207 protein-coding genes, 6 tRNA genes and 4 pseudogenes (2 of these 217 running past the window's edge) are annotated in these 224615 nt (G+C 68.0%); 134 read left to right on the plus strand and 83 right to left on the minus strand.

The genetic code is table 11. The annotated features are described in order from the left end of the window. A protein-coding gene (gene chrA, locus AC07NN_RS20540; RefSeq protein ID WP_494645251.1) for a chromate efflux transporter crosses the window boundary here: on the plus strand, positions 1-1162 show its 3' portion. The gene continues 122 nt to the left of window position 1, outside the view; 1162 of the gene's 1284 nt are visible here — the last part of the coding sequence; the start codon falls outside the window, past its left edge; it ends in the stop codon at positions 1160-1162. A 101-nt stretch (positions 1163-1263) separates the two neighbouring features. Further along, positions 1264-2046, plus strand: a complete 783-nt coding sequence (gene phaH / locus AC07NN_RS20545; RefSeq protein ID WP_494645253.1) for a phasin PhaH — start codon at positions 1264-1266, stop codon at positions 2044-2046. 61 nt (positions 2047-2107) lie between these two features. On the opposite strand, the gene meaB is transcribed toward phaH, so the two are convergent. Then, positions 2108-3088 carry a methylmalonyl Co-A mutase-associated GTPase MeaB gene (gene meaB, locus AC07NN_RS20550; protein ID WP_494645255.1) on the minus strand — a complete coding sequence of 327 codons (981 nt, stop codon included), beginning with the start codon at positions 3086-3088 and terminating at the stop codon, positions 2108-2110. A gap of 9 nt (positions 3089-3097) precedes the next feature. After that, complete coding sequence (locus AC07NN_RS20555) at positions 3098-3415, minus strand: heavy metal-binding domain-containing protein (RefSeq protein WP_494645257.1); 318 nt, start codon at positions 3413-3415, stop codon at positions 3098-3100. A gap of 188 nt (positions 3416-3603) precedes the next feature. On the opposite strand from AC07NN_RS20555, the gene AC07NN_RS20560 reads away from it, so the two are divergent. Both AC07NN_RS20560 and AC07NN_RS20565 read left to right on the plus strand, forming a co-directional pair. Further along, complete coding sequence (locus AC07NN_RS20560; RefSeq protein ID WP_494645259.1) at positions 3604-4065, plus strand: DUF4112 domain-containing protein; 462 nt, start codon at positions 3604-3606, stop codon at positions 4063-4065. Positions 4066-4101: 36 nt separating this feature from the next. Then, positions 4102-4560, plus strand: coding sequence for a DUF4112 domain-containing protein (locus tag AC07NN_RS20565; RefSeq protein WP_494645261.1), 459 nt, complete (start codon positions 4102-4104; stop codon positions 4558-4560). On the opposite strand, the gene AC07NN_RS20570 is transcribed toward AC07NN_RS20565, so the two are convergent. Beyond that, complete coding sequence (locus tag AC07NN_RS20570) at positions 4557-5099, minus strand: TetR/AcrR family transcriptional regulator (protein ID WP_494645263.1); 543 nt, start codon at positions 5097-5099, stop codon at positions 4557-4559. The genes AC07NN_RS20565 and AC07NN_RS20570 overlap by 4 nt on opposite strands. Positions 5100-5196: 97 nt before the next feature. Here AC07NN_RS20570 and AC07NN_RS20575 point away from each other — a divergent pair, with 97 nt between their 5' ends. Next, the gene (locus AC07NN_RS20575; RefSeq protein WP_494645264.1) at positions 5197-6177 is read left to right on the plus strand and encodes an alpha/beta fold hydrolase; all 981 of its coding nucleotides are present in this window, start codon (positions 5197-5199) and stop codon (positions 6175-6177) included. Positions 6178-6213: 36 nt separating this feature from the next. On the opposite strand, the gene AC07NN_RS20580 is transcribed toward AC07NN_RS20575, so the two are convergent. From AC07NN_RS20580 to AC07NN_RS20590, 3 genes are read right to left on the minus strand one after another with little or no spacing between them, the layout of a single operon-like run. Continuing rightward, positions 6214-6789 carry a Uma2 family endonuclease gene (locus tag AC07NN_RS20580; RefSeq protein WP_494645266.1) on the minus strand — a complete coding sequence of 192 codons (576 nt, stop codon included), beginning with the start codon at positions 6787-6789 and terminating at the stop codon, positions 6214-6216. 47 nt (positions 6790-6836) lie between these two features. Beyond that, positions 6837-8987 (minus strand): methylmalonyl-CoA mutase, encoded by a 2151-nt coding sequence (gene scpA / locus AC07NN_RS20585; protein ID WP_494645268.1) that lies wholly within the window; start codon positions 8985-8987, stop codon positions 6837-6839. A 4-nt stretch (positions 8988-8991) separates the two neighbouring features. Further along, on the minus strand, positions 8992-10443 hold the full coding sequence (locus AC07NN_RS20590; RefSeq protein WP_494645917.1) for a methylmalonyl-CoA mutase subunit beta: 1452 nt from the start codon (positions 10441-10443) through the stop codon (positions 8992-8994). Between the two features lie 172 nt (positions 10444-10615). On the opposite strand from AC07NN_RS20590, the gene AC07NN_RS20595 reads away from it, so the two are divergent. From AC07NN_RS20595 to AC07NN_RS20615, 5 genes are all read left to right on the plus strand, one after another. Beyond that, positions 10616-11623 carry an NAD(P)H-dependent flavin oxidoreductase gene (locus AC07NN_RS20595; protein WP_494645270.1) on the plus strand — a complete coding sequence of 336 codons (1008 nt, stop codon included), beginning with the start codon at positions 10616-10618 and terminating at the stop codon, positions 11621-11623. 95 nt (positions 11624-11718) lie between these two features. After that, a complete protein-coding gene (locus AC07NN_RS20600; protein ID WP_494645272.1) occupies positions 11719-12459 on the plus strand; it encodes a DUF2793 domain-containing protein in 741 nt (246 codons plus the stop codon). 227 nt (positions 12460-12686) lie between these two features. Continuing rightward, the gene (locus tag AC07NN_RS20605; RefSeq protein WP_494645274.1) at positions 12687-13262 is read left to right on the plus strand and encodes a TMEM165/GDT1 family protein; all 576 of its coding nucleotides are present in this window, start codon (positions 12687-12689) and stop codon (positions 13260-13262) included. Positions 13263-13307: 45 nt separating this feature from the next. Continuing rightward, entirely contained in the window at positions 13308-16892 is a 3585-nt protein-coding gene (locus AC07NN_RS20610) for a hydantoinase B/oxoprolinase family protein (protein ID WP_494645276.1), read from the plus strand. Continuing rightward, on the plus strand, positions 16877-17368 hold the full coding sequence (locus tag AC07NN_RS20615; protein WP_494645919.1) for a low molecular weight protein-tyrosine-phosphatase: 492 nt from the start codon (positions 16877-16879) through the stop codon (positions 17366-17368). The genes AC07NN_RS20610 and AC07NN_RS20615 overlap by 16 nt, the downstream gene beginning before the upstream one ends. A gap of 9 nt (positions 17369-17377) precedes the next feature. On the opposite strand, the pseudogene AC07NN_RS20620 reads toward AC07NN_RS20615, so the two are convergent. From AC07NN_RS20620 to AC07NN_RS20640, 5 genes and pseudogenes are all read right to left on the minus strand, one after another. Continuing rightward, a pseudogene (locus AC07NN_RS20620) lies at positions 17378-17472 on the minus strand (hypothetical protein); the annotation flags it as partial. Then, positions 17473-17958 (minus strand): hypothetical protein, encoded by a 486-nt coding sequence (locus AC07NN_RS20625; protein WP_494645278.1) that lies wholly within the window; start codon positions 17956-17958, stop codon positions 17473-17475. Between the two features lie 160 nt (positions 17959-18118). After that, the gene (locus AC07NN_RS20630) at positions 18119-18763 is read right to left on the minus strand and encodes a DUF1190 domain-containing protein (protein WP_494645280.1); all 645 of its coding nucleotides are present in this window, start codon (positions 18761-18763) and stop codon (positions 18119-18121) included. 11 nt (positions 18764-18774) lie between these two features. Continuing rightward, positions 18775-19188 (minus strand): DUF350 domain-containing protein, encoded by a 414-nt coding sequence (locus AC07NN_RS20635; protein ID WP_494645282.1) that lies wholly within the window; start codon positions 19186-19188, stop codon positions 18775-18777. A gap of 22 nt (positions 19189-19210) precedes the next feature. Further along, positions 19211-19858 carry a YjfK family protein gene (locus AC07NN_RS20640; protein ID WP_494645283.1) on the minus strand — a complete coding sequence of 216 codons (648 nt, stop codon included), beginning with the start codon at positions 19856-19858 and terminating at the stop codon, positions 19211-19213. A gap of 155 nt (positions 19859-20013) precedes the next feature. On the opposite strand from AC07NN_RS20640, the gene AC07NN_RS20645 reads away from it, so the two are divergent. The 4 genes from AC07NN_RS20645 to pelA all read left to right on the plus strand — a co-directional run bounded on the left by AC07NN_RS20645 (position 20014) and on the right by pelA (position 24072). Next, complete coding sequence (locus tag AC07NN_RS20645) at positions 20014-20685, plus strand: YjfI family protein (RefSeq protein WP_494645286.1); 672 nt, start codon at positions 20014-20016, stop codon at positions 20683-20685. 25 nt (positions 20686-20710) lie between these two features. After that, complete coding sequence (locus AC07NN_RS20650) at positions 20711-21469, plus strand: PspA/IM30 family protein (RefSeq protein ID WP_494645289.1); 759 nt, start codon at positions 20711-20713, stop codon at positions 21467-21469. Further along, positions 21469-22632, plus strand: a complete 1164-nt coding sequence (locus tag AC07NN_RS20655) for a glutathionylspermidine synthase family protein (RefSeq protein WP_494645291.1) — start codon at positions 21469-21471, stop codon at positions 22630-22632. The genes AC07NN_RS20650 and AC07NN_RS20655 overlap by 1 nt, the downstream gene beginning before the upstream one ends. A gap of 117 nt (positions 22633-22749) precedes the next feature. Continuing rightward, positions 22750-24072: a pectate lyase gene (pelA, locus tag AC07NN_RS20660; RefSeq protein ID WP_494645293.1), complete on the plus strand. Its 1323-nt coding sequence runs from the start codon at positions 22750-22752 to the stop codon at positions 24070-24072. 69 nt (positions 24073-24141) lie between these two features. Here the strand turns inward: pelA and AC07NN_RS20665 are convergent, their stop codons facing one another. Then, entirely contained in the window at positions 24142-24879 is a 738-nt protein-coding gene (locus AC07NN_RS20665) for a copper homeostasis protein CutC (RefSeq protein ID WP_494645295.1), read from the minus strand. A gap of 53 nt (positions 24880-24932) precedes the next feature. Here AC07NN_RS20665 and AC07NN_RS20670 point away from each other — a divergent pair, with 53 nt between their 5' ends. From AC07NN_RS20670 to AC07NN_RS20750, 17 genes are all read left to right on the plus strand, one after another. Further along, positions 24933-25973 carry a glycosylasparaginase gene (locus tag AC07NN_RS20670; protein ID WP_494645297.1) on the plus strand — a complete coding sequence of 347 codons (1041 nt, stop codon included), beginning with the start codon at positions 24933-24935 and terminating at the stop codon, positions 25971-25973. An 80-nt stretch (positions 25974-26053) separates the two neighbouring features. Next, positions 26054-26917 (plus strand): dienelactone hydrolase family protein, encoded by an 864-nt coding sequence (locus AC07NN_RS20675; protein WP_494645299.1) that lies wholly within the window; start codon positions 26054-26056, stop codon positions 26915-26917. A gap of 366 nt (positions 26918-27283) precedes the next feature. Further along, positions 27284-27637, plus strand: a complete 354-nt coding sequence (locus tag AC07NN_RS20680) for a MarR family winged helix-turn-helix transcriptional regulator (protein ID WP_494645921.1) — start codon at positions 27284-27286, stop codon at positions 27635-27637. A 6-nt stretch (positions 27638-27643) separates the two neighbouring features. Beyond that, complete coding sequence (locus tag AC07NN_RS20685) at positions 27644-29662, plus strand: FUSC family protein (RefSeq protein ID WP_494645301.1); 2019 nt, start codon at positions 27644-27646, stop codon at positions 29660-29662. Beyond that, positions 29659-29868, plus strand: a complete 210-nt coding sequence (locus tag AC07NN_RS20690) for a DUF1656 domain-containing protein (protein ID WP_494645303.1) — start codon at positions 29659-29661, stop codon at positions 29866-29868. Before AC07NN_RS20685 ends, AC07NN_RS20690 begins: the two co-directional genes overlap by 4 nt. Before the next feature lie 29 nt (positions 29869-29897). Next, complete coding sequence (locus AC07NN_RS20695; RefSeq protein ID WP_494645305.1) at positions 29898-30755, plus strand: efflux RND transporter periplasmic adaptor subunit; 858 nt, start codon at positions 29898-29900, stop codon at positions 30753-30755. After that, the gene (locus AC07NN_RS20700) at positions 30752-32179 is read left to right on the plus strand and encodes an efflux transporter outer membrane subunit (RefSeq protein WP_494645307.1); all 1428 of its coding nucleotides are present in this window, start codon (positions 30752-30754) and stop codon (positions 32177-32179) included. The genes AC07NN_RS20695 and AC07NN_RS20700 overlap by 4 nt, the downstream gene beginning before the upstream one ends. A 122-nt stretch (positions 32180-32301) precedes the next feature. After that, positions 32302-33804 carry a GH39 family glycosyl hydrolase gene (locus tag AC07NN_RS20705; protein WP_494645923.1) on the plus strand — a complete coding sequence of 501 codons (1503 nt, stop codon included), beginning with the start codon at positions 32302-32304 and terminating at the stop codon, positions 33802-33804. Positions 33805-33883: 79 nt separating this feature from the next. Beyond that, entirely contained in the window at positions 33884-34468 is a 585-nt protein-coding gene (locus AC07NN_RS20710) for an RNA polymerase sigma factor (RefSeq protein WP_494645309.1), read from the plus strand. Continuing rightward, the gene (locus AC07NN_RS20715; protein ID WP_494645312.1) at positions 34465-35400 is read left to right on the plus strand and encodes a FecR family protein; all 936 of its coding nucleotides are present in this window, start codon (positions 34465-34467) and stop codon (positions 35398-35400) included. The genes AC07NN_RS20710 and AC07NN_RS20715 overlap by 4 nt, the downstream gene beginning before the upstream one ends. A 79-nt stretch (positions 35401-35479) precedes the next feature. Continuing rightward, entirely contained in the window at positions 35480-38575 is a 3096-nt protein-coding gene (locus AC07NN_RS20720) for a TonB-dependent receptor domain-containing protein (protein WP_494645314.1), read from the plus strand. 69 nt (positions 38576-38644) lie between these two features. Then, positions 38645-39436: an acid phosphatase gene (locus AC07NN_RS20725; RefSeq protein ID WP_494645316.1), complete on the plus strand. Its 792-nt coding sequence runs from the start codon at positions 38645-38647 to the stop codon at positions 39434-39436. Positions 39437-39536: 100 nt separating this feature from the next. After that, a complete protein-coding gene (locus AC07NN_RS20730) occupies positions 39537-41996 on the plus strand; it encodes a glycosyl hydrolase 115 family protein (RefSeq protein WP_494645318.1) in 2460 nt (819 codons plus the stop codon). Positions 41997-42049: 53 nt separating this feature from the next. Then, positions 42050-43096, plus strand: coding sequence for a LacI family DNA-binding transcriptional regulator (locus tag AC07NN_RS20735; RefSeq protein WP_494645320.1), 1047 nt, complete (start codon positions 42050-42052; stop codon positions 43094-43096). A 142-nt stretch (positions 43097-43238) separates the two neighbouring features. After that, positions 43239-45965: a TonB-dependent receptor gene (locus AC07NN_RS20740; protein ID WP_494645322.1), complete on the plus strand. Its 2727-nt coding sequence runs from the start codon at positions 43239-43241 to the stop codon at positions 45963-45965. A gap of 131 nt (positions 45966-46096) precedes the next feature. Beyond that, positions 46097-47665 (plus strand): glycoside hydrolase family 43 protein, encoded by a 1569-nt coding sequence (locus tag AC07NN_RS20745; RefSeq protein ID WP_494645324.1) that lies wholly within the window; start codon positions 46097-46099, stop codon positions 47663-47665. 64 nt (positions 47666-47729) lie between these two features. Then, positions 47730-49235: a glycoside-pentoside-hexuronide (GPH):cation symporter gene (locus AC07NN_RS20750; protein WP_494645326.1), complete on the plus strand. Its 1506-nt coding sequence runs from the start codon at positions 47730-47732 to the stop codon at positions 49233-49235. 174 nt (positions 49236-49409) lie between these two features. Here AC07NN_RS20750 and AC07NN_RS20755 read toward each other — a convergent pair. After that, positions 49410-49484: transfer RNA gene (locus tag AC07NN_RS20755), tRNA-Thr, on the minus strand. Positions 49485-49573: 89 nt separating this feature from the next. Here AC07NN_RS20755 and AC07NN_RS20760 point away from each other — a divergent pair. The 19 genes from AC07NN_RS20760 (at position 49574) to AC07NN_RS20850 (ending at position 63923) form a co-directional block, all read left to right on the plus strand. After that, positions 49574-50026 carry a hypothetical protein gene (locus tag AC07NN_RS20760; protein WP_494645328.1) on the plus strand — a complete coding sequence of 151 codons (453 nt, stop codon included), beginning with the start codon at positions 49574-49576 and terminating at the stop codon, positions 50024-50026. A gap of 120 nt (positions 50027-50146) precedes the next feature. After that, positions 50147-51436, plus strand: a complete 1290-nt coding sequence (gene murA, locus AC07NN_RS20765; RefSeq protein ID WP_494645330.1) for a UDP-N-acetylglucosamine 1-carboxyvinyltransferase — start codon at positions 50147-50149, stop codon at positions 51434-51436. Between the two features lies 1 nt (position 51437). Beyond that, complete coding sequence (locus AC07NN_RS20770; protein WP_494645332.1) at positions 51438-51878, plus strand: DUF2948 family protein; 441 nt, start codon at positions 51438-51440, stop codon at positions 51876-51878. Between the two features lie 180 nt (positions 51879-52058). Beyond that, on the plus strand, positions 52059-53504 hold the full coding sequence (locus AC07NN_RS20775; RefSeq protein WP_494645334.1) for an NCS1 family nucleobase:cation symporter-1: 1446 nt from the start codon (positions 52059-52061) through the stop codon (positions 53502-53504). 56 nt (positions 53505-53560) lie between these two features. Next, a complete protein-coding gene (hisD, locus tag AC07NN_RS20780) occupies positions 53561-54847 on the plus strand; it encodes a histidinol dehydrogenase (protein ID WP_494645336.1) in 1287 nt (428 codons plus the stop codon). A gap of 21 nt (positions 54848-54868) precedes the next feature. After that, positions 54869-55348, plus strand: coding sequence for a UPF0262 family protein (locus tag AC07NN_RS20785; RefSeq protein ID WP_494645338.1), 480 nt, complete (start codon positions 54869-54871; stop codon positions 55346-55348). Between the two features lie 5 nt (positions 55349-55353). Next, positions 55354-55809: an arsenate reductase/protein-tyrosine-phosphatase family protein gene (locus AC07NN_RS20790; protein WP_494645340.1), complete on the plus strand. Its 456-nt coding sequence runs from the start codon at positions 55354-55356 to the stop codon at positions 55807-55809. Positions 55810-55907: 98 nt separating this feature from the next. Next, positions 55908-56126: a translation initiation factor IF-1 gene (infA, locus tag AC07NN_RS20795; RefSeq protein ID WP_035044427.1), complete on the plus strand. Its 219-nt coding sequence runs from the start codon at positions 55908-55910 to the stop codon at positions 56124-56126. Positions 56127-56132: 6 nt separating this feature from the next. Beyond that, positions 56133-56726, plus strand: a complete 594-nt coding sequence (locus AC07NN_RS20800) for a Maf family protein (protein WP_494645342.1) — start codon at positions 56133-56135, stop codon at positions 56724-56726. Further along, positions 56723-57811, plus strand: a complete 1089-nt coding sequence (locus AC07NN_RS20805) for a ribonuclease E/G (RefSeq protein ID WP_494645344.1) — start codon at positions 56723-56725, stop codon at positions 57809-57811. The genes AC07NN_RS20800 and AC07NN_RS20805 overlap by 4 nt, the downstream gene beginning before the upstream one ends. Continuing rightward, a complete protein-coding gene (locus AC07NN_RS20810) occupies positions 57808-57993 on the plus strand; it encodes a DNA gyrase inhibitor YacG (RefSeq protein ID WP_494645346.1) in 186 nt (61 codons plus the stop codon). Before AC07NN_RS20805 ends, AC07NN_RS20810 begins: the two co-directional genes overlap by 4 nt. Before the next feature lie 98 nt (positions 57994-58091). Continuing rightward, positions 58092-58167, plus strand: a tRNA-Phe gene (locus tag AC07NN_RS20815). Positions 58168-58746: 579 nt separating this feature from the next. Further along, on the plus strand, positions 58747-59646 hold the full coding sequence (locus AC07NN_RS20820) for a MotA/TolQ/ExbB proton channel family protein (RefSeq protein ID WP_494645348.1): 900 nt from the start codon (positions 58747-58749) through the stop codon (positions 59644-59646). 5 nt (positions 59647-59651) lie between these two features. Continuing rightward, the gene (locus tag AC07NN_RS20825; RefSeq protein ID WP_494645350.1) at positions 59652-60086 is read left to right on the plus strand and encodes a biopolymer transporter ExbD; all 435 of its coding nucleotides are present in this window, start codon (positions 59652-59654) and stop codon (positions 60084-60086) included. Positions 60087-60095: 9 nt separating this feature from the next. Further along, a complete protein-coding gene (locus AC07NN_RS20830) occupies positions 60096-60827 on the plus strand; it encodes an energy transducer TonB (protein WP_494645352.1) in 732 nt (243 codons plus the stop codon). 199 nt (positions 60828-61026) lie between these two features. Beyond that, a tRNA-His gene (locus tag AC07NN_RS20835) sits at positions 61027-61103 on the plus strand. Positions 61104-61376: 273 nt separating this feature from the next. After that, complete coding sequence (locus AC07NN_RS20840) at positions 61377-61931, plus strand: TOL_0243 family YfiR-like periplasmic protein (RefSeq protein WP_494645354.1); 555 nt, start codon at positions 61377-61379, stop codon at positions 61929-61931. After that, positions 61928-63655 (plus strand): ATP-binding protein, encoded by a 1728-nt coding sequence (locus tag AC07NN_RS20845; protein ID WP_494645356.1) that lies wholly within the window; start codon positions 61928-61930, stop codon positions 63653-63655. The genes AC07NN_RS20840 and AC07NN_RS20845 overlap by 4 nt, the downstream gene beginning before the upstream one ends. A 70-nt stretch (positions 63656-63725) precedes the next feature. Further along, a complete protein-coding gene (locus tag AC07NN_RS20850) occupies positions 63726-63923 on the plus strand; it encodes a hypothetical protein (protein WP_494645361.1) in 198 nt (65 codons plus the stop codon). Positions 63924-63929: 6 nt separating this feature from the next. On the opposite strand, the gene AC07NN_RS20855 is transcribed toward AC07NN_RS20850, so the two are convergent. From AC07NN_RS20855 to AC07NN_RS20870, 4 genes are all read right to left on the minus strand, one after another. Continuing rightward, a complete protein-coding gene (locus AC07NN_RS20855) occupies positions 63930-65357 on the minus strand; it encodes a UdgX family uracil-DNA binding protein (RefSeq protein WP_494645365.1) in 1428 nt (475 codons plus the stop codon). Beyond that, positions 65357-66577, minus strand: a complete 1221-nt coding sequence (locus AC07NN_RS20860) for a putative DNA modification/repair radical SAM protein (RefSeq protein ID WP_494645368.1) — start codon at positions 66575-66577, stop codon at positions 65357-65359. The genes AC07NN_RS20855 and AC07NN_RS20860 overlap by 1 nt, the downstream gene beginning before the upstream one ends. Before the next feature lie 129 nt (positions 66578-66706). Then, a complete protein-coding gene (locus AC07NN_RS20865; protein ID WP_066682603.1) occupies positions 66707-66988 on the minus strand; it encodes an HU family DNA-binding protein in 282 nt (93 codons plus the stop codon). A gap of 613 nt (positions 66989-67601) precedes the next feature. Then, positions 67602-68009, minus strand: coding sequence for a helix-turn-helix domain-containing protein (locus tag AC07NN_RS20870; protein ID WP_494645371.1), 408 nt, complete (start codon positions 68007-68009; stop codon positions 67602-67604). A 179-nt stretch (positions 68010-68188) separates the two neighbouring features. On the opposite strand from AC07NN_RS20870, the gene AC07NN_RS20875 reads away from it, so the two are divergent. Both AC07NN_RS20875 and AC07NN_RS20880 read left to right on the plus strand, forming a co-directional pair. Continuing rightward, positions 68189-69202, plus strand: coding sequence for an NAD(P)/FAD-dependent oxidoreductase (locus AC07NN_RS20875; protein WP_494645373.1), 1014 nt, complete (start codon positions 68189-68191; stop codon positions 69200-69202). Positions 69203-69224: 22 nt separating this feature from the next. After that, positions 69225-70388, plus strand: coding sequence for an acyl-CoA dehydrogenase family protein (locus AC07NN_RS20880; protein ID WP_494645375.1), 1164 nt, complete (start codon positions 69225-69227; stop codon positions 70386-70388). 71 nt (positions 70389-70459) lie between these two features. Here AC07NN_RS20880 and AC07NN_RS20885 read toward each other — a convergent pair whose 3' ends face one another. Further along, positions 70460-71176 (minus strand): energy transducer TonB family protein, encoded by a 717-nt coding sequence (locus AC07NN_RS20885; protein WP_494645380.1) that lies wholly within the window; start codon positions 71174-71176, stop codon positions 70460-70462. A gap of 193 nt (positions 71177-71369) precedes the next feature. Between AC07NN_RS20885 and AC07NN_RS20890 the strand changes: the two genes are divergently transcribed. Further along, on the plus strand, positions 71370-72251 hold the full coding sequence (locus tag AC07NN_RS20890) for a transglycosylase SLT domain-containing protein (RefSeq protein ID WP_494645386.1): 882 nt from the start codon (positions 71370-71372) through the stop codon (positions 72249-72251). On the opposite strand, the gene AC07NN_RS20895 is transcribed toward AC07NN_RS20890, so the two are convergent. The 3 genes from AC07NN_RS20895 to AC07NN_RS20905 form a co-directional block, all read right to left on the minus strand. Then, positions 72238-73428 (minus strand): CaiB/BaiF CoA transferase family protein, encoded by a 1191-nt coding sequence (locus tag AC07NN_RS20895; RefSeq protein ID WP_494645389.1) that lies wholly within the window; start codon positions 73426-73428, stop codon positions 72238-72240. The genes AC07NN_RS20890 and AC07NN_RS20895 overlap by 14 nt on opposite strands. A 102-nt stretch (positions 73429-73530) precedes the next feature. Beyond that, positions 73531-73950 (minus strand): nucleoside diphosphate kinase regulator, encoded by a 420-nt coding sequence (rnk, locus tag AC07NN_RS20900; RefSeq protein WP_494645391.1) that lies wholly within the window; start codon positions 73948-73950, stop codon positions 73531-73533. 239 nt (positions 73951-74189) lie between these two features. Further along, a complete protein-coding gene (locus AC07NN_RS20905) occupies positions 74190-75980 on the minus strand; it encodes a hybrid sensor histidine kinase/response regulator (protein WP_494645394.1) in 1791 nt (596 codons plus the stop codon). Between the two features lie 154 nt (positions 75981-76134). On the opposite strand from AC07NN_RS20905, the gene spbR reads away from it, so the two are divergent. Together spbR and AC07NN_RS20915 are read left to right on the plus strand one after the other, a co-directional pair. Beyond that, complete coding sequence (gene spbR, locus AC07NN_RS20910) at positions 76135-77268, plus strand: pole-localized protein SpbR (RefSeq protein WP_494645400.1); 1134 nt, start codon at positions 76135-76137, stop codon at positions 77266-77268. A 76-nt stretch (positions 77269-77344) separates the two neighbouring features. Next, positions 77345-78109: an NUDIX hydrolase gene (locus AC07NN_RS20915; protein WP_494645403.1), complete on the plus strand. Its 765-nt coding sequence runs from the start codon at positions 77345-77347 to the stop codon at positions 78107-78109. Between the two features lie 6 nt (positions 78110-78115). Here AC07NN_RS20915 and AC07NN_RS20920 read toward each other — a convergent pair. From AC07NN_RS20920 to AC07NN_RS20940, 5 genes and pseudogenes are all read right to left on the minus strand, one after another. Next, positions 78116-78210, minus strand: a pseudogene (locus tag AC07NN_RS20920) (hypothetical protein); the annotation flags it as partial. Then, positions 78207-78857 (minus strand): ABC-type transport auxiliary lipoprotein family protein, encoded by a 651-nt coding sequence (locus tag AC07NN_RS20925; protein WP_494645405.1) that lies wholly within the window; start codon positions 78855-78857, stop codon positions 78207-78209. The gene AC07NN_RS20925 and the pseudogene AC07NN_RS20920, both read right to left, overlap by 4 nt. Beyond that, positions 78854-79792, minus strand: a complete 939-nt coding sequence (locus AC07NN_RS20930) for an MlaD family protein (RefSeq protein ID WP_494645407.1) — start codon at positions 79790-79792, stop codon at positions 78854-78856. Before AC07NN_RS20930 ends, AC07NN_RS20925 begins: the two co-directional genes overlap by 4 nt. Further along, positions 79792-80628 (minus strand): ABC transporter ATP-binding protein, encoded by an 837-nt coding sequence (locus AC07NN_RS20935; protein WP_494645409.1) that lies wholly within the window; start codon positions 80626-80628, stop codon positions 79792-79794. Before AC07NN_RS20935 ends, AC07NN_RS20930 begins: the two co-directional genes overlap by 1 nt. After that, complete coding sequence (locus AC07NN_RS20940) at positions 80625-81740, minus strand: ABC transporter permease (protein ID WP_494645412.1); 1116 nt, start codon at positions 81738-81740, stop codon at positions 80625-80627. Before AC07NN_RS20940 ends, AC07NN_RS20935 begins: the two co-directional genes overlap by 4 nt. A 258-nt stretch (positions 81741-81998) precedes the next feature. On the opposite strand from AC07NN_RS20940, the gene AC07NN_RS20945 reads away from it, so the two are divergent. Further along, positions 81999-83561, plus strand: coding sequence for a methyl-accepting chemotaxis protein (locus AC07NN_RS20945; protein ID WP_494645414.1), 1563 nt, complete (start codon positions 81999-82001; stop codon positions 83559-83561). Positions 83562-83599: 38 nt separating this feature from the next. Here AC07NN_RS20945 and AC07NN_RS20950 read toward each other — a convergent pair whose 3' ends face one another. Further along, on the minus strand, positions 83600-84652 hold the full coding sequence (locus AC07NN_RS20950; protein WP_494645416.1) for a LacI family DNA-binding transcriptional regulator: 1053 nt from the start codon (positions 84650-84652) through the stop codon (positions 83600-83602). A 166-nt stretch (positions 84653-84818) separates the two neighbouring features. Here AC07NN_RS20950 and AC07NN_RS20955 point away from each other — a divergent pair, with 166 nt between their 5' ends. The 3 genes from AC07NN_RS20955 (at position 84819) to AC07NN_RS20965 (ending at position 87963) form a co-directional block, all read left to right on the plus strand. Beyond that, positions 84819-86075 (plus strand): MFS transporter, encoded by a 1257-nt coding sequence (locus AC07NN_RS20955; protein ID WP_494645419.1) that lies wholly within the window; start codon positions 84819-84821, stop codon positions 86073-86075. Positions 86076-86090: 15 nt separating this feature from the next. Continuing rightward, positions 86091-86897, plus strand: coding sequence for a TrmH family RNA methyltransferase (locus AC07NN_RS20960; protein WP_494645421.1), 807 nt, complete (start codon positions 86091-86093; stop codon positions 86895-86897). A 73-nt stretch (positions 86898-86970) separates the two neighbouring features. Continuing rightward, entirely contained in the window at positions 86971-87963 is a 993-nt protein-coding gene (locus tag AC07NN_RS20965; RefSeq protein ID WP_494645423.1) for an alpha/beta hydrolase, read from the plus strand. Here AC07NN_RS20965 and AC07NN_RS20970 read toward each other — a convergent pair. Then, positions 87960-88682, minus strand: coding sequence for a helix-turn-helix transcriptional regulator (locus tag AC07NN_RS20970; protein ID WP_494645425.1), 723 nt, complete (start codon positions 88680-88682; stop codon positions 87960-87962). The two genes, AC07NN_RS20965 and AC07NN_RS20970, sit on opposite strands and share 4 nt — an antisense overlap. Positions 88683-88776: 94 nt before the next feature. On the opposite strand from AC07NN_RS20970, the gene AC07NN_RS20975 reads away from it, so the two are divergent. Both AC07NN_RS20975 and AC07NN_RS20980 read left to right on the plus strand, forming a co-directional pair. After that, positions 88777-89505 carry a glutathione S-transferase family protein gene (locus AC07NN_RS20975; RefSeq protein WP_494645427.1) on the plus strand — a complete coding sequence of 243 codons (729 nt, stop codon included), beginning with the start codon at positions 88777-88779 and terminating at the stop codon, positions 89503-89505. Positions 89506-89846: 341 nt separating this feature from the next. Beyond that, the gene (locus tag AC07NN_RS20980) at positions 89847-90629 is read left to right on the plus strand and encodes a FadR/GntR family transcriptional regulator (protein WP_494645429.1); all 783 of its coding nucleotides are present in this window, start codon (positions 89847-89849) and stop codon (positions 90627-90629) included. Between the two features lie 113 nt (positions 90630-90742). On the opposite strand, the gene AC07NN_RS20985 is transcribed toward AC07NN_RS20980, so the two are convergent. Next, entirely contained in the window at positions 90743-93145 is a 2403-nt protein-coding gene (locus tag AC07NN_RS20985; RefSeq protein ID WP_494645431.1) for a TonB-dependent receptor, read from the minus strand. A 344-nt stretch (positions 93146-93489) separates the two neighbouring features. Between AC07NN_RS20985 and kduI the strand changes: the two genes are divergently transcribed. The 4 genes from kduI to AC07NN_RS21005 all read left to right on the plus strand — a co-directional run bounded on the left by kduI (position 93490) and on the right by AC07NN_RS21005 (position 96774). Continuing rightward, entirely contained in the window at positions 93490-94338 is an 849-nt protein-coding gene (kduI, locus tag AC07NN_RS20990) for a 5-dehydro-4-deoxy-D-glucuronate isomerase (RefSeq protein WP_494645432.1), read from the plus strand. 17 nt (positions 94339-94355) lie between these two features. Further along, the gene (locus AC07NN_RS20995) at positions 94356-95546 is read left to right on the plus strand and encodes a glycoside hydrolase family 88/105 protein (protein ID WP_494645434.1); all 1191 of its coding nucleotides are present in this window, start codon (positions 94356-94358) and stop codon (positions 95544-95546) included. 31 nt (positions 95547-95577) lie between these two features. Then, positions 95578-96333, plus strand: coding sequence for a FadR/GntR family transcriptional regulator (locus AC07NN_RS21000; RefSeq protein ID WP_494645436.1), 756 nt, complete (start codon positions 95578-95580; stop codon positions 96331-96333). A gap of 114 nt (positions 96334-96447) precedes the next feature. Continuing rightward, positions 96448-96774 carry a DUF8776 family protein gene (locus AC07NN_RS21005; RefSeq protein WP_494645438.1) on the plus strand — a complete coding sequence of 109 codons (327 nt, stop codon included), beginning with the start codon at positions 96448-96450 and terminating at the stop codon, positions 96772-96774. Positions 96775-96783: 9 nt separating this feature from the next. Here the strand turns inward: AC07NN_RS21005 and AC07NN_RS21010 are convergent, their stop codons facing one another. From AC07NN_RS21010 to AC07NN_RS21060, 11 genes are all read right to left on the minus strand, one after another. Beyond that, on the minus strand, positions 96784-98151 hold the full coding sequence (locus tag AC07NN_RS21010; RefSeq protein ID WP_494645440.1) for a DUF1501 domain-containing protein: 1368 nt from the start codon (positions 98149-98151) through the stop codon (positions 96784-96786). Between the two features lie 7 nt (positions 98152-98158). Then, complete coding sequence (locus AC07NN_RS21015) at positions 98159-99859, minus strand: DUF1800 domain-containing protein (protein ID WP_494645442.1); 1701 nt, start codon at positions 99857-99859, stop codon at positions 98159-98161. A gap of 75 nt (positions 99860-99934) precedes the next feature. Then, positions 99935-100918 (minus strand): P-type DNA transfer ATPase VirB11, encoded by a 984-nt coding sequence (virB11, locus tag AC07NN_RS21020; RefSeq protein WP_494645444.1) that lies wholly within the window; start codon positions 100916-100918, stop codon positions 99935-99937. After that, complete coding sequence (gene virB10 / locus AC07NN_RS21025) at positions 100915-102039, minus strand: type IV secretion system protein VirB10 (protein WP_494645446.1); 1125 nt, start codon at positions 102037-102039, stop codon at positions 100915-100917. The genes virB11 and virB10 overlap by 4 nt, the downstream gene beginning before the upstream one ends. After that, the gene (locus AC07NN_RS21030; RefSeq protein WP_494645448.1) at positions 102036-102800 is read right to left on the minus strand and encodes a TrbG/VirB9 family P-type conjugative transfer protein; all 765 of its coding nucleotides are present in this window, start codon (positions 102798-102800) and stop codon (positions 102036-102038) included. The genes virB10 and AC07NN_RS21030 overlap by 4 nt, the downstream gene beginning before the upstream one ends. Then, on the minus strand, positions 102797-103978 hold the full coding sequence (locus tag AC07NN_RS21035; RefSeq protein WP_494645925.1) for a TrbL/VirB6 family protein: 1182 nt from the start codon (positions 103976-103978) through the stop codon (positions 102797-102799). The genes AC07NN_RS21030 and AC07NN_RS21035 overlap by 4 nt, the downstream gene beginning before the upstream one ends. Positions 103979-103980: 2 nt before the next feature. After that, positions 103981-106353, minus strand: a complete 2373-nt coding sequence (locus AC07NN_RS21040) for a VirB4 family type IV secretion/conjugal transfer ATPase (RefSeq protein WP_494645449.1) — start codon at positions 106351-106353, stop codon at positions 103981-103983. Beyond that, positions 106332-106619, minus strand: a complete 288-nt coding sequence (locus AC07NN_RS21045) for a VirB3 family type IV secretion system protein (protein WP_494645451.1) — start codon at positions 106617-106619, stop codon at positions 106332-106334. Before AC07NN_RS21045 ends, AC07NN_RS21040 begins: the two co-directional genes overlap by 22 nt. A gap of 3 nt (positions 106620-106622) precedes the next feature. After that, positions 106623-106943 (minus strand): TrbC/VirB2 family protein, encoded by a 321-nt coding sequence (locus AC07NN_RS21050; protein ID WP_494645453.1) that lies wholly within the window; start codon positions 106941-106943, stop codon positions 106623-106625. After that, positions 106943-107563 carry a lytic transglycosylase domain-containing protein gene (locus tag AC07NN_RS21055; protein ID WP_494645455.1) on the minus strand — a complete coding sequence of 207 codons (621 nt, stop codon included), beginning with the start codon at positions 107561-107563 and terminating at the stop codon, positions 106943-106945. Before AC07NN_RS21055 ends, AC07NN_RS21050 begins: the two co-directional genes overlap by 1 nt. A gap of 347 nt (positions 107564-107910) precedes the next feature. Beyond that, positions 107911-108618 carry a FadR/GntR family transcriptional regulator gene (locus tag AC07NN_RS21060; RefSeq protein WP_494645457.1) on the minus strand — a complete coding sequence of 236 codons (708 nt, stop codon included), beginning with the start codon at positions 108616-108618 and terminating at the stop codon, positions 107911-107913. Positions 108619-109033: 415 nt separating this feature from the next. Here AC07NN_RS21060 and AC07NN_RS21065 point away from each other — a divergent pair, with 415 nt between their 5' ends. Next, complete coding sequence (locus AC07NN_RS21065; RefSeq protein WP_494645459.1) at positions 109034-111859, plus strand: TonB-dependent receptor; 2826 nt, start codon at positions 109034-109036, stop codon at positions 111857-111859. A gap of 168 nt (positions 111860-112027) precedes the next feature. After that, the gene (locus AC07NN_RS21070; protein WP_494645462.1) at positions 112028-113302 is read left to right on the plus strand and encodes an MFS transporter; all 1275 of its coding nucleotides are present in this window, start codon (positions 112028-112030) and stop codon (positions 113300-113302) included. Here AC07NN_RS21070 and AC07NN_RS21075 read toward each other — a convergent pair. From AC07NN_RS21075 to AC07NN_RS21085, 3 genes are all read right to left on the minus strand, one after another. Further along, positions 113299-115668 (minus strand): glycosyl hydrolase family 95 catalytic domain-containing protein, encoded by a 2370-nt coding sequence (locus AC07NN_RS21075; protein ID WP_494645464.1) that lies wholly within the window; start codon positions 115666-115668, stop codon positions 113299-113301. The genes AC07NN_RS21070 and AC07NN_RS21075 overlap by 4 nt on opposite strands. Before the next feature lie 121 nt (positions 115669-115789). Next, positions 115790-118777 (minus strand): TonB-dependent receptor, encoded by a 2988-nt coding sequence (locus tag AC07NN_RS21080; RefSeq protein ID WP_494645466.1) that lies wholly within the window; start codon positions 118775-118777, stop codon positions 115790-115792. Between the two features lie 193 nt (positions 118778-118970). After that, positions 118971-120176, minus strand: a complete 1206-nt coding sequence (locus tag AC07NN_RS21085; RefSeq protein WP_494645468.1) for an SGNH/GDSL hydrolase family protein — start codon at positions 120174-120176, stop codon at positions 118971-118973. Between the two features lie 125 nt (positions 120177-120301). On the opposite strand from AC07NN_RS21085, the gene AC07NN_RS21090 reads away from it, so the two are divergent. After that, positions 120302-122650 (plus strand): glycoside hydrolase family 95 protein, encoded by a 2349-nt coding sequence (locus AC07NN_RS21090; RefSeq protein ID WP_494645470.1) that lies wholly within the window; start codon positions 120302-120304, stop codon positions 122648-122650. Positions 122651-122744: 94 nt separating this feature from the next. On the opposite strand, the gene lldD is transcribed toward AC07NN_RS21090, so the two are convergent. Beyond that, the gene (gene lldD, locus AC07NN_RS21095) at positions 122745-123881 is read right to left on the minus strand and encodes an FMN-dependent L-lactate dehydrogenase LldD (protein WP_494645472.1); all 1137 of its coding nucleotides are present in this window, start codon (positions 123879-123881) and stop codon (positions 122745-122747) included. Between the two features lie 87 nt (positions 123882-123968). After that, positions 123969-124751 carry an IclR family transcriptional regulator gene (locus AC07NN_RS21100; protein ID WP_494645474.1) on the minus strand — a complete coding sequence of 261 codons (783 nt, stop codon included), beginning with the start codon at positions 124749-124751 and terminating at the stop codon, positions 123969-123971. A gap of 402 nt (positions 124752-125153) precedes the next feature. Here AC07NN_RS21100 and AC07NN_RS21105 point away from each other — a divergent pair, with 402 nt between their 5' ends. Further along, positions 125154-126461, plus strand: coding sequence for an L-fuconate dehydratase (locus AC07NN_RS21105; protein ID WP_494645476.1), 1308 nt, complete (start codon positions 125154-125156; stop codon positions 126459-126461). Between the two features lie 7 nt (positions 126462-126468). Further along, entirely contained in the window at positions 126469-127773 is a 1305-nt protein-coding gene (locus AC07NN_RS21110) for a polysaccharide lyase 6 family protein (protein WP_494645478.1), read from the plus strand. 63 nt (positions 127774-127836) lie between these two features. Here AC07NN_RS21110 and AC07NN_RS21115 read toward each other — a convergent pair. Both AC07NN_RS21115 and AC07NN_RS21120 read right to left on the minus strand, forming a co-directional pair. Further along, positions 127837-127911, minus strand: a tRNA-Val gene (locus AC07NN_RS21115). Between the two features lie 48 nt (positions 127912-127959). Beyond that, positions 127960-128673 (minus strand): phosphoglycolate phosphatase, encoded by a 714-nt coding sequence (locus tag AC07NN_RS21120; RefSeq protein WP_494645481.1) that lies wholly within the window; start codon positions 128671-128673, stop codon positions 127960-127962. 70 nt (positions 128674-128743) lie between these two features. Here AC07NN_RS21120 and glmU point away from each other — a divergent pair, with 70 nt between their 5' ends. The 12 genes from glmU to AC07NN_RS21180 all read left to right on the plus strand — a co-directional run bounded on the left by glmU (position 128744) and on the right by AC07NN_RS21180 (position 140775). Further along, a complete protein-coding gene (glmU, locus tag AC07NN_RS21125) occupies positions 128744-130120 on the plus strand; it encodes a bifunctional UDP-N-acetylglucosamine diphosphorylase/glucosamine-1-phosphate N-acetyltransferase GlmU (protein WP_494645485.1) in 1377 nt (458 codons plus the stop codon). Beyond that, complete coding sequence (gene rpiA, locus AC07NN_RS21130) at positions 130117-130800, plus strand: ribose-5-phosphate isomerase RpiA (RefSeq protein ID WP_494645487.1); 684 nt, start codon at positions 130117-130119, stop codon at positions 130798-130800. Before glmU ends, rpiA begins: the two co-directional genes overlap by 4 nt. 48 nt (positions 130801-130848) lie before the next feature. Then, entirely contained in the window at positions 130849-132249 is a 1401-nt protein-coding gene (gor, locus tag AC07NN_RS21135) for a glutathione-disulfide reductase (protein WP_494645489.1), read from the plus strand. Next, entirely contained in the window at positions 132246-133484 is a 1239-nt protein-coding gene (locus tag AC07NN_RS21140; protein WP_494645491.1) for an O-antigen ligase family protein, read from the plus strand. The genes gor and AC07NN_RS21140 overlap by 4 nt, the downstream gene beginning before the upstream one ends. Positions 133485-133597: 113 nt before the next feature. Continuing rightward, entirely contained in the window at positions 133598-134977 is a 1380-nt protein-coding gene (locus AC07NN_RS21145) for a class II 3-deoxy-7-phosphoheptulonate synthase (protein ID WP_494645493.1), read from the plus strand. 139 nt (positions 134978-135116) lie between these two features. Next, positions 135117-136001, plus strand: coding sequence for an aspartyl protease family protein (locus tag AC07NN_RS21150; protein ID WP_494645495.1), 885 nt, complete (start codon positions 135117-135119; stop codon positions 135999-136001). Positions 136002-136091: 90 nt separating this feature from the next. Next, complete coding sequence (locus AC07NN_RS21155; RefSeq protein WP_494645497.1) at positions 136092-137882, plus strand: long-chain-acyl-CoA synthetase; 1791 nt, start codon at positions 136092-136094, stop codon at positions 137880-137882. A 59-nt stretch (positions 137883-137941) separates the two neighbouring features. After that, on the plus strand, positions 137942-138562 hold the full coding sequence (locus AC07NN_RS21160; protein WP_494645498.1) for a hypothetical protein: 621 nt from the start codon (positions 137942-137944) through the stop codon (positions 138560-138562). A gap of 9 nt (positions 138563-138571) precedes the next feature. Next, on the plus strand, positions 138572-138874 hold the full coding sequence (locus AC07NN_RS21165; protein WP_494645500.1) for a winged helix-turn-helix domain-containing protein: 303 nt from the start codon (positions 138572-138574) through the stop codon (positions 138872-138874). Between the two features lie 112 nt (positions 138875-138986). After that, positions 138987-139805 carry an alpha/beta hydrolase gene (locus tag AC07NN_RS21170; RefSeq protein ID WP_494645927.1) on the plus strand — a complete coding sequence of 273 codons (819 nt, stop codon included), beginning with the start codon at positions 138987-138989 and terminating at the stop codon, positions 139803-139805. A gap of 143 nt (positions 139806-139948) precedes the next feature. After that, positions 139949-140305, plus strand: coding sequence for an aspartate 1-decarboxylase (gene panD, locus AC07NN_RS21175; protein WP_099576484.1), 357 nt, complete (start codon positions 139949-139951; stop codon positions 140303-140305). Then, complete coding sequence (locus tag AC07NN_RS21180) at positions 140305-140775, plus strand: hypothetical protein (protein ID WP_494645502.1); 471 nt, start codon at positions 140305-140307, stop codon at positions 140773-140775. The genes panD and AC07NN_RS21180 overlap by 1 nt, the downstream gene beginning before the upstream one ends. A 60-nt stretch (positions 140776-140835) precedes the next feature. Here AC07NN_RS21180 and AC07NN_RS21185 read toward each other — a convergent pair whose 3' ends face one another. Next, on the minus strand, positions 140836-141585 hold the full coding sequence (locus AC07NN_RS21185) for an SIMPL domain-containing protein (RefSeq protein WP_494645504.1): 750 nt from the start codon (positions 141583-141585) through the stop codon (positions 140836-140838). A 150-nt stretch (positions 141586-141735) separates the two neighbouring features. Between AC07NN_RS21185 and AC07NN_RS21190 the strand changes: the two genes are divergently transcribed. The 3 genes and pseudogenes from AC07NN_RS21190 to AC07NN_RS21200 form a co-directional block, all read left to right on the plus strand. After that, a tRNA-Ile gene (locus tag AC07NN_RS21190) sits at positions 141736-141811 on the plus strand. Between the two features lie 944 nt (positions 141812-142755). Then, a pseudogene (locus AC07NN_RS21195) lies at positions 142756-142986 on the plus strand (hypothetical protein); the annotation flags it as partial. After that, a pseudogene (locus tag AC07NN_RS21200) lies at positions 142972-143079 on the plus strand (hypothetical protein); the annotation flags it as partial. The pseudogenes AC07NN_RS21195 and AC07NN_RS21200, both read left to right, overlap by 15 nt. Here AC07NN_RS21200 and AC07NN_RS21205 read toward each other — a convergent pair. Next, positions 143076-144185: a hypothetical protein gene (locus tag AC07NN_RS21205; protein ID WP_494645505.1), complete on the minus strand. Its 1110-nt coding sequence runs from the start codon at positions 144183-144185 to the stop codon at positions 143076-143078. The pseudogene AC07NN_RS21200 and the gene AC07NN_RS21205 sit on opposite strands and share 4 nt — an antisense overlap. A gap of 192 nt (positions 144186-144377) precedes the next feature. Next, complete coding sequence (locus tag AC07NN_RS21210) at positions 144378-147125, minus strand: TonB-dependent receptor (RefSeq protein ID WP_494645507.1); 2748 nt, start codon at positions 147123-147125, stop codon at positions 144378-144380. A gap of 312 nt (positions 147126-147437) precedes the next feature. Between AC07NN_RS21210 and AC07NN_RS21215 the strand changes: the two genes are divergently transcribed. Both AC07NN_RS21215 and AC07NN_RS21220 read left to right on the plus strand, forming a co-directional pair. Next, complete coding sequence (locus AC07NN_RS21215) at positions 147438-149255, plus strand: alpha-amylase family glycosyl hydrolase (RefSeq protein ID WP_494645510.1); 1818 nt, start codon at positions 147438-147440, stop codon at positions 149253-149255. Then, the gene (locus AC07NN_RS21220) at positions 149234-150886 is read left to right on the plus strand and encodes an alpha-glucosidase (RefSeq protein WP_494645512.1); all 1653 of its coding nucleotides are present in this window, start codon (positions 149234-149236) and stop codon (positions 150884-150886) included. Before AC07NN_RS21215 ends, AC07NN_RS21220 begins: the two co-directional genes overlap by 22 nt. A gap of 24 nt (positions 150887-150910) precedes the next feature. Here the strand turns inward: AC07NN_RS21220 and AC07NN_RS21225 are convergent, their stop codons facing one another. Beyond that, positions 150911-152014, minus strand: a complete 1104-nt coding sequence (locus AC07NN_RS21225) for a LacI family DNA-binding transcriptional regulator (protein WP_494645516.1) — start codon at positions 152012-152014, stop codon at positions 150911-150913. Between the two features lie 248 nt (positions 152015-152262). Between AC07NN_RS21225 and AC07NN_RS21230 the strand changes: the two genes are divergently transcribed. The 3 genes from AC07NN_RS21230 to AC07NN_RS21240 all read left to right on the plus strand — a co-directional run bounded on the left by AC07NN_RS21230 (position 152263) and on the right by AC07NN_RS21240 (position 158577). Next, on the plus strand, positions 152263-153777 hold the full coding sequence (locus AC07NN_RS21230) for an MFS transporter (protein ID WP_494645518.1): 1515 nt from the start codon (positions 152263-152265) through the stop codon (positions 153775-153777). 12 nt (positions 153778-153789) lie between these two features. Continuing rightward, positions 153790-156105, plus strand: coding sequence for a glucan 1,4-alpha-glucosidase (locus tag AC07NN_RS21235; protein WP_494645520.1), 2316 nt, complete (start codon positions 153790-153792; stop codon positions 156103-156105). 126 nt (positions 156106-156231) lie between these two features. Further along, positions 156232-158577 carry a methyl-accepting chemotaxis protein gene (locus AC07NN_RS21240; RefSeq protein ID WP_494645523.1) on the plus strand — a complete coding sequence of 782 codons (2346 nt, stop codon included), beginning with the start codon at positions 156232-156234 and terminating at the stop codon, positions 158575-158577. A 13-nt stretch (positions 158578-158590) separates the two neighbouring features. Here the strand turns inward: AC07NN_RS21240 and AC07NN_RS21245 are convergent, their stop codons facing one another. Then, positions 158591-158920 (minus strand): hypothetical protein, encoded by a 330-nt coding sequence (locus AC07NN_RS21245; protein WP_494645525.1) that lies wholly within the window; start codon positions 158918-158920, stop codon positions 158591-158593. A gap of 205 nt (positions 158921-159125) precedes the next feature. Between AC07NN_RS21245 and AC07NN_RS21250 the strand changes: the two genes are divergently transcribed. Beyond that, the gene (locus AC07NN_RS21250) at positions 159126-159599 is read left to right on the plus strand and encodes a universal stress protein (RefSeq protein ID WP_494645527.1); all 474 of its coding nucleotides are present in this window, start codon (positions 159126-159128) and stop codon (positions 159597-159599) included. A 68-nt stretch (positions 159600-159667) separates the two neighbouring features. Here the strand turns inward: AC07NN_RS21250 and AC07NN_RS21255 are convergent, their stop codons facing one another. Together AC07NN_RS21255 and AC07NN_RS21260 are read right to left on the minus strand one after the other, a co-directional pair. Beyond that, positions 159668-159937, minus strand: a complete 270-nt coding sequence (locus tag AC07NN_RS21255) for a hypothetical protein (RefSeq protein WP_494645529.1) — start codon at positions 159935-159937, stop codon at positions 159668-159670. Between the two features lie 118 nt (positions 159938-160055). Then, positions 160056-160562, minus strand: a complete 507-nt coding sequence (locus AC07NN_RS21260; protein ID WP_494645530.1) for a hypothetical protein — start codon at positions 160560-160562, stop codon at positions 160056-160058. A gap of 205 nt (positions 160563-160767) precedes the next feature. Between AC07NN_RS21260 and AC07NN_RS21265 the strand changes: the two genes are divergently transcribed. The 7 genes from AC07NN_RS21265 (at position 160768) to AC07NN_RS21295 (ending at position 167593) form a co-directional block, all read left to right on the plus strand. Then, positions 160768-161262: a GAF domain-containing protein gene (locus AC07NN_RS21265; RefSeq protein ID WP_494645532.1), complete on the plus strand. Its 495-nt coding sequence runs from the start codon at positions 160768-160770 to the stop codon at positions 161260-161262. Between the two features lie 73 nt (positions 161263-161335). After that, entirely contained in the window at positions 161336-162487 is a 1152-nt protein-coding gene (locus tag AC07NN_RS21270) for a GNAT family N-acetyltransferase (protein WP_494645928.1), read from the plus strand. Continuing rightward, on the plus strand, positions 162487-163407 hold the full coding sequence (locus tag AC07NN_RS21275; RefSeq protein WP_494645534.1) for a glycosyltransferase family 2 protein: 921 nt from the start codon (positions 162487-162489) through the stop codon (positions 163405-163407). The genes AC07NN_RS21270 and AC07NN_RS21275 overlap by 1 nt, the downstream gene beginning before the upstream one ends. Next, the gene (locus AC07NN_RS21280) at positions 163293-164327 is read left to right on the plus strand and encodes a hypothetical protein (protein ID WP_494645536.1); all 1035 of its coding nucleotides are present in this window, start codon (positions 163293-163295) and stop codon (positions 164325-164327) included. The genes AC07NN_RS21275 and AC07NN_RS21280 overlap by 115 nt, the downstream gene beginning before the upstream one ends. A gap of 107 nt (positions 164328-164434) precedes the next feature. Continuing rightward, the gene (locus tag AC07NN_RS21285) at positions 164435-164959 is read left to right on the plus strand and encodes a flavin reductase family protein (protein ID WP_494645538.1); all 525 of its coding nucleotides are present in this window, start codon (positions 164435-164437) and stop codon (positions 164957-164959) included. A gap of 76 nt (positions 164960-165035) precedes the next feature. After that, on the plus strand, positions 165036-166544 hold the full coding sequence (locus AC07NN_RS21290; RefSeq protein ID WP_494645539.1) for a CoA-acylating methylmalonate-semialdehyde dehydrogenase: 1509 nt from the start codon (positions 165036-165038) through the stop codon (positions 166542-166544). A gap of 77 nt (positions 166545-166621) precedes the next feature. Next, a complete protein-coding gene (locus AC07NN_RS21295) occupies positions 166622-167593 on the plus strand; it encodes a M15 family metallopeptidase (RefSeq protein ID WP_494645541.1) in 972 nt (323 codons plus the stop codon). Positions 167594-167661: 68 nt separating this feature from the next. Here the strand turns inward: AC07NN_RS21295 and AC07NN_RS21300 are convergent, their stop codons facing one another. From AC07NN_RS21300 to AC07NN_RS21320, 5 genes are all read right to left on the minus strand, one after another. Then, positions 167662-168405, minus strand: a complete 744-nt coding sequence (locus AC07NN_RS21300) for a DUF72 domain-containing protein (RefSeq protein ID WP_494645543.1) — start codon at positions 168403-168405, stop codon at positions 167662-167664. 85 nt (positions 168406-168490) lie between these two features. Further along, positions 168491-169231, minus strand: a complete 741-nt coding sequence (locus tag AC07NN_RS21305) for an endonuclease III domain-containing protein (protein WP_494645545.1) — start codon at positions 169229-169231, stop codon at positions 168491-168493. 80 nt (positions 169232-169311) lie between these two features. Next, positions 169312-169869: an NUDIX hydrolase gene (locus AC07NN_RS21310; RefSeq protein WP_494645547.1), complete on the minus strand. Its 558-nt coding sequence runs from the start codon at positions 169867-169869 to the stop codon at positions 169312-169314. After that, a complete protein-coding gene (locus AC07NN_RS21315; protein WP_494645549.1) occupies positions 169866-170867 on the minus strand; it encodes an inorganic phosphate transporter in 1002 nt (333 codons plus the stop codon). The genes AC07NN_RS21310 and AC07NN_RS21315 overlap by 4 nt, the downstream gene beginning before the upstream one ends. Positions 170868-170872: 5 nt before the next feature. Next, the gene (locus AC07NN_RS21320) at positions 170873-171517 is read right to left on the minus strand and encodes a DUF47 domain-containing protein (protein WP_494645551.1); all 645 of its coding nucleotides are present in this window, start codon (positions 171515-171517) and stop codon (positions 170873-170875) included. A 252-nt stretch (positions 171518-171769) separates the two neighbouring features. Here AC07NN_RS21320 and AC07NN_RS21325 point away from each other — a divergent pair, with 252 nt between their 5' ends. From AC07NN_RS21325 to AC07NN_RS21345, 5 genes are all read left to right on the plus strand, one after another. Further along, positions 171770-172234, plus strand: a complete 465-nt coding sequence (locus AC07NN_RS21325; RefSeq protein WP_494645553.1) for a (2Fe-2S)-binding protein — start codon at positions 171770-171772, stop codon at positions 172232-172234. 2 nt (positions 172235-172236) lie between these two features. Continuing rightward, a complete protein-coding gene (locus AC07NN_RS21330) occupies positions 172237-174417 on the plus strand; it encodes a xanthine dehydrogenase family protein molybdopterin-binding subunit (protein ID WP_494645554.1) in 2181 nt (726 codons plus the stop codon). A 160-nt stretch (positions 174418-174577) separates the two neighbouring features. After that, complete coding sequence (gene upp, locus AC07NN_RS21335; protein ID WP_494645556.1) at positions 174578-175207, plus strand: uracil phosphoribosyltransferase; 630 nt, start codon at positions 174578-174580, stop codon at positions 175205-175207. 73 nt (positions 175208-175280) lie between these two features. Then, positions 175281-175631 carry an MbcA/ParS/Xre antitoxin family protein gene (locus AC07NN_RS21340; protein WP_494645558.1) on the plus strand — a complete coding sequence of 117 codons (351 nt, stop codon included), beginning with the start codon at positions 175281-175283 and terminating at the stop codon, positions 175629-175631. 5 nt (positions 175632-175636) lie between these two features. Further along, a complete protein-coding gene (locus tag AC07NN_RS21345) occupies positions 175637-176131 on the plus strand; it encodes an RES family NAD+ phosphorylase (protein WP_494645560.1) in 495 nt (164 codons plus the stop codon). Positions 176132-176948: 817 nt separating this feature from the next. On the opposite strand, the gene AC07NN_RS21350 is transcribed toward AC07NN_RS21345, so the two are convergent. Beyond that, a complete protein-coding gene (locus AC07NN_RS21350; RefSeq protein WP_494645562.1) occupies positions 176949-177866 on the minus strand; it encodes a 5'-methylthioadenosine/S-adenosylhomocysteine nucleosidase in 918 nt (305 codons plus the stop codon). Between the two features lie 155 nt (positions 177867-178021). Here AC07NN_RS21350 and AC07NN_RS21355 point away from each other — a divergent pair, with 155 nt between their 5' ends. Continuing rightward, positions 178022-180058: an ATP-binding protein gene (locus AC07NN_RS21355; protein WP_494645564.1), complete on the plus strand. Its 2037-nt coding sequence runs from the start codon at positions 178022-178024 to the stop codon at positions 180056-180058. 81 nt (positions 180059-180139) lie between these two features. Then, on the plus strand, positions 180140-180517 hold the full coding sequence (locus AC07NN_RS21360) for a response regulator (protein ID WP_494645566.1): 378 nt from the start codon (positions 180140-180142) through the stop codon (positions 180515-180517). On the opposite strand, the gene AC07NN_RS21365 is transcribed toward AC07NN_RS21360, so the two are convergent. From AC07NN_RS21365 to AC07NN_RS21375, 3 genes are read right to left on the minus strand one after another with little or no spacing between them, the layout of a single operon-like run. Continuing rightward, on the minus strand, positions 180514-181143 hold the full coding sequence (locus tag AC07NN_RS21365) for a hypothetical protein (protein WP_494645568.1): 630 nt from the start codon (positions 181141-181143) through the stop codon (positions 180514-180516). The two genes, AC07NN_RS21360 and AC07NN_RS21365, sit on opposite strands and share 4 nt — an antisense overlap. Then, positions 181143-182420, minus strand: coding sequence for a metal-dependent hydrolase family protein (locus AC07NN_RS21370; protein WP_494645570.1), 1278 nt, complete (start codon positions 182418-182420; stop codon positions 181143-181145). Before AC07NN_RS21370 ends, AC07NN_RS21365 begins: the two co-directional genes overlap by 1 nt. A gap of 44 nt (positions 182421-182464) precedes the next feature. Then, on the minus strand, positions 182465-182902 hold the full coding sequence (locus tag AC07NN_RS21375) for an acetyltransferase (RefSeq protein WP_494645572.1): 438 nt from the start codon (positions 182900-182902) through the stop codon (positions 182465-182467). 120 nt (positions 182903-183022) lie between these two features. On the opposite strand from AC07NN_RS21375, the gene AC07NN_RS21380 reads away from it, so the two are divergent. Further along, the gene (locus AC07NN_RS21380) at positions 183023-183703 is read left to right on the plus strand and encodes an RDD family protein (RefSeq protein ID WP_494645574.1); all 681 of its coding nucleotides are present in this window, start codon (positions 183023-183025) and stop codon (positions 183701-183703) included. A gap of 50 nt (positions 183704-183753) precedes the next feature. Here AC07NN_RS21380 and AC07NN_RS21385 read toward each other — a convergent pair whose 3' ends face one another. The 3 genes from AC07NN_RS21385 to AC07NN_RS21395 all read right to left on the minus strand — a co-directional run bounded on the left by AC07NN_RS21385 (position 183754) and on the right by AC07NN_RS21395 (position 186517). Further along, positions 183754-185247, minus strand: coding sequence for a phosphomannomutase/phosphoglucomutase (locus tag AC07NN_RS21385; protein WP_494645576.1), 1494 nt, complete (start codon positions 185245-185247; stop codon positions 183754-183756). Between the two features lie 101 nt (positions 185248-185348). Beyond that, the gene (locus AC07NN_RS21390) at positions 185349-186305 is read right to left on the minus strand and encodes a KpsF/GutQ family sugar-phosphate isomerase (RefSeq protein ID WP_494645578.1); all 957 of its coding nucleotides are present in this window, start codon (positions 186303-186305) and stop codon (positions 185349-185351) included. After that, positions 186305-186517, minus strand: coding sequence for a hypothetical protein (locus AC07NN_RS21395; RefSeq protein ID WP_494645930.1), 213 nt, complete (start codon positions 186515-186517; stop codon positions 186305-186307). Before AC07NN_RS21395 ends, AC07NN_RS21390 begins: the two co-directional genes overlap by 1 nt. A 137-nt stretch (positions 186518-186654) precedes the next feature. Here AC07NN_RS21395 and gpmA point away from each other — a divergent pair, with 137 nt between their 5' ends. The 3 genes from gpmA (at position 186655) to AC07NN_RS21410 (ending at position 190074) form a co-directional block, all read left to right on the plus strand. Next, positions 186655-187368, plus strand: coding sequence for a 2,3-diphosphoglycerate-dependent phosphoglycerate mutase (gpmA, locus tag AC07NN_RS21400; protein ID WP_494645580.1), 714 nt, complete (start codon positions 186655-186657; stop codon positions 187366-187368). Between the two features lie 82 nt (positions 187369-187450). After that, a complete protein-coding gene (locus AC07NN_RS21405) occupies positions 187451-188710 on the plus strand; it encodes a pentapeptide repeat-containing protein (protein ID WP_494645581.1) in 1260 nt (419 codons plus the stop codon). 98 nt (positions 188711-188808) lie between these two features. Then, positions 188809-190074 carry a pentapeptide repeat-containing protein gene (locus AC07NN_RS21410; protein WP_494645583.1) on the plus strand — a complete coding sequence of 422 codons (1266 nt, stop codon included), beginning with the start codon at positions 188809-188811 and terminating at the stop codon, positions 190072-190074. Positions 190075-190228: 154 nt separating this feature from the next. Here AC07NN_RS21410 and AC07NN_RS21415 read toward each other — a convergent pair whose 3' ends face one another. Continuing rightward, entirely contained in the window at positions 190229-190687 is a 459-nt protein-coding gene (locus tag AC07NN_RS21415) for an Hsp20 family protein (RefSeq protein WP_494645585.1), read from the minus strand. A gap of 234 nt (positions 190688-190921) precedes the next feature. Between AC07NN_RS21415 and AC07NN_RS21420 the strand changes: the two genes are divergently transcribed. From AC07NN_RS21420 to AC07NN_RS21440, 5 genes are all read left to right on the plus strand, one after another. Then, positions 190922-191758, plus strand: a complete 837-nt coding sequence (locus AC07NN_RS21420; RefSeq protein ID WP_494645587.1) for a class I SAM-dependent methyltransferase — start codon at positions 190922-190924, stop codon at positions 191756-191758. 61 nt (positions 191759-191819) lie between these two features. After that, the gene (locus AC07NN_RS21425; RefSeq protein WP_494645589.1) at positions 191820-192716 is read left to right on the plus strand and encodes a class I SAM-dependent methyltransferase; all 897 of its coding nucleotides are present in this window, start codon (positions 191820-191822) and stop codon (positions 192714-192716) included. Continuing rightward, entirely contained in the window at positions 192713-193360 is a 648-nt protein-coding gene (locus AC07NN_RS21430) for a DUF2987 domain-containing protein (RefSeq protein ID WP_494645591.1), read from the plus strand. The genes AC07NN_RS21425 and AC07NN_RS21430 overlap by 4 nt, the downstream gene beginning before the upstream one ends. Positions 193361-193448: 88 nt before the next feature. Continuing rightward, positions 193449-193757, plus strand: coding sequence for an SCP2 sterol-binding domain-containing protein (locus AC07NN_RS21435; RefSeq protein WP_494645593.1), 309 nt, complete (start codon positions 193449-193451; stop codon positions 193755-193757). Positions 193758-193764: 7 nt separating this feature from the next. Beyond that, the gene (locus tag AC07NN_RS21440) at positions 193765-194745 is read left to right on the plus strand and encodes an alpha/beta fold hydrolase (protein WP_494645594.1); all 981 of its coding nucleotides are present in this window, start codon (positions 193765-193767) and stop codon (positions 194743-194745) included. On the opposite strand, the gene hisN is transcribed toward AC07NN_RS21440, so the two are convergent. Next, positions 194720-195571 carry a histidinol-phosphatase gene (gene hisN / locus AC07NN_RS21445; RefSeq protein ID WP_494645596.1) on the minus strand — a complete coding sequence of 284 codons (852 nt, stop codon included), beginning with the start codon at positions 195569-195571 and terminating at the stop codon, positions 194720-194722. The genes AC07NN_RS21440 and hisN overlap by 26 nt on opposite strands. Before the next feature lie 42 nt (positions 195572-195613). Then, positions 195614-196009: a helix-turn-helix domain-containing protein gene (locus AC07NN_RS21450; RefSeq protein WP_494645932.1), complete on the minus strand. Its 396-nt coding sequence runs from the start codon at positions 196007-196009 to the stop codon at positions 195614-195616. Positions 196010-196126: 117 nt separating this feature from the next. Between AC07NN_RS21450 and AC07NN_RS21455 the strand changes: the two genes are divergently transcribed. Further along, positions 196127-197071, plus strand: a complete 945-nt coding sequence (locus AC07NN_RS21455; RefSeq protein ID WP_494645598.1) for a lysophospholipid acyltransferase family protein — start codon at positions 196127-196129, stop codon at positions 197069-197071. Here the strand turns inward: AC07NN_RS21455 and AC07NN_RS21460 are convergent. The 5 genes from AC07NN_RS21460 to gcrA form a co-directional block, all read right to left on the minus strand. Continuing rightward, positions 197068-197580 carry a response regulator gene (locus tag AC07NN_RS21460; RefSeq protein ID WP_494645600.1) on the minus strand — a complete coding sequence of 171 codons (513 nt, stop codon included), beginning with the start codon at positions 197578-197580 and terminating at the stop codon, positions 197068-197070. The genes AC07NN_RS21455 and AC07NN_RS21460 overlap by 4 nt on opposite strands. 133 nt (positions 197581-197713) lie before the next feature. After that, positions 197714-198565 carry a M23 family metallopeptidase gene (locus AC07NN_RS21465; RefSeq protein WP_494645602.1) on the minus strand — a complete coding sequence of 284 codons (852 nt, stop codon included), beginning with the start codon at positions 198563-198565 and terminating at the stop codon, positions 197714-197716. After that, positions 198550-198765: a DUF2093 domain-containing protein gene (locus AC07NN_RS21470; RefSeq protein ID WP_494645604.1), complete on the minus strand. Its 216-nt coding sequence runs from the start codon at positions 198763-198765 to the stop codon at positions 198550-198552. The genes AC07NN_RS21465 and AC07NN_RS21470 overlap by 16 nt, the downstream gene beginning before the upstream one ends. A 27-nt stretch (positions 198766-198792) precedes the next feature. Beyond that, complete coding sequence (gene xseA / locus AC07NN_RS21475) at positions 198793-200325, minus strand: exodeoxyribonuclease VII large subunit (RefSeq protein ID WP_494645606.1); 1533 nt, start codon at positions 200323-200325, stop codon at positions 198793-198795. Between the two features lie 92 nt (positions 200326-200417). Next, a complete protein-coding gene (gene gcrA / locus AC07NN_RS21480) occupies positions 200418-200942 on the minus strand; it encodes a cell cycle sigma 70 cofactor GcrA (RefSeq protein ID WP_494645608.1) in 525 nt (174 codons plus the stop codon). Between the two features lie 238 nt (positions 200943-201180). Between gcrA and AC07NN_RS21485 the strand changes: the two genes are divergently transcribed. The 6 genes from AC07NN_RS21485 (at position 201181) to AC07NN_RS21510 (ending at position 206738) form a co-directional block, all read left to right on the plus strand. Beyond that, the gene (locus AC07NN_RS21485; RefSeq protein WP_494645611.1) at positions 201181-202002 is read left to right on the plus strand and encodes an ABC transporter permease; all 822 of its coding nucleotides are present in this window, start codon (positions 201181-201183) and stop codon (positions 202000-202002) included. 176 nt (positions 202003-202178) lie between these two features. Continuing rightward, the gene (locus AC07NN_RS21490; RefSeq protein WP_494645612.1) at positions 202179-202757 is read left to right on the plus strand and encodes a TetR/AcrR family transcriptional regulator; all 579 of its coding nucleotides are present in this window, start codon (positions 202179-202181) and stop codon (positions 202755-202757) included. A 5-nt stretch (positions 202758-202762) separates the two neighbouring features. Continuing rightward, positions 202763-203281: a hypothetical protein gene (locus AC07NN_RS21495; RefSeq protein ID WP_494645614.1), complete on the plus strand. Its 519-nt coding sequence runs from the start codon at positions 202763-202765 to the stop codon at positions 203279-203281. Between the two features lie 163 nt (positions 203282-203444). Then, the gene (locus tag AC07NN_RS21500; protein WP_494645616.1) at positions 203445-204659 is read left to right on the plus strand and encodes an aspartate aminotransferase family protein; all 1215 of its coding nucleotides are present in this window, start codon (positions 203445-203447) and stop codon (positions 204657-204659) included. Between the two features lie 61 nt (positions 204660-204720). Beyond that, positions 204721-205656 (plus strand): ornithine carbamoyltransferase, encoded by a 936-nt coding sequence (gene argF / locus AC07NN_RS21505; RefSeq protein WP_494645618.1) that lies wholly within the window; start codon positions 204721-204723, stop codon positions 205654-205656. Positions 205657-205826: 170 nt separating this feature from the next. Next, positions 205827-206738, plus strand: a complete 912-nt coding sequence (locus AC07NN_RS21510; protein WP_494645620.1) for an Hsp33 family molecular chaperone — start codon at positions 205827-205829, stop codon at positions 206736-206738. Between the two features lie 38 nt (positions 206739-206776). Here AC07NN_RS21510 and AC07NN_RS21515 read toward each other — a convergent pair whose 3' ends face one another. From AC07NN_RS21515 to metZ, 6 genes are all read right to left on the minus strand, one after another. Next, entirely contained in the window at positions 206777-207637 is an 861-nt protein-coding gene (locus tag AC07NN_RS21515; RefSeq protein ID WP_494645622.1) for a DUF4347 domain-containing protein, read from the minus strand. Between the two features lie 111 nt (positions 207638-207748). Continuing rightward, complete coding sequence (locus AC07NN_RS21520) at positions 207749-208402, minus strand: RhiA family protein (RefSeq protein WP_494645625.1); 654 nt, start codon at positions 208400-208402, stop codon at positions 207749-207751. 196 nt (positions 208403-208598) lie between these two features. Then, positions 208599-208937: a helix-turn-helix domain-containing protein gene (locus tag AC07NN_RS21525; RefSeq protein ID WP_494645627.1), complete on the minus strand. Its 339-nt coding sequence runs from the start codon at positions 208935-208937 to the stop codon at positions 208599-208601. A 261-nt stretch (positions 208938-209198) separates the two neighbouring features. Further along, positions 209199-209633: a hypothetical protein gene (locus AC07NN_RS21530; protein ID WP_494645629.1), complete on the minus strand. Its 435-nt coding sequence runs from the start codon at positions 209631-209633 to the stop codon at positions 209199-209201. Positions 209634-209704: 71 nt separating this feature from the next. After that, entirely contained in the window at positions 209705-210169 is a 465-nt protein-coding gene (gene apaG, locus AC07NN_RS21535) for a Co2+/Mg2+ efflux facilitator ApaG/CorD (protein ID WP_494645631.1), read from the minus strand. Continuing rightward, positions 210150-211334: an O-succinylhomoserine sulfhydrylase gene (gene metZ, locus AC07NN_RS21540; RefSeq protein ID WP_494645633.1), complete on the minus strand. Its 1185-nt coding sequence runs from the start codon at positions 211332-211334 to the stop codon at positions 210150-210152. Before metZ ends, apaG begins: the two co-directional genes overlap by 20 nt. A 232-nt stretch (positions 211335-211566) precedes the next feature. Here metZ and AC07NN_RS21545 point away from each other — a divergent pair, with 232 nt between their 5' ends. The 10 genes from AC07NN_RS21545 (at position 211567) to AC07NN_RS21590 (ending at position 218174) form a co-directional block, all read left to right on the plus strand. Next, positions 211567-212595 carry a 2'-deoxycytidine 5'-triphosphate deaminase gene (locus AC07NN_RS21545; RefSeq protein WP_494645634.1) on the plus strand — a complete coding sequence of 343 codons (1029 nt, stop codon included), beginning with the start codon at positions 211567-211569 and terminating at the stop codon, positions 212593-212595. A 159-nt stretch (positions 212596-212754) separates the two neighbouring features. Next, positions 212755-213585 (plus strand): TraB/GumN family protein, encoded by an 831-nt coding sequence (locus AC07NN_RS21550; RefSeq protein WP_494645636.1) that lies wholly within the window; start codon positions 212755-212757, stop codon positions 213583-213585. 135 nt (positions 213586-213720) lie between these two features. After that, complete coding sequence (locus tag AC07NN_RS21555; RefSeq protein WP_494645638.1) at positions 213721-214023, plus strand: hypothetical protein; 303 nt, start codon at positions 213721-213723, stop codon at positions 214021-214023. A gap of 117 nt (positions 214024-214140) precedes the next feature. Then, positions 214141-214371 carry a hypothetical protein gene (locus AC07NN_RS21560; protein WP_494645640.1) on the plus strand — a complete coding sequence of 77 codons (231 nt, stop codon included), beginning with the start codon at positions 214141-214143 and terminating at the stop codon, positions 214369-214371. A gap of 28 nt (positions 214372-214399) precedes the next feature. Further along, positions 214400-214837 carry a hypothetical protein gene (locus tag AC07NN_RS21565; RefSeq protein WP_494645642.1) on the plus strand — a complete coding sequence of 146 codons (438 nt, stop codon included), beginning with the start codon at positions 214400-214402 and terminating at the stop codon, positions 214835-214837. A gap of 23 nt (positions 214838-214860) precedes the next feature. After that, complete coding sequence (locus AC07NN_RS21570; protein WP_494645645.1) at positions 214861-215262, plus strand: hypothetical protein; 402 nt, start codon at positions 214861-214863, stop codon at positions 215260-215262. Next, positions 215259-215453 (plus strand): helix-turn-helix transcriptional regulator, encoded by a 195-nt coding sequence (locus tag AC07NN_RS21575; protein WP_010920093.1) that lies wholly within the window; start codon positions 215259-215261, stop codon positions 215451-215453. Before AC07NN_RS21570 ends, AC07NN_RS21575 begins: the two co-directional genes overlap by 4 nt. A gap of 28 nt (positions 215454-215481) precedes the next feature. Beyond that, the gene (locus AC07NN_RS21580; RefSeq protein ID WP_494645648.1) at positions 215482-216156 is read left to right on the plus strand and encodes a hypothetical protein; all 675 of its coding nucleotides are present in this window, start codon (positions 215482-215484) and stop codon (positions 216154-216156) included. Positions 216157-216270: 114 nt separating this feature from the next. Further along, complete coding sequence (locus AC07NN_RS21585) at positions 216271-217206, plus strand: alpha/beta fold hydrolase (RefSeq protein WP_494645650.1); 936 nt, start codon at positions 216271-216273, stop codon at positions 217204-217206. A gap of 77 nt (positions 217207-217283) precedes the next feature. Next, complete coding sequence (locus tag AC07NN_RS21590) at positions 217284-218174, plus strand: TraB/GumN family protein (RefSeq protein ID WP_494645652.1); 891 nt, start codon at positions 217284-217286, stop codon at positions 218172-218174. 28 nt (positions 218175-218202) lie between these two features. On the opposite strand, the gene AC07NN_RS21595 is transcribed toward AC07NN_RS21590, so the two are convergent. Further along, complete coding sequence (locus AC07NN_RS21595; protein ID WP_494645654.1) at positions 218203-218811, minus strand: HD domain-containing protein; 609 nt, start codon at positions 218809-218811, stop codon at positions 218203-218205. Between the two features lie 163 nt (positions 218812-218974). On the opposite strand from AC07NN_RS21595, the gene AC07NN_RS21600 reads away from it, so the two are divergent. After that, on the plus strand, positions 218975-220636 hold the full coding sequence (locus AC07NN_RS21600; RefSeq protein WP_494645656.1) for a glycosyltransferase family 4 protein: 1662 nt from the start codon (positions 218975-218977) through the stop codon (positions 220634-220636). Positions 220637-220669: 33 nt separating this feature from the next. On the opposite strand, the gene AC07NN_RS21605 is transcribed toward AC07NN_RS21600, so the two are convergent. Then, positions 220670-220744, minus strand: a tRNA-Gly gene (locus AC07NN_RS21605). A gap of 125 nt (positions 220745-220869) precedes the next feature. On the opposite strand from AC07NN_RS21605, the gene AC07NN_RS21610 reads away from it, so the two are divergent. Continuing rightward, positions 220870-222852 (plus strand): alpha/beta hydrolase family protein, encoded by a 1983-nt coding sequence (locus tag AC07NN_RS21610; protein ID WP_494645658.1) that lies wholly within the window; start codon positions 220870-220872, stop codon positions 222850-222852. A 51-nt stretch (positions 222853-222903) separates the two neighbouring features. Here AC07NN_RS21610 and AC07NN_RS21615 read toward each other — a convergent pair whose 3' ends face one another. Further along, positions 222904-224022, minus strand: a complete 1119-nt coding sequence (locus AC07NN_RS21615) for a S41 family peptidase (protein ID WP_494645660.1) — start codon at positions 224020-224022, stop codon at positions 222904-222906. A gap of 87 nt (positions 224023-224109) precedes the next feature. On the opposite strand from AC07NN_RS21615, the gene AC07NN_RS21620 reads away from it, so the two are divergent. After that, on the plus strand, positions 224110-224615 hold the 5' portion of the coding sequence (locus tag AC07NN_RS21620) for a winged helix-turn-helix domain-containing protein (RefSeq protein WP_494645662.1). The gene runs 112 nt beyond the window's last position; 506 of the gene's 618 nt are visible here — the first part of the coding sequence; it begins with the start codon at positions 224110-224112; the stop codon falls past the right edge of the window.

The raw sequence follows: 224615 nt of genomic DNA on the forward strand, positions 1-224615 counted from the left end.
CGCCTGGGTCGATGACGACGAGTTCGCCCGCGCCCTGAGCTTCTGCATGCTGCTGCCCGGCCCCGAGGCCCAGCAGTTGGCCACCTGGCTGGGTTGGCGACTGCATGGCGTCCGAGGCGGCGTCGCGGCGGGCTTGCTGTTCGTCCTGCCGGGCCTGGCGGTGATGTTGGGCCTGTCGGCGCTCTATGTCGTCCACGGCCGTTCGGACTGGGCCGCGCCGGTGCTGCTGGGGCTGAAGGCGGCGGTGGTCGCGCTCGTGCTGCAGGCCCTGCTGAAGATCGGCCAGCGGACGATCAAGGACCGCATGGCGGCTTTCGTCTGCGGCGCGGGCTTTGCCTTGCTGGCTTTTACGACCGTGCCGTTCCCGCTGGTGATCCTGGCGGCGGGCGCCCTGGGCTGGGCGACCGCCAAGGGCGGGGAGGGCGCGCCGTCGCCAAGGGTTCCGCCGCCGGCCGGCCAGGTGCGCACGGCCGTGGCGTGCTTGGCCCTATGGCTCGCGCCAATCGCCCTGGCTTGGCTGATCGCGCCTCGTTCGCCGATCGCCTGGATGGGCATGAGCTTCGGCGGACTGGCGGCGATCAGCTTCGGCGGCGCCTATGCGGCCCTGGCCTATCTGGGGCAGACCGCCTCGAGCTTCGGCTGGCTGTCGGCGACCCAGATGCTGGATGGTCTGGGCCTGGCCGAGACCACGCCGGGGCCGCTGATCCTGGTCTTCGTCTTCGTCGGTTTCGTCGGCGCCTTCCAGACCGCGCCGCCGGAATGGGCTTGGGCCCTGGGCGTGGCGGGGGGGCTGATGGCCGCCTGGACCACCTTCGCGCCGTCGTTCCTGTGGATCTTCGCCGGCGGTCCGCTGTTCGAGCGCTGGGGCCGTCAGCCCAGGCCCTCGCGGGCCCTGGCCCTGATCTCGGCGGCGGCGGTGGGCGTGATCGGCCAGCTGGCCCTGTGGTTCGCCATCCACCTGCTGTTCCGCAGCGGCCAGACGATGGAGGTCCTGGGCGTCGTGAAGGTGATGCTGCCCGATCTCGCCAGCCTGGACTACGCGGCGTTGGGGCTGACCGTGCTGGCCCTGATGCTGACCTTCGCCACCCGTCTGCCGATGTTGGCCATGATCGCCGTGGTCGTGGCCGCCGGCGCGCTTCTGAAGGCGTTTGGCTTGAGTTGACCTAAGGGCAGCATTTTTGCACTTGCGAACGCAATTTCCATGTTATGTTGCGGTGCAATAGATCGCCTTCGCCCACATGCCTCGGTCTTGGGAGCGCCCCCATGGTTTCGATCTTCTCCTACTTTCCCGAATTCCAAGCCGACAAGGTCGAGCCCGAAACCGCGCCGCGCGTGGTGGTCGGGGCCGTGTCGCCGCTGTGGCTGATGTTCGGCGGCGCAGCCGCCGCCGGCGCCACCTACTGGTGGTGGGCTTCGCGCTGGCGCGAGGCTGTGAACCTCGAGGCGCTGATGGCGCTCGCGCCGGAACCGGTCGCGCCGCCGGCTGAGACCATCGCCGTGCTCGAAGCCGCGCCCGAGCCCGTGATCGAAGAGGCCGCCGCGCCGGTCGTCGAGGCTGTCGCCGCTATGGCCGAGACCACCGAAGCGACCCTGGACGCCGTCGAGGAGATCGCCGAAGCCGCCGCCGAACCGGTGGTCGAGGTCGTCGCCGCCGCCAACGAGGACATCGCCGAAGCGGTCGTCGAGACCGTGATCGAGCCCGTCGTCGAGGCTGAAGCTGTCGTGCTCGAAGCCGTCGAGGTCGTGGCCGAAGCGCCGGTCGAGATCGTCGAGGAGGCCGCGCCGGTCGAGGCCGTCGCCGAACTCGCCGCCGCGCCCGTGGAAGCTGCCGAAGCCGCCAGCGACGACCTGACCCGCATCGTCGGCGTCGGCCCCAAACTGGCCGCTTCGCTGACCGAGCTGGGCGTGACCACCTTCAGCCAGATCGCGGCCTGGACGCCGGACGAACTGGCCTCGTTCGACGAGCTTCTGAGCCTGAAGGGCCGCGCCGAGCGCGACGCCTGGATCGCCCAGGCCAAGCGCTTCGCCGCGCCGGTCGAAGCCTAGGACGATCAACACCTGAACGAAGAGCTGTCGGGCCTGGCCCGGCGGCTTTTTCGTATCGGCGCTACAGCCCGAACGCCCCTAGCAGTCGATCCGCCGCCGCCGAGGCCGGAATCTCGCCCGCGCGCACCGCCGTTTCCAGCTCCGGAACCAAGGCCGCCACCGCTGGCGCGGTCTTGAAGGCGTCCTCCAGTCGGTCGCGGACCATGGCCCACATCCAGCGGGCGTCCTGGTCGGCGCGGCGGGCGGCCCAGGCGCCGTTGGCGCTCATCACCTCGCGGTGCCGCTGGATCTGCCGCCACAGCACGTCGAGGCCCAGTCCTGTCAGGCCCGAGGCGGTCAGCACCGGCGGTGTCCAGTCCGGATGGGTGGGGCTCAGGATATGCAAGGCGTTGCGGTAGTCGCGGGCCGAGCGCTCGGCCTTGGCCGGATCGGCGTCGGCCTTGTTGATCACCAGCAGGTCGGCCAGCTCGATCAGGCCCTTCTTGATGCCCTGCAGTTCGTCGCCGCCGCCGGGGATCAGCAGGGCCAGGAAGATGTCGACCATGTCGGCGACGACGGTCTCGGACTGGCCGACGCCGACGGTCTCGACGATCACGACGTCGAAGCCGGCCGCCTCGCACAGCAGCATGGCCTCGCGGGTCTTGCGCGCCACCCCGCCGAGGGCGCCGCCGGACGGGGACGGGCGGATATAGGCGTTCGGCTGGACGCTGAGCTGCTCCATCCGGGTCTTGTCGCCCAGGATCGATCCGCCGTGCCGGCCTGAGGACGGATCGACCGCCAGCACAGCCACCTTGTGGCCGGCCTCCACGAGGTCGCAGCCGAAGCGTTCGATGGTCGTCGACTTGCCCGCGCCCGGCACGCCGGTAATGCCGATCCGCTGGGCGCGACCGGTCAGGGGCATCAGGCGCGAGAGCAGGGTACGCGCGGCGGCCTGGTGGTCGGTCCGGCGACTCTCGACCAGGGTGATGGCGCGCGCCAGGGCGGCGCGGTCGCCGGCGACCAGGCGCTGTTCCAGGACGTCGATGTTGAGGCTGGGAGTCACGGTCCCCGCTTAGAGGACGACGGCGGTCCCGGAAACCGAAACCATCATCATCGAGCCGTTCGGGCCGACGGTGTTGTAGTCGAGATCGACCGCCAGGATGGCGTTGGCGCCGACCTTCTGGGCTTCCTTCATCAGGGCGTTCATCGCGTCCTCGCGGGCGCGGGCCAGGACGCGTTCGTATGACTTGGAGTGGCCGCCGATGAAGTCGCGGATCGAAGCCATCAGGTCCAGGACGACGTTGGCCCCCAGGATGGACTGGGCGTAGATCGCGCCCTTGTACTCCTGGACCGGGTGGCCTTCGACGAACGGCGTGGTGGTGATCAGCATCCGAAATTCCTGGCTGTGTCCGCAAGGCAGCTTAAGCGCAAACGCCACCGCTCGCGAGAGGCTGACACGGAAAGGCGATGCTTCGTATGACATTGTTCGCCCAGGGCGTGAATCTGGGGTCCCGGGCCTTCCTGCTTCGGCGGGCTTGCTGCAGATTGGCCGCGTTAACCATTGCCGGGGGGCGTCCGTTGATCTTCGCCAAGTCGCACGTCGAGCTGCACAACATCCGCAACAACGTCGAGCGGGTGAAGAAGCTCTCCGACAACGTGGTCGGGATCGGGCCGATGGGCATCGGTCTGGACGGTCTGCTGACCTGGATCCCGGGCGCTGGCGAACTCTACAGCCTCGGGGCCGGCAGTCTGATCATCCTCGACGCCGTACGGGCCCGCGCCGCGCCGATGATCGTGGTCCAGATCGTCGCCATCATCGTGATCGACACCGTTTCGGGCTCGATCCCGGTGGCGGGCAAGGTGGCCGACATGCTGTTCACGGGTCACAAGTGGTCGGCGGACATGTTGCTGCGGCACATGGACGACACCATCTATTTCGAAGGTTCGCGCCGTGACGTGAAGGACTCGCCGGAATACCGCGCCCTGATCGCGCGCATCCAGGCCGGCCAGGAGAAGCGCCGGGTGGTGTTCCTGGGCTAACGGGCAACGCGGCGTGGGGCAGGGCGTTCAACAAGCATGACCGACGACCTTTCGATGTCTCCCGGCTACGCCGACGGCCAGGCCGACCGTCGCGCCAAGGCCCATCGCGCCTGGCGCTCGGCCGAGACGATCAAGCGCCTCTCCGACCGGTTGATCGGCATCGGACCCCTGGGCATCGGCCTGGATGGCGTCCTGGCCTGGGTGCCGGGCGCGGGCCTGGCCTATGGCCTGGGCGCGGGCGGACTGTTGCTGGTCCATGCCTTCCAGGCGGGCGCTTCGCCGGCCACCCTGGCGCGGATGACGGCCTATCTGGCCGCCGACAACCTGTCAGACACCGTGCCGGTGCTGGGCTGGGCCGTCGACACGATCTTCCCGGGTCACCTGATGGCCGCCAAGGCTCTGCAGAAGGACATCGAGGCCCGCCACGGCCTGCCGGAGGAGGTGGCCCTGGAACGGTCCCAGAAGAAGCGCGGCCTGTTCCGCCGGAAGGCCTAGGCCCGGTTTGTCTGGGCGGCGACCAGTTCCGCCAGCGCTCGCCGCATCGGACCTTCGTCGCCGATCGTCGCCAGCCACAGAGTAGCGCCCTCCAGCCGCGCCATGGCGTCGGCCGCCGTCGCATCGGCTTCTGTGGCGGACATGCCCTTGGCCAGGATCGCGGCGATGGCCTCGCGCTGACCGACGAAGAAATTCCGTACCGCCGCCTGGGCCACCGGCGTGTCGTCCGACACGCCATAGGCCAGGTGCAGGCCCACGCACCGCCGCCCCTCGATCAAGGTCTCGGCGAACCGGGTGAGCACGGCCGCATACTGGGCGCGCCAGTCGTCGCCATGGTCGGGCAGACCCACCTGACTCTCGGCCAGGGTCAGGCTCAGCACCTCCGGCGCCAGCGCCTCCTTGTTGGGGAAGCGGGTGTAGAGGCTGGCCTTCTTCAGCCCCACCCGTTCGGCCAGGTCCTGCATCGACGCGCCGTCATAGCCGTGGCGGCGGAACAACTCGCGCGCCTCGACGACGATATCTTTCAGGGTCGCTTTCATCTCAGCCTCTTTATATCCGACCGATCGGTAGTATTTACGACCGGTCGGTCGGTTTTATGTGAGCCCGAACGACGCCAACGTCAACTCGGAGCCCGCCATGTCCGCTACCCCCGTCCAACTGACGCGCCGCCTGGCGCTGTTCGCTCCCGCCGCCGGCGCCCTGGCCGTCGCCGCGCCCAAGGCCCTGGCCGCCACGCCCGCCGTGAAGGCCGCCTCGACCAAGGTCAGCTATCACCGCCAGATCGTCGGCGAGGTCGACGTCTTCTATCGCCAGGCCGGTCCGGTCGACGCGCCGGTGATCCTGCTGCTGCACGGCTTTCCCAGCTCCAGCCACATGTTCCGGGACCTGATCCCGCAGCTGGCCCAGCGTTACCGCGTCATCGCCCCCGACCTGCCGGGTTTCGGCCAGACCAAGGCCCCGCCGCGCGGCCAGTACGCCTACACCTTCGACAACCTGGCCAAGACGATTGGCGGCTTCACCGAGGCCCTGGGGCTGAAGCGCTACGCGATCTACGTCTTCGACTACGGCGCCCCTACCGGCTTCCGCCTGGCCGCCGCCCATCCCGAGCGGGTCACGGCGATCATCAGCCAGAACGGCAACGCCTATCTCGATGGGCTGGGCGAGGCCTGGGCGCCGATCAAGGCCTATTGGGCCGACGGCTCGGCCGAGCATCGCGAGGCGTTGCGGAATTTCCTGACGCTGGACGCCACCCGCTGGCAGTACGTGACCGGCGCCGACGCCTCGAAGGTCGGCCCGGACGGCTATGAGCTGGACTTCGCCTATCTGTCGCGGCCCGGCCAGACCGACATCCAGCTGGACCTGTTCTACGACTATCGGAACAACCTGGCGGTCTATCCGGACTGGCAGGCCTATTTCCGCAAGCACCGCCCACCGATCCTGGCGGCCTGGGGCAAGAACGACCTGTTCTTCATCCCGCCGGGCGCGGCCGCCTACAAGCGCGACCAGCCGCAGGCCGAGGTCCACCTGTTGGACACCGGCCACTTCGCGCTGGAGACCCACGCGCAGGAGATCGGCGCACTGATCGTCGACTTCCTGGGACGGACGGTGAAGGGCTAGGTGGCGGCGGCGTCGCCGAGTTTTGGCTCGGCGACGTCAGCGGATTGGCGGAAGGTCGGCCAGGCAGAGCGAAAGGTGCGGGAAGATCAACGAGATCACCGTCTCCCGCTCAGTATGGAGGACGACGTCGCGGTAGGCGCCGCTGACTACGTCCCGATGGGTGATGATCGTGTCGTTGTTGACGTCGACGACCCAGTATTCCCGCACGCCATGCTGGGCGTAGAGCTCAGCCTTGAAGGCGAGATCGTTTCTGATCGTGGACTGGGCGACTTCGATAACTAGGCCGACATTGACGCCGCTCACCTCGTCCAGCCGGATGGAGGCGTCGTAGAGGTAGAGGTCCGGATCCGGCGCATAGGTCGGGGCCAAGCGCAGCGTCGAATCGACGATTACCTGCACATTCTCGCCGGCGAGCGCCATGAAGCGCCCGGCGATCTGCATCTTCACCCGGGTGTGCGGCGCGCCCTCAGGGGCCATTTCGACTAAGACTCCATCGATCAGCTCGACCCGTGCGCCTTCGTCGAGAATGCCAGCTTCCTGCATGCGCAGAACGTCGTCCAGCGTGAAGCGGTGCTGTTGCGACGTTTCCAGCGCTCGGACGAGGGCGTTCATAGCAATATGCTACCACGCGGGTAGTTACCCGCACAGTCGATCGCGCCCTACGCTGCTTCCTGCGTATACCCCAACTGCCGGTTCAGCTGATCCAGCAGCTCGATCGCCGCCTCGGCGATGACGGTGCCGGGCGGGAAGATCGCCGCGGCGCCGGCGTCGCGCAGGGCCTGGAAGTCCTGGGGCGGGATGACGCCGCCCACGACCATCAGGATGTCGTCGCGGCCTTGCTTGGCGAGCTCGGCCTTCAGCTCCGGCGCCAGGGTCAGGTGGCCGGCGGCGAGTGAGGAGGCGCCTACCACGTGGACGTCGTTCTCCACCGCCTGGCGGGCGGCCTCGGCCGGGGTCTGGAACAGCGGGCCGATATCGACGTCGAAGCCCAGGTCGGCGAAGGCCGTGGCGATCACCTTCTGGCCCCGGTCGTGGCCGTCCTGGCCCATCTTGGCGATCAGGATACGCGGGCGGCGACCGTCAGCCTGCTCGAACGCCTCGACCATCGCCTTGGCGCGGGCGGCCATCGGATCGCTGCCGGCCTCCTTCATATAGACCCCCTGGATCGACTTGATCTCGGCGCGATGGCGGCCGAACACCTTTTCCATGGCCAGGCTGATCTCGCCGACCGTGGCCTTGGCGCGGGCGGCGTCGACGGCCAGGGCCAGCAGGTTGCCGGTTCCACGCGCGCCGTCTTCCAGCGCCTTCAGCGCCGCCTCGGTCGCGGCCGGATCGCGCTCGGCCTTCAGGCGGGCCAGCTTTTCCAGCTGCTGGGCGCGGACCGACCCATTGTCGACCTTCAGCATCGGGATGTCGTCGGCGACCTCGGGCTTATAGCGGTTGACGCCCACCACGCTCTGGCGATTGGCGTCGATGCGGGCCTGGGTCTTGGCGGCGGCTTCCTCGATGCGGAGCTTTGGGATGCCCTGCTCGATGGCCTTGGCCATGCCGCCGGCGGCCTCGACCTCTTCGATGTGATCCAGCGCCTTGCGGGCCAGGTCGTGGGTCAGGCGCTCGACATAGTAACTGCCGCCCCACGGGTCGGCGACGCGGGTCGTGCCGCTCTCCATCTGCAGGAACAGCTGGGTGTTGCGGGCGATGCGGGCCGAGAAGTCGGTCGGCAGGGCCAGGGCTTCGTCCAGGGCGTTGGTGTGCAGGCTCTGGGTCTGGCCGTTCACGGCGGCCATGGCCTCGACGCAGGTGCGCGAGACGTTGTTGAAGACGTCCTGCGCCGCCAGCGACCAGCCCGAGGTCTGGCTGTGGGTGCGCAAGGAGAGCGAGCGGTCGTCCTTGGGCTCGAACTCGCGCTTCATCAGGCGGGCCCAAAGCAGGCGGGCCGCGCGCATCTTCGCGACCTCCATGAAATAGTTCATGCCGATCGCCCAGAAGAACGACAGGCGCGGGGCGAAGACGTCGATGCTCATGCCGGCCGCGACACCGGCCCGGGCGTATTCGATGCCGTCGGCCAGGGTGTAGGCCAGCTCCAGGTCGGCCGTCGCCCCGGCCTCCTGCATGTGATAGCCGCTGATCGAGATCGAGTTGAACTTGGGCATGTTCGCCGAGGTGAAGGCGAAGATGTCCGAGATGATCCGCATCGAGGGCGCGGGCGGATAGATGTAGGTGTTCCGCACCATGAACTCTTTGAGGATGTCGTTCTGGATCGTCCCCGACAGCTTGTCGGGCGAGACGCCCTGTTCCTCGGCCGCGACGATGTAGAGCGCCAGGATCGGCAGCACCGCGCCGTTCATGGTCATCGAGACGCTCATCTTGTCGAGCGGGATGCCGCTGAAGAGCGTGCGCATGTCCAGGATCGAGTCGATGGCGACGCCCGCCATGCCGACATCGCCCTTCACCCGCTCGTGGTCAGAGTCGTAGCCGCGGTGGGTGGCCAGGTCGAAGGCCACCGACAGGCCCATCTGACCGGCCGCGAGGTTGCGGCGGTAGAAGGCGTTGCTGTCCTCGGCCGTCGAGAAGCCGGCGTACTGCCGCACCGTCCACGGGTTGGTCACGTACATGGTCGGGTAGGGGCCGCGCACGAACGGCGCGACGCCCGGATAGCCGCCGGTGAAGTCCAGGCCGGCGACGTCGTCGGCGTCGAACGCAGGCGCGACGGCGATGCCTTCAGGCGTGTTCCAGGCCTCGCCTTCGGGAGCCGGCGCGGAAGCGACCTCGGCGAAGTCGACGGTGGTGAAGTCGGGGAACTTGCTCATGGCTTTAAGCGCCCTCGAAGGCGGCGGCGAAGCGCACCGGCGTCAGGGCCGGGCAGTGGCTGTCGGGGCCGGGCAGGCGGACGTCGGGACCGGCAACAGCGAAGGCGGCCGCATCGGGCGCCTCGACCTCCGGGGTCTTGTCGTCGGCGTTGGGGAAGGCCGTGACGCCGAGGATCTTGCGGCTTTTGTCGGCGAAGGCGGCCTCTTGCGCCGCGCGGGTCTTGGCGACGGCGTCGGCGACCAGGCCGCTCTCCAACGCCTTGACGATGCCGCCGGCGGCTTCGATGGCCTGGAACCCGCCCCAGGCGGCGCGGGCTATCTGGTCGGTCAGGCTGTCGAGGTACCAGGCCCCGCCGGCCGGGTCGGCGACGCGGCCCAGATTGCTCTCTTCCATCAGGACGAGCTGGGTATTGCGGGCCTGGCGGCGGGCGAAGGCGGTGGGCAGGCCGAGGGCGTCGGTGAAGGCGTCCAGCAGGATCGTGTCCGCCCCGCCGACCGCGCCGGCGAACCCGGCCGAGGTCAGGCGCAGCAGGTTCGTCCAGGCGTCGGCCTTGGCCAGCATCCGGCGCGAGGAGCGGACCTCGATCGTCGGGGCGACTGTGACGCCGCAGGCTTGCGTCAGCCGAGCCCACATCGCCTTGGCCGCGCGGACCTTGGCGACGCCGGTGAAGTATTCGCCGTCCAGGCTGACGCCCAGCACGATGCGGCCGAAGGCGTCTTCAATGGTGAGGCCCGAGCGCACCAGAGCCTTGGCATAGGCCAGGGCGCTGGCCGTCATCACGGCCAGTTCCTCGGTGTTCGACCCGCCTGCTTCGTGGGCAGCGCGGCCGGTGGCCAGGAACAGGCTGGCCTTGGCGTAGGTCGCGGCGAGGCGCGAGCCGACCGTGGCGGCGTTGAAGAGGTGGCTCTCGATCGGGCCGGGGCTGGCGCCGGTCGTCGCGAAGGCCGTCAGCGGATCCATGTGGAAGGCCAGCGGGGCGTTCGGTGCAGCCTTGGCCAGGGCGCCGAGCCAGTCGGCGGCCTTGGGGCCCAGGAAGCCGGCGTCCAGGGCGACGGGGGCGAGGTCGAGCAACACGCCCGACAGCGCCTTGGCCAGGTCGTCGGCCGAGCCCACCGCGACGCCGTTCGCGCCGGTCGGATCGATCTGCAGCAGCACCGAAGCGCCGCCGCCTTCCAGGTCGGTCAGGATGTCCTTGGCCACGCGGGCCGGATCGGGGTGGGCTGCGCGGGTGCGCAGGTCCCAGGGACGGTCAGGATCGCGGGCGCGCAGGTCGCGAGCCACGGCGACGCCGTCTGCGGCGGTATAGAGCGGTTGGATCGTCAGGCCGTCGGGCGTGGCGACGGTCAGGGCTTCGTCGAAGCTCTGGCCCTTCAGGGTCTTCTCGACCAGGGCCATCCAGCGGGCGCGCGTCGCGTCGTCGCCTTGGGCGCCAAAGTCCTCGGCCAGGGGCGTCATCGCCTCGGTCAAAGCGTCTCTCTCCTGCAGTGCAGCATTTTTATCTTTTCGACCGTGATGCGCCCCTGCCGCTAGGGCCGTCAAGCCTTGCGTCGGAGCCAAACAGTCGTTTAATCTGATCAGTGATCACATATTCGGCGTCTCAAGCCGAACTCCAAAGGGGAGCACCTCCATGGCTTTGCCGCCCGTCCTGCGCGACCGCCTGCGCCTTCCGGTCATCGCCTCGCCGCTGTTCATCATCAGCAATCCGGACCTGGTCATCGCCCAGTGCAAGGCCGGCATCGTCGGCTCGTTCCCGTCGCTGAACGCCCGCCCGCTGTCGCAGCTGGACGAATGGCTGGCCCGGATCACCGAAGAGCTGGCCGCCTACGACCGCGCCAATCCCGACGCGCCGTCGGCCCCGTTCGCGGTCAACCAGATCGTCCACAAGACCAACAACCGCCTCGAAGACGACATCGCGATGTGCGTCAAATACAAGGTTCCGGTGGTCATCACCTCGCTGGGCGCCCGGGAGGACCTGAACCAGGCGATCCACTCGTACGGCGGGATCACCCTGCACGACGTCATCACCGATCGCTTCGCCCGCAAGGCCATCGAGAAGGGCGCCGACGGCCTGATCCCGGTCGCGGCCGGCGCGGGCGGCCACGCTGGCACCCTGTCGCCGTTCGCCCTAATCCAGGAGATCCGCCAGTGGTTCGACGGGCCGGTGGCGCTGTCGGGCTCGATCGCCTCGGGCCGCTCGATCCTGGCCGCCCAGGCCATGGGCGCGGACTTGGCCTATGTCGGCTCGGCCTTCATCGCGACCCAGGAAGCCAATGCGGTGCAGGGCTACAAGGACATGATCGTCGACAGCAAGGCCGACGACATCCTGTACTCGAACCTCTTCACGGGGGTGCACGGCAACTATCTGCGGCCGTCGGTGATCAAGGCGGGCCTCGATCCCGAGAACCTGCCGGTCAGCGATCCGTCGAAGATGAACTTCGGCTCGGGCGGCAACCAGGACGCCAAGGCCTGGCGCGACATCTGGGGCTGCGGCCAGGGCATCGGCGCGATCGAAAACGTGCTGACCGCCGGGGAACTCATCGCCAAGTTCTCGGCGGAGTACGAGCAAGCCAAGGCCGAACTGGCGGCCAAGACGGCGCTTACGTCCGGAAATCACTTGGCTTTCGCCGCCGAGTAGGTGGGCGAGGCACGGGGATGGAGCCTGCTCCATCCCCGGTCCTGGCGGCGCCGTGATGCTGGGGGCGACTTCAACTCGCTCCCGGAGCCGCCTCAATGTTCGACGACGTCACGCCCCGCCTCGGCCTGCCCTATGTGGTGGCCGCCCAGGCGCAGAAGCATATTCCCATCAATGAAAGCCTCGCCCGGCTGGACGGCCTCGTGCAGTTGGCGGTCGAGAGCCGTTCGGTCTCGGCCCAGCCGGCCAGTCCTGCCACCGGCGGCGTCTGGATCCTGCCCGCCAGCGCCACCGGCGCGGCCTGGGCCGGACAGCCCACCGGAACCCTGATGCGCTTCGAAGCCGGCGCCTGGGAGTCGCTCGTCCCCGCCGAGGGCGTGCTGGCCTGGGTCAAGGACGAGAACCAGATGGTCGCCTTCGATGGCGCGGCCTGGACGCCGCTGTCGGCGACCTTCCGCAGCACTGTTGCGGCCGCCTCGCCGGGCCTGGCCAACACGCGGCTGGAGATCCTGGAGCAGGAGGTGACCGTCTCGGGCGCTTCGACGGCGACCAGCATCGCCGTCCCCAGCCGCGGCATCGTGCTGGCCGTCTCGACCCGGACCACGGTCGCGGTGACCGGCGCGGCCTCGTACAACTGCGGGGTGTCGGGCGACGCCAGCAAGTTCGGCGGCTCGCTGGGCGTGGCCAAGAATTCCAGCAATGTCGGGGTGATAGGCCCGACGGCGTTCTACGCCGACACGCCGGTGTTGCTGACGGCGGTGGGTGGGAACTTCGTGGCCGGCAAGGTACGGGTCGCGATCCACGTGCTGCGCTTCGACGCGCCGGCGGCTGTCGCCTGATGCGTTGACGGCGTGGGCTTCAGCGGCTAAACGCGCCTCACCTTTGGGGAGTAGCCGCCCGCATCTATCAGCGGGCCCCGCCGTCAACACACTTGCTTCTTCGGGGGCATGGCGCGGGGAAGGGAAGCGACTAGAGCTTCCTTGGCGAGACCAATGGCGCCGATTTCCATCCGGGCCGGGTGGACGTCGACGCTATTGGCATGCGCCCGGCCCGGAGGACTATTTCAGTGGAAAGCCTGCTCGTCTCGACCCTGGTCGTGGCCATCGCCGAAATCGGCGACAAGACCCAGCTCCTGGCCATCATCCTGGCCACGCGCTTCAAGAAGCCGATCCCGATCATCTTGGGGATTCTGGTCGCCACTCTGGCCAACCACGCCCTAGCCGCCACGGCCGGCTACTGGGTCGCCGACTTCCTGAGCGGCGCCTGGTTCAAGTGGGCTATCGCCATCTCGTTCATCGCCATGGCCGCCTGGGCGCTGATCCCGGACAAGGCCGATGACGAAGAGGGCGACAAGGCTGGCCGCTACGGCGTGTTCCTGACCACCACCATCGCCTTCTTCCTGGTCGAGATGGGCGACAAGACCCAGATCGCCACCGTCGCCCTGGGCGCCAAGTTCCACTCGATCTTCTGGGTCGCGGCGGGCACGACCTTGGGCATGATGCTGGCCAACGTCCCGGCCGTGTACCTGGGCGAGGCCGCCACCAAGATCGTGCCGCTGAAGTACGTGCGGATCGGGGCGGCGGTGATCTTCCTGGCTCTGGGCCTGTGGCAGGTGGCGGAGCTGACGGGGCTGTTGAAGTAGGCGTCCCAGCGGCTATGAGGGGCGGAGCAAGGAGTTCCGCCCCTCATGACTCAAGATCCGCGCGGCTGGGAGTTCTGGATCGATCGGGGCGGCACGTTCACGGACATCGTCGCGCGGCGGCCGGACGGCTCGCTGGTCACCCACAAGCTGCTGTCTGAAAATCCCGAGCACTATGCCGACGCTGCGGTGGCGGGTGTTCGAGCCCTGCTGCCGGACGGCGCGGTTATCGACGCGGTGAAGATGGGCACGACCGTCGCCACCAACGCCCTGCTCGAGCGCAAGGGCGAGCCCACGGTCCTGGCGATCACGGGCGGTCACGCCGACGCCCTGCGGATCGGCTACCAGGCGCGGCCCAAGCTGTTCGAGCGTCACATCGTCAAGCCCGAAGCCCTCTACGACCGCGTCGTCGAGATCGACGAGCGGATGAGTGTCGAGGGCCAGGTGCTGCGGCCGCTGGACGAGGCCGCCGCGCGCACCGGTTTGCAGGCCGCCTTCGACGAAGGCTTCCGCGCCATCGCCATCGTGCTGCTGCACGGCTTCCGCTTCACCGACCACGAGGCGCGGGTCGCGACGATCGCGCGCGAGATCGGCTTCACCCAGGTCTCGGTCAGCCACGAGGTCAGCCCGCTGATGAAGCTGGTCGGTCGCGGCGACACGACGGTGGTCGACGCCTACCTGTCGCCAATCCTGCGGCGCTATGTGGATCAGGTCGCAACGGCGCTCGGTCACGACACCCGGCTCCTCTTCATGCAGTCGAATGGCGGCCTGACCGACGCGCGGGCATTCCGGGGCAAGGACGCCATCCTGTCCGGTCCGGCCGGCGGCGTGGTCGGCATGGCGCGGACGGCGGGCGAGGCCGGGTTCGAGCGCGTGATCGGCTTCGACATGGGCGGCACCTCCACCGACGTCTGCCACTATGCCGGCGAGTACGAGCGGGCCTTCGAGACGGTGGTGGCGGGCGTGCGGATGCGCGCGCCGATGATGAATATCCACACAGTGGCGGCCGGCGGCGGCTCGATCTGTTCGTTCGACGGCGCGCGCCTGCGGGTCGGTCCGGCCTCGGCCGGCGCGGTGCCTGGACCGGCAGCTTATCGTCGGGGGGGGGCGCTGACGGTCACCGACTGCAACGTCATGCTGGGCAAGTTGCGGCCGGAGTTTTTCCCGAAGGTGTTCGGTCCGAACGCCGACCAGCCGCTGGACGCCGAGGCGGTTGCGCGCGGCTTCGAGGCGGTGTCGGCGCAGATCGAAGCGGCGACCGGCAAGGCCATGACCCCACAGGAGGTCGCCGAGGGCTTCGTCACCATCGCCGTCGAAAACATGGCCAAGGCCGTGCGGCAGATCTCGATCCAGCGTGGCTACGACGTCACCCGCTATGTGCTGGCCTGTTTCGGCGGCGCGGGCGGGCAGCATGCCTGCCTGGTGGCCGACGCGCTGAGCATGACCAAGGTCATGATCCACCCGTTCGCCGGGGTGCTCAGCGCCTACGGCATGGGCCTGGCCGACCTGCGCCTGATTCGTGAAGAGACGGTGGAACGGCCGCTGGATGCTGCGGGCGATCTGGCCGAACGGGCGAAGGTGCTGGCCGTTGAGGCCGAGGCGGCTCTGCGCGCGCAGGACGTGCCGATGGTCTCGGTCGAGACCGTCGCCAGCCTGCGCGTGAAGTACGCTGGCACCGACACGCCGCTGGTCGTGCCGTTTGGCGATGTCGGCGAAGTGCGCGCGGCGTTCGAGGAACTACATCGGCGGCGCTTTGGCTTCACCTCGCCGACGACGCCGCTGGTGGTCGAGACTCTGTCGGTCGAGGCGATCGGTCATTCGGACGCTGGACACGCGGATTTTCAATCCGCTGCTCAGACGAGCGCTGAGCTGCTCGCTATCTTCGACGTTCGTATGGCGGGTTCAATCCACACGACGCCTGCCTTTGACCGCGAAACCCTGGCCATCGGCGTCGAGATCCGCGGTCCCGCCATCATCCGCGAAGCCACCGGCGCCACCGTCGTCGAACCCGGCTGGCGCGCCACGGTCGACGCCCGCCTGAACCTCATCCTGGACCGCGTCGTCGCTCTCCCGACCCGCAAGGCCATCGGCACCGAAGCCGACCCGGTCATGCTGGAGGTGTTCAACAACCTCTTCATGGCCGTGGCCGAGGAGATGGGGTTCGCCCTCCAGAACACGGCCTATTCGGTCAATATCAAGGAGCGGCTGGACTTCTCCTGCGCCCTGTTCAGCCGCGACGGCGACCTGATCGCCAACGCGCCGCACATGCCGGTGCACCTGGGCTCGATGGGCGACAGCGTGCGGGCCATTCGCGACGGGCGCGAGGGCGATGGCCGGGGCATGAAGCCGGGCGACGTCTACATGCTGAACGCTCCGTACAATGGCGGCACCCACCTGCCGGACGTCACCGTGGTCATGCCGGTGTTCGATGCGGCCGGCGCCCTGCTGTTCTACGTCGCCGCGCGCGGTCACCAGGGCGACATCGGCGGCATCACGCCGGGCTCGATGCCGCCGACCAGCAAGACGGTCGAGGAGGAAGGGGTCCTGATCGAGAACTTCCTGCTGGTCGAGGGCGGGCGGTTCCTGGAAGCCGAGACCCGCGCCCTGCTGGCCTCGGGCAAGTGGCCGGCGCGCAATCCCGACCAGAACATCGGCGACCTCAAGGCCCAGATCGCCGCCTGCGCGCGTGGGGCCGAGGCCCTGACCAGCATGGTCGCCGAGTTCGGCCAGGATGTCGTCGAGGCCTACATGGCCCACGTCCAGGACAATGCCGAGGAGGCCGTCCGCCGCGTGCTGGCGACAATGGAGAGCGGCTCGTTCGTCTACGAGCTGGACGATGGTTCGGTCGTGAAGGTCGCCATCACGGTCGACCAGCAGGCCCGTACCGCCCGTGTCGATTTCACCGGCACCAGCGATCAGGTCCCGACCAACTTCAACGCTCCGGCCTCGATCTGCCGGGCGGCGGCGCTGTATGTGTTCCGCACCCTGGTCGATGACGAGATCCCGATGAACGACGGCTGCCTGCGGCCGGTCGAGCTGGTCATTCCCGAGGGCTCGATGCTGCGGCCGCGCTATCCGGCGGCGGTGGTGGCGGGCAATGTCGAGACCAGCCAGGTGGTGGTCGACGCCCTCTACGGCGCGCTCGGCGTGATGGCCGGGGCGCAGGGGACGATGAACAACTTCACCTTTGGCGACGAGCGGCGGCAGTACTACGAGACCATCTGCGGCGGCTCGGGCGCGGGGCCGGATTTCGCCGGGACCGACGCGGTCCAGACCCACATGACCAACAGCCGCCTGACCGATCCCGAGGTGCTGGAGACCCGCTATCCGGTGCTGGTCGAGGCCTTCTCGATCCGGCGCGGTTCGGGTGGGGCGGGGAGCAATCGCGGCGGCGACGGCGTGGTGCGCAGGATCGGCTTCCGCGAGCCGATGACCGCCACCTTGCTCTCCAACCGCCGGCGTGTGCCGCCTTTCGGGCTGGAAGGCGGTGGTTCCGGCGAACTCGGCAGGGCGCGGATCGAACGCGCCGGCGGAACGGTCCAGACTATGGCCGCGACGGATCTGGTCGAGGTCGGCGCGGGCGACGCCATCGTCATCGAGACGCCGGGCGGCGGCGGCTGGGGGAAGGCGTGATGGCCAGGGTTTCGGTGCTCTTCGTTTGCCTTGGCAACATCTGTCGCTCACCGCTGGCCGAGGGTGCGTTCCGGGCCGAGGCCCAGCGGCTGGGCCTGGACGTCCTGGTCGATTCTGCCGGCACGGGTGGCTGGCACGCCGGAGAGTCTTCGGATCCTCGCTCTGTGGCCGTGGCGCGTCGCAACGGCGTCGACATCGGCGATCAGCGGGCGCGGAAGGTGGCCAAGGACGACTTCCGGACCTTCACCCACATCTACGCCCTCGATCACGACAACCTTGAGGGCTTGCGGGCGGCCATGCCGCGCGACGCGACGGCGGAGGTCGGGTTGCTGCTGGACCTTGTGCCCGGCCATGAGGGCAGGGCGGTGGCCGATCCCTACTACGGCGACGACGCGGGCTTCGACGTCACCTGGCGCGACGTGGCGATGGCGGCGCAGATCCTGGCGCGCCGGCTCGTGGAGGAAGGTTGGCGATAGCGATGGGCCGAAACCCCGCCCTTCGACAGGCTCAGGGTGAGGTTTCTACTGAAGCGCTGGCAATAGTCCTCACCCTGAGCTTGTCGAAGGGCGAGGACGGGCCCTCAGTGCAGCGTCGGTCGGGCCTGCGCGCTCACCACCGGCTCGGGCTCATCGAGCCGCATCGGCAAGGCCATGCCGTCGTTGGCGAGCGCCGTGTTCAGGAAGCGCGCCATCACCGTCACGGCCTCGGGCGTGATGACCAGGCTCTCCAGCAGGCGGTCGGCGATCTCCGGCGAGGCGGGGCAGACGCCGCAGGCCGTGATCAGGCGCTGCTCGTCATTGGCGTAGCCCGCCGAGCAGGGCGCGGAGACGCACAGAGGGCGGCGAACCTGGCCCTCGATGGCGGACATCATCAGGATGAAGGCGGTGGCCACGCGTGGCGACACCAGGCCGCCGGCTTTCTGTGAAAGCCGCGCGCCGGGCTCTTCGCCCAGCACTCGGGCGGTCACCCATTGACGGAGCATCCACAGCAGGACGCGCTCGCCTTGGGCCAGGCCGATGGGGCCGCAGTGGCTGATATGGGTCTCGGAGAAAGGGTCGGGCCGCACGCCGTAAATCTCCTCGCCAAGCAGGGGGCCGACACCCGCCGTGGCGAACCGATCTCGGTGAGCGGCCCGACGCGTTCTTGCGAACGCTTCTCAACTAGATGGGATGGTCAGTTGAGAGTCAATCTCAAAAAGAGATGGGCGCAAAAATGTCGAGCGCGGCTTAGCCGCCGAAACCGCCCCGGAAGCCGCCGCTGTGGGCGTAGCTGCGGCCGCCGCCGAAGCCGCCGCGTGAGACGACCGAGGTGCGGGTCTGGATCCTGGGTGGCGCGCTGCGGATGGCGTCCGGCGGGTCGATGCTGGTCTTGGTGATGACCGAGCGACCCGTGCTGTAGTCGCGGCCGAGGCGTCCGCCCCAGGTCGAGTAGTAGCCGCCGCCATACGCGTCATCGCGGCGATACATCCCTGTCCCGCGATAGTAGGGCAGGCCGGGACCATCCAGCATCTTGCCGATCACGAAGCCGGCCAACAGCGGCGTGAAGACGTCATGGCCGCCATAGCTGCGCGGCACGCAGTTGCCGGCGCCGTAGACGTCCTCGCAGGTCGAGCGGGCGTTGTAGCGCGGAGCCTGCGCGGCGTCGTCCTTCTGGGCGGCGGCGTAGGCGGTGTCGCACTGCTGGTCGTTGACCTCGTTGGCGTCCTTGCATTCCTGCAGGGTCTTATAGCTGAAGGCCTCGACCTGCTCGCCGCGGTTGGGGTCGAAATTGACCTGCGAGCCGGGGTCGTCGCAGCCGGCCAGGGTCAGCGCGGTCGCGCCGGCCAGCATGGTCGTCAGCTTCAGCGAACTCGAACGTTTGCGGGTTGTCATGGCTCGTGTCCTTACGAGGTCATGCAGGCGGCGTTCAGCAGGCCGACGGAGATCGACACGCCGGCCATGTAGACGCCGATCGAGGTCTCGCCGTTCTCGATCCGCGTCTTGACGTCGGGCAGGGCGATCATCCGCACCACGGTGAACGCCAGGATCTGGATGACGCCGGCCAGGGCGGCCCAGGCGGCGAATTCGGGCAGGCTGACCGTGTGGCTCAGCGCCGAAGCCAGCGGCAGGACGTAGCCGATCAGGGCGCCCGCCAGGGCGATGGCGGCGGCGTTGTTGCCCTGCCGGATCAGCGCCTTCTCATTGTAGGGCGTGATCCACTGGTAGATGTACTTGAAGGCGATGGTGAACAGGCCCGCCACCACGAAGGCCAGCAGGAACGCCACCGCGCCTTCCTTGAAACCGATGAAGTCGAACATCGTAGGTAGCCCCTCCAGGCTCTTAGGCTCTGAACTCGCCCACCGAAAGCGGCAGGCCGATCATCATTTCGTGGCTCACGTCCTTGCTGTCTTCCGGCTCCAGGGTCAGGGCCAGGAGCAGCTCGCGCCCGTCGCCGCCGGCGAGGTCGCGGTGAAACAGCATGGTGGTCTGGAACAGGCGGCGGTCGGGGCGCGTGGCCTCGCGGCTGTAGTAGACGTCCTCCCACAGCGTCACCGGATCCTGCTGCTCGGCCTCCTCGCCGAACCATAGACGGGTGAAGGCGGGCAGGCCCTCGGGCTGGAACGTGCGGGCGCGCAGGCGCTGGCTCCAGAGCTCGCGGTCGGCGCGGTCGCTGGGATATTCGCTGGCCCAGGGCACGAAGACCGTGAAATCGTTGGCCTTCTGGCCCTCGCGGTCGTCGGACACGACCTGGAACAGGATTTCGTCGTCGGTGTAGAACCGATGCACGTATGCGCCGTCGTTCAGCTGGATCAGGCCCTGGGCGGTGATCTCCAGCGTGTCGCGGTCCAAGGCGAACTTGGTCTCCGCGCCGAAGCGTCGCCAGGTCAGCGGGTCCAGCACCACGGTGCGGCCGATGGTGACATTGCGGATGACGGGCAGGGCCGGCTGCGCCGTCTCGCCCTTGCCGCCGAAAAGCTTTCCGAACATCGCGGTTCGCGAGCCCTCAAAAATCCCACGGCGCCGCTTATCTAGGGTTGACGCCGATCGCGCCCGCGAGCGTTCTTGCCCTCGGGTGAAGTCAGTCGCAGGATGACGTCGAACGGTGTCTTGTCAAGCGTACATGTTACGCATACATGTAACGCATGCCCGCCAAGATGACGAGAGGCGCTCAGGCCGCAGAAAGGACCCGCGCGTGGCGCGAGGCCCGCCGGAACGCCGGCTTCGTGAAGATCGAAGTCTGGGCGCCGGCGGCGTGCAAGCCCGACATCCTTTCGGCTGTCCAGGCCATCGTCGTCGAGTCGGTTCGTGGGCCGAACCTGAAGACAAACCCCCATCCCCCCAAGGGCGTCAGACACATGGACTCCGTTATCGACACCGCCTGGACGATTCACAGCCTGCGCGACGCGCTGGCCGAGAGCGCCCTCGTGCGCCAGGACGAACTGACCGCCACCGTGATCGAGGGCGTCGAGCCGGTGCTGCTGGTCACCATGCACGAGTTCGGCGACCTGCCGGTCTATGTCAGCGGCGGCGCGCTGCAGATGGTCGTCTCGACCCTTCTGTGGGCCTGCGACGAGCAGAACGACCGCGCGGCCTTCAACGAGTTCCTGCTCAAGGCCCAGAAGATCGTGCCGCTGTCGAACTTCGGCATCACGGCTGTCGACGGCCGCGACTATTACGAACTGATGGGCGAAATCTCGTCCAAGACCACCCTGCAGACGCTGATCATCGAGCTGCGCACCCTGGCCGACAACGCCATCGCCGCCGCCAGCGACTTGCGCGATTCCTTCGAAAAGAGCCGCGTCGCGGCCGCTTAAGAACTAGAGACCTGGAGACGTTCGAATGTCGATCTGGAGCAAACTCTCGGCTCTGTTCCGCGGGACCGCGCATGACGGCGCGCAAACCATCGTGGACGCCAATGCGCTGAGGATCCTCGACCAGGAGATCCGCGACGCCGACAACGCGCAGGGCAAGGCCCGGGACGAGCTGGCCAAGCTGGTCGCCCGTCGTCGTTCGCTGGAGACCGAGGTCGGCCAGCTGACCGACCAGTCGCGCAAGTACGAGTCGTCGGCGCGCGCGGCGATGAACAAGGGCGACCAGGCCCTGGCCCTGGAAGTGGCCCAGCGCATCGCCGACCTCGAAAAGGACGCCGGCCAGAAGTCGACGCAGATGAACGAGCTGCGCTCCGCCGAGGAGAAGCTGCGCACGATCATCGCCCAGACCGACACCAAGGTCGAAGCGCTGCGCCGCGAAATCGAGATCGTGAAGGTCAACGAGAGCGTCCAGAAGGCCCAGGCGGCCGTCATCTCGCGCTCGGGCTCGGCCAGCGGCGTCGTCGGCTCGGCCGCCGATAGCCTCAAGCGCATCAAGGAACGCCAGTCGGTCCGCGAAGAGCAGTTCCGTCTGCACAGCGAGTCCGAAGACCGCAAGACCGGCGCCGATCTCGACGCCAAGCTCGCGGCCGCCGGCATCTTGCCGGGCGGTGGCGGCGCCGAGGACGTGCTGGCCCGCCTGATGGCGCCGAAGGACGACGCTCTGCCCGCCCCGATGCTGGCCATCGAGGACAAGGCCAAGGTCGCCCGGGACGGCTCGGACGCCTGATGCGCCGTCTCACCCTGACGCCTCGGTCGGACTGGAAGTCCAAGGCCGAGGCGGTCGGCTTCACCTGGCACCACGCCGACGGCCGTCGCTACTGGGACGAGCGGGCGGCCTACGCCTTCACGCTCGAAGAGGTCGAGGGTCATCTGGAGCCCGCGACCGAGGCGCTGCACAAGCTGTGTCTCGACCTCGTCGACGATGCGGTGAAGAGCGACGCCCTGATGGCGCGTCTGCAGATCCCCGAGACCGCGCGCGACGTCGTCGCGGCCTCGTGGAAGGCGCGCGATCCGTCGCTCTATGGCCGGTTCGACTTCTTCTATGACGGGGCCGGGCCGCCTAAGCTCTACGAATACAACGCCGACACGCCGACCAGCATCTACGAGGCGGGCGTGTTCCAGTGGCTGTGGCTGGAGGACTTGATCCAGCAGGGCGCGCTGCCGGAGAGCACCGATCAGTTCAACAGCCTGCACGACCAGCTGGCCGAGCGCTTCAAGACGATCTTCCCGAACGGCGGCTTCGTCCACTTCGCCAGCGATCCCGACTTCGTCGAGGACCGCCAGACCGTGCGGTTCCTGGAGGACATGGGCCGGCTGGCGGGGCTGGAGCCGAAGTTCGTGCCGACGACGGAGATCGGTCTCGACGCCGACGGTCGTTTCATCGACCAGGACAACTACATCATCGGCGCGATCTTCAAGCTGTACCCCTGGGAGGACATGCTGCGCGAGCCGTACGCGGCCAATATCGCCGCGTCCAAGACCCTGTTCCTGGAGCCGCCGTGGAAGGCGGTGCTGTCGAACAAGGCTCTGCTGCCGCTCTTGTGGGAGCGCAATCCGGGTCACTCGAACCTGCTGGAGACCTATTTCGACGATGACCCCAAGGTCGAGCGCCTGGGGTCGAGCTTCGCCCGCAAGCCGCTGTTCAGCCGCGAGGGCGCCAATGTCGAGCTCTGGAAGGACGGCCGCAAGGGCCGGGTGCTGGACCAGGGCTATGGCGGCGAGGGCTGGATCCGCCAGGAACTGAAGCCGCCGCCGAAGTTCGGCGTGAACTATCCGGTGGTGGGTTCGTGGGTGATCGGAGACCAGGCGGCCGGGATCGGCGTGCGCGAGGACCGGGGCCGCGTGACGCGGGATCGCTCGCGGTTCATTCCGCACATCATCGAAGGGTAGGGTGGCGCGACCAAGCGCCACAAGAACGCCCCGTTTCTTCCGAATAGGAAACCGGTATCATTCCTGTGAGAACAGGGCGTCCGGGATGTCGCGGATGCTACCGGGGAGACGACCAAGATGACCCGCCGCGCCGCCGCGATCGGCCTTTTCCTGTCCGCCAATTTCCTTTCGGCAAGCCTGCTGGCCGCGCCGGCTTTGGCGAGCACGATCGGGACCAATGTCCCGGCCCAGCCGATCACCGCCGAGCGGATCGCCAAGCTGCCGGCCGCCCAGCAGGCCGCCTGGAAGGCCTATCTCGACCGCTCGACCGCCCAGGAGAAGGCCGACCGCGCCGCCCTGGCCGCCGAGCTGAAGCCGGGCGAGGTCGGTCCTCCGCCGCCGCCTTCGGGCCACGGCGACGGCGGCATGGCGCTGAACAAGGACGCGGCCTGGTACGGCTCGACCGAAGCCCGCCACATAGCCGACGTGATCGTCAGCTTCCAGACCCCGGCCGGTGGCTGGAGCAAGAACCAGGACCGCGAGGGCGCGCTGCGCCTGCCGGGTCAGCCCTGGGCTTCTGACAACAATTCCAAGTATCTCAGCGAGGCCGATTTCGACGCCGCCCGCGACCCCAAGTGGGGCTATGTCGGCACGCTCGACAATGGCGCGACCATCACCGAGATGCGTTTCCTGGCCAAGGTGGCGGCGCAGGCGCCCGGCAAGGACGGGGAGGCCTATCGCGGCAGCTTCCTGAAGGGCGTGCGCTACCTGCTGGCCGCCCAGTTCCCGAACGGCGGCTGGCCGCAGGTCTGGCCGCTGGAAGGCGGCTACCACGACGCCGTCACCTTCAACGACAACGCCGTCTCGGAGGCCGCCAGCCTGCTGACCGAGGTGTTCGAGGCCAAGCCGGAGTTCGCCTTCGTGCCCGCCGACCTGCGCGCCAAGGCCGGTGTCGCCGCCAAGCACGGCCGCGAGGTCATCGTCGCCGCCCAGATCAAGGTGGACGGCAAGCCGGCCATCTGGGGCCAGCAGGCCGACGCCCTGACCCTGGAGCCGGTCGCCGGCCGCAACTTCGAGCCGCCGGCCCTGTCGACGGGCGAGAGCGCCGACCTCCTGATGTACCTGATGAGCCTGCCCGACCCGACGCCGGCAGAGGTCGCCGCCGTCCATGCGGGCGTCGCCTGGATGAAGAGCACGGCGATCATGGGCAAGGCCTGGACCGGCGGGAAGGCCAATCCGGAAGGCCGCCGCCTGGTCGACGAGCCCGGCGCCGGGCCGATCTGGTCGCGTTACTACAGCACGGCCGGTAAGCCGGTCTTCGGCGAGCGCGACAAGACCCTGCGCGACGACGTCAACGAGCTCTCGCTGGAACGCCGCAACGGCTATTCGTGGTTCGGGGCGCAGCCGGCCAAGGCGATCAAGGCGTATGAGGGGTGGGCGAAGAGCCACCCGGCGAAGTAGGCTCACCACAACCCGTGTCATCCCGGACAGCCTCTGCGAAGCTTACGGGATGACAGGATGTTGGGGTGTTTAGAGCCCGCGCAGAATCCGCACCGCCTCGGCCACCGCCGCCTGATCCGTATCCCGCAGCTCCGGCGGCACGAAGCCCATGGCGCCCAGCTTCGAGGCCGGATCGGCGCCCGGGATCGGGCCGCTGAACGAGCCGTGGACCTCGCGGACGCCGGTGCGCTGAACGAGCTCGGCGACATTGCCCGGCTTCACCCCCGCGCCCGCCAGGATGCCGATGCGGCCGGCGGCCTGTTCGACCAGAGCCGCGATCTGCTCAGCGCCCGCCTGCGCCGTCAGGGCGCCGCCCGAGGTCAGGACGCGCTCGAAGCCCATCTCGACGGCGATCTCCAGCGCCTTGGCCTGGTCCGGGACCAGATCGAACGAGCGGTGCAGGCTCATGCCCAGGCCCTTGGAATGCTCGACCAGCCGACCCAGCACCTCGAGATCGAGCTCGCCGTCGGCCCGGTTCGCGCCGATCACCACGCCCACCAGGCCGTAGTCGCGCACCGCGTCGATATCGCGGCGCATGGCGTCCAGGTCGCCGGCGTCATAGGTGAAGTCGCCGTTCCGCGGCCGGATCATCGGATAGATCGGGACCGGCGCGCTCGCCGCCTGGGCCATCAGGCCGGGGGCGGGGGTCAGGCCTTGCAGCGCAAGGGCCGCGCAAAGTTCGATCCGATCCGCGCCACCGGCGATCGCCGCCGCCAGTCCAGCGGGCGTATCGACACAGACTTCCAGAAGAATGCGGTCGGCGGTCATGCTCTGCTCTGCCTCGTGATACGGATTCGGCGCGGCCTTGTTGGAGCACATGGATGTTGAATCGTAGAGGCCTGATCGGCGCTTCGCTCGTCGGATCGGCAATGTTGAGCGGCAAGGCGTCGGCGGCCCGAGAGGCTGGCGAGACAATCACCAAGCTGGAAGGTCCGTGCGTCATCTCCACCTGGGACTTCGGCGTCGCCGCCAACCAGGCCGCCTGGGCGGTGCTGTCCAAGGGCGGCCGGGCCTTGGACGCGGTCGAGGCCGGCGCGCGCATCCCCGAGCAGGACCTGAAGAACCACAGCGTCGGCCGCGCCGGCTATCCCGACCGCGACGGCCATGTCTCGCTGGACGCCTGCATTATGGACGAGTTGGGCAACTGCGGCTCCGTTGCGGCCCTGGAGCACATCGCCCATCCGATCTCAGTGGCCCGCAAAGTCATGGAGAAGACTCCCCACGTGATGCTGGTGGGGGCCGGGGCCCTGCAGTTCGCACTCGAACAGGGCTTCCCGCGCGAGGAGCTGCTGACCCCCGAATCCAAGGCCGCCTGGGAGGCCTGGAAGAAGGACGCCAAGTACCAGCCCAAGGCCAACAGCGAGGTCGGCGACTACGGCAAGACCACCGGTCAGCTGGGCACGCCGGGCGGGGCGGGCAACCACGACACCATCGGCATGCTGGCCATCGACGCCAAGGGCGATATCGCGGGCGCCTGCACCACCAGCGGCATGGCCTGGAAGATGCGCGGCCGGGTGGGCGACAGCCCGATCATCGGCGCGGGCCTCTATGTCGACAACGAGGTCGGCGGCGCCACCTCGACCGGCGTCGGCGAGGAGGTGATCCGCAATGTCGGCAGCTTCCTGGTGGTCGAACTGATGCGCCAGGGCCGCTCGCCCGAGGCCGCCTGTCGCGAGGCCGTCGAGCGGATTCTCAAGAAGAAGCCCCAGGCCAAGGACATCCAGGTCGGCTTCCTGGCCGTCAACAAGAGGGGCGAGGTCGGGGCCTGGGCGATCCAGTCGGGTTTCAGCTACGCGCTTTGCGATGGCCGTAAGCAGGATCTGCTGCTGCCCGGCAAGGCGACCTATCAGGTCGCGTCGTAGTCCGGCCTCGTCGTAAAATGGGTGGGCGGACAGATAACGCGGTTATAGCGTGCGCGCCCAAGCGTTAGATGGAGACCGCCATGTGCGATGACGATATCCACCCAGGCCTCATTCACGATCCCACGGTGTCGCGCCGCACCTTCGGCCTGATGACCGCCGCCTTGACCGGCGTCGCCACAGTCGCCCGCGCCGACGACACGGTCGAGGAGAAGGACGTCGAGATCAAGACGCCGGACGGCGTCGCCGACGCGGCCCTGTTCTATCCCAAGGGGAAGGGCAAGTGGCCGGCCGTGGTGGTGTGGCCCGATGTCGTCAGCCTGCGCCCGGTGTTCCGCGAGATGGGCCGCCGCCTGGCGTCCGCGGGCTACGTGGTGCTGGTCCCCAACCTCTATTACCGGGTCAAGAAGGCCCCCGTGGTCGAGAGCACCTTCAACTTCGCCGTTCCCGAGGACCGCGCCAAGCTGACGTCGTTGCGCGCTTCGGTGACGCCGGAGGGCACGTTCAAGGACGCCGTGGCTTATCTGGCCTTCCTCGACGCCCAGCCGCAGACTAACAAGGCCAAGAAGGCCGGCGTGCAAGGCTATTGCATGGGCGGCCCGCTGTCGTTCCGCACCGCCGGCGCGGTCCCGAACCGGATCGGCGCGGTGGCCAGCTTCCACGGCGGCGGCCTGTTCACCGACAAGGAAGACAGCCCGCACCTGCAGGTCCCCAAGTCGCACGCCGACTACCTGATCGAGATCGCCGACAACGACGACAAGCAAGACCCGACCATCAAGGACAAGCTGAAGGCCTATTTCGCCGAGCAGAAGCGTTCGGCCCAGGTCGAGGTCTTCGCCGGCTGCGCCCACGGTTGGACCGTCAAGGGCAGCCAGGTCTACAATGAGGAAGGGGCCGAGCGGGCCTGGAGCAACCTGCTGGCGCTGTACAAGAAGGCGCTGGTGTAGACGCAAATTCCCTCTCCCCATGCGGGAGAGGGTGGCCCACGCAGTGGGTCGGGTGAGGGGTTGAAAGACCTGACCGCCGCGATGGGCTTCACCGCCTGTCGCGGCGGTTTTCGTTTGCGTGACCCCTCATCCGTCGGCTTCGCCGACACCTTCTCCCGCAGCGGGAGAAGGAAGAAAGCCAAGGCCCCGCTCTTGCGACGAAATAGATAGGATGCTATCTAAAAAAGATAGGAAGCTACCTATTTAAAAGATCGCCGTTCCATGACCTCGCCCCGCATCCTCGACGAACGCGCCTTCACCGGCTCGCTGCTGCGCCTGGCGCGCATCTATCGGCGGGAGGTCAACCGGGCGCTCGCGGCCCATGGGCTGTCGGACGCCAAGGCGCTGCCGGTGCTGCACATCGCCCGCGCGGGCGGCGGTCTGCGTCAGGGCGTGTTGGCCGAGGAACTGGGCGTAGAGGGGCCGTCGCTGGTCCGCATTCTGGACCAGCTGTGCCAGGCCAATCTGGTCGAGCGTCGCGACGATCCCACCGACAAGCGCGCCAAGACCCTGCACTTGACCGCCGAGGGTCAGGCCCTGGCCGTCGAGGTCGAGAACGCCGTGCAGGGCGTGCGCCGCAAGGTGCTGGCCCAGGTCAGCGACCTCAATCTTTCGACCACCCTGCGCACCTTCACGGCCTTCGAGACCGCGCTTGAGGCGATGGCCGGACAGGGGGACTAGGCTCCCATGTTTCCCAAGCTCGATCGGTTCACGCTGCTGTTCTCGGTGAACAGTTTCGCGGCGGCGATGCTGGCCCTCTATATCGGTTTCGCCCTGGGCCTGCCGCGCCCGTATTGGGCCATGACCACCGCCTATATCGTCAGCCAGCCGCTGGCGGGCGCGGTGCGGTCCAAGGCCGTCTACCGCGTGCTCGGCACCATCCTGGGCGCGGCGGCGGCCGTCGCCCTGGTCCCCAACCTCGTCAACGCGCCGCTGCTGCTGTCACTGGCCCTGGCCCTGTGGGTCGGCGGCTGTCTGACCGTCTCGCTGCTGGACCGCACGCCGCGCAGCTACTTGCTGATGCTGGCCGGCTACACGGCCGCGATCATCGGCTTTCCCAGCGTCGGCCAGCCCGGCGCGATCTTCGACGTCGCCGTCTCGCGGGTCGTGGAGATCGGCCTGGGCATCGTCTGCGCCACTCTGGTCCATAGCCTGATCTTCCCGCGCCCGGTCGGGACGGTGCTGAAGCAGCGCCTGTCGATCTGGCTGGGTGAGGCCGACCGCTGGGCGCTGGACGTCCTGCGCGGTCAGGACGCCGACGCCATCGCCCGCGATCGCCGCCATCTGGCCGCCGCCGCCAGCGAGATCCAGATGCTGGCCGTCCACCTGCCGTTCGACACCTCGCGCCTGCGCGAGACCACCGGCGTCGTCCGGGCGCTGCACGAGCGGATGCTGCTGCTGATCCCGCTGCTGTCGGGCCTGGCCGATCGCATGGAGGCCCTGCGCGAGGTCCGCGACGCCCGCGTCCGCGCCGCCCTCGACAGCGTGGTCGCCTGGATCGAGGCTGGCTCGGCCCGCGACGAGGGCCTCGACCTGATCGAGCGCCTGGACGACCTGGCCGCCCGTCGTCGCGGCGCGGCCTGGGAGAGCCTGCTGATCGAAAGCCTGCTGGTGCGCCTGTCCGAAGCCGTCCGCGCGCTCGCCGAAAGCCATGCCCTGCTGGCCCGCCTCTATGCGCCGGATGCGCCGCTGTCGCCCGAGCTGGACGCCTCCACGCGGGCCAAGGGCCAACGCCCCATGCACGCCGACCTGCCGCTGGCCCTGCTGTCGGGCGGAGCCGCCGCCATCGCCATCCTGCTGTCCTGCGCGACCTGGATCCTGGCCGGCTGGGGTGACGGCGCGGCCGCGCCGGTGATGGCCGCCGTGTTCTGCTGTTTCTTCGCGGCGATGGACGACCCCGTCCCAGCCATCAAGAACTTCGGTCTGTTCTCGCTGGTCTCCCTGCCGCTGGCGGCGCTCTACATGTTCGCCATCCTGCCCAGCATCGACGGCTTCCCGATGCTGCTGCTGGTCATGGCGCCGCCGCTGCTGTTTCTCGGCCTCTACATCCCCAACCCGGCGACCATGGGGGCGGCGCTGGCCGTACTGATGGGCTTCTGCAACGCCCTGGCCTTGCAGGAGACCTTCAGCGCCGACTTCGCCGGGTTCCTGAATGGCAATCTGGGCCAGTTCGTCGGCCTGCTCTTCGCGATCGTGGTCACGGCCGGCCTGCGCTCGATGGGCGTGGACGCCAGCGCTCGACGCCTGCTGGTTCGCACCTGGAAGGGCCTGGCGCGCCTCGCCCGCGCCCGCCAGGCGCCAGAGAAAGCCGCCTTCGCCGCCCTCCTGGTCGACCGCCTGGGCATGCTGACACCCAAGCTAGCCCAGGCCGGCGAGCGCCACGACTTCGTCGGCGTCGACGCCCTGCGCGACCTGCGTGTGGGCATGAACCTGGTCTCCGTCCAGGTCGCGCGTCCGGACCTGCCGCCGGAGGGCAAGGCGCAACTGGACGCCGCGCTCGACGGTGTCAGCGATCATTTCGCCGTCCTGGCCGCTGGTCGTCGTCAGGCTCCGGGCGTGGACCTGCTGGCGCGCATCGACGCCGCCTTGCGGGACGTCTCCATCGCGCCGGCGACGTCGGCGATCCAAGGCGTCTCGGGCCTGGTCGGCCTGCGCCGCAACCTGTTCCCCGAAGCCCCCGCCTTCGTTCCGGAGATCGCCCGATGACCGGTGAGCTCAATATCGACGGGGTCTTCCTGTCGTCCGTCCTGGTCTCGGCGGTGATCGCCTTGGCCGCCTCGTTCCTGCTGCGCCGGGTTCTGTCGAAGGTCGGCGCCTACCGCCTCGTCTGGCATCCGGCGCTGTTCGACACCGCCCTGTTCGTCATCCTCTGGGCCGCCGTCGTGACGGTCCCTTCTCCCTTGAAGTTCTGACCCTCATGCTCCCGCTGAAATCCACTCTGATGCTCACCGCCCGCGTCGCCGTCACCGGCGCCGTCGTCATCGCCGCCCTGGTCGGCGGCAAGGCGCTGTGGACCCACTATCAGGTCGATCCCTGGACCCGCGACGGCCGCGTCCGCGCCGATGTCGTGCAGGTGGCCCCCGACGTCTCGGGCCTGGTCACGCGCGTCGAGGCGACCAACGACCAGACGGTCAAGGCCGGCCAGCCGCTGTTCTATGTCGACCGCGAACGCTACGCTCTGGCCCTGCGCCAGGCCGACGCCGCCGTCGCCGCTCAGCAGGCGGCGCTCAGCCAGGCTCGCCGGGAGTTCTCCCGTAACCGTACTCTGGGCGAACTGGTCGCCGGCGAGGTGACCGAGCAAAGCCAGTCCAAGGTCGAACTGAGTCAGGCGTCCCTGGCCCAAGCCGTTGCCGCCCGCGACGTCGCCGCCCTGAACCTGAAGCGCACCGTGGTGCTGGCGCCAACCGACGGCTTCCTGTCGGACCTGACCCTGCGCACCGGCGACTACGTCACGGCCGGCAAGCCGGTGCTGGCGCTGATCGACAGCCGCTCGTTCCGGGTCGAGGGCTATTTCGAGGAGACCAAGCTGTCGGGTCTGCGCATCGGCCAGCCGGTGACCGTCAAGGTGATGGGCGAGGATCGGCCGCTGAAGGGCCACATCCAGTCGATCGCCGCCGGTATCGAGGACCGCGACCGCGCGGCCAGCGGCAACCTGCTGCCCAACGTCAATCCGACCTTCAGCTGGGTGCGCCTGGCCCAGCGTGTGCCGGTGCGGGTGGCCCTGGATCAGACACCGCGCGACCTGCGCCTGATCGCCGGCCGCACCGCGACGGTCGCCGTCGTGGGAGCCGGTCGATGAGCCCGCTTAGAGCCCTCGCGCTCGCCGGCTCGCTGCTGGCCCTGACCGCCTGCTCGACCGTCGGGCCGAACTACAAGCTGCCGGAACAGGCCAAGATCAACGGCCCGACCGTGCAGGGGCCGTTCTTGGGCGCGAGCTCCAAGGCCGTTAGCCAGGACCCGGTCCCGGCCGGATGGTGGAAGCTCTATGACGACCCCGTCCTGAACGGCCTGGTCGAGGAGGCCCTGGCCGCCAGTACCGACCTGCGCGTCGCCGCCGCCAACCTGGCCCGGGCCCGCGCCATCGCTGGAGAGGCCGACGACGCCGGCGGGTTCAAGACGGGCGTCTCGGCCGCCGCCATGCACTCCCGGGAGTCCGGCGAGCAGTTCCTCAAGGCCGAACAGCTACCGGTCGAGAACCTGGCTGATGTCAGTGTGAAGGTCAGCTACCAGGTCGACCTGGTCGGTCGCCTCAAGCGCGCCGCCGAGGCCGCCCATGCCGACGCCGAGGCTTCGCAGGCCGCCCTGGACCTGGCCCGCGTCAGCGTCGCCGCAGACGTCGCCCGCGCCTATGTCGAGGCCTGCGCCAACGGTCATGAACTGGCCGTCGCCCAAGGGACTTTGGACCTTCAGATTCGCAGTCTGAGTGTCACCCAGAAGCTGGTGCAAGCCGGTCGCGGCACGGCCGTCGACGTCACGCGCGCCCAGGCCCAGCTGGACCTGTCGCGCGCCAGCCTGCCGACCTTCCAGAGTCGCCGTCGCGCGGCGCTCTACAAGCTGGCGACCCTGACCGGCAAGCCGCCGGCCGAGTTCCCCACGGCGGTCGAGGCCTGCGCGGCCCCGCCGACCTTGAAGCAGCCGATCCCTGTCGGCGATGGCGCGGCCTTGCTGAAGCGCCGCCCCGACGTGCGCCAGGCCGAGCGGACACTTGCGGGCGCGACGGCGCGGATCGGCGTCGCCACCGCCGCTCTCTATCCGAACGTGACCCTGGGCTTCGGCGCGGGCTCGACCGGATTGCTCGCCGACATCGGCCAGCCCGCCGCCAACCGCTGGGGCCTGAGCTCGCTGATCAGTTGGACGATCCCGGGCGAGGGCGAACGGGCCCGCATCCGCCAGACCGAGGCGGGCGCCGACGCGGCCCTAGCGCGGTTCGACGGCGTCGTGCTGACCGCCCTGCGCGAGACCGAGACGAGCCTGGACGCCTACGCCCACGACCTGGACCGCAACGCCGCCCTCAAAGCCGCGCGCGACTCCGCCGCCAAGGCCGAGAGCCAGGCCCAGACGCTGTATCGCGCTGGCCGCAGTCCCTACCTCGCCGGTCTCGACGCCCAGCGCGCCCTGGCCGGAGCCGAGGCGGCGTTGGCGGCGTCCGACAGCCAGGTGGCGGCCGACCAGGTGAACCTCTTCCTGGCGCTTGGCGGCGGCTGGGAAACGGCCTCGCGATAATTGTCCTACAATAACATTGATAGCGCTATCATCGCCGTGTAGCCCTGTCGGCATCGATAGGGAGGACGCCGATGCCGCTGTCACGCCGAGCCATCCTGGCCGCGCTGTCCAGCCTGCCCGCCGTGGCCAATGCCGCGCCAGGGAAGCCGCGTGTCGTGGCGCTGGACGCGGCCAGGACGATGGGCCCCGTGGACCGGTTCTTCGACCTGTCGATCGGCTCGGACTATCCCGGCACCCTGATCCGCGACGACAGCCAGGCCCAGCTGAAGACCACCGTCGATGAGCTGGGTTTCCGCTACATCCGCTTCCACGCCATCTTCCACGACGTGCTGGGCACGGTGCGCGAGCAGGGCGGCAAGATCGTCTACGACTGGACGAAGCTGGATCAGCTACACGACGCCCTGCTGGCCAAGGGGATCCGGCCGTTCGTCGAGCTGGGCTTCACGCCGGAGGCGATGAAGACCTCGGACCTGACAATCTTCTACTGGAAGGGCAACACCTCCCACCCGAAGCTGGAACCGTGGCGCGACCTGATCGACGCCTTTATCCGCCACGTCCGCCAGCGCTATGGCGTCGAGGAGGTGCGCAAGTGGTTCTTCGAGGTCTGGAACGAGCCCAATCTCGACGGCTTCTGGGAGAAGGCCGACCAGGCCGCCTATTTCGAGCTCTATGACGTCACCGCGCGGGCCATCAAGGCGATCGATCCGGGCTTGCGGGTCGGCGGCCCCTCGACGGCCGGCGCGGCCTGGGTTCCGGAGTTCCTTGTCCACGTGAAGAAGACGGGCTCGGCGATCGATTTCGTCACCACCCACACCTACGGCGTCGACGGCGGCTTCCTCGACGAGAAGGGCGTGCAGGACACCAAGCTGTCGCCTTCGCCAGACGCCGTCGTCGGCGACGTGAGGCGGGTGCGCGAGCAGATCCAGGCCTCGGCCTTCCCCGGCCTGCCGCTCTATTTCACCGAATGGAGCACCAGCTACACGCCGCGCGACAGCGTCCACGACAGCTATGTCAGCGCCGCCTACATCGTCGAGAAGCTGAGGCGTACCCAGGGGCTGGTCCAGGGCATGAGCTACTGGACCTATACCGACCTCTTCGAGGAGCCCGGCCCGCCGACCAAGCCGTTCGAGGGCGGCTTCGGGCTGATGAACCCGCAGGGGATCCGCAAGCCGGCCTGGTTCGCCTACAAGTACCTCAACGCCGTGAAGGGCCAGGCTCTGGCCTGCGCCGACGACCAGGTCTTCGCCGCGCGTGACGGCGGCAAGGTGACTGTGCTGGCCTATGCCTGGCGCCAGCCGGACCAGAAGGTCAGCAACCGCCCCTTCTACACGCGCCTGCATCCGACCTTCGACGTCGCGCCGCTGAAAATCCTGGTGAAGGGCTTGAAGCCAGGCAGCTATCGCCAGCGCGTCCGCCGCGTCGGCTATCGCGCCAACGACGCCTACAGCGCCTATATCGACATGGGCGCGCCAAAGACGTTGACCGCCGAACAGCAAGGGCAGTTGGAAGCCCTGACGCGAGACAAGCCTGAGATCGAGAAGCTGATCCAGGTGAAACGCGACGCCGTCGTCGACCTGCCGATGCGCGCCAACGATGTCGTACTGATCGAGTTGGAGCCCGCCTGAAGATTTTTGTTCAGGGTTTTTGCTCGACGATTGTCTACACCTCATCCAGGACGATCCTGGAGCGGGCGGCCAGGGCGTGATGATCGACGACACGACATTGAAGGCGTGGTTCTTCCGGGAGGTCTTTCCCCTGGAGCCCGCGCTGACGCGCTACCTCCGACGCAACTGGCGCAACGAGGCGGACGTCGCCGACCTGCGCCAGGAGGTCTACGCCAAGGTCTACAACGCCGCGCGGGAGCGGCTGCCGCTGCAAGCCAAGGCCTTCGTGTTCACCACCGCCCGCAATCATCTGATCAACACCGCCAAGCGCGCCCAGATCGTCTCGTTCGAGCATGTCGCCGATCTGGAAACCTCGCCGATGGCCATCGACCTGATGACCCCCGATCGTCACCTGTCGGCCCGCGAGGAACTGCGCCGCGTGAGCGAGGGCCTTGAGCGCCTGCCGCCGCGCTGCCGCCAGGTGGTGACCCTGCGCAAGATCGAGGGGCTGTCGACCAAGGAAGTGGCGGCGCGCCTGAACGTCGGGATCGACACGGTCGAGCAGCAGATGGTCCACGGCATGCGGGCCCTGGTCGATTTCATGATGGGCGGCAGCGGCCGCATCAAGCGCGGCGCCGAGGCGCGTCGCGCGACCGGACGCGGGCGAGGGGAGGTGCGCTCATGAGCAACGCCGCCCATATCGAGGAGGTCGCCGCCCGCTGGCTGCTGCGCCGCGAGGCCGAAGAATGGTCGTCGGACGATCAAGCAGCGCTTGACGCCTGGATCGAGGCCGATCCGTTGCACCGCATGGCCTATTGGCGGCTAGAGCACGGCTGGTCGCAGGCCGATCGGCTGTCGGCCCTGCGCACGCCGCACGAGCCCCGCGTTTCGACCCGCGCCGTCGCGCTCTGGCGGCGGCCCGCCGTGCTCGGCGCCCTGGCGGCCTGCCTGGTCGCGGCCGTCGTGGCCCCCTTCGTCGGGCAGCTGGGCCGCGCGACCTACGCCACGGAGATCGGCGGCCATGAGGCCGTGCCGCTGGCCGACGGCACGCGGGTCGAGCTGAACACTCAGACCCGCCTGCGGGCCGCCGTCTCGGACAAGGCGCGCGACGTCTGGCTGGATCGCGGCGAAGCCTATTTCGAGGTCGCCCACGACGCCGGACGCCCCTTCGTGGTTCATGCCGGCCAGCGCCAGGTGACGGTGCTGGGCACCAAGTTCTCGGTGCGTCGCGAGGGCGACCGGATCGAGGTCGACGTGGTCGAGGGCCGGGTGCGGGTCAATACGGGCGGCGCGACGCCGCCGCCGGTGCTGACGCGCGGCGACCGCCTGATCGCTGAGGGCCGTTCGACCCTGGTCACCAAGGATGCCGATCGCGTGACCAACGCCCTGGTCTGGCGTCAGGGCCTGCTGTCGTTCGACCAATCCACGCTGTCTGCCGCCGCCGCCGAGTTCAATCGCTACAATCGCAAGAAGCTGGTGGTCGAGGCCTCCGCCGCGGCCATGCGCATCGGCGGCAGCTTCGAGGCGGAGAATGTCGAGGCCTTCGCCCGCCTTCTGCAGGAAGCCTACGGCCTGAAGGTCGAGGACGACGGCGACACGGTGAAGATTTCCAGCTGACGACGTTACGGGATTTCTCGCGCGGCTTGTCTCAGGCCTCGGGGGCCGACAAAGAGCCCCGTGAGGGGTGTACAAGATCATGGTTCGGACGAAGTTCTTGAAGGCGGCGCTCGCGGGCGGCGTCTGTGCTCTGGTGATGGCCGGCGTCGCGACGGCGCAGGTGCGAGCCTATGACATCCCCAAGGGGGACCTGAAGGCGGCGCTGGACGCCTTCACGCGCCAGACCGGCGTGCAGCTGGTCTACCGCGTCGACGACGTGAAGGGCGCGGCCTCGGCCGGCGCGCACGGCGCGCTGGAGCGCGATGAGGCCCTGCGCCGCATCCTGGCCGGCACCGGTCTGTCGGTGCGCCGCGACCGCTCGGGCGCCATCGCCATCGTCAAGGGATCGCCGGGTCCGTCCGCCGAAGCCGACGTCCCGGTGGAGCACGCCGCGCTGGTCGAAGAGGTCGTCGTCACGGGCACGCGCCTGAAGGCCTCGACCTTCGACGCCCCGACGCCGGTGATCGCCGTCGATCGCGACGACATCCTCGAGCAGGGCTACATGGACCTGGCCGAGGCGCTGGAGGACATGCCTGGCGTCGACCAGGCCGTGGCCCTGACCAACAGCCAGACCGCGACCCAGGCCAACGGCCTGTCGACCGTCAGCCTGCGCAACCTCGGTGAAAACCGCACCCTGACCCTGATCGACGGCCACCGCACGGTGTCGAACGCCGGCAACAAGAACGCGGTCAGCCTCAGCTCCATCCCCGAGTTCTTCGTCGACCGGGTGGAAGTCACCACCGGCGGCGCCTCGGCCGTCTACGGCTCGGACGCCATCGCCGGCGTCGTCAACATCATCACCGAGCGCAAGCTGGACGGCCTGCGCCTGCGCGTCGTCGGCGGCACGACCGATCACGGCGGCGGGGAGTCGCTGGAGTACTCGGTCGGCGCGGGCAAGCGCCTGCTGAACGACCGTCTCTACGTGATGGGCGGGCTGACCTTCGATCGCCAATTTCGGCTGATGGCCACCCAGCGCGACTTCGCCACCCAGTCGCTGATCTACTCGCAGTCGACCAATACGGTCACGGCGCCGGACCTGTCGACCAACACCCCGGGCGGGCGCTTCATCAGCGGTCGCTGGTTCTACGACCAGACCGGCCTGCGTCCGAACTTCGTCACCGCGACGGACGGCTTCGAGAACCGGACACGCGGCGTGCTGATCACCCCGCGCGACACGCTGAACGGCGCGGTGAAGGTCAGCTACGACGTCACCGACAACATCAAGCTGTGGAGCCAGTTCCTCTATTCGAAGGTGACGACGGATAGCTCGCGCGAGCCCTATTCGTTCAGCAACTCGACGACCTTCGGGGTCAATGACGAGTTCACCGTCGGCCGGATGTCGCGCACCCTGAACCCGTTCGCCCCGGCCGAGATCAAGGCCGCCGCCTCCAGCTCCGGCATCGACTTCCGCCGTCGCCTGGTCGAGGTCGGCGACAACCTGATCCACAACGAGCGCAAGACCCTTCGCGGGTGGCTAGGCCTGGAAGGCCATGCCTTCGCCGATTGGGACTGGAAGCTGACCTACGGCTACGGCGAGTTCGACGGCCTGCAGATCCGGGGCAACACCGTCAACCTGCAGCGCGTCTCGTGGGCCCTGGACAGCGAGCGCACCTCGACGGGCGTCATCCAGTGCCGCAGCGCCGCCGCCCGCGCCGATGGCTGCGTGCCGCTGAACATCCTCGGGGTCAATTCGATCACGCCGGAGATGGCCAACTACATCCGGGCCAACACCTGGTACCACCCGCAAAACCGCCAGGACACGGTGGAAGGCTACATGGCGGGTACGGCGTTCAACCTGCCGGCCGGTCCGGTCGAGGCTGCCTTCGGCTTCGAGAGCCGTCGCGACAAGACCCGCACGACGACCGATCCGCTCGTCCAGAACGGCCTGGGCAGCTCGTCCTACATCCCGGAGTACAGCGGGGTCATCAAGGCCAACGAGCTCTTCGCCGAAGCCTCGTTTCCGATCCTGCGCGACCTGCCGGGCGCCTACCGCCTGAGCGTCAACGCCGCCGCGCGGGTGGCCAAGTACAATCTCGACGCCGTCGACACGACCGCCAGCTATCGCGCCGGCGTGCAGTGGTCGCCGTTCAAGGACCTGCGCGTCCGCTCGGAGTGGGCAAGGGCGCAGCGCGCGCCGGACACCAGCGAGCTCTACTCGCCGCCGCGCGACGACGCCGACACCGTGGTCGACGTCTGCTCGGGCGTAACGGCCGCGACGACCGGCGTGATCGCCACCAACTGCCGGGCCAACACGGCCATCGCCGCGGCGATCACGGCCAATGCCGACCACACGTTCCGGCAGGTCTCGACCTCGATCAAGGCGCCCAACGGCGGCAACGCCAACCTGCACGAGGAGACGGCTGACACGATCACGGTCGGTCTCGTCTACACGCCGTCGTTCCTGCCGGGCCTGCAGGCCAGCGTCGACTACTACGACATCAAGGTCAGCGACGTGATCGCCTCGCTCAGCAACGCCAGCCTGCTGCTGGGCTGCTATTCGGACCCGGCGGGCGTCAACAACGCCTTCTGCGCCACGATCACGCGCGACAGCTCGGGCCAGCTGGTCCGCATCCTGAACCAGGAGCAGAACCTCAACGAGATGCGGGCGCGCGGCGTCGACGTCTCGGCCCTGTGGCGCTTCGACCTGGACCGCTGGGGCGTGCCGGGCAAGTTCACCGCCAAGATCAACTACAGCCGCCGCCTGGAGCTCTCGACCGAGTTCAACGGCATCACCAGCGTCGAACGCTCCGAGGACATCGGCGAGATCGGCACGGCCAAGAACGAGGCAAAGGCCAGCATCGCCTGGCGCAACAGCCGCTGGAACCTGCAGTGGTCGACCCGCTACATCGGCAAGGTCGTCGACAGCAACGAACGCGTCGCGCTGGCCAAGCAGTCGGGCTTCACCGATCCGCTGTACCTGAACGTCGACGCCTACTGGCGTCACGATGTCAGCTTCAAGTTCTCGCCGGACGTGAAGAACCCGCGCTTCCGCGTGTTTGGCACGGTCAGCAACGTGTTCGACAAGTACGGGCCGTTCCTGCCGGACGGCACCGACAGTGGTAACGCCTACAACTACAGCTCGGTCTACGGCGTGGCGGGACGGGCGTTCACGCTCGGCCTACAGTTCGACTACTGACGCGCCGTCGCGGCCGGGGCCTGCCCCCCTCGCTCCGGCCGCCCCCCTTTTCTGATCCGGGAGACGCCGATGGCTCGACCCACCGTTTCGCTCGTCCTGGCCCTGGCTCTCGTCGCCGGCTCGGCCATGGCCGGCTCTCCCGAATGGGAGACGCCCGAGGCCAAGGATCGCAAGAGCTTCACGCCTTATCTCAAGGACGAGGCGCTGGTGTTCAACGTGCTGGCCGGTCCGCCGAAGGATGGCGAAACCATCGCCTTCGACGACGCCATGGCCGTGCTGAAGCGCCAGAAGGAGACCACGCCGGAACGCTGGCGCGAGGCGGAAGCCGACGCCGACCGGCTGTACGACCGCTTCTCCGAAGCCTTCGGGGCCAAGCTGGAGCGCGCCAGCCTGCCGTTCACGATCCGGCTGTTGAACCGGCTGGAGCGCACGGTGAGCCGGCCGATCTTCGCGGCCAAGGACGTCTATCAGCGCGCTCGCCCGTATCAGGTGATGAAGCTGACCCGTGTCTGCGGCAAGTCCGCGCCGGACCCCGATCCCGACCTGACCAAGCGCACCTCCTATCCGTCGGGCCACACGGCCTACGGCTGGACGGCGGCCTTAGCTCTGGCCGATCTCGCGCCCGAGCGGGCGGGGCAAATCCTGCAACGCGGCGTGGCCTATGGCGACAGCCGGGTGATCTGCGGCGCGCACTTCCCCTCAGACGTCCAGGCCGGTCAGTTGATGGCCACGGCCGTCTACGAGCGGGTGAAGGCGTCGCCGGAGTTCCAGGAGGACTTCGCCTGCGCTCGGGCCGAGCGCACCGGCGACGCGACGCGGCTGGCCGCGTGTCGAGCGCGCCCAACGCCGCCGACGCCCTAGCGAAGGCGTCATTACTCAGACATAAGAGGCGCAAGTTCATCGGAGTGTGGGCATGCGTCGGGTTCTGAACGTCGGGAGACAACGCGGGACGGTCCTTGCCGTGTTGGCCGCCATCGGCCTGGCGCTGCTGATCCCCGCGCTCGGCTGGGCCGCCGATCAACCCCTCGTCATCGAGGGCAAGGTTTGGGGCGGCTTCGTCCTCGCCAACGGCGGGCGCGCCGCGACGATCTACTACGACCCCGCCGACGCCAAGGTCGTGGCCCATGCCGCAACGATGCTGGCCGACGACGTCGCGGCGGTGACCGGCGCCAAGCCGCGCGTCGTGGCCGCCAAGACGGTCGAGAACGGCGGCTCCGCGATCATCCTCGGAACCCTGGGCAAGAGCCGGCTAGTCGATGACCTAGCCGCACGCGGCAAGCTGAAGGTCGCGGAGCTGCGCGGGACCTGGGAGAGCTTCGTCATCGCGCCGGTCGGCGGCGCCTTGGTGATCGCCGGGAGCGACCGTCGCGGGACCGCCTACGGCGCCTTCGAGCTGAGTGAAGCGATCGGCGTCTCGCCTTGGACTTGGTGGGCGGACGTAACGCCGGCCAGGAAGACCGAGCTGACCGTTCCGCCGGGCATGCGCCGCTTCGGGCCGCCGTCGGTGCGCTATCGCGGGATCTTCATCAACGACGAGGACTGGGGCCTCTTCCCGTGGGCGGCGCGGACCCATGATCCTGCGCGCGGCAATATCGGACCCAAGACTTATGAGCAGGTGTTCGAGCTGCTGCTGCGCCTGAAGGCCAACACCCTGTGGCCGGCGATGCACAAGACCAGCGCGGCGTTCAACAGCGATCCGGCCAATGCGCGCCTAGCCGACGAGTACGGGATCGTCATGGGCTCGTCCCACGCCGAGCCGATGCTGCGCAACAATGTCGGCGAATGGACAGCGCCGGCCGACCAGTTCAACTACGCGATCAATCCGAAGGGCGTCGGCGCCTATTGGGAGGAGCGGGTCCAGGCCAACGGGCCTTACGAGTCCCTGTGGACCCTGGGCATGCGCGGCATCCACGACTCCGGCATCGTCGGCGCCAAGACGACGCCTGAGCGCGTCGCCCTGCTGGATAGGATCATTGCCGACCAGCGCGCCTTGCTGCGGAAGCACGTTGACCCGACCCTGACCCGCGCCCCGCAGATGTTCGTGCCGTACAAGGAGGTGCTGGACATCTATCGCGGCGGTTTGGACGTGCCGGACGACGTCACCATTGTCTGGCCGGACGACAATTTCGGCTACATCCGCCAGTTCCCCAAGGCGGCCGAGCGCAAGCGCGCGGGCGGGGCGGGGGTCTACTATCACCTGTCCTATCTGGGTGCGCCGCTGGCCTATCTGTGGCTGTCGACCACCCCGCCGGCATTGGTTCAGACCGAGATGACCCGCGCCTACGACCAGGGCGCCCGCACCATCTGGATCGCCAATGTCGGCGACATCAAGCCGGCTGAGATCGGGACCAGCCTGTTCCTGGAGATGGCCTGGGACATCGACCGCTGGCGAGGCAAGAGCCAGCGCGCCTTCCTCGACGACTGGTCGGGGCGGACGTTTGGCCGCGACGCGGCTGGCGCCGTGGGCGGGGTGCTCGAGGACTACTACCGCCTGAACTTCGAACTGCGGCCGGAATTCTTGCAGAGCGCGGGTCTGGACGAACGGGGCCGGGCCAATGGCGGCCCGGCGTGGGTCGATGGGCGGCTCAAGCGCTTCGCCGGCCTCGTCGCGGTCACCGATAATGTGCGGGCCAAGGTCCGACCCGAGCTTTCCGACGCCTTCTTCGAACTGGTTGACTACCCGGTGCGCGCCTCCGCCGCCGCTAACCGTCGCTTCTTCGCCGCCGAGCGCTATCGGCAACTGATCGATAGCGATCCCCTCCTGGCCCGCTCGGCCGGTGCGGTCGCCGTGGCGGCCGATGACGAGATCAAGGGCCTGACCCGGCGCTTCAACGACGAGATCGCCGGCGGCAAGTGGCGCTGGATCATGAGCGAGGAACCCGCCGACGGTCAGTGGCGCAGCTTCCGGACGCCGCTCGTGGTGCTGCCGGCGCGGGGGCTGGTGAGCGATCCCGGGCCCTTCCTCGCCAAGATCTCCGCCGCATCAATAGCGTCGCCCGCTGGTGTCTTCGAGGCTGAAGCCGGCCGAGCCAGCGGCAGTTGGATAAAGATCGAGGGGCTGGGCCGAGGCGATGGGAGCCTCGTGGCCGGGGCCGCTGGCGACAGCCTCGCCATGACGCTGGACGTGCCCGAGGGGGGAGCGCGCCGGCTTGAGCTGGGCCTGCTGCCGCTGTTCCCGAACGCCGGCGACACGGCGCTCAACCTGGATGTCGCGATCGACGGCGGCGCGCCGCGCGCGATCTCGGCGCCGCGTGTCACGGGCGACAAGAGCTGGTCGGCGGGCGTGCTCGACAACCTGCTGCGCGTCGACGCCGGTGTCGCGCTGGCCCCCGGGCCGCACGAGGTCGTGGTGACCGCGCGCGGCTCTGGCGTGGCGGTCGATCGCCTGATGCTGTCGCCGCCCGAGGTCGCCGGCCACTAGCCCATGCGCATTTCGGACTTGCTTTCCGACCCTTTCCCCGCGATGGGCGAAGCATGAGCCGTGCGCCGGAAAAGCCGCAGCGTCGCCGCCTGCAGGGCGTGACCATCGCCGACGTGGCCGCGCGGGCGGGCGTGTCTATCATGACCGTCTCGCGCGTCATCAATGGCGAGGGGCGGGTCAGCGAGGACACGCGGGCGCGGATCAGCGAGATCATCCGCGAGATGAACTACGCGCCCAGTCCCGCCGCGCGGGGCCTGGCCTCGGCCGGCGTGACGCGGATCGGCCTGCTCTACACCAACCCGTCGGGCGCCTATCTCAGCGAGTTCCTGATCGGCGTGATGGACGAGATCAGCCGCACCGGCGACCACCTGCTGCTGCATCGCTGCGACAGCCCCGAAGCCATCGCCGCCGCCGTCGCCAAGCTGGTGGAGGAGGGCGTCGACGGCGTCGTCCTGCCGCCGCCGCTGTGCGACTCGGATCAGGCGCTGGACCTCCTGGGCAAGGCCGGCAAGCCGGTGGTGGCCGTCGCCTCGGCCCGCGAGGACGAGGGCGTGCTGGCCGTGCGCCTGGACGACTACGCCGCCGCCCGGGCCATGACCGAGCACCTGCTGAGCCTGGGTCATCGCAAGGTGGCCTTCATCACGGGCGACGACGCGCAGTTGGCGGCGCAGCGCCGCCTGCAGGGCTTCCGCGACGCCCTTGGCGCGGTCGACCTCCAGCCGCACGCGGTGGCGGCGGGCGACTATTCCTACCGGTCCGGGATCGACGCGGCGATCGCGCTGCTGGACGCGCCCGATCGCCCGACGGCGATCTTCGCCGCCAATGACGACATGGCCTCGGCCGCCATGTCGATCGCTCACCGGCGAGGCCTGGATGTGCCCGGCGACCTGTCGATCGTCGGCTTCGACGACAGCCTGCTGGCCACCACCAGTTGGCCCGAGCTGACGACGATCCACCAGCCGATCGGCGAGATGGCGCGCGGGGCCATCGAGCTGCTCCTGCGCCATGTCCGGGCCCGCCGCACGGGCGCGGAGCCGGGCCCGACTGGCGTCCAGGCCGATTTCCGCCTGGTCGTCCGCGAGTCCGCCGCCAGCCTCTGATCCCCGATCCCTGAACTTTTCGGACGCGCCGGAAAGAATCCTCTTGCGTTAGCGCTAACGCATCGACATGAATGTTAGCGCTAACGCAACGCGCCGCAGAGCGCACAGGGGAGTGCGGGCCAGTCCGCGCGGGAGAGGAAACATGATCCGGTTCACCGGGCGCGCTCGGGGCGCGCTGATGATGGGCGTCTCGGCCATCGCCACCTTCACAGCCATGGGCGTCGCGACCAGCGCCTCCGCTCAACAGGCCGCCGCCGACCAGGGCCCGGCCCTGGAAGAGGTCGTGGTCACCGCCACCAAGCGCGAGACCCAGCTGATGACGACCCCGGTGGCGATCACCGCCGTCACCGCCGCGACGCTGGAGAAGCAGGGCATCACCAACGCCCTGCAACTGGACAAGCTGGTGCCCAACCTGAAGGTCTCGGACCAGTCGACCCTGGGCATGGGCGCGTTGCAGATGAGCATGCGCGGCATCGGCAATTCGAACTTCACCGAGCAGGGCGACCCGAACGTCGGCTTCCACGTCGACGGCGTCTACATGTCCCGCCCGCAGGCGGCATGGAACCTGCTGTTCGACGTCGACCGGGTGGAAGTGCTGCGCGGCCCGCAGGGCACGCTGTTCGGCCGCAACTCGACTGTCGGCGCGATCAACGTCATCGCCACCCGTCCGAAGCTGGGCGAGTTCAGCGGCAAGCTGGAAGGCCAGTACGGCAACTATGACGACCGCATGGTGCGCGGCGCCATCAACGTGCCGATCGGCGACAAGATCGCTCTGCGCGCCACGGCCTTCGCCCAGAAGCGCGACACCTATTACGACCTGCACCTGGACACGCGGAACGGCGCCACGCCGGCCGCCAACCCGTATCTGAACCTCGGCGACCCGACCTCGAAGTCGAAGGGCGCGGGCAGCCTGGACCACCAGGCCGTGCGCCTGTCGGCCCTGTTCAAGCCGGTCCCGGAAGGCTCGATCCTGCTGACCTACGAGAAGTACCAGTCCAAGTCGCCGGCCGCCCCGCTGACCGTGCGCGGCCACGAGTACGAGGCCTGGATGTCGGTGGCCAACAAGACCGACATGGACATCGAGTCCCTGCGCGCCGAGGTGAAGTACGAGTTCGCAGGCGCCGTCGAGGCCAAGTACACGTACGGGCATACGGACTACGAACACGAGATGATCATCGACCTGGACTCGGGCGTCTCGCGCTACCGTCCGTCGACGGCGCCGGGCACCGACCAGCAGTACTTCTGGGACCGCCCGTTCCACACCAAGTCGCGCAGCCACGAACTGCAGCTGACCTCGACCTATGACAGCCCGGTCAAATGGGTGGCCGGCTACTTCAACTTCAAGGAAGACACCGAGCGGAACCTCTGGATCGACCTGCCGCTGATCGCCGACGGCCTGATCGACTTCTGGCAGCCCAGCCGGGTGGCCAAGTCCGAGGCCTATTACGGCACGGTGGACTGGGACATCTCCGACCAACTGGCGGCGAAGTTCGGCGTGCGCCACTCCAAGGACCGCAAGACCGACCACGACGGCAGCCGCTACGACGCCTTCCCCGGCGACGGCGCCCAGGCCCGTTTCGGCGTGCCGTACTACCTGATGGCCAAGGGCATCTCGGACGCCGACTATCGTTCGGGCAAGAACACGGTCTATCAGGGCATCTCGCGCGTCACCGGCTTCCCGGCCGCGCCCGGCACTGCTGGCGCCCTGATCGCCGCCCAGAGCGGCGGTGTGGCTGCGCCGTTCGACCGCCTGTTCAACAACGACCACAGCTGGTCGAACACCGACTACAGCCTGACCCTGTCGTACAAGCCCAATGACGACACCTACCTCTATGGAACGGTGGCGACGGGCTACAAGTCGGGGACCTTCCAGGACACCTACTTCCAGGCCCGGTCCTACAAGGTCTACACGCCCGTCCTCGATCCCGAGAAGCTGACCAGCTACGAGGTCGGCTGGAAGCAGCGCTTCGAGCTGGGCGGCGGCCCGGCCCAGATCGCCGCGACGGCCTTCTACATGGACTACAAGGACAAGCAGGAAGCCATCCTGGTCGACTTCGGCGACCAGTTCTGCCCCTACACCTTCGGCGATTTCGACGGGAACGGCTTCGTCGAGGACTTCGTGCCCGGCCTGACCGGCATCCCGATCTTCAGCCAGGTCCAGTTCGATCCGAAGACCCTGAGGAACAACCTCTCGGCCACGCAGATCTCCAACTGCGCCAAGGAGCTGTTCGACACCCCGGCCATGCAGAACATGACCGAGCTGGTGCCGATCAACCTGGCCTCGGCGGCGATCGGCGGGCTGGAGCTGGAGTTCAGCTGGGCTCCGACCGCCAACGATCGCATCGGCGGCTTCGTGACGGCCATGGCCGAGAACAAGATCAAGAACATCGACACGACGCGCCTGCCGTTCATCCTGACCGACGCCCTGGCCTGCGGCGACCGCAAGGGCGGCTGCCCGCCGATCACCGCCATCGCCGGCAACAAGCTGCCGTTCGCGCCGAAGCTCACGGCCAACGTCAACTACGGCCACGACTTCCACCTCGGCAACGGTGGCGTCGTCACGGCCTGGGGGCAGGTGAACTACTCCAGCAGCTACTTCCTCTCGCTGTGGAACGTCGGGTGCTACACCTCGATCGCGACCGGCAAGGACGTCTGCAACAACGGCGACAAGCAGAAGGCCTACGCCACGGTCGACCTGTCGCTGCGTTACGCCCCCGACGACAAGAAGTGGTACGCCGAGGCCTACGGCACGAACGTGACCGGCGAGAGCTACGCGACGTTCAACCGCCGCAACGGCAACGACTTCGTCACCGGCTACGCCTTCAGTCCGCCGGCCTTCTACGGCCTGCGCGCGGGCGTCTACTTCTGATCCGAGGACCTTCCGCCGTCTCGTCCTGACGTCGGGCCGCCGGTCCAACACTTCCCCGGACCGGCGGACTTTCGGGCGGTCGCGCGAGCCTGTCGCGACCGCCCTCATTTTCTCCAAAATCCGAAAGCCTGATGACCAGCCAGCTTGCCCTGCGCGGCTTCAATCCGGATCCCAGCCTGGTGCGGGTAGGCGACGACTACTACGTCGCCACCTCGACCTTCGAGTGGTTCCCGGGCGTGCAGATCTTCCATTCGCGGGACCTCCTGACCTGGACCCTGGTCGCCCGTCCCCTGAACCGGCCCGACCTCCTGGACATGCGCGGCGTTCCCGACAGCTGTGGCGTGTGGGCGCCGTGCCTGTCCTACACGGATGGCAAGTTCTGGCTGGTCTACACGGTCGTCACGCGGTTCGACGGGGTGTTCAAGGACACCCAGAACTACGTCACCACCTGCGAGACCATCGACGGCGACTGGAGCCCGCGCGTCCACCTGAACAGCAGCGGCTTCGACCCCTCGCTGTTCCACGACGAGGACGGCCGCAAGTGGCTGGTCAACATGGTCTGGGACCATCGGCCGGACCGGAGCTCGTTCGGCGGTGTGCTGCTGCAGGAGTATGACCCGATCGGGAAGCGGTTGTTCGGCCCGATCCGCAACATCTTCGCCGGCAGCCCCGTGGGTCTCACCGAAGGCCCGCACCTCTACCGTCGTGACGGCTGGTACCACCTGATGGTCGCCGAAGGCGGCACCGGCTACGACCACGCCGTCACCACCGCGCGCAGTCGCGCGATCGAGGGCCCCTATGAAGCCGACCCGGCCGGTCCCCTGATCACCGCCAAGCCGACGCCCGAGGCGCCGCTGCAGCGCCTGGGCCATGGCAGCCTGGCGACGGCGCCCGATGGCGCGCCGGTCGTCATGCATCTGTGCAGCCGTCCGATCCCCGGCCTGCGCCGCAGCCCCATGGGCCGTGAGAGCGCCATCACCCGCTGCGCCTGGAGCCTGGACGGTTGGCTGCGCGCGATCCCGGGCGAGGCGGCGCCTCCACCAGCGCCCGTCGCGGAGGAGCGCCTGTACCGGTTTTCGCCGCAAGGCCTGGATCCGGACTTCCAGTGGCTGCGCACGCCGGACCCGACCGAGGTCTTCTCCCTGGCTGAGAAGCCCGGCTCCCTGCGCCTGCGGGGACGCGAGGCCTTGGGCGGGCTCTTCAGCCAGGCGCTGGTGGCGCGCCGCCAGACCGAGTTCGTCTATGAAGCCGAGACCGAGCTGACCTTCGAGCCCGACAGCTTCCAGCAGATGGCCGGGCTCGTCGCCTACTACAACGGCCACAAGCACCACTACCTGTACGTCTCGTGGGACGAGGTGGCCGGCAAGCACCTCGGGCTGATGTCCTGCAACGGCGACCTGTCGCTGGCCAACACCTTCCCGCTGAACGGCGCCCGCATTCCGCTGCCCAAGGGGCGGCCGGTGCGGCTGCGTGTCGAGGTCGATCACGAGCGCCTGGTCTTCAGCTGGTCGCTGGACGGCGAGGCCTGGGCCCGAGTCGGACCCGAGCTCGACGCCTCGGTGCTGTCCGACGAGGCTGGCAAGGGCGAGGGCGCCAACTTCACCGGCGCCTTCATCGGCCTGTGCGCCCAGGACCTGACCGGGCGTCGCCAGCCGGCGGACTTCACCTGGTTCCGCTACGTGACGCCAGGGACGACTTGAGCTTCGGCGCGGCCTTGCGCCATAGGCAACTGAACCGGCCGCAGACGCCGGGCGGGGAGTAACGATGAGCCAGCGTGACACGGCCGGCCGGCTGTCGATGGTCGAGAAGCTGGGCTACGGCCTGGGCGATGCGGCCAGCAACCTCGTCTTCCAGACGATCGTCAACTTCATCGCCTTCTACTACACCGACGTGGTCGGCCTGGCGCCGGCCCTGGTCGGGACGCTGTTCCTGGTCGTGCGGGTGTTCGACGCCGTGATCGATCCGGTGATGGGCGCGGTCGCCGATCGAACCCGCACCCGTTGGGGGCAGTTTCGGCCCTGGCTGGTCTGGCTGGCCCTGCCGTTCGGGGCCTCGGCGGTCCTGACCTTCGCGACGCCGCAGCTGCCGGGCCACGGCACGGCGATCTACTGCTTCATCGCCTACACGGTGCTGATGATCTTCTACACGGGGGTCAACATCCCCTACGGCGCCATGGCGGCGGCCATGACCACCGATCCCCAGGAGCGGACCTCGCTGCAGTCATGGCGGTTCGCCCTGGCCATGGTCGGCAACATGATCGTGTCGGGCGCGACCCTGCCGCTGATCGAGCTGTTCGGCCACGGCGACCGGGCCAAGGGTTACCTCTGGACCATGGTGGTCTTCGCGGTCCTGGCGGTCGTCATGCTGCTGGGCTGCTTCGCCGCCGTCCGCGAGCGGGTGGTCCCGGAGCAGCGTGAGGCGGGCGAGACCGGCTCGATCCTGGCCGACGCCAGGGCGCTGTGGGCCAACGACCAATGGCGGGTGCTGGCCGGGATCAATTTCGCGCTGCTGATCTCGGTCGTCATGCGCGGCACGGCGGCGCTGTATTTCGTTCGCTACGTCCTGCGCGAGCCGGATCGGGCGACGGCGTACCTGACCCTGGGCACGCTGGGTGGCGTGATCGGCAGTGTGTTCGCGGGCAACCTGCACAAGGGGCCGAACGCCCGGGAGCTCGGCGTGATCACCGCCGCCCATGGAGGGCTCCTGGCGATCCTGGTCGCCGCCGGCCTCGTCACGCCTGACCTGCTGATCCCGGCCACGGGAGCCGTCGTGGTGGGCTATGGCCTCGCCAAGCTGTCCGGCGCCTGGCTCGACCGGGTTCGCGCCTTCGGGGTCCTGATGGTCCTGCAGGCCCTGGGGCAGGTCGGGCTGTTCTTCACCGCCCACGCCAGCCTGGAGGTCAGCGCGGCGGTGTTCGTGCTGGTCATGCTGCTGAACCAGGTCGCCGTGCCTGTCCTCTGGGCGCTGATGGCCGACAGCGTCGACTACGGCCAGTGGAAGACCGGGCGGCGGATCACCGGTCTCAACTTCTCGACCATGCTGTTCGCCCTGAAGATGGGCGTGGCGGTCGGCGGTGCGCTCGCGGCGTGGCTACTGGGTTGGTACGGCTATGTGGCCAACGCCGCCCAGAGCGACCGCGCCATGCACGGCATCGCGGTGGTGTTCGGCCTGGGGCCCGCCGTGGCCTGTCTCGGCGTCGCCGCGATCAGCCTGGCGATCCGGCTGACGATGAAACAGATGCGCCAGGTGCACGTCGAGCTGGCCCGATAGGGCGGCGCCTCGGCACATTTCAAGCAGGCTGGCCTGAACCCGGGCGCGCGGCATGGACGCCGCGCGTCCGCGCTCATGCGTGGTCAAACACGCTCGCCGCGCCTTGCGGCGTGGTGCTCGATAGCGATGTCTGGAAATGGTGAGGGCCCAAACGCCTAAGCGTTTGGGCCCTCATGGTGCCACGACAGGGACTCGAACCCTGGACCTCAGCCTTACCAAGGATGCGCTCTACCACTGAGCTACCGCGGCGAAGAGGAGGGGCGTATAGCGAGGAGAATCGCAGATGCAAAGCCCAAAATCGTCTTGACCGGCGATCTTTGTCGCCGCACCCCCGACACATGCCGATCAGCGACGACAAATCGACCCGCGAGGCCAAGCTGGCCGAAGCCCTCAGAACCAACCTGCGCAAGCGAAAAGCCGCGTTTCGCAGGGATTCTGGCGATTTAGACCCGGCGATCGCCGCCGCCGAAGCGGCGCCGCAGCCGTATAACGCCGTTCGCAAACTGCTGGGGATAAGTCACCGCGATGGCACGCGGGTCGAGATCGTGGTCGAGCTCTCCGCGCCGTTTCCGAATCCGGACGGCGATGATTGGGCCGTCGCGGTGCGGCTCGCCGGCGCGGGCGGGCAGTTCGACACCGAGGTCGGCAAGGCCGCGTTCGGGCGCGACGGGCTGGCGGCGACCCGCAAGGCGGTCGACCTGGCGCAGGTCGCCCTGGACCTGGCCAGCACGACCCACGACCTGCGTTGGCCGGACGACGAGCGGCCCTACGATCTATCCTCTCCAGCATAGGGGCCGATCCAGCGCCAATTTAGTGGGGGAGGGCCTTGCAACCCCTCTTGCAACGGATAGAACCCGCCCCTCACATGTGAGCCGCGCGGCGACCCTCCGTCCGCGCGTTCGAGGGACCTAATGGATCGCATCGCCATCACCGGCGGCGCGCGGCTGAACGGGACGATCCCGGTCAGCGGCGCCAAGAACTCGGCCATCAAGCTGATGGCGGCCAGCCTGCTCACCGACGAGCCGCTGCGCCTGACCAACATGCCGCGCCTGGCGGACACCCGGTTCCTGGGCAAGCTGCTGACGCGCCTGGGCGTCAGCGTCACCGAGAGCGATGGTCCCGACGGCCAGCAGACCCTCCTGCACGCGCCCGAGATCACCAGCGGCTTCGCGCCCTACGACCTGGTCCGCCAGATGCGCGCCTCGTTCAACGTGCTGGGCCCGCTGGTCGCCCGTTCGGGCCAGGCCAAGGTCTCGCTGCCGGGCGGCTGCACCATCGGCGCGCGTCCTGTCGATCTGCACCTTCAGGCCATCGAAGCCCTGGGCGCCAAGATCGACCTGCACGAGGGCTATGTCTACGCCCAGGCCCCGCGCGGCCTGAAGGGGGCGGAGATCACCTTCCCGATCGTGTCGGTGGGCGCCACCGAGCACGCCATGCTGGCTGCTGTGCTGGCCAATGGCACGACGGTGATCCACAACGCCGCCTGCGAGCCCGAGCTGGTCGACCTGCAGGAATGCCTGAACGCCATGGGCGCCAAGGTCTCGGGCGCGGGCACCTCGACGGTCACCATCACCGGCGTCGCTCGCCTGCACGGCGCGACCCACGCGGTGATCCCGGATCGTATCGAGATGGGCACCTACGCCGTCGCCGCCGCCATGGCGGGCGACGAGGTCCGCCTGACCAAGGCGCGTCCGCACCTGATCGACAGCCTGCTGGAGAAGCTCGAAGAGGCCGGCTGCGGCGTCGAGCCGACCGACGACGGCGTCATCATCCGCCGCAAGGCCGAGCGCCTGAAGGCGGTCGATATCGAGACGGCGGCCTTCCCGGGCTTCGCCACCGACCTGCAGGCCCAGTTCATGGCCCTGATGACCGTGGCCGACGGCGAGAGCCGCATTCGCGAGACCATCTTCGAGAACCGCTTCATGCACGCCCCCGAGCTGATGCGCCTGGGCGCCGACATTTCGGTCTCCGGCGGCGAAGCCCGCGTGCGCGGCGTCGCCCAGCTGGAAGGCGCCGAGGTGATGGCCACCGACCTGCGCGCCTCGGTCAGCCTGGTGATCGCTGGCCTGGTCGCGCGCGGCGACACCACGGTCAGCCGCATCTACCACCTGGATCGCGGCTTCGAGCGCCTGGAAGAGAAGCTGGGCGCCTGCGGGGCCCAAGTCCGTCGCATCGCCGGCGACGGCGAGCCGGAGCTCTAGGATGGCCGAGACGGCAAAGCCGCTACGCCTGCTGGCCCAGGACGCCGACGACCTCGGCGTGCTGTCGGCCGCCCTGCAGGACGCCGTGGCCAAGATCGGCGACATCCGTTGGGACGCGCAGGCGCGGACCCTGACCCTGGCCTGCAACCGCTTCCGCTGGGAAGCCGCGAAAGCCAAGCAAGGCGAGCGCGTGCGTTCCGCCCTGCAGTTCGGCGACGTCTCGGGCGTGCAGGCGCGCAACCTGCGCCGCGACGCCAAGGGGGCGGTGGTCGAGCTGCTGTCGATCGGCTTCGAGCCGGGTGAGGAAGCCCCGGCCGGCGTCGTCACCCTGGTCTTCGCGGGCGGCGGCGACATGCGGGTTTCGGTGGACTGCCTGGACGTGGCCCTGGCCGACGTCTCCGATCCGTGGGCGACGCCCCGGACGCCGGGTCACGCGGACTAAGCGGAGCCGAAACCTCGCCTTCGACAGGCTCAGGGTGAGGTTTCTACTGGAGCGCCGAGCGTAGTCCTCACCCTGAGCTCGTCGAAGGGCGGGGACGCACCCTCGGCGTCCCGGAGCTGATTTGCCGAACGCTGTTCCGTCGATTGCCTCGAACGACGAAGCGCGCCTAAGCTTCGCCGCATGAGCACTCCCGACAGCGATCTGTGGAACGAGGACCTGGCGCCGACCAGCGAGGCCCAGCGCACCTGGCGCTGGCGGCACTTCGCGGCGCTGTGGTTGGGCATGGTCATCTGCGTGCCGGCCTACATGCTGGCCTCGGGCCTGATCGAGCAGGGCATGTCGGCCGGGCAGGCGGTGCTGACCGTGCTGGCGGGTAATGTCGTCGTCCTGGTCCCCATGCTGCTGATCGGCCACGCCGGCGCGCGCTGGGGCGTGCCTTACGCCGTGCTGGCCCGTTCGTCGTTCGGCTGGAAGGGCGCACGGATCCCGGCCGTGGCGCGGGCGATCGTCGCCTGCGGCTGGTATGGCATCCAGACCTGGATCGGCGGCGGGGCGCTCTTGACCCTGCTGGGCGTCATTGTCGGCAAGAAGCTGGAAGGCGCGCCGTTGCCGCTGCTGGGCATCGGTCTCGGCCAACTGCTGGCCTTCTTCGCCTTCTGGGCCATTCAGCTGCTGTTCGTCACCAAGGGCCTGACGGCGGTGCGCAAGCTGGAGACCTGGACCGCGCCGATCAAGATCCTGATCTGCGGCCTGATGGTCTGGTGGGCGGTGTCCAAGGCCGGCGGCCTGGGGCCGATCTTCCACCAACCCTCGGCCTTCGTCGAAGGCGGGCCCAAGGCCGGCCAGTTCTGGAGCGTCTTCGCGCCGGCCCTCACGGCCATGGTCGGTTTCTGGGCGACCCTGGCCCTGAACATCCCCGACTTCACCCGTTTCGCTCGTGCTCAGTCGGACCAGATCATCGGCCAGGCCGTGGGCCTGCCGGCGCCGATGGGCCTGCTGGCCCTGGTCAGCGTGGTGACGACCTCGGCGACGGTCATCGTGTTCGGCAAGGCGATCTGGGACCCGGTGCAGCTGGCCGGCGATATCGGCGGCATCGCGGTGGTCGTGGGCCTGCTGATCATCAGCCTGGACACGGTGTGCTGCAACATCGCCGCCAACCTGGTCGGGCCGGCCTATGACTTCTCGGCCCTGTGGCCCAGCAAGATCAGCTATCGCATCGGCGGCTGGATCACGGCCGTCATCGGCGTGCTGATCATGCCCTGGAAGCTGCTGGAGACGACCCAGGGCTACATCTTCACCTGGCTGGTCGGCTATGGCGCGCTGCTGGGGCCCATCGCGGGCATCCTGATCGTCGACTACTGGATCGTGCGGAAGGCCCAGCTGGCGGTGGACGACCTCTACGCCAAGGATGGGGCCTATGCGTATCGCGGCGGCTGGAATCTGGCGGCGATGGTGGCGCTGATGCTGGGCGTGCTGCCCAACCTGCCGGGCTTTCTGGCGGCGGCCGCGCCGCATCTGTTCGGGAGCGTCGGCGCGTTCTGGACAGGGCTCTACACCTACGCCTGGTTCGTGGGGCTGGCGATCGCGGCGACGGTGTACGGCGTGCTGATGCGGGGCAAGGCGTAAGGCCGCTTGCAGCTTTCTCACTTGCTTGCCGCCGCAAAAGCCGCATTTAAGCGGCCATGCGCCGTTTCTCCTTCACCGACCCCGGTTTCGCCGCCGCCTTCAAGGCCTTCCTCGATGAGCGTCGCGGCTCGCCGGCCGATGTCGACGCCGCCGCCGCCGAAGTGCTGGAGGCCGTGCGCACCAAGGGCCTGGACGCGCTGCTCGACTACAGCCGCAAGTTCGACAAGGTCGAGCTGACCGCCGAGACCATCCGCGTCACCGCCGAGGAGATCGAGCAGGGCGCGGCCGACACCCCCGCCGACGTGCGCGAGGCCATCGCCTTCGCCGCCGCTCGCATCCGCGCCTATCACAGCCGTCAGCGCCCGGCCGACCAGGCCTGGACCGACGAGGCCGGCGTCGAACTGGGCTGGCGCTGGACGCCGTTGGAAGCGGTGGGCGTCTATGTCCCCGGCGGCCGCGCGGCCTATCCCTCGACCGTGCTGATGAACGCCGTGCCCGCCCAGGTGGCCGGCGTCGACCGCATCGCCATGGTCACGCCGCCCGGCAAGCTGCAGCCCGCCGTGCTGGCCGCCGCCAAGGAAGCCGGCGTCACCGAGATCTGGCGCGTGGGCGGGGCCCAGGCCGTGGCCGCGCTCGCCTACGGCGCGGGTCCGATCCAGCCGGTCGACAAGATCGTCGGCCCCGGCAACGCCTATGTCACCGCCGCCAAGCGCCGTTTGTACGGGGTGGTTGGGATCGATGCTCTCGCGGGCCCCTCCGAGATCGTGGTCGTCGCCGACGGCCAGAACAATCCCGACTGGATCGCCGCCGACCTGCTGAGCCAGGCCGAGCACGACCCGGCCGCCCAATCGATCCTGATCACCGACGATGAAGCCTTCGCCGCCGCCGTCGAGGCCGCCGTCATCGAGCGCCTGAAGACCCTGGCCACCGGCGAGGATGCCGCCGCCTCGTGGCGCGACCACGGCGCGGTGATCATCGCTCCGCTGGAGGAGAGCCCGGCCCTGGTCGACGCCATCGCTCCGGAGCACGTCGAGTTCGCGATGGAGAACCCCGAGCGCCTGTCGGACCGTGTCCGCCACGCCGGCGCGATCTTCCTGGGCCGCGTCACGCCGGAAGCGATCGGCGACTATGTGGCCGGCTCGAACCACGTGCTGCCGACCAGCCGCGCGGCCCGCTTCCAGTCGGGCCTGTCGCTCTACGACTTCATCAAGCGCACCTCGATCGTGAAGTGCGACGCGGCCTCGTTCGGCATCCTGGGACCGCACACCGTGGCCCTGGCCAAGGCCGAAGGTCTGCCCGCCCACGCGCTCTCGGCTTCGATAAGGTTGCCAACCGCCGACTGACGCGCGAACCTCCCGCGTCAGATGAGCACCGACGACCGCGCCAGCCACAAGATCAAGTCGATCGAGATCGACGAGGACAGCCTCGCGGCCGCTTCGCGCGACCAGGAGCAGGAGCGCCAGGTCGCGATCTTCGATCTTCTCGAAGGCAACTACTTCGAACCGGCGGAAGCCGCGGGCGGTCCGTACGACATCCGGCTGTCGCTGCTGGAGAACCGCCTGGCCTTCGACATCCGGGGCGGGGAATACGAACGCCGGCACCTGTTGTCGCTGTCGCCGTTCCGGGGCGTGATCAAGGACTACTTCCTGATCTGCGACAGCTACTACTCGGCGATCCGCAACTCGACGCCGCAGCAGATCGAGGCCTTGGACATGGGCCGGCGCGGCCTGCACAACGAGGGCTCGAACCTTCTGCGCGAGCGCCTGGACGGCAAGGTCAAGACCGACCTCGACACCGCCCGGCGCCTGTTCACCCTGATCTGCGCGCTGCACTGGCGGGGCTGAGGCTCGTGTCGGATCTTCCGGATGCAGTGCTCTTCACCTGCAACTACAACCGCGTGCGCTCGCCGATGGCCGAGGGGCTGTTCAAACGCTTCTACGGCACGCGGGCGTTCGTGGACTCCTGCGGGCTGAAGCCGGACCCGGCGGGGGAGGGGATCGACCCCTTCGTCGTGGTGGTGATGGACGAGCTGGGTCTGGACGTCTCGGACCACAAGCCCAAGACCTTCGCCCACCTAGAGGACGACAGCTTCGATGTCGTCGTCTCGCTGACGCCGGAAGCCCAGCACCGGGCCGTGGAGCTCTCGCGCGATCGGTCCGTCGAGATCCAGTACTGGCCGACCCATGATCCCACCCTGGTGGACGGCTCGCGCGAGGCGCGGCTGGAGGCCTATCGCGAGGTTCGCGACACCCTCGCCGAGCAAATTAAGCTACGTTTCGGGGCGCCATCGACGTTTGGGGGGTGAATGCGTTATAGAGGCGCCTCGCCGCGAAGGGCCTCGTCCTGACTCACCCGTCAGGCGTACCCTCGCGGCTATCCGATTCGCTCGTTTTGAGAGGCCTGATGGCTAAGGAAGAACTGCTCGAGTTTCCCGGTACGGTCAGTGAACTGCTGCCGAACGCCACCTTCCGGGTGACGCTTGAGAACGCACACGAGATCATCGCCCACACGGCCGGCAAGATGCGCAAGAACCGCATCCGCGTGCTGGCTGGCGACAAGGTCCTGGTCGAAATGACCCCCTACGACCTGACCAAGGGCCGTATCACCTACCGCTTCAAGTAAGCGCCAATGGCTACGTTGACGGCCGCCCAGCCGGCGCTGGTGCTGGCCAGCGCGAGCCCGCGGCGTCTCGATCTCTTGGCCCAGGTCGGCGTCACGCCCGACCGGGTCGATCCCGCCGACATCGATGAGACACCCCTGCGCGACGAAACCCCGCGCAGGCACGCCCTGCGCCTGGCGCAGGAGAAGGCGCGCGCGGTTGCGGCCCGCGCGCCGGGCGACTTCGTGCTGGCCGCCGATACGGTGGTGGCTGTCGGCCGGCGCATCCTGCCCAAGGCCGAGACCGAGGCGGATGTCCTCTATTGCCTGAAGCTGCTGTCCGGCCGGAACCACAAGGTCCTGACCGGCGTCGCCCTGATCGCCCCGGACGGCCGCGAGGCCACGCGCCTGGTCGAGACCAAGGTCGGCTTCAAGCGCCTGTCCGACGCCGAGCGTAACGGTTACATCCAGAGCGGTCAGTGGAAGGGCAAGGCGGGCGGCTACGGCGTCCAGGGCCTAGCCGGTGGCTTCATCACCGACCTGCAGGGCTCCTATCCCAGCGTGGTTGGTCTGCCGCTCTACGAAACCCTGAACATGCTCACCGGCCTGGGGTATCGGCCATGAACGCCAAGACTGGACACGACCGAGCCGCCGCCAAGGTTCCCATCGAGCGCCGCGCCTATCTCTACAAAGGCGTCGGCGAGACCGCCGGCGTCGTGACCCTGGACGGCCGCCCCGAGCGATTGTTCGTGTCCTGGCCCGGGGACGACCCGCTGGACGCCGAAGGCGTGCGCGGCGTCGCCCGCATCAAGAAGATCGAAAAGGCCTTCGCCTCGGCCTTCGTGGCCCTTCCGGGCGGTCAGGATGTGATCCTGCCGCTGCGGCCCGACATGCCGGCCCTGGTCGAGGGCGGCGTGGTCGAGATCGAGATCAAGACCGCCTCGCGCGCCGGCAAGGCCGCCGTGGCGCGCTTCGTCGCCGAAGGGCAGGGGGAGCCGCGCGTGCTCGCCGAGGCCTCGACCATCGAGGAGCGCCTGAGGCAGCACGTGAAGGCCGGCTCGCCCTCGACGGGCGACAAGGCCCTGGCCGCCGTCGAGGAGGCCGAGAGCGACGCCCTGGCCGTGATCTTCGACCTGCCCGGCGGCGGCGACATCGCCGTGGAGCCCACCCGAGCCCTGACGTCCGTCGACGTCGACCTGGGCGCGCGGGAAGCCACCGATTCGAAGCGCGCCGCTCGCCAGGCCAATATGGCCGCCCTCAGCGTCGCGGCGCGTGTCCTGCGCCTGAAGGGACTGGGCGGCATCATCGTCTTCGATCTCGTCGGGCGCGGCCATGACGGCCAGGCCCTGACGACGGCCGCCCGCAACGCCTTCGCCCTGGATAACCCCGGTGTGGGAATCGGGGGGATCAGCAAGTTCGGCACGATGGAAATGATCGTCCCGCGCCGGTCGGCGCCGATTCTCGACCGTCTCCTTACCCAGAACGGGTCGCCTAATCCGCGTCACGTCGCTCGCCGCCTGGCGAGGGCGCTCGAGCGCGAGGGGCGGGCGGATCCCGGTGGTCGCCTGACGGCGCGTTGCGCGTCCGCCGTCGCCGAAGCCTTCCTGGCCGAGCTCGACGCCGGCGTGGCCGAGCGCCTGGGTCGCAGATTCGCGGTCGAGGCTCAGGCCGGCTGGCCGGTTGATCGCCTGGAGGTGTCCGCCGCATGAGCAGCAAGTGCCCTATCTGCGCCAAACCCGCCGAAACCGGCTTCAGGCCTTTCTGCTCGAAGCGCTGCGCGGACGTCGACCTTCAGCGCTGGCTGAGCGACCGCTACGTCGTCCCCGGTGGCGAAAGCGACGACGAAAACCCCCCAGGGAATCTGTCTTCCGAAGACATCCACAGGGAATGAAAAACGAGGCTGGACATCCATTCCGGCCTCCCCTATAGACCCGGCTCCTCGCTGCACGGCGAGGTCGCCGAGGCGGTTTCGATCGCTGAACGCAAGATGCCTGAGTAGCTCAGTTGGTAGAGCAGCGGATTGAAAATCCGCGTGTCACTGGTTCGAATCCGGTCTCAGGCACCACCTTTCCTCTTCCTCTTGGAAGCTTAAGCGCCTTGTCGGGCCGCCCTGGAAGCCAGGTCGGCCACATCGTCGTTTCCGACGGCTTCGCCGTTGACGCCCCGGAGTGGGTTTCCCATCTGCCAAGTCGGCGGGCGCCTTTCTTCATCGACCGGCGTTTTGTTGCCTTGCTGCAGTGCAGCATGGTTTTTCTCGTTATCAGGGAAAAACCGCCCCTATTTCCGGAAAACCCTTTTGTGCGGCGCGGCAAAGCCCGGTGGCTAAGGCCGTCGGCGATGAGTTTGTGCCCAAATGATCCCCTTGACGGTGCGAAAAGGGGTTGCCAAAGGACCACAGCCGCAATTCTAACATTGCGGTAAGACCGGAGCCTCGAGAGGGGCCTCGGTTGCCCGCGCTTCGAAACGATCCTTCTGGAGGCCTGGTCCTCGTGAGGGGCGTAACGGGTCGAGCGCAGCGAAGCGGGTCCGCCAGGTTTGGGAGAGCAATCGACCTCCAGGCGGGCTATTCAGAGTTAGGGTGGAGACGCTCTCGCGCGACGACCCTCGGTCCAAACGTGCTAGACCAATCAGGAACTGGCGAAAGATGCTCGACATTAAACGGAAGACCCCCCTCATCGCTCTCGTCGGCGCGCTCGCGCTGATGGCGAGCGCCCCGGCTTTCGCCCAGGACGCCTCGGCTCCCGCCGCCGCCTCCTCGGAAGCTAAGCCCGCCGACGCCGCCGCCGCTCCGGCCGCCGCTCCGGCTCCGGAAGCTCCGGCCGAAGACGTGGCCGCCGCCGAAGGCGAAAAGAAAGGCCACTCGCTGACTCCGGTCGGCATGTTCCTCGCCGCCGGCGCCGTCGTTAAGGTCGTCATGATCGGCCTGCTGCTGGCCTCGGTCTTCTCGTGGGTGCTGCTGCTCACCAAGATTTTCGAGTTCGCCGCCCTGAACAAGCAATCGGACAAGTTCCTGGAAGCCTTCCGCGGCGCCCGCTCGGTCGCCGACATCGCGCGCATCAGCTCGTCGGAAGAATTCGAAGGCAACCCGATGGCCGACATGGCCGCCGCCGCCTCGCAGGAAGTCGAACTGTCGCGTCAAGCTGGCCTGCAAGTGGCTGGTGAGCATCGTGACTCGACGCTGGCTCGCGCCACCTACGCCATCAACGCGGTGCAAGCCTCGCTGGCCAAGCGCCTGTCGGGCGGCATGGTGTTCCTGGCCTCGGTCGGTTCGGCTGGTCCGTTCATCGGTCTGTTCGGCACGGTTTACGGCATCATGACGTCGTTCATCGGCATCGCGAACACCAACACGACCAACCTGGCCGTCGTCGCGCCGGGTATCGCTGAAGCCCTGCTGGCCACCGGTATCGGCCTCTTCGCCGCTATCCCGGCCGTTATCTTCTACAACTACTTCCAGACCCGCATCTCGGGTTACGGCACCCGCTCGGAAGGTTTCGTTGCTGAACTGATGAACGCCATCTCGCGTCAGCTCGACAAGGGGGCGTAATATCCATGGCCGCCAAACTCTCAGGCGGTGGGGGCGACAGGTTCAACGTCGAACAGAACAGCGACATCAACGTTACGCCCTTCGTGGACGTTATGCTGGTGCTCCTGATCATCTTCATGGTGGCCGCTCCGCTGGCCTCCGTGTCGATCGAAGTGAACCTGCCCGCGGCGGTGGCGAAAGCATCTCCTAACCCGCCGAAGCCGGTTTACATCTCGATCCAGGAGTCGGGCAAAGTCTACATCGGGGACTTCGAGACCTCGGTAGACTCCATGGGACAGGACATTGCCAAGAACATTGGCAAACGTGACCCGTCCAAGGAGCGCATCTTCATCCGGGCCGACGAAAAGGTTCGCTACGGGGCTTTCATGGAAGTGATGAACACTCTCCAGGATAACGGCTTCTACAGCGTGGCGCTCGTCGGTCGGGATGATAGCCAGTAGGGGTGATGCATGGCTGAACAACAACCGCCCGAGCATCGCCACTACGATCCGCTCACTTCGGAAGGTCCGCGTCGCAAAAAAGGTCTGGGGCCGTTCGGCGTCGCCTTGGTTGTGGTCTGCGGTCTGCACGGACTGCTCTTCGCTTACCTAGCGAAGCAGAAGTTCGAGGCCGTGTTCCAGGAGTACTCGGACGACGCCGTCGACGTGGAGCTGCCTCCGCCGCCCCCGCCGCCGCCGCCGCCGCCTCCGCCGCCGCCGCCGACCAACGAACCGCCGCCGCCTCCGGCCGTGGTGCAGCCCCGTCCTCCGGTGGCTCCGCCCCCGGACGTGACGCCGCCTCCGCCGCTGCCGATCCCGCCCGTTGAAAAGCGGGTGGAACAGACGGCTCCGCCGGTGATCTCCGCCGTGCCGCCGGTTCCTTCGAACCCGCCGGCCCGCGCTTCGGTCATCACGCGTCCGGACTGGGCCCGCAAGCCTTCCGGCGACGACATGGCCCGGTATTATCCGGACCGTGCCCAACGGATGGAAGTCAGCGGTCGCGCGACGATCTCGTGCACCGTGACGGCCAAGGGGACTCTCGAGAGCTGCTCGGTTGTTTCCGAGTCGCCCGCGGACATGGGTTTCGGCGACGCTGCCCTGCGTCTGTCGCGCCTGTTCCGGATGAAGCCCAAGACCCTCGACGGCGCGCCCGTCGATGGTGGCCAGGTGACCGTCCCGCTGGTGTTCCAAGTCCCGCAATAGGACCTGGATCCAGGCGAAAGCTAAGAAGCGCCCCGGAGTTTCGGCTCCGGGGCGTTTTCCTTTGCGGGGAGTTCTTTCGGGCCCCACGTTTTCGTCCGGAGAACGACGGTCCCGATTTCTCGTGATTTCCTGTTGAAATCGATGGGATCGGCGCTTGATCCCAAGGGCTGATCCGACTAAAGACGACGCCTCGCGATGAGCCGGCTTAGCTCAGTTGGTTAGAGCGCTAGATTGTGGATCTAGAGGTCCTCGGTTCGAGCCCGAGAGCTGGTACCATCGCAAGTCGTTGAAAAGCCCGGGGTTCGCCCCGGGCTTTTTCGTTTTCAGTGCCGTACTGGCGGATACCCGACAAAAAGTTCGCCATGGCGGGATCGAATGGTCCCGCTTGAACGTTCCCCTCGCGTGCAAGGGGAACGGCGTATGCGGGTCGGGTGGTCGGCGTCTGGTCCTGGGGAGGGCGCGGCGTATTGTCCGCACCCCTCGCGACCCGCTGCGACGGCGCATTCCCACCACAATCATTCGGCCATTTCCGGAGCGGGAGCTTCCGGATTGATCAGCAGACTTCAGACCCTTCGGCGCACCGTTGCCGCCCTGGCCGTCGGTTTCAGCCTCGCAGGCCTCGCCCATGCCGGCGAGCGGACGCATGACGACGCGGTCAAGGCCAACTACCTCTACAAGTTCACGCCGTTCGTAGGCTGGCCCAGCCAGGCCTTCGTCGGTCCGTTGAGCCCCTTCAATCTTTGCGTCACCGGCGAAGAGCGCTTTGGCGCGGCCGTCGACAAGATGGTGCGCGGACGCCGTGTGGGCGAGCATCCCGTCGCGGTGATCCACCTGCGGAACGTGACCAAGGGCGCGGGGTGCCATCTGTTGTTCATAGGGCGCTCACGCGTCCAGAGCCCCCAGGACATGCTGGAAGCGGTGGCTGGGCAGCCGGTGCTGACCGTGGCTGACCAGGGCCTGTTCGCCCGCAACGCCATGGTCCAGTTCGTCACGATCTCTGGGCGGACTCGGTTCGAGATCCGTCCCAACCTGGCCGAGGCCGGCGGTCTGACGCTCAGTTCCAAGCTGTTGGCGCTGTCGGCTCAGCCGGGGGATCGGCGGTGAGGTGGCTGGCGGTCCTGCAAGGGCGCCCGCGGCCGGTGCTGACCGTGGCCATCGCCGTGAGCGTGGCCGTCGCCATCGTCGCCGCCGCGCTCGGCCTGGCGATCTACAACGAGCATTTGAGCCAACAGGAGCGCAGCCGCCAGGCCGAGGTTCAATTGCGTATCCTGGCCGGCAGCATGGCTGCGCCCCTGGCCTTCGACGACCGCTCGGCCGCCCGAGAGTATGTCGGGGCCCAGAGCTCGAACCCCGACGTGGAGGTCGTGGCCGCCTACGACATGCAGGGCGGGCTGGCGGCCAGCTATGTCAGGCCCGGCGCGCCGCCGCCACCGGTTCGCAATACCCTGGGTCCGCCCCGCATGGATGGCTCTCGTCTCACCTTGACCTCGCCGGTGACGGAGGGCGAGACGGTGCTGGGCTCGGTCTATCTGCGCACCGTGCTGGAATCGCCGTCGCGGCGGGCCATGCGCTATGCCGGCTTCGCCCTGCTGATCGTCATGGCGGCGCTGCTGGTGGCGGTGCTCGGCGCGGCCAACGCCCGCGAAGCCGAGGCCTATGGCAAGCTGCAGGCCGAGATCCGCGAGCGCGAGAAGGCCGAGGACGCGCTGCGCCAGTCGCAGAAGATGGAGGCCATGGGCCAACTGACGGGTGGCGTGGCCCACGACTTCAACAACCTGCTGATGGTCGCTTCCAGCGGCCTGGACCTGCTGGAGCGGACGACCGATCCCACCCGGCGCGATCGCCTGCGGCTGGGGATCCGCCAGGCGATCGACCGCGGCGCCAGCCTGACCCAGCAACTGCTGGCCTTCTCGCGCCGTTCGCCGCTGAAGCCGGAAGTGGTCGACATCAACCAGCGCATGGCCGGCCTGCACGCCCTGCTGGACCGCTCCCTGCGCGAGGACGTCACGGTCGAGACCAAGCTGGCTCCCGACCTGTGGCGCGTCGAGGTCGACGCCTCCCAACTGGAGGTGGCGGTCCTCAACATCGCCATCAATGCCCGTGACGCCATGCCCGACGGCGGCAGGATCACGATCGAGGGTCGCAACGAGCCGTCCGGGCGCGCCGATGGCGTCGGCGACCATGTCCGCCTGTCGATCCGCGACACCGGCGTCGGCGTGGCGCCGGAGATGATCGGTCGCCTGTTCGAGCCGTTCTTCACGACGAAGGCCGTGGGGAAGGGCACCGGGCTCGGTCTGTCGCAAGTCTACGGTTTCGCGCGCGCCTCGGGCGGCGAGGTGGGCGTGGACAGCAAGGTGGGCGAAGGCACGACGATCTGGCTCCGTATCCCGCGCTCGCTGAAGGCCGCCACGGTCGAGGCCGCCATCGCTGCGCCCCAGGGCCGGAAGGGGGGGCGCCGCCACCGCATCCTCATGGTCGAGGACGACGACAGCGTCGCCCAACTGGTCGAGGAGATGCTGCGCGAGCTCGGCTACGAGGTTCGCCGGGTCGGCGAAGCGCTGTCGGCCCTGGAAGCCCTGCGCGCCGATGGCGTCTTCGACCTGGTGTTCAGCGACATGGTGATGCCGGGCGACATCGGCGGCCTGGACCTTGCGCGGGACATCTCCCGTCTTCGGCCGGACCTGCCGGTGATCCTGACCACCGGCTACAGCGCCGCCGCCGCCGCCGCCAGCAACGAGGGGCGGCGCGTCCTGATCAAGCCCTACCGCATCGAAGCGCTGGCCAGCGAGCTGGACTCGGTGCTGTCCGGCGCTCGGCGAGCGAGCTAGGGCGTAGGAACCGGCCCCGACGGGAGCGGTTGAACAGGGACACTCCAGAAGGAAGCCGAAGGAGGCCCCCATGTCCAAAGCGCCCCCCATCCCGCCCGAACAACGCGCCTTCAAGGGCGAAAAGCCCGACATCGAAGGCAAGGGCGGCCGCCATGCCGACTTCCAGTCCAGCGAGGTCGGCAACGCCGACGTGAACCTGGAAGAGCAGGGACGTCACGGCAATCTGCGCCAGAACACCAGCCACTCGGGCAACGTCCAGGATCGCTGAGGCGGCTCACAGGCCGGCCAGCCGGCCGGCCTGCTTCAGGTCGTCGACGAACTCGGCATGGGCCCGGGCGCGGGCAGCCTCGTCCGGAATGCGCAGCAGGAAGGACGGGTGGTAGGTCACGAGGCCCTGCGCCTGGTCCGCCAGTTGCACTGGTTTGCCGCGATTGGCTCCGATCGGCGTGGCCTTGCCGACCACCGCCAGGGCGGCCGTGGCTCCCAGCATCACGATCACGCGCGGCCGCACCAGCCGACGCTCGGCGTCCAGCCACCAGCGGCAGGCGGTGACCTCGCCCCGGTCCGGCGTCTTGTGGATGCGCCGCTTGCCGCGCAGCTCGTGCTTGAAGTGTTTCACGGCGTTGGTGACGAAGGTCCGGTCGCGCGGCACGCCGGCCTCGGCCAGGGCCTTGTCGAACACCTGGCCGGCGGGGCCGATGAACGGCCGGCCGGCGAGGTCTTCCTGATCGCCCGGTTGCTCGCCCACGAACATCAGCGGCGCATGGGATGCGCCTTCGCCCAGGACGCCCTGGGTGGCGTCACGCCAGAGGTCGCAGCGGCGACAGACCTGCACGCCGGCCGCGACCTCTTCCAGCGTGGTCGGCGCGCCGCCGCCATACGAGGCGTCGCGTGAATGGCGCAGAGCGGCCTTGAGGACGCGATCCGAGGGCTGGCGTGGCGTCGAGGCGACCATGGCGGCGGCGCGGTCCTGGGCGGTTTCGATCAGCTCCGGAATGAGCGCCGCCTCGGGGAGGTTCAGCCAGTAGCGCTTCGGCATCTCCTGGCGCATCTGTTTGGGGTTCAGCCGGGCCGGATTGAAGATGGAGGCGTAGTAGGTCCGCCAGAGCTCTTCCTGGGCGTCCTCGGAGGGCGCGTCGGCAGGATCGGCGCCTTCGGACACCATCAGCCGTTCGCGGTCCCAGGCGACGCAGGCGTCGGGCGTCAGGATGGTCCAGTCCATATTGGTGAAGCGGCGCACGAAGAAGCCGGCCGTGGCCTCGGTGACCCGATGCGCCGGCTCGAACCAGGCGGCGTACGTCTCGGTCGCCGCCCCTTCGATCAGGCGGAAGCGGACGAAGGCTTTCATCTTGTGAGAGGCACGGCTGACGGCCTTGGCCATGTCGCGGGCGCGGGCCATGTCGGGATCGGCCGGGTTGTCGATCAGGCGGGGTTCCCGCTCCAAGCGCCAGAGGATGCGGTAGAGCAGGGCTAGGCGGTCGGCGCTGCGGTTCTGGATCACCTGCTCGGCCAGCTCGACGAAGGCGGCGGGGACGGTGAAGGCGCCTCTCGTGGTCGGCGCGGGCTGGGCGTCGAAGTCGAACAGCTCCCGCTCGACCGTCCACACCACCGCTTCAGGCGCCACGCCTTCGGCCCGCAGCGCCCTGGCGGCGGTCCGCCAGCCGACGAAGTCGATCTCCGACGTCAGACGCACTACCCGCATCAGAACAGGCTCAACTGCTGAGGCTGGACCAGGGTTGCCTTCAGGCCCTCGCGGTCGGTCAGGGCCCCGGGCGTCCAGTCGGCGGTCACCAGAAAGGCCCTGGCGCGCTTCAGGACGGCCCCGACGCGCTTGAGGTCGCCCAGGGTCAGCCGGGTGACCTTGCGGGCGGCCAGGATGCGCTCCACGGCCTTGGCGCCGAGACCCGGCACGCGCAGCAGCGTCTCCTTGTCTGCGGTCTGGACGTCGACTGGGAACTTGGCCCGGTTGCGTAGCGCCCAGCTGGTCTTGGGATCGACCGTGAGATCCAGGTCCTCGCCCTCGGCCACGATCTCGGGCCGCTCGAAGCCATAGAAGCGCATCAGCCAGTCGGCCTGGTACAGGCGGTGCTCGCGCAGCAGGGGCGGACGGGCCAGGGGCAGGCGGTGACTGGCGTCCGGGATCGGGCTGAAGGCCGAGTAGAACACCCGCCCCAGCCGGTAGGCGCCGTAGAGGCTGGCGCTGCGGGCCAGGATGTCGCCGTCCTTGGCCTCGTCGGCGCCGACGATCAGCTGGGTGGATTGGCTGCGGGCGAAGGATCGCTTGCCCGCCTTCCGCGCTGGCTCTGCGTGGTCGTCGATGGCCAGGCGCATGCGGCCCATGGCGCGCTTGATGTCGGTGGGGCTCTTCTCGGGCGCCAGGGTCGCCAGGCTGTCGTCGCGCGGCAGCTCGATGTTGATCGACACCCGGTCGGCATAGAGCCCGGCCTCGGCTGCCAGTTCCGGTGAGGCCTCGGGGATCAGTTTGAGGTGGATGTAGCCCCGGAAGTCGTGGTCCAGCCGCAGCGACTTCGCCACCCGGACCATCTCCTCCATCGTATAGTCGCCTGTCCGGATGACGCCCGAGGAGAGGAACAGGCCCTCGATATAGTTGCGCTTGTAGAAGTTCAGGGTGAGGTCGACGACCTCCTTCACCGTGAACCGCGCCCGGGGCGTGTTCGACGACACGCGGTTGATGCAGTAGGCGCAGTCGTAGATGCAGAAGTTGGTCAGCAGGATCTTCAGCAGGCTGATGCACCGACCGTCGGGCGCATAGGCGTGACAGATGCCCATGCCCTCGGTCGAGCCCACGCCCTGGCCGCCAACGGAGGTCCGTTTCTCGGCCCCGGAAGAGGCGCACGACGCGTCGTACTTGGCGGCGTCGGAAAGGATAGCGAGCTTACGTCTGAGATCGAGAACGGCCATGCGCGGCACGTTATCGTTCTTCTTTTGTTCTAGATAGTCTTCACGCGCAACACTGGCACGAGGCGCAATGTCGCGCGTGAATAGAAGCGTCGGGAGGCTGACACTTGCGCGCCAGCCTCCTCGCCGAAGTTAGCCGTTGACGGCGTCCTTCAGTTGCTTGGCCGGCGTGAAGGCGACCTTCTTGCTGGCGGCGATTTCGATGGTCGCGCCCGTGGCGGGGTTGCGACCGGTGCGGGCCGGCTTGGCCTGAACCTTGAACTTGCCGAAGCCCGGGATCGAGACTTCTTCACCCTTCACGGCGGCGTCGGAGATCGACTTGAAGACGCCGTCGATGATGGCCTTGGCTTGGGTCTTGGTCAGCTTGTCGTCGGCGGCGACAGCGGCGTCGACCAGATCGGAAACGTTCGTCATCTCTAAGCTCATTCCTGTGAATCAGGGAAGTTCGAGCCTGCCGAGACCGATCGCGTTTGTCACCCGTTAGGGAAGGTTAAAACGCCGATTCACGGGGACAAAACGCCCGTGGGCCGGGGATTTTCTCGAATTCGTCGCCCGGTGAATGGTCAAGTCGGCATCAAAAACCATGATGACCGTCCCTAAAGCGTACTTTTGCTCGACTCCGAGTCGGGTGATTCCCGGACTGAGTCGGGGTCCGGCGGGCACGAAAAGGGCCCGCGACGCGAACGCCGCGGCCCCGATCGTCGTCGCTTAGAGGTCGGCTAGAACTCGTAGCGGAGCGAGATCTGCATGTACGAGAGCGACAGACCCGTGTTGCGGGTCTTGCTCACCGGGGTCGGCGCGCTGGAATAGCGGTCGCGGGCGCAGGCGGATTCGCTGGTCGTAGCCAGCGCCCCAGTCGCAGTTGACCAGGTTCAGGAGGTTACGGGGTGCGCTGTCGTGTGGCCGATTCGAAGTAACTTTTTACTTCGTAGGCGGAGAGGTTCGAGGCGGTGAGTCGGCAACGAAAAGGCCCGCGTCGCTGGCGCGGCGCGGGCCTCTTGGTTCGGTCTTCGGGTCGGAAGTCCGGTTAGGGCGCTTCGTCGTCCACCATGGCGCGGACCAGGTCGACGACCCGGCGACGCAGCCGGCGGTCGGCCAGGCGGGGGAACAGGCTGGCCAGTTCCAGGCCTTCCGGCGTCGAGACGAACTCGGTCATGCGCTGCGAGAAGCCGTCGTCGAGGCCGCCATCGGTCTCGCTAAGGCCTTCAAAGAAATAGGAAACCGGGGCCTGCAGCAGCTTGGCCGCGTCGTACAGCTTGCTGGCGCTGATGCGGTTGGCGCCGCGCTCGTACTTCTGGATCTGCTGGAAGGTGATGCCGAGGGCGTCGGCGACTTGAGTCTGGGAAAGGCCCATCATCTTGCGGCGAATTCTCAACCGGGCGCCCACGTACAGGTCAACGGGGTGGGCCGGCTCGGCTGCGGGTCGATCGTTCATCCGCTTGAATTCCCTCCAACGCCGCTCGGCGGCATCCTTCAAGTATTAACCGATATAGACCGAGCTTGGCTGCGCCGTCACGTCCGGGCGTACACGGAACGGGTGTTCGCGCCAAACTGTCGCGGTTTGACCCCATCCTGGGCTTGACGTTCGCCCCCGCGAGAGGTGTGTGGCGCGCCATGACAGTTCGATCGGGCGCGCGTATCGCCGTGGCGGGAGCCGGGGCCTTGGGATCTTCGGTCGCGTTGCGTCTGGCGCGCTCGGGCCACGCGGTCACTGTCTTCGATCCCGCACCGCCGGGCGCCAACGCCTCGGGCGTAGCGGCGGGCATGCTGGCCCCGGTCAGCGAGGCGCTGTTTGATCCGGCCTCGCGCGATCATCTCGACATCATGCGTCGCGCCCGGGACCTTTGGCCGGCCTTCGCGGAAGACCTCGGGATCGAATTGGTTCGGGCCGGCGTGCGGATCGAGGGCTCCGAGGCCTGGCGTGAGCAGGTGGGGCAACGCATGCGGACCCTGGGCCTGTCGCCCGATCCCTCCATCGCCGAGGACTGGCGTATCGAGGCCTCGTCCGCGTTGGCGATTCTGAGGGCGGCGGCCGAGGCGGCCGGCGTCCTGTTCGAGCCGGCCGCCGTCGAGACTTTCCACCCCGGCGCCCTGCGCCTGGCCGACGGCCAGGTCCTCGCCTTCGACGTCCTGGTCCTGGCGACCGGTCCGGGTGTTCGCGGCGGCGACCTCGCGCCCGAGACGCGCGCCCTGGCGCCGATCAAGGGCCAGATCCTGCGCGTGCAGGTCGCCGACGACGATCCGACCGTGGTGCGGGGCGAGGGCGTCTATCTGGCTCCCGGCGAGACCCTGGCCATCGGCGCCACCATGGAGGCCGGTCGCGACGATCTCGCACCCGACGCCTCGGCGACTCAGGGCTTGCGCGCGGCCGCCTGGGCTCTGCGTCCGGACCTCGACCTGGACGGGGCCGAGGTCGAGGTGGGCGTGCGGGTCACGACCTCGGACGGCCTGCCGCTGGTGGGCTGGAGCGCCGCGCCCGGCGTGCTGCTGGCGGTCGGCGCGCGGCGCAACGGCTGGCTGCTGGCGCCGCTTGTGGCCGACATGGTCGCGGCGTATCTGAATGACGATAACCCGGGCCCGGACGCCGCCGCCATGGACGCGCGCCGTTTCGAGAAGCTCGAGGAGTAGCAACGCAGGGGAGTAGGGCCGGATGTCCGGATTCTGGTTGACCGAGGAACAGGAAGCCATCCGCGAGGGCGTGGCCAAGGTATGCGCCGCCTTCGACGACGAGTACTGGCGCCGCACCGACGAGACCGGAATCTTCCCCGAGGAATTCGTGGCCGCCATTGCTCAAGGCGGATGGCTGGGCGTGGCGATGCCGGAGAGCGTCGGCGGTGCGGGCCTCGGCCTGACCGAGGCCGCCGTGATGATGCAGACCGTGGCTCAGTCGGGCGCGGGCTTCTCGGGCGCTTCGGCCATCCACCTCAACATCTTCGGCCCGATGCCGCTGGTGAAGTTTGGCACCGACGAGCAGCGCGAGCGTCTGCTGCCCCGGATCATCTCCGGCGAGGACAAGATGTGCTTCGCCGTCACCGAGCCGAACTCGGGCCTGGACACCTCCAGCCTGGAGACGCGGGCGGAGAAGGTCGATGGCGGCTACCGCCTGAACGGCCGGAAGATCTGGACCACCGGCGCCCAGCGCGCCAACAAGATCCTGATCATCGCCCGCACGACGCCTAAGGATCAGTGCGCCAAGCCGCACCAGGGCCTGTCGCTGTTCTATACCGACGCCGAGAAGATCGAGGCCAAGCCGATCCCGAAGATGGGGCGCAAGGCCGTCGAATGTAACATGCTCTTCATCGAGGACCTGTTCGTCCCGGCCGAGGATCTGGTCGGCGAGGAGGGCAAGGGCTTCGCCTACCTGCTGCACGGCCTGAACCCCGAGCGGGTGCTGTTCGCCGTCGAGGCCATCGGCCTGGGTCGCGCGGCCCTGGCCAAGGCGACCACCTACGCCAATGAGCGGATCGTGTTCGGCCGGCCGATCGGCAAGAACCAGGGCGTGGCCCATCCGTTGGCCAAGTCGTGGGCCGAGCTGGAGGCCGCCAACCTGCTCGCCTTCAAGGCCGCCGCGCTCTACGACCAGGGCAAGGACTGTGGGGCCGAGGCTAACGCGGCGAAGTATCTGGGCGCGGAAGCCGGCTTCCATGCCTGCGAGAACGCGGTCCTGGCCCATGGCGGCATGGGCTACGCCAAGGAGTACGACGTCGAGCGCTACTTCCGCGAGGCAATGATCGCCCGCATCGCGCCGGTCAGCCGCGAGATGATCCTGAACTTCATTGCCGAGCGCGTGCTGGGTCTGCCCAAGAGCTATTAGCGACGAGAAGAAATGGCCGGGTCGCTGAAGGCTGTGCGACCCGGCCGCCGTTTCAACGCTGGAGGAGGGCCTTAAACGCCCGCGTTGAACCGGATGGGGATACGAACCGTCGCGCCGTCGACGGCCTCGCCGTTCTCCAGTTGCGGCTTCATCTTGAAGAAGCGCGAGACCTTGATGGCCGCGTTGCCGAAGCCTTCCTCGACCGGGGTTTCCGAGACCACCGAGCAGTCGCGGACCGTGCCGTTGATAGCGACCACGCAGTTCAGCGTCGCCGAGCCCGACAGGCCGCGCCGCTGGGCGCTCTCCGGATAGTACCGCGCCATGTCGTCGGCCGAGGGCAGTCGCAGCCAGTTGGCGCGGGTGACCACCTTGGGCTGCGGAGGCGTCGGGATGGCCGGCGGCGTGGCCGGAACGCTCGGCAGGACGATTGGTCCGGGCGTCGGTGGGCTCTCGGGGATGTCCAAGGGCTTGATCGGCAGCGGATCCGGCGTCGGCAGGGGCGTCGGAACCGGCGTATGGAGCTTCATCTGGTTCGGCGGCGGTTTGGTCGACGGAGGCGGCGGGGGAGGCGGCTTCGGCGTGGGTGTGATGGTTTCGATCCGATACACGGGATCATCGACCATGGCCGGCATCGGCTGCACCCACTTTTGATAGGCGAGGTAGCCGATCAGGGCGGCGTGCAGGGCCGCCGAGACACCCAGGCCGATCAGCAGCACCTTCGAGGGTTTGCGCGGCGTGTCGTCCAGGCCCGGAATGCCGGAGCCGTGAGGGTGGAGAGCCAGGTTCATAACGACCTCCTAAGCAAAACTACATTTGTGATATGAGGTCAGCACGAACCTGGCGAGCTGTAAATTGACAATCGTAATCTGCGTGACGATTTGTCTTACGCTTGTAAGAGCGGGTGCGACATGTCGCCTCCGGACGGGGCGCGGAGAACGTGGTTAATCGCGAATTAACCATAGTCCGCGAGACATGAGGCCCATGCCCGCCGTCAGTTCCATCCGCAGCGTCGTCGAGTCGGCGATCCAGCGCGCTTCCAGCGCGACCGGGGTCGACTTCACGTTCCTGATGGGCGCGGCCAAGCGGGAGAGCGGCTTCAACCCCGCCGCCAAGGCCCGGACGTCGTCGGCCTCGGGCCTGTTCCAGTTCGTCGACCAGACCTGGCTGTCCACGCTGAAGAAGCATGGCTCCAAGTACGGCTATGCCCGCTACGCCGACCTGATCAGCCAGGGCTCGGACGGCCGCTACCGGGTCGACGGCGACGAGGCCCGCAAGGCGGTGCTGGGCCTGAAAATGGATCCGCACGCGGCCTCGCTGATGGCCGGCGAGCTGACCTCGGACCATGCCTCGTACCTGCGTGGCCGGGTGGGACGCACGCCGACCGCCGGCGAGCTCTACGCCGCACACTTCCTGGGGCCGTCGGGTTCGGCCAAGCTGATCGAGGCGGCCACCGCCTCGCCGGGCGCCAGCGCCGCGGCCATGTTCCCGGACGCCGCCCAGGCCAACAAGTCGATCTTCTATCGTGAAGGCCGCGCCGCCACGGTGGGCGAGGTCTACGCCAACCTGACCAAGACCGGCGGCGCCACGCGCGTCACCGATCCGGCGCCCGCCCGCCAGATCGAGAACGCCGACCAGGGCTTCATGCAATATGCCAGCGGCCGTCGCCTGGAGCGCATCCGCCAGCAGGAAGCCATGGTCGACCTGATCCTGCGCGGCTCGCAGGACGCCGGCAGCCCGTTCAGCGGCTCGAGCAGCAGTGGCGGCGTCAATGTCGGCTCGGGCCAGCGCCTGGCCAGCTCGATGTTCTCGGCCGAGATGCTGCGTGTGCTGGCCGACGCCAACGACAAGGTCAAGCAGCGCTGACGCTTGTCAGCTCAGCCACCTGATCCTCCGACCACCCCAATTCCCTGAACACCGCCGCCGTGTCCGCGCCCAGTTTCGGCGCGGGACCGCGCGGCCCATCCTCCGATCCTGGGAAGCGAGCCGGGGCGGCGGGCGCCTTGAAGGTTCCGCCTACGCCATCCGGCGTGTCCACGAAACAGCCGGCCGCCTCGGCTTGGGCGTCGACCGCCAGTTCGCGCGGGGTCTGATAGGGCGCCCAGGTGATGTCGCCGGCGTCCAGCGCCTCGGCGGCGTCCGCGTAGGCCATGGACCCGAACGCCTCGTCCAGGATGTCGACCAGGGCCTGGCCGTTCTCGCGGCGAGCCTTGGCGCCGGCGAAGCGTGGGTCGTCGACCAGTTCCGGGCGTCCGGCGGCCGCGGCGATGCGCGGCCAGTCGACGCTGCCCTGGCGCGGCAGCAGGCAGATCCAACGACCGTCGGCGGTCTTGTAGAAGTTGGCCAGCGGTTGCACCGCCTCGCGCCGACCACGCGTGGACGCCAGCTTCCCGAAGCGTAGCTGGATCGCCATGTCCGAGCCGATCGCGTAGACGCCGGTGCGCAGCAGGGAGGTCTCGACCAGGCGACCGACGCCGGTGTTCGTGCGCTCATGCACCGCCGCGAGGATCGCGGACACCGTCGCCAGGGACGTGACGTGGTCGCCCATGCCGGTGCGGATCGGGAAGGGCTCCTGGCCCTTGGGCGCGGTGATCGCCCCCACGCCGGCGCGCGACCAGAACGCCGCCACGTCCATGCCCGGCTTGTCGGCGTCAGGGCCGGTGAGGCCATAACCCGTCAGGCTACAGTAGATCAGGCGCGGATTGATCGCCTTCAGCGCCTCGTAGTCGACCCCGGCGCGGGCCAGGGCGGCGGGGCGGACATTGGTCAGGAAGATGTCGGCGGTCGCCGCCAGGGCCTTCAGCGCTTCGCGACCCAGGTCCGAACGGATGTCCAGCACCACCGCCTTCTTCCCCCGATTGTCGAGCTCGAAGATCGGGTTGGCGTCCTGGTCCGAGCCGATGGTGTCGAAGAAGCGCCGCATCGGGTCGCCCTCGGGCGACTCGACCTTGATCACCTCGGCGCCCCAGTCGGCCATGATCCCGGCCGCGCCTGGCGCGGCGATATAGGTCGCCAGTTCGACGACGCGCAGTCCTTCCAGCATCGCACCCTCCCAACCTTTTCTCGTTAGAAGGAGTGTGCGGACCAGGGCGAGGATTGGAAAGGCTTACCCAGCGGCAAGCCTTCCATTCACCCGAGGGGGTCTTCAGAAGAGGGGAGGGCTGGGCGGCTCGACCTTGAGGATGCGCAGCGCCCGCTCGTGACCGTCGCGGTCGGGCCACTGGATCGTCTGGCCGGCTGAGAGGCCGATCAGACCCGCCCCGACCAGGGACAGCACCGAGATCTTGCCGGCCTCGATGTCGGCCTCCTTCGGATAGACCAGCAGCACCGAGCGGGCCGCGCCGTGGGCGTCGTCCTCGAACCGGACGGTGGAGCGCATGCGGACGACATGGTCGGGCATCTGGGCGTCGGGGCGCACCTCGGCGCGGTCGATCTCCTGCAACAGCATGTCGGCCGCCAGCGGCGCGGCCTGCTCCATCTGCAGGGCCAGGGTGGACAGGCGTTCGACCTCGGTCTCGGCCATGATGATACGGGGACGCGCGGCGGCGTCCGCTTGAGCGAGCATGGAAGGCTCCAGGCAATGATGTGAAGGCGCGACGACGCGCCCTCGACAGGGGCGATCGTCAGATGACGGGATGATGTGTGTTCGCCCCGAACGCCCGCGACAGGCGCGCGGACGGTTCGGGGCTAGGAGCCTGCGAGCAGGCTACCGCCGTGATGGCGAAAACGCCGGAACGTCGGGCGCGAGAACATGCGCCATTCTCCACCCCGGGCTCGGCTTGTCAAACCGGGAGCGGGCGGTGCTCAGGCGGCGTTGGCGGGCGCGTTGCGGACCAGGGCGGCGGCGTCGGCCAGGGCGCGGGCCACGCCGGCCACGCTGACGGGTTTGCGCAGGATGATGTCGGCGCCGGCTTCCAGGAATTCCGAAGCCTCCTCGCCATCGCCGTCGATGACCGCCACGATCGGCGTGAGGCGGTTGGGGCCGTCGACCGCGCGCAACGCGGCGGCGGCGGCCGGGCCGTCCATCATCGGCATGCGGTGGTCGAACATCAGCAGGTCGAACTCGGCGATCTTGGCCAGGTCTGCGGCGCGACGGCCGTTCTGGGCGTGGACCACCTGATGGCCCAGCTGTTCCAGGATGGCGCGCAGCATGGCCGCATGCAGGGCGTCGTCCTCGGCGATCAGCACGCGAAGGGTGCGCGGCGCGCCCGGCGCTTCAGCGACGAAGGCGTCCATCTCCCGCTCGTCCAGATCGCAGCCGGCGGCGGCGTCGAAGGGCAGGGTCAGAGTGAAGCAGCTGCCGACGCCGACGGCGCTGCGCGCCTCCAGGGCGCCGCCCATCAGGCGAGCCAGTTGCCGCGACAGCGAAAGGCCAAGACCCGCGCCCGTCACGCCCGCGCCGGTGCGCTCGACGCGGCGGAAGGGTTCGAAGGCCTGCTCCATCTCCTCGACCGACAGGCCAGGACCGGTGTCGGCGACCTCGACGGCGACCTGGTCGCCGCGCAGCTCGACGCGGACCTCGATGCGGCCGCGCACGGTGTACTTCACCGCGTTGCCCAGCAGGTTGGCGACGATCTGGCGGGTGCGCAGGGCGTCGGCGACCACCGCGCCCTTGTCGCGATTGCGCAGCAGCGGGTCGATGTGGACGCTGAGCTCCAGGCTCTTGGTCGCCGCGTTCGGCTTGTCCAACAGAGCCAGGTCCTGGACCAGGCGTACGGGGTCGAAGGGCTGGGCCTCGACGCTCAGGCGGCCGGACTCGGCCGTCTCGGAGTCGAGCGTGGCGTTCAGGACGGAGATCAGGTCCTGGGCGGCGTCGAGGGCGGCGTTCAGCTGCTCGCGCGACGGCGCGGCGCGGCCGCCCTTGCCGGCGGCGGCGGCCAGCACGTGGGTGACGCCGGTCAGGCCGTTGCGGATCTCGTGGCTCAGGGTGGCGACGATATCGGACTTGCTGCGAGCCGTGCGCTCGGCCGCCTCCAGCACGCGCAGGCGCTCGTCGACCATGCGCTCGTGGGCCACGGTCAGGTCGTGCTGGCGGCGGAACATGCGGTTCAGGATCAGGGCCAGCGTCAGGGCCAGGGCGGTTGCGCCCCAGGTCAGCTCGCCGCCTTCGCGCTGCGGGTGAGAGAACCGGGCGATCAGCGGACCGGCGGCCGCGACCGGGGCGATGATCAGCAGGGCCGGCAGATAGGGCGCGGCGAAGAAGGCGCAGAGCACCGCGCCGCCCGTAGCCAGCAGCAGCAGCGTGTCGCGCGCCGGACCCGCGCCCTCCGCGAAGGCCGAAATCTGGGCGACCGACAGAGCCCAAAGGAGGCCGCACAGGATGTGGACCCGGGCCCTACGGTTAAGATCTTGCGACGCTTCGTCGCGCAACCAGTTCACGGCGGCGTAGAAGGCGCCCCAGTTGATCGCGAACACGGCGAAGCTGGCGGTCATCCAGACGCGGTTCGTGGCGAAGGATCCGACCCAGACGAAGAGGGGCAGGCTGACCGCGAAAACCCCAAGCGCATAAGGCAAAAGCGCAGCTTGGGCCTCCAGCGCCTTGGTTAGGTGGGCGCCGTCCGTCGGGCTGTCTTTCTGGCGGCGCTCAGCGAGCAAGGGCGCGCTCCTCTCGGTTGAGCGCACACCGTAGTCGAGCGTGGTTTGTGCCCGGTTACGGCTTATCGTTAATCCACAGCTTCGGAACTCAAACAATCATTAAGCCTAACCGTCCAGGATGCGACTCCTCGCATAGGTTCAGGCGGGCGGACCAATGGCCACGACACGCGCAGCACTCACCGACTCCGACATCCGCATGCTCGTGAAGGGCGCGACGCCTGACGAGCGCGCCCTGGCGGCGCACAAGCTGTGTCGAAACATCGACCGTTCGCAGCTCACCGAGGAAGAGCGGGCTGTCGCGCACGATATCCTGCGTGTCATGGCCGCCGACGCCGCCGAGCTGGTGCGTCGGGCCATGGCCGTCACGCTCAAGAATTCCGTGGCCCTGCCGCCGGACGTCGCCAACCGCCTGGCGCGTGACGTCGAGAGCGTCAGCCTGCCGATCATCAGCTTCTCGCCGGTGTTCACCGACACCGACCTGGCCGAGATCGTCCGCGTCGGCGGTCCGGTGCGCCAGATGGCGGTGGCCAAGCGTCCGAAGCTCTCCAGCCGCATCACCACCATGCTGGTCGAGCAGGGCGACGAGGACGTGGTCGCCGTGGCCTGCGCCAACGACAACGCCCGCTTCTCCGAAGTTGCGCTGCAGAAGGCGCTGGACCGCTTCGCCAAGTCCGAGCACGTGCTGCAAGCCGTCGCCTATCGCGCGGCCCTGCCGCTGGCGGTCAGCGAGCGCCTGATCGACATGGTCGGAGAGCAGCTTCGCGACCACATCCTGACCAATCACGCCCTCTCGGCCGAGCGCGCCCTGGAGCTGATCATCGGCGCCAAGGAACGGGCGACGATCGACCTGGTGGATCAGGCCGGCCGCGCCGCCGATCCCAAGGGCTTCGTGGCGCACCTGAACAAGATGGGCCGCCTGTCGCCGTCGCTGGTCCTGCGCGCCCTGGCCCATGGCCACATGACGTTCTTCGAGTGGGCCGTGGCCGAGCTGGCCGGCGTTCCGCACCACCGCACCTGGCTGATGATCCACGACGCTGGGCCGCTGGGCCTGAAGGCGATCTGCGAGCGCGCGGGCCTGCCGCCGCGCCTCTATTCGGCGTTCCGCGCCGGCGTCGACGCCTATCACGGGCTTGAGTTCGACGGCGGGGCGAACGATCGCCAGCGCTTCCAGGAGCACATGATCCAGCGCTTCCTGACCTCGTCGCACATCGCCTCGCGCGAGGACAACGAGTACCTGCTCGAGCGCATGGACCGCAGCGCCAACAAGCGCCGGGCTCAATCCGCCTAGAGGCGGCGCCTGGAAACCTAACGCTTGTTCGAAAGAAGTCTGGGCAAGGTCCTGCGCCGGCGCCAGACTTCCTTCCATGTCTGACTCATCGCCGGGCGCGATCCGCCTCGCCGCCACCGTACTGCTGCTTCGGGATGCGCCTTCGTTCGAGGTGCTGATGGTCAAGCGGCATCACCAGATCGACTTCGCGGCCGGGGCTTTGGTGTTCCCGGGCGGCAAGAGCCATCAGGGCGACAGCGACCCGCGCTGGCGCGAGCTGGCGATTGGTTTCGACGAGGTCGGGCACGACGGCGTGGCCCTGCGCATCGCCGCCATCCGCGAGGCCTATGAGGAAGCCGGCGTCCTGCTGGCGCGTGACAAGGACGGCGCCTTCTATGCCGGCGAGGCCGCCAAGGACGTTCGAGCGGCGGTGGCCGAGGACAAGGTGGCCTTCCTGGAGGTGGTCGAGGACCTGGGCCTGAAGCTCGATCTCTCGGCCCTGACCGTCTTCGCCCGCTGGATCACGCCCAAGCTGATGCCCAAGCGGTTCGACACCTGGTTCTACGTCGCCCATGCGCCCCTGGCCCAGCAGGCGATCTGCGACGGCCACGAGGCGGTCGACGCCGAGTGGATCGCGCCGGGCAGGGCGCTGGAGCTGGCGGCCTCGGGCGAGCGCAAGGTGATCTTCCCCACGCGCATGAACCTGCAGCTGCTGGCCGAAAGCGCCGATCCCGCCGATGCGGTGGCGCGGGCGGAAATGCGAGAACTGGTCACGGTCGAACCGTGGGTCGACGGCCGCGTACTGCGGATCCAGGAGGACGCCGGTTACGGCCCCGTGACGGAGCCGCTTGAGGCGCTCTGAGTGTGATCCTCGCCCTTCGACAAGCTCAGGGTGAGGATCAAGGTCGGCTCAGTAGAAACCTCATCCTGAGCTTGTCGAAGGACGAGGTTTCGGCCCCTCAGCTCTTGAGGCCAGGCCCTGCGGCGTTGACCCAAGCCACCACCTCGCCCAGCACCTGCGCCACCGCCTGGTCATAGGCCGGGACGATCGCGCCCACGCGGTTGTCGGCGGCCTTCACGCGCGCTTCGAAGATCTGGTCGCCGACCAGGGCGCGGTCCTGGCTGCGGTTCAGCACTCCGCGCACCCGCACGACCACTTCCGGCGCAGCCTTGGGGCCGTTGACGTAGTCGGCCTCGAAGGTCCGCACCTCCAGACGCAGCATCAGGTCGGCCTTGGCGACCTCGCCGCGACCGATCAGGCGGGCGCGGCCGGGATCGTTCTCGAAGGCGCGGGCGGTGGCTTCCTCGAACAGCACGAAGGCTGGCGAGACCCACCGCGCGCCGGCCACATAGGCCACCTCGCCATTGGTGCTGGTCAGGATGCGGTCGCCGGCGGCGGCGCGGGTGAAGACCGTCGGTGTCTTCAGCACGCCGAACATCGTCCCCGGCGGTCCCTTGGCCACGCTGACCTGCGCCTCGCCGAAGCGGTAGAGGCCCACCGGCTTGGTCTTGGGCAGCAGGGTGATGCAGCCCGACAGGCTGACGGCCAGGGCCGCGACGGCCAGGGACCGCCCAAGGGTCTTGGCGACGGTACGGATCATCGGGCTCACGGCTTGACCTCCACTTCCTTGGCTGGGGCCTTGCCGACCACGCCGCGGGGGTTCTGTTCGACGTCGGCGACCAGCCGGTCCAGCGACTCGGCGGCCGACTGCAGGGTGACGATGGCGGCCGACAGCTGGGGCAGGCCGGTCGTCGCGAAGTCTGTGGTTGGGCCTTCCAGCTTGCTGACCATGCCGCGTGCGTCCTTGGCGGCGGCCTTCAGCTCGCCGGCGGCGTCGCCCAGCTCTTTCAGGGTGCGCTTGGCGTCGCCGTCGACCAGGCCGTTGGCGCTCTTGGTGAGCTCGGTGATCGACTGGGCGGTCTGGTCGATGCTCTGCAGCGCCTTCTGGGCGTCGGCGATGATCTCCTTGCGCTCGCGCAGTTCGGCGGTGACCGCCTGGACGTCGCTGAGCGAGGCGCTGAAGGTCTTGATGTTCTTGTCGGACAGCACGCGGTTGACGCGGTCCAGGGCCTCGATGGTGCGGGTCAGCACCGTGCCGCCGCCTTCCAGCAGGTCAGAGAGGGCGCTGCGCTGGCTGCGGAGCACGGGGACCTTGCCGTTCTTGACGGTGTCCTTCAGCAGCTCCTTGTCCGGCGAACCGGCGGTGATCTGGACGTAGTTGACGCCCGTGATGCCCTGCGGCTCCAGCGTGGCGTAGCTGTCGACCTTGATCGGCACGTCCGAGGTGACGCGGGCGCGGGCGATGACGCGGTTGGGATCGGTCTTGTCCAGCTCGATGCGCGCGACCTCGCCGACCTTGATACCGTTGAAGTGGACTTCGCCGCCTTCGGACAGGCCGCGAACCGGACCCACGAACAGGATGTCGTAGAGGTCGTAGTCGCGCGTGAAGCTGAGCTTGGCCAGCCAGACGACGAAGATCACCAGGCCCATGAAGAGCGCCAGCGATATGGCCCCCACGAGGGCGTAGTTGGCGTTTCTTTCCATCAGTAGTCGGTCCTCGCCTCGGCCGGATCCTCGGCAGTCGCGGCGGCGCGACCCCGGGGGCCCAGGAAGTACTGTTTGATCCAGGGATGATCCGAACGCTCGAGTTCGCGCACGGGCGCCACCGCCACGACCTTCTTGTCGGCCAGGACGGCGACACGGTCGGTGATGGCGTAGAGGCTGTCCAGATCGTGGGTGATCATGAAGACGGTCAGGTCCAGGCTGTCCGAGAGGTCCTTGATCAACGCGTCGAACGCCTCGGCGGCGATCGGGTCGAGACCGGCGGTCGGTTCGTCCAGGAACAGCAGTTCGGGATCCATGGCCAGCGCGCGGGCCAGGCCGGCGCGCTTGCGCATGCCTCCCGACAGTTCGGCCGGCTTCAGGAGCGCGGCGCGGGCGGGCAGGCCGACCATGGCGATCTTCAGGTCGGCGATCTCCTCGACCTCGCGCTTGGGCAGGCGGGTGTGCTCGTAGAGCGGGGCGGCGACGTTCTCGCGGACGGTGAGGTTCGAGAACAGCGCGCCCTGCTGGAACAGCACGCCCCAGCGCCGCTCGACCGACGACCACCGCCGGCGCGAGGCCGTGCGCATGTCGCCGCCGAACAGGCGCACCTGGCCGCCGTCGGGCTCCTTGAGGCCGATTATGGTGTTCAGCAGCACCGACTTGCCGGTGCCCGAACCGCCGACCACGCCCAGGACCTCGCCGCGCTCGACCTTGAGGTCCAGGCCGTCATGAATGGTGTTGTCGCCGAAACAGGAGACCAGATCGCGCACGTCGATCGGATGCTTCTCGGCCTCGGCCGTTTCAACGGAAGGCGCTAGCTCTGCGGGGCCGGTCATATGTCCAGCTCCATGTAGACGAGGGCGAAGACCGCATCGATCAGGATGATGGCGAAGATGGCGTGCACCACTGCGGCGGTCACACGCCGGCCCAGGGACTCGACGTCATTGCCGACTTCCATGCCCTGGCGGCAGCCGATCGCGGCGATCACCGTGGCCATCACCGGGGCCTTCGAGAGGCCGATCCAGAAGTGGGTGGCTCCCACGAAGTCGATGATCCGCTGCAGGAAGAAGGTCGGCGACAGGTCCAGCACGATCCAGACCACCAGCATGCCGCCCGCCAGGCCCGCGATGGTGGCCACGAAGGTCAGCAGCGGGATCGTGAACAGCAGGGCGGCGAAGCGGGGCAGGACCAGCGCCTCGTAGGGATCTACGCCCATGACCTGCATGGCGTCGATTTCCTGGTTCATCTTCATCGAGCCGATCTCGGCCGCGAAGCTGGAGGCCGAGCGGCCGGCCAGCAGGATGGCGGTGATCAGGATGTTGAACTCGCGCATCACCGAGATGCCGATCAGCTCGACCGAATAGACCTGCGCCCCGAACTCGGTGAGCATGTTGGCGCCCAGCAGGGCCACCACCGCGCCGATGAAGAAGGTCGTGGTCGCCACGATCGGCATGGCGTCCAGGCCCGCGCGCTCGCACTGGGCGACGATCGGGGCCCAGCGGATGCGGCGCGGATCGACGATGCTGCGTCCCAGGGCGACCAGCAGGTGTCCCAGGAACACCATGGTGCTGTAGCCGTCGGAGAACAGGCCGAAGACGCCGCGCCCCAGGCGATCAAGCAGGGCGTGGAAGCCGCCGGGGCGGACGGTAGGCTCCGGCTCGACCTGGATCGCGGCGGCGACCAACTCCAGCAGACGCAGCACTTCCCGGCGGGCCTGGACATGCTCCTGCTGCAAGCGATCGCCGGCGGCGCGGAGGATGGCGTAAGCGCCGGCCGTGTCGCAGCGATTGACGCCAGTGAGGTCCAGGGTGAGGGCGCTGGCCCCCGACAGGGCCTGGTCCAGGCGAAGGCCGGCGTCGAACAGACCCCGGGCGGTCCAATCCCCCGACAGGACCGCCAGCGTGCGGCCGTCCTGTTCGGTCAAGGTGAAGTCCGCCGGAAGCGCCATGAAGTCCTTGGGGGTTCTTGCCCGGTTATATCCAAGCCCCGCCGTGGACCTGACAAGTCCAAAACGCGCCAAGGCGCAGCTTGTTTCTATCGTAAGTCGAGAGCGTGGCCGAACGCCTGAAAAGCTCGGCCGTTCCGGTGCGTCCCCAAGACCGGTGCGTCCACGGGGCGCATCGCCTCGAACTTCAATCTTGGTTAACAGATTCCCGTCACGAACGTGGTCAACCAATCCTTACCATCGAGTCGGAGTACCGAACGCATGAGCGCGCACGCCAAGCTGGACAAGCGGATGGCCTTCATGCGCTTCGACGAGCGTTCGCGCTCGGCGCTGCGCGCGATCAAGCCGGTCATCGATGCCGAAATCTCGGGGGCTCTGGGCAAGTTCTACAGCCAGGTCCGCGTCTTCCCGGAAACGCGCGGCAAGTTCCGCGACGAGAGCCACATGGCCGGCGCCCAGCGCGCCCAGGCCGCCCACTGGCGCCGGATCGCGCAGGCCGACTACGGCGACACCTATGTCCGCGACGTCGAGCGCATCGGTCGCGCCCACGTCGAGGCCGACCTGGAGCCGCAGTGGTACATCGGCGGCTACGCCCTGGTGGCCGAAGAGCTGATCCGCGCGGTCATCGCCAAGCGCGCCAAAGGCATGTTCGCCAACGCCGCCAAGTCGGACGGCGAGCTGGCCGACGGCCTCTCGGCCCTGACCAAGGCCGTGTTCCTGGACATGGAACTGGCCATCTCCTGCTATCTGGAGCTTCTCCAGGAAGAGCGCGACGCCCTGGAGGCCGAGCGTGAAGCCGCCGAGCACCGCCAGGCCGTGGCCGTGAAGGCGATCGGCGAGGCGCTGTCGCGTCTGGCCGCCGGCGACCTGTCGGCTCGCGTCGAGGGTGACCTGGCTCCCGAATTCCAAGGCCTGAAGAGCGACTTCGAGCAGGCCGCCAGCGGTCTGGCCGAGGCCATGCGCGCGGTCGAGCATTCGGCCGGTGGCATCCGCGCCGGGGCCGACGACATCGCCCGCAGCGCGATCGACCTGTCGCAGCGCACCGAACAGCAGGCCGCGACCCTGGAAGAGACCGCCGCCGCCGTCGAGCAACTGACCAGCGCCGTCGGCAAGACCGCCAAGAGCGCCCGCGAGGTCTCCTCGCGCGTCGGCGAAGCCTCGGCCGAAGCCGAGCGCTCGGGCCAAATCGTCACCCGCGCCGCCGAGGCCATGACCAAGATCGAGGCCCAGTCGCAGCAGGTGAACCAGATCCTGGGCATGATCGACGAGATCGCCTTCCAGACCAATCTGCTGGCCCTGAACGCCGGCGTCGAAGCGGCCCGCGCCGGGGACTCCGGCAAGGGCTTCGCCGTCGTGGCGCAGGAAGTGCGGGCCCTGGCCCAGCGCTCGTCCCAGGCGGCCAGCGAGATCAAGTCGCTGATCACCGAGAGCAGCCGCCAGGTCAGCGAAGGCGTCGACCTCGTCGGCCAGACGGGCGAGGCCCTGCGCGGCATCCACGAAAAGGTCGGCGGCATCGACGAGTTGGTCAACGCCATCGCCGCCTCGGCCAGCGAGCAGGCCACGGCCCTGGGTCAGGTCAATTCGGCCGTGAACCAGCTGGACCAGGTGACCCAGCGCAACGCCGCCATGGTCTCGCAGTCGACCGAAGCCACCCACGCCCTGCGCGTCGAGGCCGCCGACCTGTCGAACCGCGTCAGCGCCTTCCGCCTTGGCTCGCGTCCGCAGACCCAGAGCTTCCAGTCGACCTATCAGGAACGTCCGGCCGACAATCCGGTGCACGCCGCCCGCGCTCGCGTGGCCGCGTTCGCGCGTCCGGGGCGGTAAGATTTAGATCTCCTCCCTCGCAAAGCGGGGGAGGAGGATCAGCGCGGCGGCGGGGCCGTCGAGGCGCGATGGATCAGTTCGAACGGCAGCAGTTCATCCACCGGCCGCTCGGGCGCTTCGTTGCTCTTGGCCCGCGCGATCAGCAGCTTGGCCGCCACCGAGGACATCTCCGCCACCGGCTGACGCACCGTCGTCAGCTGCGGCCGGCTGAAGCGTGAGCTGGGGCTGTCGTCGAAGCCCGCCACCGAAATATCGCCCGGCGTCATCAGCCCGGCTTCCGCGATCGCCGCGATGCAGCCCAGGGCCATGTCGTCGTTCGAGGCGAAGATCGCCGTCGGCCGGTCGGGCAAGGCCAGCAGCGCCTTGGCCTGGTCCAGGCCCGACTGGAAGGTGAAGTCGCCCTGGCGCACCCAGCTGTCGGTTACGGGCAAGCCGCGCGCCTTCATGGCGGCCAGATAGCCCTCGCGCCGCGCCTGGCTGGCGCCGTAGCGCGGCTCGCCGACGATGAAGCCGATGCGCTTGTGGCCCAGATTGGCCAGGTGCTCGGTCATCTCGCGAGCGGCGGCGACGTCGTCCATGTGGACGCGTGGGCCAGCGCCATCGGCGCGTTCAGGGCCGACGCGGACGTAGGGCGTGCCGGCCTTCTCGAGCAGTTCAAGCACAACTTCGTTGTCGCAGGACGGTGGCGTCAGGATCACGCCGTCGGGCTTCAGCGCCGCGAGGAAAGCGGCGACGTCCTGGCGGACCTGCGGGCCCTCGTGGTCGATCAGCTCGATCAGCAGGTGATAGCCGGCGTCGCGGCACTCCAGCGTCGCGCCCAGCTGGATGCGGCTGAGATAGTCCGCGCCGCGCTCGCTGCGCCAGTGGTCGATGGTCAGGGCCGCGTCGACGAAGACCGCGATGACGAACGAGCGCGACCCGGCCAGGCTGCGCGCCGACAGGTTCGGGCTGTAGCCGAGCTCGCCGGCCGCCTCGAGCACACGATCGCGCATGGCGGGCCGAACATTCGGCTCCTTGTTCATCACCCGCGAAACGGTCTTGATCGAGACGCCCGCCTTCGCGGCGACGTCGTAGATCGTCACCGAAGCCATCAGTTCGCCCCGACTTTCTTCAGACTCACGCCCATTGGGCTCAACCTAGAGCCTGTCGGCGTCAGATGGAAACTCCCTGCTTCACCCTACGGGAGGCCTTGTGTCGTCGAGAAGGGGCGGCCACTGTGATCCCAACGCGGCAAAGACCGTGCAAAGGGGAGGTGAGATGCGGCCTGACGACGGGGCGCGGCCCAAGGAGCCGGTGCGCGCGAGTTTCATCGCCGCCTATACCCTGGCCCAGATCGGGGCCTTCGTTTCATTCCAGCCCCTGCTGCAGGTGTTGCTGCCCTTGAAGGCGGCGGCGATCGACCCTGGCTCGAAGGCGGTGGTGCTGAGCCAGGTCGCCTTCTACGGCGCCATCGTCGCCAGCGTGGCCAACCTGCTGGCCGGGGCGATCAGCGATCGGACGACCTCGCGCTTCGGTCGTCGGCGGCCCTGGATGGTGGTCGGCGGCATCGGCGCCGCCCTGGCCTATCTGGCCATCATGCACGCCAAGACCCCGATGGCCCTGATCGGCGGGGTGATCCTGTTCCAGCTGACCTTCAACCTGTGCTTTTCGGCCCTGGTGGCCGTGATGCCCGACCGGGTGCCCGACAATCAGAAAGGCATGGTCGCGGCCTTCCAGAGCCTGGGGAATCCCATCGGCACCGCCGCCGGCGCGATCATCATCGGCGGTTTCCTGGTGGTCGAATGGCAGCGTTACGCCACCATCTCGGCCGCCCTGCTGCTGGGCCTCGCGCCTTTCGTCCTGAGCCTGCGCGATCCGCCCCTGTCCAAGGAGGAGGTGCCGCCGTTCAAGCTGCGCGAGTTCATCGCCGGCCTCTGGGTCAGTCCGCGCAAGCATCCGGACTTCGCCTTCGCCTGGGCCGGGCGGTTCATGGTGCTGGTCGCCCTGAGCCTGGTGCAGTGCTATATGCTCTACTTCCTCCAGGACGTGATGGACTATCCCAAGCTGTTCCCCGGCCGCCGCGCCGAGGAAGGGCTGGCGATCCTGACGACGGTCTCCACCATCTCCAACGTCGCCCTGGCCATGCTGGGCGGCATGCTGTCCGACCGCCTGAAGCGGCGGAAGTTGTTCGCGTTCGGCGCGGCCTCGGTGATCGCCGCCTCGATGGTGGTGTTCTCGCTGTCGCCCAGTTGGCCGGTGCTGGTGGCGGCCTATGTCGTGTTCGGCTGCGGCGCGGGCTGCTTCTGCGCCGTCGACATCGCCCTGGTCACCCAGGTGCTGCCGTCGCAGCGCGACGCGGGCAAGGACCTGGGCGTGATCAACTTGGCCAACACCCTGCCTCAGGCCCTGGCGCCGGCCCTGGCCGTCTGGAGCCTGGGCCCGACGCACGAGAACTTCCAGGTATTCTTCCTGATGGCCGCGGGCCTGGCCCTGGCTGGCGGTATGGCGATCCTGCCGATACGAGGGGTGCGCTAAGCCCCGAGGTTCGCGTTGCCCCAGTTCCACGTCGTCACCGATCCCGACGATCCCGCCGTCGCGCCCTTCCGGTCGATCAAGGAGCGTGACTTGGTGGGCCGCGAGGGTCTGTTCATCGCCGAGGGCGAGACCGTGCTGCGGGCCTTCGTCCGCGATGCGCCCGAGCGGATGGTCTCGCTGCTGATCGACCCGAAGCGCCAGGACAAGCTAGCCGATGTCTTCGCTGGCCTCCCGGACGAGATGCCGGTCCATCTGGCCCACCAGGCGGTGGTCGACGCCATCGCCGGCTTCCACCTGCATCGCGGCGTTCTGGCGATTGGAAGGAAGCCCGAACCCATTTCCGCCCGCGACCTGCTGGCCAGTCTGCCGGCCCGAGCGGTCGTGCTGGTGCTGTGCGGCATCGCCAACCACGACAACATCGGCGGCATCTATCGAAACGCCGCGGCGTTCGGGGCGGACGCGGTGATCCTCGACGCCGACTGCTGCGATCCGCTTTACCGCAAGGCCATCCGTGTCTCGGTGGGCGCGGCGCTATCCGTCCCCACGGCGCGACTGGAGCGGGGCGAGGACATCGCCGAGCTGTTGGCCGCGACTGGTTTCGAGGGCCTGGCGCTCAGCCCCTCGGCGACCGAGATCCTGGCCCGCCTCACGCCCGCTCCGCGTACGGCGGTGCTGCTGGGCGCCGAGGGGCCGGGCCTGACCTCCGAGGTTATGGCCAGGGCGCGAACCATCGGCATCCCGATGGCGAACGGCTTCGACTCCCTGAACGTGGCCACGACCAGCGGGATCGTGCTGCACCACTTGCGGTTCGCTGAAGGTTAGGAAACCGGTTTCCAAATCGCCCGAAGCGGCATTAGGGTCCCGCGACCACAACCCGTCAGAAGGCTTGGATCCCATGTTGAACCGTCGCGGCGCGATGACCGCCTTCGTCACTGGCGTCCTGGGATCGCTGGCCGCCCGCAACGCCGAGGCCGCCGTGGACAAGCCCGTGAAGGCTCCCAAGCCGCTCCCCGATCCCACCGAAGTCATCACCCTCTGGCCGAACGGCGCGCCGGGCGGGGAAGGCGTGACGGCCGAGGAGAAGATCGTCGACCGCACCGTGGCCGGCGGTCCCCAGGACCGCGCCCAGGTCCACACCCGCAAGCCGACCCTGGTCGTATTCCGCCCCAAGAAGCCGAACGGCGCGGCGGTGATGCTGATCCCGGGCGGCGGCTACGAGCGCGTGGTGGTCGACAAGGAAGGCTTCGAGATGGGCCGGTGGCTGTCGGATCGCGGCTACACCTGCTTCGTCCTGTTCTATCGCATGCCCGGCGACGGCTGGGCCGCCGGTGGCGATGCGCCCCTGCAGGACGCCCAGCGCGGCATCCGGGTCATTCGCTCCAAGGCCAAGGCGATGGGCTTCTCGCCCGATCGCGTGGCGATCATGGGCTTCTCGGCCGGTGGTCACCTGGCGGCCAACCTGACGGTGCGCTTTGACGCCGTGACCTACGCGCCGATCGACGACGCCGACCAGCTGCCGGCCAAGCCGAACCTGTCGGCTCTGGTCTATCCGGTCGTCACCCTGGATCCGGCGTTCGCCCATGGCGGCTCGCGCAAGCAACTGCTGACCAACATCAACACGCCCGAGCGCGCCCTGGAGCTGTCGCCCGAGCGGCAGGTGAGGGCGGGGTTGTCGCCTGTGTTCCAGGTCCATGCGGTCGACGACAAGACCGTGCCCGTCGAGAACACCATCGCCATGTTCGCGGCCCTGAAGGCCAAGGCGGTGCCGGTCGAAATGCACGTCTTCGAGGAAGGCGGCCACGGCTTTGGCCTGCGCTTCACGACCGACAAGCCCGTGGCGGCCTGGCCCAGCCTGTTCGAGACCTTCGCCAAGCGGCACGGGCTCTAAACGCAGCCTGCCTTCTCCTTGAGCTTCCAGGCGGCGATCTCGGCGTCGCGGAACTTGATCCATTCGCCGCGCAGCACCGCCGGCCGCTTGCCGTGGCGCTCTTCCAGGAACTCGGCGCCGACCACACGGTCGGTGCGGAAGCTGCGGAAGGCCTGACGCAGCTCGCACCAGGCGATGATCATGCGGATGGTCTCGCGATAGCCGACGGTCACCGGCCAGATCACGCGCGCGCTGACCGCGCCGGCTCCGTCGCTGTAATCCAGGCGGATCTTGCGGCCGGCGTGGATCCAGGCGCGGACCTGGGCGACGTCGATGCGGTCGGTCTCGGGCCGCCAGGCGGGCGAGGCGCCGATGGCCGGCTCCAGCACATACGGACGCAGGCGATCCGGCACGGCGGCGGCGATCTTGCTGATCAGGTCGTTGGCGGCCTTGGCCAGCACCGGGTCGCCACGCCCCGCCACCCACTGGGCGCCCAGCACCGCCGCCTCGATCTCGTCGGGGGTCAGCATCAGGGGCGGCATGTCGAAGCCGGCCTCCAGCACATAGCCGATCCCAGCCTCGCCCCGGATCGGCGCGCGCTGGCCGACCAGGGCGGCGATGTCGCGATAGACGCTGCGTTTCGAGGTCTCGAGCTCGGCGGCGATGGCGTCGGCGGTCACCGGCGCGCGACTGCGGCGCAGGATCTGAATGATCTGGAAAAGGCGTTCGGCGCGTCTCATGAGCTCGAATATCAGCGATCGCTACTGACAGCATGCTGGCAGTAGCCTGGCGGTAGCAAGTCGTCACCACGACATTCGAGATCGGAGAGGGACGATGATCACGCTGTTCGCCGCCGGAGCCGGGTTCGGGCTGCCCGAGATCAGCCCCTATGTGACCAAGACCGAGGTCCAGCTGATGATGGCCGGTCTGCGCTACAAGAAGACCAAGGGCAGCCGCGAGACCGCGCCCAAGGGTCAGCTGCCGTGGATCGAGGACGCCGCCCAGGCGATCGGCGACTCCACCTTCATCCGCGCTCACATCGAGCAGAAGTACGACGTCGATCTGGACATGGACCTCTCCGGCAAGGAGCGCGCCCAGGCCTGGGCCATCGAGCGGATGATCGAGAACCAGCTGGGCTGGGTGTCGACCTATTTCCGCTTCCTGGACGCCTCGAACTTCGCGCGTGGGCCCGGCCGCTGGTTCGACCAGGCGCCGGAGCATCTGCGCGACGATCTCCGCAAGGGTCTGCTGGAGGCGGTGGCGACCAATGTCCGCGCCGTCGGGGTGGGGCGTCACCTGCGCGAGGAGGTGGTCTGGCTGGGCAGCCTGTCGCTGCGTTCGCTGGACGAGCTGCTGGAGGACAAGGCCTATCTGATGCGCGACAGCCATCCGGTCGGCGTCGACGCCACGGCCTTCGCCATGCTGGCGGCGATCATGACGCCCTTCTTCGACTCGCCCCTGCGCCGGGAGGCCGAAAGCTATCCGCGCCTGGTCGACTATGTCGGCCGGATGATGGCCCAGTTCTATCCCGCTCACCCCTGGGGCCTGCGGCAAGCGGCGTAAGGATCGATAGCGCTACCAAATTGGTCGTACAAATCCGCTCAAAAATGAGATGATTGGTCAGGCCATTTTTCGTTGCATGCTTAGCCAATTTCGCTAGGTTGCGAGGGCGCGACGGAATGGAGCTCCACCTCCGTTCAATCGCTTGCTCGTCGACCACAGGCGCTGCGTAACTTGCGCCAACCTCCTCCCGGGGCGGACGACGATGGCGGCCGGAGTCCTTACCCTCCGGCCGCACCGCGCCTTGGTAAGGCCACTTCGTTCGCGGCGCCTTGTGACGCGGCGGGACGCGCGCTAGTCCTTTGGGACGCGCCGACCGTTGGCGCCTGTCTGTGGCCCGTAAGATGTCGACCCCTTCGCAGGACACCCCGTCCACGGACTCCGCCCGCCTGTACCAACAGGTGGCCGCGTCGATCAGTGGCGCGATCGCCGACGGGACCTATCAGCCGGGCCAGCGCCTGCCGTCCGAGCGTGACCTGGCCGACGAGTTCGGGGTCAGCCGCCCCACGGTCCGCCGCGCCGTCATCGCGCTGGAGATGCGCGGCCTGCTGGAGGCCAAGCAGGGCTCTGGCGTCTATGTCCGCCTCGACCAGCCGCCGGCGCCTGTGAAGGACCTCGATATCGGGGCCTTCGAGCAGGCCGAGGCTCGCCGCCTGTTCGAAGGCGAGGCCGCTGCCCTGGCCGCCACCCTGATCACCGACGAGGAGCTGGCCTATCTCGAGACCCTGGTCACCGAGATGAACAGCGACGCCTCGACCAAGGAGCAGTCCGAGCTGGCTGATCGTCAATTCCACATCTCCATCGCGGCCGCCACGCGCAACAACGCGGTGGTCCGGATCGTCGAGAACACCTGGGACCTGCGCTATCGCTCGCGGCTCTGCATGCAGATGCTGGAAAAGGCCCGGCACGTGCGCAAGCGGCCGCTGAAGGACGAGCACCAGGAGATCATCGAGGCCCTGCGCACCCGCGACCCCAAGGCCGCGCGCGGCGCCATGCAGGCCCACCTCGGCGGGCTGATCGAGAACCTGCTGCTGACCGCCGAACTGGAAGCCATCGAGCGCACCCGTGAAAGCCTGGCGGCCAAGCGCGAAGAGATCGCCCTCCGCGCCGCGAGCGCGGCGAAATAGGAAGAGCGCCGCGAGCGCGGCGAAGTAGGGCTCCCCACAAAAAAGGGGCCGGATCCACGAAGGGACCCGGCCGCAGGAGGGGGACCGAAAAGGGGGAGGAAGTCCGCCTTGAACTAGAAATTCACGTCCAGGCGGGCGCCGAAGTAGCGGAAGGCGTCGCGGCCCGGGAACCAGGTCTTGCCCAGCGCCGTCGGGATGGCCGGGTTGCTGTAGCCCGAGGTGCCGTTGCCCACGCCTTGGGCGTAGCGCTTGTCGAACAGGTTGTTGGCGAAGACCGAGACCTTGTAACGGTCCTTCAGGTCGTTGATGCCCAGCTTCAGGTCGACGATGCCGTAGGCCTTCTGGATCGTGCGCGGATCCTGGCTGAGCGAGAAATTGACGTCGTCCTGCCAGCGATAGGTGGCGCCGACGAAGCCCTTGAAGGGCATGCCGGGCAGGTCGATGTCGTACTGGCCGCCGATGTTGAACTTGAACTTCGGCACATTGTTCAGGCGCTTGCCGTGCAGGTTCTGCACGCGGCCGTTGGTGGTCGTCGTGCGGTAGCACTCGCCCGGCGCGCCGACATAGCCGGCGGGCTGCAGCGGCAGGTCGTTGGTGGCCGGCTGGGCGTTGTTGCAGGGGCCGTTCTTGAAGTCGATGACCGTCGCGTCGGTATAGGCGAAGGCGCCGTTGATGCGCAGGTTCGGCGTCAGCTTGGCCACGCCGTCCAGCTCGAGGCCTTGCGTGCGCAGCTGGCCGACGCTGTTCAGGAAGGTCAGGAACGTGCCGTCCGGCAGGAACGACGTCACCGAGGTCTGGAAGCCCTTGTAGTCGGCTCGGAAGACGGTGGCGTTGAAGTAGGCGCGACGGTCGAACAGGCTGCTCTTGAAGCCGACCTCGTAGTTCTTGGCCGTCTCGGGCGGCACCGGCATCTGGGCCGCGATCCGTGCGTCGAAGGTGCTCACCAGGTCGTAGGCCTGGCCCTTGTAGCCCGTCGAGAAGGTCACGAACGTCATGATGTCCGGCGTGACCTTGTACTGCGCGCCGATCTTGCCGGTGAAGGCGTCGTCCTGGTCGGCCTTGCCGAAGACCTGATGCGTGGTCGCCGCGCCGATGGCGGTGCTGGCGAAGATCGTCTTGTCGAAGTGGTAGCTGATCTTCTGCCGGTTCAGGCGACCGCCGCCGGTCACGCTGAGCCTGTCGGTCAGGTCCCAGGTGGCGTTGGCGTAGGCCGAGTAGTTCTTGTTGGTGCTCTCGGCCAGGTAACGGGCCAGCTGCAGCACCGGGCCGCGATCCAGGAAGCGGTCCAGCTGGTTCTGGGCGAACCAGAGGCCGGTCACGTAGCGGAAGCGCTTGTCGCCCGGCGAGGTCAGGCGGAACTCGTGGGTCCACGAGTCGGCGTGGAAATAGCCGTTGATATGCGCGCCGCTGTTGATGCCCGAGGGGCTGGCGACCGGGAAGCCCAGCAGGAACGGCACGTCGGTGCCGTCGATGTCCTGGAAGTCGACCATCTTCCAACGGTCGTGCGAGGTGATCGACGAGAAGGTGTAGCCCCGCATCCCCGAGCCTTCGCCGAAGTCGTAGTCGAGGCGGGCGGTCGTGCCGAACACATCCGAATTGCCACCGCCGATGCGATCGTCGGCGCGGATGAAGTGGTTGTTCTTGTCGATGGTGATGCCGCGCAGCGTCAGCGTGGTCGGGAAGCCAGGTTCGCCCTGGTACAGCAGGCCCGGCGTCAGCTCGGTGATCGGGCTGGTGCAGCAGGTCGAGACATTGTGGTTGTAGCGCGGGGCGACGCTGATCGTCAGGTTGTCGGTCGGCGTCCAGACGAACTTGGCCGTGGCGGTGAAGCCCGAGCTGCCGTTGACGTTCTTGCCGGTGGTCAGGTTCTTGACGTTGCCGTCGTAGTCGCTCTTCGAGACCGTCAGGCGCACCAGCAGGTCGTCGCGGATCGGTCCTGACACCGTGAAGCCGATGCGCTTTTCAGCGTCGTCGGTAGCCAGGACCATGGCCTTGCCCGAGAACTCGCGGGTGGGGGCGGCGGTGGCGATGTTCAGCACGCCGGCGATGGCGCTCTTGCCGAACAGGGTGCTCTGCGGACCGCGCAGGACCTCGACGCGCTCGACGTCGATCAGATCCTTGAAGGCGGCGGCCTGGAAGCCGACCGGTACGTCGTCGATGACCACCGCCACGTCCGACTCCACGGCGATGCCGTTCGAGAAGGTGCCGATGCCGCGCATGTTGATGCTGAAATTGCCCGGCTGGCTGCCGTAGTTGATCACCAGGCCCGGCGACAGCTTCACCAGGTCGCCCAGCTCGCGGACGTTGTTGCGCTCCAGAACGTCGGCCGTGACGGCGGTCACCGAGACCGGAACGTCCTGCAGGCGCTCGGCCCGCTTGGTCGAGGTGACGATGATTTCCTCCAACTGGGCGCTGTCGGTGTTGGAGGCCTGAGCCTGGGCCAACGCCGCCCCTGGGGCGGCCGCCAGCACCGCCGCCGCCGAGGAGGCAAGCAGCCAGAATCGCATGGTGTGCATGTCGTGGTCGTTTCCTGCTGTGCCCGTCGGTTCGTTGCCGGCGGTGAATTGGTATGCCCAACTGATGGCGCCTGGTCAGGCCACTTGTCAAGTAGCGTCGTTATCTCCGGTCATTTGGTCTGGGTGATTGAAATCATTGTCCAATCGGACAAAGGGCTAGCAAAACCGGGCTTGGTGACAACGTTGGACATGCGATGCCGACGTGTTCGGCCTTTACGGCGTGGCGTTCAGATTGGTAATGTCACTTCAGCAACCACAAACGAAACGGGGGGATGGATGCGCATCACGGAGCGACCGCCGATGGCGGCTGCCGGCGCCCGATCACCCCGAATCGGGATCAGTCGATGAGCGTTCAAATGGATTATCGCGAGAGCACCGACCGCGCCGGCATGAGCCGGATGACGGTGCGCGAGCTGCGCGACACCTTCGTCATCGACAGCCTGTTCCAGCCCGGCGTCCTGGGGCTCAGCTATCTCGAGATCGAGCGCGCGGTGGTCGGTTCGGCCGTGCCCGTCGGCGCGGCCCTGACCCTGCCCACCCACAAGGAGCTGGCCTCGCGGTTCTTCTGCGAGCGGCGCGAGGTCGGCGTGATCAATATCGGCGGGACGGGCTCGGTCACGCTGGACGGCGAGCGCTTCGACCTGGCGCGCCACGACAGCCTGTACATTGGTCGCGGCGTCGAGGTGGTGAGCTTCGAGAGCGACGATGCGGCGACGCCCGCCAAGTTCTATTTCGTCAGCTATCCGGCCCACGCCAGCCACCCCAGCAAGCGGGTCCGGCGCGAGGAGGCCCGCACGATCCAGGCCGGCGAGCTGACCACCGCCAACCGCCGGGTGATCCGCCAGGCGATCCGTCCCGGCATCGTCGAGACCTGCCAGCTAGTGATGGGCTTCACCGAGCTGGAGGACGGCAATGTGTGGAACACCATGCCGCCGCACACCCATCGTCGGCGCAGCGAGATCTACATGTACTTCGACGCTGCCCCTGGGCGCGTCATGCACCTGATGGGCGATCCGTCCGAGCCGCGCGCGGTGTTCATGGACGAGGGCGAGGCGGTGTTCTCGCCCAGCTGGTCGATCCACAGCGGCGTCGGCACCGCCAACTACAGCTTCGTATGGTCCATGGGCGGCGAGAACCTCGAGTTCGACGACATGGACGTCCTGGCCGTCTCCGATCTCGGACCGGGCGCGTAATCGAGGAGAGCCTTTCGATGACCTTCAAGACCCTCCTGAAGGCGGCCGCCGCCGTCGCCATCCTGACCGGCTCGGCCGCGCCCGTGGTGGCCGCGCCGAAAGCGGCTGTCGTCAGTGTCCCGGCCTCGGCGGTCGACGCCGCGGGCCGCAAGGTCGCGGCCTGGCAGCTGGGCCACATGGACAATTTCGACTACATCCCGGTGAACCAGTTCCGGAAGGACACTGCGGCCCCGCGCGACTGGGTCCAGGCGGCGTTCTATGTCGGCCTCTACACCTTCGCCGACGCGACCCAGGACCCGTACCTGACCACCGCGATCCTCAAGCACGGCGAGGCCGAGCAGTGGGGCTTCGACCACCGTCCGCGCCACGCAGACGCCGACGCCACGGGCGCGGTCTGGGTCTGGGCGGCGCAGCGCACCAAGGATCCCAGCAAGCTGACGCCGATCCGCGCCCGCTTCGACGCGGTGCTGGCCGATCCCTCGAAGGTCTCGCTGGACTTCACGCCCAAGCCGGCCAAGGGCGACCCTTACTGCCAGGTCCGCTGGTGCTGGAGCGACGCCATCTTCATGGCGCCCCCGACCTGGAACGCCTTGACCAAGGCGACGGGCGACAAGCGCTATCTGGCCCATTCGGACAGCGAGTTCTGGGCGACCCACGACTACCTGTTCGACAAGACCGACCACCTCTACTATCGCGACAGCCGCTTCATCACGCGCCGCAGCGACGCCGGTGCGAAGATCTTCTGGGGCCGTGGCAACGGCTGGGCCTTTGCCGGCATCGCGCGGATCCTGCAGGACCTGCCGGCCAACCATCCCAGCCGTCCGAAGTACGAGAAGGCCTTCAAGCAGATGGCCGCCAAGATCGTGACCCTGCAGGGCGCGGAAGGCTACTGGCCCGTCTCGCTGCTGGAACCGCAGAAGACGCCGGAGACCAGCGGCACGGGCTTCTTCGTCTACGGCCTGGCCTGGGGCGTGAACCACGGCTTGCTGTCGCGCGCCCAGTACGGGCCGGCGATCGACAAGGGCTGGAAGGCCCTGGAAGCGGCGATCGAGCCGGACGGCAGGCTGGGTTGGGTGCAGCGCGTCGGCGCGGCGCCGGACCAGGTTGGCCCGGACGACACCCAGCTGTACGGCGTCGGCGCGTTCCTGCTGGCCGCCAGCGAAGTGCGCAATCTGGCTCAAGCTTCCCAAGGTCAGACCAAGCGTTAAGATGGATTCTCAGAATCCAAAGCGAGCATCGATGCGCGGCGCGCCAGATCCCCAGAAGCTCTACCAGCAGGTGGCCCGTTCGATCGCGGCCTCGATCGCCGAGGGGCGCTACGTCCCCGGCGACCGCTTGCCGTCCGAGCGGGGGCTGGCGGACTCGTTCGGCGTCAGCCGACCGACCATCCGCGACGCGATGATCGCTCTGGAGTTCCAGGGTCTGGTCGAGGCCCGCCAGGGCTCGGGTGTCTATGTGACCGCGCGCGGCAAGGCCGAGGACGATGCGTCCGACGCCGAGGTCAGCGCGCTGGAGCTGACCGAGGCTCGCCGCCTGTTCGAGGGCGAGGCCTGCGCCCTGGCCGCCGCGGCCGTCAGTGACGAGCAGGTCGCCGCCCTGGAGCGCATGGCCCGCGAGCTGGCCTCGCTGGCCAGCGCGGAGGAGGCCGAGCGTCTCGAACACGACTTTCACCTCGCCGTGGCCCACGCCACGCGCAATGCGGCCATCGTGGCGGCGGTGGAAGAGATCTGGACCCTGCGTCGGCAGTTCTCCGATTGCGGCAACCAGCTGCGCCGCGTGCGGCTGGCCGATCCGCAGGTCTTCGCCGACGACCACCACCGCATCGTGGCCACCCTGCGCGACCGCGATCCGAAGGAGGCGCGGCGGGTGATTCACGAGCATCTGAACCGCACCGTCGAGGCCCTGCTGTCGATGGCCGAGCGCGACGCGCTGGAGCGGACGCGCCAGGAAATGGCCGATCGCCGCGACGAACTTCTGCGTCGCACCGCCATCTGACGTTGTCTTTCGCGCGCTCTCGTCCCGAAGCGCGATAATTCGCCGCACAAATCAAGGCCTTGCCGTCGTGGCGCGGCGCGTGTTGACCTTCGTCTCTGGAATCAGGGGGAAGTGATGTCGGAGAAGTTGGCGCCCGCGAGCGTTGAGACGGTGCTGAAGGCGATCTCTTCGGAGATGTCGATCGCGGCGGTGGCGTGCGGACATCTGGACGTGGCGCTGGGCAAGATGCTGGACATCGTGCCCGCCGAGCACCGCCTGTCGGTGCTGCAGGAACTGCATACGGTCGACCTGTTGGCCCAGCACATCACGGCGCTGACCGACTTCACCGGCAACCTGTCGCAGCAGCATGGCCAAGGCGTGCTGGAGGTCAACGACTCCCTCGGGGCCATCACCCTGGGCGACGTCGCCGCCCGTCTCCGGACGGCGATCGCGCCTGAATAGTCGGTCCGCCTAGCTGAACAGCGGCACGGGTCCGCGCCCGCCGCCGTTCCAGGTCGACCAGTTCGGGAACATGTAGGGCAGGTCCGCGGCGCTGACGCCGTACCACTGCGCGACGGCGCCGATGTACTCCTCGGTGGCGATCCCGGGGATCCAGCGGCCGTCGTTGGACGAGTCGTCCGCGCCGCCGAAGGTCAGGTCGGGATAGCGGCCGTGCACTTTGCCGGCCGTCACCGCGCCGCCGATCACCAGGTGGTTCGAGCCCCAGGCGTGGTCGGTGCCGTTCTGGCTGTTGCCTTTGAACACCCGGCCGAAGTCCGACATCGTAAAGGCCGTGACGTTGTCCTGCAGGCCCAGCGCCTTCATGGCGTTGTAGAAGCCGGCCAGGGCCAGCGACAGGTCCGCGTAGCTGGTGTTGTGCGACGCCAGCTGGCCCGTGTGGGTGTCGTAGCCGCCCTGGCTGACGAAGAAGGTCTGCTTGGCGTGGCCCAGGCTGCTGCGGGCCTCGATCATCCGCGCGGCGCGTAGCAGCTGGCGCGAGATGTCCGAGGTCAGGGTCGCGTTGTTGGCCGGGTTCACGAAGTACTTGTCGACGACCGAGGTGGTCGCCGAGACGACCGTATTGGCCGCCACCGCCTGGGCGTAGGCAGAAGAGATGCCCTTGCCGGTCTGCTCGGTCAGCGTCCCGTACGAAGCGCCATCGGCAAAGATGTTGAGCGCCGCCTGGCGCGCCTTGACCGCCGCGTCGGTGCTGGCGGCGTTGTAGCCGCTGCGGACGATGGTGCCGGTCGAGGGCAGGATCAGCGGAGCCGAGCGGTCGCCGATCAGGCACAGCTGCGAGCCGGCGATCGAGATCAGCGACGGCAGGCCAGTGGCGACGCCCGTGCGGTCGTTCAGGCGGCCCAGGAAGCCGTCCTTGTTCTGGGCGCGCATGCGCATGCCCTGCCACTGATTCTGCTGGTCCTCGTGGGACATCAGGCTCAGCGGCCGCAGGTCGGGACGGCTGGTGTAAAGCGCCTTGGTCAGCGGCTGCACCAGGGTGCCGGTGTTCAGCACCACGTTCAGCGCGCCTTCGTCCCACGCCGTCTTCAGCGAAGCGAAGGAGGCGTGCAGGCCGAAGGGCGTGCCGGTCAGCGGCACCAGGCTGCTCTGGGCCAGGGCGATGCCCGAGCCGCGCTGCTTGGCGTAGTCGGCGTAGCGGCTGTCGGTGGGCACCACCATGTTCCAGGCGTCGTTGCCGCCGAACAGGAAGACCCCGACCATGGCGCGATAGCTGCCGGTGTCGGCGGCCAGGGCGCTGGAGGCGCCGAGCTGGCCCAGGGCCGCCGCGGCCGAGCCGCCGGCGACCAGCTGCATGAGTTCACGTCGTGAGATGGCCATGGGACGCTTACCGATCGACTTGGAAGTGGGGGGACGAGGCGACGATGTAGAGCGCCGTCTGGGCGCGCTTGCGGGCCTGTAGAGCGGGGTCGTTGTTCTTGATGGCGGCCATGGCCGTCACCAGCGCCTGGCGCTGGGCCGGCGTCATCGCGCCGTTCAGCATCACCAGGTTGATCCGGTCGATGGTCTTGGCGTCGTCGGTTCCGTTGGCCTCCCAGCTGGCCCAGTTGGGGATCGAGCCGGTGGACCAGGCGATGACGGTCTGGGCCTTGTACTCGGTGCGCGTGGCGTCGCCGGAGATGGTCCAGTCGTAGATGAAGTTGTGACGATTGATCATCGTCGAGGTGGTCATCAGCTTGCTGACCGGGCTGAGCAGGCCGTCGCCTTGAGCCAGCGGGAATTCGTACGGATAGAAGTTGAACACGGACGGCGCGCGGAACGGCGCCTGGCCCAAGGCCGCATCGCGCGTGGTGAAGGCGTAGCCGTCGGTGGTGAAACCGATGGCGCGGGCCAGGGAGGTGGCCAGCAGCACCGGCTCCTTGACCTTGCCCGGCAGCTGCGAAACGACGCGCGCCTCGCTGTCGGTGTAGATCGCCTTGATCACGGCCTTCATGTCGCCGCGCACGCCCGAACCGTTGTTGGCGAACGCCGCCGCCACCCGCTCGACATAGGCCGGCGTCGGGTTGGCCACGGTGAGCTGCTGGATCAGCCGCTTGCAGATGTAGGGGCCGGTGTTGGGGTGGTTGAACATCGTGTCGACCACCGCGTCGACATTGACCTGTTGGGTGGCGTTGTTGGCGATCGACTTGCCCAGGAAGCTCTTGGCGCCGGTGTCGAAGCGCGCCGGGACCATGATCATCGGCTTGGACCAGTCACGGGCGTTGTTGTCCGTGATGGCGGCGTTGTTCAGGCGCGCATAGGTCCAGCCCGACAGGGCTCGAGCCACTTCTTTGACGTCGTTGTTGCTGTAGCTGGCGATGGCCGCGCCGGCGTTGTCGGTCTGGGGCGTGCCGTCCGGATTCAGCATCACCGTGCCGATGGCGAACAGCTGCATCAGCTCGCGAGCATAGTTCTCGTTGGGCTGGGTCTTGTTGCTGTCCGCCATGTCGAGATACTCGCCCATGTACGGGTTCACGGTGACCGCCGCGAGGATGTCCCGGTAGTTGCCGAAGGCGTTCGACATCAGGATTTCGTTGAACGTCGCCAGGCCCGAGGTGTTGTGCACGTCGATCTCGGACGCGACGATGATCTGGGACAGGGCGAAGGCCACCCGCTGGCGCAGCTGGTCCTGGCCGCCGATGGCGTTGGCGTAGAACCGCATCTGCATCGGCGTGGCCGTGAAGTTGTCGCGGTTGCAGTTGGTGGCGTCCTGGCCGGTCAGGCCCGAACAGAAGTTGGCCACCACCGCCTTGGAGCCCAGGTCGGCATAGGTGCTGCGCGGCGCGGCGAACTGGCTGTCCAGCCAGGCGTCGGCGGTCTTCATCGACACCATGCTGTTGATCAGCTCTGGGGTCGGACCAAACGAGGCCTGCTTGGCCAGGCGTCCGGCCTCGTCGGTGGTCATGCCGGTCTGCTCGACCGGAATCCCGAAGAAGCCGCCGCCCTTGTTCGAACTGGCGCTCGAACCGCTGGTGTTGTCGCCGCCGCTGCAGGCGGCGAGGAGGATCGAAAGGCTGAGCGCCGCCGAGCCTAGGAGTTTGGTACGCATGACAAGATCCCCGACGCGGAGCGAAGGGCCGCGCGCCTGAAGCTGGAAGACCAGGAAGTCCGGAAGGGGGTGTTTTCAGCGATCATGGAACGCCACCTCCCGGACGGTTCGGACGCCGTTCTGGCGATGCAATTGGACAAAGACGTCGACCACCCGCTCGACATGCTCGACCACGTCGGCGCGGCGAAGGTTGGCGCCGGCCTGCAGGGCCATCAGGGCCAGCTGGTCGACCGCGGCGGCCGGATCGTCGGCATGGACGGTGGTCATGGAGCCGGGGTGGCCGCTGGACACCGCGCGCAGGAAGCTGAAGGCCTCCGCGCCGCGCAGTTCGCCCAGGATGATGCGGTCGGGCCGCAGGCGCAGGGAGGCCTGCAGCAGGTCCTCGGTGGTGACGCGCGCCTCGCCCTGTTCGCCCCGCGCGGCCACCAGGCCGACGGCGTTGGGGTGCGAGAGGCGGATCTCGGGCGCGTCCTCGATCAGCACCAGGCGCTGGTCGAGCGGGACCTCCTTGAGGAGGGCGTTGAGGAAGGTGGTCTTGCCGGTCGACGTGCCGCCGCTGACCACGATGTTCTTGCCGGCCCGGACGGCGGCGGACAGGAAGCCACCGACATCGCCGGCGTCGAGCAGGGCGCGCAGGGCCGCATCCGGGCTGACAGCCGGCTTCAGGGTCTCGGCGAAGGCGCCGGCCTTTGCGTAGTCCGACAGCGACAGGTCGCTGACCACATGCTTGCGGATCGCCAGGGCCAGGCCGCCGCGCGTCGCCGGCGGAGCCACGACCTGCACCCGCGCGCCGTCGGGCAGCACGGCCGAGAGCAGGGGATGCTCGCGGCTGACGCCTTGGCTGGCCAGGCTGGCGACCTGACGGGCCAGACGCCACAGGTTGGTCTCGTCCAGGGCCGGGACCTCGACCCGCTCGGCCACACCGCCCAGTCGCTCGACCCACAGCTCGCCGGGACGATTGACGTAGAGGTCCGTCACCGCCGGATCGGCCAGCCACGGGGCCAGCGGGGCCAGATAGGCCTCGAGATAGACGCCGAGCTTCGGGGCGGGGGCGGTCAATTGCGCACCCCCGAGAAGTCCAGGTCGCGGGCGACGAAGATCGTCACCGGCGCGCCCTGGGTGGTCTTGATGGTCGGGGCGATGTTCTGGTCGCTCTGGGCGACGTTGCCGGCCAGGTTCGCGGCCTCGACCGCCGAGCCGATATAGATCTGCGAGCTGTTGCGAGCGTTGCCGACCGAGGCCACGCCGGCGTTCAGCACCGACATTAGGATCGAGCCGCCAAAGCGGTTGAAGAAGTGGCGGTCGACCTTGCCCTCCAGGCCGCCGCGACCCAGCGGGTCGGCGGCCGGAGACGCGATCTGGATCGAGACGCCGTCCGGACGGATCACCCGGGTCCAGATCACGAAGACGCGCGAGGCGCCCATGGCGACGCCGGACTTGTACTGGCCGATCACGCGGCTGCCGCGCGGGATCAGCACGGTCGAGCCGTCGAAGCTCTTGATGTCGCGGGTGACCATGGCCCGGGCCAGGCCCGGCAGGTCGGAATTGATCGCCGTCTCCATCACCGCCGGGATCACCGCGCCTTGCGGGATCAGGGCGTCGAGGTGGCGCAGCGTCGTGGCCTTGGCCGGCTCGGCGTCGCCGGCGCCGATGCGGTCGGCGAAGCGCTCGTCGGGGTTCAGGCCGCTGTCGGTGGCCGGCGCGGTCTTGGCCATCGGATTGGGGGGCTCGACCTGGGCGCTGGCCTTGATCAGGGCAGGCGCGCCGCCGAAGTCGACCACCAGGGTCGGGGCGCGGCGGCGCTGGTCCGGATCGACGCCGGGCGTTGGCGCGGGAGCCGGCGCGGCCATGGCCGCCAACTGGGCGGCGGTCGGTGGCGGCAGGCTGTTGTTCTCGGTGAACTGCGGGCCGGGGATGACGGCCACGGGCGCCGGGGGCGCAAGGGCGGCGGTCTGCGGAGCCGTGGCCACGACTTGAGGCGCGGGCGCCCTGGGCGCGGTGCGCTGGCTGGTCATCCACAGGAACACGGCCACGCCCAGCGCGCCGAAGCCGGCGAAGATCGCCCAGGTCGGCAGGCCGGCATGGGCGCGCGCGACCATGGGCTGGGCCTGGGCGTCGGCGGCGGCGAGGTCGTCGGCGACCTGGCGGGTCTGGCGGGGATCCAGGCGGGGATCGCTCATCGCGCGGCCTCCCCGCCGGCCGAGTAGGCGGCGTTGGTGACGATCAGGCTGGCCTTGCCCGAGCGGATGACGAAGCGCGGCGCCAGCTGGTCGACGACCAGGAAGCCGTCACGGACCACCGCATTGGCCAGGCCCTCGACGCCATCGGCGCCGACCACGAACACGGCCGGCAGGTCGGCCTGCTGCGGCCAGGCGAAATAGGTCGCCACGCCGTCGTCGAAGATCTTGGTCGGCTGGATGCCGGCGTCGCCCTTGGTGGTGTAGGCGACGTTGCGCTCGACCGGCGGGGCGGGTGGCGGGGGAGGCGGCGGCGGAACCGCCGTCACCAGCACCGGCTGCGGAACCAGGAAGCGCACGACGTAGGCCAGGTCCTTGTTCGAGGCCTTGGCCGGCGCGATGGCCAGTTCGAAGACGTAGCGGCGACGGTCGGTCACCACGGTCATGTTGGTGGCGGCCGTGCGGTCCAGCGGCTTGAGGAACAGCAGGTTGGCCTTCTTGTTCGGCGTCACCTGCCAGCCGAGGGAGTCGCCGATCGAGACGTTCTCGATGCGCTCGTCGGCGGCGAACTCCAGCATGGTCTGGATGCCGAAATAGCCAGTCAGGCGCACGACCTGGTCCGGGTCATAGACCACGGTGCGTATGCGCGGATCGACGGCGCCCGGGCGCGGGGTCTGGGTCGCCAAGGCCGGGGCGCCGACGAGGGCGGTTCCCAGGGCCAGGGCGGCGATCAGCGCGCGGGTGCGGGTGTAAGCGAAGGTCACTGGTCTCTCCGGGCGCCGGTGGCGGCGCGGCGAGGGGAGGGCGTGCGTCGGTGGCTGTGGCCCAGCGGGGCGCTCGATGCGGTGTAGGTGGCCTGGATGGTGTCGCCCCGGTCCGAGACGACGGTCAGCATGCGCGGCGAGATCGGGTCCGAGGAAGATGACATCGGGTCGCGGCGGTCCATGGCGATGGCGGCCGCGGCGATGGTGGCGGCGCGGCTCATCGGCTCGACCTGGGCCGAGGCGTAGCGCGGGGCCTCGGCGGAGGCGTTGCGACCGGCCCAGGCGGCGCCGGCCAGGCCGCGCGGCAGGCGCAGGCCGCCGGCGATGACGCCCAGGGCGATGACGGCCAGCACGACGACCAGGGCGAAGACCAGGCTCAGCACCAGCACCATCACCGCCGGGCTGGCGTCGAAGGCGGCGAACTGTTGGCCGGCCCTTGCCTCGGCCAGGGCGCGCAGGGCTGGGATCATCATCGCCAGTTCCAGCGACAGGGCCAGGGTGACCATCAGCGGCGTCAGGGCCAGGGCGATCATCGCCTTCAGCCAGCCTTCGACCAGGCCGCGGGTGGCCTCGAACAGAGCCAGACCGGCGATCAGCGGCGCCAGGGCCAGCAGGATCGCCAGCACCACCTTGCTGGCCAGCAGCACCCCCAGGGTCGACAGCATCAGTGTCATGGCCCCGGTATTCAGGGCGAAGGCCCCGAAGCCGGGCCCGCTCTGCATGGCGGCCGCGCCGGGACCGGCCCGGCTGGCCATCAGGGCGGCGGACTTCTGCAGGCCGTCGAAGGCGTCCTGGAGAACAGCGAACGGGTTGGACGGTTGGCCTTGCAGGCCGCCCAGCAACAGGCCGCCGACCTCGGCCGGGGCCTTGGTCAGGAGGTCGTAGACCAGGGTTTGGAACAGGCCCCAGTTGGTGGCCAGGGCCAGCACCACGCCGATCTTGATCACCGACAGGGTGGCGTCGCCGACGCGCAGGCCGCCTCGGCCCAGCAGCAGGCGATAGCCGATGAAGACCACGTACAGCGTCAGGAAGCCCGTCAGCAGCAGACCGACCGGCGAGCCCGGCGCCGACAGCACGCCATAGCCGGTCTCCGCCAGGTCATGCACCCGGCAGTCGACCGAGCCCAGCAGGCCCTCGACCAGCGAGGCGTCGACGGGAAGTTGCGCGCAGGCGGCCATGGTCACGCGGCCTCCAGCAGGCGGGCCATCCAGGCCTGCGGATCGTCACCCAGCTCTTCGCGCAGGGCGTCCAGCTTGCGAACCGTGCTCTCGCGACCCGACAGGACCAGCAGCAGTTCGGGCGAGCCGGCCAGGTTCAGGCGGGCCACGACGCTGTCGGTCCCGTGCTTGATCAGGAAGCAGCGGGCGGTGTCGGGTAGGCTCTTGACCAGCTCGAACTCGTGCTGGGTCAGGCCGAAGCCGTCACAGTAATCCTTCGCCTGGGCCTTCGGATTGGCCATGAAGATCTGGGTCGCGGCCTGCTCGATGATGGCGCTGGCGATCCGGCTCTCGAGGGCGTCCTGGGCGCTCTGGGTGGCGAAGCCGACCACGCCGTTGCGCTTGCGCAGGGTCTTTTCCCAGTCGCGGATGCGGGCGACGAAGACGTCGTCGTCCAGGGCCTTCCAGCCCTCGTCGATGACGATCAGGGTCGGGTGGCCGTCCAGGCGCTGCTCCACGCGGTGGAACAGGTACATCATGGCCGGCGTCCGCAGGGTCGGATCGTCCAGCAGCTGGGTCATGTCGAAGCCCAGCGTGGCGGCGTCGAGATCCAGGCCGTCGGCCTCGTTGTCGAACAGCCAGGCGTGCTCGCCCGTCCCGTGCCAGGGCGCCAGGCGCGCGGCCAGGTCGGCGGCGTCCGGACGGCGCGAACCCCGGAACAGCTCGGCGAAGAAGCGCAGGCGGCGCAGGGCTGGAGCCTGGTCGAAATTGGCGTCGACCGCGTCCTTGATCCGCGCGGCGTCGTCGGCCGACAGGGTCTCGCCCTGAACGGCGACCAGGCGGGCGACCCAGTCGGTGAGGAAGCGGCGGTTGTTGGCGTTGTCGGGCAGGGCCAGCGGGTTGAAGCCGGTCGGCTGGCCCGGGCGCAGGGTTTCATAGCGGCCACCGATGGCGCGCAGGAAGATCTCCGCACCGCGATCCTTGTCGAAGAAGACGATGCGCGGGGCGTACTTGCGGGCCTGGGCCAGCAGGAAGTTCAGCACCACGGTCTTGCCCGAACCCGACGGGCCGATGACGGTGAAGTTGCCCAGGTCGCCCTTGTGGAAGTTGAAGTGGTAGGGCCCCGCCGAGGTCGTTTCCAGCAGCGTCACCGCCGGACCCCAGTGGTTGTTGTCGGCCTGGCCGACCGGGAAGTTGTGGCCGCTGGCGAAGCCGGCGAAATTGGCGGTCGAGATCATCGCCTTGCGGGCGATATCCTTGAAGTTGCCCGGGAACTGGGCCCAGAAGGCGGGCTCCAGATTGATATCCTCGCGCACCGCGATGGCGCCCATCTCGGTGAAGGCCGACAGCACCTCGGCGGTGGCGCGGTCCAGGCCCGCCAGGGTCTCGTCGCGGACCAGCACGGTCAGGTGATGCTCGCCGAACGCAGCGCGGCCCGAGACGACGTCGTCCTTGGCGCGGGTCAGGTCGGCGCGCAGCGAGATGCCGTCGTCATCGGCGGCCTTCATGCGGCGCAGGGCCAGGTTCATGCGCTCCAGGGTCGGCTGGCGGTCGACGAAGCCGAAGCTCTGGGTGACGACCATCTCGCACGGGAGGCGCAGCAGGTCGTCCAGCATCCCGGGCGTGGTCTGGGCCGGGTAGTCCTTGACCGAGACCATCGATCCGAAGCCGCGCGGCAGGGCGCCGGCGCGGGAAAGCTCCAGCGTCTCCAGGCCGAAGCTGGCGCGGCGATAGGGCAGGTACTCGCCGGCGTCGCCCTGCGGGACCAGCACCGGACGCATCTCGCCGTTGTAGAGGCAGGACAGGAATTCCAGCGGTTCGGAGCAGCGGCCGGCCGCACCGTCATAGATCCCGAGCACCCGCGCGCCATAGGGGGCGAGGGCCGAGATCAGGCTGTCGCGGGCGGTGTCCAGCTCGCGGCGATCGGCGGCCAGGACGGCGGCGGCCTCGGCCTTGCCGGTCCCCTTGAGCATCCGCAGGAAGCCGTCGATCACGCCGCCATGGCCTTGCAGCGGGCGGCGGACAATCGTCAGGAACAGGTCGTTGACGTAGAGCTTGCGGGCCGAAAGACGCTCGCTCCAGGTGGCGTCGAGGCCGGCGCTAAAGGCGTCCGGGAAGGCGCCCTGGGTGTGGGCGTCGACCTGGCGGCGGACCACGTGGTGGTAGATGGCGAAGCGCGAGGTCGCCAGGCCGCGCAGCATCACGTCGCGCACGGCCTTGCGGTAGTTCAGCTCTTCGCTGTCGGCCGTCTCGAAGGGCAGACCGGCCAGGTGGATGACCTGCATCAGCAGGCCGTCGCGGGTCTCCAGCGTGACGTCGTCCAGGTGACGGGCGTACGGCAGGCGCTTGCCGGCCGTCACTTCCTTCTTGGGATTTACGCGCTGTAGCTGTTGCATCGCCAGGCTCGGAAGTTGGGGACGCGGGGGCAGCGGCTGACCTTGGTCAGCCACAGGTCGAAGATGCGGGGTTCGCGCAGGCAGGCCGCGTAGCCGATCGCGTGGATCACCAGCGCGGCCGCGATGGCCCAGAACGACTTGGTGATCAGGAAGAGTTCGGCGGTCACTACCCCGTTGATGACGAAGTAGTTGTAGGTCACGCCCGCGAACATCTGCGGGCGCGTCAGGGCGCCGAACACCACGTCGCGATCCAGCGGCGCGGCCATGGCTCAGGCGCCCCCGGCGGCGGCGCGGATGCCGCCGACGATGGTGGCGGCGCCGAACAGGATGAAGCAGCCCAGGATCACCGTCGCGCCGTAGCGCCAGTTCAGGCGGCCGGTCAGCATCATGAAGCCGACGGCGGCCACGGCCATGACGGCCACGGCGGTGGCGACATTGCCCATCAGCGTGCCCTGCAGCCACTGCACCCCGGCCAGGAGCGCGCTGGAGCCCTGCGGATCGGTCTGGACGGCCTGGGCGTGCGCCTGGGCGGCCGCCGAGGAGAGGGCGGCCGCGAGGGCGAGCGCTTTGGTGTTCAGGGTCTTGCGCATCAGCGGGAAGCTCCGAGGACTGGAACGGCGAGGACGGCGCCCGAGGCGGCCATCCGACCGAGGATAGAGGTCACGTAGGCTTGGGTTTCGGCGTAGGGCGGCACCCCGCCGTGCTTGCGGACGGCGGCCGGGCCGGCGTTGTAGGCGGCTAGCGCCAGGCTCACATCGCCGCCGAACTCGGTCATCATGCGGCGCAGGTAGAGCGCGCCGCCGCGAATGTTCTGACCGAGGTCGAACGGATCGACGCCCAGGTCGCGGGCGGTGCCGGGCATCAACTGCATGACGCCGACGGCGCCCTTGGGCGAGACGGCGTTGGCGCGGAAGCGGCTCTCATGCCAGGCCACGGCCTCGACCAGCTTCGGGTCCAGGGCGTAGGCGTCGGCGGCGGTCGAGAGTTGCTGGCGCACGACCTCGGTGTCGGCCGAAGGCGGCGCGATCGGAGCGGCCGGCGGCGCGATCGGCTGCGCGCCGTCCTGCGTGAACACGGACGGGCGATCGAAACGCGTCACGGCGCCGTCGGCGCCGATCTCCAGGACCTGTGCCGCGACGGGACCAGCCAGGAGGCAGCAGCTAACAGCCGCCACCAGAAGCATCGCCCGGCGCGCGATTTCGAACGTCAAGGACGCCCCCATCCGCGGTTAGATAACGTGGTTAACTGTGTATCGGGACACGTCGAAGATGTAATGCGGCATGTCACCGCATTTCATTTTGTTCTCAGTGTCAAAACTGCTGATAAACAACAATAACTCGCGCTTAAGCTTGTTTTGGCGCGGTGTTCTCGAATGCAGCGGTGATTAACGCCAAGCTTTCATTGCTGCTTAAGCTTGGCGAACCAAATGCTGTCGAGCTTCCGCCGCCGAGCAAGCTCAGCCACGCGTTGATCTCCCGTCAGGAGAATCGCGCGGATCGACGATTCTAGGAAGCCGGAAGGTCGACCCAAGCTCAGGCCAGGGCCGCGCGCTCTGGCCTAGCGGTTCAGGCGCTCGGCGTGACGCTGCAGGCTGTTGGTCATGTGGCGACGGGCGGCGGCGGCGGCGGCCTTGGGGTCGCCCTTCTCGACGGCGGCGTAGATCGCCTCGTGTTCCTTCCAGATGCCCCGCAGGTAGTCGTGGTGAGCGGTCTCGTCGCGACCGGCCAAAACAACCTCCCGCGGCGGCACCAGGCGCACGCCCAGAAAGTCGACGAAGCGTTCGAAATACTGGTTGCCGGTCGCGCGCGCCAAGGACCGGTGGAAGGCGACGTCGGCGTCGACGGCCTGGTCGTCGGCCGCGTTCTCCGGCGTCATGGCCATCAGGTAGCCGTACAACGCTTCGAGGTCCGCCGGCGCGCGCCGCTCGGCGGCCAGGGCCGCCATCTCGGCCTCGATCGCCACGCGCATCTCCAGCAGCTTCATGACGTCCTCAAGCGCCGACAGCTCCTCGGGCGTGACCTGGAAGGCCTCGTAGCGCGGACCCTCGGCGACGAAGACGCCCGAGCCTTGCTTGGGCACGGTCAGGCCATGGGCGGTGAGGCGGGCGACGGCCTCGCGCACGACGGTGCGGCTGACGGCCAGATCGGCGGACAGGACCTTCTCGGTCGGCAGGCGTTCGCCAGGGGACAACCGGCCGCTGCGGATGCGGTCGGCGAAGTCATCGAAGATCTCGTCGACGAGCGAACGTCGCCGGGCGAGGGCCATGGGAACTCCTAACTGCTCAGGTGACCCTAGAGCGTGGTCTGACCACGTTCAATCCGCTGAAACCCCTGACAGCGCGAACAGGGCTCGACGTTCGCAAAAATTCATCATATGACCGGGTCACATAATAAAAGAACGGCGATAGCCGAGGGAGGGAGGCCTATTGATCGGACGCCACAGGTGCGTCCGCGGCGCTGCGAGGTAAGGACCGCCGCGCCCCAAAAAATCACAGTGAGAACTCACCAGAACAGTCTGGCGTCCCAGCCAGCACGACACCCCGCGCAGGGGCCGCGAGTGGAGCGGTTTGTCGAAGTTTCGGAGCGGTAAGGGCTCCGCACCTGGGAGGAATACCATCGTGAACTATCAGCAACGCCCGTTCGGGCGATCGCCTCGTCATGCCCTTTTGTCGGCCAGCGCCATGTGTGTCGCGGTCGGTCTGGCCGTCCCGGCCATGGCCCAGACGACGTCGGGCAAGGCCGACTCGACCGAGGTCGGCGAGGTCGTCGTGACCGGCTTCCGCAGCAGCCTGGCCAAGGCCCTCAACACCAAGCGCGAAAGCTCGGTGGCCGTGGACGCCATCCTGGCCGAGGACATCGGCAAGTTCCCCGACCTCAACCTGTCGGAGTCGATCCAGCGCATCCCCGGCGTCGCCCTGGCGCGCGACGGCGGCGAGGGCCGCCAGATCGCCGTGCGCGGTCTCGGCGCCACATTCACCCGCGTCCGCATCAACGGCATGGAAGCCCTGGCCAGCACCGGCGGGGCCGACAGTTCGGGCGGCGCCAACCGCAGCCGCTCGTTCGACTTCAACGTCTTCGCCTCGGACCTCTTCAGTTCGATCAAGGTGGCCAAGACCGCCGAGGCCGCGCAGGAAGAGGGCTCGCTGGGCGCCACGGTAGATCTGCAGGCGGGCCGTCCCTTCGACAGCAGTTCGGACTTCCGTTTCGCCGCCTCGGCCCAGGCCTCCTACAACGACCTTTCGAAGAAAACCGGCCCGCGCCTGGCCGGCCTGGTCTCGAAGACCTTCGCCGACGGCAAGTTCGGGGTGCTGTTGTCCGGCGCCTATTCGCAGCGCGACACCATCGAGGAAGGCTCCAGCACGGTCCGCTGGGGCAGCAATATCGGCAACTTCAATCCGGGCTTCGAGTCCGCGCCGGCCAACGGTCCGACCCTGGCGCAGCTGAACAACGCCTTCCATCCGCGCTTCCCGCGCTACGATCACTTCGACAATCACGGGGAGCGGATCGGCCTGACCGCCTCGATCCAGTGGAAGCCCAGCGACAAGACGCTGGTGACGCTGGACGGCCTCTATGCCGACTTCAAGGCCACGCGCCGCGAGTACTATCTGGAGGCGCCGTCCTTCAGCACCGGCGGGGCGTGCACGACTGCCAACAAGCCGACCAACTGCGGCGTGGCGGATTTCAACGTCGTCTCGGCCACGATCGACAGCAACAACGTGCTGGTCAAAGGCGTCTTCAACGACGTCGACCTACGGATGGAGCACCGCTTCGATCGACTGGACACCAAGTTCAAGCAGGTGACCCTGCTGGTCGATCACGAGTTCAGCGACAAGCTGAGCGCGGAGCTGCATCTGGGCCACTCGGAGTCGTTCCACGACAACCCGTTCCAGTCGACCCTGACCTTCGACAAGTTCAACATCCAGGGCTACGGCTACGACTACACCGACAGCCGCCATCCGGCCCTGACCTACGGAACGCTGGACCTGACCGATCCGTCGGGCTGGGTGATGCGCGAGCTGCGGGCCCGCCAGCTCACGGCTGGCAACGACTATGACAGCGCCAAGCTGTCGGCGAAGTACGCCTGGTCGGACGGGCTGAAGTTCAGCGCCGGCCTGGACTTCAAGAAGTACAAGTTCGTCACCACCGAACGCCGCCGCATCGACGCGGCCGGCTCCACGGCCAATGTCGAGGTGTTCACCGCCGCCCAGGTGGCGCAGTTGAACGCGATCGCGCCGCTGTCCTCGTACAGCATGATCGCCAAGCTGAACGGCAAGGGCCTGGGCATCCCGGTCGGCACGCCGACGGCCTGGGTGATCCCGGATCTGATGAAGGCCTACGAGATCTTCCACATGGACGACGAGACCGCCCTGGGCGGCCTCTTCAAGATGGGTACCGCGCCGGCCCTGACGAACAACAAGGGCGTGGTCGAGACGGACAGCGGCGCCTTCTTCCAGGCCGATTTCCGCACCGACGCTCTGGGCATTCCGGTGCGGGGCAATGTCGGCGTCCGCTATGTCCAGACCGAGCAGGAGTCTTCGGGCTACACCTTCGTGGCAGGCCAGGTGACGCCGCTGGTCTCCAAGCGGAAGTACTCCGACACCCTGCCCAGCCTGAACCTGGTGGCCGAGCCGCGCGAGGACCTCTTGATCCGCTTCGGCGCTAGCAAGGTGATGGCGCGGCCCGAGCTGGTGAACATCTCGCCGGGCGCCAGCTTCAACGTCGCGGGCTCGACCCGCTCGGTGACGGCCGGCAATCCCAGCCTCGATCCGATCCGGGCGACGAACTACGACCTGGCGGCCGAGTGGTACTTCCAGCCCGGCTCGCTGCTGTCAGTGGCGCTGTTCAAGAAGAAGATCTCAAGCTTCGTGCAGGTGGTGACCAGCAACCAGACCTATCAGGGCAACCCGTTCGGCCTGCCCGACAGCGCGGCTTTGGCGGCCTGCGGCAACCAGACGACGGACTGCAATGTCACCACCACGACCTGGGCGTTCTCGGCGCCGATGTCGACGCCGGGCGGCGACCTGAAGGGCTTCGAGGTCAATTACCAGCAGGCCTTCAAGTTCTTGCCGGGCCTGCTCAGTCACACCGGCGTGCTGCTGAACTACACCAGCGTGCTGGCCAAGGTGAACTATGTGAACGGGGCAGGGGTGACCATCGCCCGCCAGAACCTGACCAACCTGTCGCCGCACTCGTACAACGCCACGCTCTACTACGAGGACAGCAAGATCAGCACCCGCGTCTCGGCCGCCTGGCGTAGCCGTTACCTGACCGCGGTGCCCGGCGCCGACAACACGGCCGTCACGCCGATCCCGTTCCAGGGGACCAACGAGACGCTGAATATCGACGCCTCGCTGCAGTACACGATCAACCCGCGCCTGAAGTTCTCGATCGAGGGCATCAACCTCACCGATCAGTTCCAGGACCAGTTCATCGGGCCGCAGGACATGGAGTCCGTCTACCACCACACCGGCCGCGAGTTCGTGGTGGGGCTCCGGTACACGTTCTAATTCACGGGTCCTTTTGGGGCGCCGTGGTCCTCCCCTCGGCGCCCCACTTTTTCGCCAAACACGGGTCTTCGACTTGATGATGACACCGGTTTCCTAGTAGCTGTCCCGACGCGGTCCAAAGAATGCCGCTTCGAAGAACATCCGGGTCATTCCGGGGAGGAAAGAGACATGACGACGCTTGAGGGCGCGCCGCCGAGTCCGCGCGCCAGCCGTTTCCGCTGGGTGGTCTGCGGACTGCTGGTGACGGCCATGGTGTTCAACTACATCGACCGCCAGACGCTGGGCCTGCTGAAGACCGATCTCGACAAGGCCTTCGGCTGGCGCGAGCGCGACTTCGCCACCATGGTCAGCTTCTTCAGCGCCGCCTATGCGGTGGCCTATCTGTTCTGGGGTCGCATCGTCGACCGGCTGGGGGCCAAGATCGGCTTCGCCGTCGCCTTCAGCATCTGGACCGTCGGCCACATCGCCCACGGCCTGGCCGGCACGGTGACCGGCTTCATCGCCGCACGGTCGGTGCTCGGCGTCGGGGAGGGCGGCGCTTTCCCCGCCGGGACCAAGGCCATCGCCGAGTGGTTCCCCAAGAAGGAGCGGGCCCTGGCCACCGGCATCTTCAACTCCGGCGGCAACATCGGGGCGATCGTCACCCCGATCCTGGTGCCGGCCATCGTGCTGTGGCTGGACTGGCGCTGGGCCTTCATCATCACGGGGGCGATGGGTCTCGTCTGGCTCCCACTGTGGCTGGCGCTCTATCGCAAGCCTCAGCAGCATCCGCGCGTCAACGCGGCCGAGCTGGCGATCATCACCCACGATCCGCCGGACGTGGTCGACAAGGTCGCCTGGGGCAAGCTGCTGACGATCAAGGAGACCTGGGCCTACGCCCTGGGCAAGCTGGCGATCGATCCGATCTGGTGGATCTATCTCTACTGGCTGCCGGACTTCCTGCACAAACGCCACGGCCTGGACCTGAAGACCTTCGGCCCGCCGCTGGTGGTGATCTACCTGATGTCGGACTTCGGCAGCGTCGCTGGTGGCTGGCTGTCGTCCTCGCTGCTGCGTCGGGGCTTGAGCCTGAACGCCGCGCGCAAGGTCTCGCTTCTGATCTGCGCCCTGCTGGTGACTCCGATCGCCTTCGCTTCGCAGATCGACAGCCTGTGGGGCGCGGTGGCGGTCATCGGCCTGGCGACCGCCGCCCACCAGGGCTTCTCGACCAACCTGCTGACCTTGCCGTCCGACGTCTTCCCGCGTTCGGCCGTGGGCTCGGTGATCGGCATCGGCGGCGCGCTGGGCGCACTCGGAGCCATGGTCATGTCGCAGTATGTCGGCTTCGTGCTCGAGAAGGTCGGCAGCTACCAGCCGATCTTCTGGATCGCGGCGTCGGTCTATTTGATCGGCCTGCTGGCCATCCAGCTGCTGACGCCGAAGATGGCGCCGGCGAAGGTCTAGGCGGGACGACGCCACACCCAGCCGCCGTCGGGGGAGTACTCCGGCCCCGGCGGCGGGATCGGGCCCTGGTTGGCGTTGAGGCCGAAGCTGTTGGTCGCGCCGACCACCTCCACCGGCCGGATCGAGAGGTCCGGCTTGTGGCCTCGGGCGTGGATCAGGATCTGTTCGCCGGCGGCCAGCTTGGCGCGGTAGCGGCCGTGTCCGACGGCTTCGAGTTTCCGGGCCTGGCCGTTCACGCTGGCCACCGGATCGGCGATCTCGGTTTCGATGACGAACGGCTCGCCGGCCTTGCTCTTCACGCGGACCCACTGGGTGGCGCCGGCCTGCCGCTTGGCGCTGACCAGGAAACCACCCTCGGCGCTGAGGTCCGAGAACGTCACGTCGGCCCAGGCGCTGGGGACGGCCGGGAAGGGGCGCACGACGCCGCCCCAGCTCTGCAGCAGCATGTCGTGCACCGACTGCGCGCCCGACAGCGGCGTCTCGATGACCGGCCACGTCTCCTTGTAGAGCGTGTTGCGGCGCAGATGCTCGGTGAACAGGCTCTGCAGGTAGGTCAGGGCCTCGTCGCCCTTGCCCAGGGCCGAGGCGATCGACGAGCCGCCGGTCGAAGAATAGCCGCGCAGGGCTGCCCGCATCGACTGCCAGTGCTTCAGGGACCGCTCGATCACCTCCGCGCCGCCCGGTTGGTCGCGGTTCACCAGGTAGAACGGGTAAGCCATCAGCAGATGCGAATAGTGCCGGTGCGAGGCGCTCAGCGGCTGGCCAGCGCCGATCATGAAGCCGGTCTCGTCCCGCGGATAATCGACCAGCTCGGCCAGGATCCGCTTCCATTCCGGGATCAGTGGATCGGCGATCTTCAGGCGCTCGACCGCTTCCAGCAGGGCCGTGCAGCTCCAGCGCAGGGCGGCCAGATCGTAGTTGAGGTCCGGCGCATAGCCGAACTCCGGCGAATAGGTCGAGGGCAGGTGCAGGCGGCCATCCTCGCCACGCTCCAGGAAGTGCCGGTAGTAGTTCGTCGTGCGGCGCAGCACCGGGTAGAGCGTGTCGCGCAGCACCGAGATGTCCATGGTGTGGCGCCAAACCAGCCAGACATTGTGCAGCGCCCAGGGCAGGTTGCCGACCTCGGGCGGATCGCCGGACACCCGCTGTCCGACCTTGGTGCGGCGGTCTCCCGGCTTCGGAGCCGGCGGCTGCGACAGCAGGTTCCGCCCCGCCGACCGGCCCATGATCGAGGAGTCGTGGCGGTAGGGCGCTTCGACATTGTCGATCAGCTGCTGCTGGTTGTCGTGGATCGTCCGGACCAGGGAGTAGGCCAGCGACGCGCGGTTCGACGTCAGCGGGGCCCAGTAGTTCAGCTGGACGTTCAGGTTCCAGGTCGCATAGGGCCAGCTGGACGGCTGCAGCCAGGGACCCTGGTTGTCGATATAGGGCCGGTCGGCGCGCGTCGCCGAGGCCAGCTTGTACATCTGGATCCAGTAGAAGCTTTCGACCCGCGCGTCCGGAATGCTGAGGAAGCTGGCCGGATAGTAGGCGCGCCACCAGGCCTGGTGGCGCTTGAGCAGCGATGGATCGGCGAACGCCGTGCGCACGGAGGCCAGGGCCGAGGCACGCGCGGTCGTGAGGCTGTCCTTGTCGAAACCGGCGCTGACGATCAGTCGGCCGGCGTCCCGACGCCAGGCGGTGGCGGCGCCGCCCTGGCTGACCAGCAGGGGTTGGAGCCAGAGGCTTTCCCGGCCATCTTGAGCGGTGTGTCCCGCCGGGTTGTTCTGATAGTCGGCGACGACGAAGCGGGGAACGTTGTGTTCGAGGCCCCAGGTCTGGCGCGGGCTGATCGCCTCCTCGCCGACCCATTCCCAGTGTGCGTCGACCTCGCCCGACCGGCCCGTGGTCTCGACCACGATCGCCATGTCGTCGGCATGGACGTAGAGGCGCAGGTCGATCTGGCCAAGGTCGGTGGCGACGCTGGCCGCCAGGATCGCGTCGTGCAGGACCAGACGCATCTGGACGTCGTCGGCGAGCTTGCCTTTGGTCCGCAGCAGGAAGTGGCCGATCGGCAGGCGCGGGGTGCGGATGCCGGTCTGGTCGGGGAGGGCGCGGTAGTCCTGGAAATCGGAGCGCTGCACGTCCAGGCGCAGCGCGCTGGCGGCTTCGTCAAAATAGAGCTGGGCGCCCATCATGCCATTGCCCAGGAACGGCCCTTCGTCCCAGGCCTTGGGCAACTTCGTCCAGACCATGTCGTGGCGGGCCAGGAACTTCGCCCAGTCGATCGGACCTGACTGGGCGTTCGCCGCCAACGGCGCCCCAAGCGCGCCCAGGGCCGCGGCTGAGACGCAGAGCTTCAGGGCCGTGCGACGGGTGATGGTCATGGGGCGGCTCTCACGCGAAAGGGTATGTGGGCGACCCACGGGGGGACGAGGTCGCCCACGACGGGATGAGGAGACGCCGGAGGTGGAGGTCCATCCGGCGTCGAGCTCTCACCGCGTTTGGCTAGAACTTCGAGTTGAACGCGATGCGGAAGGTGCGGCCGTCATAGTCCTGACGACGCGCCATCGCCTCGATGCCCTGGTACTCCTGACGGACAGCGTTGGTGATGTTGAAGGCGCTGACCGAGATGCTGGTGCCCTTGCGCAGGTTGAACGAGGCCGAGCCATCCAGCTGGCCGCGCGGCTTCACCCGCCGCGCCGCGCCGCCAAAGCCGAAGATAGCGGCGTCCGGCACGTCGTAGTCCGTGCGGTAGTTGTAGGTCAGGCGAACGCCGAACAGGTCGGTCTCGTAGTAGCCGATGACATTGAAGTTGTGCTTCGAGATGCCTGGCAGCGAGACCTTGGCGCCGGTCGGGCCTTTGCCGTCGACGACCGTGTAGGCGTAGTTGAATGCGCCGCCGAAGTTGCTCCAGAAGCCCGGCAGGAAGTCCAGGTTCTGCTGCACGTTGAACTCGGCGCCGCGCAGCGTGTAGGGCGTCGCCGAATTGACGTAGCCGGTCAGGTTGACGGTCTGCAGGTCGCCGCTCGCGTCCGGTCCGGCGCCCGTATAGCAGAGGTCGCCCTGCAGGCTGAGCGGGCCCAGGCCCAAGGTGCCGCCGTCCGTCGGGCACAGCGCTTTCGCGCCGCTGACCTGCTGGATGAAGTTGTGCAGGCGCTTCTGGAACACCGTCAGGGCCACCAGGCCGCCCGGGCGATTGTACCACTCCATCGACACGTCGAACGAGGTGGAGGTGTAGGGCTTCAGTTCGGCGTTGCCGAGCGTCGCCGTGATGACGTTCGTATCGCTGGGCGTGCCCACCAGGGTGACCGGCGAGAACTGGCGCGGGTGCGGGCGCACATAGGTGCGATAGGCCGCGGTGCGGACGATGAAGTCGTCGGTCACGTCGAAGACGGCGATCGCCGACGGCAGCCACTGGCCGTAGCTGTCCTCGTACCGGCGATAGGCGTAGTCCGAGAGACTGCCGAGGTTCGTGGTCGAGGTCTTGATACGGTTCAGCGTATCCATCGTCTTTTCGGTGTGCTCGTAGCGCAGGCCCACCGAGCCGCGCACCGGGACCGAGAACAGCTGGCTGGCGTACTTGCCTTCGACATAGCCGGAGGTGATGTCGGTGATGCTGTTGAAGTTGTAGCGGCCGATGTTCACGTCGTCGTTCAGGGTCTGGTTGAACCCGTTGAACGCCAGCGGCGCGCCTTCATACGGCGTCACCGGCTGCAGGGCCTTGAACAGCGCCCGCACGTCAGTGATGCGCCAGTTGGTGTTCATGCCCGGCAGCGAACCGCCGAAGAAGTCGTCCGCGCTGGGGCTGGTCAGGCGGAAACTGTCCTTGATGTTCTGGGACTGGATGCCGACCGCGTTGATCTTCGAACCGCGCGACGTGTAGTCGTTCCGCTCGAAGCGTCCGCCGAACTGGATCGAGGAGAGGGGACCGAAGTCGAGCTGGCGCTCGATGTCCTGCTGGAACGCCTCGATCTTGCTGTCGGCATAGGCCTGGATGCCGCTGATGTTGAAGCGCAGGCGGTTGGGCGTTCCGGCAACCGAGTTGTACCAGTTGGTGAACTCGGCGCTGCTGGTGGTCGCCGAGCCCTGGATCCAGGTCGGGTTGCCGTCGACATTGAAGATCGGCGCGGTGGTGGTGAAGCTCTGGCGATACTTCGAGAAGTCGCCGCCGCCGCTCGAGAAGCTGCCGTTGATGCCGTTGCCCGTGGCGACCTGCACCCGGTTGAACGTGACGTACTGCTCTTCGGAGGCGTTGCTGGCCTTCGAGATCGTGGCGATCGTCGACAGGCGCCAGAGGTCGTTCTTATACTCCAGGCTCGGGTTGAAGCCCCAGGCCTTCTGGGTTTGCGGGAAGAGGCGCGAGTCCTCGACCAGGTTGATGCCCGAGAAGTCGAAGTCCTGGATGTAGTACGAGCCGTTCGGGCCCTGAGAGAGGTTGCCCGTCGGGGTGATCTTGGCGCCGGTGCCCGAATAGTTCGCCGTGCTGAAGTTCTGGCTCGTATTGCTCTGGGTCCGGCGGGTGAACAGGCCCGTCACGCCGAACTTCAGCTCGTCGTTGATCTTCCACTCGGCGCCGCCGGCGGCCGAGAACTGGTCGCCGACATTGACGCGCGTGTACTGGCGGCTCTGGGCCACGTACTGCACGCCCGTCTGGGACAGCTTGCCCGTGCCGCCGGCCACCGCGACGCAGCCCGAGACCGAGGCGTAGGTGGTCGTGCAGGTTCCGGTCGGCGCGTAGTAGTCGGCGTAGCGGGTGATCAGGTCCGGCGTCAGCGCGGTCGTCAGCGTGCCGTAGCTGTTGAACAGCACGGAGTCGCGGCGGAAGTTCTCGTGCTTGAACGCCGCGATGCCGAAGACCGCGAAGTTGTTCGTGAGGTGCTTGTTGTAGCCGAGCGTGAAGCTGGGTTCGCCGCGCTTGCCCAGCTCGTTGTAGTCGTACGAGGCCTTCACGCGGCCGCCTTCACGGCGCGATAGGGCTCCCTGGATCTGCAGGTCGATATTGCCGCTGACGCCGCCCGCCTGGGCGTGGGCCATGGGCGACTTCTCGATGCGGACCGCGCTGAAAACGTCAGACAAGAAGGCGCCGAGCGGGGTCGAGGACTGCAGGATCGGCTCGGCGAAGGCCACGCCGTTCAGGGTGGTGCGGGCGAATTCGCCGGGCAGGCCGCGCAGGTTGACCGTCGCGTCGCGGCCCTCGGCCTCGCGGTTGATCTGAATGCCGGGCACGCGCTGCAGCGCTTCACCGATGTTGAGGTCCGGGATGCGGCCCAGGTCGTCCGACGAGATGCCGTCGGTGATCTCGATGGCGGTGCGCTTGGTGCGCACTTCGTTGGCGTAGCTCTGCTTGAAGCCCGTCACGACGACTTCGGCGACGGCGGTCGCCGGCTGCTCGGCCGACGCCGGCGTCGCGGTTTGCTGCGCCAATGCCGGCGCTGCAGTGATCAGGCACATCGCGCTGGCCGATGCGAAAAGCACCGTGTTCTTCAAACGCATGTTCCACTCCCCTTGTTTTTATATGTGACCGAATTGGCGCGCTGACCCCTCCTTCGTCAACAAGTTTCTTCACCAGTGAATATGAATTTTGCTGATGAACTTGTCTGAGTATAAACTATCTCGCACACGGCGACGGGGCCGCCGGCCTTGCGGCGGGCGGCTTCGGCAGTGTCGGGATGGGGTCTGAGGTGGGCTAGCGGCCGCCCTTGGCGCGGCAGCCGAACAGCGAGAGATCGACCGCCTTGGCCATGCGCGCATAGCCCTCGTCGTTCGGATGGAGGCGGTCCGGGCGACTCGCGGCGTCTTCCATCGACAGCGGCTTCTTCGGATCGCGGATAGCGGCGTCGAAATCGACGACGCCGGCGAACAGGCCGCCGGTGCGAATGAAGGCGTTCATCGCCTGACGTGTCGCCTCGGACGTCGCGTCGTAGCGGTCGGAACCCTCGAACGGGGTGACCGTGCCGCCGATCACCGTGACGCCGTGATCCTTCAATCGGCCGACGATCTGGCGGTAGGCCGAGATGGTCTCCTTCGCCGTTCGGCCCGGCTTGAAGTTCGGCGCGCCGCTGTGGCGGATGTCGTTGATGCCTTCCAGCAGCACCACATAATCCACGCGCGGCAGGGACAGCACGTCGCGATCCAGCCGCGCCATGGCCGAGGGGCTGCGGCCATGGTCCACGAGCCGATTGCCGCTGATGCCGGCGTTGACGACGACATAGCGCCCTGGGCAGGCGGCGTTCAGGCGCTGGCCCAGCATCGAGGGCCAGTCGCGGTTGGCGCCGACGGTGGCGGTGGAGCCCTCGGTAATGGAGTCACCCAGCGCCACCACGACCTTCGGCGCCTTGTCGACGCGCGCATAGACCGTCGAGACGACGTTTTGGCGCGCCGCCACGGGAAGGCTGTCGCCAACCTCGGCGCGTCCCGGCGCCACGCGAACCGCTGTGCGCCGGACGGCGGGGAAGACGGCTTCCGGGAAGTGGATGGTGACGGCGAGGTCGGTGAGGGCAGGGGCGGTCACGGTCACCTCGTCGCTGACCACGACGCCGCCCGGCGGCAGGGCGACCGCCGCCGCGCCGTCGAACAGCACCGGGACAGCCGCAGCCGCGCCTCGCACGGTCATCGCGTCCAGCGTCAGCGGCTCGGTTCCCAGCTCGTTGCTGATCCGAAAGCGCAGAGCCTTGGCGGCGCCGGCCAGGCGGATGTCCTGGCGCACGCTCTCGTCCTTGAAACCCCGCGATACGCCGCCGGGGCCATCCTTCAGGTCTGGCGTGGGCGAGGCGGTCCAGACCGGAATCCAGTCGGCGGCGGCCACGGGTGAAGCGGCAGCCAACATGGCGAAGGCGGCTGCGCCGAACAGGTTGGCGGCCTGGCTGGAGGGCTGTCTCAGGCGCTTGTTCATGCTTACCGTCCTTCGCAAAAAGCAATTTTGTCACTAATGGATATGAAATTCATCTATGAAACAATCTTGGTCTACGCTAACCCTAGGACGTTGCGGCGGAGATCGCAGCGCCTGGGAGTGAGAGTTTGGCCCGCAAGACCCTGACACGTCGCCAGCTCGGCGCGGCAGCCGCGGCCTTCGGTCTGGATCGGGCCCTGGCCGACACCACCACGCCCACGGGCGGCGCGCACGTCCTTTGGTACCGGCAGCCCGCCAAGGAATGGGTCGAGGCCCTGCCGATCGGCAATGGCCGCCTGGGCGCGATGATCTTCGGCGATGTCTGGGCCGAGCGACTGCAACTGAACGAAGCCACCCTGTGGACCGGCGGCCCCTACGACCCGGTCAACAAGCGCGCCGGCGAAGGCCTTGGCCCCGTGCGCGCCCTGATTGCCGCCGGCCGCTACGCCGAGGCCGAGCAGAGGGCCAACGAGACCCTGGTGGCCACGCCGCCGCGCGAGATGGCCTACCAGCCGTTTGGCGATCTGGGCCTGCGCTTCATCGGCGCTCAAGGAACCGTCAGCGGCTATCGCCGCTCGCTCGACATTGACAACGCCCTGGCCGAGACCGTCTTCGAGATCGACGGCGTCCGTTATCGCCGGCGGATGCTGGCCTCGCCCGTCGATCAGGTCATCGCCATGGAGGTCACGGCCAGCCGGCCGGGCGCTCTGAATTTCGACGTCACCCTGACCTCGGCCCAGACGATCCAGCAGGTCGTGCTGGAGGGCCGCAACACGATCAAGATTGCCGGCCGCAACAACGACGGCGAGGCCGGCACGCCGGGCAAGCTGACCTATTGCGGTCGCGCGCGGGTCCTGGCCCAGGGGGGCTCGACGCGGCCCGTCGACGGCCGGATCGAGGTGCGCGGCGCCAATCGCGTGACCATCCTGGTCGCCATGGCCACCAGCTATCGGCGCTATGACGATGTGAGCGGCGATCCCGACGCGATCACGCGCGGCCAGATCGACAAGGCCGCCGGCAAGACCTTCGACCAATTGGTGCGCGCCGCCACCACCGCGCACCGCGCCCTGTTCGACCGCGTGACCCTGGACCTGGGCGGCCAGGACGACATCGGCCTGCCGACCGACCTGCGCCTGGCCCGCAACGAGACGACCAACGATCCGGGCCTGGCGGAGCTGTACTTCCAGTACGCCCGCTACCTGCTGATCGCCTGCTCGCGGCCGGGCGGCCAGGCAGCCAACCTGCAGGGTCTGTGGAACGACCAGGTCAAGCCGCCCTGGGGTTCGAACTACACGATCAACATCAACACCCAGATGAACTACTGGCCCGCCGAGGCCGGTGGACTGGCCGAGTGCGCCGAACCCTTGTTCGACCTGATCGCCGACATCGCCGAGCGAGGCGCGGTCACGGCCAGGCAGATGTACGGCGCGCGCGGCTGGGTGGCGCACCACAACACAGACCTGTGGCGCGGGACCGCGCCGTTCGACCACGCCAAGGCGGGACTATGGCCGACGGGCGGCGCCTGGCTGTGCCTGCATCTGTGGGAGCGCTACGACTACGGCCGCGACAAGCGGTTCCTGGCCCGCGCCTATCCCATCATGCGCGGCGCGGCGCTGTTCTTCCTCGACACCCTGCAGACCGACGCCACCACCGGCTGGCTGGTCACCAGTCCGACCAACTCGCCGGAGAACCGCCACGGCTTCGGCTCGACCCTGTGCGCGGGGCCGACCATGGACATGCAGATCCTGCGCGACCTGTTCGACAACACCCGCGAAGCCGCCCGCATCCTGGGCCTGGACGCCGACTTCCGTCAGGACCTGGCCAAGACCCGGGAGCGACTGGCCCCCACGCGCATCGGCGCCGGCGGGCAGCTGATGGAGTGGAAGGACGATTGGGACGCGGTCGCGCCAGACCCCAAGCACCGCCACGTCTCGCACCTCTATGGGCTCTATCCCAGCTGGCAGCTCGATCCGGCCGTCCATCCCGACCTGGCCGCCGCCGCCAAACGGACGCTCGAGACGCGGGGCGACAAGACCACCGGCTGGGCCATCGCCTGGCGCATCAACCTCTGGGCCCGCCTGAAGGACGGCGACCACGCCCACGAGGTGCTGCGCCTGCTGCTGGCCCGCGAGCGGACCTATCCGAACCTGTTCGACGCCCACCCGCCGTTCCAGATCGACGGCAACTTCGGCGGCGCGGCGGCGATCATCGAGATGCTGATCCAGAGCAAGGGCGACATCGTCGATCTCCTGCCGGCCCTGCCCATGGCCTGGCCGCAAGGATCGCTGCGCGGCGTCCGGGTGCGCAACACCGGTCTCGCCGACATCTCCTGGCGCGATGGCAAGCTGCAGCGCGTGACCTTGCGCTTCGCCACCGCCGGCAAGCGCACGATCCGATGCGGCGGGGCGAGCCGCGACATCCTCGTGCCCGCTGGCGGGCGCGTGACGCTGGAGGGGCCGTCCCTGACGGGCGCCTGACCCGCGTCGTTACCGAACACCCGCCGACATAGCCTCTACCCATTGGCGGGTATTCCTCGGCCGGGCAGCGCTACAGCGCCGCCCGGCCTTTCTTTTATCGGGGATCCAGCACGCGCCCGTCGACGTCGCGCGCCGCCGAGAGGCCGGCCAGGGCCAGGGTCGTGCGCATCTCGGCCGTCATCATGTCGAGCAGTCGGCCGACGCCAGGACCGCCGGCGGCGGCGAGGGCGTAGACCCAGGCCCGGCCCAGCAGCACGCCCTTGGCCCCCAGCGCCAGCATCCGCACCACGTCCATGCCCGAGCGGACGCCGGAGTCGGCCAGCAGGGTCAGGTCGTCGCCGACAGCCTGCGCGATGCTGGGCAGGGCGCGCGCGGTGGACACAGCGCCGTCCAACTGGCGCCCCCCGTGGTTGGAGACCACCAGGGCGTCGGCCCCCAGGCGCACGGCGTCGCGGGCGTCGTCGGGCTCCAGCACGCCCTTGATGATCAGCGGGCCGTCCCAGGCGTCCCGGATCCATTCCAGGTCGCGCCACTGGATTGTCGGATCGAAATTGGCCCCCAGCCAGCCCATGAAGTCCTCCAGGCCGCTGGTCTTGCCCAGCACCGGCGCGACATTGCCCAGCTGGTGCGGACGGCCCCGCACCCCCACGTCCCAGGCCCAGTCCGGCTTGCCCAGGACCTGGGCGTAGCGCCGGAAGGCCGCCATCGGTCCCGAGAGGCCGCTGTGGGCGTCGCGGCGGCGCGCGCCCGGCACGGGCATGTCGACCGTAAACACCAAGGCGCTGGCGCCCTGGTCCTTGGCCTTGGCGATCAGGTCGCGCATGAAGCTGCGATCGCGGATGACATAGAGCTGGAACCAGATCGGCGCCGGGCTGGCGGCGGCCACCTCGTCCAGGGCGCAGACCGACACCGTCGAGAGGCAGAAGGGCAGGCCGCGCGCGGCCGCCGCTTGAGCAGCCTGGACCTCGCCCCGCCGCGCATACATGCCGCTGAGGCCGACGGGACCGAGCACGATGGGCGCGGCCAGTTGCTGGCCGAACAGGGAGGTCGTCAGGTCGACGCCGCCGACGTCCTTCAGCACCCGCTGGCGCAGCGCCAGGCCGGCCAGGTCGCTGACATTGCCGCGCAGGGTCCGCTCATCGCCCGAGCCGCCGTCGATATAGTCGAACAGGAAGCGCGGCAGCCGGCGGCGCGCGGCCTGCCGGAAATCCTCGGTCGAGGTGGCGATCATGGGGCGTGAGTCCGGAATCGTTTTCTATATGAATGTCTATTTCATATAGAAAACGAAACGCCTAGGCCCGCTTTGGACGCTGTGCGGCTAGACCCGGACGTCCGACGAGGCCAGCTCCGCCGAGATGCGCTTGGCGGCTTCCCGGACCAGCTGCAAGGCGTGACCTTGCTCGACCTTCAAGGGGACCTTGCGGACGAACGGCATGGTCAGGGCGGCGGCGGCGATCTCGCCCCGCAGGACTGGCGCGGCCAGGTCGACGATGCCCGGCACGATGTCGCTGGGATGCTCGTCATAGCCGTTGGCCTGAGCGCGGTCGGCGCGGGTGCGGAAGGCCGCTAGGCGATCGGCCGGCAAGTCGGGGGAGAAAAAGCTCTCCCAGCGCGCCCGGGTCTCGGGGGTCTGGAAGGCGTAGAGCACCGTACCCGACCCGGTCAGGGCCATCGGCTGGCGATAGCCGATCCGCACCGAGAAGCCGAGCAGGCTGGCCGACTCCATACGGGCGGCCACGACGATGTCGCCGTCGGCGCGCAGGGCCAGGTGGCAGCTCTGTTCGGCGGATTCGGCCAGGTCGCGCATGACGGGCAGGGCGACTTCCAGGATCGACTTCACCGGGGCCTGCTGCATGCCCAGCGCGAACAACCGGGTCGTGGGTAGGTAGCCGCTGCCGACCTGCTCGATGAAGCCGCGATACTCCAGCACCTGGATCATGCGGAACAGCTCGCCCGTCGAACGGTCCAGCGCCTGGGTGATCATGCCGATGGTCATGGGCTCGCTGGCCCGCGAGATCAGCTCCAGGATGTCCAGGCCCTTCTCGAGCGCCGGCGCGCGATAGCGCTGCTCTTCGCCGTCAGCCTTGCTCGATACGTCCACTGCCGTCCCCCGCCGTTTCACAGGCGAAAGCCTAGCCGATGGTCGACGGGACGCGAAGTGGTCTTGCGAAACCACGCGCTGTCGCGCTCCCGCGCGGATTCAGGCATCCGCGCGATTGACTTTATTTCAGATACAAATATCAAACTCATATGCAAAATACGAAATCTCCAGTCGTGACCAAGCTCACGCAAGCGCGAGCAAGGGGCGCGACGTCACGCGTCCGTGGGGACAAGCGGAAGGTGCACAAGTAAAACGGAACTTCAAGTATGCTTGCACCGACGGGGTCGTCATGCAAGCTGGTAGCGCTACCTTTTTCGATACGCTCAAGCCGATCTGGCGGGCGAGACGTTCGCGGACCGAGTGGAGACGAGCCTTGAAGAAGACCATCCTGAGCCCGCGCCGATGACCCGGATCACCGGCCTGCGGACCATCGATGTTCGCTTCCCCACCAGCCAGTCGCTGGACGGGTCCGACGCCATGAACCCCGATCCCGACTACTCGGCCGCCTATGTCGTGCTCGACACCGATCAGGCCGGACTGCACGGCCACGGCCTGACCTTCACCATCGGGCGCGGCAACGACCTGTGTGTCACCGCCATCGAGGCCATGCGCCACCTGGTGGTCGGCATCGAGCTGGAGTGGGTCAAGGAAGACCCCGCGCGCTTCTGGCGTCACCTGACGGGCGACAGCCAACTGCGCTGGGTCGGTCCGGACAAGGGCGTCATGCACCTGGCGACCGGCGCCGTCGTCAACGCCGTCTGGGACCTGTGGGCCAAGGCCGAGGGCAAGCCGGTCTGGGCGCTGGTCGCCGACATGTCGCCAGCCGAACTGGTCCGCTGCATCGACTTCCGTTACCTGACCGACTGCATCACGGCCGAAGAGGCCCTGGCGCTGCTGGAGGCGCGCGCCCAAGGCAAGGCCGAGCGCCGCGAGCGCCTGCTGGCGGAAGGCTACCCCTGCTACACCACTTCGGCCGGCTGGCTGGGCTATGACGACGCCAAGCTGCGCCGCCTGGTGCAGGAGGCCGTCGACGCCGGCTTCCGCCATATCAAGCTGAAGGTCGGCCGCGATCTCGAGGACGACATCCGCCGCGTCCGCGTCGCGCGCGAGGTGCTGGGTCCTGACCGCACCCTGATGATCGACGCCAACCAGGTCTGGGATGTCGATCAGGCGATCGACTGGGTCAACGCCCTGGCCTTCGCCAAGCCCTGGTTCATCGAGGAACCGACCAGCCCCGACGACGTCTATGGCCACGCCCGCATCAAGGCGGGCATCGGCGACATCAAGGTCGCTACCGGCGAGATGTGCCAGAACCGCATCCTCTTCAAGCAGTTCATCATGAACCAGGCCATCGACGTCGTGCAGATCGACGCCTGTCGCCTGGGCGGGGTCAACGAGGTGCTCGCCGTCCTGCTGATGGCCGCCAAGTACGAACTGCCGGTCTGTCCGCACGCGGGTGGAGTGGGGCTGTGCGAGTACGTCCAGCATCTGGCGATGATCGACTACCTGTGTTTCGCCGGCACGCATGAGGGCCGCGTGATCGAGTATGTCGATCACCTGCACGAGCACTTCGTCGAGCCGTGCGTAATCCGCGACGCGGCCTATATGCCGCCGCAAGCGCCGGGGTTCTCCATCGAGATGAAGCCGCTTTCCCTGGCCCAGTACGAGTATCGAGCCGAGCGCCAGCCACGGCGCGGCGTTGTGGGCTGAGACGGTCGTGCGGGTCCTCGTTGCCATCGCCCTGCTGGCCAGCGCTCAGCCGGCCCTGGCCCAGCACAGGACGCTGGTCAGGACCCCGGCGCAGTACGAGAAGGCGTTGGCCAGGGCCGCGCCGGGCGACACCATCGTCCTTGCCAACGGCGTCTGGCGCGATGTCGAGCTGGAATTCCGAGGCAAGGGTCGCGCCGGCAAGCCGATCACCCTGACCGCCCAGGCGCCAGGCCGTGTCGTCTTCTCAGGCAAGTCGAGCCTCAAGCTGTCGGGCTCGCACCTAGTCATCTCCAACCTGGTGTTCCGCGACGGCTATGCGCCCGGCGGCGAGTTGATCTCGTTCCGGCGCGCGGCGGGAGATCATGCCGACGACACCCGGGTGACCGGCATCGTCATCGACGGTTTCAACAAGCCCACGCGGGAAGAGGCCGATCATTGGGTGGCCATGTATGGCGAGCGCAACCGCTTCGACCACGGTCACATCGTCGGCAAGACCAACGCCGGCGCGACGCTGGTGGTGGTCCGCGATCCCGTCGACGGGCTGAACAACCACCACCGCATCGATCACAACTTCTTCGGCGCGCGCCCGGACCTCGGCGTCAATGGCGGCGAGACCATTCGCGTCGGCACCAGCCACCAGGCGGACTCCGACTCGCACACCAGCGTCGACCAAAACTGGTTCGAGCACTGCGACGGCGAGGTCGAGATCGTCTCGAACAAGTCGGGCGCGAACGTCATCCGCGGCAATGTCTTCTTCGAGAGCCAGGGTTCGCTGGTCCTGCGGCACGGCGACGGCAACCTCGTCGAGGGCAATGTCTTCCTGGGCAACGGCAAGCCGCGCACGGGCGGGATCCGGGTGATCAATCGCCGCCAGACCGTCCGCGACAACTACATGGAGAACCTGGCCGGGGAGGGGTTCTTCAGCGCCCTCAGCGTCATGTACGGCGTGCCCAACAGCCCGGCCAATCGCTACGTCCAGGTCGACGGCGCGGTCATCGAGCGCAACACGATCGTCAATGCCCGCTCCATCGTGTTCGGCCTGGGCCTGGACAAGGAACGCATCGCGCCGCCGATCAACAGCCGGGTCAGCGCCAACGTCATCGTGAACCTGGACGGTTCCGACCCGATCCGCGTCGTCGGCGACGCCAGCGGGATCGCCGTGAGCGACAATCTCCGCGACCCGAAGGTCAGGCTAAAGCGCGGCGCCAACGGCCTGCTTGAAGTCGATGGCGCACCGGGCGTCGGCGCCGGGCGACTGACGGTGCTCGATCGCGCGTCGACGGGCGTCTCCTGGTACCTCAAGAGCCGATAGCCGCCTTCGGACGCGCGGGCGCGACGCCTGCGGTCGGGTGCTGAATTTCGGGATAGAAGAGAATGGTGGATGCTACAGGGATTGAACCTGTGACCCCCTCGGTGTGAACGAGGTGCTCTCCCGCTGAGCTAAGCATCCGCCTTGTCGGTTCGGGCCGCGAGGGACCGTTCCGCGAGAGGAGGGGGCCTATAGCCCGGTGTTCGGCGCGGGGCAAGAGGTCAAAAGCGTCCGACACGCATCCGGCACATCCAAAAAGCTGTGGATGACCAGATCGGCCCCGAGGGTCTCGACCGGATCCTCGGTGTAGCCGAACGAGACCAGCACGCTGGGGACCCCGGCGTTCTTGGCGCCGAGCGCGTCGTTGATGCTGTCGCCGACCATGACGGCGCGCGCTGGATCGCCACCGACGGCGGCGACGGCGGCGGCGACATGGCGACCGTCGGGCTTTGCGGCCGGCGCGCTGTCTGCGCCGACCACCGCGTCGAAGAACGGCAGCAGGCCCACCGCCTCGAGCAGGGCGTCCGACAGGTTGGTCAGCTTGTTGGTGCAGACCACCAGCCTGGCGCCGGCGGCCTTCAGCTCGGTGAGCACCTCGACCACGCCGGGGAAGGGCGCGCTCTCTTGAGCGATGCGCTCCAGATAGACGGCGATGAAGCGTTGGACGAGCGTCGGGGCGCGTTCGGCGTCCAGCGGCGCGCCGGCGGCGGCGAAGCCGCGCTCTAGCAGGGCCCGGGCGCCGCGACCGACCATCAGCCGCACCTCGCCGAAGGGCAGGGGCGGCAGGCTCTCCTGGGCCAGGATCGTGTTCAGCGCGCCCACCAGGTCGGGGGCCGTGTCGACCAGGGTTCCGTCAAGATCGAAGGCGATTGTCGCCCCGTTCAGGTCATGAAGCTCGCTCATGGGTCTGGCCTTTCGGCCAATTGCACGGCTAATGCAACGCGTAACGCGCTCAAGGGAGTCGCCAGGACCCATGACCGAACCCGCCGCCAAAATCGTCCGTCCGCGCGCCGCCGTGATCCTGGCCGCCGGCCAGGGCACGCGGATGAAGTCGCCGACGCCCAAGGTGCTGCACAAGCTGGCCGGCCGGACCCTGCTGGACCACGCCATCGACGCCGCCGAGGGCCTGGGCTGCGAGCGGATCGTCGTCGTGGTCGGGGCGCACAGCCCGCAGGTCGGCGAGCATGCCCGCAAGCGCCTGGGTCCGAACGCGACCGTGATCCAGGACCCGCCGCTGGGCACCGGCCACGCCGTGCTGGCGGCCAAGGATGCGCTGGCGGACTTCGATGGCGACGTGGTTGTCACCTATGCCGACTGCCCGCTGACGACCGCCCCGGTGATCGCGCCGCTGTTCGACCTGATCACCGCCGGCGCCCATGTCGCGGTGCTGGGCTTCGAGGCGGCCAACCCGACCGGCTACGGCCGCCTGATCCTGGCGCCGGGCCATGTGCTGCTGCGCATCGTCGAGGAGAAGGAAGCCGACAGCGCCACCAAGCAGGTCAAGCACTGCAATTCGGGCGTGCTAGCCGCTGATCGGGCGATCCTGTTCGACATCCTGGCCAGTGTTCGCAACGACAACGCCAAGGGCGAGTACTACCTGACCGACGTCGTCGGCCTGGCGCATGAGCGTCACCTGTCGACCCGCGCGGCCTTCGCGCCGGAAGCCTCGGTGCAGGGCGTCAACGCCCAGGCCGAACTCGCCGCCGCCGAGGCCGTCTGGCAAAAGAACCGCCGCAAGGCCCTGATGGTCGAGGGCGTCACCATGCTAGCGCCCGAGACCGTCCACCTGTCGTGGGACACCAAGATCGCCGGCGGGGCGGTGGTCGAGCAGTTCGTGGTCTTCGGTCCCGGGGTCAGTGTCGCGGCCGAGGCGGTGATCAAGGCCTTCAGCCACCTGGAAGGCGCGAGCGTGGGCGAGGGCGCCCTGATCGGTCCCTATGCTCGCCTGCGTCCCGGCGCCGAGATCGGCCCCGAGGCCCATATCGGCAACTTCGTGGAAGTGAAGAAGGTCAAGGTCGGGGCGGGCGCCAAGGCCAACCACCTCAGCTATCTGGGCGACGGCTCGGTGGGCGAGAAGGCCAATATCGGGGCCGGCACGATCTTCTGCAATTACGACGGCTTCGAGAAGTTCGAGACCCATGTCGGCAAGGGCGCCTTCATCGGCTCCAACAGCGCCCTGGTCGCGCCCGTGCGAGTCGGCGATGGGGCGATGACCGGCTCGGGCTCGGTGATCACCAAGGACGTCGAGGACGGGGCCCTGGCCCTGTCGCGCGCCGAACAGACCGCGAAGTCGGGGTGGGCGACCAAGTTCCGCGCCCTGAAGCAAGCCAAGAAGGACAAGAAGAAATGAGCGCCGACGACCAGAAGCGCATCTCGGGCGAAGCCGCCGCCGAACTCGTCGAGAGCGGCATGGTGGTGGGCCTGGGCACCGGCTCGACGGCCGCCTGGTTCGTCAAGGCGCTGGCCGCGCGCGGCCTCAAGGACATCCGCGGCGTGCCGACTTCGGAGGCCACGGCCACCCTGGCCCGCGACCTGGGCATCCCGCTGGCGGCGCTGGACGACGTCAAGAGCATCGACCTGACCGTCGACGGCGCCGACGAGATCGGCCCGGGCCTTTCCCTGATCAAGGGCGGCGGCGCGGCCCTGCTGCGCGAGAAGCTGGTCTGGGAGGCCTCCAACCGCTGCGTGGTCATCGCCGACGCGGCCAAGAAGGTCGACGCCCTGGGCAAGTTCCCGCTGCCGATCGAGGTGGTCCGCTTCGGCCACGTCCACACCAGCTGGCGACTGGCCGACATCGCCGCCGAGTTCGACCTGCCGCCGCCGCGCCTGCGCCAGGCCGACCGAGGCATGGTGGTCACCGATGGGGGCAACCTGATCTATGACATGGCCTCGGGGACCATCGCCGAGCCGGCGGCCCTCGCCACGGCCCTGAAGAGCGTGACCGGCGTGGTCGACCATGGCCTGTTCCTCGACCTGGCTGACGAAGCCCTGATCGGCACGGACCAGGGTGTGGTGCGCCTCGTTCCCTGACGTCCTACATAAGCGCCCCCAAGCTCGCGTTTCTTCCGGAGGCCGGTGATGGCTGACTACGACTTCGATCTCTTCGTCATCGGCGCCGGTTCGGGCGGCGTGCGCGCGGCGCGTCTGGCGGCCATGAGCGGCGCCAAGGTCGGCGTGGCCGAGGAGTATCGGGTCGGCGGCACCTGCGTGATCCGCGGCTGCGTGCCCAAGAAGTTCATGGTCTACGCCGCCGAAGTCGCCAGCCAGCTGAAAACCGCCAAGGGCTATGGCTGGACGATCGGCGAGGCCAGCTTCGACTGGAAGGGCTTCATCCACGACAAGGACGTCGAGATCGCCCGCCTGTCGGGCATCTACGTCACCAACCTGCAGAAGGCCGGCGCCAATCTGTTGCACGGCCGGGCCCAGGTCATCGACGCCCACACCGTCGAGGTGCTTCCCAAGGACGGGAGCAAGGACGCCGGGACCTACACCGCCAGGAAGATCCTGATCGCCACGGGCGGCCGTCCGGTAAAGCCGGAATTCCCGGGCGCCGAGTTCGGCTTCACCTCGGACGAGGCGTTCCATCTGCCCAAGCTGCCGAAGAGCATCATGGTCGTCGGCGGCGGCTACATCGCCGTCGAGTTCGCCGGCATCTTCGCCGGCCTGGGCGTGCAGACGACGCTGCTCTATCGCGGGGCCAATATCCTGCGCGGCTTCGACGACGACGTGCGCTCGCACCTGGCCGACGAACTGGGCAAGCGCGGGATCAAGGTGGTGCTGGGCTGCTCGCACACCTCGATCGAGAAGCAGGAAGACGGGACGCTGCTCAGCACGCTGACCAGCGACCTGACCTTCGAGACCGAAGCCGTGATGTTCGCCACCGGCCGTGAGCCCTACGTCCAGGGCCTGGGTCTGGAGAAGGCGGGCGTGAAGTTGAACGAGCGCGGCGCGATCGCGGTCGACAAGCACTCCAAGACCAATGTCGACAGCATCTGGGCCGTCGGCGACGTCACCGACCGGATCAACCTGACGCCGGTGGCGATCCGCGAGGGCGCGGCCTTCGCCCAGACCGAGTTCTACAACAACCCGACCACCTTCGATCACGACATGGTCGCCTCGGCCGTGTTCTCGCAGCCGCCGGTCGGGTCGGTCGGCATGACCGAGGCCGAGGCCCGCCACGCGTTCGGCGGCGTCGACATCTATCGCTCGGTCTTCCGCCCGATGAAGGTCACCTTCTATGGCGGCCAGGAGCGGTGCCTGATCAAGCTGGTGGTCAAGCAGGACGACCAGAAGGTAGTCGGCGTCCACATGGTGGGGCCCGACTCGCCCGAGATCATTCAGATGGCCGCCGTCGCCGTGAAGATGGGCGTCACCAAGGCCCAGTGGGACTCGACCTGCGCGGTCCACCCGACCCTGGCCGAGGAACTGGTCACCATGCGTGAGAAATACGTTCCGGTCGAAGTCGGCGGGGTTGGATGAGCCAGACCGGCGTCGTGGCCGCTGATCTGCAGGAGCGCCGCACGCGCTGGCTGGGCGCGCTCGCCGTCTTCATGGCGGTGATGACGCCGCTGATCGGCTACCTGATCCCGCTCTGGTTCTCGGGGCTGGTCAGCCTGGTCGGCCTGCTGGCCGCGCCGGGCCTGGCCCGCTCGCGACCGCCGCTGCTGCCGATGTTCGCCCTGGTGCTACTGGTGCTGTGGGCGTTGGTTAGCCTCAGCTGGAGCCCCGCGGCGCCGGATCTCGCCAATCTCGTGCGCGACAAGGACGTCGAGAAGTTCACCGCCCTGAAGCTGGTCTTCCAGCTCGGGACCTACGGCGCGGCCGTCGCGGCCCTGGGCGGCCTGTCCCATCGCTCGGCGCGACTGACGGGCAGGGTGCTGCTGGTCGGGGTCGTGATCCTGGCCGTGATCACCTTCCTGGATGGGGCGCTGCAGGCGGCCATCTACCAGGTGCTGCACAACCTGACCGAAGACCCCATCCGACCCGACCAGGCGGTGGTGAAGGTCTCGCAGGCGACCTATCCGCTGATCCTGCTGTTCTGGCCCTGCGCGCGCATGCTGGACGCCTGGCGGTTCCAGGGGCGCAACCTGCTGATCGCCCTGATCGCGCTGTGCACGGTGCTCGGCGCGCACTTCACCGGCGCGGACGCCCCGATCGCGGCCATGCTGCTGGGCGGCCTGACCTGGCTGGGCGTGCGCGTGTTAGGCAAGCCGATCGCCCGCGCTCTGATCCCGATCGTCGTGACGCCTTTCATCTTCGCGCCGATGGCGGTGCTGTGGGGCGTGAGGTCAGGCCTGTTCAACTGGCTGCACGTGATCGCCCCGCCCTCGTGGGATCATCGCCTGAACATCTGGGCCTTCACCGCCAACCAGATCGTGACCCACGCCCTGCGTGGCTGGGGGATCGACGCCAGCCGCACCTTCGGCCCGGCCATCCCGCTGCACACCCATAACGCCGCGCTGCAGCTGTGGCTGGAACTGGGCTCCGCCGGCGCTGCCCTGGCGGCGGCCTTCTTTGCCTGGATCGTCTACCGCATCGTGGCCTGGACCGGCGTCAGTCGCCGCGACGGGGCCATGGCGGCCGCGACCCTGGTCTCCTATCTGGTGATCGGCGGCTTGAGCTTCGGGGTCTGGCAGGAGTGGTGGCTGGCCCTAGGCGCCATCGCCGCCATCGCCTGCAGCGTGGCGCAAAAAACCAGCGCCTCTCGCGGCTAGCGCGACCAGGACTTTCCCGTCTGGGCGGGTCGACGGTATCTTGCCGCACGATTTTGCCTTTTCGTTCCATTCGCGGTATCTACGCCGCCCTTCGCAGTAATCGAGCCTTTGTCATGACCGCCCGTTGGACGCCCGCCGCCTGGAGAGCCAAGCCCGCCAAGCACATGCCCACGGATTATCCGGACATGGGCGCGGTCGAGCGGGTCGAGCAGACGCTGCGCCAGATGCCGCCGCTGGTCTTCGCCGGTGAAGCGCGCCGCCTGAAGAGCCTGCTGGGCGACGTGGCCGAAGGCCGGGCCTTCCTGCTGCAAGGCGGCGACTGCGCCGAGAGCTTCAAGGAATTCCACGCGGACAACATCCGCGACACCTTCCGCCTGATCCTGCAGATGGCTGTGGTGCTGACCTTCGCCGGCGGCAAGCCGGTTGTGAAGGTGGGCCGCATCGCCGGCCAGTTCGCCAAGCCGCGCTCCGAGCCGGTCGAGACGATCGATGGAGAGACCCTGCCGTCGTATCGCGGCGACATCATCAACGGCATGGACTTCACGTCCGAAGAGCGCGTGCCCGATCCGGACCGCCTGCTGAAGGCCTATGGCCAGTCGGCCGCGACCCTGAACCTGCTGCGCGCCTTCGCCAACGGCGGCTATGCCGACCTGCACAACATCCATCGCTGGACCCTGGGCTTCGTCGGCGACAGCCCGCAGGGTGCGCGCTATCGCGAGCTGTCGGACAAGATCACCGAGAGCCTGGCCTTCATGGCCGCGATCGGCGTCACGCCCCAGAGCCACCCGAGCATGCATCAGGTGGAGTTCTTCACCAGCCACGAGGCCCTGCTGCTGGGCTTCGAGGAAGCCATGACCCGCGTCGATAGCACCTCGGGCGACTGGTACGACACCAGCGCCCACCTGCTGTGGATCGGCGAGCGCACCCGTCAGTTGGACGGCGCGCACATCGAGTTCATGAAGGGCGTCAAGAACCCGATCGGCCTGAAGTGCGGCCCGACCATGGAGGGCGACGACCTCCTGCGCCTGATCGACGTGCTGAACCCCAACAACGAACCGGGCCGCCTGACGCTGTATGGCCGCTTCGGTTCGGACAAGATCGCCGACCGCCTGCCGCGCCTGATGAAGGCGACCAAGGCCGCCGGCCGCTCGGTGGTGTGGGCCACGGACCCGATGCACGGCAACACGCTGAAGGCTTCGACCGGCTACAAGACCCGTCCGTTCGACCGCATTCTGAGCGAAGTGAAGAGCTTCGTGGAGATCGCCCAGGCCGAAGGCGTCCATCCGGGCGGCGTTCACCTGGAGATGACCGGCCAGAACGTCACCGAATGCCTGGGCGGCGCCCGCGCGGTCTCGGAGACGGACCTCGCCGACCGCTACCACACGCATTGCGACCCGCGCCTGAATGGCGAGCAGGCGCTGGAGCTGGCCTTCCTGGTGGCCGAGAAGCTTAAGTCGGCCCGCGACGACCAGCGCCGTCTCGCTGCCGGCTAGTTTCGTCGCTCAGTGAACGGCGCTCTCTGGCGCCGTTCCACAGCGCCATATAGCCTCCCCCTTCGGGAGGAATGGCATGGCGGATCAAGGCGTTGAGCGTCGAACGCTCACAAGCCAGGAGATCGAGCGAAGAGCGCTCATGGGACTCGTTGCGGGCGCGACGGTCGTTCCCGGCTTGGCGTTCGCGCTCCAGGACAGCCAGCCGCCGCCCTCGACCACCGATCCGCTCAAATATCTCGACGCCGCCAAGCGCCTGAGCGTGAAGACCCACGTCAACGGGCAAGGGCCTTTCGACTTCCTGGTCGACACCGGCGCCAACAGTTCGGTGATCACGACCGAGTTGGCCAACCAGCTGAACCTGCCGCGCGGCGCGCCCAGTCGGCTGCACAGCATTGCCGGCTCGCAGTCGGTCGAGACGGCCCGGGTCGCCAGCCTGACCGTCGGCAAGCGCTCGAAGAAGGACATGCTGGTCTCGGTCCTGCCGCGCGAGCAGCTCCGGATGGACGGGGTGCTGGGCCTCGAATGGCTGGACCGCGCCAGCCTGCTGCTGGACTTCAAGCAGCGCCGCATGACGGTGGGCGAGGGCCTGCCGGTGCCGGACACCCAGACCGTGATCGTCAAGTCCAAGCTGCTGCGCAGCGGCCTGACCCTGATCGACGCCTTCATGCCGCTGCAGCGTCTGATCGCCTTCGTCGACAGCGGTTCGACCACGACCGTCGGCAATCTGGCCATGCTGGAAGCCGCCCGCGAAAACAACGCCGTGCTGGGCAGTCTGGCGGACACCGAACTGCGCAGCGTGACCGGTCAGGTACTGCCCGGACGGACCGCGATTCTCTCGCGCCTGACGCTGGGCAAAATGACGTTGCGGAATGTGCCGCTGATCGTCGGCGCCATCCATACCTTTGATTATTGGGGCTTTCAGGAGCAGCCGGCCATCGTGATCGGCACCGACATCCTGCAGCGGTTCGACACCGTCTCGATGGACTTCAAGCGCAACGAGGTCCGGTTCCGCGTTCCGGGCTAGCCGCCGAACGCCGTTAGGTTTGCGATGCAACACACGGCGTCTTGACCGGTCGCGCGGCGCTCTCCAATGGTTGTTTGAAGGGAGAGCCGAATGCGTTTGCGTCAGAAGATCAAGCGGGAAATCCGTTTCCTGAAGGGCCTGTCCCGGACGCTGAAGCGCGTGAAGACGATCGCTCCCGACAGCCCGAACCTGATCTGCGACGACCTCGAGGCCGCGGTCGACAAATGGCGCGACCGCCAGGCGATCACCTTCGAAGGCAAGACGATCACCTATGCCGAACTGGACGCGATCGCCAACCGCTACGCCCACTGGGCCAAGGGGCAGAGCATCACGCGCGGCCAGACCGTGGCGCTGTTCATGCCCAATCGGCTGGAATACCTGGCGATCTGGTACGGCCTGTCCAAGGTTGGCGTCGCCACGGCCCTGATCAACAACCAGCTGACCGGCGCGGCGCTGGCGCACTGCCTGAACATCTCCCAGGCCATGCACTGCATCGTCGATCCCGAGACCTCGCCGTGCTTCGAGGCCGTGAAGGGCCAGCTGGAACGCCACATGCAGCAGTGGGTGCTGGGCCCGGTCCATGGCGACCAGCGCGACCTCGTGAAGGCGCTGAAGAGCTGCAGCCAGCTGCGTCCCGACCGCGAGACGGCCCGAGACGGCATCACGGCCAGGGACACGGCGCTCTACATCTTCACCAGCGGCACGACGGGCCTGCCCAAGGCCGCGCGCATCAACCACATGCGCGCCCAGCTCTATATGCGCGGTTTCGCCGGCTCGACCGGAGCCAACCAGAACGACCGCATCTATGTGACCCTGCCGCTGTACCACGCGACGGGCGGCCTCTGCGCCATGGGCGCGGGCCTGCTGAACGGCGGTTCGATCCTGCTGCGCAAGAAGTTCTCGGCGACCCACTTCTGGCCGGACGTCGTGAACGAGAACTGCACGATGTTCGTCTATATCGGCGAGCTGTGCCGCTACCTGGCCAACCAGCCCGAGCACGAGCTGGAGCGCGCCCACAAGATCCGCATGATCTTCGGCAACGGCCTGCGCGCCGATGTCTGGAACGACATGATGGACCGCTTCAGGGTCGGCGACGTGCTGGAGTTCTACGGCGCGACCGAGGGCAACGTCTCGCTGTTCAATTTCGACGGCAAGCGCGGCGCGATCGGCCGGATCCCGAGCTATCTGAAGAAGAAGTTCAACATCCGGATCGTGAAGTTCGACGTCGAGGCCGAGATGCCCGTACGCGGCCCGAACGGCTGCTGCGTCGAGGCCGGCCCCGGCGAGGTCGGCGAGTGCATCGGCCATATCGGCAGCGACGCCCGCTCGAACTACACCGGCTACGCCGACAAGGCCGCCACCGAGAAGAAGGTGCTGCACGACGTCTTCGAGAAGGGCGACGCCTGGTTCCGCACCGGCGACCTGATGAAGGTCGACCACGACGGCTATATCTACTTCGTCGACCGCATCGGCGACACCTTCCGCTGGAAGGGCGAGAACGTCGCCACCAGCGAGGTGTCGGAGCGCGTCGCCGGCTTCGAAGGCGTGCAGGAGGTCAACGTCTACGGCGTCAAGGTCGGCGACCTGGACGGCAAGGCCGGCATGGCTTCGCTGGTCGTCGAAGGTGATTTCGACATCGCCGCCTTCGGCAAGCATGTCGACGAACAGCTGCCCAGCTACGCCCGTCCGATCTTCGTGCGCCTGCAGAAGACGATCGAGACGACCGGCACCTTCAAGTACCGCAAGATCGACCTGGTCAATGACGGCTTCGATCCGGCCAAGACCAAGGACCCGCTGTACTTCCGCGACCCGGCCAAGGGCTATGTGAAGATCACCAAGGCCGTGTTCGCCAAGATCGAGGCCGGGGGCTTCAAGCTGTAGCGCTTTGACGTCGGCGCTTTACGTCGCAAAGTGAGGCGGCTCCCGACGGAGGATTCGCCGTGACCGAAGACGTCAAAGCCATTCGCGACGACCTGGCCTTCCTGCGCGCCCTGGCCGAGGAGGGGCGGCGCACGCCGCTGCTGGGCGGATCGCTGCTGGCGGCGGCCGGCGGCTGCTATGGCCTGGCCAGCTTCGTGCAGTGGCTGATCCTGGCGCGGATCGTCGAGGTTCCGCCGGTGTCGGTGTTCGGCGTCTGGCTGGTGGCCATGGCCGCGCACCTGACGATCCAGACAGTGTTGATCCGTCGTCTGGCCAGGCAGCCCGGCGTGACCTCCTCGACCAATCGCGCCAGCCGCGACGCCTGGACCGCCGTGGGGATCGGCTGCTTCACCCTCATCCTGGCCATCGCCGTGGCCAGCTGGAAGGCGCGGACGGGCCTGCTGATCGGCTTCGCGCCCTCGATCATCCTGGTGCTGTACGGCGCGGCCTGGTGGGTGGCGGCGTCGGTGTCGCGCCTGGCGTGGATCCGCGTGGTGGCCCTGGCCTCGTTCGCGGCGGCGGTGGGGCTGGGCCTGCTGATTGGCTCGACCCTGGTCTGGCTGGCCTATGCCGCCGCCCTGATCCTGCTGGCCGCCGTTCCGGGCCTGGCGCTGATGCGCCAGGAACCCTCGGCGGGCTGAGCGAAGGGCGTGGAAGACTTCGAGATCGACCGTCTGGACGAGGTGATCCACGGCCGCGTGCGGCTGGGGATCATGGCCTATCTGACCAGCGCCGGCGGGGCCGATTTCAACACCTTGAAGGGCAAGCTGTCGCTGACCGACGGCAATCTCTCGGTCCACCTGCGCAAGCTGGAGGAGGCCGGCTACGTCGCCATCGCCAAGAGCTTCGTCGGCCGCAAGCCCCTGACCCAGGTGACCCTGACCGAGGCCGGGCGCGACGCCTTCGCCGCCTATCTCGACGCCATCGCCAAGCTGGTCGAGGGGCGCCCGTGAGCGGCCTTCCGGACCAGACGCTCGTGGCGGTCAAACCTCAAGCGATGGGACGTGCGCGATGGCGGGGAGAACGGTGACGAGACGCGTAGGCCTTGCCGCCCTGGCGGCGACGATGACCTCGGCCTGTTCGCCGCTGACGGTCTTCGCGACGCTGACGCCCAAGGACGCCGCGCGCGTCGAGGGCAGGGGCTCGCGCTATGCCGCCGGCCCGCGCGGCGGAGTGGACATCTATGCGCCGCCCAAGGCCGGCCAGCAGGCGCCCGTCGCGATCTTCTTCTATGGCGGCTCGTGGGACAGCGGCCGGCGTCAGGACTACGGCTGGGTCGGGCGCGCCCTGGCGGCGCAAGGCTTCCTGACCCTGGTGCCCGACTACCGCCTGTATCCGGAAGTGCGCTTTCCCGGCTTTGTCGAGGACTGCGCCCAGGCCGTGCGCTGGGCCGTCGACCACGCAGCGACGCTGGGCGGCGATCCCCGCCGGATCGTCCTGGTCGGCCATTCGGCCGGAGCCTACAACGCGGCCATGCTGGCCCTGGACCCGCGCTACCTGAAAGCTGTCGGCGTCGACCCGTCCGTCATTCAAGCCTTCGCGGGCCTGTCCGGTCCCTACGCCTTCCTGCCGCTGGACGGACCGGTGACGCGGCGGACCTTCGGCGAGACGGCCGACCTGGAGGCCACCCAGCCCACGGCCTTCGCTCGCCCCGACGCGCCGCCCGCCTTCCTGGCTACCGGCGACAAGGACACCACCGTGCGGCCTCGCAACACCCGCAAGCTCGCCGCCGCCCTGCGCGACAAGGGCGTTCGCGTGGATGAGCGCCACTATCCGGGGCTCGACCACGCCGGGACGGTGCTGGCGCTGTCGCGGCCCTTTCGCCGCAAGACGACCCTGCTGGCCGACATGACCGCCTTCCTGAAGGCCGCGATCACCGCCTGACATGCGGGCCGTTCCGCGACGTCATGTTGCAGTGCGATTGAACCCCGCTGGGTTCGTGTCTATATGGCGGGACCTTACCGACGGGCCTTGTGTGTGGCGGCCCTGAAGACCCCATTTAGTTCAAAGGGATAGGCTTCCCCGCCATGCTGCTCACCATGCTGAAGGCCAAGCTGCACCGCGCTACGGTGACCCAGGCCGACCTCGACTACGAAGGCTCGATCGCGATCGACCGCGACCTGCTGGACGCCTCGGGCATCCTGCCGAACGAACAGGTCGACGTTTTGAACATCACCAATGGCGCGCGTTTCACCACCTACGCCATCGAGGCCCCGCGTGGCTCGAAGGTGATCGGCGTCAACGGCGCCGCCGCCCGCCTGGTGCAGAAGAACGACCTCGTGATCGTGGTCACCTACTGCCAGATGGCCGCCGAGGAGGCGCGCAATTACGCTCCGACCGTCGTGCTGCTGGACGAAGGCAACCTGATCAAGAAGGCGGCTTGATGAAGCGCCCCCAGGCGCGGACCTGGGCGCTCGTCGCCCTCGCCGCCACGGGCCTCGCGGCCTGCTCGCCGAAGCTGCCGGCTTCTGTCGATGAAGCCAAACTGACCGAAGCCGTGGGCAAGTCGATCGGCTCGCCCTCGACCTGCGTGGTTGTGGCCGACGCCCAGGGTCATCTGGTCTGGCGAGGCGGGGGCTATATCACCTGTTCGCGCAACCTGCCGACTTGCGATGGCGTGACCACGACGGCCGAGAAGCTGCTGAAGGCCAGCGTCGGCCAGCCGGCGCGGTTCAAGAGCTGCCCGACCGGCGGCGCCAACACCGTGGGCTGGGCCATCGGGCCGATCCCGACGAGCGCGGGCAAACCGGATCTGCATCTGACCTATGTGGCGGTCATGGAGGGCGACCGAGCCTTGCCGGGCCGCGAGGTCCAGGACCGGGTCGAGCGGGCCTTCAGGAAGGCCGGCTTCTAGCCCCGAAGGACATCGCCGCCGCCGGGAGACCGGCGGCGGCGTTTCTCCATCTACTTGGATCTACTTGGCGGCTTCGTAGACGGCGCTGACGTCGATCCGGACCCGCAGTTCCCCGGACGCGATGCCCGTGCCGTCCGACATCTCGCGCTTGGCCATGGCGTACATCGGGACCGGCTGCGGCGCGGGCGTGTAGCCGCCGCCTTCGCTGAAGTTGACCAGGCGCACGGCCTTGTAGCCGGTGGCGCGGCCGTACAGCTCGGCCTTGGCCTGCAGGGCCTTCACGGCCTCCAGGCGGGCGGCGTCTTCCGCAGCCTGCGGGTTGGCCAGGCCGAAGCTGATGCCGTTGACGGTGTTGGCGCCGGCATTGACCGTGGCGTCGACCGCCGCGCCCAGCTTGGTCAGGTCGCGCACCGTGACCGTCACCTGGTTCGAGGCCTGGTAGCCGTTCAGCTTGGGCGGCTGGTTCTGCTCGTACACATACTGGGCGTTCAGGTTCAGGTTCGAGGTCTGGATGTCGCGGTCGGCGATGCCGGCCTTCTTCAGCGCGGCCAGCACCTGGTTCATGCGCGCGCCATTGGCCTTCAGCGCCTCGGCGGCGGTCGGTGCGTCGGTCTGGACGCCCAGATTGATGGTCGCCATGTCCGGCGCCACGCGGGTCTCGCCATAGGCCGACAGATTGAAGGTCGTGGCCTTGAACGCCGCGTCCTGGGCCATGGCCGGAGCGGCGGCGCCCATCAGCAGCGCGCCGCCGATCAGGGCGGGAACAGCGAGAGCAGCCAGGGAGGTGGCGCGGCGGGCGGTGGTGGTCATTGTTCTTTCTCCAGGACTGTCCGGGACATGGGGGAGAGCGTCTCGGACAGTTATGGTTCCCTCGTGGCAGGTCCAACCTGAACCGGAGCTTTAAGCCGCGTTCGGCTCATGCTAATCCGCCGACCTGCCGCACGCACCGCGTGGCCGCGCGGGCCTGTAGCTCAATGGTTAGAGCCGACCGCTCATAACGGTCTGGTTGGGGGTTCGAGTCCCTCCAGGCCTACCAACCTCTTGAAATTATTAGATAATGCCTAGTGGCTGAGGTCCTTGGGCTCGATGATGGGAATCGTGTGACTGTTCACTGCATGCGTCGAGCTGATCTCCTAATTTTGTGCCTCTGCACGCTTTTCGTTGGTGTCATGTTGACCCCGACTGGTGCCTACGTGGGGATTTGGCGGCTCGCTATAGGAAAGGATGCGCCGGCTTGGGTTCAGGCGTTCGGTTCTATTGCAGCGATACTTGCTGCGATCTTCATCGCGCGTGGAGATTTTCGTCGGCAGCGAGCGCAGGCTGCGCAGGCGACGGCCTGAAGCCTTGCGGTTTTTGCCGAACTAGCTTTCAGGGCTTACCTCGCGATCGCAGGGGCAGCCAGAGTCACGACAGGCCCGAGTATCTCCACCCAATTGGGGGTTTTAGGGCACGAGATTCTCGCAATCGCCTCAGTCCGGGAAGCGATAGACCATCTCCCACTCGCGCAACTCGATGTTCCGACGCGAGCCGTGGCATTGCTCCTCCAGACACAACAGCAGGTCATTGCTGTCGAAGGACTTCTGACGAAGGAGCTGCGTCTATCGACTGATCATGGCTTGGTCCTCTTGCATCTGGAATTCGCACAGAAGGTCCACAGCTTCCTGAAAGAGATGAGCGATCTCGCGCAGGCGAGGGTCGAGCGAAGGTACGGCTTCTTCTGACGTAGCTCAGCATCAGCCAAGAAGCCCCGAACGGCGCGTAAGTTCCCCTTTTGTTCTAGTTGGGATCGAGGCCAACATGATCGCGTCGAGTCGGCGTCAGAAGCGGACGCATGTGCTTTCGCGGCCAGTCGACTCTTCCCTCGGGCATAGGCACATTTCTTAACGGCGGGGTTGATCCGAGCGCCTGTCGTGGCCGCGACGCCAAGCTTGGAACGCTCTTGAGCCATCACCCCAAGATCCCGGGCTGGAGGAGGCCTCGATGGACATCGATCCCGACCGCCTGCGCGCGATCGTGGGCGCGCTAGGCGGCGTGGCCGTCTATGGACTGGTGCAGATCGGCGCGCTGAGCGTGACCGAGCGGGCGAACCTGCGTGACCTGACGATCCGGCTGGCCTGCGCCACGGCGTCCGCCGTGATCCTGGCGGCCTTCTTCGTCAAGGCCGCCCTGCCGCTGATCCCGTGGCAGGCCATGCGCGAGGCCTATCTGTTCGGCTTCGTGGTCGGCGCGTTCAGCTGGGAGCTGCTGCCGCTGCTGTTCCGGGTCGTGAAGCGGCGAGCGGCCGAGCGCCTGGAGAAGCCCTAGAAGCGGCTCGGGAAGGCCTTGACCGTCTTGGCGTCGTTATAGGCCGCGCCGGGGCAGTCGACCGCGTAGCTGGTCGCGGTCTCGGCCAGGTAGGGGCCGCGGCCCGCATCGCCGTTCAGGGCGCGGCACGAGACGGCGGTCTTGTAGACGACCGAGCCGTCGCGGCTGAGGTCGTTCATGAAGCTGTCGAACGCCAGGTCCATCAGGCCCCGCGTGGCGGCCAGGCGACGGGCGCGGCCGGTGAAGGCCGAGGTGATCTCGCTGTCGGCGGTGGTGGCGCGCCAAGCGGGCGGCGGGCCGGCTGCAGCGCCCGCGGCGGTGATCACGCCGCCGGCCAGCATGGCTTCCAGGTCCGAGAAGCGGCCCGACGCCGCGCCGGTGGCGACGGCGGTCGAGAAGGCCGCCGCGAAGCCGGGGACGTAGCGGCTGGGACCGCCGATGGCGGCCGCCTGGTCGCCGCCGATCAGGCCGGCGATCGGGGCGTCGGCGATATAGGCGACGAAGTTCTGGTTCACGTAGTAGCCGAGGCCGACGCCCAGCACGGCGCCGCCGGGCGCGGCGATGACGGCGTCCTTGCTGGCCAGGAGCGGACCGCCGAGGGCCGAGCGCGCGACCTCGGGCGTCACGCCGGTCCAGCGGACCGCGTAGCCGGCCTCGATGGTCTTCTCGCGGACGACCTCGCCGGTGCGCCAGCGCACCAGGCGGAAGGTGACGCGCGCCGATGTCAGCTTGTCGGTCCCGAACCAGACGTCGGGGCCGCGAAGCTCTTCGAAGTTCGTATAGAGCTGGTACTCGGCGTCGAGGTTGCTGGGCGCCAGCATATCGGCGCGCAGCAGGTGCTGGCTGAGGCTGTCGACGACCTGGACGCGGGTCGGACGGGTGGTGATCACCGCGCCGCCGTCGAACCAGCGAAATTCGGGCGCGCCCTCGACGGCCTGGACGGCGACGTTGCGATAGAAGGCGCGGGTGGGGGAAGCCTTGGCCACGGCCAGCGGCGGCATGGCCGGCTGGCGCAGGGCCGCGGCGTCTTCACGGGTGGCGCAGGCGCTCAAGACAGCGGCTGTGGTGGCCAGCAGCACGGCCACGCGGATGGATTTGAACGGCATTCTGCGCTCCCCCTGAGCGCGCCAGGGCGCGCTTGAACCCCAAGAAAATAGAGCCTGCTCAGGCAGGCTCTAGTTGGGGCGCACTATCCGGTTCAATCCTAAAGAGAGCTTGAAGGGCGAGGCTTAAGAAAAAGAACCCCTGTCGGGCAGGACCGACAGGGGCGCTACAGGCTTTGGGGAAGGTTGGCCGGGCTAGAACTTGTAGTTCAGGCCCAGCAGATAGGTGCGGCCGAAGCGCTGGTAGTCGATGACCTGGCGCGTATCGCCGTTCTGATAGGTGGTGAACGGCTCGTCGGTCAGGTTGTTGACCTGGGCCAGCACCGACAGGCCGGCCATCGGGCCGTCGTTGAAGGTGTAGCCGACCTGGCTGTCGATGACCGACTCGCCCTTGACCATCCGGAAGGTGCGGCCGTTGCCGAAGCCCGAGACCTCGCCCAGGAACTTGGAGCGGTAGCGGTCGCTGACCCGGAACGAGAAACCGTCCTTCTCGTAGTAGACGGTCAGGTTGGCGACGTTCTTCGACAGGCCCGGGATCGGGGTCGAGAGGTCGGCCGGGTTCGGGTGGATCTTGCTCGCGGTGTGCGAGGCCGAGAACACCGCGCCGAAACCGTCCAGGGCCGGCGTCAGCAGCGCGCCCGGCATCGAGATGGCGAACTCCACGCCCTTGATCGAGCCGCCCTTGCCGTTCTGCGGCGCCGAGACGATGCCCTGGCGCAGCTTGGGCTCGGGGCCGCTGGTGACCGGGAAGCCCGTGAAGTCGAAGACCAGGTTCTGGTCATAGACGTAGGTTTTCAGGTCCTTGTAGAAGCCGGCCAGCGAGATGTAGGCCTGTCGACCGAAGTACTTCTCGTACGACACGTCGAAGGCGTTGGCGCGCCAGGGCTCCAGCTCCGGATTGCCGCCGCTGCCGCTCCAGGGCGACAGGTTGACGTCGGTCGAGTTCACGCGGCCCGCGTCATAGCTGAAGGTCTTGGAGGCGCGCATCTGGTCCATCCGAGGACGGGCCAGGGTGCGGGCGGCGGCCAGGCGGATGACCTGCTCGTTTCCGAGGTGGAACTGCAGGTTCATGCTCGGCAGGACGTCGGTGTACTTCTTGCCGCCGGCCAGGGTGGTGCTCTTCACGCCCGTGCCAGAGCCGGTGGCGCCCAGGGCGGTCGAGCTCTGGTCGGTGTGGACGACCTGGAAGCCGACATTGCCGGTCATGCTGACGTCACCGCCCAGGTCGACGTCGAGGTCGGCCTTCACATAGCCCAGCGTGACCTTCTCCTCGACCGACCAGCTCTTGACCAGCACGTCGGCGTTGGGGTTGCGGATCAGGTCGTAGACGCCCGAATTGACCAGGGCGAACGGGTCGTAGCTGACCATGCCCTTGATGCCCATGAAGGCCAGCGAGGTGGTTCCGACCAGGGCGCTCGACGGGATCGCGACGCTGGCCGGAGCGCCCTTCACGCGCAGGAACCACTCGTCGTTGACCAGGTCCTTGCCGCGTTCGCTGTAGTTCAGGCCCGCGTCGACCGCCTTGATCCAGCTGCCGACCTCATGCTTGGCCGACAGGCGGACGGCCTTCAGCTCGTCCTCGATCTTCGGCTTGTTCAGATAGCCGTCCTGGCCGCCGGGCAGGGTGACCGGGTCCGAGCCCCATCCCTGGGCGCTGGTCAGCTTGATCAGGCTGGCGTCCGCGTAGTTCAGGGTCGAGTTGAACTGGGCGACGCCGTCGCCGTCCATGGTGAAGCCCAGGGTGTCGGTCGCGCCCGTGCCCGAGCGGCCGGTGCCGGCGTAGGTTTCCAGGATCTGGTCGGTGCGGTTGACCTTCGACCACGACAGGTCGGCGGTGATGGTCGTGTTCTCGTCGACGATGAACTTGTTGTTCCAGCCGATGGCCTTGACCGTGTTCTCACGCAGGTTGCCGTCGTTGCGGACGATGCCCTTCACGCCCGAGAACGTGCCCTTGGTGACCAGCTTGTTCTCGCTGGTGTAGCCCGGCGCCAGCGTGGCCGAGGACCAGTACAGCGGCAGCTCGATGCCGCGCAGGAACTGGCGGTTGTTGAACTTCGAATAGAAGACGTCGACCGCGCCGGTGTAGTGCTCGTTCGGCTTGAACTCGAGCACGCCGATGACGCCGTCGCGCTTCAGCTTCGACGACATCACGTATGGCTTAGCGCCGCCGATGACGAGGTTGCCGGCCGCGTCGGCGGTCGGATAGCCCCAGGAATTCCAGCGCTCGGCCTGATAGGGCGAGGTCATGTGGGCGTAGCCCAGGGCCAGGCCGATCTTACCGTCGGCGAACTGGTCGATGTACGAGATCGACAGGCGGTTGCCGTGGGCCGAAGTCCCGGCGTTCAGGGCGCCGATGTCGTTCCACTCATAGCGGGCGCCGATGGCCAGGGCGCGCTTGCCGAAGGTCAGCGGGCGGACGGTCTGCATGTCGGCGGTGCCGGCAAGGCCCTGACCGACCAGGGCCGCGTCCGGGGTCTTGTAGACCACGACGCCGCTCAGCAGTTCCGACGGATACTGGTCGAACTCGACGCCCCGGTTGTCGCCGGTCGAGACCTGTTCGCGGCCGTTCAGCAGGGCGGTGGTGAAGTCCGGCGCCAGGCCTCGGATCGAGATGACCTGCCCGCGGCCGTCGAGGCGCTGTGCGGTCAGGCCGGGCAGGCGGGCGATCGACTCGGCGATCGACATGTCCGGCAGCTTGCCGATGTCTTCGGCCGAGACGGCTTCGACGATCGAGCTGGAGTTCTTCTTCAGCGAGATGGCGCCCTCGATGCCGCGGCGGATGCCGGTGACGACGATCTCTTCGACTTGCGCGTCATCCTTGGCGGCCGGGGCCGCGCCGCCGGTCTGCGCTTGGGCCGAGCCCGCGACGGCGAAAGCGAGCGCCAGGCCGGTGGCCCCGCCGGCCATCAGCCAGGCGCGACGGCGCGAAAATTCAGTGGTCATGAGTCTCACCCTCCCTGTCCGGCTCTGCGCTTTTTTGATCATGCGGCGGGCCGTTGGTGCAAACTACTGCAAATTAACGCGGTGTAATCAACCCAAAAAATTGCAAACCAACGTTCTTGGTTCCTGCCGTCCTGCCGCAAATCCCACTCATGTGGCTTGCTTGCGTCACTTACGTAGCGTCCTCTGGGCCTTGTTGCGTCGCAAATCGCCTCAAGGGAGTGGATTGACAGCTTGCGATTGGTTCTGCAAATTCTTGCAAAGAGTTGCAAAAGCGATCCGATCATCGAGATCGTTGCAGCGGGGAGGGGAGCGATGTCGGCCTTGACGCCCTGGCGACGGACGCTGCTGGCCATGACGGCCGTAAGCGCGCTGGCGACGGCCGTGTCCGCTGCTCCCTCCGAGTCGTATCGGTTGCGCAAACCCCAGGACGAAGTGATCTATTTCGTCCTGCCCGACCGCTTCGAGAATGGCGACGCGACCAATGACCACGGCGGCCCCGCCCCCAAGGGAATGGAAAATGGGGGGGCGCTGGTCGACGGCTTCGACCCGACGCGGGCGGGCTTCTATCATGGCGGCGACATCAAGGGCGTGACCCGGCGGCTGGACTATATCCAGGGCCTGGGCGCGACGGCCGTGTGGCTGGCGCCGATCTTCGTCAATCGCGCGGTGCAGGGCCCGCCCGGCCAAGAGTCGGCCGCGCACCACGGCTACTGGATCACCGACTTCACCGACGTCGATCCGCATCTGGGGACCAAGGCCGACTTCAAGGCCCTGGTCGACGCGGCCCATGCCCGGGGCATGAAGGTCTATATGGACATCGTCGTGAACCACACGGCCGACGTCATCCAGTACCGCGAGTGCCCGGACGGCCGCTGCGCCTATCGCGGGGTCGCCGACTATCCCTACGTCCGCAAGGGTGGCGTGATCGGCGCGCCGATCAATGACGGCTTCGATGGCAAGGACTTCTCCAAGCTCAGGCGGACCGACTGGGCCTATACCCCGTACGTCCCCGCTGGGCAGAAGCACGCCAAGAAGCCGGACTGGCTGAACGATCCGATCTACTACCACAACCGGGGTGACAGCACGTTCGCGGGCGAGAGCTCGCTGCTGGGCGACTTCGCGACCCTGGACGACGTCTTCACCGAGAACCCGCGCGTCGTGCAGGGCTTCATCGAGGTCTATGGCCGCTGGATCGACGACTTCGGCGTCGACGGCTTCCGCATCGACACCGCCCGCCACGTGAACCCCGAGTTCTGGCAAGCCTTCGTCCCGGCCATGCTGGCCCGCGCCAAGGCCAGGGGCATCCCGAACTTCCACATCTTCGGCGAGGTGTTCGATCCCGACGTCGCCGCCCTGGCGCGTCACGTGAAGGTCGACAAGCTGCCGGCGGTGCTGGACTTCGCCTTCCAGTCGGCGGCGACCGACGTCGCGATCGGCCGGACCGGTACGGATCGCCTCGCCACCGTCTTCGCCGCCGATCCGGTCTACGAAGGCGGCGAGGCCACCGCGCGCCAGCTGCCGACCTTCCTGGGCAACCACGACATAGGCCGCATCGGCTGGTTCATGCTGAAGGCCAGGCCCGCGATCTCCGACGACGAACTGCTGGCTCGCGTCACCCTGGCCAACGCCCTGATGCTGACCGCGCGCGGCGTCCCAACCGTCTACTACGGCGACGAGCAGGGCTTCACCGGCGACGGCGACTATGCCGACAGCCGCGAGGACATGTTCGTAAGCCAGGTCGCCAGCTACAACGACAACCGCCTGGTCGGCTCGACCGCCAAGGGGCCGATGTCGGCGTTCAAGGCCGACAGCGTGCTCTACCAACGCATCGCCGCGCTCTCGAAGTTCCGCACGGCCACACCCGCCTTGCGCGATGGTCGCCAGGTCGTCCGCGCCGCCGGCGACAGGCCCGGCCTCTTCGCCTTCTCGCGCCTGATGGCGGGAACCGAGGTGCTGGCCGTCTTCAATACGAGCGACAAGCCGATCACGGCCAATGTCCGGGTCGAGACCGGCTCCGTCGCGTGGAAGGCCCTACACGGCGCATGCGCCGCGACGGCCGGCGCGCCGGGCAGCTATTTCGTCGAGTTGGCGCCGCTCGACTACAAGATTTGCGTTTCCGAGGGACGATAGTGACAGTTGAAGTTCTTGCTCGCCCCGGTGCGGAGACGTCGATGAACGCCGAATGGTGGCGTGGCGCGGTGATCTATCAGGTCTATCCGCGCAGCTACGCCGACTCGAACGGCGATGGCGTCGGCGACCTGCCGGGCGTCACGGCGCATCTGGACCACATCGCCTCGCTGGGCGTGGACGGCGTCTGGCTGTCGCCGTTCTTCACCTCGCCGATGAAGGACTTCGGCTACGACGTTTCGGACTATCGCGGCGTGGACCCGATCTTCGGAACCCTGGCCGACTTCGACGCCCTGATCGCCAAGGCCCACGCGCTGGACCTGAAGATCATCATCGATCTCGTTTTCTCGCACACCTCGGACGAGCACCCCTGGTTCGCCGAGAGCCGCCAGGATCGCACCAACGCCAAGGCCGACTGGTTCGTCTGGGCCGACGCCAAGATCGACGGCAGCCCGCCCAGCAACTGGCAGTCGGTGTTCGGCGGTCCGGCCTGGACCTGGGACGCGCGTCGCGGCCAGTACTACATGCACAACTTCCTCAGCAGCCAGCCGCAGCTGAACCTGCACAATCCGGCGGTGCAGGAAGCCCTGCTGGCGGTCACCCAGTTCTGGGTCGACAAGGGCGTGGACGGTTTCCGCTTCGACGCCATCAACTTCTCGATGCACGACCCGAAGTTCACGGATAACCCGCCGCTGCCGCCAGGTGGCAAGCGCACGCGGCCGTTCGACTTCCAGGACAAGATCCACAACCAGAGCCACGCCGACATCCCGAAGTTCCTCAGCCGCCTGCGGACGCTGACCGACGCGGCGGGCGGGCGGTTCTCCGTCGCGGAAGTCGGCGGCGACCACGCCGATCGCGAGATGAAGCTGTTCACGGCCGGCGAGGATCGGCTGAACAGCGCCTACGGCTTCCTCTATCTCTATGCCGACAAGCTGACCGGCGAGATGATCCCGCGCGGCGCGGCCATGTGGCCGGGCGCGGACGGGGAGGGCTGGCCGTCCTGGACCTTCTCGAACCACGACGCCCCGCGCGCCGTGTCGCGCTGGGCCGAGGGCCGCGACCGCAAGGCCTTCGCCGAGATGTGCCTGCTGCTCTTGATGGGCCTGCGCGGCAACGTCTTCGTCTACCAGGGCGAGGAGCTGGGCCTGCCCCAGGCCAATGTGCCGTTCGAGCGCCTGCAGGATCCCGAAGCCATCGCCAACTGGCCCCAGACCCTGGGACGCGACGGCGCCCGCACGCCGATGCCGTGGGTGTCGGGCGCGGCGAACGCCGGCTTCTCAGGCGTCGAGCCCTGGCTGCCGGTCGATCCGGAACACCTGCCGCTGGCGGTGGACGCCCAGGAGGCCGATCCGACCTCGACCCTGCATGTGGCCCGCCGCCTGATCGGGTTGCGTCGCGCCTACGAGGCCCTGCGCACCGGTGCGATCAGCTTCGTCGACACCAACAGCCCGCTGCTGATCTTCCAGCGCGGGGAAGGCGAGGGCGCGCTGCTGTTGGCGTTCAACCTCGGCTTTGAGGCGGTGGCCTGGTCGCTGCCGGATGGCTGGACGATGGTCGATGGCGTGAACCTGGGCGGCGAAGGCGAGATGCCGCCGTGCGCGGGGCTGATCGCCCAAAGAACCCCTCTCTCATAGAGAGAGGGTTTTCTGGGCGCGACCTCACCCCCCGCAGCTCTCCCGGATGATCAAGTCCGTCGGCACCCGTTCCGATCGGCTGGCGCGCTCGCCGCTGTCCAACAGCTTCGACACCATCAGCCGGCCCGCCTTGGCCGTGTCCTGGGCGATCGTGCTCAGCGCCGGGCTGGCGTAGCGGCTGAACGGGACATTGTCGAAGCCCATGACCGAGACGTCGCTCGGGACCGACAGGCCTGCATGCTTCAGGGCGCGGATGGCGCCCAGCGCGATCAGGTCCGAGGCTGCCACGACCCCGTCGAACGTCACGCCGTGATGAATCAGGCTGTCGACGGCGGCCTCGGCCGACTCGACCTCGAAGTGGGCCGGCACGATCAGCTCGGGATCGACGCCCAGCTTGGCGTGCTCGAGCGCGTCGAGATAACCGCGATGGCGCTGCATGGCTTCCGGCGCCTCGGTGTCGCCGAGGAAGACGATGCGCTTGCGGCCCAGGCGCTGCAGGTGAAGCGTGGCGCGGCGCCCGCCCATCACGTTGTCGGAACCGACCGAGCAGTAGTTCTGGTCCGGCAGCTGCGCGCCCCAGACCACGAAGCGGTTCTCGGTCTCGGCCAGGCGATTGAAGGCCGCGTGCAGCGAGCTTTGCCCCAGGAAGATCACGCCTTCGGCCCGGCTGGTGCTCATGGCCTCCGACAGGTCGTCATAGTTGGTCGGGGCGATGTGGCTGAGGATAACGTCGCATCCCCGTTCCCGAGCGGCCTCGCCGACGCCAGCCAGCAGCTCCAGGAAGAACGGGTCCGACATGCTGCTGCCGCGGCCTTGCGGGCGAGGCGTGACGATGGCGATCGTCGCCTCGGCCCCGATCGGGCCGGCGGGCATGTAGCGGCGGAAGGGGTAGTCCATCTCGCGCGCCAGCTTCCAGATCAGCTGCTTGGTGCGCTTGTTGACGGCCGGGCTGTCGTTGAGGGCCCGCGAGGCGGTCGAGATCGAGACGCCGGCCAGCTTGGCCAGGTCCTCCAGTCGCGTCGCCCCCTTGGTCACTCTACGTCGTCCCCGTCCCTGGTGGTCGTTGCTGCAAAGATTTCTGCAAACTTTTTCAATGGCCCATAAGGCGCCGTTCGAACGGGATGGCAAGCGGGCGGAAGGCGGTTTGCGTTGATTTGCGCTACTGAAAACTAATGCAAACTTTCTCGTATGCCTCCAGCGCCACGAAAGGCGCTGCGCCTCGTGTCTGGTGAGACTCGTGGCTCCAAAATCCAAGTGGATATGGAATTGTCGTTGCGCGCCGTTTCAACGCATGCGCAAATGTCCGCCTCGAAGGTTTATGAAAAAACTTGCGAACCAGCCGGAGCAACCGGCGGTCGGAGCGGGGCGGAGGATCCATGGCCAGGCAGAGGCTGAAGTTCCTGCAGATCTGGAACATGTGCTTTGGCTTCTTCGGAATCCAGATTGGTTTCGGCCTGCAGAACGCCAACACCAGCCGCATCTTCCAGACCCTTGGCGTCGACGTCAGTGACCTGGCGATCCTGTGGATCGCCGCGCCCGCCACGGGCCTCTTGGTCCAGCCGATCATCGGCCATCTCTCCGACAAGACCTGGGGGCGCCTGGGGCGTCGTCGGCCGTACTTCTTCTGGGGCGCGATCCTGACCAGCCTGGCCCTGGTGGTTATGCCGAACTCGCCCACGCTGTGGGTCGCGGCGGCGGCGCTGTGGATCATGGACGCCTCGATCAACATCACCATGGAGCCGTTCCGGGCCTTCGTCGGCGACAACCTTCCCGACGAGCAGCGGGCCACCGGCTACGCCATGCAGAGCTTCTTCATCGGCCTGGGCGCGGTGCTGGCCTCGGCCCTGCCGTGGATGCTGACCAACTGGTTCCAGGTCGCCAACACCGCGCCGGCGGGCCAGATCCCCGACGCGGTGCGGATCGCCTTCTACACCGGCGGCGCGGGACTGCTGCTGGCGGTGCTGTGGACCGTCTTCACGACCAAGGAATACAGCCCTGACCAGCTGAAAGCCTTCGAGGCCGCCGAGTTCGACCACGGCGTCCACGAGAACCCCGAGCCCTCGGTCAACGCCTATGTCGGCCTGGCCGCCCTGGGCGTGCTGGGCGGCGCGGCCCTGGCCCTGATCGTCTGGAGCGCCGGGCTGGAGAAGGAGCTCTACGTCCTCTCCGCCCTGCTGGCCGTGTTCGGCGTGGCGGGCGTCGTCGGCGTACGCCTGAAGCGTCGCGGCCAGACCCGCAACGGCTTCTCCGAGGTGCTGGAGGATTTCTTCCGGATGCCCAGGACCATGCGCCAGTTGGCGGTGGTGCAGTTCTTCTCGTGGTTTGGCCTGTTCGCCATGTGGATCTACACGACCCCTGCGGTGGCGGCGGTCCACTTCCATGCCACCGACGCGGCGTCCAAGGCCTATAACGAAGGCGCGGACTGGGTGGGTGTGCTGTTCGCCATCTACAACGGCGTCGCGGCCCTGGCGGCCTTGGTCATCCCGCTGATGATCCGGGCGACCAGCCGCAAGGTCAGCCACGCCGTCTGCCTGATGCTCGGCGCCCTGGGCCTGCTGTCGTTCCTGCTGATCCGCGAGCCGGGGATGCTGTGGATCGGCATGATCGGCGTCGGCTTCGCCTGGAGCTCGATCCTGTCGGCTCCCTATTCGATCCTGGCCGGAGCCCTGCCGGCGCGGAAGATGGGGGTCTACATGGGCATCTTCAATTTCTTCATCGTCATCCCGCAGCTGCTGGCCGCGACGGTGCTGGGCCTGCTGCTGAAGACCTTCTTCGGCGGCCAGCCGATCTTCGCCCTGGTCCTGGGCGCGGGCTCGTTCGCGATCGCCGCCGCCGCGACCTTCCTCGTCCGCGACCGCGTCGCCGGCGACCCCGTTTCCCTTCAAGCCTGACGAGTCCTCGCCATGCGCAGCCTGAAACTTCTCGCCCTGGCCTCGGCCGCCCTGTTCACGATCGGCGCCGCGCAGGCCGCGCCCACGACCTGGGCCTATTCCGCCAAGACCGGCGTCGGTGCGTCCTACGAGGCCTATGTCGACGGCGCCTACAAGGCCGGCGGCAAGACCGGGGCGGTGTCCAAGGTCTGGTTCTCGATCGCCGACGGCGTGCTGACCGAGACCATGTACGGCCTGATCCACGAAGCCCAGATCAAGCAGATGCGCATCGCCGTCCAGACCGCCTCGGGCCTGGCGGTCGAGGGCGCGGACACGACGTCGAAGACCGAATACCTGCATGTCGACAGCGCCGGCCGTCCGCTGTCGCCGGCCTACAAGATCACCACCACCGACAAGCAAGGTCGCTTCGTCATCGAGAAGCGGATCTTCACCGACCCCGACCGCAACAGCCTGTTCGTGCGCGTGACGGTGAAGGCGCTGAAGGGGCCGGTGACCCCGACCCTGGTGCTGGAACCGCACATGGCCAACACCGGCGACGGCGACACGGGCGCGGCTTCGGCCATGGCGCTGACCGCTTCGGAAGGCAAGGTGTTCCTGAGCCTGAAGGGGACCAAGTCCTTCGCCAAGGCCGGCGCCAGCATGCTGAAGGACGGCGATGCGCTTGCCGCCCTCAAGGCGACCACGACGTCGGCCAAGGGCGCGATCGTCCTGACCGGCCAGCTGCCGGCCGTGGCCAAGGAAGCGACCTTCGACTTCGCCATCGGCTTCGGCTCCGACGCCAAGGCCGCCGACGCGACCGCCGCCGCCACGCTGAAGACCGGCTATGCCGAGGTGCTGGCCCGCTACAACGGCGAGGGCGCGCGGTTGGGCTGGGAGGACTATCTCGCCTCGCTCTCCGAACTGCCGCGCCTGCGCGAAGCTTCGGAGGACGCCGGCAAGCTGGTCCAAGCGTCAGCGCTGATGCTCAAGGTCCAGGAAGACCGCACCCACGCCGGCGCCCTGATCGCCTCGTTGTCGAACCCGTGGGGCGACACGGTGGACGCAACCCAATCCTCGACCGGCTACAAGGCCGTCTGGCCACGCGATTTCTACCAATGCGCCATGGCCCTCGCGGCCCTGGGCGACAAGCAGACGCCGCTGGCGGCCTTCCACTACCTGCCGACGGTGCAGGTCGGACCGAAGACGCCCGGCAACAAAGGCGACGGCGGCTGGTTCCTGCAGAAGTCGCACGTGGACGGCACGCCCGAGTGGGTCGGGGTCCAGCTGGACCAGACCGCCATGCCGATCATGCTGGGCTGGAAGCTGTGGAAGCTGGGCTGGCTCTCGCCGGTCGAGCTCAAGGCCTACTACGGCAAGATGCTGAAGCCGGCGGCCGACTTCCTGGTCAAGGGCGGCAAGGTCGACCTGGGCTGGAACCATTCGACCATCACCCCGCCGTTCACCCAGCAGGAGCGCTGGGAAGAGCAGGGCGGCTATTCGCCCTCGACGACCGCCGCCGTGATCGCGGGCCTGGTCACAGCCGGCGACATCGCCGAGGCGGCTGGCGACAAGGCCTCGGCCGAGACCTATCGCAAGACCGCCGACGACTATTCCCGCAAGGTCGAGGCCCGCATGGTCACGACCAAGGGCGCGTTCGGCGACGGCCATTACTACCTGCGCCTCAACAGCGACCAGGACCCGGACAACAAGAGCAAGGTCGAGGAGCGTAACGGCCAGCAGGCCGTGGCCGAGGACCAGATGCTGGACGCCGGCTTCCTGGAGCTGGTCCGCTACGGCGTGCGCCGCGCCGACGATCCGGCCATTGTCGCCAGTCTGCCCAAGCTGGACGACGAGGCGATGGAGGACGTCTATCGCGTTCGCTACAGCTTCAAGTTCCCGGGCGTGGATGGGACCTTCCCCGGCTGGCGGCGCTACGGCGTCGACGGCTATGGCGAGGATGCGAAGACCGGCGCGAACTACGGCGCGGACAACCAGATGCGCCCGGGCCAGCGCGGCCGGGTGTGGCCGATCTTCACCGGCGAACGCGGTCACTACGAACTGGCCGTCGCCGGTCTCAACGGCAAGCCGGACGCGGCGGCGGTCAAGAAGATCCGCGACACCTACGTGAAGGCGATGGAGCTCTTCGCCAACGAGGGTCTGCTGATCCCCGAACAGGTGTGGGACGGCGTCGGGACCGAGAGCGGCCATGGCTACACGCGCGGCGAGGGAACGGATTCCGCCACCCCGCTGGCCTGGAGCCATGCCGAATACGTCAAGCTGCTGCGCTCTGTCAGCGACGGCCAGGTGTGGGACAACTACGCGCCGGTGAAGGCCCGTTTCTCGCGCTAAGGTGGCTCGAAAAAGGTGCGCGGATTGTCGCAGACACCCACACCTACGGCTTAGTTAACGAGGGCTTTAGGATTCGGCCGCGAAGACAGGGTTAATAGCCCCCGCTCGCGGCCGGAGACCTTTAAAATGACAGCGTTCCGTCGATTGACCATCGCCTGGAAATTGATCCTGGTGGCCGGTCTGGCGATTGGCTTCCTGCTGATCGCGGCGGCGGTGGCGGTGTCCTCGCACACCAGCGCGATCGTCTCGGGACTGACGAACCGCTATGCGGGCGCGGTCGCCGATGACGCGATCCAGAGCGTGCAGGCCGACATGGGCCGCGTGCAGTCGACCGTGCGGTCGATGGCCGTTTCGATCGGCGCCGCCCACGAGGCGGGCCTGCATGACCGGGCCACGGTCGTCCAGATGCTGAAGCCGAACGCCGAGTCCTCGGAGATGGTGCTGGGCAGCTGGTTCATGGCCGAGCCGAACGGCTTCGACGGCAAGGACGCCGAGCTCGCCGGTCAGACGGCCCTGGGCTCGAACAAGGCCGGCAACTTCCAGCCCTACTGGGTGCACGACGGCGGCAAGGTGATCTTCCAGCCGCTGGACCAGGGCAACGAGTACGCCGAGCCCTACTACGCCGTGCCCAAGCAGACGGGCAAGTCGACGGTGGTCGAGCCCTATTCCTATGACGTCGCCGGCAAGTCGGTGCTGATGACCTCGGTGGTCTATCCGGTCTTCTCGCACGGCCAGTTCCTGGGCGCGGCGGGTCTCGACATGGCTCTGGACAGCGTCTCCAAGAAGCTTTCGGCCCTGAAGCCGCTGGGCGGCGGCCGCGTGATGCTGCTGTCCTCGACCGGCAAGTGGGTGGCCCACCCCGACGCGGCCAAGCGCATGCAGGCCTATGCCGACCCCGGCGCCGACCAGGTGCAGGGCGTCCTGGCCGGCGGGGCGGCCACCGATATCAAGGGCGTCGTCGAAGGCGACGAGCCGATGCTGCGCATCGTCCGTCCCGTGCCGATGCCGGCCCTGAACACGACTTGGGCCCTGGTCATGGACGTGCCGGTGTCCGCCATCACCGGTCCGGCCGACCGCCTGGCCAAGATCCTGTTCGTCGGCGGCCTGGTTATCACCGCCGCCGTCCTGGCCGCGCTGTTCTTCGCCAGCGCCGCCCTCGTCAAGCAGCCGCTCACGGGCCTGACCCGCAGCGTCGATAAGCTGAGCGCCGGCCGCTACGACGACGCCGTCCCCGGCGTCGACGGCGGCGACGAGATCGGCGCCATTGCCCGCGCCCTGGACGGCTTCCGTCACGACCTGGCCGACGGCCAGCGCCGCCGCGCCGAACAGGAGGCCGAACGGGCCGCCGCCGAGATCGAACGCCAGCGGCACGAACGCGAGGCGCAAGCCTTCGCCGCCGCCCAGGCCAAGGCCGTCTCCAGCCTCGGCGAGGGCATGGAGCGCCTGGCCGACGGCGACCTGATCTGGCGCATGCGCGAAGACGACTTCTCCGGCGACTCCGCCAAGATGCCGCGCGACTTCAACGCCGCCGTCGAGAGCCTGCAGGCGACCATGGCCGGCATTCTCAACGCCGCCCGCAGCATCCGCACCGGCTGCGCCGAGATCAGCGGCGCCGCCGACGATCTATCCCAGCGTACCGAGCGTCAGGCCGCCGGTCTGGAACAGACCGCCGCCGCCCTCGACCAGATCACCGCCACGGTGAAGCGCAGTTCGGAAGGCGCCGAGCGCGCGCGTCAGGTGACGATCAGCGCGAAAGCCGCCGCCGAACGCAGCGGCGCGGTGGTCAAGGAAGCCGTCGAAGCCATGGGCGGCATCGAGAAGTCCTCGCAGTCGATCACCCAGATCATCGGCGTCATCGACGAGATCGCCTTCCAGACCAACCTGCTGGCCCTGAATGCCGGCGTCGAAGCCGCTCGCGCGGGTGAAGCCGGTCGTGGCTTCGCGGTGGTCGCCCAGGAAGTCCGGGCCCTGGCCCAGCGTTCGGCCGATGCGGCCAAGGAGATCAAGGGCCTGATCGGCGCCTCGACCCAGCAGGTCGGCAAGGGCGTCAAGCTGGTCGGCGAGACCGGCGACACCCTGCGCGAGATCCTGGTCCAGGTGGCCGAGATCAACGAGCTGGTCGGCGAGATCGCCTCTTCGTCCAAGGAGCAGGCCGTCGGCCTGGCCGAGGTGAACCAGGCCGTGAACCAGATGGACCAGGTCACCCAGCAGAACGCGGCCATGGTCGAGCAATCGACCGCCGCCAGCCACGCGCTGTCGACCGAGGCGGCCGAGCTGGAACGTCTGATTGGCCGCTTCCAGGTCGGCGCCGAGATCCGCGAGATGCCGGCCCGCGCCGAACGTCCGGCCGCTCCCGCCCCGCGTCCGGCCGCGGCGCCGACGCGCGAGAACTTCCGCCAGCGCTACGTCCAGGGCGCCAACGCCCTGAAGGTCGCGCCGAACTCGCGTCCGGGTGAGTGGGAAGAGTTCTAGGCGTAGGCCGCTCTTAGGCGGCCGCTTCCTGCAGGGCGAAGCGCAGGTCCGACAGGGCGATGGCCTTGTCGGCCGGCTGACCCTCTTTCACGCTGACCAGCAGCTCGTTCATGCCGTTGGCCACGGCCCAGTCCCAGCAGGGATGGCCGGGCGTGGCGACGCGGCTGATGTCGGCCGCGGACTCCAGATGCAGCACCGTGCGGCCGCCGTCGGCGTCGCGGCGACAGAAGGCGAAGGCGCCTTCGCGGCGCACGAAGCGGCCGTCGTGGTGATAGAGGCTCACGAAGCTCACGTCGCGCGCATCCACCGCGCCCATTCCGTCAGCCATGCTCCATCCCCTCATTGATAGTCCGCGCGCACGGCGCGGATGACGCTTCCTGGCAGGGACCGTCGATGGATTCGTCGGCCTTGCGGAAGGGCGATGGCGCGATGATCCACAGCTTGCTCAAAACAGGGCTTGAGCGCATGACCCATGCGGTCGAGTTTGCGCGTGACGGTGGTTCGGGGGAACCGCCGGGGCCATGGGAGCGCGCCAGGGGAGGGCGTTCGTGTACGAGAAGATTGTTCTAGCCTTTGACGGCAGCCACGAGGCCCGCACCGCGCTCCGCGAAGGGGCGCTGCTGGCGCGTCGCTACAACGCCACGGTCTGGCTGCTGTGCGTGCTTCCCGAGAACAAGGCCCTGACCATGGCCGAGGGCGCCCAGCCCGGCGCGGCCGAGCAGTTGCTCGCGGCCAGCCAGGAGCTGGTGGACGACGGTCTGGCCAAGCTGAAGGGCCTGGGCCTTAAGGCCACGGGCCGTGTGGTGCGCGGCGACCCCTCGGCGGTGATCAGCGCCTTCGTGCGCGAGGTCAAGGCTGACTTGGTCGTCCTGGGACACCGCCGTCGCAGCTTCCTGGAGCGGTGGTGGAACGGCCCGTCCGGCGCCTACATCGTCGACAATGTCGAATGCAGCCTGCTGGTCGCCCGCAGGCCGATCAGTGACGCGGAGTTTGCCGCCGAACTGGCTAAGGGCGCGGAGTAGGTGGCGATAGTGCGGGGGTAGTTGGGGCGCTAGGCGGGGTCGGCTTTCGACCCATATGCGACGTTGGCCTACGCGGCGGTCTTCACAATATTGACGAGAGCAAGCCCCCGATCTGCACTGGCGGTTACGCACCACGCGCTCGCAAGTCCGTCCAACGGAACGGGCACGTCCACATCCTCCTGGAAGGCGACGGCGACCTCCTCCGAAACGGCCCCCGCGATAAGGTCCAGACTCAGCCTTTCGAGCCAATTCCGTACCGCAGCCTGTTCGCTTGTTGCTCTGGTTTGCGCCACGTAGGTGCCGCCGGCATAGTCAAGAAGGATCGTATAAAGCTGCATGCCAGGATGCTGGCACAGCTTCGCACAACATCCAAAGCCCGCTACCCGCCCAACCGGTACTTGATGAAGTCTGCTTCCCCCTTATCAGACATCATTAGGAGCCGTCGCGGATTGCGCTTCACGGGCCGAAAGTCGGCCTTAAGTACTCCCGCAGCAGCGCCGGACATAGGAATGGCGATGTAAAAAGTTGGCGACTCCAGGGGAGGCCCCAGAGCTTGGGGTAAACCATCGCTCCCTCTGCGAAATAAGCGGCGGCGAGAAGTCTTTCCCGCGCATCGGCGAATGGCAAGGCGCGAAGCTCGTCTATGTCAGCGATGAGGCTCTTGAGTTCTACAAGCTCGTCGGGCGTTTCGGCGTAGTCGATACCGAAAGCTTCAGCTTCCGCGTACCAATTGGCTCTGTGCAATTCCTCGTCGTCGATTTTGCCTGCCATCCAGCTGTCAGCGGCTCGCAGCCCGTCCCGCAACCCCTGCTGCGGTATGAGGTGTTGATGTTTCCAGCAGCAGGCGATGAGAAACTTGTGGAGCTGAGACACCTGCGTCGCGAGAAATTCGGGATGCGTCTCGCGCAGGCTTTGGAGCATGTCCTGTGCGCTACCGGACGTGACCCATTCTTCTTCTGTCATGAGAGTTGCAGGGATCTAACCTGCTGTGACTGATTTGCGTTTGTACCGGCGGACCCTATGAGGGAGCAAGACAGTGAGATGCAGCTGATGCAGTGAAGCTAGGGAGGCGACGAATTGAGGGCCGCTCCCCACCCATTGCCGACATTCCATGACGACTCCACCACCCCCCTCTGACATCGGCCGCGCGGCGCGCTATATCCGCGCCATGGCCGAAGCGTTCAACGACCTCACCCTCTCCGCCGACAAGGCGACCCGCTATGCCGAGGTCGCCGACGAGATCGCGTCCGTGCTGGACGGCGAGCCCAATGTCACCGCCCGCATGGCGACGGTGGCCTCGATGCTGGCCAACAGCTTCGACCACTATTTCTGGACCGGCTTCTACGTCGTGGACCCCACCAAGGAGCGCGAACTGGTGGTCGGACCCTACCAGGGCACCCTGGGCTGCCTGCGCATCGCTTATGGGCGCGGCGTCTGCGGCGCGGCTGCCGCGACGGGCCAGACCCAGCTTGTCCCGGATGTGCACGCCTTCCCTGGCCACATCGCCTGCGACAGCCGTTCGGAGAGCGAGATCGTCGTCCCGGTCTTTGGCCCGGATGGCCAGCTGATCGCGGTTTTCGACGTGGATTCAGACCGCCCCGCCTCGTTCGACACGGTCGATCAGCAATGGCTGGAGAAAATTCTGGCAGCGACCTTCGGTTGATCACCCGGGTGGCCTGACGATTGCAGGTGGACCTCCATCTTTCCCTAACCCGACAGGAGTAGGACAGGTGGACATGCTGCAAGTCGAGACCCTGCACCCGAACCATTTGAGCGCCGCCAATGCGGCGCTATGGCGGAGTCTGGTCGCTGCCCAGCCGGCCTTGGCCAATCCGCTGCTGGGTCCGGACTTCGCCCAAGCCGTTGGAAAGGTTCGCGAAGACGCGCGCGTCGCGGTGATCCGCAAGGAAGGCGAGATCGCGGGCTTCCTGGCCTATCACCGCCGCCCGGGCGGCGTGGCGCGCCCCATCGGCTCGCCGCTGGCCGACTATCATGGCCTGATCAGCCGTCCCGATGCGGGACTGAAGATCGAGGACGTCCTGCGCGCCGCCGGCATCAGCGTGTTCCGCTACACGGGCCTGGTGGATCCGAATGAGACATTCGCCGGTCCGCACGACGCCGAGCACACGGCCTATCTGATCGACCTGCGCGGCACGACCGCCGAGGACTATCTCGAAGCCGTTCGCGCCGAGAGCCCCAAGAAGATCAAGAACTACCGCCGCCTGGACAACAAGCTGGACCGCGAGGTCGGGCCGGTGCGCCTGGTCGCCGCCGACTTGTCGCGCGACGCCTTCAACCAGCTGATCGACTGGAAACGCGAGCAGCTGAATCGCACGGGCCTGCACGACTTCCTGCGCGCCGACTGGACGCGCGAGCTGCTGGCCGACCTGTTCCAGCGCCGCGACAGCGACTTCCGCGGCCTGATGATCAATCTCTATGCCGGCGACGAACTGGTGGGTGGCCACTTCGGCATCCGCCAGGGCGACGTCTATCACCCGTGGATCGCCTCGACGAACCCGGCGCTGGCGGCCTGGTCGCCGGGCCAGATCTTCTTCCTGCGCGCCATCGGTGCGATGCCGGAGATGGGCCTGACCCGCTACGACCTGGGTCCGGGCCACGACCACTACAAGCGCGCCTATGCCCGCAACACCGTGGCGATCCGGCAGGGCGGGGCGACCCCCTCGACCTTCGGGGGGCGCGTGGCGCACTCGGTGGAGAGCGTTTGGACCCTGGCCGGCGCGCATGGCGCGGGTCCGGTGGGCCAGCTGCGCCGCCGCATGGATGCCATCGCCAGCACGGAACTGAGCATGAGCGGCCGCGTGCGCGACTTCGTCGAAGCCGTCGCCGCGCGCGCCAATCGCCGCCACGGAGAGCATTCGGAGGCCTGATGCCGCGCGTGACGATCATGATTCCGACCCAGCGACGCCCCGACGGCTTGTCCGTCGCGGCGCGTTCGGTGTTCGGCCAGACCGGCGTCGACTTCGCCGATCTGGAGATGGTCATCGTCGACAACGACCAGGTCCCGTCGGCCAAGCCCGTCGCCGACGACCTGGCCAAGGCCGCGCCGTTCCCGGTGATCTATGTCAATGAAAAGCGCCCCGGCGTCGCCAACGCCCGCAACGCCGGCATGGCCCGCGCCTCGGGCGAGCTGATCGCCTTCCTGGACGATGACGAGGAGGCCCCGGCCGGCTGGCTGGCCGCGCTGCTGGCCGCCCAGGCCCGCTACGACGCCGACGTGGTGTGGGGGCCGGTGAAGGGCCGCGCACCGCCGCAGATCGTCGAGCACCGCGACTATCTGGAGCGCTTCTTCTCGCGTGAAGGCCCCGCCAAGGCGGGCGTCATCGAGCAGCACTATGGCTGTGGCGACAGCCTGGTGCGCCGGTCGGCTCTGCCGGACCCCGTCGCGCCGTTCTCGGTCATCCGCAACGAGATCGGCGGCGAGGATGACCTGCTGTTCGGCCACATGGGCGCGGCCGGCAAGCGCTTCGCCTGGGAGCCCGCCGCCTGGGTCTGGGAAGACCCCGTCCCGTCGCGGCTGAACCTCGCCTACACGATCCAGCGCGCCTTCGCTTACGGGCAGGGGCCGACTTCGCACTGCGCCGCCGCCGAGCCCCGCGACAATATCGGCGTGGCCCGCTGGATGGTCATCGGCCTGGGCCAAGTCGCCGTCTTCGGCCTCGTCGCCGGCTTCAAGTGGCTGAGCCGCGCGAAGGACCGCGCCGAATGGCTGGACCGCGCCGCACGCGGCCTGGGCAAGACCTTCTGGTGGGGCCCCTTCAAGATCCAATTCTACGGGAGGACCGCGTGAGCGTGATCACCGACTGGTCGCGGGACAAGGCCAAGGCCTTCGGCCGCGAGAACCTGATGTTCAAGCACGCCCTGCATGAGCGTCCGATGTTCGACGACGAGGGCCTGGCGCGACTGCTGGACCTCTATCCGCGCGACAAGCTTGGCGTCTTCACCATGGGCGAGGACCCCAAGGCCTGGACGACCTGGCGCAAGGGCTCGCCCGGCAACCTGAGCGGCGACCAACTGCTGAACGCCGCCAAGTCGGGCCGCATCTGGCTGAACCTGCGCCAGACCAACGACCACGTGCCGGAATACGCCGCGCTCAGCGACGAGATCTTCGCCGACAAGGAGGCCCACGTTCCCGGCCTGAAGACCTTCAAGCGCGACGTCGGCATGCTGATCAGCAGCGCCAACGCCCAGGTCTTCTATCACCTCGACGTGCCGCTGGTGTCGCTGTGGCAGATCCGCGGCGAGAAGAAGGTCTGGGTCTATCCGGTGGCCGATCCCTATGTGGGCGATCTCGCTCTCGAGAAGATCGTGCTGCGCGAGACCGCCGAGCAGTTCGCCTTCCAGCCCGAATGGGACAAGGGCGCGCAGGAGGTGATCCTCACCCCCGGCAACATGGTCACCTGGAAGCAGAACGCCCCGCACCGGATCGAGAACGGCCCGATGCTGAACGTCTCGATCTCGATCGAATTCATGACCCCGCCGGCCCTGATGCGCGCCAACGTCATCTACGCCAACGGCGTGCTGCGTCGTCGCCTGGGCGCCAATCCGCGCGTCCAGAGCGGTTTCGGGCCCACGGCCCTGACGAAGCTGGCCGTAGCGCGCGGGGCCAAGGCCCTGGGCCTGCAGACGCCGCACGTGCGCCACCTGCCGGTGACCTTCGGTCTGGACGCCGCCCGCCCGGGCGTGATCGTCGAGGGGTCTAGCGCCTAAGGCCCGAGCGCCTAAAGTTGGGGCATAAGTAATAATCTTATTCATTGAGGCGCGAGCGTTCCACCGCGCTCTTGCCGACCGTCCCGGTTTGCCGCACTGCTTAGGCGATGAGTAAAGCGGTCACGATCGAACTGGGGGAGGGCGCCGAGCACGACGCCCGGGCTCTGCGCAATGCTTTCGGGTGCTTCACGACCGGGGTGACCGTGGTCACGACCGTCTGCGAGGACGGCCGCAAGGTCGGGCTGACCGCCAATTCCTTCACCTCGGTGTCGCTGGACCCGCCGTTGGCCCTGGTCTGCGTCGACCTGAAGTCTTCCAGCCTGCCGTCGCTCGACGCCGCCGGCCGCTGGGCCGTCAACGTCCTGCACGCCGAGCACCAGGCCCTGGCCCGCCAGTTCGTGCAGAAGGACACCGACCGCTTCGCCGGCATCGAGACCGAGACCTGGGTCACCGGCGTGCCGATCCTGCCCAACTGCATGGCCAATTTCGAGTGCGAGGCCCACCACGTCTTCGACGCCGGCGACCACCGGGTCTATGTCGGGCGGGTGGTGAAGCTGCGCTACGATCCGGACCACGAGCCGCTGGTCTATCTGCAGGGCCGGTTCCGGCGGGTTCACGTCGAGACCGACTGAGCCTGGCATAACTTCGCGCGATACGGCGCGAACCTTGGATGCTATTGACGCGCAAAACAGCGTTAGGGAGCGCATCATGCGAGACATCGCCCATTTCGTGAACGGCCAGACCCTGGCTGGTTCCCCAATCGAGAAGGGCGGCCGCTTCGGCGACGTCTTCAATCCCAACACCGGCGAGGTCCAGGCCCGCGTACCGCTGGCCACCGACGCCGAGCTCGACGCCGCCGTCCAGGCCGCCGCCAAGGCGCAGATCGGCTGGGCCGCGACCAACCCGCAGCGCCGCGCCCGGGTGATGTTCGAGTTCAAGCGCCTGATCGAGCGCGACATGAACAGCCTGGCCGAGATCCTGTCGTCCGAGCACGGCAAGGTCATCGCCGACAGCAAGGGCGACATCCAGCGCGGTCTGGAGGTCATCGAGTTCGCCTGCGGTATCCCCCACATCCTGAAGGGTGAGTACACGGAAGGCGCCGGTCCCGGCATCGACGTCTATTCGATGCGCCAGCCGCTGGGCGTCTGCGCGGGCATCACCCCGTTCAACTTCCCGGCCATGATCCCGATGTGGATGTTCGGCATCAGCATCGCGGTGGGCAACACCTTCATCCTCAAGCCGTCGGAGAAGGATCCGACCGTGCCGGTGAAGCTGGCCGAGCTGATGATGGAGGCCGGCGCGCCGGCCGGCGTGCTGAACGTCATCCATGGCGACAAGAGCGCCGTCGACGCCATCCTGACCCACCCGGACATCAAGGCCGTCAGCTTCGTCGGCAGCTCCGACATCGCCCACTACGTCTACCAGACGGGCACGGCGCACGGGAAACGCGTCCAGGCCATGGGCGGCGCCAAGAACCACGGCATCGTCCTGCCCGACGCCGACCTGGGCCAGGTCGTGAAGGACCTGTCGGGCGCGGCCTTCGGCTCGGCCGGCGAGCGCTGCATGGCCCTGCCGGTCGTCGTGCCGGTCGGCAAGAACACCGCCGACGAGCTGCGCGAGCGCATGGTGGCCGAGATCGCCAGCCTGAAGGTCGGGATCTCCACCGACACCGACGCCCACTACGGCCCGGTCGTCTCCAGCCAGCACCGCGCCAAGATCGCCGACTACATCCGCATCGGCCAGGAAGAGGGCGCCGAGCTGGTCGTCGACGGTCGCGACTTCAGCCTGCAGGGCTACGAGAAGGGCTTCTTCATCGGCCCGTCGCTGTTCGACGGCGTCAAGAAGGGCATGAAGACCTATCAGGAAGAGATCTTCGGCCCGGTGCTGCAGATGGTTCGCGCCGAGAGCTTCGAGGAGGCCCTGGCCCTGCCGTCCGAGCACCAGTACGGCAACGGCGTCGCCATCTTCACCCGCAACGGCCGCGCGGCCCGCGAATTCGCGGCGCGCGTGAACGTCGGCATGGTCGGCATCAACGTGCCGATCCCGGTGCCGGTGGCCTATCACACCTTCGGCGGCTGGAAGCGCAGCGCGTTCGGCGACACCAACCAGCACGGCGTCGAGGGCGTGAAGTTCTACACCAAGGTCAAGACGGTGACGGCCCGCTGGCCCGAGGGCGAGGTCGCTGACTCGAGCTTTGTCATCCCGACGATGAAGTAGGCCTGGTAAGCGTGGCAGCCGAAAGTGTCGGCGGTTTCGGCGTCTGCCACGCGGCAAAGCAAAGAAAGTTGGCGGTGATGAGCAGTCTGGTTCGACGATCCTTCCTGTCCATCGCCGCCGCCGGGCTCTTCGCCCCGGCCGCCCTGGCGCAGACGAAAGCCGAGTGGGCCGCCATCGGCCAGTACGGCGACAAGGCCGCGCCCTTCACCGTCTTCGAGAAGGACGGGGCGCTGCATATCGACGGCGAGGGCTTCAAGTCCGCGCGGCTGACGGCCTCGGGCGGTGGTCGCTACGCCATCGCGGGCGGCGGTGAGCTGGTCCTGGAGAGGAGCGCGGTGCGCCTGAACGGCAAGGCCCTGGCCTTCCACGACTTCGGCATCGAAACGCGCGACCGCATCCACAAGGCCGTCCGCGCCGATCCGGCGCTTCTGCGCAAGCGCGCCCTGGCCGCGACGCCGCCGGTGGAGCAGGGCGAGCGCCTGCCGTCGGACCTCGTCGATGTCACCTCGATCGAGCCGGGCATCAAGCTCGACATCTGGTACGCCGGCCCGGACAACTTCATGGGCATACCGCTCTACGAGAAGCCGGCCGCCTATATGCAGCGCCCGGCCGCCGAGGCGCTGGGGCGCATTCACAAGGCGTTGGCGGCCAAGGGCTATGGCCTGCTGATCCACGACGCCTATCGGCCCTGGTACGTCACTTGGATGTTCTGGGAGGCCACGCCGCCGGAAGACCATGTCTTCGTCGCCGACCCCGCCCAGGGCTCGCGGCACAACCGCGGCTGCGCGGTGGACCTGACGCTGTACGACCTGAAGACCGGCAAGGCCGTCGAGATGCCGGGTCGCTACGACGAGTTCTCGACGCGGTCCTATGCGGATTTCGTGGGCGGCACGACGGCGCAGCGGGCGCGGCGTCTGGTGCTGCGCCAAGCGATGGAGGCCGAGGGCTTCACCGTCTATCCGGAAGAGTGGTGGCACTTCGACTTCAACGACTGGCGGCGGTATCCGATCGGGACGAAGACCTTCACGGAGCTGGCGGCGGGTGGCTGAGCCGAAACCTCGCCCTTCGACAAGCTCAGGGTGAGGTTTCTACTGGAACGCAGAGCTCACAGTCGTCCTCACCCTGAGCTAGTCGAAGGGCGAGGGCGGCCCCTCAAGCTGTCGAGGATCGCCAGCGCATCCCGCGTCGCCGCGCCGAACTTGGTGTTGTCGAAGATGCACCAGGCCTCGGCCAACCTAGCCTCTGCGGCCAGCCGCACCGCCAGCGCGTCGAGCGCCCCGACCGGATACGCGCTCTCATAGATCACCGGCGACCCATGCCAGCGGCGATAGGTAAGACCGCGCCAGCCGCCCGGTTCGGCCGCCTCCGGAACGACGGCTGGATCGGCGGCGACACGCGCCACCTTGAAGTCGGCCAGCATCCGTTCTGGGTCCGCCGCGAACCAGCCGGCATGGCGCGGCTCCAGCACGGTCGGCGCGTCGGTGCGGTTCCGCCAGGTCTTGAGGAAGGTCTCGACCAGCCCGGCGTCGAACCTCAGGCTCGGCGGGAGCTGGATCAGCAGCGGCCCGCGCTTGGCGCCCAGACCGTCGGTCTCGTCCAGGAACCGCGCCAGCAGGTCCTCGCCCCCCGCCAGCCGGCGCTCATGGGTGATCGTCTGCGGAACCTTCACGGCGAACCGGAAGCCGTCCGGTGTCGTGGCCGCCCAGCGCTCGTAGGTCTTGCGCTGGTGCGGGCGGTAGAAGGAACTGTTGATCTCGACGCAATCGAACCGCGCCGCGTAACGCTCCAGGCCCGTGCCTTCGACGGGGAAGTCGAGATCGCGGGGGAAGCTCCAGCCGGCCGTGCCGATGTGGATGGTCATGCGGGATCAGCGCCTAGGGCGCGCATTCGGTCCAGGGCGTAACCCCTCACCCTCCCACCGCTGCGCGGCGGGTCCCGCCCTCTCCCTAGGGGAGAGGGGTTTCAGAGCGAGGCTTCCAGGCCAGCACATCCGCGCTATGACCCACCCCGACCTTGGCGCACATCGACTTCACCGGGCACGCCCCGCACTTGGGACCTTCGTGCGGGCACAGCATCTGGCCCAGGCCGCGCTTCATCAGCCAGTGCAGCTCGAACAGGTCGTCGGCGCTCCAGGTGTGCGGCGCCATGCCCATCAGCGTGTGGTAGGTGTGGGTCGTGTCGCCGGAGCCGACCAGGCCGATGCGCCGGGCGACGCGGTGGACGTGGGTGTCGACCACCAGGGCCCGCATGGCCAGGTCGCTGAAGTTCAGCACGCAGGCGGCGACCTTGACCCCGACGCCGGGCAGGGCCTGCAGCTCCCAGCGGGCCTGATCGACCTCCATCGCCTTCAGGTGGCTCAGCGACAGCCAGCCGACCTTCTCCTCGATCATCCGCAGGGCGGTGGTCAGGTGGCGAGCCTTGTCTTCGGGAAAGGTCACGTCTTGGATGGCCATGGCGACGCGGCTCACCTTGGCTCGCGCCAGGTCCTCCCAGCATTTGAACTCGGACCGCAGGCGCAGGAAGGCCGTCCACGACACGGTGTCCTGGGTGCGTCCGCTGATCGACGACTTCACCAGCTGCGAGATCGGGTCCATCCGCGCCACGGGCCGCTGCGCGCCGAACTCACAGAGCAGGGCGTCGCGGACGCTTTCCAGCGGGGACCGGGCCAGGGCTAGGGACAGTTGCATGGAGACTCGCTGCGCAAGAACATAATGAGAACATTACGTGCGCGACGAAGACTTGTCCACAGGCTGTGTAGCGAGCGGGATCAGCGCCGGTAGCGACCCCAGAGCGCCGTTACGCGGCGGCGCAGGCGCTGGAAGGCGATCCGGACCGGCGTCGGCGCCTTGGCGGGGAGGGGATGCGCGTCCGACAACTCGACGCCGGCGAAGCGCGCGATCAGGTCGCGCAGTTGCGGCTCCTGCACGGCGAGAGCGGCCTCGACCGGCGTCATCCATTTCAGGGTGCGCTGGCCCTTCTCCGGCCAGATCCGATGCGAGCCGGTGACCTGCATCGGATAGACGTCGACCTTCACCAGTCGGGCCGCGCCGCTCTTGAGCCGCTTGAGGTACTCGTATTCGCCGACCGCCTGCTCGGCGATCACGCCATCGAGCCCGGCTTCCTCGTAGGCCTCCTGGGCGGCGGCGGCGAAGTCGGTCTTGTCCTTCATCGGCCAGCCCTTGGGGATCACCCAGCGGCGGGTCTCGCGGGAGGAAACCAGCAGGATGCGCAAGGCCTCGCCTTCGCCCCGCCAGGGCAGGGCGGCGACCTGGCGGCGTTTGCCGCCGGACTTGCGTCCTTCCTGTTTCCCCCCCGTCGAGGTCACTTCATCCAGAATCCGAGATAGTAGAACAGCGCCGCCGTGAGGGCCGCCGCCGGCAAGGTGACGACCCAGGCGATGACGATGTCCTTGGCCACGCCCCAGCGCACCGCCGAGACCCGACGCGACGCGCCGACGCCGACAATAGCGCCCGTAATCGTGTGAGTCGTCGAGACCGGAACGCCGATGTGCGTCGCCATGAACAGCATGATCGCGCCGCCCGTCTCGGCGCAGAAGCCCTGCATCGGGGTCAGGCGGGTGATCTTGCTGCCCATCGTGTGGACGATACGCCAGCCGCCGAACAGCGTGCCCAGCCCCATGGCCGTCTGACAGGCGATGACCACCCAGAAGGGGATCTCGCCCGGCTTGCCGGTGGCGCCGTGGGCGAACAGCAGGGCGGCGATGATGCCCATGGTCTTCTGCGCGTCGTTGCCGCCGTGGCCGAGGCTGTACAGAGCGGCCGAGACGAACTGCAGCTTGCGGAACACCCGGTCGGCGAAGAACGGCGAGCTCTTCACGAAGAGCCACGAGACGATCAGCACCAGCAGCAGGGCGAGGATGAAGCCCATGGTCGGCGAGACCACGATGCCGGCCGCGGTCTTGCCCAGGCCCGCCCACTGGATGGCGCCGAGGCCCCCGACCTTGGCGACGGCCGCGCCGACCAAGCCGCCGATCAGGGCGTGCGAGCTCGACGAGGGGATGCCCGCCCACCAGGTCAGCAGGTTCCAGCTGATCGCGCCCATCAGCGCCGCGAAGATCAGCCGGTCGCTGATCACGTGCGGGTCGACGATGCCCGAGCCGACCATCTTGGCCACGTGCAGGCCGAAGAACATGAAGGCGATGAAGTTGAAGAACGCCGCCCAGATGACCGCCCAGCGGGCGGACAGCACCCGGGTCGACACAATCGTGGCGATCGAGTTGGCGGCGTCGTGCAGGCCGTTCAGGAAGTCGAACGCCAGGGCGACGACGACCAGGAAGACCAGGATGATGAGCGTGGCGTCCACGGCGATCAGACCTGTTCGACGACGATGCCGCTGATGCGGTTGGCGACGTCCTCGAAGCGGTCCATGACCTTCTCGAGGTGGCTGTAGATGTCGACGCCGACGATGAAGGCCATCGGGTCACCGGTCCGGTTGGCCAGGAACAGCGCCTTGCGGCCGTCGTCGTACATGACGTCCGACTGTTCCTCGATCTGGGTGATCTTTACCGCGATCTCGCTGAGCTTGCCGGCGTTCAGGCGCATCTTCGGCAGCAGGGCGACGGCCTCTTCGGTCAGCTTGGCGGCCTCGACGATGACCCGGGTCATCTCGCGCATCTGCGGCTCGAAGGTTTTCACCTCGAACAGGCTGACGACCTTGGCGGTCTTGCGCATCTGGTCGATGGCGTCGTCCAGCGAGGTGGTCAGGCTCTGGATGTCGCTACGGTCGAACGGGGTGATGAAGCTGCGGCGCACGGCCGTCATCACCTGGCGGGTGACCTCGTCGGCCTCGTCCTCATACTTGTAGACCCGGGCGCTGGCGGCCTCGACGGCGTCGCCGCCGGCGGTCATGTCGTGCAGCGCCTCGGCGCCGGCGACCAGCGTGCGGGCGTGGGCGGAGAACAGGTCGAAGAAGGCGTCTTCCTTCGGCATGACGGCCTTGAACAAGCCCAGCATAGTGCTTCTTTCCTTCGTACGAAGCGATTGGGGACGCCTCGGTACGCGAGGCGAGAAATCCATGCGGAACGAAGTCCATCCGTGAACGGATCGCCGCGCGGCGCACCGGAACCACGGAAGGATTTGGCCGTCAAATCCTATCTGTGAAAGTTATGTGACAGCTCTCGATTTCCGGCTGCCCTTGCGGCAAGCATTGCCATCGCGTCGCGGTGCTCCATCTCAGAGGGCACGGACAGGGATGGGAGTTGCGTCATGGCCTTCACGCTGACGGTCAACGGGGAAACCCGCACGGCCGATGTCGAGGGCGACACGCCCCTCCTGTGGGTCCTGCGCGATGCGCTGGGCCTGGTCGGCGCCAAGTACGGCTGCGGCGCGGCGCTGTGCGGGGCCTGCACCGTGCATCTGGACGGCCATCCGGTCCGCGCCTGCATCACGCCGGTCAGCCGGGTCGGCAAGAAGGCGGTGACCACGATCGAGGGCGTCGGCAAGACGCCGGTGGGGGCCAAGGTCCAGGAAGCCTGGAAGGCCATCGACGTCCCGCAGTGCGGCTACTGCCAGGCCGGCCAGATCATGTCGGCCACGGCCCTGCTCACCGAAAAGCCCAAGCCCACCGACGAGGACATCGACGCGGCGATGAACGGCAACCTGTGCCGCTGCGCGACCTACATCCGCATCCGCAACGCGATCAAGGTCGCCTCGGGCCAAGGGAAGGCGTGAGCATGACCGACACGCTCGAAAAGCCCTCGCGGCGCCTGTTCCTGCAAGCTGGCGCGGCCGCCGGCGGCGGGCTGCTGCTGTCGTTCAACATTCCGGGCGCGGTCCGCGCGGCTGGCGCGCCGGCGGCGGCGACCCTGAACGCCTTCGTCCGCATCGCGCCGGACGGCATCGTCACCATCGCCGCCAAGCGGCCGGAGATCGGGCAGGGGATCAAGACCTCGCTGCCGATGCTGATCGCCGAGGAGCTGGACGTCGACTGGACCAAGGTCCGCATCGAGCAGGCCCCCGTCGACGCCAAGATTTACGGCGAGCAGTCGGCTGGCGGCTCGACCTCGACGCCCGACGAGTGGGAGCCGACCCGCCAGGTCGGGGCCGTGGGTCGCGCCATGCTGATCCAGGCCGCCGCCCAGCGCTGGGGCGTCCCGGCCGCGGGTCTGGTCACCGAGCCCGGCGTCGTCGTCGATCCGGCCGGCAAGCGCCGCATCGCCTATGGCGAGCTGGTCGAGGCCGCGGCCAAGCTGACGCCGCCCGATCCCAAGACCGTGACGCTGAAGGACCCCAAGGCCTATCGCATCGTCGGCAAGTTCCACGCCCAGTCCGACAATCCGTCCATCGTCACCGGCAAGCCGCTGTACGGCATCGACGTGCGCCTGCCGGGCATGCTGTACGCCACCTTCCTCAAGGCCCCGGTCTTCGCCGCCAAGGTGGCCAAGGTCGATCTTGCGCCCGCCAAGGCCGTGAAGGGCGTCAAAGACGCCTTCATCGTCGAGGGCGGGACGGCGCTGGAAGGCCTGCTGCCCGGCGTGGTCGTCGTGGCCGACAGCTGGTGGACGGCGCGCAAGGGCCGCAACGCCCTGGAGGTCACCTGGGCCGACCATCCGACGGCGGCGCAAAGCTCGACCGCCTTCGCCGCCAAGGCCGCCGAGCTGGCCAAGCAGCCGCCGCAACGCACCCTGCGCAAGGACGGCGACGTCGAAGCGGCGCTGGCCGGCGCGGCCAAGGTCGTGAAGGCGTCCTACGACTACCCCTTCATCGCCCACGCCACCCTGGAGCCACAGAATTGCACGGCCTCGTGGAAGGACGGCAAGGTCGAGATCTGGGCCCCGGCCCAGAACCCCGAGGACGGTCGCGGGCTGGTGTCCAAGACCCTGGGGATCAGCCCCGACGACGTCACCATCCACTTCACCCGCAGCGGCGGCGGTTTCGGCCGGCGGCTGATGAACGACTTTATGGTCGAGGCGGCCTGGATCGCCAAAACGGTCGGCGCGCCGGTCAAGCTGGTCTGGACCCGCGAAGACGACATGCAGCACGACTTCTACCGTCCCGCCGGGTGGCACAACCTGTCGGCGGGGCTCGACGCCAAGGGCGACCTGGTGGCCTGGCGCAATCACTTCGTGACCTTCGGCGGCGAGAAGAATTTCGTCCGCGCCGGCAATATCGGCGGCAACCAGTTCCCGGCCCGGGCCGTGGCCAACTACGCCCAGGACGTCTCGACCATGCCGCTGGGCGTGCCCACCGGCTGGCTGCGCGCGCCGGGCAACAACGCCATCGGCTGGGTGCTGCAGAGCTTCATCGACGAACTGGCCCACGCCGCCGGCGAGGACCCCGTCGCCTTCCGCCGCCGCCTGTTGGGCGAGCCGCGCCTGCTGGGCGATGCGGGCAAGGGCGACAGCGTCCATACCGGGCGCCTGCGCGGGGTGCTGGATCGCGCCGCCCAGATGTCGGGCTGGGGCCGCAAGGTTCCGGCCGGGACCGGCCTGGGCATCGCGGTTCACTACAGCCACCAGGGCTATGTGGCGGTGGTGATCGAGGCCTCGGTCGTCGACGGCGCGCCCAAGGTCCACAAGGCCTGGGCCGCCGCCGATGTCGGCAAGCAGATCGTCAATCCCAGCGGCGCCGAGCAGCAGGTCCAGGGCTCGGTCCTGGACGCCATCGGCGCCACCCTGCGCCAGAAGATCACCCTGGAGAACGGGGCGGTGGTCGAGAGCAATTTCGGCGACTTCCCGCTGCTGCGCCTGGCCGAGGCGCCGTCGGTCGAGGTGGCCTTCGTACTGACCGACAACCACCCGACGGGCCTGGGCGAGCCGGCCTATCCGCCGACCCCGCCGGCCCTGTGCAACGCGCTGTTCGCCGCCACCGGCAAGCGCATCCGCAGCCTGCCGATCGGCGACCAACTGGCCTGATTTCGAAACCGTGCTAGGAGCGTGATAGCCGAAAGTGTGAGCGGTTTCGGCGGCTATCACGCTCTAAATGTTTGAAATAGAGCCTTTCCCCTTCGAATGATTCCATTCGAAGGGGAAAGGCTCTAGGAGCGTAGACCTACGTTCCTAGCCGAGTTTTCCCATGTCTCAGGTCACTGTCGTCAGCCACCCGCTCGTCCAGCACAAGCTGACCAAGATGCGGGACAAGACGACCTCGACGAAGACCTTCCGCGCCCTGATGCGCGAGGTCGCGACCCTGATCTGCTACGAGATCACCCGCGACCTGGCCATGGACCCGGTCGAGATCGAGACCCCGGTCGCCCCGACCACGGCCTATGAGATCGCCGGCAAGAAGCTGGTCTTCGCTCCCATCCTGCGGGCGGGCCTGGGCATGTGCGAGGGCATGCTGGACCTCGTCCCGTCGGCCCGTGTGGCCCACATCGGCCTCTATCGCGACCACGATACGCTGGAGGCGGTCGAGTACTACTTCAAGGCGCCCGAGGACATCGCCGGCCGTCTGGTCATCGTGGTCGACCCGATGCTGGCCACCGGTCACTCGGCCATCGCCGCCATCTCGCGCCTGAAGCACTACGGCGTCACCAACCTGCGCTTCGTCTGCCTGCTGGCCGCGCAGCCCGGCGTCGACGCGCTGCAGGAAGCCCACCCCGACGTGCCGATCTGGACGGCGGCGGTCGACGCCAAGTTGAACGAAAAGGGCTACATCGTGCCGGGCCTGGGCGACGCCGGCGACCGGACGTTCGGGACGCGCTAAACCGACCCACCTTGATTGCCACATGAATTGACGCCATATTCGTCATTCTGAGTGGCAATGAAAGGTCATCGCCATGGGCTTGGCCAAATACGCCGACGACGGGTTCTTCGCGCCGCGCAAGATTGCGGATGTCCTTCGCACGACCAGCGAGGAGGTCGCCCGCACGGCGGGGCTGGGCCGGGACGCGGTCCAGCGTCAGGAGCGCTCCCGCTCGCCCAAGACCCAGCGCCGCCTGCGGGAGATGGTCGAGGTCATCAACAAGGTCGAGCCGCGCTTCGGCTCGGAACTGATCGCCTACGCCTGGTATCGTTCCGAACCGCTGCCGGGCTTCTCCGGCCAGACGGCGATGCAGCTGGTTCGTGAGGGTCGCATCGACGAGGTGCTGGACTATGTCGACGCCGTCGACGCCGGCGTCCACGCCTGATCGGGATGTACCGAGGGCTTCTCTATCGTGCCTTGAACCCGGTCTATGCCGGCGAGCCGCTGTCCGGTCGCGGCGCTGAGCTCTACGGCGGCCGCTTCAACGCCAAGGGAACGCCGGCGCTCTATGCGTCCCTCACCATCCAGACGGCGCTGCGCGAGGCCAATCAGGTCGGGTCCCTGCAGCCCACGACCCTGGTCTGCTACGACGCCGAGATCGAGCGGGTGTTCGACACGCGCGACGCGGCCGCCCTGGTCGCCCATGCGATGGACGCCGACGCCTTGGCCGACGCCGGCTGGCGGGAGCAGATGCGAAAGCACGGCGAGGCGAGAACCCAGGCATTCGCGCGTAGCCTGGCCGCCGCCGGCTATCAGGGCTTGCTGGTCAGGAGCTACGCGCGCGGCGCCGGGGCCGACGACATGAACCTGGTGCTGCTGTCCTGGGGCGCTGGGCCGCCGTCGCGCCTGACCTTGATCGACGACGAGAAGCGGTTGGGCGGTTGAGCACAAGGCTTGGGCGGAGTGTGCGCATTCCCTCTCTCTGAGAGAGAGGGAGGGGCCCGCCGCGTAGCGGTGGGAGGGTGAGAGGTTTCACCGCCAGCCGTTCAGCCCACCACCCCAACAACCGTCATTCCCGCCCCTGTGGCGGGAACCCCTGGTTCAGCTGACACGTGAGATGCAAGCGGACTGCTGAGCAGTCCGCCACCCCTGCACCTGCGGCGGATAGAGGGGTTCCCGCCACGGGGGCGGGAATGACGGGAGTTTATGGGGATTGGCGGGCGTCTATCCTCGGAATTCGCCGCCCAAATCCCAACAAATCCAACCGCTTCTCACTTTTACGCCCCCGCCAATCATCCGCGCTCAAACCCGTCGCACAATCATAGCCATCCCCGTCGCGGGGGAGGGCGTTTGGATCCGGCCCAAAACGGCGGCGGGGCTAGGTTGAGCGGGGCCGCTGGCGGCTCCCGGAGGCTCGAAGGTCGTCGCATCCTCCAAGAGGATAGGCAGGCGATCGGGTTAGCGCCGGGATCAAGCCGACAGCGGAGCGACAGGGCGGTGATCGTACAAGCCGCCTATCGTGGATCGTCGGGGTCGAGACGGATGTAGCCGATCGACTTGGTCCGCGCCCGTCCGGGGGTAAACGGGGACCCGAGCAGACAACGCTCACGCCTCCCGACCTCACGGGCAAGAACAGCCTGGCGGAGCGGTCAGCGAGCCGAAACACACAAACCACTTACGGTCCCCGGGTTCGCCCGGCCGCTCCGTCGCCTCCCCACACGCCTTCAGCGGTCAGGCCGCGTGAAGTCGGGACGCCATGAGCCTAGTTCGGCAGCGCTTTCACGAACGCCTTCACCACGGTCGCGGAATTGTCCGAGGCCAGGGCCATGAAGGTGTGCATCTCGTTGGCGCCCGCGCCGCCGCCGGCCAGGTCCGACAGGCTGCGGAAGGCGATGAACGGGGTCTTGTTGACGAGAGCCACGTGGGCGACGGCGGCGCTCTCCATGTCGACCACGCGGGCCTCGAAGGTCGCGCGCAGATACTTGCGGTAGGCGGCGTTGTCGAGGAACACCGGGGCGGAGACGCCGTTGCCGCCGACCACCACCTTCGGCGGATGTACCAGGCACTTGTCGGCCGCGCAGCGTTGCAGGGCCACCTGGGCGGCGACCTTGCGGGCGGTGTCCAGCAGCGCCGGATCGGTGGGGAACCACACGCGAGCCGGGGCCGAGAGGTCCGTTCCGGGCAGGATGATCGCCCGCGGATAGATCATGCCGTAGTTGGCCAGAGCGCTGTTGCGGATGCTGGGCGAGACTTCGAAGCCCTTGTCGGTCTCGCGGGCGAAGGCGCTTTCCAGGTTCTGGGCCCATTGGTCGGCCACGACGACATCGCCGATGTCCAGGCCCTCGTCGACACCGCCGGCGATCCCGGAGAAGACGATGCGGGTGATGTTGAAGCGATCCAGGGCCATCTGGGTGGTCATGGCCGCGTTGACCATGGAGACGCCGCTCAGGAACACCACGACCGGCTTGCCCTCCAGCGTGCCGGTCATGAACCCCACGCCGTTGACGTCGTAGGCCTTCTGGTCGCCGGTCGCCGCGTTCAGGGCGCCGATCTCGGGCGGGAAGGCGGAGATCACCGCCACGCGCGGGGTTTCGTCCAGGCGCTGGGCCAGGGCCGGCGACACGAACAGGAACAGGCTGGCCAGGACGAGGGCGGCCAAGGGGGGAGCGGACAGGCGCATGGCGACTCCAGGGAGAGTAGAGCCTGCTTAGCGCCCAGCGCGCGTAGTCCCAAGCGGCGATGCGTATGGGAAACGCCAAGCTTCACCGATTGTTCGAGCCGCACGCCGAGTCAGTCGATAGTGCTATGATTGACGCAACGACAGCGTGGAAGACGATGGACGACCGCCCAGATTCCAGGACCGGCTCGAACCGCCTCGGCGCGTTCGCGGCGGCGTTCGGTCTGGGTCTGGCGGTCTTCGTCCTGGCCTATGTCTGCATCGATCTGCCCAGGCGTATCGGCTACAACGCCCCGCTCTGGCTGGCCAACGCCGTCGCCCTGACCGTCCTGTTGCGCAGCGAGACCCGGCGCTGGCCGCTGCTGGTGGCCTTCGCGGCGACCGGTACGCTGCTGGCCAGCCTTTATCTGAAGGCGACGCTCCTGCTGGGGCTGGGCCTGATGCTGGCCAATGTCTCCGAATACGTCTTCTGCGCCTGGGTGCTGCGACGGACCGCGGGATCCACCATCAACATCGGCCGTCCGCGCGACCTGGGCCTGCTGGCTCTGGTCGCCGTCTGCGGCCCCCTGATCTCGGGCCTGATCTCGACGGCGACCTTCGCGGCCATGGGCTGGGGCAGCCTGCCGATGCGGGCTGTGAGCTGGGTCATCGCCAACGCCCTGGGATTGATGCTGATCGTCCCCTGCCTGCTGGCGCTGAGCCAGGCGCGCGACCTGCTGGCCGAGCGTCCCCTGCAGCGCCAGGGCTGGATCGCCCTGGCGGCGCTCGGGGCCGCCGCCCTGCTGGTGTTCGGCCAAAGCCGCTATCCGCTGCTCTTCATCATTCCGCCGCTGTTCGCCTTCGTCGCCCTTGAGCTGGAGGTGCTGGGCGCGGCCGTCGGCGTGGTCATGGTCGGAGCCATGGCGGTGGTGTTCACGGCCATGGGCATGGGGCCCGTCGGCTTGATCGCCAGGGATCTGACCGAGCAGTCGCTGTTCCTGCAGCTCTTCCTCGTCGTGGCCATCTTCTCGTCGCTGCCGCTGGCCTCGACCAGCGCCCAGCGCCGCCGGCTGAAGGCGCAGGCCGAGGAGGCCGCCCACGTGAAGGCCGAGTTCCTGGCCAATATGAGCCATGAGCTGCGCACGCCGTTGACCGCCGTTTTGGGCTTCACCCAGCTGGTCGAGCAGCAGCCTGAACTCAGCGACGAGACGCGCGCCTACGTCCAGCGCGTCGCCAATGCCGGCAAGGCGCTGCGGGCCACGGTCAACGACATCCTGGATTTCTCGAAGCTCGAGGCCGGCCAGGTCGACATCAAGCCCCAGCCCATGTCGCCCGCCGACCTTGCCCGCGAGGCGGTGGAGCTGTTCGCGGCCCAGGCGCGGGACAAGGGCGTGGTCCTGCGGGCCTCGGGCCTGGCCAACCTGCCGCCGCTGGTCGAGGCCGACCCGGATCGCCTGCGGCAGATCCTGCTGAACCTGATCGGCAACGCCGTGAAGTTCACCGACAACGGCGCGGTGATCGCCACCGTCCGCTTCGACGCGCAGGCCTCGCGCCTGTCCTTCGAGGTCTCGGATACTGGACCAGGTATCGCCGGGGAGCAGGCCGGTCAGCTGTTCCAGCGCTTCTCGCAAGTCGACGGCGCCTCCGCCCGCAAGTACGGCGGCACCGGTCTTGGCCTGGCGATCTGCAAGGGGCTTGTCGACGCCATGGGCGGCCGGATCGGCGTCGAGAGCACCGTCGGGACCGGCTCGCGCTTCTGGTTCGAGATCCCGACCCGGGTGGCCGAAGCGGTTCCTCTGGCCGAGGCCTCGGAGGTTCGCACCAACCTTCCGGAAGGCTGCCGCGTGCTGGTCGTCGACGACAACCCGGCCAACCGCCATCTGGCCAGGGCCATCCTCGCCCCGTTCGGCGTCGACCTGGCCGAAGCCACGGACGGCGACGAGGGCGTGGCGGAGGCGGAGGCGCGAGGCTTCGACGTCATCCTGATGGACCTGCGCATGCCGCGCGTGGACGGCCGGACCGCGGCGAAGCAGATTCGCGACGGCCAGGGTCCGAACCGGCGCACGCCGATCCTGGTCTTCTCGGCCGACGCCTCGGTTCTGCCGACCGACGACCTGTTCGCCGGTCATGTCGCCAAGCCGCTATCGGCCATGGGTCTGATCGAGGCCATGGCGACGGCGATCGGGGCGCGGGAAGACCTCCCGGAGACGGTCTGAAGCGCGCGTGGCGTTTGACGTCCTACCCATCTTGGGCTTTACCGCTCGAACAGTGTTCTTGCTCCGGCGGTTTCCCGGTCGATGTCCCAACGCGTTCCCCTGATCTATGTCGCCGATGACGACGAGCCGACGCTCGAGCTGATCGAGGCCTTCCTGAGCCGCGACGGGCTGGAGGTCGTCGGCTTCGCCAGCGCGGACAAGCTGATGGCGGCGGTCCTAGTGCGCCGACCGGACGCGGTGCTGCTGGACGTGCGGATCCCGGGGCAGAGCGGGTTGGACGCGCTGCGGAGCCTCAAGGAGTCCGAGCACGCCGATATCCCCGTCCTGATGCTGACGGGCGATGGGCGCCTCGACCGGATCGTCCAGGCCATGCAGCTGGGGGCGCGGGGCTACGTCATGAAGCCGTTCGACGGTCCCAAGCTGGTCGGCGAAGTGCGGGCGATGTTGAAGCCGATCTAGCCGACCAGGTTTCGGAACCAGGCCAGCACATTGCTCCACCAGGCCATGAAGTTATCGACAAGACCGGCCGCCTTGGGCGCGGGCTTGGGCTTGACCTCGACCGGCACGAACCAGCTGGGCGCGGCCGGCGGGGCGCAGTTCATCCGCATGCCGACGCCCTTCAGGTAGCCGCGCCGCACGCCCCCGGACTGGATGGCCTTGGCCACCGCCTTGTCGTGCCTGGAGGCGCCCGTCAACCTGCGGATCCAGTTGCGGAACGGCAGCACGTCCCGCGTCGTGTCGCGCACCCCGGCCACGCCGGCGCCATAGGCCGCGTCGGCGACCTTCTTGCCCTTGGAGCGGTTGTCCGGCGGCGGGGCCTCGTCGAGGTCTGGACCGAGGGCCGCGTCCAGCCGGCCGATCTCGGCGGCGATCGGCTCGCAGCGGGTCAGGCCGGTCACGTCGTAGGGATCGGTCACCGCACGCTGCAGCACCGGTGGGATCGACTTCTGCTTGAGGTTCAGGTCCTCCAGCGGCGCGGCGGCCGCGTCACGGAAAGTGTCGTGCTGCTGCATCGTGCCTTGGTCAGTCTGGGCCAAGGCGGGACCCGCGAGGGCGAGCAGCAGGAGGGCAGGCGCGATCCGCATCACGGCCGCCGGACCACTTGGCCGCCCTTCATGACGAAGACGACGTCCCTGGTCGCCTCGATCGCCTGGGTCGGGTCGCCCTTCACGGCGACGATGTCGGCGAGATAGCCGGGCTTCAACTGGCCGAGATCGTTGGCGCGGCCCAGCACCTTGGCGTCGACGGCCGTGGCGGCCAACAGGGCCTGGGTCGGCGTCAGGCCTTCCTTGACCAACCAGACCAGTTCGCGGGCGTTGTCGCCGTGCTTGAAGACGCCGACATCGCTGCCCATGCCGATGGTGACGCCGTTCTTCACGGCCAGCTTGAAGGCGCGCTCGGCGTTGTTCATCGCGGCGGTCGGCGGCGTCTTGCCGGCGACATAGCCGCCGAAATAGGTCGAGGTGCTCTCGACCGCCGTCAGGGTGGGGAAGAACACCACGCCCTTCTCGGCCATCAGCTTGAAGGTGGCGTCGCTGCCGCCGTAGCCGTGCTCGATGGTGTCGACGCCGGCCAGCACCGCCCGGCGCATGCCCTCGTCGCTGGAGGCGTGGGCGGCGACCGGCCGTCCCGTGGAGTGGGCCGTCTCGACCAGGGCCTTCAACTCCTCGAGGCTGAAGGTCGGCTGGGTCGAGCCGTCGGGGCCGATCCGGTAGTCGGCATAGACCTTGATCCAGTCCGCCCCGGCCCCGGCCTGCTCGCGCACGGCCTTGATCACCTCGGGGACGCCGCTGGCCTCCTGGGCGCCCTGGGGTAGGTCGGCCTCGGGATTGTAGTTCTTGCGGGCGGGGCCGTAGGTGTTGGTGGCGACGATGGCGTTGGTGGCCACGAACAGGCGGGGACCGGGGATCAGCCCGTCATTGATCGCCTTGCGCAGGGGCACATCAGCCGCGCCGACGCCCTCGGTGCCCAGGTCGCGCAGGGTGGTAAAGCCGGCCTCCAGCGTCGTCTTGGCTTGCACCGCCGCCCGCAAGGTGCGGTAGGTCGGCGTCTCCTTCAGCACCTGATCGTCCCACAGGGTCTCGTTGTAGGGGTGCAGGAAGAGGTGGCTGTGCAGGTCCATCAGGCCCGGGATCATCGTCGCGCCCGGCAGGTCAATGACATCTGCGCCGGCGCCGTCGATCTGGGCGAGAGGGCCCACGGCGGCGATCTTGCCATCCTTGACCAGCACGGCCCAGCCTTCGTGCGGCGGACCGGCGTTCTCGGCCGTCCAGACCCGCGCGGGCTTGATCAGCACCGGCTGGGCGGCGACCGCGAGGCCGGGTGACAGGATCAGGGCAAGGGCGGTGAGAAGACGGCGCATGGGCGACTCGCGAAGGAACGCCAAGCAGCTAAGCCGAATTCGCCTCAGACGCCAAAGCGCAGATGGATCAGCGGATAGGGGCGACCTTGGCCGTCAGTGGCCGACCAGCCCGTGCGCTCGAAGCCCATGTGCTCGTAGAAGCCGACCGCCTGGGCGTTCTGCTCGTTGACGTCGGTGCTCAAGGTCGGATGCACCGCCAGGGCGTAGTCGATCATGATCGCGCCGACGCCGGCCCCGCGATGCTCGGGATCGATGAACAGCGCCTCCATGTGGCCGTCGGCGATGAGCATGAAGCCGATGGCCCGGTCACGGTCGTCGACGGCCAGGGTCATGGTTGCATAGGGCAGGAAGGCCTCGACTTCGCGGCCGATCGCGGCGCGGTCTTCGGGCGCCAGGAAGTCGTGGGTCGCATCGACAGCGGCGGCCCAGATTTCCACGACACGGGCGCCGTCTTCGGGGCGGGAGGGGCGAAGCTTGATCATCCGGCGAGGTCTAGCGTGGCCACAGTTTTCGCACCAGCCGCGCGGAGATCGCGGCCTTACGTCCCAGGGTTGACTTTGCCGTGCGAGTCTTCGACCTCTGGCCCGTCGGGGAGAGATGGCATGAAGCGCAGTTGGGTTCTGGCCTCGGTCATAGGACTGGTATTGGTGTCGATGATGTTTGGGGCGTCCAGCGTCATGACCGACCAGTGTGTGAACGGTGCCTGCGTGATCGTGGCCAAGACGACGCCCGTCGGCATCGTGGTGGCTGTCGGCTTCCTGTTGCTGTTGATCTCCCATCGCCCGCGCCCCTCAACTGACGTTCCAGGCCTGCGGGTGTGGCTGCGGGCGCGCCTCGGCGCGTTCCTGATCGACGTATTTACGGCAACGGCGATCATCATTCCCATCGTCACGACGCCGGTACTGATCTATGCCGCCGTGATGACGGGATCATTCCAGTGGGGCGTCCAGATCAGTGACCCCGAGTGGTTCGATCACCTGCTCGCGGCGCCCCTCGCGCTGGGCGGGGTGGTCGGCGTCGTCGCCTATTTCTGCGTCCTGCCGAGGCTGGGGCGGCAGACCTTGGGGCAGTACGTGCTGGGCTATCGGGTCAGGCCGATAGAGGGAAGGCGACCGAACTACCTGCTGTTGGGTTTCCTCGGCTTCCTGGGTGTCTGCGTCTGGCCGGTCTCGCTGATCATCGCGGCTACCCGGCCTGATCGCGAGTTCTGGTGGAGCCGGGCCGTCGGCGTTCACGCCCAGAGCGTTGTTGAGATCTCGGCGCAGGAGGTTCCGGCGCAATAAAAAGGCCGGAGCTTTCGCCCCGGCCTTGGTCTGACGGGCGCCAGGCCCGGTCAGATCTCCTGATTGTACTTGCCGACCCGGGCGCCCAGGCGCGGCTTCACTTCCTGGTGGAACAGGGCGCGCATGTCGTCCTCGGAGCTGGTGCTCTCGACCACCACGACCACCTCGGGCTTGTTCGACGAGGCGCGGACAAGGACCCACGAGCCGTCTTCCAGGTGGACGCGCACGCCGTTGACCGTGATCACTTCGACGATCTTGCGGCCCAGGATCGAGCCGCCGGCGGCGAACAGGTCCTCGTATTCCTTCACCACCTCCGCCACGACGCCGTACTTCTTCTCGTCGTCGCAGTGCGGGCTCATGGTCAGCGAGGTGAAGGCCACCGGCAAGGCCTTGCGCAGGTCGCTGAGCTTCTTGCCGGGGTTGCGGTCCAGCATGGCCAGGACGGCGGCGGCGGCGGTCAGGCCGCAGTCATAGCCATAGCCCAGCTCGCCGTTCATGAAGAAGTGGCCGCTCTTCTCGAAGCCGGCCAGGGCGCCCAGTTCGGCGCTCTTGCGCTTGATGTAGCTGTGGCCGGTCTTCCAGTAGACGACCTTGCAGCCGTGCTGCGCCAGGATCGGGTCGGTGGCGTAGAGGCCCGTGGACTTCACGTCGACCACGAAGGTCGCGCCGGGGTGCAGCGGGGCCAGGTCGCGAGCCAGCATCAGGCCGATCTTGTCGGCGAAGATCTCCTCGCCCTCGTCATCGACCACGCCGCAGCGGTCGCCGTCGCCGTCGAAGCCGAAGGCCAGGTCCGCGCCGTGCTCACGGACGGCATGGGCCATCTCGTGCAGCATCTCCACGTCTTCCGGGTTCGGATTGTATTTCGGGAAATTGAAGTCCAGGTCGGTGTCCATCGGCACCACGTCCGTGACGCCCATCTTCTGCAGGGCCTCGACCACGAAGGCGCCGGCCGTACCGTTGCCGCAGGCCGCGACCACCTTCAGCGGGCGCTTGACGCTGGCGCGCTTGGCGACGTCGTCGATGTAGCGCTGGGCCTCGCCCTGGACGCGGATCAGCTTGCCGCCGTCACGCTCGACGAACTGGGCGCCCAGCACGATCTCTTTCAGGCGACCCATCTCGTCGGGGCCGAAGGTCAGCGGCTTCTGAGCGCCCATCTTCACGCCGGTCCAGCCGTTCTCGTTGTGGCTGGCGGTGACCATGGCCACGCAGGGGATGTCGAGGTCGAACTGGGCGAAATAGGCGGTCGGCGACAGGGCCAGGCCGATGTCGTGCACTTCGCAACCGGCGCTCAGCAGGCCCAGGATCAGGGCGTTCTTGATTGAGGTCGAGTACGAGCGGAAGTCGTGGCCGACCACGATCTTCGACTGACCCAGCTCCTGGATGTAGGTGCCCAGGCCCAGGCCCAGGGCCTGGACGCCCAGCAGGTTGATCTCGGGGCCGAACAGCCAGCGCGCGTCGTACTCGCGGAAGCCGGTCGCCTTGACCAGGGCTTCGTTTTCGTAGGCCGCGGTGTTGGGGACGAGATCGGCGCGGGGGGAGAACATCGAGAACTCGCTTTACGTTTCGGGGAGCCGGTTTAGCCGTCTCTTGAGCAGACGACCAGCACGGCTTCATGACAGCATACGGAGGAAGTGCGGGGCCGAGCCTAGATCACGCCCGCGCGCAGCAGGTCGTGGACATGCAGGACGCCGACGGGCCGGTTGGCCTCGACGACGAAAAGGACGGTGATCCGGCGCTCGTTCATGACCTTCAGCGCTTCGGCCGCCAGGGCGCCGGGGGCGATGGTCAGGGGCGAGCGGGTCATGACCTCGCCGGCCGTGTGCGTCAGCAGTCCGTCCATGTGGCGGCGCAGGTCCCCGTCGGTGATCAGACCAGCCAGATGGCCCGCGCCGTCGACAACGCCCACGGCGCCGAAGCGTTTCTCGCTCATCACCAGAAGCGCGTCGGACATCGAGGCTTCGGCGCCGATCAGCGGCAGTTCGGCATCGCCGTGCATCAGGTCGCCGACCGTGCGCAGCATGGCGCCCAGCTTGCCGCCCGGGTGGAAGACCCGGAAGTCGCTGGCCGTGAAGCCGCGACGCTCCAGCAGGGCCACGGCCAGGGCGTCGCCCAGGGCGATCTGCAGCGTGGTCGAGGTGGTGGGGGCGTTGACCTCGGCCGTGCCTTCGGGCGCGTCGGGCAGCAACAGCAGGATGTCGCCGGCCTGGCCCAACGGGCTGCCGGCCTCGGCGGTCATGGCGATCAGCGGGATCGAGAAACGCTTGGCGTAGGCCAGGGTGTCGGAGAGCTCGCGCCCGGCGCCCGATTTCGACAGGGCCAGCACCACGTCGTCGGGACCGATCATGCCGAGGTCGCCGTGGCTGGCCTCGGCGGGATGCACGAACATGGCCTGGGTCCCGGTCGAGGCCAGGGTGGCGGCGATCTTGCGCGCTACGTGGCCGGACTTGCCCATGCCGGTGCAGACGATCCGCCCCTTGGCGTCGAACATCGTCTCGACGGCTCGGGTGAAGGCCTCGCCCAGCGAGTCGGACATCGTCCGCAGGGCGTCGGCCTCGATGCTCAGCACCCGGCGGCCGACGGCGACGGCGTCGAAAGCGCTCATTATTGGATCTTGCTCGCGGCCTCGACGGCCTTCTTGGCGGTCTCGTCGCGGCGGCGCGCGGCGTCCTTTTCCTTCTGGATCTTGGCTTTCATCTCGGGGGTCTGCTGCACCGGCACATGGCCGAACGGACCCCAGGAGCGGTCGCCCTGGCCTTGCGGCCAGACGAGGGAGAAGGTGATCAGAGCCAGGGCGATCAGCCCCATGAGCGGCATGAAGATGCGATCAGGCATGGCCCGCCTATAGCACGGGTGAGCGTTTGGGGGAGGGGCGTTCAGGGTTCCTGGCTTGACGCTGCGTCTTCCTGGCCTTAGCCCGCGCCTGACATTCCCCGATCTACGAAGGAAGCCCGATGCCGACGCTCGTCCTGCTCCGCCATGGCCAAAGCCAGTGGAACCTGGAAAACCGCTTCACGGGCTGGGTCGACGTCGACCTGACCGCCGAGGGCGAGGCCCAGGCCCGCAAGGGCGGCGAGCTGATCAGGGACGCCGGCATCCAGATCGACCACGCCTTCACCTCGGTCCAGACCCGCGCCATCCGCACGGGCAACCTCGCTTTGGACGCCGCCAAGCAGAGCTTCGTGCCGGTGACCAAGGACTGGCGCCTGAACGAGCGCCACTACGGCGGCCTGACGGGCCTGAACAAGGCCGAGACCGCCGAGAAGCACGGCGAGGCCCAGGTCACGATCTGGCGCCGCTCGTACGACGTGCCGCCGCCCGAACTGGCCCCGGGCGGCGAGTACGACTTCAGCAAGGATCGCCGCTACAAGGGCGCGACCCTGCCGTCGACCGAGAGCCTGGCCACGACCCTGGTCCGCGTGCTGCCCTACTGGGAAAGCGACATCGCCCCGCATCTGAAAGCCGGCGAGACCCTGCTGATCGCCGCGCACGGCAATTCGCTGCGCGCCATCGTCAAGCACCTGTTCAACGTGCCGGACGACAAGATCGTCGGCGTCGAGATCCCGACGGGCAATCCGCTGGTCATCGAGCTGGACGAGCAGCTGAAACCGACCAGCGTTCGCTATCTGGACGCGAGCCGCGCCGAAGCGCTGCCGTCGATTCCCTAAGCTCGACCGGAAGCTGTTGGAAACACGACGTTAATTTTGGTCTGCGCATGGTGATCCCAACCATTGGGATTCCACGCGCACGATGAGCGTCGCTACACCGACAGCACAGGACTACAAGCGTTTGACGCAGCATGACGTAGACGTCATCTGCGCCAAGCACGATCGCCTGTGGTCGGCCCGCATGGGCGGGGCCCGCGCCGTGTTCGCCTTCTGCGACCTTTCCGGCCTGTCCCTGACGGGCCGGAACCTGTGCGACGCCGACTTCACCGGCGCGATCATGGTCGCCTGCGATCTGCGCAAGACCAAGCTGGACAACGCCAACTGCTACGGCGCCGACATGCAAGGGGCGGACCTGACGGACGCCAGCTTGCGCCGCGCCGACCTGCGCGGCTCCAGCCTGCGCGGGGCGAACCTGACCGGCGCCGACATGTTCGAGGCCGACCTGCGCGAAGGCACGATCGCCGCCGCCGACCGCAAGGAAGGCTACAAGGTCATCGAGCTGACCCAGCGCGAGGCCTACGCCAGCGGCGCGAACCTCTCGGGCGCGAACCTCGAGCGCTCGCGCCTGTCGGGCATCGTGGCGACCAAGGCCGACTTCAGCGACGCGATCCTGAAGGACGCCAAGCTGGTCCGCGCCAACCTGAAACAAGCCAATTTCAACGGGGCCAACCTGGCCGGCGCCGACCTTTCGGGCGCCAACCTGGCCGGGGCCGACCTGCGCAACACGGTCCTGGTCGGCGCCAAGACCATGTCGTGGAACATCAACGACACCAATCTGGACGGGGCCCTGACCGACAAGCCGTCGGGCACCAGCGTTTCGGATATGCCCTACGAGCAGATGATCGCCGACCACGCCAAATGGATCGAGACCGGCGGCGCCCAGGGCAAGCCGTCGGTGTTCGACAAGGCGGACCTGCGGAACCTGCGGTCGATCCGCGGCTACAATCTGACGGCTCTGTCGGCCAAGGCCGCGGTCTTCTACGGCCTCGACATGGAAGGCGTGCAGATGCAGGGCGCCCAGCTGGAAGGGGCGGACCTGCGGGCCTGCAACCTTCGCCGCGCGGACCTGCGCGGCGCCCGGCTGAAGGGCGCCAAGCTGACGGGCTCGGACCTGCGGGACGCCCAGTTGGGTCCGCTGCTGATCGCCGCCGATCGGGTGCTGCCGGTCGACCTGACCGGCGCCATCCTGGCCAATGCCGACCTCGCCCGCGCCGATCTCCGCCAGGCGCGGATGGCGGGGGCGGACGTGTCGCGCGCCAATTTCACGGGCGCGCAGTTGAAGGACGTCGAACTGACCGGCGCTATCCGTCTGGGCGCGCGAGGGCTCGACGACGTCATTTGAGAAAAACGCGACAATCGGACGCAGGCTTAACGGTTCGCTCGTCCCTCGTCGCTACAGTCCGCGTATCTGAGGAAAGAACCTAGCGGGAGCTAATCGTTATGGAGGCCGCGCAAAGCGTGGCTGGGCGTCGCCGCCTAAGCCAAGCCGAGCTCGACATGATCGTAACGGCGCACGAGAAATTCGTTACCGGCAAGCAGGGGGGCAAGCGAGCTTCCCTACGCTTCATGCAGCTGTCGGGCCTAGATCTGTCGTTCCGAAACTTGACCGACGCGGACCTGTCCGCCTCGATCCTGGAAGGCTGTCGCATGGTCCGCACCAAGCTGGACCGGGCCAGCCTGTTCGGCTGCGACCTGCGCAAGAGCGACATGCGCCAGGCTTCCCTTGTCCGCGCCGACCTGCGCGGCGCCTGCCTGCGCGGCGCGAACCTCGCCCAGGCCGACCTGACCCAGGCCGATTTCCGCGAAGGCCAGATCGCCATTCCGCACCCCCGCAAGGGCCTCGACACCCTGCGCCACGAGACGCGCCAGGGCGAGGTCGACGAGGTCAACTTCTCGGGCGCCACCCTGGACGGCTCGCAGTTCGAAGGCGTCTCGGCGTTCAAGGCCGACTTCAGCGACTGCTCGCTGCGCGGCGCCAAGCTGTCGGGCGCCAACCTCAAGGAAGCCAATCTGGTCGGGGCCATCCTGGACGGCGCCGACGTGAAGGGCGCGAACCTGGAAGGCGCCAACCTGTCTGGCGCCGTCATGGCCGGCGTCGACACTTCGACCGCTCGGACCAGCGGCGCCCACATGGCCGGGGCCCTCGTCGCTTCGACCCGCGAGGCGATCTCCAAGGCCGAAGAGCTCTACAATCGCTGCGTTGACAACCAGCGCTGGTGCCAGACCGGCGGCAAGGAGGGCCAGGCGGCCCGTCTCGACGGCGAGGACCTGCGTCCACTCGGCGGCAAGCTGAAGGGCCTGCGCATGACGGCCATGAGCGCCAAGGGCGCCTGCATGGTGGGTCTGGACCTGTCCGGCGCTCAGTTGCAGGGCGCGAACCTGCAGAACGCCGACCTGCGCGCGGCCAATCTGCGCGGGGCCGACCTGCGCGGCGCCAAGCTGACCGGCGCGAACCTGACCAAGGCGGACCTGCGCCAGGCCTATCTGGCCCCGCTGCCGCTGGGTCCGGGCCGCTTCACCCCGACCAACCTGGCCTCGGCGCGCATGCGCTACGTCATGGGTCAGGTCTGCGATCTCAGCGAGGCGGTGCTGGACGGCGCCGACCTGCGCGGTGCGGACTTCACCGGCGCGCGCGTGGCCAAGGCCAGTTTCCGGAACGTCGACCTGAATCAAGTCCAGGGCCTGGATTTTTCCGCGCCGGGCTAGGCGAACCTTCCTCCGCATCCTGTGGCTTCACATCGTCCCGCGCTTGTCGCGGGATGATGCGTTTTGGGCGCCTGCGGACACGAAAAAGGCGGCGTCTTGCGACGCCGCCGAAGTCGGGATCAGAGGGGGAGAACTACAGAAACGAGGTCGCGGGTTAGGCGGCCTTTTCGCCTTCGATCAGCGGCGCGGCGACGGTCTTGATCTCGACCGTGCGCGGCTTCAGGGCTTCCGGCAGTTCACGCTTCAGCGCGATCGACAGCAGACCGTTCGACAGATCGGCGTCGACCACCACGAGGTAGTCGGTCAGCTGGAACTTGCGCTCGAAGTTACGCTCGGCGAGCCCGCGGTGCAGGTACTGCTTGGCGTCGCCGTCGTTGGCGGCCTTGCGGCCCGTGACGGTCAGCAGGTTTTCCTTCACCTCAACGGTCAGTTCTTCCGGCTTGAAGCCGGCCACCGCGATCTCGATGCGGTAGTCGTTCTCGCCAGTGCGTTCGATGTTGTAGGGGGGATAGCCCGAGGCCGCTTCGGTGCGGGCGGCCGCGTCCAGCTGGTCGGCGAGGCGGTCGAAGCCGACGAGCGAGCGGTACAGGGGCGAAAGGTCGATCGTACGCATAGATTTAGATCCTTCTCATCAAGCAAGGTCTTTGAATGTTCGTCCCGTCGGTGACCCGAAATCGGCATCGCCAGGTGGTCCGGAAGGCCCGGGTTTCCAGCGCCTTCGTGAAACTAGTTGGTGAGCCGATTTCGGCGTTCAAGGGCTTGCGAACTCATCGAACGTGAATCGTTTGACGCACCGGCGACCACGGCTAAGGTCCCGACCTCCGTAACGCCGAAGGACACGTCTCCCATGCCGCTTCGCCGCCACGTCCTGTTGCTCGCCGCCGCCGTCAGCCTCTCCGCGACCGCCGCCTTCGCCTCCACCGATCCGGCCCTGAAGGCCGCCGTCGCTTCGCCCACGCGTCCCGCCGGCGACGTCGCCCGCGACGGCGCGCGCCATCCGGTCGAGAGCCTGTCGTTCTGGGGGCTCAAGCCCAAGCAGACCGTCATCGAGATCTCGCCCGGCGGCGGCTACTGGACCGAGATCCTGGCGCCCTACGCCAAGGCTACTGGCGGCACCTACATCGCCGGCGTCGCCGACCTCTCGAACCCGAAGATCTCGGAAGGCGCCAAGAAGGGCCGCGCCGACTTCGAGGCCCGGTTCGCCGATCCGACCAAGTACGGCAAGCCGCAGTACGTGAACTTCGGCGGTCAGTCGGGCCCGCTGGGCGCGCCGGGCTCCGTCGACCTCGTCCTGACCGCCCGCAATGTCCACAACTGGACCGGCGCGCCGGGCATGGCCGACAAGGTGTTCGCTGATTTCTTCGCCGTGCTGAAGCCGGGCGGCCTGTTGGCCATCGAGGACCATCGCGCCGATCCGCGCGCCCAGAAGGACGCCGACGGCTACCTGAACACCGCCACGGTGATCGCCCTGGCCGAGAAGGCCGGCTTCAAGCTGGACGCCCAGTCCGAGATCAACGCCAACCCCAAGGACACCAAGGACCACCCCTTCGGCGTCTGGACCCTGCCGCCGACCAAGCGCTCGGCACCGGCTGGCCAGCCGGCCAATCCCAGCTTCGATCGCACCAAGTACGACGCCATCGGCGAGAGCGATCGCATGACCCTGCGCTTCCGCAAGCCCGCCTGATCCTGGCCCGCCCGACTTTGGTCAAGGTCGGCGGTCAGCCTGCCTGGCGCGTTACGGGGGAATGATGGCTTCCAGTCTGCAGTGGTCGAGGCGAGGAGTCCTGGCGAGCGTCGGCGCGCTGGGACTGACCGCCTGCGGCAAGAAGAACGATCCGGCCAAGGCCGAGGCCGAAGCGGCCAAGAAGGTCGGCCCGAACACCATCGAGGCGGCCGTGGCCGGCGACTGGCGCCTGCCCGCCGACCGCGCGCGCGACATCTGGCGTCACCCCGTCGAGACCCTGAAGTTCTGGGAGCTGAAGCCCGGCCAGACCGTCGTCGAGTTCTGGCCCGGCGCGGGCTGGTACACCGACATCCTGGGCCCGTTCCTGGCCGATACGCGCGGCAAGCTCTACGAGGCCGTGCTGGAAACCAACGACCCGTCGGATCCGGCCGCCGCGGAGATCGTCGAGGCCTATCGGCGCAAGCTGGGCGACAAGAAGAAGATCTACGGCGATGTGGCCTTCACAGCGTTCGGCCCGACCAGCGGCCCGGTGGCGCCGGCGGAGACGGCCGACCTCGTCGTCTTCCTGCGCAACCTGCACAACTGGATGGCCGGCGGCGTCGCCGAGAAGGCCTTCAAGGACGCTTTGGCGGCCCTGAAGCCTGGCGGCATCCTGGGCGTCGAGGAGCACCGGGGCGAACCCGGTCGCGTGCAGGACGTGCTGGCGGCCGACGGCTACGTCCAGCAGGACTACGTGATCCAGATGGCCAAGGAGGCCGGCTTCGTGCTGGCCGGGACCAGCGAGATCAACGCCAATCCCAAGGACACCAAGGACCATCCGTTCGGCGTCTGGACCCTGCCGCCCACGCGCCTGTCGGCGCCGCGCGGCGAGCCGGCCGAACCGGGCTTCGACCACGCCAAGTACGACGCCATCGGGGAGAGCGACCGCATGACCCTCAAGTTCGTGAAGCCGAAATGAGGGCCGCGCTGATCCTGGCGGCGGCGCTGGCGACAGCCGCCACCCCGGCCCTGGCCGAGAAGATCGCGCCGGCCAGCAAAGTGCTGCCCTACCTGGACAAGTTCCTGAAGGTGCCGTCGGCGGAGCGCACGCGGATCAAGCTGACCTACGGCCTGAAGCGCGAGGGTAAGCCTGCCTCCAACCTCGCGGTCTTCCTGGTCGAAAAGAGCGGCAAGCGCACGCCACTGCCTATCGATGGCGAGGGTCGTTTCGAGCGCTTGCCGACGATCGCGCAGCTCGACGGCGATCCGGATCTGGCCCTGGACGTGCCGCCGGACGCCAAGATGGGCGTGTCGATGAACTTCGAGACCAACCTCAAGCCCGGCGCCGAGTATGACGCGCGCGAGCTGACCGCCACCGTCAACGAAGCCAATACGGTCATCGGCAAGGCCGCTGGCCCCATGGCGTTCATGGCCCCGAAGATGACCGGCGTCGCCTTCCCGAAGGCCGGCGGCGGGACGATCGTGTTCGGCGACGGCCACGCCGCGCCGCTGCCCGAGACCAAGGACACCCCATATTTCCGACCCGCCGATCACAAGGGCGCCGTACGGGTAAAGTTGACAAATACGCCAACTAAGGTCGGCTTCTACGACGGGAAGAAATAGACCCTGGGTCGTCTGAACGGTGTTTACTTAACCGAGCGGCCCGGTCTAGCTATCCGTAACTGACAACGCGCAGAGGGAGATCGCGCTCATGGCCACGCTTCAGGAAATCACCGATCGCATCAAGGGCGCCGTGGGCGACGACAGCGGTCTCGGCAAGAGCCTCAAGTTCGACCTGAAGGACGCCGGCGTCATCCACATCGATGGCGGCTCGGTCACCAACGAAGACGCTCCGGCTGACCTGACCATGACGCTCAGCCTGGATGACCTGCTGGCCATTGGCGCCGGTTCGCTGGACCCGACCATGGCCGTCATGACCGGCAAGCTGAAGCTGTCGGACATGGGCGCCGCCATGGCCCTGCAGCCGAAGATGGGCGCTCTGTTCGCCAAGATGCGCTAAGCCGACGATGATGGAGCCGGCGTTTCTGGTCTCGATTCCCGAGGCTCCGGTTCCCGCTTCAGGCAAGGCCGAATGGTTTAGCGGCGCGGATGGGGCGACCCTCCGCGCCGCGACCTTTTTTCCGAACGGCCCGGCCCGGGGGACGGTGGTGCTCAGCCCCGGCCGCAGCGAGCCGATCGAGAAATATTTCGAAGTCGTCGAGGACCTCCTCGCGCGCGACTTCGCCGTGCTGATGCACGACTGGCGAGGGCAGGGGCTGTCGGCCCGAGGCCTTCCCGACCGCCACAAGGGCCACGCCCAGGGCTTCCAGACCTTCCTATCCGACTACAAGGCGCTGCTCGACACGTTCGAGGCGCGCATGCCCAAGCCGTGGATCGCCATGGCCCACTCGATGGGCGGCTGCCTGACCATGCTGGCCCTGGCCCACGGCGAGACACGGTTCTCGGCGGCGGTGATGTCCGCGCCGATGCTGGGGCTGAACACGGGCGGTGTGCCGCCCTGGTTCGCCAAGCCGCTGTCCTGGACCATGGCGCGCGTCGGCCTGGCCGGCGAGTATGTGCAGACCGCCTACGACCCGCTGACCCAGACCTTCCAGGGCGACGGCCTGACCCACGACGAGAAACGCTACGATCGCTACCAGGCCCAGCTACGCGCCGAGCCTCAGTTGGCGATCGGCGGCATGACCTGGGGCTGGGCGGACTTCGCCATCTCGGCCTGCGCCTGGCTGCGGCGGAGCAAGGGCGTGGAGGCCATCTCGATCCCGGTGACCATCGCCGCCGCCGAACTCGACAATCGGGTGCTCAATCCGGATCAGAAGTCGATCGCCGGTCGCATCCCGAAGGGCCGCTACATCGAGGTCCCGGGCGCGTTCCACGAGATCCTGATCGAGACCGACCCGCGCCGGGCGATCTTCTGGCAGGCCTTCGACGAGACGGTCGATCCCGTCGCGCCGAAAGAGCCGCTTATTTCGCCGAACGCTTCAGACTGACGAGCGCCTCGTCCAGCGGACGACGGTCGCCGGAGATGACCATCTGACCGCCGTTCTGGCCGACAGGTTGGCCGCGCCAGTCGGTGACCAGGCCGCCGGCGCCTTCGATCAGCGGGATGGCGGCCTCGATATCCCAGGATTTCAGGCCGGCCTCGATGACCATGTCCATCTTGCCCATGGCGACCATGGCGTAGGCATAGGCGTCGCAGCCCAGGCGGGCCAGCTTGGCGGCTGCGCGCACCTGTAGCCAGGCGCCGCGCTCGGCCCCGTCGAAGCAGGCGTCGGGATCGGTGGTGGCGATGATGGCGTCGGTCAGGTTCGCGCACTCGCGGACCTTGATGGCCTTCTCCTGGCCGCGCGCGAGCAGGCGCGAGCCGCCGGCATGGCCGACGAACAACTCGCCGATATAGGGCTGGCCGATGGAGCCCAGGACGGGACGGCCCTGATGGCGCAGGCCGATCAGGGTGGTCCACAGGGGCAGGCCGGAGATGAAGGCGCGGGTGCCGTCGATCGGGTCGAGGACCCAGACGAACTCGGCGTTCGGGCGGTCCTCGCCATATTCTTCGCCGATGACGCCGTGCTCGGGATACCGCTCGCTGATCAGCTTGCGGATCGCCGCCTCGGCGCCACGGTCGGCTTCGGTCACCGGGTCGAACGCCGCGTGGGTGTCACGCGGGAGGTTCTTGCCAGCCCCCTTGTCTTCCAGGCCGTGGTCGGCCCGGAACAGCGGCAAGATCGCTCCCGCGGACGCGCGGTTCAGGTCGATGATGAAGGCGTCGAGCGCCGCGAGCCGGTCAGCCGAAAGTGTGCCTGGGGAGAGCGTCATGCGGCGGGTTTAACGTCCCCGCCGACAACGCGCCACAGTAGACTAGGCGTCGGCGTGCTCGGCGCCGCCATTCAGCGACTTGGCCAGGTCCAGCAGGCGACGGCGCGGACGCTCGCCCAGCAGGTAGTAGGCGCGGATCAGGTCCAGCGTCTCCTTGCGAGCGAACATCTCGCCGCCCTCGGCCGCTTCGCCGGCGCCGTCGCGACGGGCGTCCGACAGGCCGTCGTAGAAGTAGCCGACCGGCACTTCCAGCGCCTCGGACAGCTGCCACAGACGGGCGGCCGAGATACGGTTGGCGCCGCACTCGTATTTCTGGATCTGCTGGAAGCGCACGCCGACCGTGCCAGCCAGTTGTTGCTGGGTCAGACCCAGCAGACGACGGCGGCGGCGCAGACGCTTGCCCAGATGCGTATCGATATCGTTGCCCATGGAAGCCAGGCCCCCTAACTGATTACCGACCCGTCCCGAAACGGAACGGCCTGTCCTCACAGCCGCAAGTCGCGTGCCGGGCGAGGCGGCGTTGCGCCTGACGGGCGAGCAAGCCTAGAAGAGGCCATGTCGGAAAAGCGTAGTCCCTGGGTCCAGGACCTGTTGTGGCGGTTGGAAGCGGTAGGCTTCGACCTCTTTATCGGGGCCGTGCGCCTGATGGGCGTGGACCGCGCTTCGGACTTTGGCGGCTGGCTGGGCCGCACGTTCGGCCCTATGAGCGGGGCCCACAAGGTCGCCACGCGCAATCTGAAACTGGCCTTCCCGGAACAGGACACTGCCTGGCACGAGCAGATGCTGCGCGAGCAGTGGGACGGCCTGGGCCGCTCGTTCGCCGAGTTCCCGCTGATGGACAAGATCCTGCCGTCCACCGGCCGGGTCGAGGTGGTCAACAAGGAACGCCTGGCCGAGATCGCCGACAAGAAGATCCCGGTCGTGTTCGTTTCGGGACACCTCTCGAACTGGGAGGTGATGCCGGCCGCCATCGTCGACAGCGGCGTGACCTGCGAGATGACCTATCGCGCGGCCAACAACCCCTATGTCGACAAGCGCATCAAGGACAGCCGCTTCCGCTATGGCGTGCGCCTGTTCGCGCCCAAGGGCGGCGACGGGGCCCGCGAGCTGCTGGAAGGCATGAAGGAGGGCAAGTCGGTCGCCCTCATGAACGACCAGAAGTTCAACAACGGCGTGGCCGCACCGTTCTTCGGCCATGACTCCCGCACGGCGCCGGGGCCTACGCGGCTGGCGATCCGTTTCGGCACGGTGCTGCAGCCGATGTCGGTCCAGCGGCTGAAGGGCGCGCGCTTCCGGGCGGTGGTGCACGATCCGATCGTGCCGCCCAAGACCGGCGACCGTACGGCCGACATCGAGGCCGGTGTGCGGATGATCAACGCCTTCATGGAAGAGCGCATCCGCGAACGGCCGGCCGAGTGGTTCTGGGTCCACCGGCGCTGGCCGAATGAGGTCTATGCGGAATTGGCCGAGCGCGAACGCGCGGCGGCAGCCGGAAGCTAGATCTCCAGCGCCCCGGCGTCCTTCTCCCCGGACCGGCGGAAGGGGCCCTGGTAGTGCGGATCGACGCGACGGCGACGGCAGGGGCCGAAATAGTCCGCCGAGCGGATGAAGGGTCTCTGGTGGAAGATCGTCGTGTTGATCCGGTCCAGCAGCGAGCGGGCCGTCACCGGTTTCACGACAACCTCGGTCACGCCCGCGTCGCGAGCCTCGAACACGCGGTGACGCTCGGCGAAGCCGGTCAGCATGATGATCGGCAGGAACGGGTCGACGCTATCCGGCGAATTGCGGACCAGCTGGGTGAACTGCACCCCGTCCAGCGGGCTCATCTTGAAGTCGACGATAGCGATGTCGGTCTGCCAGTCGCGCAGGATCTGCAGGCCCTCGGCCCCGTCCATGGCTTCACGGATATGTTTGACGCCCACGCCCTTCAGGATCGCCGAAACGATCGACCGAATGTGCTGGTTATCGTCCACCAGCAGAAAGCGCAGTCTTTCAAGCGCCAACGACATGCGCGAGCCACCCCTCCTCAAGGATCTGGGAAGATCAGACCATAGGATCGCTCCCCTTGCGACCGCTAGTCCGATAACGGCGGCATAGCTAGCGAATGATTGGAACTCGCGCCAGGGGCGAATTGGAGGATTTTCAGGCCTTGAAGGGGCCCGCGCCCACCAGCAGCGACGGGTCGAGATTGCGGCCGCGCCACTTCATCCGCCAGCAGAGGTGAGGTCCCGTCGCACGGCCTTCCTTGCCAGTCTCGGCGACCAGCTGGCCCTGCTTTACGTAAGTCCCTGCGGTAACAAGAATTTTTGACAGATGAAGATAGGCGGTGACCAGGCCCTGGCCGTGATCGATCAGCAGCAGGCCGCCCTCGTAGTGCAGCCCTGTTTCGGCGAACGATGCTATGCCACTGGCCGGCGCGCGCACGGGCGTGCCGACGGGTGTCGCGAGGTCAACCCCATAATGGGGACGCTTGGGTTCGCCGTTGAGAATCCGCTGGCCGCCGAAGCGCGCTGAGCGGCGCGCACCCACAACCGGCAGTATGAATCCGTCGCGGAACCCCTCGATATCGGCCTGACTCGCGAATCCGGCGACCTTGCGGACGTTCTCGGCGGCGATCCGTTCCAGCAGGGCGGGATCGCTGGGGTTCACCTGGTCTTGCGCCAGCCCGTCGATGCGTTGGATGTCGAAGTCGCCGGCAGCGATGGTCCGTTCGTCGGCGGCCGAACCGTCCGCCGTGGTGACGGTCAGCTTGCTGGTCGGCGGGGCGTCGCGATCGAAGCCGACCACGAACCAGCCGTCCGCCGAGGCCGTCGTCTGCACCAGGCCGTCAACATCGACGACCGCACGCGGCGCGGTGCGACCGATGGCGAAGCCGCCTTGGACGAACTTGCCGGACAGCGTCAGGCCCGGCGCCGCGGCGCGGGTCGATGAGGCGAAGGCGGCGGAAAGGGGCAGCGCGGCCAGGACCGCGCGGCGGTTCAGGCCTCCTGCCAACGCTTCAGCGCTTCGGCGGGGCTGGCGTAGGCTTCCTGATGCTGGGGGCTCCAGTAGCGCAGGGCGTCCAGCGGGATCTGCTTATTGGTCACGGCGCACAGCACGAAGCGGCCGGGGCTGAGTACGGCGTACTCGCCATCGCCATAGTGCAGGACGGCCAGGCCGTCGGACTTGCCGAGGTCACGATCGAAAGCGTTCATGGGCTCACTCTAAGCCAAATGGGCGTCCTAGAACAGATCGCCCTGGTCGGTCGGCGGCGCGGCCGGCTTCGGGCGAGGCTTCGGCGCGGGCGCGGGAACGGATGTGGGCGTGGGGGGCGGGACGAAGCCGCCTTCGCCGTCGATCACCGCGTCGCGGTCGCCGCTCTTGAACTTCAGGTTCACGCGTTCGCCGGAGACCAGGTCAGCCGCCGAGCGGGCCAGGGTCCCGTCGCCCTTGCGGACCAGGGCGAAACCCAGCTCCAACGGACGCTCGGGGTTTAGCGACTGGCGTAGCTTTTCCAGGCCCGCCAGGCGGTCCACGTCGCGCTGCAGGCGGCGATCCCCCGCCGCGTTCAGGCGCTGCCAGAGGGCGGGCAGGCGGGCGTGCTGGGCGACGCGGTCGGGCGCGCGGCGGGCGGCTAGATCCAGGCGACGGCCAAGGTCGCCCAGGCGCTCGGTCTTGATGGTCCGCTGGCGGCTCAGCACCTCCGGCGTCAGGCGCGCGGTGATCTTGAGCAGCTCTTGGGCATGGACGGTGGTGTTGCGGTGAAGCGCGGCGTCCAGGCGGCCCGAAGCGATGTCGAACCGCTGCTGGGCCAGGGCCAGGATGTCGTCGGGACGGGGCAGGCCGCGCGCGGCGCTGACCAAGCGGGTGCGGCGTTCCTCGATCGTGCGCGAACCGCAGCGGTTCAGCCGGCGATCGAAGTCCGAGATCAGGGCGCGCAGTTCGGCCAGCACCGGCGTCGCCATCTCGGCGGCGGCGGTCGGGGTCGGGGCGCGGCGGTCCGAAACGAAGTCGATCAGGGTGGTGTCGGTCTCGTGGCCGACGGCCGAGATCAGCGGGATGGTCCCCTCGGCCACGGCGCGGGCCAGGCCCTCGTCATTGAAGGCCCAGAGGTCCTCGACCGAGCCACCGCCGCGCGCGACGATCAGGATGTCGGGGCGCGGCACGGGGCCGCCGGGCTGGATGGCGTTGAAGCCCCGGATGGCCGCGCTGACCTGACCGGCGGCCGCATCGCCTTGCACGACGCACGGCCAGACTAGGACCTGGCAAGGCCAGCGGTCGCGGATGCGGTGCAGGATGTCTCGGATGACCGCGCCGGTCGGGCTGGTGATCACGCCGACGACAGCCGGCATCGAGGGCAGGGGGCGCTTGCGGTCGGCGGCGAACAGGCCTTCGTCGGCCAGCTTGGCCTTCAAGCGTTCCAGCTGGGCCAGAAGCGCGCCGACGCCGGCGGCCTCCATGCTGTCGATGACGATCTGGTAGCGCGAGCCGGCCGGATAGGTGGTGATCTTGCCGGTGACGATGACTTCGAGCCCGTGCTCGGGTCGCACGCCCAGGCCCCGGACATTGCCCTTCCAGACGACGCCGTCGATCGCGGACTTGTCGTCCTTGATGGTCAGATAAACGTGGCCGTTGGAGTGGTGCGTGACCTTGCTGAGCTCGCCGCGCAGCCGCACGAAGCCGTAACGGTCCTCTAGCGTGCGCTTCAGGGCGAAGGCCAGTTCGGAGACCGAATAGGGCGGGGCGTTGGAATCGTTCGGCGCGAGGTCCGTCATGCGCCCTATCTAGAACGTCCCCCTCAAATGGAAAATCCCGGGCAGCTGTCGAGCTGCCCGGGATCCGCCGCCTGAGAGACTTATTGTTCTTCTTAGATGTAGCGGCGAAGCGAACGGGCGAGCTCGGTGGCTCCGCCCTTCTTCTTGGTCTGCTGCGGCTGATAGGCCACCCGGGCATGCTCGACGCAGTAGGGGCCTTCCGACGAGCGGCGGCCGCAGAAGGTGAAGCCGTCCGCCGACGGATCGCCGATCGGCCACTTGCACATGTGCGCGCCCAGGGTCAGCACGGTGGCCGAGCCCGGCTCTTCATGCCGGAAGGCCGGCAGCGGCGCCGGAGCGGCGGCCACGGGGACCGACGACGAGGGCGCCTCGACGGGCGTCACGCGGCGCGGCGCCGAGGGCATGGCCTGGGCGGCCGGACGCGCCGGACGCGGAGCCTTGAACGCAGGACGCGCCGGCTGCGAAGGGGCCGCGCGACCCGAGAGGCCCAGACGATGGACCTTGCCGATGACGGCGTTGCGCGTAACGCCGCCCAGTTGTTTGGCGATCTGGCTGGCCGAAAGACCGTCCAGCCACAGCTTCTTCAAGGTCGAGACCCGTTCGTCGGTCCAGCTCATAACCCGCCTCCGCCATCTGACGAGGAGAGGGGCGTCCCCAACGCCCATCACCCCATATATGGTGATCAAACCGCCCCGCCGGCGGTCGTCCTACAACATATCGTAAAGAATGTGTTAAAACGTACAATGGGCGCCATCGACTCTGTCCACAGAAACAAGATGTTGATTCACGCAAGCCCAAGCTTGCGGAAGGGGCTCCCAGGGCGCACATGGCCAAGCAACACAACGGGTTGAGCCTATGAGAGACATGGCCGAGAGCGTCATTCCGCCGCAGCCGCGCGACTATCACGGCTGGAACTGGTCCGGGTTCGTCACGCTTTACCAGCGCGAGATCCGCCGGTTCTGGAAGGTTGGCACCCAGACGGTCGCCGCGCCGGTGGTGACGACGCTGCTCTACATGCTGGTCTTCGTGGTCGCGGTAGGTGGCAGCCGCCCGGCCGTGGGCGGCGTGACCTTCGGCCATTTCGTGGCCCCGGGCCTGATCATGATGGCGATCCTGAACAACGCCTTCGCCAACTCCTCGTCCTCGCTGATCCAGGCCAAGATGATGGGGCTGACGCCGGACTTCCTGACCCCGCCGTTGTCGGCGCTGGAGCAGGTGCTGGGCTTCGCCCTGGGCGCGGCGACGCGCGGCGTCGTGGTCGGGGCGGTGACGGCCCTGGTCATCGGCGTGCTGCCGGGCGCGGGCCTGCAGCTGGCTCACCCCTGGGCCATCGTCTATTTCGCGGTGACGGCCTCGCTGATCCTGGGCTTGGCCGGCGTGCTGGCGGGTCTGTGGGCCGAGAAGTTCGACCAGCTGGCCGCCGTGACCAACTTCCTGATCATGCCCATGACCTTCCTGTCGGGCACCTTCTACCTGGTCGATAAGCTGCCCGAGCCGTTCCGCTCGGCCAGTCACTTCAATCCGTTCTTCTATCTGATCGACGGCTTCCGTTACGGCTTCATCGGCCATGCGGACGGCTCGATCGCCGTCGGCGTGGTCAGCATGGGCGTGCTGACGACAGCTCTGTTCCTGTGGTGCTGGCGCCTGTTCGTCACGGGCTACCGCCTGAAGAGCTGATCGCGAACAACAGCTTAGCAACTTCGAAGCCCCGGTCCGAAAGGCCCGGGGCTTTTTCATGTTGTGAATCTCATATTGATGTAATACATGATTACATCATGTCGTCAGTTCGATCATATAACTCCGCGCTCCGGCGCGATCAGGCCGAGGCCACCCGGGAGCGCATCCTGGCGGCCATGGCGTCGCTAGTGGAGGAGAGCGGCGGCCAGGAGCCGACCAACCGCGCCGTCGCCGAGCGCGCCCAGGTCACCGAGGTCACCGTCTACCGCCACTTCCCCAGCCGCGAACTGCTGCTGAAGGGGCTATGGGAGCACCTGAACCGCAAGGATGGCGTGCGCGTCGGCATGCCTGAAAGCCCGGCCGACCTGCTGGCCAAGATCAAGCCGCTGCTGGCCAGCTTCGACGCCAGCCCGGCCCAGATCGTGGCGCGCCTGACCACGGCTCAAGGCCGGGCGGCGCGCTCCAGCCTGGACGACGAACGCCGCGAGGCCTTCCTGGACGTGGTGTCGCAAGCCGCGGCCGACCTTCCGGAGGCCGAGCAGGCCAAGGCCGCCGCCGTGCTGCAGCTGCTCTACTCGGCCTATTCGTGGCTGTCCCTTCGCGAGCAGTGGAACCTCTCTGGCCAGCCCGCCGCCGACGCCTTGGGTTGGGCGACGGAAATTCTGCTCAACGACCTCAAATCGCGTGGCGCGGCGTCCATCGCGCCCGATCCCTTCGCCCAGTTCACCGAAAGCCCGTTCAAGTCAGAAAGCTGATCCCGATGATCGCTCACTTCTCCATCCCCGCTCACGACCCCCAAGGCGCCGCCGAGGTTTTCGGCCGCATCATCGACGGCGTCGTCATGCCCTTCCCGGTGGTCGAGGGCGCCTGGGTCGCCATCGCGCGCGACGGCTCGGGTCTCGGCGTCGAGGTTGTGCCCGACGCCAGCGCCCACCATCCCGGCGAAGGCCTGCCCGACGGCCGCGTCTCGGACGGTCCGTTCGTTATGCCGTGGGAGACCCAGATCCGCCAGGACGGCGGGCCGCAGGACGCCAGCGGCTTCCACGTGGCCATCACCAGCAAGCTCTCCGCTGAGGAGATCATCGCCCTGGGCGCGGCCAAGCGCTGGCGCGCCGTGCACTGCGATCGTGGCGGGGTTTTCGATCTCGTGGAGCTGTGGGTCGACAACCGCTTCCTGGTCGAAGTCCTGCCGCCCAAGGGAAGCGAGCGGTACCACGCGTTCTACACCCCCGAAGTCGCCGGCAAGATGTTCGCGGGGCCACCTCCCGGAGCGGCGTGACCGCCTGTGGCCCCCGGGACAAAACCCGTGATTTTCGCCGGTTTTTCAGGGGCTTTTTCACAGTCCCTTGATTGACACGACGTGGTTCCACGGCGACAACCTGCGGCCTTCCGGTCCCCGCACTTACAGTGCGGGGGCTTCTTTCCTTTTAGGGAGGTCGGTCTTGAGCACCGCGACGTCGTCCAACTCCTCGCAACACCACATCATGGGCGTCTACAACCGCGCCCCGCTGGCGTTCGAACGAGGCCGAGGCGCGCGCCTGTTCTCGACCACGGGCGATGAGTACCTGGACTGCGTGGCCGGCATCGCCACCTGCGGCCTGGGCCACGCCCATCCCGTGCTGGTCGATGCGCTGAAGACCCAGGGCGAGAAGCTCTGGCACGTCTCCAACATTTACACGATCCCCGAGCAGGAAGTGCTGGCCGATAAGCTGTGCGCGGCCACCTTCGCCGACGTGGTGTTCTTCACCAACTCGGGCACCGAGGCGATCGAGTGCGCTCTGAAGGCCGCTCGCCGCTATCACGTGATGAACGGCCAGTCCGAGCGGATCGACATCATCGGCTTCGACGGCTCGTTCCACGGCCGCTCGTACGCGGCGGTCAACGCCTCGGGCAACGCCGGCTATCTCGACGGCTTCGGTCCGCGCCTGCCGGGCTTCATCCAGCTGCCGTTCGGCGACCTGGAGGCCCTGAAGGCCGCCATCGGCCCGACGACCGCCGGCATCATCATCGAGCCCGTGCAGGGCGAGGGCGGGGCGCGTTCCCTGACCGAAGCCCAGCTGCTCGAGCTGCGCCAGATCACCCGCGACGCCGGCATTCTGCTGATCTACGACGAAGTCCAGAGCGGCATGGGCCGGACCGGCAAGCTCTTCGCCCACGACTGGGCGCCGGGCAGCGAGCCGGACATCATGTGCGTGGCCAAGGCCCTGGGCGGCGGCTTCCCGGTCGGCGCGTGCCTCGCCTCGACCGAAGGCGCCAAGGGCATGACCCCCGGCACTCACGGCTCGACCTACGGCGGCAACCCGCTGGCCATGGCGGTCGGCAACGCGGCCTTCGACGCGATCAACAGCGAAGCGCTGCTGGACAACGTGACCACGGTCGCGGGCTACTTCACCCAGCAGTTGAACGGCCTCAAGGACCGCTTCCCGGACATCATCGTCGATATCCGTGGCAAGGGCCTGCTGATCGGCATCAAGGTCGTGCCGAACAACCGCGAGTTCATGGTGATGGCGCGCGACCACAAGCTGTTGATCGCCGGTGGCGGCGACAACTGCGTGCGCCTGCTGCCGCCGCTGAACCTGACCATCGAGGAAGCCAGCGAGGCGATCTCCAAGCTTGAGAAGGCTTGCGAGACCGCGCGCGCCAAGGCCGCCGCCTGAACCAACTGAACCTATGAAACCCCGCTCCGGTCCGCCGGAGCGGGCGTGAGGGATTTGGCCCATGACCGCCCCCCGCCACTTCATCGACCTGTGGAAGCTGGACGGCGCGACCCTGCGCCTGATGCTGGACGACGCCCACGCCCGCAAGGCGGCCCGCAAGGGCTGGCCGCAGGGCAAGGTCGACGCCGACGCGCCGGCCAAGGACCGGGTGCTGTCGATGATCTTCCAGAAGAACTCGACCCGCACCCGCTTCTCGTTCGACGCGGCCATGCGTCAGCTGGGCGGTAGCGCCATCATCTCGACCTCGTCGGATATGCAGTTGGGGCGCGGCGAGACCATCGAGGACACCGCCAAGGTGCTGTCGCGCATGGTCGACGCGGTGATGATCCGCGCCAACAGCCACGCCGACGTCGAGCGCTTCGCCCAGGTCTCGACCGTGCCGGTGATCAACGGCCTGACCGACAAGAGCCACCCCTGCCAGATCATGGCCGACATCCTCACCATCGAGGAGCATCGTGGCCCGATCGCTGGCAAGACGATCGCCTGGGTCGGCGACGGCAACAATGTCTGCTCCAGCTTCATTCATGCGGCGCCGCTGCTGGGCTTCGAGCTGAAGATCGCCTGCCCGGCGGTCTACCACGCCGACCTGCACGACCTGGCGCGCGCCGAGGGCCTGCAAGGCCGGGTCAGCATGGGCACGGACGCCAAGGAAGCCGTGCGCGGCGCCGACGTCGTGGTGGCCGACACCTGGGTCTCGATGGGCGACACCGACCACGACGAGCGCCTGGCAGCGCTGGAGCCCTATCAGGTCGACGACAAGCTGATGGACCTGGCCGCCGGCAACGGCGTCTTCCTGCACTGCCTGCCGGCCCACCGGGGCGAGGAAGTCACCGACGACGTGCTGGACGGCCCGCGCTCGCTGGTCTGGGACGAGGCGGAAAACCGCATTCACGCCCAGAAGTCGGTGTTGGCCTGGGCGTTCGGGGCGATCGGGTAGGGGCCGCGAAGCCCCCTCCGGCCCTTCGGGCCACCTCCCCCATGAAGGGGGAGGACGCTTAGAATCCTGCTCCCCCTCGATGGGGGAGCTGTCGGCGGAGCCGACTGAGGGGGTGAGGCCACCGCACGGCCTCTCGCAATTCTTGGCATGTCATCCTATCTAGCCTCCCCATGACCGACATCGCTTCCAATCCCGGCGTCCTCGACGACGTCGTTTCCGCGTTCCAGATCGAAGGCCTGCCCGTGCGCGGCCGGGTCGTGCGCCTCGGCGACGCCGTCGACGAGGTGCTGACGCGCCACGACTATCCCGAGCCCGTCGCCAACCTGCTGGGCGAGGCCTGTGCGCTGGCCGCCCTGGTCGGCTCCAGCCTGAAGTTCGAAGGTCGCCTGATCATCCAGGCCCAGGGCGACGGCCCCGTGCGCTACGTCGTGGTCGACTACGACACCTCGGGCGGGCTGCGCGGCTATTGCCGCTTCGACCCCGCAGAGGTCGCGGCCATCTCGGAAGGTTTCACCCGTCCGGGCGCCAAGACCCTGCTGGGCGGCGGCGTGTTCATCATGACGCTCGACCAGGGCGCGGACATGGACCGCTATCAGGGCGTCACGCCGATCGAAGGTGAGACCCTGGCCCTGTGCGCCGAGCAGTACTTCGCCCAGTCGGAGCAGACCCCGACCCGCGTACGCTTGGCCGTCGGCCAGGTCGATACGGGCGAGGGGCCCAAGTGGCGCGCCGGCGGCATCCTGATCCAGGTCATCGCAGGCGACCAGGCCCGGGGCGACACCCAGGACGCCTGGACGCACGTCCAAGCCCTGTTCGAGACCACGGGCGAGGACGAGCTGATCGACCCGACCCTGTCGACCGCGACCCTGCTGTGGCGGCTGTTCAACGAGGACGGCGTGCGCCTGCTCGAGGAAAAGCCGATGCGGGCTTTCTGCCGTTGTTCGGACGAGCGTATCGCCGTGGTGATGGACTCGTTCTCGGCCGAGGAAGTGGCCGACATGGTCGAGCCCGACGGCAAGATCCACGTGACGTGCGAGTACTGCTCGCGGGTCTACAAGCTGGATGCGCCGGCAACGGCCTAGCGTGATCGGGAGCGACCCACGGGCCGCTCCCGACGTCTTCACGCCATCGAAGCCAGGGACTGGAAGGTCTTGGTTGTGTCGTAGAATACGGTGGGCTCCGCCTCGTCCCTGAGCAGCGAATGGTTGTGGATCAGGAACGACTTGGTGAGCGTGCTCTTCCCGTTCGGGAAGTTGACCTTGAGCCGCCCGGTGATCCGCGCGCCGGGTTCGCCGTCCTCGATATGTGGCTGATCCCAAAGCACCTCATAGGCCATGTCGATGGCCGGACGCGACGCGCCGCCATGCTGCGGCGTGTAGGTCGCCGTGAGGCCCGCGACCGGCGTTTCGGTCGGCTGACCGGCGATGTGGAGTACGGCGTTGTTCATGTCCGTCGAGATCGAATAGGTGGGGGCCGGGATCGGCTTGGGCGGAGTCAGGCTGGGCTGGGCGACCTGCCAGACCGCGCCCTTCTCAAGATAGAACGTGCCGTCCGAGCGGCAGTAGATAACGCCCGTCGGCGCATAGACGTTCGTGTTGACGACCTTGGCGATGTCGAACAGCAGGGTCGCGCCGTCGCTGCCCGCGCCGACGCTGCAGCCATAGAGATAGAACTCGTTGAGCAGGCCGCTGAGGGGCTGCAGCAGCGGCACCCAGACCTTCTCGTTGTGGATGGTGATGCACTCCTTCTTGTCCGAGCCGGTGTCGATGTCGCCCGGCGCGCCGTGGCCGATCAGGCTTGCGGAGGCATAGTTGGGGGCCTTGGGTTTCTCGCAGCCCAGCAGGTTCTGGGCCGCTGTCGCGGTGTCGCCGTTGGCGCCGGCGTTCGGGTTCCCGACCCGCGCATAGTTCAGATAGTCGTTCTTGGCCGAGTCGATGGTGACGCACCCCGGAAGGGGCGCGCCCATGTAGGGCTGTGCCATGGTGGACTCCATCAGGTTGTGGAGGACAGGGCGGACCGCCTCGATCACTGAAACGATCCGCCCGCCTCGCGCGCGATGGGCGCGTCGGGTGGGACGACGCGCTGTGCGCTGCTAGCAATAGGTGACCGTGAAGGTGCCGTTGTCGGCCTGGATGACGGTCGCCGAGGTTTGCGGCAGGCCCGTGAAGTCGATCACGGCGCAGTTCTTGGACACCGCCGAGTAGTCGATGATCTGGCCCGGCTGATAGAGGCCATCAGCGACGTAGAACTTCACCACCGGCGTGATGTTGTAGATCTCGTTCGGCAGGGCGTTGAACGTCGCGACCGGCGCGGGGATCGGGCCGCCGCTGTCGCGCGCCAGGCCGAACACGAAGTTGTTCAGCGGCGTGAAGTCCGTGTTCGTCACGATCGAGAACGAGCCCGCCTGCGCGGTGCCCGGGCTGGCGACCGCCCTGAAGCCGGTGACGTCGGTGTTGGTGAAGTTCACCGTGTCCTGGGACGCGGTGTTCACCGGCTTGACGCCGCCGGAGTCGAGCACCGTGTTGGGGTTCAACTGCTCGGCCGTCTGCGACCAGTAGGCGAAGGTGTTGTCGGTGTAGACCACCGAGTCCCAGCTGCCGTCGGTGATGTTCTCGAAGGTGGCCCACGCGTTTGTGTAGACCGGCTGGACGCCGCCGTTCGAGACGACGGCGGGTTGCTCCATGAAGGCCACGTAGCTCTTGTTGGTCTTGGCCTGGTTGAAGATCTTGATCGTGTAGGTAGCCATGTTCTCTCTCCCATTGAGGTTCGCGCCCCGGGGTAGGGTTCGCGACGTCGGGAGAGGCCTTGGACGGCCTGCGGAGCGCTGGAACTGAAGTCGCTTGGCCTCTCTGACCGGCCAACAATGTTCTAAACATGGTTGTATTTATAGGAGTGACAACTTGCGCGGCGATCAATCGCGACCGATGAAAGTTGCACGGCGCTCAAGTCCCCGGCGTGTCGGTCATGTCGTCCAGCAAGGCCAGCAGATGGGCGAGGGCGGTGCGGCGCAGGCGGCGCACTGCCTGAACGAGTTCGAACTCTTCGATCGCCAGGCGCTCGCTGGTATGAGCGTCCATCTCGCCACGGCCCAGCACCAGCCAGTCCAGCGAGATATCCAGAACTTCGGAAATGCGGGCGGCGTTTTCCAGCGACATCGGCCCGCCCTTGCGCCAGCGGCTGATGGCGCTCTCATGGACGTCCAGATCCAGGGCGAGGGCCATCATCTTGGCGATGCCGCGGCCCTTGATGGCGTGGCTCAGTCGATCCCCCCTGGACTCCATCACTCGGCCCGCTCAAAGGGCGCGGCGAAACTGGCCAGCCCATCTGAAGAGAAAGTCGACAACAACCATAATCAGTGTCTGGTTATATTTTACCTTATGGTTGTATTCGCAGTGACGCTCGTGGAAACACGGGGCACGCGAATTTCTCGCCTAATGGGGCATGTAAACGGTCGTCAGGGGCCGAAAACGAGAAACCCGCGCAGTGGTCGCGCGGGTTTCGGAAGGTGTGGACTGGAAGTCGGAACGTTTCGCGTCGACGCCCTAGAGCCCGCAGCCGGTGCTCTTCCAGCCGGCCCGGAAGGCTTCGGCGTTATCCGGAGTCTCTAGCGTGGCGATGGTCGGGCGAGCGATGAAGCGGCGCTTTTCGGTCTCGCCGGACGCAGCGATGCTGTCGACCACGCCGCAGACCACCATGGCCTTCTGGTACCGGCCGGTGCGCAGGCCGTAGAGCTCGGCGGAGTCCGGATTGGCCAGCTGGATTGCGATGGCCTTCTCGATCTGCGGCATCAGCTTCTCGACGCGCGCTCGTTGGGCGCCGGTCTGGAAGTCCACGCGGCCAAGGCCGACATTGATCGTCGGCGTCTCGGCGGCGCCTTGGTGCATGTAGTGCGAGGTGACGAGGGCCGACTGGGCCATCGCTTGCGGCGCTAGCGCGGCGGCGATGACGAGGGCGCAGAGGGAAGTCCGGGTGAGCATCGGGAACTCCTGAAAAGCCACAGGAGCGATGCTCAACCTCTGGGGGATCTATGTCAATCTCCGGAGGCGGCTCAGTTCAGCTTCAGCGCCGCGCCTGGCATGTGCAGCGAGAACTCGGGGATCTCGACGTCGAACAGCTCGCCCTCATCGGTGACCATCGAGTAGCTGCCCTTCATCGCGCCCGAAGGGGTGGGCAGGGGGCAGTTGGACACGTAGCGGAACGCCTCGCGCGGTCGCAGTTCCGGCTGTTCGCCGACCACGCCCGAACCCTCGACGTCGTTCACGCGGTTGAAGGCGTCGACGATGGTCCAGCGGCGCGAGATCAAGGTCACCGTCTCGCCGCCGTGGTTCTCGATCTCGACCGTGTAGGACCACAGATAGAGGCCCTGGTCCGGCGAGGACTCCTCGGCCGCATAGACCGGGAAGACGCGCACGACGATGTCGCGCGTGCGCGCTTCATAGGCCGCGCCGTCCTGGCCGCGACGCCGACGCATCCGCTGCATCGGCGGAGAGGTTTCACGCCTGATCGAGCGCACGGATCACATCCCTCTTGAGGTCTTCGACGCTTTCCAGGCCCACCGACAGGCGCACGCCGCCCTCGGTCACGCCCAGCGACGGGCGCTGGTCCTCCGGCACCGAGCGGTGGGTGGTGGTCGGCGGGTGGGTCGCCATGGATTTCGCGTCGCCCAGATTGTTGGAGATGTCGACGATCTCCAGGGCGTTCAGGAACTTGAAAGCCGCCTCGCGCGAGCCCAGGTCGAGCGCGATCACGGTGCCGCCGCCGGTCATCTGCGACTTGGCGACGTTGTGGCCCGGATGGTCGGGGCGGAAGGGGTAGAGGACCTTCTGCACCTTCTTGTGCTCGGCCATGGTGTTGGCCAGGGCGAAGGCGCTGTCGGTCTGGCGACGCACGCGCAGGTCCAGGGTCTCGAGGCCCTTGACCATGACCCAGGCGTTGAACGGCGACAGCGACGGGCCGGTGTGGCGCAGGCTGTCGCGGTAGAATTCCTCGTTGATCGCCTCGCTGGTCAGGATGGCCCCGCCCAGCACGCGGCCCTGGCCGTCGATGTGCTTGGTGGCCGAGTAGACGACCACGTCGGCGCCCAGCTCCAGCGGCTTCTGGAAGATCGGGGTGGCGAAGACGTTGTCGACGATGACCTTGGCGCCGACCGCGTGGGCCAGTTCCGACACCGCGCGGATGTCGGTGATCTCCAGCACCGGGTTCGAGGGGGTCTCGATCAGCACGGCCTTGGTGTTCGGCCGGATCGCCGCTTCCCATTCGCGGATGTCGGTCGCGTCGACGAAGGTGGTCTCGACGCCGAAGCGCGGCAGCCACTCGCTGACGATCCAGCGGCAAGAGCCGAACAGGGCGCGGCCGGCCACCACGTGGTCGCCGGCGCGGACCAGGCCCATCAGGGCCGAATGGATCGAGGCCATGCCGGTCGCCTGGGCGCGGCACACCTCGGCGCCTTCCAGCAGGGCCAGGCGGTCCTCGAACATCTTCACGGTCGGATTGTTGAACCGCGAATAGACGAAACCGGGGTCTTCACCCGCGAAGCGGCGGTCGGCGCCCTCGGCGCTGTCGTAGGTGAAGCCCTGGGTCAGATAGAGCGCCTCGGCCGTCTCCATGAACTGCGAGCGCGCGATCCCACCACGGATCAATTTCGTCGCGACGTCCCAGTCTTTCGGATCCTCGGCCACGGCCTGCCTCCTACGCGTAAAAACGCGGGCATAAGGGGTTGGGGCGGCGGTACGGTCAAGCGTGAAGGGCGTTTTCTCAAGGAGAGAATTGTCACGCGCGAAAAGCCGATTGTCACAGGCGAGTTCGGGGCGCGCGCCTTAACCAAGAACCCGGTCTCTCCGGTGGAATGAAACGGCCGACAGGACAGGCGCAGCCTTGCCTTTGCGCCTGGGTTTGGCGAGTGTCGCGCCGATGACCGACGCCCACGCCGCAGGGATTCTGCCCTGCCAGAACATCGAAGACCTGATCGCCCGTGAGGCGATCACCGCGCAGACGCCGTTCGACGTCGATCAGGTGCAGCCCGCCAGTCTGGACCTGCGCCTGGGCGCGCGCGCCTGGCGGATCCGCGCCTCGTTCCTGCCCGGGCTGCATCGCAAGGTGCCCGAGCGCATGAAGGACGTGGCCATGCACGAGCTGGACCTCAGCAAGGGCGCGGTGCTGGAGAAGGGCTGCGTCTATATCGCCGAGATCCAGGAGCGCTTGGCCCTGCCGATGACCGTGTCGGCGCGCGGCAATCCCAAGAGCTCGACTGGCCGGGTGGACGTCTTCGTCCGCCTGCTGACCGATCACAGCCGCGCCTTCGACGACGTCGATGCCGGCTACACGGGTCCGCTCTATATCGAGATCGCGCCGCAGACCTTCTCGGTTCTGGTCCGCGCCGGCACCCGCCTGAACCAGTTGCGCCTCAAGCGCGGCGAACCCGCCAAGCTGGCCACCCGCAGCGTCGGCGTCGACCTGACGCCCGGAACCACGGGCATCGTCGGCTTCCGGGGCCGTCGCCACGCCGGTGTCGTCGATCTGGACCACGAGGACGGCCACGACCCGCGCGACTACTGGGAGCCGCTGGAGGCCCGCCGCGGTGAGCTGCTGCTGGACCCGGGCGAGTTCTACATCCTGGCCTCCAAGGACGACATTGAGATCCCGGTGCTGGAAGCGGCCGAGATGACCCCGATCGACCCGTCGGTCGGCGAGTTCCGCGTCCACTATGCCGGCTTCTTCGACCCTGGCTTCGGCACCGAGGAGGCCTCGGCGGTCGGCTCCAAGGGCGTGCTGGAAGTGCGCAGCCACGAGACGCCGTTCCTGCTGGAGGACGGCCAGACCGTCGCGCGGCTGGTCTATGAGCCCCTGACCTCGCGTCCGGCTCGCCTGTACGGCGAGGGTGGCTCGCACTACCAGCGCCAGGGCCTGAAATTGTCCAAGCACTTCAAGGCCTGGAGCTGAGCTGGGGAGCGCTGAGTCGTTATGTCGCGGCGCTCGTTCACTAACGGCTGACCAGACTCGCGCTTATCTCGGGGCCTAGTTTGGTCGGGCCTTGAAGAGATGCTCAGTGGCGTTTTGAGGCGTCTGTCGCGCGGGTTGATCGCGGCAGGCCTCGTTTGGATGGCGGGGAGTGGCGCGGCCAGCGCGGCCCCGGCCATGTGGGAAGTCCGCGACAAGGACTCCGTCGTCTATCTGTTCGGCTCGATGCACGTACTGCGCCCGGACGTCCGCTGGCGCACGGCCGCTTTCGACCACGCCTACGCCAAGGCCGACCGGGTCTGGTTCGAGACACGCGTCGACGTCGGACCCGACCAGATTCGCACCCTGATGGACCGCTACGGCGTCGATCCCGACCGCTCCCTGACCGAGAAGCTCTCGCCGACGGCCTTGGCCACCCTGCGCCCCGTGCTGGATCGCGGCGGCGTGTCGCTGGATCGCGTGGAGCGCCTGCGGCCCTGGGCGGCGGCGATGATGCTGTCGGTCGCCCCCATGACCCGCGAGGGCGCCAGCGTCGCCAGCGGCGTCGACGCGGCCACCACCCAGCGCGCCCGCGTCGCCGACAAGCCGATCGAGGTGTTCGAGACCTTCGAGCAGCAGCTGCGGATCTTCGCCGATCTGCCCGAGCAGGCCGAGCTGACCTATCTGGACGACGTCGCCCGCGAGCAGCTGTCGCCGCCGCGCGACGGCGTGATCCTGGAGCGCGCCTGGCTGAAGGGCGACATGGCGCGGCTGGGAACGCGTCTCGTCGCGCCGATGAAGGCGGGGCGGCCCGAGCTCTACCAAGCCCTGCTGCAGCAGCGGAATCTTGCCTGGGCTGACCGCCTTGACGCGGCGATGCGGCAAGGGAAGGGGACGGACCTCGTCGTTGTCGGGGCCCTGCACATGGCCGGGAACGAAGGGCTGCCGGCCCTGATGAGGGCGCGTGGCTATGCCGTCAGGCGGATCCAATGAGGCGCCGCGCGTCAACGCGCCGCACCACATCTGGTGGACAATCGGTGCTGTTACACAAATCCTAGCCCTCGTTCTCGTGAGGCGCGACTCAGTCGGCCCGACGCCGAGGACGGCGGAAAGTCCACGGAGGCCCCTTTGGCCCGTACTGCTCAAGATCCGTACCTGATCCTCCAAGGCCGCATCGAGGCCTGGGAGCGCTGTGCGCGCATCCCTGGCTGCGACAAGGCCATCTGGCGCCAGGACGCGGCGGGACGGGTGATCCGCTGGGCCGACTTCGGCGACCGCTTCTCGCGCTATGGCTGGGAGGTCGTCAGCCGGCCGCGTCCCGGCGTGCTGGGTCGCGCACTGGCCGTAAAGCGACTCGAGGCCGTGCATTGGCGCGCCCTGACCGAGGATGCGCTCTCCGTCGAACCCTTCCTGGGCCGCCGCGCCGCCTAGAAACGTCAAGCTTCTCCGTCGTTTAGTCGCCTCTCCATGACAAAATGACAACTACGCTTGACAAGATGTCTACTAGCTATGATAAACATCCTTGTCATTTCGACGAGGAGGCTTGTCATGAGCAGCACCAACCAACGCAACCGCTTCCAGCGCATCATCTTCAGCGTCGCCGCCGCCTTGGGCGGTCTGGCGATCGGTTTCCTGCTTGCTCGCGCCATCGGCGAGGCGCCTGTCTTCACGATCCTGGCCGGCGTGGCCCTGTGGGCCGGCCTCACCCAGGTCGCGCGGAACGCCAAGGCCAAGGCCGACGACCAGTCGGCCGTCGCCGAAACCCTCGCCAGCCTTTAATCGCCAGCATCGAGATCGGGGTTTCATCGTGAGTGAGCACACCGGACGCCAGGCCCAACGCCAAGCGGTCGCGCAATGGATTTTCGTCGGATCGGGCCTGACGGGCGCGGTCGTCGGCGCCGGCTACATGGCGCTGAGCAAGATGGAAATCGAGCTGCCGCGCGTCGTCACCTTCCTGGTCGCGGTCGCGCTGGTCGCGGCGATCTTCGCTTCGTCCATCGTCTACTGGCGCAATATCGACGAGGCCGCTCGCGAGGCCCACAAGTTCGCCTGGTTCTGGGGCGGCGTGGGCGGCCTGTTGCTGATGTTGCCGGTCATCGTCGTGATCAGCCCCGAGCGTCTGGTCGCGATGTTCGGCGAACGGTCCCCGGCCGACTGGCTGACGGGCGGCATGATGGCGCTTCTGATCGCCCAACTCGCCGGCTACGGCCTCGTCTGGGCCGGCTGGTGGCTGCGTCAGCGCTGATTTCCTTCAATCGGAGCGTCAACATGGGCAATAATCTTACGCCCGCCGGCCGGCGTTACCTGGCCCGCTTCTTCCCGGCGATGATCGGCTACGTGGCCATCCTGTTCGGGTCGCTGTGGTTCATCATCCACCACAAGCCGACGGGCCCGATCCTGTGGCTCATGGGTGTGGCGCCGGCGATCCCGGTCATCGGGGTGATCGCGGCCATGGGCCTCTACATCGCCGAGGAGACTGACGAGTTCCTGCGGATGGTCCTGGTGCAGTCCATGTTGTGGGGCATCGGCGTCACCCTGGCGCTCTGCACCGCCTGGGGCTTCCTGGAGAACGTCGGGGTGATCCCGCACTTCCCGCTGTACCTGGTCTTCCCGGTGTTCTGCGGCGCCTTCGGCCTGGCCCAACCCTTCGTTCGGCGGAGGTACCAATGAAGAACCGCCTCAAGGTCCTGCGCGCCGAGCGCGACTGGAGCCAGGCCGATCTCGCTGATCGGCTGGAGGTCTCCCGCCAGACCATCAACGCCCTGGAGACGGGCAAGTACGATCCCAGCCTGCCGCTGGCCTTCAAGATCGCCCGTCTCTTCGGCCAACCCATCGAATCCATCTTCCAGGACGAGGCCTGATCGGCCCGCCTGCTTCGAGGACACCGTCATGAACCTCGCTTCGAAGTCCCCCAACACGCCGCGGGCCCGCGCCATCCGCGCCCTGGTGTTCGCCATCGTCGCCGCGCCGCTGGGCTACCTGTTCGGTAAGTACCTGGCCGGCCTGGAGGACGCCGGCGTCTGGACCGCGCCGAACCTGGGCTGGTCCGACGTGCTGGCGCTGTTCCTGGCCCTGCTGCTGGTTGTCGTTGGCTTGATCACCATGATCGTCAGTGTCAGCCGCAAGACCCTCGGCCGCCAGATCGATCCGGAAGGCGCCCGCCCGGCCAGCTCCAGTCAGGCGCTGTTCTACGCTCAGAACGGCGGCATCCTGGCCTTGGCCGGGGTGATGATGGCCACGCCGGTCGTCGTCCGGGCCGTCTTCGACACGGTGCCGCCCATGATCGCCTCGGCGACCATGATCGGCCTGGTCGCCCTGTTCCTGGTCCAGACGGCCGGCAACATCTCGGTCTGGATCCGCAGCGACGAGCTGATGCGCCGCGCCACCGCCGAGATCTCGGCCGTGACCTTCGTCATCCTGCAGGGCGTCCTTTTCCTGTGGGCGGCGGGCGAGAAGCTGGGCCTGCTGCCGACCCTGACCCTGTGGGACGCCGCCTGCGTGATGATGACCGCCTACCTGGTCATCGCCGGCGTCGTCCTGTGGCGTCGCGGCCTGGCCGCCTAGACCACTACCAACCTTCCGACCAATCGGCGCGGCCTAGCCGTCGCGCCCCATCCCTAACCACTCGGCGCGCTCCGCCGGAGCCTTCCGCGCGCGCCTACCCCAAGGAGCAAGACCATGATCATCAAGACCCAACAGCCCCGCGCTTCCTTCCGTGGCGGCGTCATCCTGCTGGCCATCCTCGCCGCCTGCGGCGTGTTCGGCGGCGAGCACGCCCACTCCGCGCCGTTGGCCCCGGCCGCTGTAGCGGCCAAGGCCGACCGCATCTCGGTCACCGTCACGGGCAAGGGTCCCGATGTGGTGCTGATCCCCGGCCTGGCCTCGTCCGGCGCGGTCTGGGACGCCACCGTCCAGCAGCTGTCGGCCACGCACCGCGTCCACGTGGTGCAGGTGGCGGGCTTCGCGGGCGCTCCGGTTGGCGGCAACGCCGACGGTCCGGTGGTCGAGCCGGTGGTCGAAGCGGTCGACGCCTATATCAAGGCCAACAAGCTGAAGTCGCCGGCCGTGATCGGCCACTCGATGGGCGGCTTCACCGGCCTGCTGCTGGCCCGCCGTCACCCCGAGGACGTCAGCCGCCTGATGATCGTCGACAGCCTGCCGTTCTTCTCGGCGCTATTCTCGCCGACGGCCACGGCCGAGAGCATGAAGCCGCAGGCTGCGGCCATGCGCGACGGCACGATCGGCATGAGCCCCGAGGCCTTCGCCAGCCAGCAGGCCATGACCATGCCGCGCTTCGTGAAGTCGCCTGACGGCCAGAAGCTGGCCCTGGAATGGTCCAAGGCTTCGTCGCAGTCGGTCGTTGGCCGCGCCATGTACGACCTCCTGACCACCGACGCCCGCGCCGACCTGCCGGCGATCAAGACGCCGACCACGCTGCTCTATCCGTACGACCCGGCCATGGGCGCGCCGACCGCCGCGATCGACAAGACCTATGCCGACGCCTATGCGGCCTTGCCGGGCGTGACCCTGAAGCGGGTCGACGACAGCCGCCACTTCATCATGCTGGACCAGCCCAAGGCCTTCGCCGAAGCGGTCGAGACCTTCCTGAAATAACCGTGACCGATAGCCGGTGTGCCTTGCGCGCGCCGGTTGTCCCCTCCAATTCTCATCTCAGACAAATCGGGGATCCCATGCTGCGCAAATTCAATCGTTCGGCCCGCCATGTCGCGGCCGGCCTCGCCTCGGTCCTGGCGCTCGGCTTCGCGGGGACGGCCCTGGCCGAACCGGCGCTGTGGAAGATCAAGGATCACGACTCGACCATCTACCTGTTCGGTACGATCCACGTGCTGAAGCCCACCACCCAGTGGCGCTCGCCCAAGATCGACCAGGCCCTGACCAGCAGCCGCGACCTGACCCTGGAGATCGTCGGCGCCGACGACCCGGCGGTGATGCAGCCGCTGATCCTGAAGTACGGCCTGGATCCGGCCCACCCGCTGTCGACCAAGCTCTCGGCTGACAAGTTCCAGCACGCCTCCACGGTGGCCAAGGACAGCGGCGTGCCGCCCCAGATGCTGGAGATGATGCGGCCCTGGCTGGCGGCGGTGTCGCTGTCGATGGGGCCGGTGATCAAGGCCGGCTACGACCCCAAGAGCGGCGTCGAGAACGTGCTGAGCAAGGAGATCGCCGCCGCCGGGAAGAGCTCGAACGCCTTCGAGACCCCGGAGCAGCAGATCCGCTTCTTCGCCGACCTGCCGGCCAAGACCGAGGCCGACTTCCTCAGCGCCACGCTCGACGACGTCGATGAGGGCGTGGCCAAGATCGACAAGATGGTCGCGGCCTGGGCGGCCGGCGATGTCACCGAGCTGGAAAGCCAGTTCATCAAGGAGATGAAGGGCGACTATCCCGAGCTCTATGACCTGCTGATCGTGAAGCGGAACGTCGACTGGGCCAATCAGCTGAAGACCAAGCTGGCCGGCTCGGGCGTCAGCTTCGTGGCCGTCGGCTCGGGCCACTTGGTGGGCGCCGACAGCGTCCAGGCGCAACTGGATAAGCTCGGCATCAAGGCCGAGCGCGTCGAGTAGGACTGAAAACCGTGAGTGGGGCGGGCGGCTATTCGGCCGCCCGCGTCGCCATGTACAGCGAGCGCTTGGGCACGCTCATCACCCGCTGCAGCATCGGCTCGAAGGCTTCCAGCGGCATCGACTTGAAGTTCGGGTCGAAGGCTTCCTGGTCGTACACGTGGCAGAACTTGGCCGTGTGCTCGAAGTCCGGATGGCCCCGGAACTGGTCGCGCATGTCGCGATCCAGGCCCAGGTGGTGGAAGAAGTAGTAGCCCTGGAAGATCGCGTGGTGGGCCACCATCCAGTGGTTCCGCTCCGACACGAAGGGCTGCAGGATCGCCGCGGCGATGTCGGCGTGATTGCGCGGACCCAGGATGTCGCCGATGTCGTGCAGCAGGGCGCAGACGACATATTCCTCGTCCTCGCCGGCCTGATGGGCGCGGGTGGCGGTCTGCAGGCTGTGGTCGAGGCGGTCGATGGCGAAGCCGCCGCAGTCGCCCTTCAGGAGGTTCAGGTGCGCCACCAGGCGGGTGGGCAGCTCGCGCCCGAAATGCATCGAGGCGTTGGCGATGATCCCCCAGTCCTCGGGCGTACCCTCGGTCATGGCGTGGAACTTGGCCCGGTCATGGGCGCCCGGATGATCCTCGCCGTCGGCCATGGCGCTTCTCCCCAAACATCTGTTTGAGCGATGGTGCGCCGGAAGCCGGCAGGCGTCAACGCGGAGTCGGAGAGACCACCTTGGTCACAGTGCGCCTGGGTGCTTGCCTCGGGCCGGGGTTTCACCGCATTGATCGGCCCTCGCAGCCAGCTTCACGGTATTCGTGTCTCCCCCTTCCGTAGTTATCCGCGCCGAGCCTGACGGCTACGACATGGCCAAGGTGCAGCTCATGGGGCGCCAGGCCGCTGGCAACGGCTTCCTCCGGGCGGCGGTGGTGGCGCGGGGCGACAAGCCGATCCATGGCTTCACGGCCAAGCACGAGACCGCCGTGGGCTTCCAGGCCATGGTCCACCGCATCGATCCGGACGCGACCTTCATCTGGATCCCGTCCGAGCGTCTCACCGAGATCAGCCGGGTCGGGACCCTCTATCTCGCGGACGGCACCGTCTCGAAGCACAGCCGCATCCGGCAGCGCGCGGGCCTGACCAGCTTCTCGATCTGCGGCGTGACCCACACCACCGCGTCCGACGGGGCCATGGACGAGATCGTCGGCCTGCTGCGCGAGCCGGTCGCGCCCTGGGATGCGCTGGTCTGCACCTCGACCTCGGTGATCGAGACGGTCAGGCGCGTCCATGAGGCCGAGGCCGACTATCTCCGCTGGCGGTTTGGGCCGCAGGCGCGGATCGAGGGGCCGCAACTGCCGATGATCCCGCTGGGCGTCCACTGCTCGGACTTCGCCTTCGACGACGCGCAGCGCGCCGAAGCTCGCGAGGCGCTGGGGCTCGAGGCGGACGAGGTCGCCAGCCTGTTCATGGGCCGATTGGTCTTTCACGCCAAGGCCCACCCGCACCCGATGTACCGGGCGATGCAGATCGCGGCCGAGCGGACGGGCAAGCGCCTCGTCCTGATCCTGGCCGGATGGTTTCCGAACGCCGCCGTCGAGACGGCCTTCCTGTCTGCCGCGCGGGAATTCGCGCCCGACGTCCGCGTGATCGTCAAAGACGGCCGCGACCCGGCGACGCGCAACCACGTGTGGGCCGGCGCCGACCTCTTCATCTCCCTGTCCGACAGTATCCAGGAGACATTCGGCCTCACGCCGATCGAAGCGATGGCGGCCGGTCTTCCGGTCGTGGTCTCAGACTATGACGGCTACAAGGACACGGTCCGCGATGGCGTGGACGGGTTCCGTGTTCGCACCCTGGCGCCGTCGCCAGGCGCCGGGCAGGGGCTGGCGCGCGCCCAGGAAGTGGGGGCGTTGACCTATGACCGGTACTGCCTGGCCGCGGGGCTCTCCACCGCCGTCGACATCGGCGCGGCCGCCGACGCCGTCGAGGCCCTGGCCGCCGACGCGGCGCTGCGCCAGGGCATGGGCAAGGCCGGGCGCACCCGAGCGCGCGATGTCTACGACTGGTCCGTCGTCTACAAGCAGTACCAGGCGCTCTGGGCGGAGCTAAACGCGCGACGCCTGGCGGCCTCGGAAGACCCGGACCAGCAGGCCCGGACTCGGTCGCTGCGGACTGCCTCGGCCGCGCGCATGGACCCGTTCGAGGCGTTCGGCCACTACCCCACTGAACTGCTGACGCCTTCGACCCGGCTGGTCGCGGCGGCCGGCGCCACCGCGGCGGCGCTCCGGGCGGCGCTGGACCAGACCTACTTCAACAGCCTGACTTTCCCTCGCGAGCAGGCCGAGACCCTGTTTGAACTGGCCAGTCGCGGCCCGACCACGGTGCAGGCCGCCGCCGAGGCGATGGACGCCCAGGTCGCGGTGCTGACCCGCGTGGCGGGGCTGCTGATCAAGATCGGGGTGGTGGAAGCGCTGCCCTGACGCCGAGCGATGGCCCCTCGTCGGGAAGGACCTTGGAGCGGGCGGGGGGAATCGAACCCCCGACATTCAGCTTGGGAAGCTGACGTTCTACCTCTGAACTACGCCCGCCAAAGGGACGCACCGTTTAGCCCGCCTCGGTCGGCTACTCAAGCGGAGGATGGCGCGCCTTGCCTTGATCCTGGGCTTGACCTTAATTGCCGGCCCATCGGGGCTTCAATTTTAGGTAGAGTTCCATGTCCAGAGTTCTGTACGGCCCGGTCGCCGGCTTGGCCCTGCTGGCGGTCGCGTCGGGCGTCCGGGCGGAGGTCTCCGCTGCCGCCAAGGCCTTCGGCGCGCGCGAAGCGGTGGTCGACGCCAGCATTTCGCCCGACGGCAAGTCGGTGGCCCTGGTCCAGGCCTTGGCCGACGCCCAGGCCACGGCGGTGTTCGTCGCGCCGCTGGACGGCTCCAGCCAGCCCAAGCCGATCATGAGTTCCTCGGGCAATCCGGACCGGGTGACCGACTGCGGCTGGGTGTCGAACACCCGGCTGGCCTGCAACATCTACATGCTGCTGACCCGCGACGCCCGGAAGCTGGGCTTCACGCGCCTGGCCGCCCTGAACGCCGACGGGAGCAAGGTCGTCGAGATCAGCACCCGCAACCGGAACTTCTCGTGGAGCTATCAGCAGTTCGGCGGCGGCATCGTCGACTGGCTGGCCGACGAGTCGGCCGGCGCGGTGCTGATGACCCGCGACTATTCCGAGGAAGGGACGACCGGCACCCTGCTGGGCAATCAGCGCGAAGGCCTGGCCGTCGAGCGCGTGGATACCGTCACCCTGGCCCGCACGCCGGTCGAGCCGCCGCGTGGCGACGCGGCGGCGTTCATCTCCGATCAGCACGGGACCGTGCGCATTGTCGGCCAGCGTCTGAAGACCAACGCTGGCTACAGCACTGCGCGCGTCAACTACCTGTACCGGCCCGCCGGCGGCGGCGACTGGGTGGCGCTGAGCAGCTATGACCACGACGTCCATACCGGCTTCATGCCGGTGGCGGTCGATCGCGACCTCAACGCCGCCTATGGCTTCGAGTGGATCAACGGCCGCCAGGCTGTCGTCCGCGTCAGCCTGGACGGGACCGCCAAGCGCGAGGTGATGCTGGCCCGCGACGATGTCGATGTGGATCACCTGATCCGCATCGGTCGCGACCGCCGTGTGGTCGGCGCCAGCTTCGCTACCGAGAAGCGCCAGGCGGTGTTCTTCGATCCTGCCCTGAAGGGGCTGGCCGCCGCGCTGTCCAAGGCGCTGCCGGGCCAGCCGCAAGTCCACTTCGTCGACGCCAGCCAGGACGGGACGCGCCTCTTGCTATGGGCCGGCAGCGATGTCGATCCGGGCCGCTACTACCTGTTCGACCGGACGGCCAAGAAGCTGGCCGAGGTCATGCCCGACCGGCCGGAGCTGGCGTCGTTCAAGCTCTCGACCGTGCAGCCGATAAGCTACAAGGCGGCCGACGGGACCATGGTGCCGGGCTACCTGACGCTGCCGCCGGGCAGCGACGGCAAGAACCTGCCGGCCATCGTCCTGCCCCACGGCGGGCCGAGCTCGCGCGACGAGTGGGGCTTCGACTGGCTGGCCCAGTTCTTCGCCCACCAGGGCTACGCGGTCCTGCAGCCGAACTATCGCGGCTCCAGCGGCTATGGCGAGGCCTGGTTCCAGCAGAACGGCTTCCAGTCGTGGAAGACCGCCATCGGCGACGTCAACGACGCCGGCCGTTGGCTGCTGTCGCAAGGCGTCGCCGCGCCGGGCAAGCTGGCCATCGTGGGCTGGTCCTACGGCGGCTACGCGGCCCTGCAGTCGTCGGCGCTGGACCCGGACCTCTTCAAGGCCATCGTCGCCGTGGCCCCGGTCACCGACCTGGAAAGCCTGCGCGAGGAAAGCCGCGCCTTCACCAGCTTCAAGCTCGTCGACGGCTTCATCGGCCGGGGGGCGCACGTGAAGGAAGGTTCGCCGGCCCAGAACGCGGCGCGGATCAAGGCGCCGGTGCTGCTGTTCCACGGCGACGAGGACTCCAACGTCCGCATCGGCGAGTCCCGCCTGATGCAGTCGCGGCTGAAGGCGGCGGCCGGCAAGGTCGAGCTGGTCGAGTTCCCGGGTCTGGATCACCAGCTCAACGACTCCACCGCCCGCGCGACCTTGCTGGATCGGGCGGATACGTTCCTGAAGGCGGCGTTGGGGCTCTAGGTCTGTCCGCTCATCCCCGCTTTCGCGGGAATGAGCGGTGGTTTGGCAACTCTAACCCTTCGCCAGCTCCAGCGCCTTCTCCAGCGCCTGGTCGGCCGGGACCGCGACGTCCGGCTGGATGCCACCGCCTTCCCAGTCCCAGTCGGTGTCCGGATCGAAGGTCCGGCCCACGGGCACGAAAGCGACCAGGCCCGCGCCCAGCGGTTCGAACCCGCCGAAGTGGTTGGCGCCGCCGGTGTGCTCGCCGACCAGCACGCCGCGATGGGTGCGCTTCAGGGCCAGGGCCAGGTGCTCGGCGGCCGAGCCGGTGCGGGTCGAGGTCAGGTAGAACACCTTGGCGCCGCGCAGGCTGGTCTCGGCGTTGGGCGTCACCCAGTGTTCGCGGCGATAGATGCCGGCGGGCGCCTTCACCTCGCGCATATCGCCGCCGCGCATCGGCGGACCGCCACGGGCGTCGATCAGCGACTGGGCTACGTCCATGCTCACCAGGCGGGTAGGCTGGGCGTAGAGATAGGGCAGCATGACGTCCATCTCGGCCATGCCGCCGCCGCGATGGGTGCGGGCGTCCAAGATGATCGCCTTGGCGCCGGCGTGCTCCTTCATGAAGGTTTCGAGCGCCGCCAGGGTCTCGGGCCTGCCGTCGAACATGTTGAACTTGATGTAGGCGACGCCGTCCGCGATCCACTTGGGATCCTCGATGGCCGGCGGACGCGGGCCGCCCGGGCCGCCCGGAGCGGGTCCACCTGGGCCAGGACCGGGCCCACCGGGACCACCCGGCCCCCCGACGCGGACGCGGCGCGGGCCGGGGCCATCGGCTGGGCCACCCGGTCTTTCGAGCGCGACGCGCAGATGGTTGTCCGGGTGCAGGGCCCGGAGGTCGTCGGTCATGCGTCTGGCCAGAGTCATCGGATCTGCGATCTGGGCGTAGGTCGCCTTATTGGCGCGCAATAGCGCCGCATACTGCTTGCCGACCTTCGGATCGAGGTACGAGGCCTCCAGCTTGCCGGCCAGGGTCTCGATCGCCGCGGCGTATTCGGCCGGTGTGGCCGGGACCGGAGTGGGCGCCTGGACAGGCGTCGGCGCGCCGGGCGGCTGCTCCTGGGCGAGGACTGGCAAGAAGGTGGTGAGGGTCAGGCCGACTCCGGCCAAGATGACCAAATTGCGCCGCACAGTTCGTCTCCTTATGCGTGATGAGACGGATGGGGAGTTGATCGCCGCGTGGAAGTCCTGACGGAAATCTCTCGGAAAGCTGAACTGTTGAAAAGCCCCCCGCGCATGGCGTTCGGCGAGGTGTCGGTCGACGTCGAAAGCCGCCGCGTGCGGGCGCCGACGGGGTCCAGCAGCCTCGAGCCCCGCGTCTTCGATCTGTTGCTGACCCTGGTCGAGCGACCGGGTCTGACCGCCTCGCGCGACCACCTGATCGAGACGGTCTGGGGCGAGGTCGATGGGTCGGACGAGGCCCTGAGTCAGGCCGTGGCCAAGCTTCGCCGCGCCCTCGGCGATGACGCCCGCGCGCCGCGCTTCATCGAGACGGTGCCCAAGCTAGGCTATCGCTGGATCTTCGAGGAGCAGCCGGGGCGAGCCTTGCCGTCGGCCCCACGCTGGTCGCAGGGGCCTTCCTGGCTCGCCGCTGGCGTCATCGCGGCGATCGTCGCCGGCGGCGCGGGCGGCGTCGGCGCCTATGCCTGGAGCAAGGCCGCCGAGCCGCGCAGGTTCGAGATCCGCAAGGTCCGCATGGAGCGCGGCGTCGACGGTCGCTGCAT

This window comes from Caulobacter sp. GW821-FHT09H08 (assembly GCF_059415885.1).

What these genes read in the sequence shown, in the direction of transcription:
- phaH (WP_494645253.1), top strand. Translation starts at nt 1,264, where the DNA reads ATGGTTTCGATCTTCTCCTACTTTCCCGAATTCCAAGCCGACAAGGTC.
- AC07NN_RS20555 (WP_494645257.1), bottom strand. Translation starts at nt 3,415, where the DNA reads ATGCTGATCACCACCACGCCGTTCGTCGAAGGCCACCCGGTCCAGGAG.
- AC07NN_RS20565 (WP_494645261.1), top strand. Translation starts at nt 4,102, where the DNA reads ATGACCGACGACCTTTCGATGTCTCCCGGCTACGCCGACGGCCAGGCC.
- AC07NN_RS20570 (WP_494645263.1), bottom strand. Translation starts at nt 5,099, where the DNA reads ATGAAAGCGACCCTGAAAGATATCGTCGTCGAGGCGCGCGAGTTGTTC.
- AC07NN_RS20575 (WP_494645264.1), top strand. Translation starts at nt 5,197, where the DNA reads ATGTCCGCTACCCCCGTCCAACTGACGCGCCGCCTGGCGCTGTTCGCT.
- AC07NN_RS20580 (WP_494645266.1), bottom strand. Translation starts at nt 6,789, where the DNA reads ATGAACGCCCTCGTCCGAGCGCTGGAAACGTCGCAACAGCACCGCTTC.
- scpA (WP_494645268.1), bottom strand. Translation starts at nt 8,987, where the DNA reads ATGAGCAAGTTCCCCGACTTCACCACCGTCGACTTCGCCGAGGTCGCT.
- AC07NN_RS20590 (WP_494645917.1), bottom strand. Translation starts at nt 10,443, where the DNA reads ATGACGCCCCTGGCCGAGGACTTTGGCGCCCAAGGCGACGACGCGACG.
- AC07NN_RS20595 (WP_494645270.1), top strand. Translation starts at nt 10,616, where the DNA reads ATGGCTTTGCCGCCCGTCCTGCGCGACCGCCTGCGCCTTCCGGTCATC.
- AC07NN_RS20600 (WP_494645272.1), top strand. Translation starts at nt 11,719, where the DNA reads ATGTTCGACGACGTCACGCCCCGCCTCGGCCTGCCCTATGTGGTGGCC.
- AC07NN_RS20610 (WP_494645276.1), top strand. Translation starts at nt 13,308, where the DNA reads ATGACTCAAGATCCGCGCGGCTGGGAGTTCTGGATCGATCGGGGCGGC.
- AC07NN_RS20630 (WP_494645280.1), bottom strand. Translation starts at nt 18,763, where the DNA reads ATGACAACCCGCAAACGTTCGAGTTCGCTGAAGCTGACGACCATGCTG.
- AC07NN_RS20635 (WP_494645282.1), bottom strand. Translation starts at nt 19,188, where the DNA reads ATGTTCGACTTCATCGGTTTCAAGGAAGGCGCGGTGGCGTTCCTGCTG.
- AC07NN_RS20640 (WP_494645283.1), bottom strand. Translation starts at nt 19,858, where the DNA reads ATGTTCGGAAAGCTTTTCGGCGGCAAGGGCGAGACGGCGCAGCCGGCC.
- AC07NN_RS20645 (WP_494645286.1), top strand. Translation starts at nt 20,014, where the DNA reads ATGCCCGCCAAGATGACGAGAGGCGCTCAGGCCGCAGAAAGGACCCGC.
- AC07NN_RS20650 (WP_494645289.1), top strand. Translation starts at nt 20,711, where the DNA reads ATGTCGATCTGGAGCAAACTCTCGGCTCTGTTCCGCGGGACCGCGCAT.
- AC07NN_RS20655 (WP_494645291.1), top strand. Translation starts at nt 21,469, where the DNA reads ATGCGCCGTCTCACCCTGACGCCTCGGTCGGACTGGAAGTCCAAGGCC.
- pelA (WP_494645293.1), top strand. Translation starts at nt 22,750, where the DNA reads ATGACCCGCCGCGCCGCCGCGATCGGCCTTTTCCTGTCCGCCAATTTC.
- AC07NN_RS20665 (WP_494645295.1), bottom strand. Translation starts at nt 24,879, where the DNA reads ATGACCGCCGACCGCATTCTTCTGGAAGTCTGTGTCGATACGCCCGCT.
- AC07NN_RS20670 (WP_494645297.1), top strand. Translation starts at nt 24,933, where the DNA reads ATGTTGAATCGTAGAGGCCTGATCGGCGCTTCGCTCGTCGGATCGGCA.
- AC07NN_RS20675 (WP_494645299.1), top strand. Translation starts at nt 26,054, where the DNA reads ATGTGCGATGACGATATCCACCCAGGCCTCATTCACGATCCCACGGTG.
- AC07NN_RS20685 (WP_494645301.1), top strand. Translation starts at nt 27,644, where the DNA reads ATGTTTCCCAAGCTCGATCGGTTCACGCTGCTGTTCTCGGTGAACAGT.
- AC07NN_RS20690 (WP_494645303.1), top strand. Translation starts at nt 29,659, where the DNA reads ATGACCGGTGAGCTCAATATCGACGGGGTCTTCCTGTCGTCCGTCCTG.
- AC07NN_RS20695 (WP_494645305.1), top strand. Translation starts at nt 29,898, where the DNA reads ATGCTCACCGCCCGCGTCGCCGTCACCGGCGCCGTCGTCATCGCCGCC.
- AC07NN_RS20700 (WP_494645307.1), top strand. Translation starts at nt 30,752, where the DNA reads ATGAGCCCGCTTAGAGCCCTCGCGCTCGCCGGCTCGCTGCTGGCCCTG.
- AC07NN_RS20710 (WP_494645309.1), top strand. Translation starts at nt 33,884, where the DNA reads ATGATCGACGACACGACATTGAAGGCGTGGTTCTTCCGGGAGGTCTTT.
- AC07NN_RS20715 (WP_494645312.1), top strand. Translation starts at nt 34,465, where the DNA reads ATGAGCAACGCCGCCCATATCGAGGAGGTCGCCGCCCGCTGGCTGCTG.
- AC07NN_RS20720 (WP_494645314.1), top strand. Translation starts at nt 35,480, where the DNA reads ATGGTTCGGACGAAGTTCTTGAAGGCGGCGCTCGCGGGCGGCGTCTGT.
- AC07NN_RS20725 (WP_494645316.1), top strand. Translation starts at nt 38,645, where the DNA reads ATGGCTCGACCCACCGTTTCGCTCGTCCTGGCCCTGGCTCTCGTCGCC.
- AC07NN_RS20735 (WP_494645320.1), top strand. Translation starts at nt 42,050, where the DNA reads ATGAGCCGTGCGCCGGAAAAGCCGCAGCGTCGCCGCCTGCAGGGCGTG.
- AC07NN_RS20740 (WP_494645322.1), top strand. Translation starts at nt 43,239, where the DNA reads ATGATCCGGTTCACCGGGCGCGCTCGGGGCGCGCTGATGATGGGCGTC.
- AC07NN_RS20745 (WP_494645324.1), top strand. Translation starts at nt 46,097, where the DNA reads ATGACCAGCCAGCTTGCCCTGCGCGGCTTCAATCCGGATCCCAGCCTG.
- AC07NN_RS20750 (WP_494645326.1), top strand. Translation starts at nt 47,730, where the DNA reads ATGAGCCAGCGTGACACGGCCGGCCGGCTGTCGATGGTCGAGAAGCTG.
- AC07NN_RS20760 (WP_494645328.1), top strand. Translation starts at nt 49,574, where the DNA reads ATGCCGATCAGCGACGACAAATCGACCCGCGAGGCCAAGCTGGCCGAA.
- murA (WP_494645330.1), top strand. Translation starts at nt 50,147, where the DNA reads ATGGATCGCATCGCCATCACCGGCGGCGCGCGGCTGAACGGGACGATC.
- AC07NN_RS20770 (WP_494645332.1), top strand. Translation starts at nt 51,438, where the DNA reads ATGGCCGAGACGGCAAAGCCGCTACGCCTGCTGGCCCAGGACGCCGAC.
- AC07NN_RS20775 (WP_494645334.1), top strand. Translation starts at nt 52,059, where the DNA reads ATGAGCACTCCCGACAGCGATCTGTGGAACGAGGACCTGGCGCCGACC.
- hisD (WP_494645336.1), top strand. Translation starts at nt 53,561, where the DNA reads ATGCGCCGTTTCTCCTTCACCGACCCCGGTTTCGCCGCCGCCTTCAAG.
- AC07NN_RS20785 (WP_494645338.1), top strand. Translation starts at nt 54,869, where the DNA reads ATGAGCACCGACGACCGCGCCAGCCACAAGATCAAGTCGATCGAGATC.
- infA (WP_035044427.1), top strand. Translation starts at nt 55,908, where the DNA reads ATGGCTAAGGAAGAACTGCTCGAGTTTCCCGGTACGGTCAGTGAACTG.
- AC07NN_RS20800 (WP_494645342.1), top strand. Translation starts at nt 56,133, where the DNA reads ATGGCTACGTTGACGGCCGCCCAGCCGGCGCTGGTGCTGGCCAGCGCG.
- AC07NN_RS20805 (WP_494645344.1), top strand. Translation starts at nt 56,723, where the DNA reads ATGAACGCCAAGACTGGACACGACCGAGCCGCCGCCAAGGTTCCCATC.
- AC07NN_RS20810 (WP_494645346.1), top strand. Translation starts at nt 57,808, where the DNA reads ATGAGCAGCAAGTGCCCTATCTGCGCCAAACCCGCCGAAACCGGCTTC.
- AC07NN_RS20820 (WP_494645348.1), top strand. Translation starts at nt 58,747, where the DNA reads ATGCTCGACATTAAACGGAAGACCCCCCTCATCGCTCTCGTCGGCGCG.
- AC07NN_RS20825 (WP_494645350.1), top strand. Translation starts at nt 59,652, where the DNA reads ATGGCCGCCAAACTCTCAGGCGGTGGGGGCGACAGGTTCAACGTCGAA.
- AC07NN_RS20830 (WP_494645352.1), top strand. Translation starts at nt 60,096, where the DNA reads ATGGCTGAACAACAACCGCCCGAGCATCGCCACTACGATCCGCTCACT.
- AC07NN_RS20850 (WP_494645361.1), top strand. Translation starts at nt 63,726, where the DNA reads ATGTCCAAAGCGCCCCCCATCCCGCCCGAACAACGCGCCTTCAAGGGC.
- AC07NN_RS20855 (WP_494645365.1), bottom strand. Translation starts at nt 65,357, where the DNA reads ATGCGGGTAGTGCGTCTGACGTCGGAGATCGACTTCGTCGGCTGGCGG.
- AC07NN_RS20860 (WP_494645368.1), bottom strand. Translation starts at nt 66,577, where the DNA reads ATGGCCGTTCTCGATCTCAGACGTAAGCTCGCTATCCTTTCCGACGCC.
- AC07NN_RS20865 (WP_066682603.1), bottom strand. Translation starts at nt 66,988, where the DNA reads ATGACGAACGTTTCCGATCTGGTCGACGCCGCTGTCGCCGCCGACGAC.
- AC07NN_RS20870 (WP_494645371.1), bottom strand. Translation starts at nt 68,009, where the DNA reads ATGAACGATCGACCCGCAGCCGAGCCGGCCCACCCCGTTGACCTGTAC.
- AC07NN_RS20875 (WP_494645373.1), top strand. Translation starts at nt 68,189, where the DNA reads ATGACAGTTCGATCGGGCGCGCGTATCGCCGTGGCGGGAGCCGGGGCC.
- AC07NN_RS20880 (WP_494645375.1), top strand. Translation starts at nt 69,225, where the DNA reads ATGTCCGGATTCTGGTTGACCGAGGAACAGGAAGCCATCCGCGAGGGC.
- AC07NN_RS20885 (WP_494645380.1), bottom strand. Translation starts at nt 71,176, where the DNA reads ATGAACCTGGCTCTCCACCCTCACGGCTCCGGCATTCCGGGCCTGGAC.
- AC07NN_RS20890 (WP_494645386.1), top strand. Translation starts at nt 71,370, where the DNA reads ATGCCCGCCGTCAGTTCCATCCGCAGCGTCGTCGAGTCGGCGATCCAG.
- AC07NN_RS20895 (WP_494645389.1), bottom strand. Translation starts at nt 73,428, where the DNA reads ATGCTGGAAGGACTGCGCGTCGTCGAACTGGCGACCTATATCGCCGCG.
- rnk (WP_494645391.1), bottom strand. Translation starts at nt 73,950, where the DNA reads ATGCTCGCTCAAGCGGACGCCGCCGCGCGTCCCCGTATCATCATGGCC.
- spbR (WP_494645400.1), top strand. Translation starts at nt 76,135, where the DNA reads ATGGCCACGACACGCGCAGCACTCACCGACTCCGACATCCGCATGCTC.
- AC07NN_RS20915 (WP_494645403.1), top strand. Translation starts at nt 77,345, where the DNA reads ATGTCTGACTCATCGCCGGGCGCGATCCGCCTCGCCGCCACCGTACTG.
- AC07NN_RS20930 (WP_494645407.1), bottom strand. Translation starts at nt 79,792, where the DNA reads ATGGAAAGAAACGCCAACTACGCCCTCGTGGGGGCCATATCGCTGGCG.
- AC07NN_RS20935 (WP_494645409.1), bottom strand. Translation starts at nt 80,628, where the DNA reads ATGACCGGCCCCGCAGAGCTAGCGCCTTCCGTTGAAACGGCCGAGGCC.
- AC07NN_RS20940 (WP_494645412.1), bottom strand. Translation starts at nt 81,740, where the DNA reads ATGGCGCTTCCGGCGGACTTCACCTTGACCGAACAGGACGGCCGCACG.
- AC07NN_RS20945 (WP_494645414.1), top strand. Translation starts at nt 81,999, where the DNA reads ATGAGCGCGCACGCCAAGCTGGACAAGCGGATGGCCTTCATGCGCTTC.
- AC07NN_RS20950 (WP_494645416.1), bottom strand. Translation starts at nt 84,652, where the DNA reads ATGGCTTCGGTGACGATCTACGACGTCGCCGCGAAGGCGGGCGTCTCG.
- AC07NN_RS20955 (WP_494645419.1), top strand. Translation starts at nt 84,819, where the DNA reads ATGCGGCCTGACGACGGGGCGCGGCCCAAGGAGCCGGTGCGCGCGAGT.
- AC07NN_RS20965 (WP_494645423.1), top strand. Translation starts at nt 86,971, where the DNA reads ATGTTGAACCGTCGCGGCGCGATGACCGCCTTCGTCACTGGCGTCCTG.
- AC07NN_RS20970 (WP_494645425.1), bottom strand. Translation starts at nt 88,682, where the DNA reads ATGAGACGCGCCGAACGCCTTTTCCAGATCATTCAGATCCTGCGCCGC.
- AC07NN_RS20975 (WP_494645427.1), top strand. Translation starts at nt 88,777, where the DNA reads ATGATCACGCTGTTCGCCGCCGGAGCCGGGTTCGGGCTGCCCGAGATC.
- AC07NN_RS20980 (WP_494645429.1), top strand. Translation starts at nt 89,847, where the DNA reads ATGTCGACCCCTTCGCAGGACACCCCGTCCACGGACTCCGCCCGCCTG.
- AC07NN_RS20985 (WP_494645431.1), bottom strand. Translation starts at nt 93,145, where the DNA reads ATGCACACCATGCGATTCTGGCTGCTTGCCTCCTCGGCGGCGGCGGTG.
- kduI (WP_494645432.1), top strand. Translation starts at nt 93,490, where the DNA reads ATGAGCGTTCAAATGGATTATCGCGAGAGCACCGACCGCGCCGGCATG.
- AC07NN_RS20995 (WP_494645434.1), top strand. Translation starts at nt 94,356, where the DNA reads ATGACCTTCAAGACCCTCCTGAAGGCGGCCGCCGCCGTCGCCATCCTG.
- AC07NN_RS21000 (WP_494645436.1), top strand. Translation starts at nt 95,578, where the DNA reads ATGCGCGGCGCGCCAGATCCCCAGAAGCTCTACCAGCAGGTGGCCCGT.
- AC07NN_RS21005 (WP_494645438.1), top strand. Translation starts at nt 96,448, where the DNA reads ATGTCGGAGAAGTTGGCGCCCGCGAGCGTTGAGACGGTGCTGAAGGCG.
- AC07NN_RS21010 (WP_494645440.1), bottom strand. Translation starts at nt 98,151, where the DNA reads ATGGCCATCTCACGACGTGAACTCATGCAGCTGGTCGCCGGCGGCTCG.
- AC07NN_RS21015 (WP_494645442.1), bottom strand. Translation starts at nt 99,859, where the DNA reads ATGCGTACCAAACTCCTAGGCTCGGCGGCGCTCAGCCTTTCGATCCTC.
- virB10 (WP_494645446.1), bottom strand. Translation starts at nt 102,039, where the DNA reads ATGAGCGATCCCCGCCTGGATCCCCGCCAGACCCGCCAGGTCGCCGAC.
- AC07NN_RS21035 (WP_494645925.1), bottom strand. Translation starts at nt 103,978, where the DNA reads ATGGCCGCCTGCGCGCAACTTCCCGTCGACGCCTCGCTGGTCGAGGGC.
- AC07NN_RS21040 (WP_494645449.1), bottom strand. Translation starts at nt 106,353, where the DNA reads ATGCAACAGCTACAGCGCGTAAATCCCAAGAAGGAAGTGACGGCCGGC.
- AC07NN_RS21045 (WP_494645451.1), bottom strand. Translation starts at nt 106,619, where the DNA reads ATGGCCGCGCCGCTGGATCGCGACGTGGTGTTCGGCGCCCTGACGCGC.
- AC07NN_RS21050 (WP_494645453.1), bottom strand. Translation starts at nt 106,943, where the DNA reads ATGCGCAAGACCCTGAACACCAAAGCGCTCGCCCTCGCGGCCGCCCTC.
- AC07NN_RS21060 (WP_494645457.1), bottom strand. Translation starts at nt 108,618, where the DNA reads ATGGCCCTCGCCCGGCGACGTTCGCTCGTCGACGAGATCTTCGATGAC.
- AC07NN_RS21065 (WP_494645459.1), top strand. Translation starts at nt 109,034, where the DNA reads ATGTGTGTCGCGGTCGGTCTGGCCGTCCCGGCCATGGCCCAGACGACG.
- AC07NN_RS21070 (WP_494645462.1), top strand. Translation starts at nt 112,028, where the DNA reads ATGACGACGCTTGAGGGCGCGCCGCCGAGTCCGCGCGCCAGCCGTTTC.
- AC07NN_RS21075 (WP_494645464.1), bottom strand. Translation starts at nt 115,668, where the DNA reads ATGACCATCACCCGTCGCACGGCCCTGAAGCTCTGCGTCTCAGCCGCG.
- AC07NN_RS21080 (WP_494645466.1), bottom strand. Translation starts at nt 118,777, where the DNA reads ATGCGTTTGAAGAACACGGTGCTTTTCGCATCGGCCAGCGCGATGTGC.
- AC07NN_RS21085 (WP_494645468.1), bottom strand. Translation starts at nt 120,176, where the DNA reads ATGAACAAGCGCCTGAGACAGCCCTCCAGCCAGGCCGCCAACCTGTTC.
- lldD (WP_494645472.1), bottom strand. Translation starts at nt 123,881, where the DNA reads ATGATCGCCACCTCGACCGAGGATTTCCGGCAGGCCGCGCGCCGCCGG.
- AC07NN_RS21105 (WP_494645476.1), top strand. Translation starts at nt 125,154, where the DNA reads ATGACCCGGATCACCGGCCTGCGGACCATCGATGTTCGCTTCCCCACC.
- AC07NN_RS21120 (WP_494645481.1), bottom strand. Translation starts at nt 128,673, where the DNA reads ATGAGCGAGCTTCATGACCTGAACGGGGCGACAATCGCCTTCGATCTT.
- glmU (WP_494645485.1), top strand. Translation starts at nt 128,744, where the DNA reads ATGACCGAACCCGCCGCCAAAATCGTCCGTCCGCGCGCCGCCGTGATC.
- rpiA (WP_494645487.1), top strand. Translation starts at nt 130,117, where the DNA reads ATGAGCGCCGACGACCAGAAGCGCATCTCGGGCGAAGCCGCCGCCGAA.
- gor (WP_494645489.1), top strand. Translation starts at nt 130,849, where the DNA reads ATGGCTGACTACGACTTCGATCTCTTCGTCATCGGCGCCGGTTCGGGC.
- AC07NN_RS21140 (WP_494645491.1), top strand. Translation starts at nt 132,246, where the DNA reads ATGAGCCAGACCGGCGTCGTGGCCGCTGATCTGCAGGAGCGCCGCACG.
- AC07NN_RS21145 (WP_494645493.1), top strand. Translation starts at nt 133,598, where the DNA reads ATGACCGCCCGTTGGACGCCCGCCGCCTGGAGAGCCAAGCCCGCCAAG.
- AC07NN_RS21150 (WP_494645495.1), top strand. Translation starts at nt 135,117, where the DNA reads ATGGGACTCGTTGCGGGCGCGACGGTCGTTCCCGGCTTGGCGTTCGCG.
- AC07NN_RS21155 (WP_494645497.1), top strand. Translation starts at nt 136,092, where the DNA reads ATGCGTTTGCGTCAGAAGATCAAGCGGGAAATCCGTTTCCTGAAGGGC.
- AC07NN_RS21170 (WP_494645927.1), top strand. Translation starts at nt 138,987, where the DNA reads ATGACCTCGGCCTGTTCGCCGCTGACGGTCTTCGCGACGCTGACGCCC.
- panD (WP_099576484.1), top strand. Translation starts at nt 139,949, where the DNA reads ATGCTGCTCACCATGCTGAAGGCCAAGCTGCACCGCGCTACGGTGACC.
- AC07NN_RS21180 (WP_494645502.1), top strand. Translation starts at nt 140,305, where the DNA reads ATGAAGCGCCCCCAGGCGCGGACCTGGGCGCTCGTCGCCCTCGCCGCC.
- AC07NN_RS21185 (WP_494645504.1), bottom strand. Translation starts at nt 141,585, where the DNA reads ATGACCACCACCGCCCGCCGCGCCACCTCCCTGGCTGCTCTCGCTGTT.
- AC07NN_RS21205 (WP_494645505.1), bottom strand. Translation starts at nt 144,185, where the DNA reads ATGCCGTTCAAATCCATCCGCGTGGCCGTGCTGCTGGCCACCACAGCC.
- AC07NN_RS21210 (WP_494645507.1), bottom strand. Translation starts at nt 147,125, where the DNA reads ATGACCACTGAATTTTCGCGCCGTCGCGCCTGGCTGATGGCCGGCGGG.
- AC07NN_RS21215 (WP_494645510.1), top strand. Translation starts at nt 147,438, where the DNA reads ATGTCGGCCTTGACGCCCTGGCGACGGACGCTGCTGGCCATGACGGCC.
- AC07NN_RS21230 (WP_494645518.1), top strand. Translation starts at nt 152,263, where the DNA reads ATGGCCAGGCAGAGGCTGAAGTTCCTGCAGATCTGGAACATGTGCTTT.
- AC07NN_RS21235 (WP_494645520.1), top strand. Translation starts at nt 153,790, where the DNA reads ATGCGCAGCCTGAAACTTCTCGCCCTGGCCTCGGCCGCCCTGTTCACG.
- AC07NN_RS21240 (WP_494645523.1), top strand. Translation starts at nt 156,232, where the DNA reads ATGACAGCGTTCCGTCGATTGACCATCGCCTGGAAATTGATCCTGGTG.
- AC07NN_RS21245 (WP_494645525.1), bottom strand. Translation starts at nt 158,920, where the DNA reads ATGAGGGGATGGAGCATGGCTGACGGAATGGGCGCGGTGGATGCGCGC.
- AC07NN_RS21255 (WP_494645529.1), bottom strand. Translation starts at nt 159,937, where the DNA reads ATGCAGCTTTATACGATCCTTCTTGACTATGCCGGCGGCACCTACGTG.
- AC07NN_RS21260 (WP_494645530.1), bottom strand. Translation starts at nt 160,562, where the DNA reads ATGACAGAAGAAGAATGGGTCACGTCCGGTAGCGCACAGGACATGCTC.
- AC07NN_RS21265 (WP_494645532.1), top strand. Translation starts at nt 160,768, where the DNA reads ATGGCCGAAGCGTTCAACGACCTCACCCTCTCCGCCGACAAGGCGACC.
- AC07NN_RS21270 (WP_494645928.1), top strand. Translation starts at nt 161,336, where the DNA reads ATGCTGCAAGTCGAGACCCTGCACCCGAACCATTTGAGCGCCGCCAAT.
- AC07NN_RS21275 (WP_494645534.1), top strand. Translation starts at nt 162,487, where the DNA reads ATGCCGCGCGTGACGATCATGATTCCGACCCAGCGACGCCCCGACGGC.
- AC07NN_RS21285 (WP_494645538.1), top strand. Translation starts at nt 164,435, where the DNA reads ATGAGTAAAGCGGTCACGATCGAACTGGGGGAGGGCGCCGAGCACGAC.
- AC07NN_RS21290 (WP_494645539.1), top strand. Translation starts at nt 165,036, where the DNA reads ATGCGAGACATCGCCCATTTCGTGAACGGCCAGACCCTGGCTGGTTCC.
- AC07NN_RS21295 (WP_494645541.1), top strand. Translation starts at nt 166,622, where the DNA reads ATGAGCAGTCTGGTTCGACGATCCTTCCTGTCCATCGCCGCCGCCGGG.
- AC07NN_RS21300 (WP_494645543.1), bottom strand. Translation starts at nt 168,405, where the DNA reads ATGACCATCCACATCGGCACGGCCGGCTGGAGCTTCCCCCGCGATCTC.
- AC07NN_RS21305 (WP_494645545.1), bottom strand. Translation starts at nt 169,231, where the DNA reads ATGCAACTGTCCCTAGCCCTGGCCCGGTCCCCGCTGGAAAGCGTCCGC.
- AC07NN_RS21320 (WP_494645551.1), bottom strand. Translation starts at nt 171,517, where the DNA reads ATGCTGGGCTTGTTCAAGGCCGTCATGCCGAAGGAAGACGCCTTCTTC.
- AC07NN_RS21325 (WP_494645553.1), top strand. Translation starts at nt 171,770, where the DNA reads ATGGCCTTCACGCTGACGGTCAACGGGGAAACCCGCACGGCCGATGTC.
- AC07NN_RS21330 (WP_494645554.1), top strand. Translation starts at nt 172,237, where the DNA reads ATGACCGACACGCTCGAAAAGCCCTCGCGGCGCCTGTTCCTGCAAGCT.
- upp (WP_494645556.1), top strand. Translation starts at nt 174,578, where the DNA reads ATGTCTCAGGTCACTGTCGTCAGCCACCCGCTCGTCCAGCACAAGCTG.
- AC07NN_RS21340 (WP_494645558.1), top strand. Translation starts at nt 175,281, where the DNA reads ATGGGCTTGGCCAAATACGCCGACGACGGGTTCTTCGCGCCGCGCAAG.
- AC07NN_RS21345 (WP_494645560.1), top strand. Translation starts at nt 175,637, where the DNA reads ATGTACCGAGGGCTTCTCTATCGTGCCTTGAACCCGGTCTATGCCGGC.
- AC07NN_RS21350 (WP_494645562.1), bottom strand. Translation starts at nt 177,866, where the DNA reads ATGCGCCTGTCCGCTCCCCCCTTGGCCGCCCTCGTCCTGGCCAGCCTG.
- AC07NN_RS21355 (WP_494645564.1), top strand. Translation starts at nt 178,022, where the DNA reads ATGGACGACCGCCCAGATTCCAGGACCGGCTCGAACCGCCTCGGCGCG.
- AC07NN_RS21360 (WP_494645566.1), top strand. Translation starts at nt 180,140, where the DNA reads ATGTCCCAACGCGTTCCCCTGATCTATGTCGCCGATGACGACGAGCCG.
- AC07NN_RS21365 (WP_494645568.1), bottom strand. Translation starts at nt 181,143, where the DNA reads ATGCGGATCGCGCCTGCCCTCCTGCTGCTCGCCCTCGCGGGTCCCGCC.
- AC07NN_RS21370 (WP_494645570.1), bottom strand. Translation starts at nt 182,420, where the DNA reads ATGCGCCGTCTTCTCACCGCCCTTGCCCTGATCCTGTCACCCGGCCTC.
- AC07NN_RS21375 (WP_494645572.1), bottom strand. Translation starts at nt 182,902, where the DNA reads ATGATCAAGCTTCGCCCCTCCCGCCCCGAAGACGGCGCCCGTGTCGTG.
- AC07NN_RS21380 (WP_494645574.1), top strand. Translation starts at nt 183,023, where the DNA reads ATGAAGCGCAGTTGGGTTCTGGCCTCGGTCATAGGACTGGTATTGGTG.
- AC07NN_RS21385 (WP_494645576.1), bottom strand. Translation starts at nt 185,247, where the DNA reads ATGTTCTCCCCCCGCGCCGATCTCGTCCCCAACACCGCGGCCTACGAA.
- AC07NN_RS21390 (WP_494645578.1), bottom strand. Translation starts at nt 186,305, where the DNA reads ATGAGCGCTTTCGACGCCGTCGCCGTCGGCCGCCGGGTGCTGAGCATC.
- AC07NN_RS21395 (WP_494645930.1), bottom strand. Translation starts at nt 186,517, where the DNA reads ATGCCGCTCATGGGGCTGATCGCCCTGGCTCTGATCACCTTCTCCCTC.
- gpmA (WP_494645580.1), top strand. Translation starts at nt 186,655, where the DNA reads ATGCCGACGCTCGTCCTGCTCCGCCATGGCCAAAGCCAGTGGAACCTG.
- AC07NN_RS21405 (WP_494645581.1), top strand. Translation starts at nt 187,451, where the DNA reads ATGAGCGTCGCTACACCGACAGCACAGGACTACAAGCGTTTGACGCAG.
- AC07NN_RS21410 (WP_494645583.1), top strand. Translation starts at nt 188,809, where the DNA reads ATGGAGGCCGCGCAAAGCGTGGCTGGGCGTCGCCGCCTAAGCCAAGCC.
- AC07NN_RS21415 (WP_494645585.1), bottom strand. Translation starts at nt 190,687, where the DNA reads ATGCGTACGATCGACCTTTCGCCCCTGTACCGCTCGCTCGTCGGCTTC.
- AC07NN_RS21420 (WP_494645587.1), top strand. Translation starts at nt 190,922, where the DNA reads ATGCCGCTTCGCCGCCACGTCCTGTTGCTCGCCGCCGCCGTCAGCCTC.
- AC07NN_RS21425 (WP_494645589.1), top strand. Translation starts at nt 191,820, where the DNA reads ATGATGGCTTCCAGTCTGCAGTGGTCGAGGCGAGGAGTCCTGGCGAGC.
- AC07NN_RS21430 (WP_494645591.1), top strand. Translation starts at nt 192,713, where the DNA reads ATGAGGGCCGCGCTGATCCTGGCGGCGGCGCTGGCGACAGCCGCCACC.
- AC07NN_RS21435 (WP_494645593.1), top strand. Translation starts at nt 193,449, where the DNA reads ATGGCCACGCTTCAGGAAATCACCGATCGCATCAAGGGCGCCGTGGGC.
- AC07NN_RS21440 (WP_494645594.1), top strand. Translation starts at nt 193,765, where the DNA reads ATGATGGAGCCGGCGTTTCTGGTCTCGATTCCCGAGGCTCCGGTTCCC.
- hisN (WP_494645596.1), bottom strand. Translation starts at nt 195,571, where the DNA reads ATGACGCTCTCCCCAGGCACACTTTCGGCTGACCGGCTCGCGGCGCTC.
- AC07NN_RS21455 (WP_494645598.1), top strand. Translation starts at nt 196,127, where the DNA reads ATGTCGGAAAAGCGTAGTCCCTGGGTCCAGGACCTGTTGTGGCGGTTG.
- AC07NN_RS21460 (WP_494645600.1), bottom strand. Translation starts at nt 197,580, where the DNA reads ATGTCGTTGGCGCTTGAAAGACTGCGCTTTCTGCTGGTGGACGATAAC.
- AC07NN_RS21470 (WP_494645604.1), bottom strand. Translation starts at nt 198,765, where the DNA reads ATGAACGCTTTCGATCGTGACCTCGGCAAGTCCGACGGCCTGGCCGTC.
- xseA (WP_494645606.1), bottom strand. Translation starts at nt 200,325, where the DNA reads ATGACGGACCTCGCGCCGAACGATTCCAACGCCCCGCCCTATTCGGTC.
- gcrA (WP_494645608.1), bottom strand. Translation starts at nt 200,942, where the DNA reads ATGAGCTGGACCGACGAACGGGTCTCGACCTTGAAGAAGCTGTGGCTG.
- AC07NN_RS21485 (WP_494645611.1), top strand. Translation starts at nt 201,181, where the DNA reads ATGAGAGACATGGCCGAGAGCGTCATTCCGCCGCAGCCGCGCGACTAT.
- AC07NN_RS21490 (WP_494645612.1), top strand. Translation starts at nt 202,179, where the DNA reads ATGGCGTCGCTAGTGGAGGAGAGCGGCGGCCAGGAGCCGACCAACCGC.
- AC07NN_RS21495 (WP_494645614.1), top strand. Translation starts at nt 202,763, where the DNA reads ATGATCGCTCACTTCTCCATCCCCGCTCACGACCCCCAAGGCGCCGCC.
- argF (WP_494645618.1), top strand. Translation starts at nt 204,721, where the DNA reads ATGACCGCCCCCCGCCACTTCATCGACCTGTGGAAGCTGGACGGCGCG.
- AC07NN_RS21510 (WP_494645620.1), top strand. Translation starts at nt 205,827, where the DNA reads ATGACCGACATCGCTTCCAATCCCGGCGTCCTCGACGACGTCGTTTCC.
- AC07NN_RS21515 (WP_494645622.1), bottom strand. Translation starts at nt 207,637, where the DNA reads ATGGCACAGCCCTACATGGGCGCGCCCCTTCCGGGGTGCGTCACCATC.
- AC07NN_RS21520 (WP_494645625.1), bottom strand. Translation starts at nt 208,402, where the DNA reads ATGGCTACCTACACGATCAAGATCTTCAACCAGGCCAAGACCAACAAG.
- AC07NN_RS21525 (WP_494645627.1), bottom strand. Translation starts at nt 208,937, where the DNA reads ATGGAGTCCAGGGGGGATCGACTGAGCCACGCCATCAAGGGCCGCGGC.
- AC07NN_RS21530 (WP_494645629.1), bottom strand. Translation starts at nt 209,633, where the DNA reads ATGCTCACCCGGACTTCCCTCTGCGCCCTCGTCATCGCCGCCGCGCTA.
- AC07NN_RS21545 (WP_494645634.1), top strand. Translation starts at nt 211,567, where the DNA reads ATGACCGACGCCCACGCCGCAGGGATTCTGCCCTGCCAGAACATCGAA.
- AC07NN_RS21550 (WP_494645636.1), top strand. Translation starts at nt 212,755, where the DNA reads ATGGCGGGGAGTGGCGCGGCCAGCGCGGCCCCGGCCATGTGGGAAGTC.
- AC07NN_RS21560 (WP_494645640.1), top strand. Translation starts at nt 214,141, where the DNA reads ATGAGCAGCACCAACCAACGCAACCGCTTCCAGCGCATCATCTTCAGC.
- AC07NN_RS21570 (WP_494645645.1), top strand. Translation starts at nt 214,861, where the DNA reads ATGGGCAATAATCTTACGCCCGCCGGCCGGCGTTACCTGGCCCGCTTC.
- AC07NN_RS21575 (WP_010920093.1), top strand. Translation starts at nt 215,259, where the DNA reads ATGAAGAACCGCCTCAAGGTCCTGCGCGCCGAGCGCGACTGGAGCCAG.
- AC07NN_RS21580 (WP_494645648.1), top strand. Translation starts at nt 215,482, where the DNA reads ATGAACCTCGCTTCGAAGTCCCCCAACACGCCGCGGGCCCGCGCCATC.
- AC07NN_RS21585 (WP_494645650.1), top strand. Translation starts at nt 216,271, where the DNA reads ATGATCATCAAGACCCAACAGCCCCGCGCTTCCTTCCGTGGCGGCGTC.
- AC07NN_RS21590 (WP_494645652.1), top strand. Translation starts at nt 217,284, where the DNA reads ATGCTGCGCAAATTCAATCGTTCGGCCCGCCATGTCGCGGCCGGCCTC.
- AC07NN_RS21595 (WP_494645654.1), bottom strand. Translation starts at nt 218,811, where the DNA reads ATGGCCGACGGCGAGGATCATCCGGGCGCCCATGACCGGGCCAAGTTC.
- AC07NN_RS21610 (WP_494645658.1), top strand. Translation starts at nt 220,870, where the DNA reads ATGTCCAGAGTTCTGTACGGCCCGGTCGCCGGCTTGGCCCTGCTGGCG.